The following is a 230,686-nucleotide window of genomic DNA, read 5'->3' on the forward strand; positions in this document are numbered from 1 at the left end:
CCAATCAATATCCGGGGCCGCAGCAAGGTTGCTGATCAATTCATCCTGCGACGGAGCGCTGGCCACGATCATTCGCGCCGCGCCCTGCTGCGCGATCCGCTCGCGCAACACCTGGGCCGCGCGCGAGGCCGCTGCGTCACCCATGCCGGACCGGTTCGCATGCACCTGCACTCGCAACTGATCCACTTGGAAATGCTTGGAGTCAAAATTCATAAACGCGTCATTCGATCAACGGCAGTTCGAGATTAAAGTGCGCGGCGATTAAAGTCGAAAAGTGAGCGCGAGCGGTGGCCGCGTCCAGACCCAGCCAGCGTTGCACATTAGCCACGCCGACATCCGGACAGAGAGCGGACCCGGCCAGTTGCTCCGTTCCCGGCAAGCGAACGATTTGATCCGCGCCCGCCTCCACTTCCAAGTGGGCCAACCGATAGCGTCCCGCGCCCATCCCCGCCGCCGCCATGCAATCGGTGGTGAAGAGCGCCTGGCCAACCGGTTTGGCGCGATAAAAATTTTGCAGCGTCGCGGGCGACAAATGCACTCCGTCCGGGATAAAAAACGCCGTCAATTCATCCCGCGCCAGCAAGCGTTGAATGACATTATCGTGCCGGTGCAATTCAATGGGCGTGCCGTTGCCCAAGTGCGTGCAAAAACGGGCGCCCGCCGTAATTGCGGCCGCGATTGTCTCGTCAGCGGCATTGGTGTGGCCCAATGAGACCTGCACTCCGGCAGTGGTTAAGTATCGAATAAACTCCGCGCTACCGGGCCACTCGGGCGCCAACGTGACCAAGCGGAGGTTCCCCTGGGCGGCCTGCTGCAATAGTTCGAAATGCCGCAGATCGGGCGGCGCCATGAGTTGCGGATCATGCGCTCCACAGAAACCCGGTTCAGGCGAAAGCCACGGTCCTTCCAAATGGTAACCGCACAGCGCCGCCGCCACGACCGGATCCGCCGCGCGCAAACGCTCCAGATTTTCCAGTTTGGAACACAAAGCCGGAATAGTGTCAGTAATCAAGGTGGCGAAAAACCGATGCGTCTGATGTCGGGTCAACGCCGCGACGGCTTGTTGGGCCTGGGCCAGCGTTAAAGTGGCGGCTTGAAAATCCACTCCAGCAAAGCCATTTACTTGAATATCAAAAAGACTGCGTTTCACAATTTGCGAACCATCCGGTGCATCGTGGTTTAATAAACTGATCGGCGGTTTTTCCACGCCTGAACCTGTCACCGAAAAACGTATCCTGAGCCAATTCTCGGCAAAGGACAAACCTTGAAACATCACGTCGGGTGCAAACTGCGATCGCCGCGCCCCACCCGATGGACCACGTCAGAACCGAACTTACGCGTTCAGGGCAAATTCAGGCAAAATCTCTGTCAAAATCTCTTGACCCGAGAGCGACGAACTGTTCAACTACCGCCGCATTTGCACAGGGTCAGGATTTGTTAAGAAACCTATGAATACAAAGTCATTACTCATCTCGCTCGGAGTGGTTTCAATCAGCGGCTCGTTGATTGGGCAAACTATATTCTCCGATGACTATCAATCATATAACGACACCTCCGCTCTTAGCGGCACCTATACGCAGATGTATCCAGATGCCCCCGTTCTTCTGGACACTGAGAAAGGATACAACTCTTCACAGTCCATTCACTTTGGTACTCCATCCGCCAACAGCCTCGAACGAATGTGGTTTAATTTACCCGGTGGTCCGGTAGCCCCGACGGACGCGGCGCCGCTATTGGTTGAGTTCATGGTTGATCTGGATGTGGATATTTGGAGCACACGACAATACATCGAGCTACGTTCCTATGCCAATGGCGCTTACAACGATGGCGCACTGAATCAACTGCTCGCCTTGGGTTTTAACTCTTCAGGTGTAAATACCGCGCTAATCAACAAACGTATTTATGCCGGTAACGATGCTGGCTGGGGAGACTTGACCGGAAACATTGCCACTCGCGCCTCGATCGTCGCGGCGAGCGATTGGACGAAATTGGGCATGTTGATCAAGGGCGATACAGTTGAATGGTATGTAAACGGGCTGTTCGATTCAGCCAACAGCATCACTGCCAATGTGGCTTACGATTCCATCGTTATTGGCTCTGGCCTTAGCAGTGCGGGCGCGGATGTCTGGTTTGACAACTTGACCGTTACCGTCATTCCCGAACCGACCACCATGGCGTTGGGATTGATTGGCGGCATCAGCCTGTTGCTGGCCCGTAAAACCCGTCGTCAATAAAGTTTTACCTTTCTCTTTCAAGCCGCCAGCAATGGCGGCTTTTTTATTTTGATCCGAAACTCAATGCTCTCGTCTCCGCACGCAAATGGGCCGGAGGGTTGATCGTCCCGCACTTGGTCAGGCAAGTGGATCAAAACACCACCGGGAAAAGTTCGACCGGATTGACCGGTTTAGGCTATGCTCACCGGCCATGCCAGTGCCACAGCCATCCACAGTCACTCTCGAAACCGCGCTCCAAGCGGCTCGCGAAACCCGAGTTCTTAAAATCGGCTCGCATCTCTTGTCTGAAACACCCGAGATTTTCGCGGCGCAATTCGGCAACCGTCCCGCTGTCATCGTTGCCGATGAGAACATGTTTTCCATTGCTGGATCTGCCGTGCAAGCCGCGTTTCACTCAGCCAATCATCCCAGCCAGCCTCCTTTCATTTTCCACGATCCGAAGCTCTACGCTGAACACCATTTCGTTGCCGAATTGGAAACCGCTCTGCGCGCCCACGATGCGGTGCCAATTGCCGTCGGTTCTGGCACCATTAACGACCTGACCAAACTGGCAGCGCACCGCACCCGCCGCCCCTACGTGTGTGTGGCGACGGCGGCGTCCATGGATGGCTACACGGCTTTTGGCGCGTCCATCACCCAGGCAGTCTCCAAGCAAACCTTCCACTGCCCCGCGCCGACCGTGGTGATTGCCGATCTGGAAATAATTCGGAACGCGCCTCCGGAAATGAACGCGTGGGGTTACGCGGATTTGCTGGCGAAAATCACCGCCGGCGCCGACTGGATCCTGGCCGACACGTTGGGCGTCGAACCGATTGATCCGCAACCGTGGACGATTGTGCAGGGACGGTTGCGCGAGCTGACCGCCAATCCGGCCGCAATTCGTACCGGCGATCCCGACGCCATCGGCAAACTGATCACCGGCTTGCTGCTCGGAGGTTTTGCCATGCAATCAGCGCAATCCAGCCGCCCCGCCTCGGGTGCCGAACATCAGTTCAGTCATCTGTGGGATATGCAACACCACACGCACCAGGGCCGCGCCCCCTCGCACGGTTTCAAAGTCGGAATCGGCACGCTGGCGGTCACGGCTTTGTATGAACAACTCCTGGCGCAACCGCTCGAACAACTGGACGTGGACGCTTGCGTCGCCGCCTGGCCGACGACTGAAAGTTGGATCAACCGCGCGCGGATCGGGTTCGGTGCCGGCGAACTTTTGGATTGTGCGCGGCGGGAACTCACGGCCAAACAACCCACGCCGCCGCAGTTGCGCGAACAACTCGAAACCCTGCGCCACCGGTGGCCGGCGTTGCGCGAACTATTGCCACGGCAACTGCTGCCCTTCACCGAACTCAGCCAGATGCTGAAAGCCGCCGGAGCGCCGACGGCGCCGGAAGCCATCGGCATCACGCGCGAACGGCTGCGCGAAAGTTATTGGTTGGCGCTCTGCATTCGCCGCCGTTTCACCGTGCTGGACGTGGCGGCGCGCACCGGTTTATTGGACCGTTGTTGCAATGAGATTTTCGCGCCACACGGGCGTTGGCCGACGGACTGAGGTTCGCGCCGTTTTACTTCGCCACCAGCCCTATTCCTTCCAGCAACGCCTTCACCCCGTTCCAGCAAATACCCACCCCGATGCACAAGGTGATGAAAGCCGACAGTCGCAAGATGACCTGCATGCCCAGGTTGCCCACCCAGCGACTGAGCGGCGCCATGTAGCGGTAGGTAACGGAAATTGTCAGCGAGATGATGATCGCACCCAAAACCGCCGCGAAGAATTGAATCAACGAATGTCTCACGGTGTGCGAATGGTTGGCGCCCACGGTAATCGCCACTGAAATCACTCCCGCGTCAATGGTTACCGGCAACGTGAGCGGGTAAAAGGCCCGGCCCAGCGCAATGTGCCGGGCTTGTTGCGCGTCCGCCGTAACCGTGGCCGAGTTGTTGCCTTCATCGGCTAAAATCCGCCAACCCAAAGCGCAAACCACCGCGCCCCCCGCCACTTGCACGATCGGCACGGAAAGTCCGAAAAACAACAGCACGAAAGACCCGAACAGCATGGAGCCGAGCAGCAATCCAAAGGAGTAGAGCGCAATCCGGCGCGCCAACTCGGCTCGCGTGGAACGGTCGCACCCCTCCGTCATGGAAAGAAAAATCGGGCCGCTACCCAGCGGATTCACCACGGGCAACACCGCCGCCACAATCAGCAGGACGGCTTCCAGCAATTGTTTTACATCGCTCCAAAACATGATTTCGAACTGTGCTTCTCAAACATTCATTTCAAGAAAAATTTACCCGGGCCGCCGCGCAACGGCTCCTGGTCACCAATCCGTCGGCCGATAATCCTTTAGAAATTTACCCCAGAGATGTTCGCCCGTGTTGAACCCGGACAGGATCGGGTCCACAATCCGCGCCGCGCCATCCACAATATCCAGCGGCGGATGGAAGCGGTGCTCGGCGCGCTTTCGCGTCGCGATCTGATGCGGGTCTTCATCCGTCACCCAGCCCGTATCCACCGCGTTCATGTGGATGCCGTCCGCGTGATAATCCGCTGCCGCCGTCCGCGTCATCATGTTCAACGCCGCCTTGGCCATGTTGGTGTGCGGATGGCGCGTCGTTTTGAACTTCCGGTAAAACTGCCCCTCCACCGCTGACACATTCACGATGTGCTTGTCGCGCTCCGGCGTGCGCAACAACAACGGTTTGAGCCGGGCGTTGAAGATGAACGGCGCGACCGCATTGACCAGATGCACTTCGAGCAATTCCACCGCCGAGACTTCGTGCAACCGCATGCGCCAGGAATTGTGGTCGCGCAAATCCACCTGTTGCAAATCTTGATCCAGGCGGCCCTGCGGAAATAAACCGCCAGCCATCCCCTGCTCTTCCGCCAGCAACGGCACTTGCGAAAGCCAGGCCGAATGTGTCAGCCCGATCTCCGAAAGTTCCGGCCGGGTCACGACCGGCTCGTCCGGAGCTGGCGCGTGGCGCGCCACGGCGCCGGCCTCCGACTGCAATTGATACGCCCGCAATCCTTCATAACCGCCAAGCAACCGCCGCGCGGCCGCGCTCAACTGAACCAACCCCTCGCTCTCCTGCCGCATCATGTGCGCGTAAAAATCCGGCGGACGCCGCACCGTCTGGCAGGCGTTATTGACGATGAAATCCAACCGATCGTATTGCGCCAATACGTGCCGACAAAGCGCTTCCACACTGGGAGTGTGCCGCAGATCCAAACCGAAAATTTCCAACCGCTCCTGCCAATCGGCGAAATCGGCTTCCGCCGCATAACGGGAAGCCGCATCCCGCGGAAACCGGGTCGTCACAATCAACCGCGCTCCCGAGCGCAGCAATTTAAGCCCCGCCTGATAACCGATCTTCACCCGGCCTCCCGTCAAGAGCGCGACCCGACCGCGCAGGTCGGCCAGTTCCGTTCGTTTCCGAAAATTCAACTCGGCGCAGGCGGGGCAAAGTTGATCGTAAAAATGGTGAATGGTCGTGTAGTCCGTTTTGCAAATGTAGCAGTTTTGCGGTTCTTGGACTCCAGCCGTTGCGTCGGGGGTTGCTCCTCCAACCGACTCCAGTTTCGGTGGCGGCGGCAGGTTCGGCGTGGTGAAGACTGGCTTGGCGCGCAGTGCGCGAATGCCGGTTTCATTAAGCACCTGTTGATCCCGGTGCTGACGCTCCTGCTTGCGCCGTTTGGAAGTCTCCTTCACCAACCGCCGCCGCGCCCGCACGTCGGGACAATAAACGTCGCCCGCGACTTTGAGCAGGCGCACCCGTTCAGCGCTGGAAAGTTCCGTCAACAACGTGCGATCCGCGACCGCCGCCTCCAGTGCTGCTGCCGCCAGACGTAACCGTTGCACGAGAGCCTGGCGACTCGACGCCGCGGTCGGCAAATGTTCTGAGTTGGACATCCGTTTCATCCGTTCGCCTTTGGCAAGCGGAACGCCAAAGCGTAAAGCCTTCGCCCGTGCCGTCAAGCAGCGCTTCGACCTTCCGTCATGCCACGGCGACTCGGTTCTTTAATCAACTTCTGGATATTGACGTGGGGTAAAACTTGGTGGCGCGGCGCGAGGGCCGGGAGAGACACCAAACTGGATTCGTCTCGTCCCTCCCGGACACCGGGACGAACAACGCTACGGGCAGACTGACTTTGTCTTAGCCGGAACAATTCGATTGGAGTTTGGGTGGAACGGGCCACTGGCCCGACAGCCGAACGCCAAGCGTACGAACCCAATGGGGCGCGATCTCCGTGCGCTCGACTGGGCGGCAGGTTGCCGCCCAGAACGGCCAAGTTGGCCGTTCCACTTGAACCAACAGCATCGTTCCAGCTTAGCGAGCAGGCCCGCGCGGCACGACGGCTGACCTTTCATTCCGCAGCCGCCATGACGGCGCGGGGCGGCGAGCATTCAGGTGGCTTACAAGAGCGGCTAAGGGGAAGAAAGCGGGAGGCGCTTAGCGGATTTCCAGCACCCGAACCTCCTGCTCAATCCAGGTGAGGATTTGCGGCAACTGCGGCAGTAACCATTGCCGCAAAACACGGTTGGACACGTTGCCCACGCGCAACCACACGATCACCGGCGCGTTGCCGCTTTGCTTGGCGCGCGCGGCAAAATCTTCGTCCTTGGTAATCAGGATGGTTTGGTTTTCCAGAGCGTAGCGCCAGATGGGTGAGTCTTCGGCCTCCCGCAGATTCACGTCCTCCACATGCTTGGCGTCGTGCCCGGCCTCCCGCAACCAGCGCGCCAGCGCCGGCGGCAGTTGGGCGTCTATCAGAAAGCACACGCGCCGGCCTTATGATTCGGCCAATACGAGCACCGGATGATCCGCCCCTTGCGCCGCGTATTCCAGGCAGGCGCGAATGTCCTCGGGTTGCAGATAGGGAAAGTCCTCCAGGATTTGTTTCTCCGGCACCCCGGCGGCCAGCAAGTCCAGCACGTCCTTGACGCGGATGCGCATGCCCCGGATGCAGGGGCGTCCACCGCATTGCTTGGGATTGAAGGTGATTCGATCCATGTATTTCATACGGGCCACCTTACTGGCTGGGCCGCTTTTTCTCAAGCTTTGCTTCCGCCTGCGGCAGCTCGGCCGGGGTGCGTCAGCCGATGCACTTCGATGCGCTTGCGGATGTTGACGCGGGGGTAAAACTTGGTGGCGCGGCGCGAGGGCCGGGAGCGACATTCCAACTTCAAAGCATCTCGTCCCTCCCGGACACCGGGACGAACAACGCTACGGGCAGACTCACTTTGTCTTGGCCGGAACAATTCGATTGGAGTTTGGGTGGAACGGGCCACTGGCCCGACAGCCGAACGCCAAGCGTGCGAACCCAATGGGGCGCGATCTCCGTTGCGCTCGACTGGGCGGCAGGTTTCAGCGGTGCTGCCAGTAAAACGGGCGGCGATGCAAGTGCATCACGGCTTTGAGGTAAAGAACGTCGCCCCGCACGCTGTAAACGATGGCGTAGGGAAAGCGGTGAAAGTTGAGCTTGCGATTGTCACCCCGGATTTTGCGCCCGCGTTCCGGCTCAGCCACGATGCGGCGCAAGGTGGATTCGAACTCGTCAAGGAAGTCATCGCCCAGGCCCGGCTGCCGGGATTCATACCACAGTGCCCCGCCTTCCAGTTCCTGATCGGCTTCAGGATGGCTGACGATGTGCATGGAGACTGGCGCGAATGTCCCGGACGGTTTCCGCCACCGGACGGCAACTGACTTTGCCGGCCTCGATCTCGCGGGAACGGCGGTCAATGACTTCCTGCCATTGGGTTTCGGCGTCGGCGTCCACAGCGTCATCAAGACTGGCAATGAGTTGCCGGGCGAGATACGCCCGATCCTGCTCCGGCAAGGCCAGCATTTCAGCGACTTTTTCAGCGGTCACGCTCATGCGCGGATAATATCGTCTTCACCGCCCGGCTGACAAGCGATGCCTTGATTTTGTTCTGCCGGTGACGACAGCGCGACGAACGACGCCACGGGCAGACCGATATTGTCTTGGCGAGCAGGCCCGCGCCGGCAGGACGGCTGCCCCTTCCGAGTTCCCGCAGCCACCATGACGGCGCGGGGCGGCGAGCGGTCGGGGCGCGTTGAACGCGACGAGTTTGCTTACACCGTTTGGCGGGACACCGGTTGGGCTACTTTTCAACGTCCAAACATGTGAGAGCGTGCGCAGGCAACCAAAATGGATCGGTGGCAACTTCAACGCCTCGGCGGTAAGCCAGCAGCGCCAAACCACAGTGCGCCCAACACCATTTCTGCTCGATGGGATACCGCTGCACCGTGACTACCATTTCTTCTGCCGTTTCTGACCGAACCGTTCCGTCTTTGCGGCCGCGTGCCCAAAGTTTCTCAAAGTCCTTTCGCTGTGCCTTAACAAAACCATTCCAGTCGCCTTTGAGCCAAGGTGAAACGAGTAGCTTTGACGCGGCTGAAAATGAAGGCGGCCTGTATGCCGCCCATATCACTTCGGATTGTCGTTCGGCCTTCTTTGCGTCTCCAAGGATTGAATACTTCAGCATCCCGCACCAAGCACTCGCATAAAGTTCCCCATCGTCTTTGGGTTCGTTCCCCCCGATCCCCGACGCATCAACCACGCGACCGGCCAATTTTTCCAATTGCGCCTGACTGGAACCGAAGATCGCACAGTGAAGCAGGTATAAGTCGGCGTGCGGGCGCATGTAGAACTGCGAAGATGTGTCCTGCATGTTGATCCCTTTTTCCACAAACGCCCCCACTTTTGCACGAACGTCGTTTTCCGATCCGGCCATCAACCACTGTAGCCAAATCCATTTCATGCAATTTGCAGCAAACCCTCGTGCTGCCGAAAAGCCGTCATTCTTTAGAACTTCGATGTCAATTTTCGACAACGGCTTATCCAATTCAGCGATCATCGCCGCCTTGCGAACACTATCCTCTAGGCTATCAACAGTCAGTTTCATTTGATTCAGTTTCAGCGAACAACGTGTTCGTTCGTAATCTCAGGAAAACCGCCTTCGGAGATGTCTGGGATTACTTCGTCATCACCCAAATGCATCAACCTGAAGCCTCTGATTCGCCAATCTGTCCATTCCTTCAACGCGCCAAGCAAGTATGCCTCTACTTTCCCCTGCTTGATGTATTGGCGCAATTCTGAAAGTCCCATCTCGTGCAGCCCCAAGTCCACCATGCCATCAAGAATCTTAGACGCATATTCGTCCAGCCATCTCGCCGACATCTGGCGCATTCCATTCATGATGTTCCATTTCAGTTGGGCAACTCCCGGCAATCTGCCCTCGCTCGCCTTGACCTCGCCAACGAAGAGAACGATGCGACCATTCTTGACCACCACCCCGTAAACGTCAGGACCAACGGTGCTGACCGGCCCTTTGGCACGAATGGCCCTGAAGCCTGGAATCTTGTTGAGGTATTTCACCCAGACTTCTTCTCCCTCCAGTCCAAGCTTCTGATTTCTATCGGTTGGGAGCAGATCGTTCAGGAGTTGCTTCGCCATGTCCCGCATCTCCCATTGCACTTTCGTCTCAACCCCCGCCTTCATGCCTTGTAGCCCTTCAGCAGTTGTCAAGGCTGACAACGTCCCAATGAAGTTGAACTCGTGCCCGGAGGGATCTACGCCATTCACCGGGTTGGCATGTGCATAGAGGTATTTATGCAGAGAGAGTGGGTCTTGGTTGTTTCCCTCATAGCTGTCCATCGTCCAAAATCTGCCCGTGCCGGGATTCAGATACCGCGCCCGCAGGTAATACAGCCCCAGGTCTTTGTCGAACCGCTCCCCGCAGTACAAATGACTGTTTGGCGTGCTGCCGCTCGGCTCAATCACCACCCCAAACGCGTCATACGTGTAGCGGTCGCTCATCACCCCTTCGGCATTGAGCACAAACCGCACGTTGCCGTGCCCGTCATACCCAAACAACTCCTCCGCCTCGGTCCCGCGTTGTTGCCGGATTAACTGATGCCCGAACAGATAGGAGCGGCTTTTGATGAACGGATCGCCATTCTCAGAAACCAGTTCCACCACATTCTGCGCGTAACCCGTCGGGTTGCGGTCGTCCACAATGAACACCGTGGTCTTGGGGTCCGTTCCCGCCGTCTCCACCTTGACCACCAGATTCCCGTCGCCGTCATAGACAAAGTCGGTGGTCTGCCCGGAAACCGTCCGCCGGACGAGGCGGTTCTCGAAGTCGTACTGGTCGGCTGCGGCTTGCGCCGGGGCGGTATGCGTGTCCCCGGTCAAGGCGACGAGGCTCAACAACAATGTCAACCAATGCTTCATGCGGGCTCTTAAAAGCTGCGCTCAGTAAACCATGCCAGCCCCCGCCCCGCAATGCGCCGCATGATCAAGTCACACGCTGGACTCCGAGAGAGATCGGACGGTCAAACGCGAATTGAACGGCGAGTGTGGCCGTTATTGGGTGCCGACGCGGTAATAGGTTTCCGGCGTGCCGGGGTTCGGCAGAAACAACTGCATCATGTCGCCGTTGCCGATGAAGTTGGTGACGTTCACCCAGGGGGCGGTGCTGAGGTTGGTGCGTGATTGCACGGTGTGGGTGCGGCCAGCCTGGGTGATCAGTGAGAAGCTGAAGTTGGTGCCCGTGTGCCACGGATTCAGGATTTGCACCGGGGTCGCCGGCGGTTCGGCGGCGCCGACGACAAACCTGCGGGTCTGGCCGGAAACCAGATTGACCTGGGCCTGCCAGCCGGTCAGCGGTTGGAACGAGGCGTCTTCAGGTTCACTGAGGTAAATTCCCGGAAAATCGTTCCGCGTGTAATTAAGATACAGCGCGTTGGTACCGGGCGCCAGCGGATTGGGCATCACACTGCTCACCACGTCGGAGGCGAGATTCGTGTATCCGCCGCTGGGGGTGTTGGTGCCGGCCAGATACGAGTAGAGATAGAGATAATCGTAATCGGCTGGACCGGTCCAGGTGAAGACATGATCGGGCGCAACGTCGGTCTGCCCTTCCGCAGGCGAAGTAACGTTGGCCTCCGGCAAATCCGACAGCTCGAGCGTATCAACGGTGACGTGGAAGGTGTATCGCCGTTCCGACGGGTGCCCGCGATTGATGTAAATCGTCCAGTCTCCCGCTTCCACCGCCGCGATCAGCTCCGCCAGGGTGGGTTGGACGGAAGAGGTGCTGTACTCCTCGCCGTCGCTGCCCCGATAGGCACTGAACGTGTTGTCGGGCGAAACGATCTCGTGCGAGGTGATCGGAGCGGGTTGAATGAAGTTAATCAAGGGGAAGACGTGGAAACCCGGATTAAGCGGGTCGGACGTGCGCTCGATGCTCAGGGTCATGAACAATTCGATTTCCGGAAGGAATTGAACTTCATCCAGCCAGGCGGCATCGGCGCCGGCAGTGGAATCGCCATCCTTGTAATAAGTCCAACGCAAGGTATGCGTTCCAGCAGGCAGGTTGATTTCATAATAGTCCCAACCCCAATCGCCGGAAATCTCCGCTTCGCTATCGCCGTTCACCGTGAATTCAAGGTAATCGTAGCCGTCCGAGTCGTCGCTGGAAACGTTCCACCAGAAGGTCAGAACGCCCGGCCCCGTCACGGTGGTTTCAATCCAGGAGGCTTCGTCATGATCAATGGCGCCGCTCTGCGCCGCGTCCGTGCCGTCGTGGGTCTCGTCAGTCTGACGAAACCAGGCGGCGTCACCGCCAGTGGTCCAGACGCCCGTCGGCTGATCCACGGCATCCGCCAGTTCGCTGTCTCCGTCCGTACCGCCCTCCACGGTGAAGTCGGAGAATTTGTAGCTGTAAAGGTCCCCGGCGCCCGTCCAATCCGGCAACGCCACTCCCAAGGCGTTGGTTGGGGTGGACAAAGTGATGCCCGAGAAGTTGTTGCTGAGATATTGAACGAACAACGTGTTGGGACCAGGGGTCAATGGCCCGGGTAAAGTCCATTGCGTGGCTGAGCCGGGGAGATCAGCCGAATAGCTGTTACCTCCACCATCATCATGCGACGCGCTAACGAAGATGGACGGCAGGTTGTCGGGTCCCGTCCATGTGAAAGTCGGGGTGGCGGTCACTCCGGTGCTCTGGTCTGTCGGGAAGAGAATTGTCACATTGCCCAACACTTCTGGAGTAACGTCGGTAATGGACACCGCGAACTCGTAGAGTTCCTCCGAGGGATGCCCTCGATTCAGGTATAATTTCCACAGACCGTTGGTGCATTCCTGGATCACGGTATTGAGATCGTTGGTCAGAAAGATAGCGCTGTTGCCATTGGTATCGCCAAGCTGCCGCCACACCCGTCCGCTGGCGGACTCCAGCCAATGAAAGGTGAGTGGCGGATTGGTGGCGGTCAGTCTCGGGTTCGGATAGTAAAAGTCATACCCATGCCAGATGGACATCCGTACCGACACGTCGGCCCGGGTGGGAGTTACCGCAAAGGGCACAACGACACTGGCGATCAACAGCCAACGCCAACAGTTGGAGACCGTAATCCGGAAGACAGACAATGACATAATCCACGTACGACTGAGTTTAAGTTTTAGGGTTCGTCACGCCGACTGCGATTCAGGCAGCGTAATTCGAACGGGAGTATGAATTTGAATCCGAAGCGTTCAAGAGAATTCATCCCGAAACTCTACGGACAACAATGTGGCTGCGGCGTCCCGCCGCAGTTCCGCATCCCCGCATCACCCGACGGCGCGCACGGAGTGACGCGCCCTACCGGTTTCAGTTATCAGCACCAGATGTCGTCCGCGAGACGCGAACGACTACCGCCGAGGGCGGCGGTGCTCCCCCATTCCCCATTCTCTTGCCATTCGTTCCCTTGTCTTCCCGTTCGCGTATTTCGCGGTTGTAGCCACTTTGGAATTAACCGCTTTTCCCCTCTCCCGACCTGACGGCCACCCTCCTTGCTCCCCGTGAGGGCCGGGGTGAGGGGATATTCATCTCACTGGGGAGCACTAGTTGGTGTGTTGGGGTAGATTTGTACTTCAGATTGGCCACGAATATCGGTGGACCGCTCTAGCCAAAGCGAACATCCCGCAAGATTTGTTACGGCTATGAAGATGCTGTAATCTTGCATCGGAACGAGTGGCAAATTTTCCGTTGGTTTCCCTCGAACGGCCATCCATCGTAAATTGTGCCGTTTGCTCCAGGAACCGAGAGTCACATTTGAAGGATTTAATATGGCTTGCCAAACTAGTTGAGTGTTCTTTTCTAGAAGAATTTCACCACTAAAATTCCAACTGTTTGTATCAACCCAAGACGGCACACCCAAAGCAAAAGTAAAAGAATTCCCCGAAGGAATACGAATACGGACGGATGAGGCAAAGCTTTCAGAAAATACAAATATCCGGTCCTGCTCTACTGAGGCATGACGTTTGGCAAAGCGAAGCAAAAGTATGACTCCGCACACGAGAAATACGCAGAACGCAATTGTATCAATGGAAAAGCGTCTTTTTGCCATAAGTTATTTTCTGCAGCTACCAGTTTGCTGGGCAAATCTTCTTTCTGCGTTGCAATCTGGCGTGGGAGTTCATCCGCAGACGAGTGGCTGCGTTACGGATCAATGCGCGCTTCCACCGCGGGATTCACGACCCAGGAGCTTTCGCGGTGTGGCAGATAGTCATTGTTCCAACGGCGACGCCAGAGGTCACTGGCGGGATCAATCACTTCCTTTCGGCGCACGGCTTCGGCATGGCCATCGGCAAACATCAGACAGGTTCGCGTTTGATGCCGGTTGGAAGGCCATTCCGCCGGAGTAGTGGGATCAATGTTGCCATCAAACGAGGCGTCCGGTTTGCTGTCGCCCAACATGATCATTTCCGATGGTCGCTTGACCTGCGATTCCTTGATTTCCGGGAACACATCCACGTCTCCGCCCAAACCAAGGCTGCCTCCGGACGGAAACGAGCCCCAGTCGTTGAAGCCGTAGGAGAAGCGGGTGGTGTGCGTGATGCCGTAGGGATCGCGAACACCTCCCGGCCCGGTGGCGCCCAGCCCGTTGGGCATTTTGTTGAGGTTCGTATCCCAGGCGCTGTTCGGATTGGCCATGGGACACCAGAACGCGGCGCGGTTGTTACCCATATAGGTCAGCAGGCGCGGCGGCCAGACGTAATAGAAGTTGGGCAGCGTGGCGGGGGTGAAGAGGCAGCCCGGGTACTTGTTCCAATCGCCGACGTACATGACGGTGGCCACGCCAATCTGGCGGAGGTTGTTGATGCACGCGGTTTGTTTGGCCTTGGCTTTGGCTTTCGCCAATGCGGGAAGCAGCATCGCCGCCAGGATCGCGATGATGGCAATGACGACGAGCAGCTCGATCAGGGTGAAACCCGGAGGTCGCGACGGGCGCAATGCGTTTTGCGACCGGTTGAAAGATTGGCTCATTGCCCGCTTTGATAAACCAATCCTTCGCTTTGGGCAATAGAATTTTAACGACCCTCAATCACACGAAATCCGTCATTCGATGAAGCCGGACAGCGGATTAAACCGCGGGTGGAAATTCAGCAACCGCGCGCTCGATCCGCCCCAGCGCTTTCTCCTTCCCGATGACTTCCAGCAAATGATACAGGCTCGGGCCATTGGGATTGCCGGTGAGGGCCAGGCGCGTGGGATGCACCAAGACGCCCACTTTGATGCCGAGTTCGGTCGCGGTCGCTTTCAGCGTTGTCTCGATGGTGGCGGCGTCAAACGTCGTCAATTGGGCAAAGGCGGCGCGGAGTTTTTCCAGGCGCGGTTTATTCTCGGGCACGAAACTTTTCTTCGCGGCTTCGGGGTCGTAGGTGATTTCGTCTTTGAAATAAAATCCGCCATAGGCCGGCAGTTCACCGAACGTCTTGATTTTGCCTTTGCAGGTGTCGAGCGCGGCTTTCACATACTTCACGTCAAAGCGGTCGGTATCCACTCCGGCCTTGGCCAGCGCGTGAACCGACATTTCGTAAAACCGATCCTCGGGCAGCTCCCGACAATACTCGCCCTGCAACCACATGAGTTTCTCGTAATCAAACTTGGCGTTGTGCCGGAGGATTTGGGGCAGATCAAAGCGCGCCACGACTTCCGCCAACGGGAGTTTCTCGGTGTTGTCCTTGGGCGACCAGCCGAGCAGGCAGAGATAATTGTTCACTGCCTCGGGCAAAAACCCCTGCGCGATATAAGCGTCAAGTGACGCGCCCTGATCCCGCTTGCTCATCTTCGAGCCTTCGGGATTCAGAATGAGTGGGATGTGCCCGTATTGAGGCGGTTCGACGCCGAACGCGCGAAACAGCGCGATGTGCTTGGCGGTATTGCTCAAGTGATCTTCGCCGCGAATGACGTGCGTGATGCCCATTTCCAAATCGTCCACCACGTTCACAAAGTGGAACACCGGCTGCCCATCCCGGCGCACCAGCACCCAGTCGGGGTCCAGTTCCTCGCGATCCGTCAACCGCCGCAACACGTCGCCCACCACAAGATCGGGAATGAGAATCGGCTCGCGCGTCATGCGGAACCAGATCGCCCCTTCCTTTTCGTAAGCGAGATCGCGCGACAGGAGTGCTTCCACGCGCCGCTGATAATTCTCGCGCCGCTGCGATTGAAAATACGGGCCGCGATCGCCTTTGGCCGGCCCCGTTGCCGCGCCGGTCAGCGGACCTTCATCCCAGTTCAATCCCAACCAACGCAAACCGCCCAGAATGGCGTCCACCGCCTCCTGCGTATTGCGCGCCGCGTCGGTATCCTCGATGCGCAAGACAAACGTGCCGCCGGTGTGCCGGGCGTAGAGCCAGTTGAACAACGCGGTCCGTGCGCCGCCAATGTGCAGGTAACCGGTGGGTGAAGGAGCGAAACGAACTCGTGGTTTCATATCAATTCAACGGTGAACAGCAGACCATAAACGGCGCCGAATGGAAAATGAAAACCATGAGCGGCATGACACGCGGGAGAAAAAGATTGCCGGAAAGCGCGTAACCAATCACTGTTGGCGGTGCTTGGCGGAGAGATGGCTGAGTGGTTTAAGGCGCACGCCTGGAAAGCGTGAGTAGCTAAACACTACCGGGGGTTCGAATCCCCCTCTCTCCGCCACTTTTCGTAGCGCGATCCTGCTGGTGACTGCCGAAGCGACTCCCGAAATCCAAGCTCCGCAAAGTCACGAAACCGTTCCCAGTTCGGGAAGCCAGCAAACAACGCGAGGCCATCCGCGCACATGTTTCTTTTGACCAAATGCAATTTTTCTTTCCGATGAAATTCTTTGGCTGGATTTTCGCGGCGCGGCGCGGCATCTTGGCGGCGCATGAAATTGATCATCATCCCGCATAGCGTGACGCTGACCGCCGCCATCGAAAACCATGTGGTTTCCAAAATCGAAAAGCTCGAGCATTTCGCCCAACGGATCATTGATGCGCGGGTGACCTTGGACCACGATCACACGCGCGCGCCGGCCAAGCAGTTTGGCTGCTCCGTGCGCATTGCCGTCCGCGGGCCGGACCTGTTCGCCCAGGATCGCCAAGCCGATCTCTATGCGGCCATCAATCTCGCCGTCAAAAAGATTGAAAGTCAGTTTCGGAAACGCCAGGGCAAGGTCAAAACCAAGCATCACATCCAGGCGTCCAAATCCAAGCAGAAGCTCAAGGAACGCGGCTTGTAAACCGGCGCCCGCGCTTCGCCAAGACCGCGGCGCTCCGACTGACTGTGGCTCTGACGCAATCTGATCTTCGCGGAAGGCGACCCTTCATTCTGCGCAGTCGGCTCGTCATGCCGATCAGCCACCCGATCATCGCCGATGGGGCGGTGGTGGTCTTGGGCGGAAAAATTCAGTCGGTCGGTCGTTGGCAAACCATTCGGCGCGAATATCCGGGTGCAGCGGTTCAGGATTTGGGCGAGGCGATCATCCTGCCCGGCTTGATCAATGCGCATTGTCATCTTGAATATACGCATCTCGCCGGAAAGTTCGCCCCCACCCGCCATTTTACCGCGTGGTTGAAAGAGATCATTGCCGCCAAAAGCGCAACGACTCGGGCCGGATTCAACGCCGCCTGGCGGCAGGGAGCGGCGCAGTTGATTCGCACCGGCACGACCACCGTGGCGGATATCATCTCACAAGCGACGTTGCCCTCGTCGCCAACCGCCCTGCGCGTGTTTGCTTTTCTGGAAATGACCGGGATAAAGTCCCGGCAAAGTCCGGGATACCTCGTCGCCGCCACCGCCAGAAAAATCAAAGCTCTCCACGCGCGATCACAACTCGCCGGATTTTCGCCCCATGCGCCCTACTCCACCACCACCAGTTTGTTGGAACACACCGCGCGCGTGGCTCGACGTCAACGTTGGCGAGTCACCACGCACGTCGCGGAATCGGCGGAAGAGTTCGACATGTTTGCCGCCCACCGCGGTCCGATGTTTGATTGGCTCGGCTCACTGCGGAATGAAACCGATTGGGGCAATTGTTCGCCGGTGGAACATCTGCACCGCGCGGGTTTGTTGCGCGCCAATTTTCTCGCGGCCCACGCAAACCATCTCACCGACCATGACCTCGCCCTGCTTCGGCGCAGTGGAGCGAGTGTGGTGCATTGTCCACGCAGTCATGAGTTTTTCAGCCATGAAAAATTTCCTTTCGCCAAACTTATTGCCGCCGGCATCAATGTCTGTCTCGGCACCGATAGTCTGGCGACCATCCGTAAACAACGCGGGCAATTGCCCACGTTGGACTTGTTCGCGGAAATGCGCGCATTTGCGCGAAGACATCCGCGCGTCTCACCCGCCATCCTGCTCCGCCTGGTCACGGTGAATGGGGCTCACGCCCTCGGCTTGACTGGAAAGATCGGTGCGCTTTCCCCGGGTGCGTTCGCGGATGTCATCGCGATTCCCTGCCGCGAAAAACTCGCGGACGTACCCGAAGCTGTTCTGCATCATCGCGGCGACATTTCCGCCAGCCTCATCAACGGCACCTGGACCATCGCCCCGCATTGACGGAGCGCGGACGGTCCCCGTCCGCAGCGCGTCGCCGCTAGAAAACCTTACAAAACTCCCAAAGTCCCCGCATTCTCCCACGCTGCGACTGGGGGAACAGTCGCGCTCCGTCTCCGCATTTGGACTCGCAAATCGCAAATCGTAAATCGTAAATTACCCCCGTGTCATCACTTGACGCCGAACTCCAGCAACGCCTCGCCGCCATCCGCGCCAGCGGATTGCTCCGCGAATTGCGCCGCGTGGATTCTCCCCAAGGCCCGCGCATCGAGATCGCCGGGCGGACGCTGACGAACTTTTCCTCGAACGATTACCTGGGGCTGGCCAACCACCCGACCCTGAAGGAAGCCGCCATCAAAGCCATTGAAAAATTTGGCGCGGGCGCGGGCGCTTCGCGGTTGATCTGCGGTTCACTCGCTCCGTTTCATGAATTGGAAACGACGTTGGCCGCGTTCAAAGGCGCGGAAGCGGCGCTGACCTTTGCCACGGGTTACGCCGCCGCGCTCGGTACCATCACCGCGCTTCTGGGGCCAAAGGACATCATCATTCTGGACAAGCGGGTTCATGCGTGTCTGGTGGATGCCGCCAAGCTCAGCGGTGCCAAACTCCGCGTCTTCGCCCACAACGACCTGAACGACTTGGAAGATATTTTGAAGTGGGCGCACCAACGTGAATCGGCCGTCAGCCATCAGCCATCGGCCATGCTCGTCGTCACGGAGAGTGTCTTCAGCATGGACGGCGATGCCGCGCCGCTGCGCGAAATGGTCGCGCTCAAGGAAAAATATGGCGCGTGGCTCCTGGTGGACGAAGCGCACGCTACCGGACTTTACGGCGCGAATCGTCGCGGCGTGGCGGAAGAACTGGGCGTGAGTGACCGCATCGAAATCCAGATGGGCACACTGGGCAAAGCGCTGGGCGCGAGTGGCGGTTACATCTGCGGCCGGCGCGCCTTGATTGATTTTCTCATCAATCGCGCCCGTAGTTTTATTTTCAGCACCGCGCCCGTGCCTGCCGCCGCCGCGGCGGCGATGGCAGGAATAAAACTGGTTCAATCCGATGCTGGACAAAAATTGGTTGAGCAACTTTGGACGCGTGTGGCTGAGTTCAAATCAGAAATCGGGAATCGAAAATCGAAAACCACCAGCGCCATCATTCCGATCATTCTCGGCGATGCAGCAACGGCGGTGAACGCGGCCCAGGCGCTGCGGGAACGCGGGTTCTTCGTTCCAGCCATTCGCTATCCAACCGTCGCCCGCGGCGCGGCGCGACTGCGCGTCACCGTGACGTCCGCTCACACGACGGCGCAAATCCACGCCCTGAGCCAGGCGTTGCTCGCACTTTCACCTCACCCTTTGGAATTTCAAAATGTCTCTCGCCCCGCTTGTTCAACTTGATCGCGCTTACGTCTGGCATCCGTTCACACAGATGCGCGACTGGCTCAAGCGCGAACCCATTGTCATTACGTCGGGAAAGGGAGCAATGCTGCGCGACGTTTACGGCAACGAATATCTCGATGCCAATTCGTCCATCTGGACGAATCTGCACGGCCATCGGCATCCGAAAATCAATGCGGCAATCATTCGGCAACTGAACAAAATCGCGCACAGTTCCGCGCTGGGCTTCGCCAATGAACCGGCAAGCTTGCTGGCGGCGGAACTGGTGCAGTTGGCCAATAAAATTTGCGATTCGCGGTTTCCGATTCATGGCCCGAAAAACAAGACGACCCGTAAATCTGAAATCGCAAATCCTAAATTGGAAAAAGTGTTTTTCAGTGATAACGGTTCAACCGCGTTGGAAGTCGCCTTAAAACTCGCCTACGAATTTACCCGGCGCACGCGCGGTCACGCCACGCCGCGCAAATCCGCGCAGAAAGCGAACCCACAACCTCGCTTCCTTTCCTTGAGCGGCGCTTATCACGGCGACACCGTCGGAGCCGTTTCGCTCGGACACATTGATCTCTTTCACAAAACCTACGGCGGTCTGCTGTTTCCGACGGATCAAGTAATGGCGCCGGCCTGTTATCGCTGTCGTTTCAACCGAGCCAAACCGCAACGCGCAGACGCGCGCACCTATCGGAAGTGCAACTGGGAATGTGTCACCCAGGTGGAACGGAAATTCGTCGCCCAAAAAAAGCGTGGCAACCCGTATGCCGCCTTCGTTTTTGAACCGCTGATGCAAGGCGCCGCGGGCATGATTCCGCAACCCACCGGCTGGTTACGGCGCGTGGCGGAAATTGCGCGCGCGCATGACGCGCTGCTCATTGCGGATGAAGTCATGACCGGTTTCGGTCGCACCGGCCAAGGTAGCGTAGGCTTCCAGCCTGAGAGTTCAGGCGGCATCCCTGCCGCCTGGTCACGGAACAAGGATGTTCCGCCAACCCGCAGGCAGGATGCCTGCGCTACACTGTTCGCCAGCCATCACGAGGGCGTTCAACCGGACTTCCTTTGTCTCGCCAAGGGACTCACCGGCGGCTATCTGCCGATGGCGGCCACGTTGACCACGCAGCCAGTTTTCAATGCCTTTCTCGGCGAGTATCACGAGTTCAAATCCTTTTTCCACGGACACAGTTTCACCGGCAACCAACTGGGGGCGAGCGCGGCGTTGGCCAGTTTGGAACTCTTGCGGCAGCCGGCTTCCCGCCAAGCCCGCAAGCGACTGGAACAGACGTTTGCCACCGAACTGGAAACGCTCTGGTCGCTGCCGCAGGTCGGAGATATTCGGCGCGTCGGTTTGATTGCGGGAGTCGAGCTGGTGAAAAACTGGCGGACGCGCGCGCCCTATCCGTTAGCCGAGCGGGCCGGCATCCGCGTTTGTGAAGCCATGGCGCAACGTGGGGTTCTGACCCGGCCCGTGGGCAACGTCATTGTGTTAATGCCGCCCTACTGCATGACCGCCGTGCAGATCAAACGCATGATCGCCGCGCTGCACGACGCCATCGCCGAAACGCTGCGATAGCCAGCCGCAGCGGAACGTCAGGAGTTTTTACCCCGGCGCAGCCACGCTCATCAAACGGATGAGTCCAGCCGGGTTCGGTGTTAACTTCACGCACGGAGCTGGCGGGCTTGCCCCCAATCCTCACTGGTAACGCAGAATTACTTTCAGTTGCGGCTCAATGGCCTGCGCCCAGATGGTGTAGCCCTTCTCCGTCAGGTGTAGAAAATCCGGCATGATCTCCTTGGCGAGCGAGCCGTCCGCTTCAATCAATTGCGAGCCAAAGTCCACATAACGGATGGTGTCGCCGTCCGCCAGTTTGGCCAGCGCTTGATTCACTTGCAGCAATTTGCCGCGTTGATGGTTGAACGTCTGGCCGCGTGGGAAAATCCCCAGCAACACCAACTTGGTATTCGGCAAACGAACGCGGATTTCCTTCACGATGGTGACCACGCCTTCCAAAATCTGCGACGCCGAGTATTGCTCAGTGCCGTCCTTGTTGTTGTTGGAGTTGTTCGTGCCAATCATCAAAACGGCCGCTTTGGGCTGCACGCCATCCAATTGCCCGTGGGCGAAGCGCCACAGCACATGCTCGGTGCGATCGCCACTGACACCAAAGTTCAAGCACCGGCGCGCCCCATAAAATCGTTCCCAAACCGCCTTGCCGGCGCCCTCCCAACCTTGCGTGATGGAATCCCCGATGAACACCACGTCGCACGGACCGGGATTATCCTTGGCGCGCTGAATTACCTGGGCTTGGCGGTTCGTGATACCGCCGGTGCGCGACACGGGCACGATGGCTGGATTGACCGAATCATCGGGAGCGGTCCAACCGGAAGTCGGCGCGGAAGCGATAAGTGCAAGCAGAGCAACGAGTGGAAATATCTTTTTCATTTGGCAGAACTCAGGATGCCGAGAGTCAGGCCGCGCTGTCAATGCGCGGGATTGGCTCTTACTTACGAGCCGGAGATGTTGGATTGAATTTCTTTCGCCCCTGACGAGATTTTTCATTCTGGTTGGACAAGTTGCCCAGCCATAAATGGCTGGGCTATTTTCGGAAATGCGTTTCTGTCATTGGCTGCGGTTTCATCGGGCGCGGCCTCGTTCCTGAAAATAGCCCAGTGCTTTAGCGCTGGGTGCAGCGTCAACAACCCGCCCCAGTCCCGTCGGGACGGTAGAAAATTCCTTTCGCCCCTGGCGGGCCTTTGACATTTCGTAAACGATCAATCCAACCATAAATGGCTGGGCTATTTTCAGAAATGCGCTTCTGTCATTCGCTGCGGTTTCATCGGGCGCGGCCTCGTTCCTGAAAATAGCCCAGCGCTTTAGCGCTGGGCGCAGCGCCAATAACCCGTCCCAGTCCCACAGGGACGGTAGAAAATTCCTTTCGCTCCTGGCGGGTCTTTGGCATTTCGTAAACGATCAATCCAATCATGAATGGCGGGTTTTGTCAGAGCATGGTATCAACGCCGATCATTGGACGGTATCGAGTATTTCGCTCAGAACGGCGCTATCCGCCGCCACGTTAATAGCCGCCGACTTGTGGCGGCAGGCATCTTGCCTGCCGTAGAGCCGGGCTTCCAGCCCCGTTGGAACAAACTCTTCCAAAATCATGGCATTCGAAAATCTCATGAGCTTTCAGCATATAACGCCCCATCCGGGTGGCAGGATGCCACCCTCTACGGCAGGCTGGGAAGCCCGCCGCCACGTCAATGGCCGCCGACTTGTTGTTCCTGAATATACTCCTGCTTCAGCCCCAGCTTTTCCGGCGCGTGCAGCACCAGCATCTTTTTGCGCACGTCGCCCGGCACGTCCCGCTGGGTGGCCCGGCTCAAACCCAGCATCAGCAAAATCGCCAGCGGCACGGTCCAGATGGCGGGTTGTTCACACAAAATCCGCAACAGCGGATGTTGCGCCCAGAAATCGTTCATGGGGGCAAACCCGGCAAAGAGTTTCCCCATCGGCCCCGGGTCCGAAGCGAGATTGCTCAGATTGGTCAAGGTGACCGCAATGAGCGCGCAGATGCCACCGGACAACATCCCCACCGCCGCGCCTTTCATCGTCATGCCGCGCCACCAGACCGACATGAACAGCAGCGGAAAATAACTGGCCGCAGCGATGGCAAACGCCTGTCCCACCATGAAATTGATTTCCAGCGGCTCCACCAGGCTGCCCAGCAAAATGGAAACCACCCCGATCAAGACCGAGGCGATCTTGAACATCCGCATCCGTTGTTCGGGCGTGGACTTGGGTTTCAACATGCGCCCATACACATCATGCGCCAATGCGCCGGTCATGCTGACCAACAAACCGCTGAACGTGCTCATGAACGCCGCAAACGCCCCGGCACAGGTGATGCCCGAAAGGATCGAGCCGAGCGGCGCGTATTTTTCATTCAGCAAACGGGGCAGTTCGAGGACGATTTTGTCCGTGCCTTTCGCGCCAATGCCGGAATACAGCTCGGGAAATAGATTGCGCCCCATCACGCCGAACACGGGTGGGAACACGTAAAAGATGCCGATGAGAATCATCACCCACATGGTGGTGCGCTTGGCCGCGCCGCCGTCGGGGTTGGTGTAAAAGCGCACCAGAATGTGCGGCAAACCCGCTGTGCCGCAGATGAGCGCGATGATGAGCGAGTAGGTGTAAAGAAGCGAATAGGGCTTGGCGGCCTCGCCGGTGATGCCCGCGGCCTTGGCGGCTTTGGTTGTGAGCGGGCCAAAGGGGGAAAGCCAGGTGGCATCGCCGGGGGCTTTTTCGGGAAGTGGCTTGCGAACGACAACTGATTCAGCAAGCACCTCTGAACTAGGAAGAACTCGAAATGCGGCATCCCCTACCGCTACAAGACTTAGGTCACAAGCCTCAAACGACTGTTCGATATACTCCTTAAGTTGAGACGTTGTAGCGCCAGAGCTAGAATTCCCAACAAACAAATTCGTGGGCCAAAATGGTCGATTTAGCCCTAGCTTGGTAAGTTTCCCTTGCAACAAGCTATCTAATTCAGCGGCCAATGTTTTCGCGGGTGGAATTAGCGTCCGTTTGGTTAGGTCGGCGTATAATTGCAACAATTGATCAGATGTAACGGCTGTAAAATTGAAGCTCACTTCTTTACCGTGGATGCCTGCGGGCAACGGCAAATCTTTCATGAGAATCTGACGGGAGGACATTCCATAATTGTTTTGCTCCAGTTGCTTCCCATAACTCCCATACACCGCCATGAGCACGAAGATGGGCACGGAGATGGCGAACATCTTCATCCAATACTGAAACGCCTGCACCAGCGTGATGCCTTTCATACCGCCGAGCGCGACGTTGAGCGTGATGACCGCGCCCACCAGCACCACGCCTGCCCAATACGGCAACCCCGGGAAGATGTAGGCCAGCGTCGTCCCCGCGCCTTTCATCTGCGGCATCGTGTAGAAGAAGCCGATGAACAACACGAACACCACGGCGATCTTGCGGAACAACGGCGAGTCGTAACGCCCTTCGGCGAAATCGGGAATCGTGTAGGCGCCAAAGCGTCGCAACGGCCCGGCGATGAACAGCAGCAAAAATAGATAGCCGCACGCGTAACACACCGGATACCACAGCGCGTCGTAGCCGCTCGACATCACCATGCCCGCGATGCCCATGAAACTCGCCGCGCTCAAATACTCGCCCGAAATCGCGCTGGCGTTCCAGCCCACGCTGACGCTGCGACCGGCCACAAAGAAATCACTGGCGGTGCGGGCTTGCTTCGCCGCCCAGAAACCCATCCAAATCGTTACGACGACCGTGATGGCGCTGAAGGCGAGGATGTAATAGTCAATGTTCATGATGGTTTTGCCACAGAGTCACAGAGGTGCAGAGTATAAAAGCCGAAGCGAATTTTTCATCTCCGTGGCTCAGTGTCTCTGTGGCTGACTTCTTTCACTTCCTCCTCCTCCAACGCAATTGAGCGGCGGATGAAATAAAACGAAATGATCCACACGGCGGGAAAGAAACCGATGCCCAACAAAAACCAGCTCAAGGTAAAACCCAGGATGCGGGTGGCCATCAATTCCGGCGCCAGATAATTCGCCAGCGGCATTCCCAACACGACCAGCAGGAACGCGAGGGCGCAGGTGATGGAGAGTTTGAGTTGTTTGCGCATCAGCGAACGCAAAAATGCTTCGCCATGCACTTCGGACGATTTTTCCGGAACCTGGGTTTGCATGAGCCGGAAAGGTTTTAACGAAGTGGCGACCAAATTCCAAGCGGTAATCCACCCTCGCTCCCTTAACTCACGCTGCTCGGGCGATTCTTGAGCAATAATTCCACGTAAGGCAGATCGGCGGGCTGGGTGACTTTGGGATTCGGCATCGAGTTGGTTACCAGGCGAACGGGTTGCCCGATGAGTTCGCAGGCGGTGGTATCATCCGTGATTTGCAGGCCGCGCGCGCGGACTTCGGTGAGGGCGCGGCGGATCACCGACACGCGAAATGTTTGCGGCGTTTGCACCGCCCAGAGCCGGGTCCGATCCACGTTGCGGCTGATGGTTAAGCCGTCCGCACTTTCCTTGATGGTGTCGGTCACGCGTTGCGCGGCAACCGCCGCACCGACCTCGCGCGCGGCGGCAATCGTGGCCATCAACAATTCATTCGTGGTGCAGGGGCGCGCGCCATCTTGAATGGCGACAATCCCGGCTTCGGACGAAAGCGCGACCAACCCGTTCCAGACGGAATCCTGCCGTTCCGCGCCGCCGACCACCAAGCGATGCGGTTTGGTGAAACTAAATTGTTGCGCGAGTTCGGCGAAGGCGGATTGCATTCCGTCGCGCACGACGAGGATGATTTCGGCAATGCCGGGCGCGTCGTTGAAACATTGCCAGGTGTGCGCGATGACGGGTCGCCCGGCGGCGACGAGGAAAAGTTTGTCCACGTCCGGCCCCATGCGGGTGCCCTTCCCGGCGGCGACGATGACGGCGCTGTTCATGGCGCGGAGTCTAAAGTCCAAAGTCCAAAGTCCAAAGTCCAAAGTCAGATACGTCCCGGAGCGCGGGCGGTCCCCGCCCGCAGCGCACCGCATGTCGGAAGCCGTCGAGTTTTTTAGTGATTTCGTTGTTGGCCACGCGCTGCGACCGGGGACCGGTCGCGCTCCGCCGGCTGGAAGCCGACGCTCCCGGGTGTTTCAACTCCGCCCTTTTCAATCCGCCGCCTTTTGCTACGCTCCTGCTCCCTTGGGGAGGTGGCGCGCCCGCAATCCGGCCGGACCTTTCCGAACTTATGGCATTGATCGTTCAGAAATATGGCGGCAGTTCCGTAGCCAACATTGATCGCATTAAAAATGTGGCACGGCGCGTGGCCGGCTACCGACAACGCGGCGAACAAGTGATCGTCGTGGTTTCCGCCATGAGCGGCGTCACCGACGGCCTGATCAAACTGGCCAAGGACATTGTGCCGCTGCCCAGCGAACGCGAGCTGGACATGCTGCTCGCGACTGGCGAGCAACAAACCATCGCCTTGATGGCCATCGCGCTGCAGGCGCTGAACGTGCCGGCAATTTCCATGACCGGCGCCCAAGCGGGCATCGTGACGAATGGCGTTCACACCAAGGCCAAGATTCACAACATCACGCCGCGCCAAGTGCATCAGGCCTTGAACGCCGGCAACGTCGTCATCGTGGCCGGTTTCCAAGGCGAAACGGAGGAAGGTCAGATCACCACCCTGGGCCGCGGCGGTTCGGATTTGACGGCGATTGCGCTGGCGGCGGCGCTGAAAGCGGATCTGTGTCAAATCTACACGGATGTGGATGGCGTTTACACCGCGGATCCGCGGCTCGCGCCAGGCGCCCATAAACTGCCGGAGATTTCCTACGACGAAATGATGGAACTGGCGAGCTTGGGCGCAAAGGTGATGCAAACGCGCTCGGTCGAGTTTGCCAAAAAATTCAAGGTGATCTTTGAAGTCCGCAGCAGTTTGAACGACAACCCGGGAACCATTGTGAAAGAAGAAACCAAAAGCATGGAAGACGTCGTCGTCCGCGGCGTTTCCTTTGACAAGAATCAGGCAAAGGTCACGCTCGTCGGCGTGCCGGACCGACCCGGCGTCGCCGCGCAGGTGTTCAAGGCCATCGGTGACGCCAACATCAACGTGGACATGATCATTCAGAATATCGGGCACGGTAACGGCTCGCGCGCCACCGACCTTTCGTTCACGGTGGACAAACCCGACCTGGCCAAGGCGAAGAAGGTCATTGACCAGCTCAAAGCGGAACTGGGCTTTCGCGATCTGCTGTCCGATGAGCAAATTGGCAAGCTCTCGATCGTTGGCGTCGGAATGAAGTCGCACTCGGGCATTGCGGGAAAACTCTTCGAGACCCTGGCCAACGAGGGCGTCAATATCGGCATGATTTCCACGAGCGAAATCAAGGTGTCGGTCATCATTGACGTCGCGCAAGGCGACAAGGCGGTAAAAGCCGTCCACCAAGCGTTCATCGGCTGATCGGTGCGCGGCGTAATTCGCGCAATGCTGGAACAGCGCGGTTAAGGTTGGAAATCGGTGTCAAAACTTCCCGACATCCCGGCGCGAAACCGATTCAATTTGCCTTCGTCGTTTCCGCCACCAGTTGACTGAGATTGGCGATCTTTTTCTCCAACTGGTCCGTCGGCCAGAGGTTCAATCGCGCCATATCCCGATACAACCCCAGCGCCACCGGCCAATCTCCCAGGCTCTCCGATAATCGCGCGGCTTCCATCCCGGCGCGCTTTTTCCAATACGGGTCCGCGGTTTCACCCGCCGCGAGTTGTTTGTCCCAATAAACGTCGAGGTCGTAGTTTCGCGCCTGCCGCAACAGGTTCGTGGTCAGCGTGCCGTCAGTTTGCAGCGCGGCCTGCTTCTCCAATACGGTCGCCAACCCATTCAACGCCTGGCTGCGCGTCGCCACATTGGCGGACGGAATCGTCAACGCCTGCTGATAGGCGTTGGAGGCGGTGAGGTAATTCGCCGGTTCGGCGGCGGCCAATTGCAACGAACAATTTCCAACCTCGCCCCACGCCTGCGCCACCAGTTCGTTGGTGGGATATTCGGTAATGACGGCTTGAAACGCCTGCCGCGCCTGTTCCAACCGCTCGAATTTATTCGTCACCGACGGCACCATTTTCATGGCCACGCCGCCATACGCGAACAGCGCCTGCACTCGCAACGCCACGGGACAATTCGTGTCGCTCATGATGTTGCTGAAATGCTCCAGCGCGTCGGGCAGCGAGCGCGGCAGCGCGGCGCGACCCGCCATCAGGTGCGCTTCGTAGGTCAACGAGGAGTTCTTCCAGTTCTGGAACAACTGCTTGTATTGAATCTCCGCTTCGCTGTAGGCACCACGACCGAAATAGAAATCGGCGATCCACCATTGCGCCCGTGGCGCGAGCGCATTGCCGGGAAATTGCGCGACAAAGTTGGTGAACAACGTCAGCGCATTCGTCTCCGCACCGCTGCGCGCCGTGGCCAGGGCCATTTGAAATTCCACCTGCGGCCGCAGGCGATTGGTCGGAAATTGTTCCAGCCATTTCTGATAGTCTTGCAACACGGCGGCCCAATCTCCGATCGCTTCGCGCATTTTGGCAATCATGAGTTCCACTTCCGGTCGCAATTCCGATTGTGGATAACGTCGCACGAACTCTTCACAAATCCGCTGTGCCTCGGTGGTGTCGTGCGCGTCCAGATATGCTTGGGCGACGAGCAGGACGCTGTTGGCCGCAAGCTCACTGGCCGGATTGGCCTCCAAAATGCCCCGCATGGCCGCCTCGGCGGTGGAGAGCGCAACCGTCGCTCCGGGAGTCGCCAACCCCGCCCGCAACGCTTGATAGCTGGCCAGCGGACGCAACGCCGCATCCAGCGCGGGCCACTGCGGCAGCAATTCCAGCACGGCTTCGTAATTGGTTCGCGCGCCGGCAAAGTCTTTCAGTTGATACAGGGCATCGGCCCATTTGAGCTTCGCCACCGCCAGATCCTCCGATACCGGCAATTGTTCCGCCGCCGCCGCAAACGCGGTCGCACTCGCGGTATAATTGCTTTGCACCCAGTAAACCCAGCCCAGATTCAACCGCGCCCGGCCCGCGTAACTCGACTGGGGAAACTCCTGCAAGACCTTCTGAAAACAATTCGTCGCCAGACTCAGCCGATCAATCTGGACCTCGTTGGTCTCGCCGCTCGGCAACCGTCCCACCTGCTGTTTCAGGTAAAGCTCGCCCAGCGTCAGCCACGCGACATCCGCCGCCGGCGCGTTGGTGGTTTGCGCAAGATACGCTTCCAATCGTTGCGCCGCCGCGCCGATTTTATTCTGCCGCAATTCCAGCCCCACGATCTGGCTTAACGCCTGACGCTCCCACGCCGCCGGGGTGTTGGTCAGATTTCGTGCCCACGTCGAAATCGCCTCATCATTGCGCTGCAAGCGTTCCAGTAAATCGGCGCGCCGGGCGACACTGCGGGCCAACCGCTCGCGCCGCGGCAAACCTTCAGCCACGGCCACCAGTTGCGCGCTTTCAGTAGCGGCCGCTTCGAGATTATTCCGCGCCATCAACGTGCGGCACAACCAATCCAGGCGCTGCCATTCCAGTTCGCCTTGCAGACTTCCGGCAATCTTATGCAGGGTTACCTCCGCATCCGGATACAACTTCAATTCAAATTGCGCCTGAGCCAGCAACAAGAAGCCACGCGCCGCCAGCTCGCTGCCGCGCGCACTCACTTCCGCCTGGCGAAACGGACCGTCCGGCTGTTTCAACAACGTCACCACCTCGGCCCAATTCGTCTGTTGCGCGTAAGCCACCGCTTCGTTCACTGCCGCTTCCAACCGTTGCGTGGAGAGCGGAAAATCCCGCGCCAGACGACCAAAGGACGCGGCGGCCTGCGGATATTGCTTGGCCGCCAGTTGCGCGTTACCGATCCAATACAAAAATGAACCTTGCGCGGAACCGGCCGTCTCGAATTGCGCCTGGAGCAAGGCGGCGGCCTCGCTGAACTTTTTCTGATGATACATCGCCTCGGCCTGCAACAGCAGCGCCTGGGAGAGCTTTTCGGATTGAGGAAAATCCTTGATGAATTCGCCGAACTCGAACTCGGCGCGATCCCAGACTTCAATCCGGAACGCCTCGCTGGCCGAATCGAACGCCTGCTTTTCACTGGCGGCAAACGCCGTCGCGGAGATGCCGCCGCTTCCCAGCAGACATCCCAGCCACAGCAACAACCACCCACATTTCATGGCGCGAATGGTAACGAGCGCTGGCCCCGGTCGCAAAGCCGGAAATCAAACCACCCTTTGCCGACTTTTACCGCGCGCGGCTCCACAACACGGCAAGACTTGAGCGAGGTTGAACCTTGCGACAGACGACTCACTCCAAAAAAATTTGGCGGAAAAATCACAACCCGCTTGACATCCTTCATGGGCGCGGCAGCGCATGGACGCCTAGTTTCTTATGAGACATCATCGATTTGTCTCCGCCAGTGACAAGTAATGGGCGACCTGCTCGTCTATGAACGGATCGCTCTTGCGCGGATGCGTGGCTCGATAATCACTCAACCATCGAAGTCGACTCAACCACTGCTTGTCTCGCTCCGCAACCGGCGTCGCCTCAGTGACTGCTCCGATATACATAATATCTGCGTGTCCAACTCACTCTCCAGCGTCTCAATCGCCTCGTTTGTATCGCCAGTGCGGATGGCCTTCAAAACACCTGCCGCCTTCGAGAAATCAGCCGTCGCACGCCGAACCTCTGGCCTACTCATCTGGGCCAAGTAACTGTCCACGGTGTGGCGAGCCTGCCAACGGCCAAGAAAGAACCCGGCGGCGAGCGCCGCAATCACCGCGAGCAAAACAAGGAGCTTCGATTTCATGGGCGTGTGAATGATGCCTATCAGTTAAGTGATCCACAGTTGCATTGGCCTGTTTGCCGTGTGATCATTGTGTCCGTAAATTGAGGTTGTCCAAACTACTTGTCAAGCTGTGGCTTCCCAAAGGGTGTGATTGGAAGTGACGGTCAATTGAGGCCGAGTTTTGGCGTGGACCAGTAGCGCGACCAGAGTTGGTTGGCGCGGGCCACGCGTAGGCCTAGCATGGCTTCGGCGTTGGTTTCCTTCCACCAACTGCCCGCCAGTTTGAGCCGTTGTTGAATCACATGCCGATGGCCGCTTTCAATCTCGCCGGAGCCGATCTCCAGTCCCGCCGTCCGTGCGCCCGCATAGTCCAGATGCGCCCGCCGTTCGCTCAAGTAGCGGTACGCCGCCCGCACGGGCGCGGTCGGCACGCCTTCGGGTTCGAGGTGCGCAGTCAACGCCCGCAGCACGGCCGACACCTTGTTTTCCAGCAACCGGCTTTGTTGGCGGCGGCGCCAGCGTTCGGGATTTTTGGGGTGAATCACCGTCGCGGCCGCCGCGAGGTATTCGCTCACGTGGTAGAAGTCCAACAAGTAATCACCTTGCGCGCCGAACTGTTCCTGGAACTGGGTGAGAATCCAGGCCGCCCCGTCGCCCACCCCATGGACGTGCGTGCGTGCGCCCAGCCCGGCGGCTTGGGCCGTGGCCCGCCACATCGCGCCAGCCAGCGTCACGCTGCCCAAGGTGGCGCCGTAGCAGGGCGTGGCCGAGTCTTTGGGCCGAGCCAGACACAAACGCGCTTCGCGCCAGATGAGTTGTTTGCCGCAGCGACGATCTTCGCTGTGGGTGGGCGGCACCATGATGGGAATCAGACTGCCGTCCAGTTGCGTGACCAGCGTGCGGACCGCGCGTTTGGGCGGCGTGACGGCCAAGGCGCTGATCCGCGCCCCGTGCGCCAAGGTGTGCTGGCGCACCGCTGTGGCCGTCACGTCCAGCCCGTAGTGTTCCCGCACGCGTTGAGCGGCGCGGGCAAAACTTTCCTCGGCCCCGAAATCCACCAGCGCCCGTTGCAACCGCCGCGAACGGCCGCGCGGATTCACCCTGGCCCGTTGGCAGAAGGGGCGCAACAACCGGCCGCGCCGGCCCAGCCGCCATTGCGTCTCCTGGACTTCCACCCACCCAAAGGTGGTCTGCCACGTCAGTCTTTTTTTTTACCGTAGTGAATGGCATCCGGATGGCGCTGGGGCACCTGGGCTTGGGTGTGGGCCTCGGCTTCGCGGGCCCACTGGCCCAAAAGCTCCTGAGCCAATTGGCGCACCTGCGCGCTCACGCGCGCTTCGGCTTCATCGGCGGTGCAGTCGTCGGTGACGGATTGGTCGAGCGTATCGGCCAGTTCGTGCAGCCGTGCCAGCACGTCGGGCCGATGCGCCAACCGCTCTTCCAGGGATCGGCGGGAAGGGGAAACGTTTTTGGATTTCGGTCGTTCATCGTTCATGAACCACTTCAAATATACAAAATCGTTCCAAGGCGCCAGGGCTAAATCACTTACAAAAAATTAGCCTTTGACCGTCACTTCCAATCACACCCCTTCCCAAAGCGAGCATTTTAAGTATTCCTATAACCGCCGACATGACGCAGCGGGCCTTCCAACCACAAGCCAAGCGTTGGGTCAAACGGACGACCGCCCTTGGTTCGGGGCGAGCACCGGCGCGACCGCGTCTTGGACTGCGGCAGTCCGCTGCCGCTATGGAATCATCGGCCCGCAACGGGAAAGCGGCAGAAGCCTGCCGCAGTCCAAAACCTTGCGGACAGAGGCGCCATTCTCCATCCGGACCCCACCTTCATGGGGTTACACTCGTTCGGTGCCACGGCGATGGTTTCCGCGAACAGACCGAGGACGTGCGTGCGCGACAGTGCGGACGACGCCCTGTCATCCTATCAGTTGCCTTCGTTGTGGTTCAGGGGCGTGCGGGAACGCGTCCCTCCCAAATACGCTACAGGACGGAGCGCAAATAGCATCCGGTATGGCTGCGCGGCCAGGTGATCGCCTCTTCGGGTGTCCCCTGCCCGACCACTTCGCCGCCGCCTTCGCCGCCTTCCGGTCCCAGATCAATGATCCAATCGGCCATCTTGATAACGTCCAGGTTGTGCTCGATCACGAGCAGGGTGTTTCCGGCAGCGCGTAATTTGAACAAAACTTCCAGTAATTTAGCGACGTCGTGGAAGTGCAGTCCGGTGGTCGGCTCGTCCAGAATGTAAAGGGTGCGCCCGGTTTGTTTACGGCTCAGCTCGGCGGCCAGCTTGACGCGTTGCGCTTCGCCGCCGCTGAGGGTGGTGCCCGATTGGCCGAGGCGCAGGTAACCCAAACCCACTTCGGCCAGCGTCAGGCACGGCTCGTGAATCTGCGGCACGGCCCGGAAAAAATTCACCGCTTCATCCACGGTGAGATTAAGCACGTCGGCAATGTTCAATCCTTTGTAGGCGATCTCCAGCGTCTCGCGATTGTAGCGTTTGCCGTTGCAGCTTTCGCACGTCACATAAACCGGCGGCAGGAAGTTCATCTCGATCTTGATCAGGCCGTCGCCCTGACATTTCTCGCAGCGACCGCCTTTCACGTTGAAACTGAAGCGGCCGGAGGCATAGCCCCGCACTTTGGCGGCGGGCAGCCGCGCGAACAGATCGCGAATGGCGTTGAACATCCCCGTGTAGGTGGCCGGATTGCTGCGCGGCGTGCGACCGATGGGCGTTTGATCAATCACCACGATCTTTTCCAACCCTTCGTAGTTGCGGATTTCCTGATGCGCGCCCGGGCGCTCTTTCGAGCCGTAAAATTTCCGCATCAGGGCGCGGCGCAGCGTGTCATCCACCAGGGTGCTTTTTCCAGAACCGCTCACGCCCGTCACGCAGGTGAACAATCCGATGGGAATGCGCACGTTGATGTCTTTCAAATTATTTTCGCTCGCGCCCAAAATTTCAATCGCGCCGCGCTCGGGCGAAAATTTCTTGCGTTGTTGGGGCACGGGAATGTTCAACTCACCGGTGAGATAACGACCGGTCAACGAGCGGCGGGCGCGCTTGATTTCCTCGAGCGATCCCGCCGCCACAATCTCGCCACCATGCACCCCGGCGCCCGGACCGAGATCCAGAATGTAATCCGCCGCGGCAATTGTGTCCGCATCGTGCTCCACCACCATGACGGAATTGCCCAGGTCGCGCAGTCCTTTCAAGGTGGCGAGCAGGCGATCATTATCGCGCTGGTGCAGGCCGATGCTGGGTTCGTCCAGAATGTACAGCACCCCGACGAGACCGGCGCCGATTTGCGTGGCCAGCCGGATGCGCTGCGCTTCGCCACCGGAGAGCGAACCGCTCTCGCGATCCAGCGTGAGGTAACCCAAACCGACGTTTTGCAAGAATCCCAGCCGCGCGCGAATCTCCTTCACCACCTCCCCCGCAATCCGTCGCTGGAAATCCGTCAGGGTTAGCCGCGCGAAAAACGCGTCCGCCTTGGTAACGGATAACCGACAAACGTCCATGATGGAAAGGCCGGGAATTTTTGGCGGCGCTGCTTTCGCGGAGGCGACCGATTTCGTGCCGGCGGGAGGCGCTGAATGAGACGGCTCGGCCGCCGCTCCATCGCCCAGGGTCACGGCGAGAATTTCCGGGCGCAACCGTTTGCCCTGACAAGCATCACAAAACTGTGGGCTCATGAACGCCTTCAACCGCTTGCGCGTAAATTCACTTTCGCTTTCGGTGTAGAGCCGTTCGAGGTTGGGCAGCACGCCTTCGAACGGTCGCTGGATCATGCTCGACTTGCCCGCGCGCCAGAAGTGAAAGGTGATTTCCACCGCACCCGAGCCGTGCATCAGAACGTGTTTGAACTCATCCGGCAAATTTTTATACGGCGCTTCCAAGCTCACGCCATAATGCGCCGCCACGGCTTTGAGCATGGACTTGTAATAGACGATCATGCGTTTGCCGCCGCGGCGCCACGGCAGGATTGCGCCCTGCTCCAACGACTTGTCCGCATCCGGCACAACCAGACCCGTGTCGAAAACCATCTTCTGCCCCAACCCGTGACAAACCGAACAAGCTCCCGTCGGCGAGTTGAAGGAAAAATGTTTCGGCCCCGGTTTCTCATAGCTCCGCCCCGTCCGCGGCGAATACAAACGATTCGAGTGCAGCGTTTCGATCCAGTCACCCGGACGAGCGGACGCGGGGCGCGCCTCCATGGTGGGTCGCGCCTTCGGCTCTCGCGTTTCGATCTGATGCAGCGTCACCATCACGCCATTGCCCCAGCGCAGAGCGGTTTCCACCGAGTCTTGCAGGCGCACGCGCACCTTGTCATCCACCACCAACCGATCCACCACCGCCTCGATTGTGTGATGGTGTTTGGCGTCCAATTTGATGCGCGCTTGCGGATTGGTCAGCTCCACCAGTTCGCCATCCACCCGCGCCCGGACAAATCCCTCGCGTTGCAGGCGCTCAATCACGTCGCGGAATTCCCCCTTTTGATGCTGCACCACTGGCGCGAGCAACATGACCCGCGTCTTCTCGGGCAAAGTTAAAATCCGATCCACAATATCGCTGGTGGTTTGCGCCACGATCGGATCGCCGGTATCCGGGCAATGCGCCTGGCCCACATGGGCGTACAGCAGACGTAAATAATCGTAAATCTCGGTGGTCGTCGCGACGGTGGAACGTGGATTCATTCCGCTCGAGCGCTGTTCGATGGCGATGGCGGGCGACAAACCTTCGATGTAATCCACCTCGGGTTTCTGCATCTGATCGAGGAATTGGCGCGCGTAAGCGGAAAGACTTTCCACGTATTTGCGCTGGCCCTCGGCGTAAAGCGTATCGAAAGCCAGCGATGACTTGCCACTGCCGCTCAATCCGGTGATCACCACCAATTTATCGCGCGGAATCTCCAGTGTCAGATTCTTGAGATTATGCTCCCGCGCGCCGCCGATGCGGATGAATTCTTTACTCATAAGCCCAGATTTCCTGCCTTATCCAATCGGCAAGCCTAGGCCAGAATGGAAACCGAAGAAAGCAATTAACCGGGCGGTTTGGCAAAGAATTGACTCAAGTGAAAAGACCCTGGCCGGTTTCACGACGGTTCTCGCGACTTGCGCAAACCAATCCCATCAGCAACCATCGGCCAACCTGAATACCCGATGCTGTGATTTTATGCAAAACCAAGACCAACCGAATTTGACCCGGCGCAAGTTTCTCCAATCCTCCGCCACTGCCGCGGCCGCCACGACGCTGGCGGGATTGGATGTCGCCCGCTTTGCCCATGCGGCGGGTAGCGATACCCTCAAAGTCGGCCTGATTGGTTGTGGTGGTCGCAACAGCGGCGCCGGCTTTCAAGCGTTGCGCGCCGATCCCGGTGCCCGGTTGGTGGCGATGGGAGATATTTTCCTGGATCGAATCCATCACGCGCGACAGGCCATTACCACCGAACTGAGTAAAGACGGCAAAGCGGATCAGGTGCAGGTGCGAGACGATCATTGTTTCACTGGATTCGATAGCTACCAACACGTCATCGCCGCTGCGGATGTGGTGTTGATCGCCAATGCGGCGAAATTTCATCCGTTGCACGCCCGGGCCGCCATCGCCGCCGGCAAGCACGTTTTCGTCGAGAAACCGCACGGCATTGATCCGTATGGCATCAAGCAATTGCAGCAAGCGTGCGATCACGCGCGGGAGAAGCAACTCTGCCTCGTCTCCGGTTTGCAGAGTCGTTATCACGCGGGTTACGCGGAAACCGTGCAACGCATTCACGACGGCGCGATTGGCGAGGTGATTGCCATCGAGGAGAATTTTCTGCGTGCGCCCTACGGCATCACCGAACGCCCTCCGGAGCTGACCGAACTCGAATGGCAATGCCGCACGCAATACCACTTCGCCTGGCTCTCGGGCGACGACGTCCCGCAATCGCTCGTTCACAATCTCGACCGCGCGCGCTGGGTGTTGCGCGAACAAGTCCCCCTCCAATGCCACGGCTTGGGCGGGCGCTCGTCCATGACCGAAGGCAAGTACGGCAACGTCTTTGACCACCACTCGGTGATTTACGAGTTGGAAAGCGGAGTGCGCATCTATGCGTTCTGCCGCACCACCACCGGTTGCTACGATGAATCATCAAGTATTGTGCTTGGCTCGAAAGGTAAAGCGTCGCTGACGAACTGCCGGATCTGGGGCGAAAAAAACTGGCGCTGGCAGGGCCAGTGCGATCCGTATCAGGTGGAGCACGATCGCCTCTTTGCCGCCATCCGTTCCGGGCAACCCATCAACAACGGCGATTACATGGTGCGCAGCACCTTGACCACCATCATGGGACAGATTTCCTGCTACACGGGCAAACAAGTAACTTGGGAGGAAATCAACGCGTCGGATTTTGCTTACGCGCCCAAACCGGAGGAGTGCCGCGACGGCATGGCGCCACCCGTGCAACCCGGCCCGGACGGTTCGTATCCGGTTTATATCCCCGGACAAACACAACTGCTTTGAGGCGACATGAGCCTGCGCTTCCCGCTGATTCGATTGATTTTGTTTCTCGTCGTGATGACGGCGATTGCAAATCCTGCCGCGGACCAAGCGCGCGTCCTGATTGTCACCGGCGTGGATTATCCAGGTCATCACTGGCGCGAAACCAGCCCCGCGTTGAAACAGATTTTGGCGACCGATCAACGCCTCGACGTGCGCATCGTGGAAGACCCGCACTACCTGGATTCAGCGGCGCTCACGAACTACGCCGTCGTGCTGTTGAATTTTCAGAATTGGGAAGTGCCCGGCCCCGGTGTGGCCGCGCGCGAGAATCTGCGGCGTTATGTGGAACGCGGTGGCGGATTAATGAGCGTTCACTTCAGTTGCGGGGCGTGGCATGGCGAGTGGCCCGAATTTCAAAATATCTTGGGCCGCGTCTGGCACGGTGCCGGTCCGGACAAACCGCAGCACGATCCGCGCGGCCGCTTCACCGTCCGCCTGGTGGATGCGGATCATTCCATCACCCGCGGATTGAACGATTTTGAAACGGACGATGAGCTTTACACTTGCCTGACCGGCACCACGCCGATCCACGTGCTGGCTGAAGCAAAATCGAAAGTGGACGGTAAAAACCATCCGATGGCCTTGGTCCATGAATACGGTCAGGGCCGCGTCTTTGTGACGACGCTCGGCCACGACGTGAAAGCTCTCACCAATTCGATTGTGCCTCAACTCCTCCGTCGCAGTTGTGCTTGGGCCGCCCGACTTCCGGAATAAGATGCGCCGACGTCAAGCCGCCAACGCCGGGTAATCGGTGTAGCCTTTCGGACCGGAAGCGAAGAACGTGGACGGATCAGGCGGATTGAGCGGCGCGTTCCTGGCAAAGCGCGACGGCAAATCGGGATTGGCGATGAACAACCGACCGAACGCCACCGCATCCGCCTCGTCCTGTCGCAAAATCTGTTCTCCCGTGGCGCGCGTGAATCCGTCGTTGGCCACATAAAATCCGCCGAACTGCTGTTTCAGTTGAGCGCTGAGCCGACTTGATCCCGGCGTTTCCCGCACGCAAAGGAAGCCCAGATGACGCCGACCCAATTCGCGCGCCACGTAACCAAATGTGGCGGCCGGATTGGAATCGCGCATGTCGTGTTCCGGCGCGTGCGGCGCCAGGTGCATGCCCACCCGATCCGCACCCCAAACCGAAATCACCGCGTCCGCCACTTCGAGCATCAGTCGCGCGCGATTCTCAACTGGCCCACCATAATCATCCGTACGGTGGTTCGAACTGTCTTGCAGAAATTGATCCAGCAGATAGCCATTCGCACCGTGAATTTCCACGCCATCGAATCCGGCCTCGAGCGCGTTCGCTGCGCCCTGGCGATAGGCGGCGACGATGCCCGGCAGTTCACTTCGTTCCAATGCTCGTGGAGTGACGAACGGACGATGCGGCCGGAGTAAACTCACATGCCCTTGCGGCGCGATGGCACTGGGTGCGACCGGCAGCGCCCCGTTCAAGTAGAAGGGATCGGACACACGACCGACATGCCAGAGTTGCAAAAACATTTTGCTGCCCGCCTCATGCACGGCCCGCACGATTTCCTTCCAACCCGTCACCTGCTCCGGCGACCAAATGCCCGGCGTATCGGGATAGCCCACGCCCATCGGAGTGATGGAAGTGGCCTCGCTGATGATGAGTCCGGCGGCAGCACGTTGCGTGTAATACTCGCGCATCAAACGGCCCGGCACACGGCCTGATTCGGCGCGACAACGCGTGAGCGGCGACATGAAAATACGATTGGACAACTTCAAACCACCCAAGGAAACCGGTTCGAGCAATTTCAACTTCTCGTTCATGCACGCTCAGATTAGCGGGACTTCACACGAATGAAAAGTGACAGCCGCAGGTCCACCAGGTCGGCGGTCAGACGGTTGGTCTGCACCGGGCTTGATACGCTTCCGTCTCCCGCCAGGCAACAATGATTAAAGCTCACCCAATTTGGCCCGGTAGCGTCCGCGACCCGCCGCGACCCGCCATCCGATCCGTTGACGCAAATCGTCTTCATGTTACGATTTCGATTGATGAATTCTTGGCTGCCCAACGCGCTCGCGCTGATCAGTTGCCTTGCCAGCATGGCTTGGGCGGACCACATGGACGATGCGCGTTGGGATTTTCGCTTTGGCCGCCCGGCTTTGGATGAAGGCGCGTTCACGGTGGTGTGGCACGATGGTGAACTGTATGTCGGCGGAAATTTCCAGAGTGCGGGCGCGAACTTTGCCCCCGGCGTAGCGCGTTGGGACGGGAACAACTGGTGGCCAGTAGGTGAAGGATTGTCTGGCACCAACGTCACGGGCTTGGTGGTCACGTCTTTAGTCGCCGGGGAGAATCAACTTTATGCCGGTGGAAATTTCGTGCGCTCGGGCGATGCCTGGCTGCCCGGTTTGGCCCGTTGGAACGGCACCAATTGGAGCGCCTTGCCCGGCATTGCGGCGGCGCGAGTGAACCAACTTCTGATTCACAACGACGATTTGTTTGTCGCGGGCAATCTTCAGTTGGCTGGCGACACCAACTATTACGGCGTCGCCCGTTGGAATGGAAACACCTGGGAAACGTACGGCAGTCGGATTGGCAGGCCGGACATAATTGGGTGCTTGGCGGTGCGCGACGAGATGGTGTTTATTTCCGGCGGCTTCAATACCATTGCCGACACGCCGATTTCGTATAATGCGTATTGGAATGGCACCACTTGGCAACTTTTACCTGGAGTGACCAATCGAACTTTTCGCGCCCTCGCCATTCACGACGGAGAACTCTACGGAAGTGGTTCGTTCACCCGCATCGGCGACGTAGCCGCCAATAATTTGGCGCGTTGGGATGGTGAAAATTGGTGGCCAGTAGGCGACGGGTTTGATCAAGCGCCAGACCATCTGCTCTCGACGTCCAGTGGTTTATATGCCGTTGGCAGTTTGAAGCAGAGTGGAGACACCACGGTAAATAATGTTGCGCGTTGGAACGGATCATCCTGGCAACCCATTGGCCTGGATGTCTGGAGCGGGAATCAAGGGCCAGCTCACATGTGCGTCGCGGAGTCGGGTCAACTGTTTGCGGCAGGCTATTTCTTTTCGGTGCATGGACAACGGGCCGGGCACGTCGCCGAGTGGAACGGAACGCAATGGCGCCCGGTCGTGGTCTCGAACAGTCTCGCGCTGACGGATGGTTTTCTGAACATTTTCTCGATGGCGGCGGACGAACAGGCGCTGTTCGTTGGCGGAGTTTATTCCGAACCGACCGGGGCGAGCGGTCGCGCCGTCTGGCAATTAAAATCCAATGTCTGGACGAAATTAGGCGACGACTTTACGAACGTTGGCGGATCTCCCGTCATTTGGAGTCTGGTCGTGCAAAACGGACAATTATTTGCGGCTGGTGGGTTTACCAACGCGGGCGGTGCCACGGTGCATAACCTGGCTCGCTGGGGTGGCAGCCAATGGCAAGCCGTGGGCGACATTACCAACCGCGCCATCGGCGCCATGACCAGCGACGGAACGAACCTCTTCATCGGTGAATCGCTTGCCGATTTCCAAGTCAACGGTCCGACGGTGAAACGGTGGGATGGCCATCAATGGAGCACATTGGCGGATCAGGTGGACAACGGAATCACGGCACTCACCTGGGCGGAAGGTGGTCTTTACGCAGGTGGCGGCTTCACTCATATCGGTACGTTGACGGCGAATCGCATTGCCGTTTGGAAAAATGGTCAATGGGAAACCTTGGGTAGTGGAATGGATGGCGCGACTGGCGTTACGGTTCAGGCCATTGTTGTGGATGGAACCAATGTCTTTGCGGGTGGACGTTTCTCCACGGCGGGTGGAGTGGCGGTCAACAATCTGGCGCGTTGGGATGGGACGCAATGGCATCCGGTCGGCACTCCGCCGCACGATGGCGTGCTGGCCTCCGCCACGGCAATCATGACCATGACGATGCGCGAAGGACAACTTTACGTGGGCGGGTTTTTCACCAGCGCCGGCGGGCAAAATATTCCGGCACTGGCCCGATTTGATGGAACGAACTGGACACGACTGGGTTCCGGACTGCGCCACTGGAATATTGGCATTGCGCCACGAGTACGGACGTCAGTGTGGCAGGGTGATGCCTTGTGGGTGGGTGGAATGTTCCCAGCGGCGGGCAACAAAGCCGCTGCCAGCATTGCGCGCTGGGTGGCGCATCCGACCCTGCGGTTATCGGCTCCGGAATCCATTGGAAACGAGTCATGGCGAATCCGCGCGAGCGGCGTGACTGGTTTGCGCTTTGTTGTGGAAAGCTCAACGGATCTTCAAGCATGGACGGAACGCGTACGCGGCCAGGGCGACGCCGACACTTGGGAATTTCAAGATACGGACTCCAATGGCCAGCGTTTTTATCGCGCCATCCTACGCCCTTGAACTGCTTGGACGCAGTCGCAGCAACCCGGCACTTTGCCAGCAAAGAAAATGGCGCCGGCCATTCATGGACCGGCGCCGAGGTAATGACTTCCGCAAAAGTCGCCGTCGGGACGTTCTCTTATTGCTTCAGGCGGAAGAATCGCGATCCGGGTTCGTGCGGCAGAAGCACGACCCATTCGCTATCTTCAATCACCGGTTGGGCCGCGACCGGCTGCCATCCGCCCGGCAACTCCGCCGTGGTTTCCAGGGTGTAACCGGTGTCGGCGGCATCCCAGGCCAGCCGGACGATCTGATCCGGCAGCAACGCGATGTGCAATCGCGCCGAAGGACGAACCGTGCCAAGGACCAATCGCACGTTATCGAGCAGCAAGGTGGCGTCAAACGCCGGATCGGTGACGTTCTCAAAGCGCAACTCGCCTTCCGCTCCCCAAGGAGTGAACGTGAGATATTTGGTGTCGTAGGGGGTCGCCCCGCCGACCTCGGCCACGGGAGCCACGTCGGTCTCGAGCAGAACTTCACCGGCAAAGGACACGCGGAGATCCGGAAAATGCGTCCCGATTCTTCGCGCGTTCAAAGCGAAAATCAAGGTGTGCGGCTCGCCGGGGGTCAGACCGGTCACGTACTGACTCACGTAACTGCCGCCGTTTTGCATGAAGAGAACCAGGTCTTGATCCTGCGCCATCCCGTTGTTGGCAAACGGACCTTCGCCGTCAAGGTTCACGCCGTATCCGGTTTGTTCCGAACTCCAACCCGCAATCAATTTGGGCGCAATGTAACCCGCGCCCGCCGGAGTGCCGCTGGCTTCGAAACTGGGATTCTCCAAGACAATATCGTCCACACTCCGCGCCACAATGCTGACCGCGTCCAGCAACAGGCTGGCGTCACCGGAAACTGGCGCCGCTGAAAATTCCAGATTGCCGGTGGCGGCGGTGGGCGTGAAGACGAGGTTGGTGAAATAGTATTGAAACAGCCCCCAGTCTCTGACGGGTTGAACCGCCGGAATACTGACCAGCGTTTCGCCGCCAAAGCGCACGGTAAGATCCAGCACCGGAGGTTCGCCTCCGCCCTCGGGGGTGTAGTCCCGGACGTTGTAGCGAAATTGCAGCCAATAAGTCTGCCCCGGCGTCAAGCCGTAGATCGTCTGCGACATCGTCCCCGCCCCTTGAATGAAGGCCACCAATTCGCGGTCGGGAATCAGCCCATTGCTGCCATCGCCGGCAAACGGCATCCCGAGACTGTTGCGGCCGCCATTGCCGATTCGATTCCAGGCCAGAATGTCACCATAACCAACGCCGGTGGGAGCGGGGCCGCTCTCGAAGCTCGGGTTTCTCACAAACGACTCGGTCACGGCGACGCGAACGGCGTTGGCCGCTTCCAAGCCGTCACCGTCCGCAACTTCAACCTGCGTCGTCCCGCGCTTCACGCCGGTGACGGTCAAGGTTTTGGTGATTTGAGTTGCCGGTCCCGCGCCGACGGTTTCAAAATGCAGAACAACGTCGCCGTCAGCATCCGCGCCGGTAATAACGGCCACTTCGGGATCGGAGGTCAAAACCACATCCCGATCGCGATCCACCAGCGCCTCGCTCGGGAGGCTGACCTCCAGGTTGAAGGTTTCACCGGGCGAAAGCAGTGCGTCGGTGGGCAACAGCGTGATGGGTGGAAGCGGCACCACCGCCTGACCGCGCACGCGGATGTTATCCAGCAAAACTGTGTCAGCCGTCGCCTTGGTTTGGGTGAAGGACAGAACAACTTGCTCGGCCGTGGCGGTATAGGTGATGGTAGCCATGTGGTACGGCATGCCGTAGCCCACCGCCGCCACGTCGGCATCGAGCAGGACGCTCGCATCGGCCTGAACCCGAAGGTGCGGAGCTTCCCCGGATCGGGCATTGTAGGCAAAAGTGACTTCGTAAGATTGTCCCGCCACCAATCCGGAAATGGTTTGCGTCAGCGAACCCTCGCCCTGAATGAACGCCACCAATTCCTGATCCGGAGCGTCACCATTATCAGCATAAACGCCGTAGGCCGTATCCACTCCGAAGTCGCCCGTGCCACTCCAACCCGCCAGATTGGTGAGCGGACCGGGGGCCGGCAGATAGCCGCTGGCTTCAAAGCTCGGGTTAACGACAATCAAATCATCTTCGCCACGAGCGACAATGGTGACCGCATCCAACACTGCCGACTGATCGCCGTACGGCACCACACTAAAAGTGAGCACGCCGTCGCTGGATTCCGGGATGAACGCAAGGCTGCGGAACCGGAATGGATTGGGATCGCCCACCGGCTGCACGTTGTTAATCGTGGCCAGCAGCGTGCCGCCAAAGGAAACCTTCAAGTCCAGCGGACCGGGTAGGCGACAATTGTAGAAGAACTGAATCCAATACGATTCACCCGGCGTCAGGCCGGAAATAGACTGCGACAAACTACCGCTGCCCTGGATGAAGGCGACGCGGTCACGATCGGGCGTTGCCCCATTGTCGTGAAACGGACCACCGGCATCCACGCTGCGGTCATTGACGCCACTACCGCCGCTCCACTGATCAATCCCGCTGTAATGCGGCCAGGTGTCGTTGAAGTTGCTTTCAAAACTTGGGTTTTGCACAAAAGCGATTTGCGCGTTGAGCGAGACTCCGATCAGGGCGGCAAGCAGCAGTGAAACCACTACGCGGGCCGGCGTTGTTCTGGTTGATTTCATGATGATCTGGTTTTGAGCTTTTTGGTTATGGTTAATGAGTGGCCACCGGAACTTCGACGGCGGAGGCCACGCGCGTTGCGCCCTTTGCTTTTAGTGGCCGTGATGGCGAACGCATGATGCGCCAGCCTATGGCGCCACCGCCGGCGTGGCGAGTCTGAAAAACGCCGTTTCCGGATTATCATTCGTCCAACGGAACCAAGCGCCTTGCAAGCTGGGCGGCGTCTGGACGCGTTCCCAGGCAGCGTTTGCGCCCAGCGTAGTGGCACGCTCCAAAAAGTACTCACTGGCACGGCTGGGCCATTGCAACACGGTGGCGTCCGGCGGGTCCCGTTGAATCTGCAACCAGGCCGTGGCGGGCACCTTGACCTCGACTTCGGCCGTGGGCGGCACTTGTAAAATGAGCCAGCCTTGCGACGGCGAATACGCATGGGGCGCAGAAAGAGAAACGGACTGCCCATTGATCCGCACCTGTGGAGTTTGGCGAATTCCATTGAGCAACAACCAATGCGGCGACGTTGACCAACCTTGCACCGTAAAGCGAAAACCATCCGAGCGCTCCTCCAAATTGGTCAATTGCCCGGCCGCATTGACGCGCACGCCAAAGCGGCGCAACGCGAGGTAATCGTAAAACGGGCGCGAGCCGAAGTACTGCCAGCTTTGCGAAAGCGCGGTAGCGGGATTGATGGCGGGAGCGTTACGAGATTGAGAGTGCAACGCAAAGCTGTCCGGTAATAATCCCTGTCGCGCCGGTTCATTGGCGCGATAGATCTGCTGCACGGCGGATGCCGCGATGGAATCCGCCAGGGCGGTCCATGGTCCGGACGAGTCGTAACGAGCCAGCCGGTACAACGCATTGCCATAGACCAGACCGCACCATTGCACGGGTAATCCAATCCACAACGGCGCCACCCAACTGGTCGCGCCCAGCACCGCAATGCTCGCGCCCACTCCAACCGCTCCCGACGTGGGGGCTTCGAGATAGATGAATGGAACGCCGGTCCACGCCCAGTAACGCGCCCGTTCGAGCAGCGCGGCATCGCCGGTAAGTTCGTAGCCCAACGTGTAAGCCCGCACGAGATAAGCGGCCGCCAGAATATCGGGCGTGTGCAGGGGAATTTCCCAGGTTTGCGCACCGCGCGGCACCGTTTGATCGAACTTCGATAACGCGCGCAGATGTTTCAGGCTGTTGGTCAACAAATCGCGATCCCCGGTGAACAGCGCCGCTTCCAACAGCCGCGCCAATGCGGTCCCCACCAAGCCGTTGGCTTCCGACGACCAATGCGTCTCGCCGTAGTCCGGTCCGTCGGACGGCGCTTGATAAAGAATCACTCCGTCACCCTGAAACTGTTGCAACCGTTGCTGCCCCTGAGTGCGCACGGCGTTTAGGTTGTCCGCAACCGCTCCGTACACCAGCGCCGCCGTGGGATGCCAAACGTGTCCAATGCCGGACAGCGCGTAATAATTGGGCGTCACGGCGGCTTTCGCCGTCACTGCCGCGGCGCGAAGCTCATTGGATAAAGTGTGGTCTTGGACGCCGCCCGCCAACCAATCCATCCACACCGCCGCCTCGGCGGAAGCGACGGGGGTGAAATTCGGAGTGTCCGCGTGGCGAAACAAGCTGCCTTCGCGAATGGATGAATTGAGCCAGCCGTTGGCTTCCAACTGATTGAAACTGGTCTCGTTCAGGTCCGGGGTGGGCGGCGTGATCGCGCCGTGCAATTCCACGTATTTTTGAATGGCGGGCACCACACTTTCACCCGCGCCCCCCAGTAATTTGGCGCGCAGTACCAAAGGTTCATTCGCGGCCAGCCACCGGCCACCATACGGGAGCAGATTCCCTTCATCGCGATTCAGTCCATCGGAGCCGGGACAAATGAGACCCAGCAAATGACCACCGGATTGGAACTGGCGATCCGGCGAATCAAAGGCGGGCGCGAAAGCGGGATCGGTTTCCCAGGTTACCCCGAGATAACGTCCCTGCGCCTGCAAAGCCATGAGCGGAAACGTGAGTTTGACGGCGTCCGGAACCAAACGGCGCGCGCCATAACCACGCACATCCGCTTCCGAACTGCTGGGTTCATTCTCCAGGTATTCCACGCCGCTCAACAACGCCTGATTTTTGTTCGTGCCGAACGTGTCCGTTCCCGCCAACAAACAGAGCGCGGGCAGAAAGATCACTTCGCGATTGGTGTTCACCGTGACTGAAGTTTCGACTTCAATAACCCCGCCGGTGGACGCACGAAATGCCTGGGAAAAATTCCATTGTCCGCCGTCGGGATCCGTCAACGTGGTTTCGGCAACCAAACGGTCATTGACCATTTGCACCGTCGCGCTCGCGCTGGCGCTGTCCAACGCCACCCAGCGCGCCTGCTGATTATCGAGATAGCCCAACAACGCATTGGGATAACCCGCTGCGAACGATTGGCCTTCCACTTCCACTTGAAACATTCCCGGCCCACCGGGCGCATGGCGGACCCGCAATCCCGCCGAAGTCACGGCGAGGGCGGATTCGTCGGGTTGCGGATGGAGCGGCGTCGGCCAGGTCGGTGGAGTGATTTCCGTGCGCGGTTCAAACCACAGCCGTTCCACCAGGCAATTCCCGCTGTCGCCCGGCGGATCAAAGCGCAAACGGTAGCCAGAGCCGAGCGCCGGACAGCGCGCTTTAACCTCCGTCCAAACTCCCGCCGGCACGTCGAATCGCACCGAGTCTTCCTCCGTCGGTCCTGTTTTGTAATAAAACACCTGCGCCATTCCGGCGGTGTCCGATTTAAGCCGCAAGTGCATCCAGAGCGGAGTGGCGGCGGGATAATTCCGCGCCGGGCCGCGTACGTAGGGATCGCCACCGCCGATCTCGATATTCAACCCTTCCGACGTTGGCGTTAAAGCAGCGATGGCGTGCCAGGCTTCCCAAGCCGTCACATCGGGCCGGGTGCGAAAATCAAAATCGGGCAACGCGCTGCGTTCCTCGAAACGCACGGCCGCAAACGTGGCGCTGCCGCTTTGCCCGGGCGGATCAATCCGCAGACGATAATTTGCGCCCAGCGGCGGCACGGCGAGACGCACTTGCACCCAAACACCCGGCGGCACTACGGCATACACGGAATTGGCTTCGGAGGCGCTACCGTTGGCGGGAAAGTAGAACACTTGTAAAACGCCGCCGACTTCCGAGTGCAACCAGACGCGCAGCCACAACGGTTGTCCGTCGGGATAATCGCGCGGGGGGCCGATAAAATAGGGATCCGCGCCGTTGATGTCCGCGCGCAGTCCTTCCGGCGTGGTCACCAGCGCGCTGAGATCGTGCTGCGCGGTCCAACCCTGCCCGCCGGTCGGCGTCGTGAAATCAAACTCCGGCAACGCGGCGGATAACCGGCACGCGAAGGCCAATACAATAATCGTTCCGAACAGTTTGATCCGATTCATTCCTTGAAATTCATGACGATCCCGTTCGTGGTGCGCAATGTGATGGTTTCCACATGACCATCGAAGAAAGCCATGTTGGCCCCGCCACTCGGATGACGTTTTCCGTGACGCCACCCGAGATCGTAAGTGCCATCGGACGCGCGTCCGAGCCAGATTACCGCGGGATGATTCAACTCATACGAAACATCCGTCGCCCCGAGCGTTTGCGCGGGTTTACGAATCGAAGCCAGCGTCACCGTTTTCGGGCTGGTGACCTCGGGCGGGAAACTGACCAGCGTGTATTGATTCATCGCGTAACTGATGCGCCAGGGATTGCCCGGCATACCCGCTTGATACTCGCGGAAAGTGCGCCAGTGATTTTCCCGCAACCGCGCCGGGCACGGATAGATGCTCCGGGCAAAATCACTGTTGGTGGTGCGGGTGCCGGCCGAGAACTTGGCCGCGGTCAGATAGGACTGGAGCAGATAATGAAAATTATTCACGTTGGCGTCGTCTCCCCCGGCGTTGTACCACCACGCATACGGCAAATGGTCGGCGTTATCCGCGGCATACATCGTGAAGGATAACCCAAGCTGCTTGACGTTGCTCCGACATTGCGTGGTCGAGGCGCGTTCCTTGGCCTGGCTCAATGCGGGCAACAGCATCGCGGCCAATATGGCAATGATGGCGATTACCACCAACAGCTCGATCAAGGTGAAAGCGAAACCGCGGCGGGTGGATGGATTCAATTCAACTGGCATATTGGCGCTCCATGAAAATGAGTCATTAACGCGCAGCCGTCAATGTGCGTACTGTCTCTCCCCGCGCACCGAAAGCGGGGGGGCAAGCCCATCAGAAAAATCGGTGTAAAATCACTTGAAATCATAAACGCGCACATAATCCACTTCGAAGTAATCCGGAAGCTGGGCTGATTTAATGTCGCCCGCCCATGTGCCGATTTCATTGGTGAGTTTGAGAAACTCGGGCACTTGCGAGACGCCTCCCGCGTCGCTGCGCCAGACTTCCTTGCCATCCACGTAAAAGACGTATTCCGTCGGCAACCACAACAGTCCATACGTGTGAAAACCCGTCGTGGTTTCCGGCAGGGAAAATTTGTGTCCGGCGGATTTGTGATCCTTGCCGTAACCGTCCCAGTGAAGATTGCAGGTCAGCCGGCCATCGCGCCACGGCATTTCCACGATGTCAATCTCCGTGCCGTCCCGTCCACCATCGCCCACCTGCCCCACGCCGTCGCACATCATCCAGAAAGCCGACCAATGCCCCGGCTGCCGGGGCATTTTGCAGCGGGCTTCAAAATAACCGAAAGCGTGCTCGAACTTGCCGCGCGTGTTGACCGCGCCGCAGGTGTAACGGTCGCCATCACGCCGGGTGCGCAACAGCAAGCTCCCCTGCCCGTTCACATAAGCGTCGTCCTGAACCCAGAAGCCATCGCGACGTTTCCAGTCTCCGAGCCGATTCCACTTCGTCGCGTCGAGTTGCCCGCCCTCAAATTCATCATGCCAGATCAGCTTCCATTCCTTGCCGGCGGGCGCGGGTGGCAGAAACGCCTGATTCTTTTGAGTCAAACTGGAACAGCCCGAAGTCAAAACGACGGCGAGCAAGGTGATGTAAAGGCGGAATTTCATAAGCGCTGCCTCAGCGTAGGCCGAGGCTCGCTGGCGATGCAAGCTTTACGGCCCGTGACCGATAAAATCCGTCCGCGGAGTGGCTGGTGAGCGCGGTTCAATCGTCCGCATGAAGCGCGCGCAGTTCGAACGGATGCAAATCCAGCAGCACTTTGCCCGTATGGGCCGCGAGCGTTCGTCCGCCGACCAATTCCGTCAACTCACCCGTTTTCGCCAGTTGAAGTGCAACGGATTTTTTAGCGACCCAACCCGTGTTGACGATGGCGTAATACGTGCCGTGCTTCGGTGTGCGAATGGCGCGCACCACCACTTCCGCGTCGGCACTGGCTTGCGGCAAGCGTTCGCTGGCCAGTGCGGGCAAGGCGAGAAAGTTTGCATTGAATTCACGCACGTATTGCGGAAACCCGCGCCCGAAATTACTGCCAATAAGATAACCCAACAGGGTTGGGTCACCGTTCGCCACCGCCAGCGCCTCGGCCATCATGCACGCCGGCCCCGCGTATTCCACGTCGGCGACGAAATACCCCAGCTTCGGTTGGTCATTGCGATCAGACATCATGTCTTCGTTGAGCGTGTAGTGACGAACCGCGGCCAGACCGGACGGACCGCGGAACGCAGCGAACGTCGGCGGCGCGGCCACCGTGTAAAGCCGGTTGAACCCGTGCGTGAGCAACACGCCCGGCGTCTCGCGATAGCGTTGTGGATCGGCCGGAGGTCGGGAGTGCGGCCATTCCCAGTTGCCCCAATTCAACGGCGCGGACAGCAGCGCTTCCAGATACAACTGCTCGTTCACCACGCGTTCGATGGTGAGCGGCACGATCGGACGGTCCTCGCGCTGGTGTTCGGGGGCGGCGAGAATCGTTTTCCACCCCGCCACGTCATCCGTAACGAGACGGTTTTCCCAGGTCGAAAAGCGCGGTCCGGGTTCGCTCGCCTCCGTGGTGTAAAGCACGAGCGCTTCGGGCAAACCGTGCTGGCGCAAATAATCGCGGAGGCCCATGAGAAATTCGCGGCGCTTGCCGAACCACCAGGCTTCGTAACGCTGCAGCAACGCCGGGTCTGCGATCAAGTCGGCGCGCGACACCGCCTGATTTCCATTGGCTTCGCGGGCGAACCGTTCGCGCGTGGCGTCGCCGAAACCCATCGGCAATTGTCCGCGCGGTCGCAACCACGCCCCCACAAAGCGCGCCCGGTCTTCGAGTCGCACCACCGTCAGTTCGAGCATTTTCTGAAAGTCCGCCAGCGTGTCCGGATCGGTGAGATCGGCGTTCGCATTCTCCGCCCAGGTGATGTGCGTGTAGGCGTCATCGCGAGTGAGCGGTTTCGCGCGCCGTTGATTGCCCAGGCCGCGGTTGCCGCGACTGCCCGCGTATTCGTAATAAGGCAGGATGTCAAAACCGCGTTCACCCATGAGCGCGACAATTTGCGCCCAGAGGTCCTTCGTGCTGCCGTTGAAATGCACCCAATCGTTTCCGCCATACGGCGTCGGATCCCAATGCTGACAAGCGCCAAATTCCAGCAGGTCTTTGGTGTAAGTGTTCAATCCGAGGAAGCGCATCTGGTTCGCCTTGAACCGATACCAATCCAGTCGGTCGTTCACGCCGCGCTCGATTTCCTTGGCGCCTTCCATCACGCCATCCGACATTTCCTCACGCCAGAAGACGTGGCGACGAGGCAACGCCGCTGGCGGCCAAGGCAACGGTTGCGCCAGTGCCGTTTCATTTTCCACTTCGTAAAGGCGCAGGCGCGAAACCGCCGCGCCGCGCGAGGTGGGATCATTCGCCCGGGAAAACTGCGCGATCACGACATCAAAACCATCATCGGCGGTGAGTCGGCGTTCCCCCGCACCGCGCAGAAACGCGAGATCGGGAAAGCGATCGTGCAGATTAAAATAGAGCGACCAGTTCTCGTAACGCCCCGAGAGCGGGAGGCGCAACGACTCGGGATTGTTGTTGACGTATTTGGGATGGAGCGCATCGCCAATGGTCGTGCCGGTATGAAAACCGCGCGAGGTTTCGTTGCCGCCGTTCATCACGATCACGCTGCGCGGTTGATCCTCGGGATACTCAACCGACAACACGTAAGCCGCGCCGGGCTTGAGTCGTTTCCATTTGCCGATGCGGAACGCCAGATAGCTCGCTTCATCAGCGGCGGGTTGAAGCACGCGACACGGCTGACCGAGAATGGTTTCAACGCGGCTCGCCCGGGCCGGGCTTTCGCGGAATTGGTGATCGGGTTCAGTCGCGGCGCAATCCACTTCATCCACCAATCGCACCCGACCGAACGGTGGCAGCTCGAGCCACGGTCGCCGGGCCAGTTCGGCTTCGGCTTGTTGTAAAGCGGCTTCGCGTTCGGCGTGTTCGCGAGCCGCCGCCGCTTTACGTTCGAGCCAGGCGCGATGCGCCTCGGGCGTAAATTCATAAAGGGCGATCTCGGCGAAATTTGCGCCCGAAGACTTCAGCTCGAGCTTCAAGTAACGCGTTGTAACTTCGAGCGGAATCCGAATCCAGTGCCGGTACGCATCACAATCGTAGTTCGTAACCACTTGCCAGTGGCCCGGCTCGCCGGCGGCGATGTCGAACTCGCCTTCGTTGTGCGTATCAAAGACCCAAAGCGCGGAGAGATTACGCGCCTGGCCAAGATCAATTGTGGCGCTGAAAGGAAACTGCCGCCAATGCTGCGAAGCCACACTCCATCCGTTCGTGGCGGCAAGTTGCGGCGGATCACCGACGCGCGCCTGTTCATCCACCAAACCGGAAAAGTCCGCCAACGGCGAACTGCTGCGGACCATCTCGGGTTGCAATGTCACCCGTTGTTCCTGAGCCGTCACCGCGCCGGCCCACCACGACATCAGCAATCCGAAAGCGGCAATGATTCGGGAAGTTACAAACATGGTTTCAACTTTATGGCATCAGCCTGTCGCAAGTCGCCCGGATTCGTCAACTCCACATCGGAAACCCGCGACTTTGCGCGCTCGACAGGACTTCATCATTCCCGCCATGATGACGCATGATGAGCTTTTGTCGGGTAATTGGCGTCCTGGTATTTTCCATCGGGTTCATGGCGCAAGCGGCCACCGTGGTTGAATCGGATATCTGCGTCTATGGCGGGACTTCCGGCGGCATTGCGGCGGCGGTGCAAGCCACGCGTCTGGGCAAAAGCGTTTCGCTCGCCGTGTTCAATACGGATTTGGGAGGCTTGACCACCGGCGGTCTGGGCGCCACCGACGTGGGCAACATCGGCTCCATCGGCGGCGTCTCGCGCGAGTTTTATCGGCGCATCGGCCAGCGTTACAATCAAGTGGAACGCTTCAATTTCGAGCCGCACGTGGCGCGATCCGTGTACACCGACTGGCTGGCGGAAGTTGGCGTGACCCCGCGCTGGCATCAACGCCTTGCCGCCGTGACCAAGACCGGTCCCCGCATCACCGAAATCACCATGGAAGACGGCACCATTTACCGCGCCCAAATGTTCATTGATGCAACCTACGAAGGCGATCTGATGGCGTTGGCCGGGGTGAGTTTCACTTTCGGTCGCGAGGGCACGAATGTTTATGGCGAATCACTGAACGGCATCCGCGCGGAAACGCCGTTTCATCAATTCACGGTGAACGTGGACCCGTACGTTGAACCTGGCAATCCGGCGAGTGGCTTGCTGCCGTTCATTCAGGCCGGCGACGGCGGCACGCCCGGCGACGGCGATCACCGCATCCAGGCCTTCAATTACCGCTTGTGTTTCACGCAAAATCCAACGAACCAACTGCCGCACGTCGTGCCGCCGGATTACGATCCCGCGCGGTACGAACTGTTGGGACGCCTGCTCGACGCGCAAGTGGCCGCGGGTGAAACGCCCACGCTCAATCAGTTCTTCGGCGTGATCAACATGCCCAACGGCAAGACCGACATGAACAACAAGGGCGCGTTTTCCACCGATTTCATCGGCATGAATTACACCTATCCAACCAACACGTACGCCGCGCGCGAGCAGATGGATCGTGAGCATCTCGAATACCTGCAGGGCCTGGTTTATTACCTCGCCACCAGTCCGCGGTCTCCCGCCGCTTTGCGCGCCGAAATGCTGAGCTGGGGACCGTGCCGGGATGAATGGCCGGAGACCGGCGGTTATTCGCCGCAAATCTACGTGCGGGAAGCGCGGCGCATGCTCAGCGATTACGTGATGACGCAAGCTGATTGCCAGAGCACGCGGCGGGCGGCGGATTCCATCTGCCTCGGGTCCTACAACATGGATTCGCACAACTGCCAGCGCGTCGTCCAAAACGGTTGGGTGCGCAATGAAGGCGACGTGCAGGTTCGTTCGCCCATTCCCTATCCGATTTCCTACCGCTCCATCGTGCCGCGCGCGGACGAATGTGAAAACCTCTTCGTCACCTTCGCCATCGCGGCAAGTCACATCGCCTTCGGCTCCACCCGCATGGAGCCCGTGTTCATGATGGCGAGCCAATCCGCCGCCACCGCCGCCGCGTTCGCGATTGACGACGGCGTGCCGGTGCAGCAGGTCCATTACGACAAACTCGCGTTGCAACTGCGCGCCGACGGACAAATTCTGACCTGGGGCGACCCCGGCGTGAGCGGAGTGGTGGTGGATAATTCCGATCCGCAAGTCGCGTTCAGCGGCGTCTGGAGCAACAGTACTTCGGTGGCTGGTTATTGGGGGAATAATTACGCGCATGACGGCGACGAACTGAAGGGCATCAAAATGGCGGTGTTCCGTCCCAACCTGCCCGCCACGGATTTGTATGACGTTTATCTCCACTGGACGACGCACCCGAACCGCGCCACCAATGTCCCGGTGGACCTCGTGCATCCGGCTGGAGTCGAAACGGTGAGCGTGGATCAAACCCAGCATAACGGCACGTGGATGCGTCTGCTCACCACCAATTTCAACGCGGGCACAAATGGCTATCTGCGTCTGCGTACCACGGGCACGAGCGGCTTTGTGATCGCCGATGCCGCGCGTTGGGTTGCCGCCGCGGACAGCGATCAACCCGAGGTGCAACTCATCGCCTCCGATCCCGTGACGAGTGAAACTGGAAAAACGGCCCGACTGCTGTTCAGTCGGCCGGCGTTTGCCACCAACACAACCATCACGGTGCATTATCAATTGAGCGGCACGGCGACCAGCGGCGTGGACGTGGAAGCCTTGCCCGGTTCGGTCATTTTGCCGGCGGGCACGCCGAACGTGAGCGTGACGGTTTCCGCCATCAATGACGCGATTCCTGAGGGCGATAAAACACTGACCCTGACCCTCGCTCCCGGAACGGACTATCAAATCGGCGCGCTGAACACGGCGACGGTGCGGGTCTTGGACACGCCGTTTGACGGTTGGCGGTTCAAACACTTTTCCGCCAGCGAACTGACCCAGCCCGAAGTGAGCGGCCCCGAGACGGATCCGGATCAGGATGGCGCGAGTAACTGGCAGGAGTTTCTGGCCGGCACCGATCCGCATAATGCCGCCAGTGTGCTGCGCGTGCGCATTGATGCCGCCACCAACACGGCAGTCATTCAATTCCTGGCCGGCGCCAATCGTGCGTTCACTTTGCAGTATCGCGACGACTTACGGACGGGTAACTGGCAGGACTTTACCAACCTTGCGCCTGCGGAAATTGCACGAACGATCGTTTGCACCGACGTGCTCCCGGCGGGTTTGACCAACCGATTTTACCGCGTCCGGGTGCCTTGATCCGCTTCGTGGCCCCATCAACCTTTAGTTTGCAGCCATGACTCAAACCGCCAGCACCATCGGTCCCGAAGCCCCATCGGCTGCGCCACAATCCCCGAAAACCTTCGGACGCGCTTTCTGGGTGCTCAACTCCATCGAGATGTGGGAGCGGCTGGCGTTTTACAATCTGCGCGTGATGGCGCCGATTTACATCATGCAGGCCGACAATCCCGGTGGCTTGCATTTGACCGCGGCGGACAAGGGCACGATCTACGCGTGGTGGGCGGCCTTTCAATCGTTGCTGCCCATTGTCACCGGCGGATACGCGGACCGATTCGGCTACAAGCGGACGCTGGGCTTCGCGCTGACCTTGATGCTGCTGGGTTATCTGATGATCGCCTTTTTGCGCGACGTCGGTTTCGTCAGCAACTACTGGGGCTTTTTTCTTGGCATCATGGTGTTGGCGACGGGCACGGCCTTTTTCAAACCCAGTTTGCAAGGTTCACTCGCGCACCATTTGCCCAAGGAAAAATCCTCGGTGGGTTGGAGCATCTTCTACTGGATCGTGAACGTCGGCGCGTTCATCGGCCATTATCTGCCCACGATCATGTTGGGTTTGAGCGTGCTGCTGCCGGGTTGGTTGCACGCCACGGCTCATTCACCGGGAGCCTGGCGCAACCTCTTCCTCGCCTCGGCACTGTTCACTTCGTTCAACCTGCTCCTGCTGTTTTTCGTCAAGGACGTGCCGAGTGGCGCGTCCAAAACGGAAACCATCTGGCAAGTGCTTTGGCGGACGGTGCGGGACGTGATTGAACCGCGACTGCTGGCCTGGCTGGCGATCATGTCGTGCTTCTGGTTGATGATGTATCAACTCTGGGACTTGCAACCGAACTTCATCGCCGACTGGGTGGAGAGCGGTCAACTCGCGGCGGGATTACAGTGGTTGCCGGCTGGAATCTATGCGGCCCTGGTGGAGGAAACGGCGCGCGGTCCGATGATTCCACAGCAGATTTTGCTCAGCGCCAATTCACTGTTCATCATTCTTGGCGTCGTGGGCGTGGGCTGGTTGACCCGCAAATTGCGCACGCTGACGGCCATGCTGATCGGCATGGGGCTGGCCACGGTGGGAATTCTCGTGGCCGGTTGGACCATGAACGCCTGGATTCTGGTGCTGGGAATTTTGTTTTTCTCCCTGGGCGAAATGGCGACTGGACCGAAGAAAATCGAATATCTATCGCTGATCGCGCCACCGGGTAAGAAGGGGCTTTATCTCGGTTACGCCAATATTCCCGTGGGAGTGGGCGTCTATGTCGGCTCTAAACTCGCCGGCTACGTTTATGGTCATTATGGCGAGAAAGCGATGTTGGCCTTGCGCTATCTGGCCGAGAAAACACCGTTCGGTGCGGATCGAAGCTGGAACGGAGACATGACTCAACTGGAAACCGTGCTGGGCGTGTCGCGCACCGAGGCCATGAACCAACTGCAGCAGGTCACCGGGTTGGATGCCGTGGCCGCGACGCGGCTGCTTTGGGACACGTATCATCCACAAATCAGTGTGTGGGTGCCGTTTGCCTTGATCGGTGTGGTGGCGGTAATTGCGCTCTGGTTTTTTGGACGCGCCGCACGCCGGTGGCAGGACATGAACGCCTGACCACATCAGACTCGTGCGGGTTTATGGCCGCACAAAATCGCTGGGGACCAATTCGCGCACCGCGTCCACAATCAACTGCTCGACGCCCGGCGCCAAACGGGTGGGCAAGCCGTAATACGTCATCGCCCCACCGCCTTCGTAGCTGCCTTCGGTCAAAATCCGTTCGGACGGAATGTAGCAAGGCACGTCATTGGCATAGGCATTGACCCACAGCCGGGACGCATCCAGTTCGCGCTTCAAGCGCAATGAATAATCCACCACGACTTCTCCCGGCAGAAACACCAATCCGAGGTCCGAGCCGAAGTTCCAGGTTTGCACCAGATACGGCAGCTTCGTGGGCAACGCCTCACCGCGCTCCAGTTTCGCCAAAGTCCAACGCGCGTGGTAGCCCACGTAATCCTTCTGTTCCGCGCGCCGCTCGAATTCCGCTTGCGTGGGCAATGAGTCGAACGGCAACGCAATTTCTTTGGTCACACAACGCAACGGCCCGTTCACCGGCTTGAGCGTTCCCCGCAGCAGGTGGTTCACGTTGGTGGCGATCTCGCGACCGTGCTCCTGCGCCAGACTCAACGTGCCGCGCGGTTGCGGATTGGAATCCGCCCCGCAACCAATCGTCACCAACACCGTCGCGCCGGGATGATCCTGCTGCAGATATTCCTTCGCGTAACCCGCCCAGTCGCCGCAAATCTCGTTCTCGCGCGGATCAATGGAGGTGCAATGACAGGCGTAACTAACCAGCACCACCCGCAATTTCCCATCGGCATCGTGCGCGGCCAGCACCGGCAGATCGTGATCCACCGGACCGCCCTTGGTGCGGCGATTCGCCGCGAAACCGGCCTGCCCCTGCGTCCAACCCAGCCGCGCCGGTTGCCGCGCTTTTAAGGCGTCCAAGGCGACGCGCTCCAACGCGTCCGTCAGTTCCCGCGTATAGCGTTGCACGTGCGCCTCGTGTTCTGGTGGCAGCGGCATCCCGAACAGGGTTGGTAAATAGCCGGCCAGAAACGGCGCGGTGTGCGTATGCGTCGAGCAAACCGTCACGCGCCGCGGGTCAATTTGCTTTTGTGCCAGACGCGACGCGACAGCATCGCGAACGGACTTGGGCACTCCCGTTGCGTCCACGGTGATTAGAACCACCGGACCTTCCGTGTCGGTGCCAATGGCCAGAGCCTTGGCCCAGATGCGCTGCGCCACGTTGGTGGCTTCCGTGGTGCGCACGGCGTAACCGCTCAACCGGATCGGAAAATCCGGAGTAATATCCACACTGGCTGCCCCGATTGAACGCAGCCCTTCCTGACCGCTCAACGGCAGACTGGCCAGCGCGAGAACCGCAAGGGTCATGATTAAAGATGGTCGAAGTTTCATGCGTGACGTTGGGGGTGGTGGCCGTGGCAAAAATGGAAATCAAAGCGTCACAACCTGCCCGGTGTTGATGGACCGTTCTTCCGCTTCGCAGATTTCCACCGCGCTTAACGCATCCGCCGCCGTGACAATCGAGGGCGGTCGGCCCGTTTGAATGCACTCGACCAGATGCCGTAATTCTTCCACGTAACCATCCACGCCTTCCGGTTTGATGGTGCGGGTGGGCTGGCCTTCCTCATCCACGCGCAAAGCATCCGCACCGCGCGCGCTGTCGTAGTCCACCGTGGCCTTCTCGCACATGATGGTGTACGACATGTTGAATCCCGCCGTCAGCAGCCAACTGCCTTCGGCGTAAACCGTCGCGCCGTTGGCCACGTGATATTGGGTCACGACGTGATCAATCGCGCCGCTGAACCGGCTCAGGCCGGTGGCATACACGCGCTGCGGTCGGCCAAACGCGAACTGCACAAAATCCGTATCGTGAATGTGCAAATCCAGCAGCGCGCCGCCCGATTCGCCACCGTTGAAATACGCTTTGCGACTCCACCCCGGCGGCGCGGACACCCGCCGAAACCGCGCCGTCAGAATTTTGCCGTACGTTTGTTTCGCCTCCAGCTCCTTCACCCAGGACCAGCCCGGCCAGAACCGCATGCACATGGCCGGCATGAAAAATCCCTTGGCGGATTTGGCGGCGGCGACAATTTCCCGCGACAGGGCGGACGTGCGCGCCAGCGGTTTTTCACACAAGACATGGCGACCCGCGGCCAGCGCGGCTACGGCTTGCGGCACGTGCAAAGGAGTGGGCACACACAGATCAATCAAATCCACGCCGTCATCCTTGAGCAGGTCGTCCAACTCCTTGTAGGCACGAACGTCCCGACCCAATTCCAGCGCGTCGGAACTGCTGATGTTCCCGCTGATGCCCGGCAACACGCCGTTGACCGGTTGCCGGTAGGCGTCGCAAACGGCCACCAGTTTGGCGTTGGGTAATTGTTGATACGATTTGATGTGCGTGATGCCCATGAAACCCAGGCCGACCACGGCCACGTTCACGGGACGAGAGGATGCGTTGCTCATGTTAATTTTAAGGAGTTAAAGTTACAGTTTTTCCACCAACTCGCGGGCGGTGCGAATATCCGCCACGCGTTGATTGCCCGCCTCGCGTTCAATGCAGAGATCGCCTTGAAAACCGAGTTGATTCAGCGTGGCAAAAAATTGTTTCCAATCCACTTCCCCCGTGCCGGCAGCGACTTCTTCGCCCCAGGTGCCGGGCACTTTCGTGCGGCGCGCGTCCTTGATGTGAACCTGCCGCAACCACGGCGACAACTGACGCAACGCTTCGATGGGATCGCCCTTGTCATACAGAATCATGTTGGCGGGATCAAAATTTACGCCCACGTTGGGCTGGTTCAGTTGACGGAGAAATTCCGCCAGCACCGCCGCAGTTTCCTGACCGGTCTCCAAACCCAGCGCCAGACCTTGCGCCTGGAAGACATCCGCTGTTTGCATCAACCGCTGCTTGAGCTTGGCGAAATCGCGATCGGCCGGTTCATGCGGCAGAAAACCCGCGTGAAAGGTCACCAGCTTCAAACCGAGCTGACTGGCAATCGTGGCGGTGGCCTGGATGTTTTTCCAATTCTGCTCCCAAGTGGCGTCGGGGGCGATGCCGCCCGTGCGCCGGATGGTTTCCATCGAGGTATAATCTTCACCCACACAACCGAACATACCCGAGGCAATGCCGATTCCGGCCTGTCGCAACAACTCGGGCGTCCGACGCCAGCCGGCGGGATCATCGCGCAACGGATCCAGGGCCAGTTGCACCCGAGTCACCCCGGTGGGTTGCAATTTGGAAATCAGGTCTTCCGGACTGGTGGGTTGGAGTGACCAACTACACACCGCGAGACGTTGGCGGATGGTTTGCAAACTCATGCTGACAAGAGAACAGTTTTACGCGCCAAGCTCAATAACACATTTGTCGGCTGTAAAACCCGCCGCCCCTGCCAACTGCGATGGCAGCGAGAAGGCGGAACTACAAACTCCACTCTTCTCGTTCGTAGTCCTGGCTTTAGCCGGCAGCAACGTGGTCACTTTGTAATACGCTCCCTTGTGCCTCGCCCCCGCCTGAAGGCGGAACTACAAACTTCGCCCTCCTCGCTTGTAGCCCCGGCTTCAGCCGGAATTGGCCGATCCCAATCGCGATGAATCATCAAAGCAAAGAGCACCGTATTGGAATACTGTTCGTGCCTCTGTGCCTCTGTGGCTAAACCGAATACATTCACCGCCTGAAGGCGGAACTACAAACTTTGCCCTTCCCGCTCGTAGTCCCGGCTTTAGCCGGAATTGGCCGATCCCAATCGCGATGAATCATCAAAGCAAAGAGCACCGTATTGGAATACTGTTCGTGCCTCTGTGCCTCTGTGGCTAAACCGAATACATCCCCCGCCTGAAGGCGGAACTACAAACTTTGCTCTTCCCGCTCGTAGTCCCGGCTTCAGCCGGAATTGGCCGACCCCAATCACGATGAATCATCAAAGCAAAGAACACCGTATTGGAATACTCTCCGCGGCTCTGCGCCTCTGTGGCTAAATCGAATACATTCCCCGCCTGAAGGCGGAACTACAAACTTCGCCCTCCTCGCTTGTAGTCCCGGCTTTAGCCGGAAGCAACGCAGTCACTCTGTAATACGCTCCCTTGTGCCTCGCCCCGCCTGAAGGCGGGACTACAAACTTTGCCCTTCCCGTTCGTAGTCGAAGGCAGGATTACGAGCGAATGACGAACCATTTCGCCAAAATTTTTCACCGATTGAAAAATAGTTTACTTCGTATGGGCTCCAAAATATAGTCCCGGCCGAGCCGATGTGGCGGAATTGGCAGACGCGCTAGACTCAAAATCTGGTACTCTCACGAGTGTGTGGGTTCGACCCCCTCCATCGGCACCACTCTTTAATTTTTCATTCATAACGATCACATCCCGGCTTTGACGAGCCGGATGGCTGTCATTCCGCCGAACTCAGCGTCACGAATTGACGTCAAGTCGCCGCAACCCCTTGGGGTGACGCTCCTGATCTCAAATTACGTCAGTATCCAACAACTCCCGAACGATTAAAATCCGTCGAACCGTGAATCGCGAGTCACATTTCCCTAATCCAGCGCGATGCGCTCGCCCCGATGAAAAGCCGGGGCCGAGCAAAAAAGTTATTGCGCATCCCGACAAAGCGTACACACTTACACAAAACATTCCGTTCATACCTGACGCGCTACTTGATGAAAAACATGATATGGAGTTTGGGGATCGGCGGCGGGAGTGGCACCCAATCGGAGGCCAAGCGGACATGTTGCCACAAGCAACCGGAATCGAAGCTTATGAATCAAACCTCATCCATTGACCTACAACCGCGAAGCTCGCGGCGCGACCGCGAATCCGGTTTCACCTTGATCGAGCTGTTGGTGGTGATCGCCATCATCGCCATTTTGGCGGCGATGTTGCTGCCAGCGCTAGCCAAGGCCAAAACCAAGGCGCAAGGCATCAGTTGCATGAACAACACCAAACAGTTGATGCTGGCCAACCAAATGTATCAGGTGGACAACAACGACAATTTTCCCATGTCGTTTCATGGTGGTTTTAAGTATAATGACGCCTATCCGGAAAACCGCCCATGGGTCACGGGTTGGCTGGATTGGAGCACTGCCACGGATAACACGAATACCATTTTTTTGTTGGACCCCAAGCACGCCTCGCTCGCCCGCTATTTTGGCAATCAAAAAAATGTTTACAAATGTCCGGCTGATAATTTTGCCAGCCCGCTCCAACGTCGCGTGGGCTGGAGTTCCCGCGTTCGGAGCGTTTCGGGTAACATTTACGTGGGGAAAGGAAACGCTTGGGCCACGGGACGGAACAACTCTTACACCCCTGGAGGTCCCAACAACCTGACGATTTACAAAGGCGCGGCCAAAGCCTCAGACTTGATTATTCCCGGACCGGCACAAACGTGGGTTTATATGGACGAGCATCCGGACAGCATCAATGACGCCGGCGCGTTTGCTCCCAACACCCCCACCAACATTCCCGATGCGCCAGCCACCTACCACAACGGTGCCGCTGGATTTTCCTTCGCTGATGGACACTCCGAAATTCATAAGTGGAAGGGGGGAACCATGAACGGCGATCTGAGGTCGGTTACGTACATCGCACGAAACGATTTTGCGACCAAGGCTGGTGATCCCGATCTCTATTGGTATTCCTTCCACAGCCCGAGGGCCAGCGCCAGAACCGTCGTGCCTTAAGGCGGAACGATGCAGTGGTCCAGGTGGAACGGCCAACTTGGCCGTTCTGGGCGGCAACCTGCCGCCCAGCCGAGCGCACGGAGATCGCACACCATTGGGTTCGCACACTTTGCGTTCGGCTGTCGGGCCGGTGGCCCGTTCCACCCAAACTCCAATCGAACTGTTACGGGTTAGAGGCGGCATCCCTTCGGTTATACGTCCATTACCGGTCGGCGCTGCTGGCGGCGCCACCAGAACCAAAGCCCCAAACCCGCCGCCGCTCCGCCCAGGTGCGCCGTGGCGCCCACGTTGCTGAATCCACTCACCTGCAAAATCGCGGTGATCGTTTGTAACAACAACCAAAGTCCCAACGCCACCCACGCGGGAAATTGCACCCAGCGAAAATAGAAAAAGTAGCGCAACAAAATCCCCAACCGGGCGCGCGGATATTGCAACGCGTAGAACACAATCACTCCCGAAATACCGCCGCTCGCGCCAATGCACGGAATCATCGAATGTGGGGTGATCAACCAATGCAGCGCGTCGCCCGCCAGCGTTGCCGCCAGCAGCAGCCCAGCGTAGCGGGGGCGCCCGAGATAATCCTCCACGTTGTCGCCAAAGATCAGCAGGAAATACAAATTCCCCACCAGGTGCAAAATGCCGCCGTGCAGAAAAAAGGACGTGAGCCACGTCAATCCGCCCAAACGCCACGCCTCAGCGGGGATGAACCCGTAGCGTTCGACGGCGGTGTCCAAATCGAAAAACGCGATGATGCTGACCGCCGCAATGAACAGCGCGAGCAACCAGGTGAGCCACGGACGGCAGGACAGCGGGTTGATCTCGGATTCGACGGGAAAACCGAAGATGGCCGGGATCATTTTCCAATTCTCATCCGGCGCATCATCCGTGACACCCTGCGGCTTCATGGCTTCCAACTTATGCGTGGCGAGAACCTCGATGCCGCGCAACCGTGCGGCGTCCGGCGATTCAATCGCGCTCTCGGGTAAAACTTCAAATTCCTCCGGATCAAACCAAATCACGCCGCAGCGTTTGCAGGAATCCAGTTCCAGCGGCGGATCGTCCGAGAACACCCGGCGCATGGCGGCGGCGCAAAAGGGACATCGCACCTCACCCGGGACCGTGGGTTGATTGATGCGCCGCAGCAACGAAGTGGCATAACGATCGCCCGCCACACGCCGGATTTGCGGCAGGGTGACGGCGCGACCGTTGCAAATCGGGCAAAGGTAAAACAAACCTTCGCGCTGGCGAATCGTTCGCAAACCAGTCCGGCAATGTGGGCAGAGCGGCATGGGCGCAATTTAGAAGATTTTGGCGGGAGTCCGCCAGTCATTCGTGGCGGGTGAAGCAGCGGGCGGCGGCGCGAGGCAAAAGTTCACGGGCATTTCAGTTTAACCATCACCGCGAGTCGGCTAAGGTGAGCGCGACATGCTGGCGAGACTCTGCTGCTTTTTGATGCTGGGCGCGATTGGTGCCGGAATGCTGGGCGCGCAAGACAAAGGATTTCCCGGGACGCATTGGGAATCGCGAACGCCGGAGCAAGTCGGCTTATCTATGGAGAAGCTCGACGCGCTCCAAGCGCTGGTCAAAGGTCGCGGTTGCGTGGTGCGTCACGGTTATCTGGTTTATTCGTGGGGCGATCAAAGCAAAAGCTCGGACATTGCTTCGGCGTTCAAACCGGTGTTGTCCACGTTGCTGCTTATGGCGGTGCAGGAAGGTCGGCTGAACAGCGTGGATGAACCGGTGGCCGAGTTCGAGCCGCGCCTCAAAACCATCAACGGCGGCAAGGACGCCCGACTCACCTGGCGACATCTGGCCTCGCAAACTTCCGGCTACGGTTTGATTGAACCGCCCGGCACGGCGTACGCTTACAATGATTTTGCGCTGGCGCTGTATTACGCGACGCTGACGCAAAAAGTTTTTGGAACAAACGGCACCGAAGTGCTGCGGACGCACCTCGCCGAGCCGCTGCAATTCGAGGACGCCTACACCTTTAATGCTTTCCACCGCGCGGACCGGGAGGGCCGATTGGCAGTTTCCGTGCGCGACCTGGCGCGGATCGGTTTCCTCTATCTGCACGGCGGGCAATGGCGCGGAATACAGTTGCTCGCGCCGGAGTTCGTCCAGATGGCCGTCAACAGCCCTATCCCGACGGACACGCCGCTGACCAGCGGACGCGAGGCTGACATGTTACCCGGTCAACATTCGATTGGTGGCGGCAAAAACATCACGCCAATCGGACCGGGATATTACAGCTTCAACTGGTGGCTGAACCGAACGAACAAACTGGGGCAGCGCCTTTTTGCCGCCGCGCCGCCCGACACCTACGTGGCGGCGGGTCATGGCGGCAAGCGGATGTTGTGGGTGATTCCAAGCCTCGATTTGATCGTGTCGTGGAATGATTCGCCGATTGAAGATCACGACGCTTCGCCAAGCGATCCGAACGCGAAGATCAACCAAGCGGCGGCTTTGATGGCCGCGGCGGTGCTGGATCGGGATGAAACAAATCCCCCGCCAAAGACCCGGTTGGGCCTGCGTGGTGAGCGATTCACGATAAATGATCAGCCGAGGTTCCTTTACGGCATCAGTTTTTACGGAGCGTTGGCCGCGCCGGAGAATAATCTGCGCGCTGACCTTGATGACATGCAACGGCTGGGCTTCAACTGGTTGCGCGTTTGGGCCAACTGGCAGGCATTTGGCGCGGCTGCTTCCGCGGTGGACGATCAAGGACAGCCAATTGCCGCCACCATGCAAAAATTAAAGTGGCTGGTAGCGGAGTGTGATCGGCGCGGTTTGATCGTGGACGTGAGCATTTCGCGCGGCGACGGCAAAAGAGAAACGTCGCCCTTGCTCACCCTTGAAGCGCATCGCCGCGCCGTGGAGAGCCTCACCATGGCTTTACGCCCCTGGCAAAATTGGTATCTCGATTTGAGCAACGAGCGCAACGTACCGGACGCGCGCTTCACGAGCGTTGCCGACTTGCGAATCCTGCGCGATGCAGCCAAGCAACTGGATCCAACGCTGCTCATCACCGCCTCCCATGCGGAGGATATTTCGTCCGCTCAACTCGAACAATATCTCCAAACCGCCCAACTGGACCTGCTCACCCCGCATCGTCCGCGCCGCGCCACTTCGCCCGACCAAACGGCTACCACCACAAAACAACTTCAAACTTGGATGCGAAAAATCAGTCGCATGGTGCCGGTGCATTATCAGGAACCGTTTCGACGTGGCTTCGGTAATTGGAATCCGCAAGCTGAAGATTTTGTCCGCGACTTGGAAGCGGCTCTAAACAGCGGTGCGGCCGGTTGGTGTTTTCACAACGGCACGGAAGGCGGGTCCCCAGACGGACAACCGCGACGTTCCTTTGATCTGCGGGAACGGCGCTTGTTCGATCAACTCGACCCGGAAGAACGCAAAGCCGTCGAGCAAATGCGGACCGTCATCCAGGCCAATCAACACACCAACCACACGAAACTCAGCATTAATAACGGCATGTGGCAGATCAACGGCGAGATCACCTATCGCGGCAGTCAGGCGGAAGGCTTGTTAATGAACGTACGCATGGTGAACGCGGGATTTGAAGATGCGCAGCGGCCCGGGTTCGATCCGGAAGCGAACGCAGACAAGTTCATCGCGCGGCTTCCCGATTATGTGGCCAGCGGGGTCCGGGCGTTCACGTTGAATTTGCAAGGCGGCCATCCGGGGTACGAAGGCGCGGTCCACTCCGCATTCAACCCGGACGGTTCGCTGCGTTCGTCCTGCCTGGAGCGGGTGCGCCGGATCATTCAAGCGTGCGATCAGCACGGCGCGGCGGTCATTCTCGGTTGCTTCTATCAACGCCAGGATCAGTTGCTGCGGGACGACGAGGCGGTGCGCGCGGGCGTCAGCAACGTCGTGAATTGGATTGCCGCCAGCGGTTTCGCGAATGTCGCGCTGGAAATTGCCAACGAGTACGGTCATCGCGGTTTCGATCATGGCGTGCTCAAGAGCACGGACGGTCAGGTGGAATTGATTCAGCTCGCCAAACGGTTGGCGCCGAATTTACTCGTGTCCACGAGCGACCAAGGGAACGGTAAAATTCCCGATGCCATTGCCGCAGCCAGCGATTTTATTCTGATTCATTTCAATAGCACTTCCGTAACCCACTACTCCGCACGGATCACGGCGTTAAAGAGGTTCGGCAAACCAATCGTGTGCAATGAAGATGACAAGACCGGCGCGCGCGGCGCGGCGGCCGCCCGGGCGTGCGTGGCGCATCAAGCGTCCTGGGGACTGATGCTGGAATCACTGAACCAAAGTTTCCCCTTCACGTTCAACGGTCCGGTGGACGATCCGATCGTTTACCACACATTGCGGGAGTTGACCCAACCTTGAAGCCGCCAAGCGACCTGACGTTTCCCGGCGCCGATAAAATCCGATAGGGAACTCAGTGCGATGAAGCGGAAGGATTGCGCGCGAGGAGCAGTCGCGTCACGGCCGGCGGCGTTGACTCGACGTGAAAGGCCATGACGCGATTGCGAATTTCGTGATCCGCCACCGTAAACCGTTCAATCTGCCGCTGCCGATCCAGCCACGATTCCACCACGTAAGTTTCGACATACCGCGCCGGATCAAACGGGTCGTGGAACAAATCCCACCGCGCCGCGCCGTCACGGCGGCGCACCCGGCCCAATTCGTACGCGGCCTGGATGAATTCCGCCGCCCGCGTCGGATCAATGCGAAAAGTCACGCTGATCAACACCGGGCCGTCTTCGGGATTCGGCTCAATCATGACTTGCGGTGCGGCGCGACTCAACGCATGTGCCAGACGTCCGGGAGACAAATTCAAATTCGTGTCCGCCGTCAGCGGAAAACGGCGCGTCAAAGTCAGACCGGCGGCCAGTCCCGCTGCCGCCAACGTCAGCGCAAGCGGCGTGCTGGTATGTTCCGCCACCGCGCCCCAAACCGCGCTGCCCAGCGCCATGCCACCTTGAAAAACCATTTGGTAGAGGCCGAGTGAACGCGCCTGCACCCAGGCCGGCACTGAGAGTTGCACGGAGACATTGAGACTGGAAGTTGTGCTCGTCCAAGCCATTCCGCCCAGAAAGAGCGCGGGCAGAAGCACCCAGAACAACGGCAGCCAGGCCATGATGAGCAGCGTGACCATGAACGCGAAAGCCGCGGCAGTGACAATCCCATCGGCAGACCAGCGATGGCGGATATGCGATTGCAACAACGCCCCCACCACCGCGCCCACGCCGATGCACCCCATGAGAATGCCGTAGCCCCAGGCGCCGCGCTGCACGCTTTCCTGCGCCACCACCACCAGCAACGCCCACATGCTGCTGACGCAAAACGTCTGCAAAAACGCGCGCACCATCACGGCGCGCATGGCCGGAGCAAACCGGGTGTAACGCAGGCCGCTGCGCATTGAACCCAACAACCGCTCCGCCGGCAGCGCGCTGGTGAACCACGGCGTGCGTTTCCAGCGGTAGATGAAAATCAGCACCGCGAAAAAGGAGGCGGCGTTAATGGCGAAGACCAGGCTCGCCCCCATCAGCACGGAAGCAAAACCCGCCACGCACAAACCGCCCAAGGCCGGGCCGACGGCGCGGGCGACATTGAAGGCCGCGCTGTTCAGCGCGATGGCTTCGGGCAATTCCTGGCGCGGCACCAATTCCGGCACGATCGCCTGCCAGGTGGGCGCGTTCATCGCCGTCCCCACATTCAACAAAAAAGTCAGCAGCAACAACGACCAGGCCGCCATCCAGCCGTTCAGAGTCAAAACACTGAGTACCACCGCCACCACGAACATCCAGCCGCCCCAGAACAACAGCAGCCGGCGGCGATCCAGCAAATCCGCCGTGGCGCCGGCCGGCAGACCGAGCAACAGAACCGGCAAGCTGGCGGCGGTTTGCATCGAAGCGAGCAAAAACGGCGAGGTCGTCAACGCCGTCATCAACCACGCGCCCGCCGTATCCTGCATCCAACTGCCGATGTTGGAGATGGCCGACGCGATCAGCCGATTGCGAAACAAAGGCCGGCGCAGCGGTTGCCAGATGGAATCCGCCGGTTTGGTGGGGTCGGAAGCCGTCATGCGCGCGCAACGGGACGCAACGAGCCGACGTTCCCCTCAAGCATACGACCCGGCTGAAAATTCAAGGGGTGAGCTTCCTGATTCATGGCCAGACGCAACATCAGGCACTCTCCCCCAAATTTCTTTGCAGCAACTGCCGTAAGCGCATCGGAGATAAGACGGTGATATTCCTGCCTTTGACAACCACCAGTTTTTGCTCGCGCAATTTGGCGAAGGTGCGGGACAACGTCTCGCTGATCGTGCCCAGTTCGCCAGCCAACATGCGCTTGGTCATTGTCAACACAATGCGAACGGGTTGATCGTCCGTCGGCGACAAGCAGCGTTTCAACAGCCAGTTGGCCAGACGGGTTTCCACATCTTTCAACGCCAGGTCCTCCAACTGGCCGATCAGCGCGCGCAGATGATTGCCCATGGATCCCAGCAGACTCAAAACAAGTTCCGGTTGCTGCGCCAGCAAATCGAGAATGCCCTCCTTGCGGATGAGCAAAACCTGGGAGGATTCGAGCGCGCGCGCGTTGGCGTGGCAACCCTTCGGCGAGGCGAGCGTGGCTTCGGCAAAGGAATCGCCCGCGTGAAAGATGCGAATCACCTGCTCCTGCCGCAACGCGTTCACCCGATGAATGCTGATCGTGCCGCTTTGCACCACGTAAAATCCGGCGGAGGGATCGCCCTCACGAAACAAATACTCGCCCTTGGCCAGCGGCATGGCAACGGTCAACGCCGCGATGGCTTCCAAATCAGCCCCCGGCAAACCGCGAAAAAGCTGACAGCTCCGCAGCGTGTTAATAACGGCGGTCGCTCGCAATTCTGCCAATGAAGCGGACATGACCCCGCCAGCATAGCCAGCCGGAGCTGAAAAGGAAACCAGCCAATCCACCGGGAAGGTTGGGTTTGAGTTTCCATCCGTCTTTTGCTACGGATGGAGCGGAGTTGAAGATGACCTACCAAACTTTGAAAGTGTTGCACCTGATTGGTCTGGCCCTGACGTTCATGGGGCTGGCCGGGGTGTTGGCGGTTAAAATGAGCGGCGCAAAATCGCCCCGGCAACGGCTGTTTTTCATCGCGCACGGAATCGGGCTGCTGTTGCTTCTGGGCACGGGCGTGGCGCTGGTGTTTCAATTGCAACTCATGGGGACAACCCACACTTTGCCGGGTTGGGTGCAGGGGAAATTGGTCATTTGGTTGTTGGCGGGTGGGGCCATCTCGATGGCGGCGCGCTTGAGTCGTTACGCGGAACTGGTGTTCCTATTTTTTGTGCTGCTGGTCGCGCTCGCGGCCTGGCTCACTTTGTTCAAACCGTTTTAATTGCCGCGTTCACTTCGACCGAAACGTCCGCGCCAACTTCAGTTCATCGCGGTGAATCAAATCGGATGGCATCCGGCGGCAACGCTCAACGCTCAAAAGAAACGTGCAACCGACCGCGCGTTTTTCTATGGTGAGGCGGCTTTGATTTCTCCAAACCGAATTGGACATGACAATTTTTCCTTCAATCACTGGGTGACGAAATGCCGAACGTGCGCACGATTAAAGATGTGAAATCCGACCGACCCATACCCGACTGGGATCCCACTTCACCCGCGGTGCAACGCGATCAACGCGCCGCGTTTGATGACCTGCGGCGGCGGTGTCCGGTCGCCTACAGCGAATTGCTCGGCTGGTCGTTGTTCCGCCATGAAGACGTGCAACGAGTTTTGTTGGACCCGAAAACCTTCAGCAACGCGGTGTCGCAGCACCTCTCCGTGCCGAACAGCATGGACCCGCCCGAACACACGCCGTATCGCCGCATCATCGAACACTACTTTTCCTCCGGTCAAATGACGTGCTTCGAGCCTGTCTGTCGCCGCATCGCCGCCCGATTGGCCAAGAAATTGACGCAGCAAAAGGAAGTGGAATTTGTCACGGCGGTGGCGTTGCCGTTCGCGGTGCAGGCTCAGTGCGCATTTCTCGGTTGGCCGGCGGCGCTGCACGAGCCGCTGGTGCGGTGGACGCGCCGCAACCAGGAAGCGACCCGCGCCCAAGACCGCAAAGCCATGTCCGAAATTGCGCGGGAGTTTGAAGAAGTCATTGACGACTTGTTGGAAACCCGACTGGAGGCCGACGCCGGTCCGGAAACCGATCTGACCGCTTCGCTCATGCACGAAAAAGTTTGGCAACGCACCTTGAGCAACGAAGAAGTGGCGAGCATTCTGCGCAACTGGACGGTCGGCGAGATCGGTTCGATTTCGGCCTCCGTCGGAATTCTGGCGCACTTCCTGGCGATTCAACCCAAGGTGGAAGCGCAGTTGCGCGCGCAACCGGATTTGATCCCGGCGGCGGTCGAGGAAATTTTACGAATTCACGGACCGCTGGTGGCCAACCGGCGCATCACGAAGCGACCGGTTGAAATTGGCGGTCGCAAAATTCCCGCTGGAGAGCGGATTACGGTGATCTGGGTTTCCGCCAATCGTGACGAGCAAGTATTTCCCGAGCCTGACACGTTTCGCCTGGATCGCGACATGAGCAAGAACTTGCTCTGGGGCGCGGGCGTGCATGTCTGTCCAGGCGCACCGTTGGCTCGTCTCGAGTTGAGAGTATTTCTGGAAGAACTGTTCGCTGCGACCAGCCGCATCCGGGTGGCGGCGAACAAAACTCCGAAGCTCGCGGTTTATCCGGCCAGCGGCTTCGCGACGTTGCCACTCTGCGCGGACGGATCGCCCGCCGCCGTTTAACGACAGCCTTCCATTTCCTTGATGAAATAACCCTGCTGTTGCACGGATCGTTGGATGGCTTCAGAAGCGGATTCAACGTGGCAGAACTGACATTCCTTGGTCGTCAGCGGCTGACCTTCCTGTCCAATGCTTTTCAGGAATTCACGACCAAAATCCAGCACGCGCTCCGGCGTTTCGTCCGTCGGCACCACCACATCGAAATGCGCAGTGACTCCGTTCTTTTTCACCACGTAGGTATCGTAAACAGCTACTTTCATAATTAAAATTTCACTTCGCGCTCCGGCGTGTTGAATCGAAATCCATTCAACCTCTCGTCAGAATCGCAAGCCGGGTGATCCGAGTTTAATGGTTCGGGCGACCGATCCGCACGCGCCAAACTTGCGGACCTTGTTCCTCGTAAGTCCACGTTACCTGGCCCGCGTGTTCCGCTTCGAATTGGTAACGCAACGGACGCGGATCGTGATCGTTCACCAACACGAATGATTGTCCCGGTTGCAGCCGACGGTAGGTATCGAAAATCAGCGAATGCCGCTGAATCGGCGGCAGCGAACGCACGTCCAGATCGCCATTAACGAGGGCATTGGTCAGCGCGGTTTCCACCGTATCCATGGTGACGGGAGCGGTGGTGGTGCCGCTGCAACAATTCGAAGTCCGGTCAGAAGTAATTTTAGTGCTCATAGTTTTTTCAATTGATTCGATGCCGTTCGCGCCACTGGCGCAAACCAGCTTCACCTTAAAACCCTGGTTACTTCCATTAGTCCAAACTCCGCGTTAGTCAAAATTATTTCACACAAGCCAACGCGGCTCTTCCGTTTCCAACCCAGAACCAGCGTCATTAAAACAACACGCTTTGCACAAAGGAATGTAGTGGCTCGGGAATGACGCGATTACGCCGCACCACGACGGCCAGGTCGCGACTGAAACGCGGACGAAACGCGAGCCGCCGCACCACGCGACGGTTGCCGTAGAGCGCCAAAACGCGATGCGGAACCAGACTCACGCCGAAGCCCAGGGAAACCAGATTCACAATGACATCGAAGCTGTCCAGCTCCATGGCGGGTTCAATCGGCCAGCGTTGCGACAACAGCCAATCGTGCAGCCGCCGACCGGTGAAACCCTGCCGATCAATCAACAACCAGCGTTGCGCCGCGAGCAATTTTTTAAGTTGCTTGAGCGTCACGCTGGCCGTTTCAGGTTGCTGGGAGAATTGTGGCGGCGCGATTGCGGTGAATTCGTCCTTGAAGCGGTGAGTGACCTGGAGCAGCGGCGACAAACGGCGGGGCGGGCAGACCAGTCCGGCGTCCAGGTTTCCCGTTTCCAGTGAGGTTAGAATTTCGCGACTGGTTTGCAGGGTGACTTGTAATTGAACCTCCGGATGCCGCCGTTGGAAGGCGAAAAAATAACCGGGCAGATAGGCCAGCCCGATGCTGCGCGCCACCCCGACGCGCAACGTGGAAGAAAGCTGTCCCACCGTTCGCTGCACGTCCTCCAGCAACTCGCTGGTGGCTTGCAGAATGGTCTTCGATTTCTCACGCAATAACTGACCGGCGCGCGTCAGACAAACCCGGCGAGTGGTGCGCTCGAACAAAGTTACCCCCAAGCGCTCTTCGACGCCGTGAATCTGCCGGGTGATGGCGCTCTGCGTCAGCCCGGCCCGTTCGGCCGCGCGGGTGAACGATCCGGTTTCCGCGACCAGTTGGAACAGAGTGAGTTCGTATAAATCGAACGGTGTCGTCGCCAGAAATTGATTCATAAATTGCATTGAACTATAAACAATAATGAATTTCGCGCAATAGAGCGTTACGGGTAATCTACGCTCGAAAGGTGGAGCGCCGCTGGCTTGAACAGCATGACGGCCCTCGCCAAAACAATTGAAAGGATCTGATATGGCTGACCACACCCAGCGATTACCGCAAAATGTGCCAGGACTTTGGTACGTGGATTCGAATTGCATTGATTGCGATTTATGCCGGGAGACCGCGCCGAGCGTCTTTCGTCGCGATGACGAGAACGGAAATAGTTACGTGTTCCACCAACCGGAAACCGAGGAAGAAATCCGGCAAGCGATCGAAGCCCTGTCTGGCTGCCCCGTCGAGGCCATTGGCAACGACAATCCTGTCGTCACACCCGCCGCAACTACCGCCAGCCCCGCCGCGGCCACCCCGCCGCAACAAACTTAACGCGATGCCGTCAGGCATCTTTGTTTGAAGCCACGACCGTAGCTCCTGATCGCTCGGCGCGCTTCCATCGTTCCTCACCATGCCGAACCACCACGCGTTTGGTCTGTCGGCGTTCGGATCATGAAATTAGTATGGCGGTAACGCGTCGGCTTCTTTAAGCTGCGCGCCGGTCTATTGGTAAACATGCCTGACCGCCTCTAGGAAAATGAGGGACGACTTATCATGAAAAAGCGATTGGACGAAAAATTAGAACTGGTATTTCAAGACGTAGTCAGCCGCAACCCCGGCGAAGGAGAATTCCATCAAGCCGTGCGCGAGGTGCTCGAATCCCTCGGTCCGGTGCTCGTAAAGTATCCGGAATTTCGGCAGCACAAGATTCTGGAACGCATCTGCGAACCGGAACGGCAGATCATTTTTCGCGTTCCCTGGCAGGATGACCAGGGCGAAGTGCGCATCAATCGCGGCTTCCGGGTGCAATTCAACAGCGCGCTCGGGCCGTATAAAGGCGGACTGCGGTTTCACCCTTCGGTCTATCTCGGCACGATCAAGTTTTTAGGATTCGAGCAAATCTTTAAGAACGCGTTGACCGGCATGCCCATTGGTGGCGCCAAAGGCGGTTCGGACTTTGATCCCAAGTGCAAATCCGAAAATGAAATCATGCGGTTTTGTCAGAGCTTCATGACGGAGATGCACCGACACCTGGGCGAATATACCGACGTTCCGGCGGGCGACATCGGCGTCGGCACGCGCGAGATTGGGTTTATGTTTGGTCAGTACAAACGACTCACCAACCGCTACGAGTCGGGCGTGCTTACGGGCAAAGGATTGGACTGGGGCGGCGCGCGAGTGCGCCGGGAAGCCACCGGATATGGCTCCGTCATCTTCCTGAACGAAATGTTGAAATCGCGCGGCACTTCGGTCGAGGGCAAAACGTGTTTGGTTTCAGGCTCGGGCAATGTCGCCATTTACACGATGGAGAAACTGCAACAGCTCGGCGGCAAAACCGTGGCGTGCTCCGATTCCAACGGCGTGATTTACGATCGCAAAGGTTTGGACCTCAATCTGGTCAAGCAAATCAAGGAAGTGGAACGCGTCCGCATTTCGGAATACGCTGTCCGGCAAAAACGCGCCAAATACTTTCCCAATGGAAAAATTTGGGACATTCCTTGCGATGTCGCCCTGCCTTGCGCGACCCAAAACGAACTGACCGGCAAAGACGCGAAGTCGCTGGTGAAGAACGGTTGTATCGCGGTGGCCGAGGGCGCCAACATGCCGACCACTTCGGAAGGCGTGCATTTCTTCCTGGACGCAAAAATCGCGTTTGCGCCGGGCAAAGCCGCCAACGCCGGTGGCGTGGCCACTTCGGCACTCGAAATGCAGCAAAACGCCAGTCGGGATGCCTGGGATTTCGCCTACACGGAAAGCAAGCTGGCCGATATCATGAAGCAAATTCACCGACGCTGTCACGACACGGCGGAGGAATTTGGCACGCCAGGGAATTATGTAAACGGCGCGAATATCGCCGGCTTTCTGAAAGTGGCGAAAGCCATGGCCGCTCTCGGCCTGGTCTGATTCGCGCGTAATTCAATCGCGCCAGCCGGCTCCGGCCAGTGCCAGACAAGGCGGTGTCACCGTGGAAACAAGACGGTTTCACGGGCCGGTTTGAGCGCGTCATCCGGGGGCGAGTTGACGTCATGGAGTTATCTATGGCACTATCAATCGTTCATTTAGATTAAGTGAAATGAAATAATGGAAGCTTTGCTTGAAACCAAGACGTTGGCCGCTGCGAAAATCAATCACGGGCTGACCGCCGAGAAAAAAATCCACTTCCTCCGTCAAATGCTGCGCATCCGCCGGTTCGAACAAACGGCGCTCAAGCAATACCAGACCAGTGGCCAAATCGGCGGCTTCCTGCACCTCTACTCCGGACAAGAATCCGTCGCGGTGGGCACCCTTTCCCTGTGCGGCGAAAATGATCATGTCATTGCCGGTTATCGCATGCACGGCCACGCCCTGACCGCCGGCATGAGCATGAACGAGTGCATGGCCGAGCTGTTCGGTCGCGCCACGGGTTGCTCCAAGGGCAAAGGCGGTTCGATGCACTTCTTTGCGCCCGACAAAAATTTCTGGGGCGGACACGGAATCGTGGGAGGACAGACGCCACTCGGGCTGGGTTTGGCGTTTGGGCTGAAATACAAAGGATTGAAAGGTTGCTGCCTCTGCTTCTTGGGTGATGGCGCGGTGAATCAGGGCGCGTACCACGAATCGCTCAACTTGGCCGCACTTTGGGATTTGCCGGTCATTTACATTATTGAAAACAACCAGTACTCGATGGGCACGAGCCTGGAACGCTCCTCCGCTTTCTCCAAATGCCTGGCCGCCCGCGCCGAAGCCTACGACATCGTCTGGGATCACGTCAGCGGCGAGGACCTTTACGAAGTGCGCGCCAAAACTTGGACGGCCATTCAACGGGCGCACACCGAGAGCCGTCCCACCGTTTTGGAAATTGCCACCTACCGCTACTTCGGACATTCCGTTTCCGATGCGAACGCCAAAAAATATCGTCGCCCGGAAGAGATTGAAAAATACCGCACGCTTCACGATCCGATTCAGCTCTGGCAAAAGCGCCTGTTGGAAGAAGAGGTTTTAACCGAAGCGCAAGCCACCGAACTGGACGCCGCCGCCGCTGCGGAAGCGGAGGAAGCGGTACGCTTCGCGAAGGAGAGTCCGATCCCCAACCCGGCCGACATTTTCTCCGATGTTTATAGCGAGGTAGATCGCCAAACCGCTGCCGGTCAAACCGGAAAATTCTTCTTCAACGATTAACCCGTACCTTCGCTGTTTATGCCCGTCATTACTTACCGCAAAGCATTAAACGACGCCTTGGCCGAGGAACTGACCCGCGACGAAAATGTCGTCATTCTCGGCGAGGAAGTGGCCCAATACAACGGCGCTTACAAGGTGACCGAGGGGCTGTGGAAGCGCTTCGGAGACAAGCGCGTTTGGGACACGCCGATCAGCGAAGCGGCCTTTGTGGGATTGGGCGTCGGCGCTTCCATGATGGGATTGCGACCCGTGGTGGAATTGATGTTCTGGAGCTTTGCGTTTGTTGCTTACGATCAGGTGGTCAACAACGCTGGTTGCATTCGTTATATGTCCGGCGGCTTGGTGAATCTGCCGATGGTGATTCGCGGTCCGGCCAACGGCGGCACGAACGTCGGCGCCACGCACTCGCACACTCCCGAAAGCATCCTCGCGCATAATCCCGGCATCAAAGTAGTTTGTCCGGCTACGGCCTATGACGCCAAAGGTTTGATGAAGACGGCGATTCGAGATGACGATCCCGTTTTCGTCATGGAAAATACCCTGCTTTACGGTGAAACGTGGGAGGTGCCGGAGGAAGAATACCTGATTCCACTCGGAGTCGCCGATGTGAAACGCGAAGGCGCGGATGTCTCACTGATTGCCCACGGTCGCGCCACAATTACCAGTCTCAAAGCGGCCGAGTTGCTGGCTCAAGAACATAACATTCATGCGGAAGTGGTGGACCTCCGCTCGATTCGTCCGCTCGATGAAGACGCAATTTTGCGTTCCGTGCGCAAGACGCACCGCGCCGTGTTGGTGGATGAAAACAAGCCGTTCTGTGCGGTTAGCGCCCAAATCGCCACGATCATTCAACAGAAAGCATTTGATGATCTGGATGCGCCGGTGCTGCGCGTTTGCTCGCTGGACGCGCCGGCCATTTACAGTCCGCGTCTCGAGAAACTTCAGTTGCCCACTCCCGAACGCGTGGTGGAAAAAGTTTTAAGCCTCGTCTGATCCGACTATGCCCTACGTTGAAATGCCCAAATTAAGCGACACGATGACCGAAGGTACGTTGGTCAAGTGGCGCAAAGCCATCGGCGACAAGATAAGTGTTGGCGACGTGTTGGCCGAAGTTGAAACCGACAAAGCCGTGATGGAACTGGAGGCGTTTGATGAAGGCACGCTCAAGGAAATTTATGTTCCGGACGGCGGCAAAGCTCTGGTCGGCGCCAATCTGGCTCTACTGTTGGGCGCGGGAGAAGCCGCACCCACAAAGGACGCCAAACCGGCCGCCGCCAAACCAGCGGTCACCCCGACTACCGGTTCTGAAAAACCGACGGCAACTCCTGGTGAAGCGAAAGCGCCCGTTGCGGCTTCCAGCGGCGGACGAGTCAAGGCCTCACCATTGGCGAAGAAAATCGCCACGGCCAAAGGACTTGATCTGAGCGCCATCCGCGGGTCAGGTCCCGGCGGACGAATCGTGGCGCGTGATATCGAATCTCAACCGGGCGGTACCGCTGCGCGTTCCGTCGCACCGACGATTTCCGCCGCGCCCGCCGGCAAGGGCGATCGCCGCATTGCGCTGACGGGTATGCGCAAAATCATTGCCGAGCGTTTGCTCGCCAGCAAAACGCAGATTCCGCATTTTTATCTCAACATTGAGATTGATGCGGGTGAACTGCTGAAGTTGCGCGCGCAGACCAACGCCCATTTCGAGCAGTTGGGATTGGGCAAGCTGACCATCAACGATTTCATTTTGAAGGCGGTGGCCATGGCCGCCGCGCGCGTTCCGCGCGTCAACGCCTCGTTCGCCGGCGATGCCGTTATTGAATATGGCGACGTGCATTTGTCGGTGGCCGTGGCCGTCGAGGACGGTTTGGTAACCCCGGTGATCCGTCAGGCGCAGACCAAATCGCTGCGGGAAATCAGCGACACGGTGAAGGATCTGGCGTCGCGGGCCCGCAACAAGAAATTGAAACCGGAGGAATATCAGGGCGGCACCCTCACCGTTTCCAATCTCGGCAGCTACGGTATTGAAAGCTTTTCCGCCGTGATCAACCCGCCGCAGGCCATGATTCTGGCCATTGGCGCGATTGTAAAAAAACCGGTGGTGAACGCGAACGACGAAGTGGTTGTCGGCCAGCGTATGGCCATCGGTTTAAGCGCCGATCATCGCGTGGTGGACGGCGCGGTCGGTGCGCAATACCTGGCCGAACTGCGTCAGTTGCTGGAAAATCCCGTGTGGATGCTGTTCTAAAGCCTTGCTGAATTTATGAGTTACGATCTGATTGTCATTGGTGGCGGCCCGGCGGGTTACGTCGCGGCCATTCGCGCGGCGCAACTGGGTAAAAAAGTGGCCTGCGTGGAAAAAGAGCGCGCGGGCGGCACCTGTTTGAACTGGGGTTGCATCCCCACCAAATCGCTGCTGCGCAACGCCGAGCTTTACCACCTGATGCAGCATCGCGCCGAAGAATTCGGACTGAGCTTCGATAATCTGCGCTACGACTGGAAAAAGGTGATCAAGCGCTCCCGCGACGTGGCGGATAAGAATGCGGCCGGCATTGAGTATCTGTTCAAGAAAAACAAAGTGGATTACGTCCGGGGCGAAGGCTCCTTGGAACGGGCGGGCGTGGTGCAGGTAAAATCCTCCGACGGCAAAACTCAGAAGCTGGAAGGCGCAAAAGTGTTGCTGGCCACGGGCGTGGTATCCCGACCGATGCCGGGCTTTCCCTTCAATGGCAAAACCGTCATCGGCAGCCGTGAAGCGCTGGCACTGGAAAAGCAGCCCAAAGACATCATCATCATCGGCGCGGGCGCGATCGGTGTGGAGTTCGCCTACTTTTTCAACGCGTTCGGCACCAAGGTCACGCTGGTGGAAATGATGCCCAACCTGCTGCCGTTGGAAGACACCGAAGTTTCGCAAACGCTGGAGAAGGCTTTCGCTAAACAAGGCATCAACGTGCTGGCGGGCACCAAGGTGGTTAAAACTGAAACGACGGCCAAAGGTGTGAAGATCACCGTTGAAGGCAAAAAATCGGAAACCTTGGAAGCGGAACTTTGCCTCGTCGCCATCGGAGTGCAACCGCTGCTGCCCGGCGGCCTGCCGGTCAAACTGACGCAGCGCGGTTACATCGAAACCGATGCGCGCTACCAAACCAGCGTTCCGGGCGTGTTCGCGGCGGGCGACATCACCGGCCCTCCTCTGCTGGCGCACACCGCCAGTTACGAAGCGATTCAAGCCGTGGAAGGCATGTTCACCAAGCATACGCCCAAGAAAATCAGCGCCTTCCCGAGCTGCACCTATTGCCAGCCGCAGGCGGCGAGCGTGGGGCTGACGGAACGCGCCGCCAAGGAACAAGGACTGAAATTCAAGGTGGGCAGATTCCCGTTCGCGGCGAGCGGCAAAGCTCGGGCCGTCGGCGCGGTGGATGGTTTCGTAAAGCTGATCTTCGGTGAACCGCACGGCGAATTGCTGGGCGCGCACATCGTCGGAGCGGAAGCCACGGAAATGATTGCCGAGTTGGGCCTTGCTCTGACACTCGAAGCAACGCACGAAGAAATCGAAGCGACCATTCATGCGCATCCGACGCTGAGTGAAGCCGTGCATGAAGCCACCGGACAAGCGTTTAGTTCGGCCATTCACATTTGATCGGCGTCAGCCGGGCGTCACGACGTCCGCCAACCGGTGGTGGCGTGATGGAGATCATAAGCGCGACGAGTTGGTTATCGTCTGATTGGTTTTAACTCAGACAAGGCCGCGCGATTGGTTTGGCGCGGAAGTTCTGAATTTCCAAGCAAACCGCAAGCCACCGTTAAAAAAGCGCAAGCTACAGCAGGCATGCGCCTGGTTTTCAACCCATACTGACCCGGTATGTTGTGCAAGAATTCCAAGCCGCAGATATCCCGGACCACTCCAACCGCAACCCAGACTCCGAGCAAAACTCGAATCGCGGGCATCACCTGCTTTGCGAAACTTCTGGCCCTGTGCTGTGGTGCGAGCTGCGCTCTGAGCGTCGTTGACGCAGCGACTTTGAATTTCCAACTGCTGACTTGGAACGATGCCGCGGCCACCGAGGCGTTGCCTTCTGCCGTCGGACTCAAACCCTCAGCGGGTTCCGGCGATTGGTTGCTGTTCACCAGCGACGACAATGTACTGCCGGCGGGCAACAACCAGCTCGGGGGACTCAGCCACAACCTGGTGGATCCGCCCGGCGTTGCGGGACCGAATGGCTTCGCTTTGGCCCCGTCACTTTCCGGTTCGCTCACACTTGAGCTGGAACCCGCCAGTGGCGCCAATTGGACCGCCACGGTAAAAGCGCTGGCGTACAATGGTCAGGCCAGCGCGATGATGGCCATGAATCAATTTTTGGTTGGACCGGACAGTCCCGCCACCGATAACGACCTTTTCAACGTGGATGGCCTCGGTAACTCCGGTTCTTGGCAGGCCAGTGCCAGCGCCAACTGGTCCATTGAATACGAAATTGATTTTTATTTTGCCACCAACGCAGACGGGGATCCCAGCCCGGACGATATTGACGCCACCTTCAATGACAAAAAGCAAACGGGCCACCTGATCCCGGTAAACCGCCTGACTGCCGATGGATTATCCGATGTTGCACTCACCGGCGCGACGGGCTTTTACAGTGGTGATCTGAAGGAATATCTGTTGACGCAAATTGCGCCACGGTTGCCGGGTAACGCCACTTATTTGCTGCTGACCCAGATGGAAAAAACTCATCCCGATTACGCCGAAACCGGCTTGCCCATCAGCACCGGCGGATTGGTCGGGAATATAACCTTTGCCTACAGCACGCAGACGCTGGCCGCACTGCCGAACATTCTTTCGCTGCGCTTTGAAGAGAGCCAACCCGTGATCCAATTCACCGGCAGCGCTGCCCAGGCGTATCAAATCCAACGGTCCAGCGATTTGATTTCGTGGGATACCATCACCACTCCAACCTTCACCTATCCGACATCCGAAACGGTGGAATGGACGGATGCGACTCCCGCTCCCGGTCAGCAATTTTACCGCGTCATTGCGTTAACTCCGTGAAACCCGGTTTTGATCTCAATTCTCAAGCGCGACCAGATCGTCATGGGTTTACGTTGCTGGAACTGCTGATCGTCATCGGCATCATTGCCATCCTCGCGGGATTGATGTTGCCCGGCTTGGCGCAAGCGAAAGCGCGGGCGAGGCGGGTGCAGTGTCAGGGCAACCTTCGCCAGATTGGTCTCGGGGTGCTGATGTATGCCAATGACGCGCACAATCGGATGCCGCAAGCCAGCTCGCAAGAATTGGGCGGCCCCCAAGGCATTGTGCCCGACACCGACCCCTGGTTACCGGCGCGCATGTTTGGAGGTTCGCTGAGCGCCGATCAGCGTCCGTTGAATTCCTACCTCTCGAACGTAAAGGTCTTCAGTTCCTCATGCGATCGTGGTGAGCCGTTATGGTGGTTCGATACCGCTCCGTATCAAGCCAAAGCCACCTGTTACGAACTTTACGGGAGCAGTTATTTTTATGCGTCCGGCTACAATCGCATGGGCGGCGTCATTGCGCCCATGGGCATTGCCAAATTTGTCGGCCCGGAATTTTCTTATCACGATTTCGAATCCCGCCCCCTGCCGTTGGGTGAATCGTTGACCACGAGTTTCTATCGGCAACCATCGAAAAAAGTGGTTCTGGGTAGCATTCCCATTTATCGCACCATGAGCGGGGTGGTTGCCCTCAGTCCTCGCGCCCAATGGTACAAATCCGATCCAAGTCAACTGTGGGCCAACGCCTGGTTTCTTGATGGCCACTTCGAGTTCGTCAACGTCTTCGCGTACGGCGCGGGCTATGCCGGTGTGGATACCGTGCCTAATGAAGCGAATCCCTTCTACTGAAGCCCGAGCCTTCCTCCGGGCGCGGCGGACATGAAAACTTGGGTTGCCATCGCGGTTGCGGTCGTTGCACTGGGCATCTGGGGAATCAGACTATGGCCGCGCTCCACGCCTTCGGAAAACGCGCTGCGGGATATCCAGGGGCTTGAAACCGTCGTGCTACGATTAGCGCCAACGAACGGTGGATCGTCCGTAACCTGTCGTCTGACCAACCATCGTTCGCACCCGGCCGAACAAGTGGTGTTTCAAGTCGCGCTGCAACAAACCAACGGAACCATCCTGGCCGTTAATCCTCTCGCCAGTGCCGCCGCCATCATGCCGGGAGAAACCAGGGAAACGTCTGTATTCGTGCCCACGACGAACCGCTTATCCGACGTTATGGCGCGGGTTACCGTCAGTTTGGTGCGCTGGCAAAAATAGGTTCAGCCGCTCCGAGACTTATGTCACCGGCGCGCTCGGGTAACATTCGAAGTGCAGCACTGCGCTCTTGGGATGCAATTTTTTAGGCCCAGGTTCCATCGCCGGATAACCGAGGCCCAGAATGGCGACCACCCGTTTGTTGGCCGGAATATCCAGAGCTTTGCGCACGTGATCCTCGCGGCGTGCGGATTCAGCGGCGTCTTCGGAATGATAAACCGCTCCCCAAGCCATCCCTAAACCTGCTTCCACCGCGGCCAGCCAGAGGAAGCCGCCCGCCAGCGTGGCGTCTTGCAGCCAGTATTTGCTCACGCTCGGATTGGCTACGATCACCACGCCCAGCGGCGCCGCCCGCAACCAAGCCATGTACGGGGTGGTTTCCGCCAAGAGGTCCAAGCGGCGGCGATCGCGCATGATGATGTATTCGCGCGAGATCGAGTTGTTGCCGGCTGGAGACAAGTGCAATGCGTGCGCCAGCGTTTGTACCGTCGCCTCGGGAATAACGGTCGGCTGAAAACGCGTAATCTCGCGTCGTCGCTCAATGGCTTCAATGACTTTCATGGTAAAACGAATCCGTTGGCACCGCGGCACGTACTCACGCATCTCTCAAGCGGGCCGTCCGGTCAGGGCGCGTGGAAAGAGAAACCGGTTTTCCTCATACATCTGCTCATGGATGAGTCGCTCGAACCGGGCGAGCGCCAGGCGCAAGACGCGGCTCTGCCCGCTCGCCGCCGGCGCTGCAGCCACCTCGTTGGCGAGACTTCGCAATTCAGCAATCGCCTCGTCCACCTCAAAATGCTGCTGCTTCCAACGTGCCGCACGGCGGCGCAGCAATTGGACTGAAGCGGTTTTTCCGGACGCCACTCCTTTCGGTCGCCGAGCTTGCGGAAAGACGACCTGCGCTTCGTCGCGCAGGTGTGCAATCAACCGCAATCGGAATACCTTGAACGCTTTTTCCAGCCGTCGAAGTTGCGGAGACACGCGTTCCGCTTTGGCAATGATGGCTTGAATCAATGCTTCGAGTCGCGCCAGTTCACACCGCAACAAAACCTGCTGTCGGGTTTCGAGCCGATCACACAACTGCGGCAGCGGCATCACTTCCAGCGATGCCGCCAGGCGCGGGCCTGGATTCCGTCGCACAACCTTCACGCGGCTACGCCCCATGCACTTCAAGCATTCGCCGGGACTGGCTGCGGACGCGCGGCCAATTTTTTACGCGCTTTCGGAAACAGGACATTGTTCTCCTTGTGGATGTGTTGATGCATGTTGCCATCCAATTGCTTCAAGGCATCATACAGCGCTCGGAAGGTGTTGCACGCCCACTCGGGGGCGGTGAAGTTATCCGTCAAATCGTGGAATTTTTCCAAAGCCTCGCCCGCGCTATCATGCTCGTGCTCCATCTTCGCCAGCGTCTCGGCCAGGTTTAACTTCGAGGTTCTTTCGCCAGCCTCCTTGACTTCCAATTCGCAGATCGCCGGAAACACGCTTTCATCCTCCTCATCCGTATGCGTGGTCATCTCGGCGTTGAAGCCTTCAAAAACCTTTCGCAGTTCGATCAATCGCGGCTCGTGCTCGCCATGCACCGCCAAAACTTTGCGCGTCATGAAATCCAACCGGGACAGTTCCTCGCGCAAATAAGCGTGATGCGCTTCTTGAATGTGCTCGCACAGTTCCGTCAACGTCATGCCGTCCACATTCGTTCCAGTTGCTTGGTCCATCTGCCCGATGGCTGCCAGCATGGCCACGACCGTATTCACGTCGAGACCGCGCTCTTTGCAACTGTCGGCCAGCGACTTTTTGCCGCCACAACAAAAATCAATTTTCAAACTGTCGAAGATGCGCGACGTAGCCGGCGCCGTGCGAACAATGTCTCCAATCGTAGTTTCAGCAGTAATATTTAGCATGGAGAAACGCTAGCGGCGGTAAATATGTATTTCAAGTGCATATTTTAACATCGCGACAATTTTTCAGCTTTTGTTAACGGCGAAAATATCCAAAAGCGAGGACGAGAGAGCGAAAATATCCGGATTTATTCCACGCTTTTAATTTGTTGGCCCAAAGAGACTTACACATACTTTTAACCTCATTCTGTATAATCACTACATAGTCCGTGAAGCCAATTTTCCGACAGCAGCTTGTCATGCACTTTTCTCCAACCGGATGTCGCTGCCGCAGCTTCCAATCGGTGGTTACTGAATGGGGTGAGCATACCCGACGGTTCACAACCCTCCGGGAGCAGGTTGGCTTGGAGAACTTTGATAATGTGCATACAGACTTGTTCATAGCGGTGAAATGCCTGCAAGGCTTGCCCCCATTCGATTACAACCAAAATAAAAATTCACTTGCGTAGCTCCTGGCTCTGCCGTGCACCAAGCCCAACATCCGTAACGCAGGTTTACGCCAGAGTGGTCATTGACAAGCCCACCGTGGTTCGACAGTCTTGACGCATGTCAAAACCGGCTTTGGGTCGCGGTCTTGGCGCGTTGTTAAGTGGCTCTTCGGCCGTTTCCAAACCCGCGCCGGGCGTGCCGTCTCCCGTCATTACCGAATCCACGAATACCACGCCATCGAGCGCCATCCCCGTCAGCTCGGGGAGCACGCTGACGCCGGGTTCAGGATCGCGCGACCTGGTGCGGCGCGTGCCGGTCAATCAGGTAAAACCCTGCGCCTTTCAGCCGCGTAAGGATTTCCCCGTCGAAGCGTTGCAAGAGCTGGCGGATTCAATCAAGGAACGTGGCATCGTCCAGCCCCTGATCGTCCGGATGCAAAACGGGCAGTTTGAATTGATCGCCGGGGAGCGCCGTTGGCGGGCCGCGCAACTGGCGGGTTTGACCGAAGTGCCCGTCATTGTCCGGGAAGCCGATGATCGCGCGGTCCTAGAGATGGCGCTCATCGAAAATCTGCAGCGCGAGAACTTGAACGCCATCGAGGAAGCGCTCGGATTCGCCCAATTGATCAATCAGTTTCAACTGACGCAGGAAGCGGCAGCAGCCAAGGTGGGCAAAAGCCGGACGGTCGTCGCAAACGCGCTGCGACTGCTCAAACTACCGGGCGACGTGCAGGAGTTTATTCGTGGCGGACGACTTTCCGTCGGTCACGCCAAGGTCATTCTGGGACTGACCGATCCGTTGCAACAAGGCGCCGCAGCAGAGCGGATCATCAAGGAAGGGTTGAACGTGCGGCAGACCGAGGGGCTGGTGGCCAAACTCACAGCCAGGGGACCGGCGCGAAAGTCCGCCAGTCCGATCGTGTCCGCGGACGCTCACGTCGCGAATCTGGAAAATAAAATCCGCGAGCGGCTCGGCACCAAGGTTGCCCTGCACTATCAAAACGGCAAAGGGAAACTGGAGGTCTCCTTCTTTAGCGAGGCGGAACTGGAAGGCGTGTTGCAAATCCTGGGCATCAACCCCGATTGAATCCGCCACCGCACCGCCCTGCCTCGCGAGCTGTCGCTTTGTCTCGCGGAATTTTTCCGTGCGTTCGCCCGGGGATTTCGTGTATTTGAAAGATCGTTTTTTCGAATTGAATATGACCAATACTCCTGAATTACGCGCCGCCACCGCGGGCCAGCTCCAAACTCACGGCACTCAAGTGACCGCACTGCACGCGTTCGTGGGCTTGGACGGTTTCGTGGATGAGATTCTGCACGTCGTGGACAAACGCGAAAGCGCCGAGAAATACACCCGCCTGCCCACCATCGCCCAATACGCGGAACGATTGGCGCACGCAGCCGGCAAGAGTACCAACGTGGAACTGATCCGGCGGCAAACCAAACTAGGCGGCAACGGTCCGATCATGGCCAACGCCCTGGCCAGTTTCGGAATGCGGGTCTGTTACCTCGGGAATCTCGGTTATCCCAACATCCATCCGGTGTTCTCAGATTTCACGCAACGCGCCGAAGTCCACACGCTGGCCGAACCGGGTTACACGGATGCGTTGGAGTTCGACGACGGCAAGATCATGTGTGGCAAACTGGCGTCGCTTTATGACGTCAATTGGGAAAATCTCAAAAGCCGGTTTGGCCTGGAAAAATTGACGGCCCGAATGCAACAGGCGCAATTCCTGGGCTTCGCGAATTGGACGATGTTGACCGGCATGAACGACATCTGGGAAGCGGTGCAAAAGGAGGTTTGTCCACGGCTCACCGGACCGCGCCGAAAAATTTTCTTCGACCTTGCCGATCCGGAAAAGCGAACGCATGCCGATGTGTTGCGCGCGTTGAAGCTCATCACCGGTTTTGAACAATACTTCGATGCGATTCTCGGCCTGAATGAGAAGGAAGCGTATGAAATCGGCGCGCACCTGGAATTAGACACCAACCAACGCACGCCGGAAGGGTTGTCGGCGCTGGCACGGCAAATTCAGGCGCGACTCCAAATCAACACGGTGGTTGTGCATCCGGTCAGTTACGCGCTGGCCGTGAGCGCCGGGGATACCGCGTTGGTGGAAGGACCCTACACGCCCAAACCGCTGATCACCACGGGCGCGGGCGATCACTTCAACGCCGGATTCTGCCTCGGAAAATTGCTCGGCTTAAACAACGCGCAAGCTTTGTTGACCGGCGTGAGCACCAGCGGATTTTACGTCCGCACCGGCCAGAGTCCCAGCGTGACGGACGTGGCCAACTTTCAGCAAAACTGGCCCCTCAAAGCGTAAACCCAATTTCATCGTTACCTCGACCCTCCAGAAAATTCCACTCCGCATCCACTGAATGAATTTGAAAATCAGCCATCGCCGTGATTGGAATTGTCCGTCGCACTTCGCCCGCGCCGGCTCAAAGCCTCCTGTCGCATGATTTTGGAAGTGGTTAAATACGGTCATCCGATGCTGCGCCAGAAAGGGCCGCGGCTCGAAACGGTTACAGCGGAGCATCGCCAGTTGATCGCGGATATGTTCGAGACGATGTATGCCGCCAAGGGCATTGGACTGGCGGCGCAACAAGTCGGACGCGCCCTTCAAATCACCGTGTTGGATTTGCGCGGTGTCAAAGATCGCCCCTCCACGTTGGAAGTGGATGGCAAAGTCCTGGACGTGGAGAAATTCATGCCGTTGGTGCTGATCAATCCCGAAATTCAACCTCTGAACGATCCGGTGCTGGGACCGGAAGGCTGTTTGAGTTTTCCAGAACTTTACGGCGACGTGTTGCGCCCCGAAGCCATCACGGTCAAAGCGTGGAATGCCAAGGGCGAGTCGTTTACTTTTCGCTGCGGCGGATTGCTGGCGCGCGCCGTCCAGCACGAGGCGGATCATTTGAATGGGATTTTGTTCATTGACCGCATGGACCGCAAATCGAAGGACGAAATCCGCGCTGAACTGGACGCGCTGCAAACGGAAACCAAAGCGGCGCTCGAACTGGCGCACAAAAAGAAATAACGCATCGCAACAATAGCGACTGAACTCGCCGCGCGGCACCAACGCCCATCCGGGAGGTCGCGCCGAATCGTTTGACTCGCATCTGACTCGACTGCGGACCTGCCGCCCCCATTTTGTCGAGACGGTCAAACGAATCGCCCACTTTGCCCGCCGCCGCTTCGACGGCTTGCCGATACTGCTCACTCCCGAACGAGAGCCGGGGTAGAATCCAAGTCGCGGAACATCGGCTTGTGCCTGTGGGCAACCAAAGCATCGTCGTCACTCGCTTTGACGCGCGGGAAAGTCATTCCCCCCCCGAAAAAAGACTATTGCAGCCAATGACTGGCCGGCTTCGTTAGAAATTCAGCCAGTTCAATTCCCTGTCCACCCACGAGGAGTTTGCGCTTGGGTTTGAAATGCGTGGCGAAAGCCGCCATCCCCGGCAACGATTCAGCACGCCGTCCGCTTTTCACTTCGATGGCCACGGTTGTGTTACCCCGGCGCAGGATGAAATCCACTTCCTGATTCCGTTCCCTCCAATACGTCAACTCGATGTTGGTGCCGAAGCTGGTGTTAAGCAGGTGTGCCCCGACGCAGGACTCGACCAACCGACCCCAATAATTGCCATCCTGCCGGGCTTCTGCCGCTGTCCGGTTGTCCTGCGCGGTCATCAACGCCGTGTTGAGCACCTGCAATTTTGGACTCGACCCGCGCTGGCGAACGAGTCCATGAGCATACTTGGAAAGCCCCGCGACCATGCCCGCCCCTTGGAGCAATTCCAAATAGTGTGCGAGCGTGACGGTGTTGCCCGCGTCCGTAAGCTGGCCGAGCATTTTCTGATAGGAAAGAATCTGGCTGGAATAGACGCAACCAAGATGGAACAATTGTCGTAACAGCGCGGGCTTGTCCACGCGATTCAGCAAGAGAATGTCGCGTGAGATCGTGGTCTCAATGAGGGCATCCACGATATACCGCCGCCACCGTTCCGGCTCCGTGATCAATTCGGCCGCGCCGGGATATGCGCCATAGAAAATGTATTGCTCCAGATTCCAACCAAAGGCTTCCCGCATTTCGGCGAACGACCAGTGCGGCACGGCAATCACCTCGAACCGCCCAGCGAGGCTCTCCGTCAAACCACGCTGAATGAGCAACGGCGCAGAACCAAGCAAAACGACCTTCAGCGGCAAAGCGGCGTGCGTGTCCGCGTCCCACAGTAATTTCACCACCGTTGACCAGTCCGAAATTTTCTGGACTTCGTCCAGCACCAGCAATGCGCCGGTTTTGCCTTCGCGCGCCATCAATCGCGCAGCGTCCCACTGTTGCTCAACCCAGGTGCGATCCCGCATGGACGGTTCGTCGGCGGAGGCGTAATGCGCGGGCAGCTTCGATGACTTGATAACCTGTCTGGCCAAGGTGGTTTTCCCGACCTGACGCGGGCCGGCCAGCACCTGCAAGAAGCGGCGTTTTTCCTTGAGCCGTTTCAGCAGTTCGTCATGGAGCGTCTGGCGGGTCATACAATTTACTCAATACTCTGAGTTAAATTACTCAATACAGAAGCTTGGTCAAATTTTTCTTAAAGGTTTCCCATTGGCGGACCCGAGAACCAAGCATGTTGCAACTTGGCCGGTCGCCTGATTATCACCCCGGTCTCAAAACAGGCACGCTCAGGTTTCCCAATTGTTTACCCCTCCAAAACGGCTCGCACCGGCACTTTTCTAAATCTCACTTTGATTCGGACCGGCTGATTGCGGATTTATTGCGTTTTCACAACGAAGCGAATATCGCTACAATGTGCAAACGTAAAAATGAAGCATCCAAACCCCGTATGGGGCTCGGTTGGAGCAGTCACCGACACAGCCATTGAATTTAGAACGCTGAATCCAAAGCCATTTGTTGCGGGACTCGGCGCTCAGTTTGTTAAAAAAGCCACCCTGCATTTTTAACAGGCAAAAATGACGGCATCGTTCGATGAAGCTGTCATAGGTGTAGTCCACAAAATGCGCATTCCCAACGGAATTCCCATCTGAAAACGTCTGCCGCGTCCGTTGATGGGCCGCATTCATTTCGTAACCATGCTGGTTGATCAAGCCCATTGAGGTATAAAGCATGCTGTTGGTTAAGCGCGCCAACGAGTCGTAATCATTCTGGATGAATTTGCTCCAAGTGTAACCCGGCGGGAGCAGATATTGCACCATGATGGATCGTTTGATTCCTCAGGGGCGTTGTCGTGATTTTGTTTTGGGTTCCGGTAACTCCCCATTAAACGGTACTTGGGATGTGGTATTTCGCGGAAAGGTGGTGGCTTCTTCCGGAAGTCCCAATGGCTGGGATGTAGAGGAAGATCACACCTTTTTTCAAGGGCACATCATTACTGTTCCAACCAACGCCGTGCCAGATCAGGGCTATGAAGTGCGGGTAAAACAACGGGAATGGGCTTCAGGGCGTTCTGCCGCTTTCACTGTCTTGTCCAAGGGAGCAATTCCGAGCGCACCGGTACTTTTGCCCCTGATTCTTTCTACCAACATGTCCCCCGCATCCGGGGAAATGGTCTTGCTAACTGTGGCGATTGACAATCCTGCTCCGCTTGGAGGAGCAACCGTATCGCTAAAAACTAACGGTGTCTATTACGGAGCGGTAACCATACCAGAAGGCCAAAGTTTGATCACCACAAACATTAACACGACGGGGGCAGCAGGAACCGCCTGTGAAATCTTTGCTTCTTACAATGGCTATCGCAAGGCCAGCGTACAATTTGTAGATGGCTGTGAGCCTCCAGACACCCCCACTGGATTTTATGCAGACGCAAATACGTCTGGAATTATTCTCAATTGGGATGTGGCGAGCGATGTAACTAGTTATAGCATAAGCCGCAGTGTGAATGACACGAATTCTTACCAGCTGATTTTCACCGGACTGGCAACCAACGTATTTATTGATACGGATGTAATCCCCGGCACGAATTACTTTTACCAGTTGACTGGCCGACGCGTCACCTTCTATTATTATGAGGTGGTGGGGAAGTGTAACCCGGATGATGAAATATCCCTGTGCGCCTTGCCACGTTACCAAGCGCCCCCCGGCGTGACCGCCAAGTTGCGTCCAGTCAACAAGTATGGCGCTGATCTTGGTGGTTACGATTTTTTCACCCGTCCGACCCGTTGGCGGGATTCCGGCGGCGAAACGCCGTTCGAGTGCTTTGATTTCCCCGGCTATATCCTGACTTTGCAAGACGGCACGGAATTTTACATCCAGCGGAAATTACAGGGAGAATTCACGTTCTTGTCCAACGACTGCGATGGGCAGGCGGCGGCTTACATCGGCGAGCCCACCAGTTCCGGCTTTTACGTGGAAGCCTACGGCAAACCTTATCTGGCGGAAATCCGACAACGCGGTGGCGATCGGATTTATTTCAACCGGGATGAAATCGGGACGTTCGGCCAGCCCAATTTGCGGATTCAACATTTCAACGCCAGCAACCAACTCACCCGCTCCATTTTGATTGAACGCGACGGTCAGGGCCGCATTGCGGCCATCAGCGACCCGCTGGGCCTGAACGAAAACGGCCTGCCAATGGGCTGGCCGGCCTTGAAATACGAATACGACAGCGCCGGCAACCTGGCCAAAGTCCTGAAGCTGGTGGATCGCCTGACCGGCGCGTATCTCACCAATCAATACTACTACGAGAACAGCCAGTTCCCGCATTACATTACCGGCATCCGGGATTCACGTGGCAAACTGGTGACCCGAAATGAATACGATTCCCTCGGGCGATTGACGACCATCAAAAACGCCAGCGACCAGACCAGCCGGTTCGAGCATGATCTGGCCAACCGGCGGGAGATTCAATATGGCCGTTCCGGCGCGGCGACGCAGTTCAAGTATGACTCCCGAGGCAACGTGTTGCTGGTGACCGATCCACTCGGCCACACCAACAGCTTCACCTACGATGACAACGGCTACCGGCTTACCAGCACCGATGCCTTGGGCCGCACGACGTATTACACCAACGATGCCGATGGCAATGTTTTGGCCGTGGTGTTGCCGCATCCGCCGGGGGCGGACCCGGCGGCTTACACCACGCATTTCAGCTACGACCAGTTTGGCAATCAAACCCGGGTGCAACTGCCGACCGGAGCGGTCATCAACAACATCTACGATCCGCTCACGGGGAATTTGATTGCCGTCACAGATGGGGAGAACAACCTGATTTCCAGCACGGAATACGACGGCAACGGTTTGCCCAAAACGGAAACCGACCAGTTTGGCTCGTTGCACTATGCTTATGATGGGATGGGCAACCTGACCTTCATGACCAACTCGCTCGGACAGGTGGTGGAGAGCGGTTACGACCTCAACGGCAATCTGACGACTCTGGTGGACAACGGGCAAACCAACACCATCAGCTATGACGCCTTGAACCGGGAAACGGGCGCGGATTACGGCAACAACATCTCCGTCAACTACGGGTTCGAGGGTGAGGGCGAATGGACGACGGTGAGCGGGCCAACATTGGGGAACATGGAGCGGCGCCTGGATGATCAGGGCCGGTTGGCGGGGTGGGAAACGGCCAATGGTTCCTCGCCCGGTTTTGCCTACGATGTGAACGGGCGATTGCAGTATGAAACCAATTCCATCGGGGTGGTGACCTACACGGTTTATGACCTTGCCGGGCGCGCGGTGGCGACAACGAATCTGACGACCGGGGCTGGCAATGCGTATGGCTATGATGCCGCCAATCAGCGGGTGGCGGTGACCAATGCGCTGGGTTACTTCACCCGCTATGCGTATAACGTGGACGGTTCGCTGGCGGCGATGACCGATGCGTTGCAGCGGCAATGGCTGTACGACTACGACACGGGCGGGGCATGTTGCGGCGGCGGCTCGACCACCACGACGATGACGGACCCGTTGGGACGGCAGACGATTGACCTGCGTTCGGCGCATGGCCTGCCGGTTGCGACCATCTGGCGGTCGGGGATGAACGTGAGTTCCAACTACACCGAATATCTGGCGGGCATGACCACCGAGGAACAGGAGGCGGAGGAATATCCCGTGGCGATCACGGATGAGGGCGGGCGGACGCGGCGGTATGAGTATGACGAGATGGGCCGGTTGTCTCGGGCGACGGATTTGAGCGGGGCGACGTGGTGGACGAACCAGTTTGACGCGGAGACGGGCGCGTTGACCAACGTGCTGAGTCCTACGGGCGAAAAACTCAGCTACACGTATGACGATTTGGACAACGTGAAGACCATCAAGTTCGGCGACGGAAATTCGCTAACCAATCTTTACAATGACGCGAACCGCCTGAGCGGTGTGTGGCTGCCGAGCGGAACGCTGCTGACCAATTTCTATGACTTTGCGGGTCGCTTGACGAATCGACAGGCGAAAATAAATGGCGTGATGACAGAGACCGCCAGCTTCGAGTATAACGGCAACGACGCTGTGACAAGGATGACCGATAACACAGGCGGTACCACCAACCGGTATGACGCCGCCGGGCGGTTGTGGGGGATTGATTATCCGAGCGGGGCGAGCGTGCGGTATCAACTGGACTTGCTCGACCGCATCACGGCCATCACCAACAAGGCGACTGCCGGCGGCACCGCTTACGTGACGCGGTACGAATACGATTCCGTGGGTAACATCACGGCTGTCATTGACCACTGGAATCGAACGAACCGTTTCGAGTATGATCGCGTCGGCAGGCGAACGAAACGGACTTTGGCGAACAACATCGTAACCGAATGGCAGTACAACTGGCGTGATCAGGTGACAAACGTGATTCACAAACTTGGAGGGGCGACGTTGGCATCCTTCACTTACGAGCGGTCCGCCGGTGGTGAACCGACAAAGATCGCTCGCGAAGACGGCAGCTATGTCGAGTTGCAGTACGATGCCGCCCTGCGGCTGACCAACGAGGTGTACAGAACTTCTGGCGGAGCGCTCATCGAGCAGATTGGTTACGGGTACGATTCTGCGGGAAGCCGCATCAGGCTGCTGAAGGGCGGGAACACGCTCACGAATGCGGTGAGCGCGGGTTACCGAATCACGCAGGTCAAGAACGGAGCGGCGGTCGTCGAGAGCTACAGCTACGACAACGGCGGGCGCGTGACAGGAATGACACGCGATGGAGCGACTCGAAGCTTTGGGTACAACTCCGCCGACCAATTGACCGCTGTCACCAACGGAGCCGCTTGGACAACGTATCTGCACGACGCCAACGGAAGGCGAACGATTTCGACAAATTCCTCCGGCACCGTGCGTCGCCTGCTCGTCGCCCCGACACCGGGCAGCGATTTGGAAAGTCCGCTGTTGGTGGCGAACGCCAGTGGAACCGTTCAGCAGGGCTTCGTGTATCTGGGTGATGAGCCGTTGCTGCGATTCGACGCTGCTGGCAACGCGGTCTATTACCTGGAGGACGCGATGGGCAGCATCGCGGCTCTGGCTGACGGCAGCGGAAACGCGATTGCGACCTTCAGCTACGATGGGTTTGGAAACTTCCGCTCATTGAGCGGAAGCACAAACCCGCCGACGGGAACAGGCGGCGATTTCCGGTTCCACCGCGCATGGCTCGAATCGGATTCGGGCCTGTACAACATGCGGGCCAGGGAGTACGATCCGCGTTTAGGGCGGTTTACGAGCCGTGATAATCTCAACGAAGGCGAGTTCAAGGAGCCGGAATCATTGAATCCCTACACCTTTGCCTACAACAACCCGCACGTTTACTCTGACCCGAGCGGTCAATTTACGCTCATCGAAATCAGCTTCTCGAACCTCATTGGAACCATCAACGATTTGAAGGCGGCTGTCGGTTCGGCTGTGGGAAGAAGGATGATCTTGAAGAGAATGGGGAAATGGACTGCAAATCAAATCATCAGCTATCTCCAGACGGTGCTACCGATTGATGAAGCGTTGATCAGCGCCATCGGCACTGATCCACTCCAGGCAGGAATTGAGTTCCAACGGATGGCAGAAAATCTCATCTGCAGTTATGTGCCGCTCCCGAAAGATTGGCTATGGCTTGAACCACGGGTGCGAGGCAAGGACACGGCGTTGTACAAGGCGGGGGATGTTTACTCGAATGGCATCGGCTGCGGAGATCGCGCAACGGCTCGCCGTCCGGGTGGAAACATACCGAGGCCCGATTTTATTATTAGCCCTGGCACACCACGGCTTGACAACGGCGAAACTCGGAGAGGACTCTTAATCGGTGATTTCAAATTGTCAGGAAAGGCATATCTGCGCTCTTACGGAATTCCCGGTCCAAAGAAGGCGACACAACCGGGACAGTGGGCGGCAATCACCGGTTATGCCAGCCGACATAGCTACACGAGGACAGTCCTGCTCGTCAGCTTGCGCGGAATGGACAAGCCGACGAGCAAACTGCTCTTAAAAGCAGGGGCCGAAAAAGGCGTTCTGGTGCTGCCGGTCGGGATTCTCAAATGAAATAACGAGTCAATTTGGAACGACGACCGTGAAACAAACGAGGACCTCAAATCGAGTTGCAGATTCTGGAACTGAGCACAGGGGACGCGGTTTCGTCTCGCTTCTTTTGCGGTGGTTCTTTCATCGCTTTATCGAGAGCGTGTTTGGAATGACGAGAAAATATGGTGAAAGCGAGCCACTCCACCGCGCAGTGGAGCGGAGACAGGAAACCCGTGTCCGTGAATTGATTCAGAAAGGTATTACGGTTGACGCTCGTGATCGCCGCCATGTGACGCCTCTCATGGTCGCAGCGGAGAAAGGCTACGACGAACTTGTGGAACTTCTGATCCAATCTGGTGCGGACATCAATGCGAAGGACCGTGCTAGTGGTTTCGAGGAGGGGCGGCGCTCTTCCCTCCACAGGGCGTGTGACGCAGGGCAGGCAGATATGGTCGAACGTTTGCTGAAATTGGGGGCAGACCCTGACTGCCTCAGTCAATCATTTCAGACACCTCTTTTTCTAGCCCTGTTGCTGGAAAGGCGGGACATCGCGATGCGTTTGTTGGAGCACGGCGCAAGCCCCAACGGGCCGGAAAAGGCTTGTCAACCACCTCTCGTTACCGCCGCTGCGAACAATGATCTGGTGATGATTAAAGAATTGCTGAAACGCGGAGCGAATCCAAATTGCGGTGCGCTGGCCGCGACAAGGTCGGTGGAATGCGCACGCGAACTCTTGCGACATGGGGCGGATGTCAACGCCCAAGATGTGGACGGCAATACCCCATTGCTGAAAAACGTTCGGTTTGCCGAGTCCGAACTGATCCGATGCTACCTCGATGCCGGAGCCGACGTGAACGTCAAGGACAGGGAGGAAATGCCTGCTTTGATGCACCTGACGGATAATCCAAAGGTGGAAATTGCAGAGCTTCTTTTGGCCGCAGGCGCTGAAGTGAATGCACCGACGCGGTCTGGTGTGACCATTCTTGATCACATCCTCGGCGATACCTCCCATCGCCACAGAAAGGCCAGGCAAGCGTTGGTTCAGCACCTCCGCACGAAAGGTGCAAAGACCGGCCGTGAATTAAGGGCACAGCGCCAGATTCCAAGAAAGCAGCAAGAAGACCACCGAATAGACAAGGAACCAAGCAATAGCACGATAACAAGTGGGGATGAGCAGTTCGCCAAGCTGCGGCAGATGGAAACCAACGGCGCGAATTACGCCCTCGATACGGAGGACATCATTGCCCGCCTAAAGGCATGGCAATCCCTGTGTTCATTCAGGATCGTGGATGCGAAGCACGACACAGTTGTCCTCGAATTTGATTCCCTGCCAGCCGATTTGGATGCGTTCGTAAAGGATCTGTCTGAGTTTTGCCCCGATTTGATTGACCAAGGGGCACAGTGTTTGCCGGATTTGATTGATGCGCAGATGAAGAAAGGCGGCCCAGTCCCTGCTGAAATGGAATCGCTCGTTGAGGGGGTGGATTTTCAGAATGAGGACTTCGGGCCTGAAATCCTAAAACGCCAATTGCAGCAACAGCGAAAGCTGACCCTTTGGTGGGATTGAACCAACGTGATTGATCCCTTCAGCGGCAACACGAGCTTTGAATATGATCGAGTCGGGAGAAGAACCAAGCGCACGCTGCCCAACGGCATCGTGACCACCTGGCAATACAACTGGAAGGATCAGATGACGAACCTCACGCACAAGATCGGGGGGACGACGCTGGCGAGCGTGTTGTATGAGCGGGCGACCGGCGGTGAGCCGACGAAGATCACGCGGGAGGATGGAACTTACGCCGTGCTTGGATACGACGCCGCGCTTCGATTGACCAACGAAGTGTATTACAGTTCGGGCGGTGTGCCGCAGACGACCAACAGCTATGGTTACGATGCCTCCGGCAGCCGCATCAAGCTGGTGAAAGGCGGGTTGACGCTGACCAACAGCGTGAGCGGCGGGTATCAAATCACGGCCGTCAAAAATGCCGCCAACGGCAGCACGACGAACACCTACGCTTACGATGCTGGCGGGCGGGTCACATCCATCAACCGCGATGGGGCGACACTGAAGCTGGGCTACAACACGGCGGACCAAGTGGCCGCCGCAACCAACGGCGCGATCTGGGTGACGTATCGGCATGATGCCAGTGGCCGGCGCACGGTTTCGACGAACTCAGCCGGAACGGTGCGGCGGTTACTCGTTGCCCCAACCCCGGGGACTGATCTTGAATCACCGCACCTGATTGCCAATGCGAGCGGCACGGTGCAACAGGGCTACGTCTATCTCGGGGATGATCCGATCTTGCGCTACACCACGGGCGGAACCGCAAGCTATTATCTGGAAGACGGCATGGGCAGTGTCATCGGCCTGGCGCCAGCGAGCAGCCCGAGCACGGCCAACACCACCCGGCTGTGTTTCTCATCATGTTTAAGACCGGGCACGCCCTACCCCTTGTTGTCACAAGGATTCTGCGTCTGCGAATTGGTCGCGGCGGGGGCGCGGAATTTCCGCGCCACATCAGCCATTCATGGCCGTGGCCACGGCCAGTCCACGGGCTTGATGCAGCCGGGAACAGGACGCGGACGGGAACTTTCCATGTCCGCAAACAATCCGTGTTCGCGTTCAGTCCACGCCAACAATCATGGTCGCGAACAATCCAGGTTCGCGCACAGGCAACGGCCTCAATCGTCCGTGGACAGGCAGTGGCAGCGGACGCGAAATGTCCGCAGACAGTCCGCAGTTGTGAACTGTCCACGTCCGCGAATGCGTCACGAACGCAATCTGTCCACGAGCGGGGACTGGCAAGGAATTATCCACACCATGGCCTCACCGCGTCCATCTTGCCGCCCATCAGGTTCCCGATTCACATCCAACCCGTTCCGGCCTATGCCCTCATTTGACCCAGCCACAGTCCGCCAGGCGGTCGCGGAATTTACGCCGCGCCGTCCCGAGAAGTTCCAAGACCTGATGCCGGCCAAGGAGGTCAGCAGCAGCGCCGCCAAGACCGCGAGGCTGGCGGACACTGCCAGTAATTCCATCAAACTGAACCCGCTGTGTTTTCCGCTCTTCATGCGCTCGGAATATCTGCCGGGCAACGCGGCCGGGGCCGCCCGAACCGGGCGGTCCGTCCGGCGCCACCAAAGACTTTGAGATTTTATTGAATTTAACTATGTTTGCTTGATTATCCAATCCTGCGCAATCCAACCTCAAAATGGATCAGCAAAAAAAAGTTTGCGCCGGTGATACACATTCAACCGAAATTTCGCACTATTCGATAAGATGAAAAGCTTTATTGGCATTCGAATCGGGGCCCCGCGGAGATTCTGTTCATTTCAAAGGGGTTGCGGCCCCCAAAATGCCCCCCAAGGCCCCAGGTACGGTCCGGCGCTTCGTTCGTTGAGATTCCCGGCACTTTTCCTACTGACGGGATGGTGCCTCGGTTTGCGGACCCTGGCCGCCCCCAACATTTATACCAACACGTCGTCCGGCAAATGGGAGGCCGCCTCGAATTGGTCGCTCGGGGCGCCAAGCGCCACGGATTCCAGTTACATCACCAATCCCGCCCCCAGCACGCCCATCACGGTCACCGTGGACGCCACGACGGCGTCCGGCTTCTCGAACACCCTGACCATTGCCAATCTCACGGTTGGTGCGCCGGCCGGGGCCTACACAAATACGCTCCTGCTGGACCACGTCGGCACCAGCACCCCGCTGCAGGTGATTTCCAACCTCAACGTCCTTCCGGGCGGCGCCCTAAGGATCTTTAACTCCGCGCTAACCGTGGATAATGGCATAACGCCCCCCACCACAAATGGGGGCAGTGAAGTGCAATTCGACGGTCACTCCGTACTGGCCATCAACTCAATTATCGACACGTCGCACGCCGGGCACACCACGGTTGGTGGCAGTATTTTCGGCGGCGGCGGCGCGGGTAGCTTGAGTATGTCCAATTGCACTTTTACGCCGCATAACTTTTATGTTGGCCCCTTCTTCGACGGCACGGCCACCTTTTTGAACTGTTCCAACGTGTTTGGGTTTGGGCTCACCTTGGGAGGGGCTGCGGCCGCCGTTGGCAACATGTCCGTCATTGGCGGGACGTGGCTTGCCACCAACACTTATTCCGGCGCCAACAGCCCTTTGATCAGCTTGGGAGTCAACGGCACCGGAAACTTGACCATCTACGATGCCGAGGTTCAACTCGGCGCCACGGCCATCGGCGTCGCTGGCACCGGTTCGTTAATCGCGCAGTCCAACGCGGTAATAACCCTCGGCAAAACCTTCCTGGGTCTCGCCGCTCCACAGGCGCGCGGAATTTTTTCCATTGAGGGAGCCCAAGTCGCAATGCCGGAACTTCACATTGTGCAGGGAACGGGGATCGTGAACGTGGCCAGTGGCACCCTCACCGTGCCGCTGGTGTCGATTGGCGAAAGCAATACTGCGGCCGGGACGCTCAAGCTCACCGGCGGCACCGCTTGGATCTCCACGTCCCTGACGGTCCGCAGCAATGCCCTCGGGGCGGCCGGCGTGGCCGTCACCGGCGGCGCGCTTTACATTACCAACGCCGCGCATAACGCCGCGACGATCTTGAATGGCGGCGCGCTGCTCTTGGGGGCGGGCGCGTTCGATACGGACAACCTCATCCTCGCCAACGGCGGCAGCGTCACCGCCAGCAACGATTTCCGCCTTGGCACCACGGCGGGCAGCACCAATTCCGTTGCTCTTTCCAGCGGCAGCCGGCTCGTCCTCACCAACGGAACGTTGGGCCTCGGTGGCAACGGCCTCGGCATCGCCTCCATCGCCGAGGCCATGGTAAACGTGAACGCCCTCGATCTTGGCAGCCCGACCGGCGGCCTCGGTCGCCTCACGTTGCACAGCAACGCGCTGCTCTTCGTCCAGTCCAACCTGACGGTCGGCAGCAGTTCGCTCATGGCGACCAGCTCGATCACGCTGAACGGCGGTACCTGCACCGCCTCCAACGGGCTGACACAAATCGGCTCATCCGGGAGCGGCCTGCTGACCATTTCCGGTGGCCAGCACACGTTCCGGAGAATCATGCTCGGCTCAACCAATGGCCTGGGTTCGGGAGGTTTTCATTTCGCCGGCGGTCACCTCACCGTGCTGGGGGTCGGCACCGGTCCGGGCCAAGGACTCGATTCCAATTGGATTCTCTGGGAAGGCGGCGATTTGGATGGCAGCGGCACCTGCCTCACCATCGCCAATGGCAATGACTCCAGCGTGCTGATTCCAGCCTATGCGGCCAAGAACCTATAGTTATAGCCATAGTATCTACGAGGGAACAATTGGATATGGCTTGGAAAATGGTACATACAAGTGGCTAAGAGAATGGACCAACACGGCAAGTTGGGCTTCAGATATGACTGGGCCTTGCGCAGTTGGCACTAACAGTACGAGCGACTCTTGGATTGAGCTATTGTTACCCTACGACTTGGATGGTTGTAACTCTTGTAATTTGATAGAGGAAACGCCAACCCTCCGAATTTATATGTCCGATCCGCAACCGGAAGGAGGCAGTTGGGTGCGGACGCATACCTTGGAAAACGAGTACACGGATTTCATGTTAAGAGAAGATATTCGCAGTCTGTTGCCGCCTTATCCGACCAACTGGAATTCGGGCAGCGCCAGTGCTTACTTCAGTCTCGATGAAACGCATGTGTATGGTGCCGGGGCCAAAATGCGCTATCGTTTCAAGATTCCCAGCTCTGAGAAAGACACGACCTATAAGATTGAATGGGACGAAGTCACGACCTACCCCGATGGTTCCGTCTCCGCAGTGGCCATGTCAGAAGAATTGGAAGGAACAGGCGATCCGGTCAATCCGGTGTATGGTTCCGAACATGAGATTGATGTGCCAAGTGTTCCTTGTACGAAAACCGTGGACAACGTCAAAGTATCGGTGGTGCCTAACGCACCCGGCACTCCAGGCAGCGGCGGTCCGAATGGCGTTGGCAGTTCAGATGGGGGCGGTTTCGGGGGTGGTGGTTGTTTTTCTTGTGCCTCCGGCGGCAGTGGTGGCAGTATTGGGAGCGGTTCAGCATTTTCCGGGCCGGATTTCCGTATTTCCTTGGGCACGGCGGATTTTGGTTCGTCGCTCGGGCAACTCACTTTTGCCAGTCCGTTGCCAAATGACCTGGCGTATAGCCCGGTACTGCTTCAATTCACCACAGTTCGTGCTAATGTTGATGTGATTAAAGCCAGCGGTGCGATTCGCCAAATCAAATCTCCCCAGACATTGGCCGATATTATCACCACTTCGGCGAGCAGCTACGAAATCCGCTTCTACGATCCGGCGGATGTGGGGGCTTTAAGTTCGGGGCTGTATCCTTTGATTGGCACCCCGACGCCGTTTGTCACTTGGCGGATTGAAAATCCCAACCCAGTCAACAACCTAACCTTCCGCCTAACCGAACTGCGGGGCGGCAGCGTCTCACGCCAATGGAATTATACTTATACCGCTTTGACTAAAAGCTGGCAGGTGCAGGTGAACAATGCTCCGATTGAAGAAGAGGTGTACACGGCGTTTGGTTCATCAACGCGACAACAAATCAATGTGGTTCGCGACCCTAACAATCCAGCGGTCAATGTCCTGCGGACCAAGCGGACTTATGAGCGGTTCTCGTGGGGGGAGGGTTTGACGGAATACGCCACGGGAGAAGAAGGCAGCTTGAAGAAAACGACCTACACCTATTATCCCTACGCTTGGTTTGCGACCGGCGGAACGCGGGTGCCGCTGGAAAGCGTGACGCACCCGGATGGTTCGTGGGAATATTATGCCGGCTATGACGGTGATGGGCGACCGGTAACGGTCTATTCCTCCTTTGGCAATGTCACTCTGGCCAACTATTACTATGGCCGAAGCACTTACTACTCGTACGACTCGCCCTCTGGCTCGCCTGACAATGGCAGTATCAATCCGGATATGCCGCGCATGGTTGAGGAATCCCTTCCGGGCGGAGCCATCTCGCGTCGCTATACCATTTATCCGTCGGCTTATGTTCGCTTGGATATCCAATGCGGTGATTTGGGTGGCTGGAATGCCGCGGATAATCTCATCACGACAAACTTGTTCCATACTTCCGGCACGAATGAATTCCGGCTCAAGGCGGTGATTCATCCGGATCACACGATGCAGACGTATGACTATACCAACTCTGCGGACGGCTTGTATCGCACCAATATCACCGCTTCCGGCCAGCCCAATGCGTCCTATACCGCTGTCGTTGCCGGCACCAGCAACCGGATGGTACTCAATCAGGCGGGCTATCCGGTCGCCACCACCAGTTGGGACCTTGAATCCGGCATCAAGATTGCCCAAGCCATTTACAGTGATTTTGATGCCTTTGGCCGGCCGCAGCAGGTCGCCTACCTCAACGGTACCGAGGAACACATCAATTACAACTGCTGCAATGTCGAAAGTCGGATTGACCAGGACGGGGTGCAGACCTTTTACGGTTATGACAACGCCAAGCGTCCCGTCTCGTCCTGGCGACTGGGCATCACCAACCTGAACGTCTTGGACCCCGCCGGGCGCGTGGTGCAACGCGTCCGCATCGGCACGGACAGCAGCGCAATCGTTCAGACGCAATACAAATTCAATTCCGCCAATGAATTGCTCGCCGAAACCAATGCGCTCAACGGCGTGACCAGTCATACTGAATCCTTCAACAGCGGCACCGGGGAATTGACACACACCACCGTTTATCCCGACGGCGGCACCCGGATTGAAGTCCATTACCGCGATGGCTCGCTCAAACAAGTCACCGGCACGGCGGTCAATCCCGTCCGCTACGAATATGGAGTGGAGAATGACGGCAGTTAGTTACCTTTGGCGGGACTCGTGCGCCAGAGAACATGTGGGATCAACTCCAAGGCTTTTGGAAGCCGGAATATCGAGCAACTTGGAAAGTTGGGGCGAATCCGCTGACTTGGATGTTGCGGAATGCTCAAGTCCGGTCTCAAACCGAAATGGTTTTTTGCACTGCTTGCGACCAGTATTGGGGTGTTTACTCGACCAAATACGAAGTCAACGACAAGCTAGATTTGAGACCACATCATCACGGCAATCACGACTTCAGTCTGCTTCTGCACCCGGGCCAAGACCCTTACGATGCTGCCACGATAATCCTTGGGACGATCTGGCACGATGTTCTGCGGCGGCGCGACGATATCAAAGTAAAAGCATCATGGGAAACAACAGACGTATTTTCAGGAAAGTGATGGCGTTCATCGGGGCTTGCGGCCTGCTGGTGCTCTGCTCTTGTGGCAATGATGGGAGTGGAAGCATTCCAACCGGAAGCCTCGACGACGTGATGAAGGATGCAGCCTCATTTTACAGCATCCGAGGTGGAAGCGATTACGACCGGCTGCCGTTGCGCTACCCATTTCACATCGTTGACACCACGGGTGAACCATTGCTTTGCAACGGGCGTGTGGTAGTGGTGGAAAATGTTACTGCGGTCAATGTGCATTCCAACCTCATTTTCGGCACATACGGCTCAACTGAAGCTTTTGGAAAAGTTCATCTAGGAGGTTGGTTTATCGTTGAGGTTTCTTCGCACACGAATCTCCCAGCAGCGGGGGAGGCAGAATTCGTCCGGACACTGGCAGCGAATGGAGTCACGAACCAAGTTCTCCGTTCCATCAAACCGTTGATCAAGGAGTTCATGCACAATGGGACATTGCCATTTGGCCGTTAGTCCCAACACGCTGTCCCGCCAAAAGAAGTGAACTCGACACGCCAACCAATGCAGCAGCCGTACCATGATAATTTGCACTGGCGCAGCGTTCCGGCTGCACCCGGTGGCGTATTCGTATCTTGCGAATTCGCCGTTGGTGGAGAAACTGTGGTTCACGAACAACACGACGCTGCGGATGACGACGACCCAGAGTTATGATTATCTGAACCGGTTGACGGGCAGCGCCAGCGCGGCCGGCGGCTCGAACGTGGCGGTGTTCAACTACACGTACAATCCGGCGAACCAACGCACGGCCATTACCAATGTGGACGGTTCGCGCTGGGTCTATCAATACGACAACCTTGGGCAGGTGATTTCGGGCCGGAAGTATTGGAGCGACGGCACGCCGGTTGCGGGGCAGCAGTTCGAGTATGGCTTTGATGACATCGGTAATCGCAAATCTACTGCCGCTGGTGGTGATGCGCTGGGGATGAACCTGCGGCATGCCGGTTACACCAACAACAGCCTGAACCAGATCACGGGGCGGAGCGTGCCGGGGTATGCAAATGTGATTGGGAGTGCGTCCAACGCGGCGACGGTGACGTTGTGGGGCGATAATGGAGCTTACAGTGCCACCACCCGCAAAGGAGCTTACTTCCGGGGCGAACTGGCCGTGACCAATACGGTCAACCCGGTATGGCTGACCATCACCAACACCGCCGTGCTCAATAACGGCAGCAACCCGGATATTGTGACCAACACGATTGGGAAGACGTACGTGGCCAAGACCCCCGAAGTGTTTTCCTACGACTTGGACGGCAACCTGACCAATGATGGCCGTTGGGCCTACACGTGGGATGCCGAGAACCGGTTGACCAAGGTGGAAAGTCTGAGTGGCGCGCCGACGGCATCCAAACGCAAAGTGGTTTGGGAGTTTGATGGGAATGGGCGGCGCATCCGGCAAACGACCTACAATGGTAGCAGTGGCAGTTACGTGGCGACGGAAGATTTGAAATTCCTTGCGGACGGTTGGCGGCACATTGCGGAACTGAACGCGACGAATAATGCACTATTGCGCTCCTATTCATGGGGGCTGGATATGGGCGGGACACTGGATGCTGCGGGAGGCGTGGGTAGCTTGCTGATGCTGAACAGCGTCGCCAACGGGGTGCATTACTACGCGTATGATGGCAATGGCAACGTGGCGGCATTGATCAAAGCCACGGATGGCTCTGTCTCGCAACAATGCGAGTATGAGCCGTTTGGCAGGCTGCTCCGTAATACCGGGCTGATGGCGAACGAGAACCGCTTTACCTTCTCGACCAAACGCTGGGATGCGACCACTGATTTGCTGCTGTATGAGTATCGCATCCTAAAGACGGACACCGGAACTTGGCTAAATAGAGACCCGCAGCCCGCAAAGCCTGCGCGTCATGCAGGGCCTCTTGCAACTAGCCGAAAAACATCCCGCCGCCGAACTGGAAAAGGCGGCGGGAGTCGCCACCCATCATGGCACCTGGCGTTTGCGCGATCTCAAGCGCCTCCTGGCTTTGCCCGGCAACGTCGTGCAAATGGACTTTCTGGAAACGCATCCGCTCATCCGTTCCCTGGACGCTTACCGCATCGAACTCGACCAAAACCAAAACACAACCCCCTCAACATGATCCAACTCCAAACCACTCTCCGGCAACTGCGCCTCTCCGGCCTCCTGCAAACCCTGGAGGTCCGGTTGGCCGAAGCGGCCGCCGCCCGCCTGGGCCACGGCGAGTTCCTCGAACTCATCTGCCAGGACGAACTTAACGTACGGCATCAGCGAATGCTCGCCCGCCGCACCAAAGCCGCCGACTTCCGCGCGCTCAAAACTCTCGAAGACTTCGACTGGCAGTTCAATCCCGCCATCCACCGCCAACAAATCTTCGAACTGGCCGCCGGGAACTACCTGCGCGAAGGCAAAGACCTCCTATTCCTCGGTCCGCCCGGAGTGGGCAAAACTACAACGAAGCGAGGCCGCACTCGGCGCTGGAGTATCTGGCACCGGCGGTATTCGCGGCGCGCTGGCGCGCTCCGGTCGGGGCTACGCCCCTCCCTGCGCACGCCAGCGCGGAAACCCTGAAACCATGAACCAAAACTCTCATTGCACTTGGATCAACAAATGGGGGCTTGCCAATCTTGGATCGGTTCCTGCACCATGCGCTCACGATCGCGATTACGGGCCGCAGCTATCGGGTCAAAGACTCGTTGCCGACGCCGGAAACCAAGAAAGCCAGGAAGTCAAACGAACCGCCGACCGCAACCAGCAGAGCCGAGACGGAATAAAGTCAGAGGCCGCCGCGTGCCAGTGGCCAAGACCGGCTGCTACCAGGCTCAACCGGTCTCGGCTCTGCCGGTTGCTAGCGCGCCGTGAAGCGAAAACACTTGATTGGAAAACCAAAACTGATATGAACTCAAGCACCTCGGGGTGGGTGGTTTTGACCCGCAACTTCGTGGCTGGTTCTCACCCGCAAAATGACATTCCCGGCTCAACGACATCCAACTGGGCTTCCTGTTGGGAAGCAAAACTTGTGGGTAATTGAAAGCTTGGCGTGACGCTTACTTTCTATCCACTGCTCGTGATGGCCGTGATCTTCGTCCGGTCTCTTGGTCGTCATCCCAAGTGTTTCATCACAAATGGCAATATTTGTACAGCAAATTGTAGGAAAAAATCCAATTAGTCAGCAGAGAATTGTGGGTAATTGAAAGACTCGGCGTGACGCTTACATTTGTCAGAACCTAGCCAGAGGCGCTACCGGTGACGCTTACGAAAAACCTCCCAAAACCCTACGACGCCAGTTCAGCCATTTTTTCGATGTCAAAGAAGTTTGTAATATCGTGTGACGCTTAAAGATTGCCGGCTTTTTGTTCCATTTGGGTTTGCAGCAACCGAAAACTCCGGCAACCGGGGAATAGTCGCACGGCTTCCTTAAAACTCTTGGCGGCTTCTACGAATCGCCCGGCCTCCTGCCAGCACATGCCACGAATGGACAAAAAAACGGCCAGTTCTTCCGCTGGCGTCAGCGATTTCAAATACCCCTCAACAGCGACTTCTGCTTCCGTCACTTCAAAAGGCCAGTGGCGATAGTAGTCATCCGGGAAACGATTTGCCCCTTGGCCTGTCGCCTCAAAGTTGAAACGCTCCCGCGGGTCCTCCCAACGCACGAATAAGTGCCCCTTGGTCGTCACGAGTTTTAGCGGATACCCTAAACGTCTCCCCACCGCTACGTACAAAACCGGCAGCGAACTGCATGTGCCTTGCGGGTTTGCTCCCGTCAGGCCGTGAAGAAATACGTATCGAGAATCGGCGAAGAACCCATCTCCAACCTTCGCTTCCAAAGCACTAGTCATTCTATTCGACGCATAATGAACCTGAAAATCCTCCGCCAGCACCACCATCAACATGATCATGCGAAAGTACCCTTCAGAGTTTTCAAACTCAGCGGGATTGCGTTGAAAGCGATAGCGATGTCGTTCAGTTTCCGAACGCACCCGGGCAGCCATTCGATCAATGACGGCTAATGTGTTTGTCACATTCAGTTTCTCAGTGCCAGGCAAGCTTTCCGCACAGAGCAAATTCATTTGGGCAATATCAACTCGACTGACATTTATGGGCGACACCTTTAGTAGCACAATCAAACTGTTCGGTTGAAGTGTCTCTGCCGAGAAATCAGCCGACATCAAAATCGCCTCTCTCTTGCACCCCAAAATCAGCACGAGGCAACCTGTAATGGTTATCCGATGACAAATTCTTGCAAGCTGAACGGTCGTATTCATGTGTATTGCCCACAAAATCGAGCGAGAGCCATTTCGCTTTTCGTTCTTAATAATTCTTCCTTCACTCAAACTCGTCCACCAAAGCGAGATAAAGCTATAGCTTGTTAATCTTTTGCCCGAGGCAACTTAGCTCCAATTGCCACTAGAACATTTCCCTCTTTCTCACAAAGAATCAACAGACACCGTTCGTAGGATGGCAGCAACGGATTCTCCGTTGGTGGAAACTTGAATGACCACCAACCCGATGTTCTGCGCCGTTCCAAACCCAAACCAAGAGTATTGCTTTCCTTTTGAGAATTTCATCACCCGCTGATCAGGATTAAGCTCTTTTCCCGCTATAGCGCTGAAATAAACAGGGTCACACCAAATTAAGCTCCTGTTTTCGGCATGTAATTTTTCCTCCAATTTATCAAGCGTCATTCCCTTAAAGTCATCTTCTTCCCAGTGCCCAAAATTAGCGGAACACACGCCAGTTATCGTCTTAAACGAAAATGCTACTAGTATTATGATAAGAATCAGCGCCACTAGACCAACTTGGTATCTTGTTACTAATTTCATTAAAATCCCGAGAAATGTCTTCGCCATTCGACTTTAAGTGCATCTGTACTTGGAAATGCTTGTGTGAAAACAAATGAGGGTAACGGCTTACTGAAACCAGGCACTGGATTAGTTGGCCTCGGAAAGGTTATCGGGTGAGTGGGGAAGAAAGAAAGCATCAAGCCAGACACGTAGCTATTCGAGTTGAACTGATCCCAACCAATGCCTGTGTATGTTTGATTAGGAAACAGCTCATATTCGAGGGTGGTATTTAGAAAATTACCGTTCATTGTACTATTTCGGACTGAAACCATGTCCAAAAAAACCAACGCTTGGGCTGCCGAGGAAAATGTCATGACCAAGGATGGATCACCAAGTGGCAATAGCACATCTCTTATACGATTGAACCCAGCTACCATTTCGTCCTTATCAAACGGATAATCAGGACCAGCTCCGATGGCTATTCCATACATTTGGCATGGACCAATAAAACTATCTGGAGCCAAAGAAGTTTTGCTAAATGCACGCTTAAATTCATACTTCCTTGTTTTCACCAAGTCGACATCGTCGGCCAGCAACCAAAGCTTGGAGTGGTATGCGTGGATGCCCCAGTCGTCCATCACCATATGATTTCCATACCAGAGCTCTATAAAAAGGCCTAAATAGTCAAATTCCCCAATACTCCGGTTCCACGAAAACTGATAAAGATTGCCTCCTCCATGTTCCTGAATCGGATCCCTACTTAACCATCTGCCCGTGCTGGGATTGTAAAAGGCTTCGGCAGAATGTGTGGCGAATAAAAAAAGCCCTGCTGACAATGCCGTTATCAAAGTCCGTTTGCTTTTCATATTTCACCTCGTGTAATTAACTGACGTAACGCAGTTTGGCGTCACTGCGCATGTCCAAGTCAAGATTTGTAGATTTCAAAAACATACTTGGAAGGATACAAGTTTGTGTCGTATGGACTTGGGAGGAGGACCGTAGAGCCGGAATGTTCCTCTAGTTTGAAGATCTGATGGCAGGACAGATGTGCCAAATTTTGTGCCGTCGATTCTAGCCCACCATCGAAGTTTTTGAAGTCGAACCAAGGACTCCTCATTAACGTCCAGCAGTGCTTTGACTTCGATTAAATCCATGCCCATCGGCCCAGTTTCGCCGAAAAAAAGAGCGTGCTTCCGGCCACTGGTCGCCCCTGCTCTGCATCGGTCAACTTTACAACACGCTCCACTTTTGAAGATTGGCATCCAGTTACGATAAGCAAAACCAGCATCAAGGATTTCTCAGCCCAAAACATCGTATCGTAATCATAAGCATAAATCTTCTCAAGACTTCAACAGTTTGATTCGCCATTTGTCGTTTCCCAAGTAGGTAAACCGAATTTTTCCGCGAGTCATTCGCGATGGAATGCCTAAGTCGTCTCGTTTCAATTCGACGCTGTGCATAATTCCCTGCTTTGGAGCAATTTCCCCCGGATTGAATGTGAACGGCTCTTTCAGTTTTTCTTTCCATATAATTGTCAGTTGGTTCTTAATGCGGACAGCATCTAAAAAAGTAGATGTCGCACGCTTTAGAGAGTCCTCAGATTGGGTCGGTACTAATCGTCCACAGGATGCTTCTTCGGGAAGGCCAACAACTTGAACAACCCAAATCTCATTTGTGCTTAGGTTAAACCACTCAAAGCTGACCTCGCTTGGGAATACACCTGACCTCGTCACGCAACCTACGCCTGAAACAGCCAGAGCCAGAATAAGGATTAGATTCTTCACAAGATTTTTCCTCAAAAGCCAACGCCTGCGGCAACAGCTCGCTCCACAATCCACTCGTATGCCTTGCTTGTTTGAAGCGTCCACGACATGCCGATGTCTGAATGGCTGGTTGGCGATCCTTCATACAACCAATCGGTGCGATAGAATTCCCGGGCGTTCTCACCGGTAAAGTGCCACGTCGGGGATACAATCGGTTGGTCATGCCATGTCTTTACCGCGTGGTCGAGGTGCGCAACATTCGCAGGCTTGGATGTTCCCCACCACCGGTCAAACGGCATCTTTGCGACTGCATCAAAAATCCCCACCCAGTTCACGGGAACTGGCTTGTCTCTCGTTCCGCAACAGTCACAACCCAAATCGTTGAGCATCTTGGCGACACCAGCCGCAATGATTGCGCCTCTGCTCCAGCCCGTAAGATTGATTTTGAAGTCGTCTCCATTTTCCTTCGCCTGACAGTAATCTTTACAAATTCGTTTATGCACCGTCAGAGCGATAGAATAGGAATCCAAACCGGTCGCGCCAAAGCGCGGCCCTCGCCAGTACTCACGAGGCCATTCCGATGTCCTCAAATACAATATCCACGGATTTGCTCCGCGTCGTGGCGTTGACCATGTCCCGTCAATCGCATAAAAGGCAAGGCCCAGATCATCCACGTGGCTGAGAGGATTGTTTCCGGCAAACTCATAGATGTTCGGCCCGCCCAGTAGTTCCGATATGCCGCCCCCTTCTTCATCGGTCATCGGATCGCGACCGCAAACATCCCCGATGGGATCACGGCTCAACCATCTGCCCGTGCTGGGATTGTAAAAGGCTTCGGTGGAATGTGTGGCGAATAAAAGAAGCCCTGCTGACAATGTCGTTATCAAAGTCCGTTTGCTTTTCATATTTCACCTCGTGTAATTATCGTGCGTTGCCACTCAACCGCCCTGCTGATCCGCAGCGTTTGTTGGCGTAATTGAACACGGCCACATTCGACCCGCTGACGGCGCGCGTGCTGCCGGCCAGCCGATTCACGATTATTAAATTAAAAATCCGTTTTGTATTCCTTTGTTTTGTGGCCACCAGCATCTAAAAAAGTTACAATCCGAAATTGGACTTTCTTCTCAATCAAGTTCAATTGATCCCTAACTACCGTGTTGTCTCCTGTATCAGATTTAAATTTGGTATTCAGCCAGAGTATGCCATTCGTTTCTTCAATCGAATCCTCTCTACGAGCGTTCTGCGCAGTTCCAATCGCCTGTCCAAAAAGAGATTCCTCAATATGAGCCGTTACGACCATCTGACGCGTAACCATATCATAAACATTGTATGTTGCCGAACCATCATTCTGCTCTGTGACGAATAAGATGGAATTTGTGGACTTAGGCAATGTAAGATAAAAATTGTTGACTCCACGTACGTTAACAAAACGTTTTCCATCAACCTCCAGAACATTCGTCCTTCCAATGTGGGGGCTTACAAAGGCTATACCCGCATACTCGACATTCGACCTAATACGATCCCCCCAACTGCTATTAGAGTTCCCGCCACCTTGCTTTGTGCAACATGTTAAGATTATAGCAGCCGCTACTAATGATAGAATCTTAACCACAAATTATTCTTGTAAGATCTCAAGAAGACGTGAATGCATTTCCCTAGCGACCATTTTTGCGGGGCCATCGCCCAAATCTACATAAACACTGGAAGATTCCCTTAAGTGGTGCGCTTCAACAAATGCCGTGTACCCCCCTACACCTAGAATTGCAATTCCATCGGGAATACCAAACCAAATTTGAAAGCCATTGTGTGCAGGAGAGGTGCTATCGGCAACTGGGTGTTGGGCCTCTCCAATGTATCTGATTGCACCTTCTATCCATCCCTTTGCAGATTCATAGTCACCATTATGGACGGCATTAATGGCATATGTCCGCCATATTTGCGCCCATTTCAAGGTATCTAAAATAAATCTATCATAATTCGCTTTTGCTACTGTTTTGGATTGATACCATGCGCGCATCGCATGTTTATATGAATTTCGGCTGGATTGGGCTTCACAGAATTGGAGAAAGCCACCATCCACCCCATCGGCACTATCGTTCCCTTTCTTCAGCAAGGCAGGCACATTCAACTCTAAGCAATACCATTTATAGTGTGCCCAATCTTTGTTAGCGGGCGCTCGATTTTCCGTTAACCAAGTATCAATCATATCATGGTGTTGGCCTGTTGCCCACATTCCCAAATAGTCAAAACATTCAACTAAGTTATTCCCAGCAAACAGGTAACCACCATCCAATAGTTCCCCACGTCGTCGGGACGGATTTTGCGGGCGACCAAATTGGTCGTTGTTGTGCCGGACAACCGTCCGTCGTCAGTCAGCAACATGCCTTCGTGATACCAATAGAAAGTCAAGGGGGATTGGCCGACGGGGGTGCAGTTGACGGTAAATCCGCCGGGATTGTCGGTGAACGTGAGCACGGGTTGCTTTTCGAATATCGGCGTGGGATTCCACTCCACGCAGCCCATGGAAGGAGGATTCGCCCAAGGCCGGCCAAACAAATCAACGCCGCTGGCAACACTCGTTCCCATGCCGCGACACGGTGAGTCCGGGAACAGACTCACTCCGTCCGCTCGCAGCAGCGGCGCGGTCGCGGTGTTGCCCACCCCCGATGGCAACGGCGTGACACAGGAATACTGCGCCGACAGCCCCGCCGACAGATTTTGTACATTGTAATAAACGATCGAGTTGGTCACGTGCGATACGCCGGAAAATACTTGAACGACGCCAAAGGCCTGGTTCGACACGACGGTGCAATTCACCACGTCCGCATTGGCGATGGCCCCGCCGATAAATGGGCTGGCTTCATTGCCGATCACCCAGCTATTCCGCACCTGGCCTGCAAACAAGCCACTGCCATAAGCAGAGGCAGTGTTTGATTTGATAATGCAGTTGGAAACCACCGCGTTTGAAGATGCACACCACACGCCACCGCCGGAGCGGAGCGTAATGTTGTCCCCCGCCGTGCGGGTCGCCCCGTCCGTTAATGTGAACCCATCCAAAATCGCCCCGTTAGTCAGCCACGCGCAGCGCACCGCCAACGGTCCATTGGTCGCGCCATTACCGCGAATCGTCGTGAAGTAAGGCCCATTCACGCTCCGCACGGTGATCGCTTTGTCCAGCGCCACCCGATTGGTCAGGTCGCCGAACATCACTTTGCCGCCGGTGGCATAGGTGCCATTCGTCACCAACACCAAATCCCCCGGTGACGCCGCGTCAATCGCATGTTGGATATTGGTCGCCGCCGTGGCCCAACTCGCGTACGGCTCGGCGGGGCTTGGACTCTGCAAATTCACATATAACGTGGCGGCACTACTTAGATTACACGCAAAGGCCAGAAATGAAATCGCAAGGCAAACGGTGCGGATGGCGGTTTTCATGGTTTGGTTACTGTTGGTGATAAGCTCTACCATCACTGCCCCCTTGATTCAAGCGGAAGTCGCGCGTGGGCGACTCGGCCGGTGCAGGAAACCAGAAATGCGTTCTAGCTGCGGAGCCGCGTTAGACGGTAGCCCACGGCGTTATAGCGGTTTAATTAAAGTTGTAGCCGTGGCACCGAACAAGTGTAACCCAATGAAGGTGGGGTCCGGATGGGGAATGGCGCCTCTGTCCGCGAGGTTTTGGACTGCGGCAGCCCTCTGCCGCTCTCCGGTCGCGGGCCGATGATTCCACAGCGGCAGAAGACTGCCGCAGGCCGAGGCGCTGCCGCGCCGGTGCTCGTTCCGAACCAAGGACGGTCGTCAGTTTGGCCCCAACGCTTGGCTTGAGGTTGGAAGGCCCGCTGCGTCATGTCGGCAGCTATAGGAATACTTAAGCCTAGTCGTGGGAAAGCGTTGGGGGCGGAGCAAAGTCCCGGAAGAGCAATTGATTCGAGCGCGCGGCGACGGTTCTCTATCGCTCTTGTTGGCCTGATGATTTATCTGACCAGAACCCACAGTTTGTGTTGTGGGCTGCCGGCTATCGCGCCTCCGGCGCTGGAGTTGGCGACGGTCATAGACCGCCGCCACAACGACTCTGCGTCAATCCGCGAAATCTGCGGATGAACCATTTCATTTGTAAATCAAGTAGCGCTCGCGCCGTTGCTGGAAGTCCACCAAATCCATCTTCCATGTAGCGCGAATGGCGGCGAGGGACTGGTCTGCCTTGACCGCCTCCAGCGTGGCGGCGTGCAGCAGCAGGTTCTTGGGCCGTTCCACCGGAAAATCTTTTGGATAGAGCCGATACGCGGTCTTCATAATGAGTAATCCCACGTCCACCACGTTGCACGTTTTGCGGTCGTTCAACATGATGTAAACGCCGCCACATTCCTTGTCCTTGTGAACGCTGTAAGTCGGAGTGAAGCGGATCGGCACAAACGCCACACCAGGCAGCGCGGCGCGATTCAACTCCGCCGCGAACTTCACGTCGTCAATATACGGCGCGCCGACCAGCTCAAATGGCGTATCCGTTCCCCGCCCCACCGACATGGCGCTCTCCAGCAAACCGACGCCCGGATACAGAATCGCTTGTTTCAGATTGCGCATGTTCGGCGAGGGATTGGTCCACGGCAGATCGGTGGCGTCGAAGTAGGATTTGCGATCCCAGTGTTCGAGTTCAATCACCGTCAGCTTGGCGTGGGTTTTGCGCTCTTCGTTATACATCAAGGCCAGTTCACCCAGCGTCATGGCGTAACGCAACGGCGTGGGATGGAAGCCCACAAAGCTCGTTTTCTCGGTCAACACCGGACCGTCAATCGTCACGCCGTCAATTGGGTTCGCGCGATCCAGCACGATGAATTCAATGCCCGCTTCGGCGGCGGCTTCCATGCCCAGCCCCATGGTCGAGGTGTAGGTGTAAAACCGGCAACCCACGTCCTGAATGTCGAACACCAGTGCGTCGAGGCCTTTGAGTTGTTCGGGCGTCGGTTTGCGGCGTTCGCCGTAAAGACTGTAAATCGGCAAACCGGTTTTGGCGTCCGTCCCGTCGCCCACCTGTTCATCCACCAGACCGCGAATGCCGTGCTCCGGACTGAACAACGCCACGAGCGTCACGCCCGGCGCCGTATGCAGTAAATCAATCGTCGAGCGCCGCGCCCGATCATGGCCGGTATGGTTGGTGATCAAACCCACGCGCTTGCCTTTGAGCGGAGCGAAATTGCGCTGCTCCAACACGTCAATGCCGTTCAACACCGGACTGACAGGGCGCGTCACTCCGGGCGCGTCACTACTGGCATTACGGCTCGCCCGATCTGCGGTTTCCGTCTGGCCTTGCGGCGCCAACGCGCCCGGCACATTGGCAAAATTAAAATCCGTAATCGCCTGCGCCGCGAGCGTGCCCAGTTTCCGCCGCAACGCGAGGACGCTTCCGTCCTCCGTCGGATGATTCCGATTCGACAGAAAAATCACGAACGATTTTGAGAACGGGTCAATCCAGATGGACGTGCCCGTCCAGCCGGTGTGCCCATACGAACCCAGCGGAAACAATTCCCCGCGCGGCCCGCTGTAACCCGTGTCAATGTCCCAACCAATCCCGCGCCGCCCCACGATATTGGGCGGGGTTTGCACGCTGGTCATCAGTTTCACCGTCTCGGGTTTGAAAATACGGACGCCATCCAGTTCCCCGCCGTTCAGCAGCATTTGCGCGTAGCGCGCCAGATCGCTCGCGGTGAAAAACAATCCCGCGTGACCAGCGACGCCACCCATTCGGCGCGCCCGCGGATCATGCACCACGCCGCGCACCGGCACGCCATTTTCCACCTCGGTGGGCGCAATGCGCGGCAACTTTGACTTGGGCGGATTGAAGCCCGTGTCTTTCATCCCCAGCGGCCCGTACACTTCCTTTTGCAAAAATTGATCCAACGGTTGGCCCGTGATGCGATGCACGATTTCTCCGAGCAGAATCGGGCCGGTATCGCTATACACAATTTTTTCTCCGGGTTTGCCGGCCAGTTTTTCCGCGCAGGCGAGTTGGATGGCGGCCTCGTTACCATTCCAATCCGGTTTCAAACTGATGTCGGGACGCAAGCCGGAGGTGTGGGTGATCAATTGGCGGATGGTGACGTCTTCCTTGCCACCACCAGTGAAGGCTGGAAGATACTTCGCCACACGATCATCCAAACCCAATTGACCGCGCTCCACCAACAGCATGACGGCTGGAGTGCAGGCCACCACTTTCGTCAAACTGGCCGCGTCAAAGAGAGTGTCTTCAGTCATCGGCTCGGTCGCGGGAACGACCGCCCGGTTGCCGTAAGCGCGGTGATAACTCGCGCCGTCGTGTTGCAGCCAAAAAACTCCGCCGGGACATTTCCCATCGGCAATGGCCGCGTTGATCGCCTGATCTATCTCGGCCAGTTTCTCCGCGCGAAATACCGAACTCACCTGAGCCGAACCGCCAAGGCTGCCAGCCAGGACCACCACCACGGCCAATCCCCAAGCCGCCAGCGGACGACTGACTTTGGCGATAACGCCCGTCGGAACTTTTGAGTGGTGCCGGCCAGGCTGCAAGCGCGGCGAGGAGTTGGGCAAAGATTCAATCGAGTTTGGGTTTTGTCGGTTCATGGTTTAATCCAGTCGTTACGCACTGCGGTTATTCCGTTGATCATGAATTGAATGGCCACGGTGGCCAGGAGCAACCCCATGATCCGGGTGGTGACTTTCATGGCGATGGGGCTGAGCCATTTCGCGCCGCGCGCGGAGATGCGCAAAATCAAGTAGCTAAGGAACGCAACCAGCAAAATGCAACCATACAAGGCCACGTGCTGCGCGACGTCGGTGGCGCGGGATTGCATCACGATGGCGGTGGAAATCGCTCCCGGCCCCGCCAACATCGGAACGGCCAGCGGAGTGATCGCAATGTCCGCTTTTTCCGAAGCCGCCACCTTCTCCTCAGCCGTTTCCACCACGCGCGAACGTTGAGCCTGCAACATGTCCAGAGCCACGATGAACAACACAATGCTGGCCGCAATTTGGAAGGCGGGCATCGTGATCCCCAGAAAATGAAAAATGATTTTACCCGCCATCGCAAATACCAGCAGTATCGTCGCCATCACCACGCAGGCCAGACGCGCCATGCGAATGCGTTGCTCCGGCGTGTCGCGCGGCGTCATCGCGATAAACGTCGGCACGGTGGCCAGCGGGTCAACGATGACGAAGAGCGAACCAAAAGTCAGCAGCGTGTATTCGAGCAGCGCGTGAAAGTTCATGTTGAACAAGGAGTCAAAACCGCGTCACTCATGCCGTGGACGATTTTTTTATCGGCGGGAACGATAGTCGCCAACACCCCGCCCAGTCGAGCCTGCGCCGCGTCGCCCTCGCCACTCACAAAATAATAGGGGCATAATCGCGCGCGCCCCTTCATCGGCAGCAGCTCGTTCCGGTCAAAATCATACCAGGACGTTTCCACCAAAGACGGCTTGTGGAATCGCTGCAGCACGCGTGGTGATTGCGGGAATTCCGTCAGCGCCGCATCCACGGCCTCGGCCCAAGCCTCCAGTGACAAATCGCTGCCCAGCGCAACGCCACGCGCGCCCCAGGCTCGTTCGGAAAATCCGGAGATTTTCAAAATCAACTCCCGTTCCTTTTGCGAGAGGGTTTTCAATTGTTGCCAATCGGTCAGGTTCAGTTCCGGAATCGCGGCCTGCGGCGGCAACGGACTGGGGTCCACCAGCCAGGTGTAAGGCACGATTTTTTTCATCCGCGTCAGAAAACCCTCGCCCAATTCCTGTCGCCAAAAGTCGTGCAGATTGCGGTTCCACAGTAACGCAAACAACATCTTCTCCTCGAAAATGGGTTTGGGCGGCGGCGTTACGCGGAGCTGCTGGCGTTGGGCCAAATCGAAAATCTGAGTTGCGTTGGCCACATCCGGCAAATCGAACAACTCGAAAAACCGATACACCGCATCGCCCTCCTGGAACGCGGAAAAACTGTCGTCGCGCACGTTGAAGCGCGGGCCGAGTTGTTCCGCCAGCCATTGCATTTCGGGACGATAAGTAGCCGCCTCGTTCGAGACAATCACATGAACGTGTGGCGCCGCGCCAAAAATTCCGGCAAAGCCTTGTTTCATGCCGTCCCTGCCCCCCAACACCTTGAAGGCGTCCGCCGTTGGATCGAGCGCGGCGTACGTTTGATTCAACCAAGCCGTAAGTCCAATTCCGCCGGGGACCGAGTCCAATTCCGTGCAACGCAAGCCGTCCTCGGTGATCAACAAGTCCGGTCGGATCACGCGCGGCACCTCGTTTTTGAAAACCGCCGCGCGTTGCCGCGCGATGAGTTCGGCGGGTTTACCCAAGTCCAGCCAATGCGCCACCCAGTCGGGCATTTTTCCCGCCACACTCTTGCGATACAGCAGATTCACCGCGCGATAGAACTGCAATAAAATCCGTCCGAGCGATTCAATCTCCCGGGCGCGCTGAGGTCCTAAACGAAACGGTTCCGGCGCGGTGCGCCATTGCATTCCCGCAAACAATCCCTGCGACGGCACCGCGGCGCGAATGGCCTGAGCTTGCTGCGCCGCCGTGGTTTGAAAATCAACTGCCGAAATTTGCACGCGGGTTCACCGTAGAATAATCGCGTCTCAGCGTCAAAAATGAAACGTTACTTGACCGGAAGTGCGCCTTGCAGTTCCTGCGCCACTCGTTCCGCTTCGCGCATTACCCGCAACACATTCTGACCGGCGACCTTTTCCACGTCCGTTTGCGAGTAACCGCGCCGCAACAGCTCCGCGAGCAAGTCCGGATACTTGGAAACATCCTCCAAACCCCGGGGCGCGCCGCTGAAGCCGTCGAAATCCGCGCCAATCCCCACATGGTCCACTCCGATCAATTTGCGAATGTGATCAATATGATCCGCCACGTCACTTAAGGTCGCAGCGCGAGGGTCCGGATGCGTTTTGCGCCACTCGGCCACCGCGACTCGAAAGGAGCGCGAATCGTCCCCGTAGAGTTTTCGCAAACGCTCTTTTTCCTTTGTGACAAGTGCTTCATCCAAACGATCGGCTTCGGTAATGAAATTGGGAACGAAACAAACCATCACGACGCCACCGTTGGTTTTGGTCATTCGCAAAATCTCATCCGGCACATCGCGCAGATGATTACATAGTGTCCGAGCGGAAGAATGTGAAAAAATCACCGGGGCTTTCGTCACGCGCAACGCCGCGCGCATGGTGTCGTCGCTCACATGCGATAAATCCACCAACATGCCGAGCCGGTTCATTTCTTGAACCACTTCCTCGCCAAACGCGGTCAGGCCGTGATGCGCCGGTTTATCGCCCGCGGCATCCGCCCAGTCGGTATTCTCCGTGTGCGTCAAGGTCATGTACCGCGCGCCCAGATGATACATCATGCGCAAGGTGGCGAGGGAATTATTGATGGAATGTCCGCCTTCCATGCCGATGAGCGAAGCGATTTTTTCCTGCCGATGGATCCGCTCCACGTCATCCGCCGTAAGTGCCAGTTCAAACGTCTCCGGGTGGCGCGCGCACAGTTGATAAACAACGTCTATCTGCTCAAGCGTTGCCTGCACTGCCGCCGCGCCGCTCGGCTGAGTGGGAACGTACACCGACCAAAACTGGCCGCCCACCAACCCGGCGCGGAGCCGGGGAATATCGGTGTGCATCGGCGGTTTCAATCCCGCCGTGCTCTGCGCCAAATTCAATTCGGCGAAATTATTGTGACCCCGGTCCCGATACTCCCACGGCGTATCATTGTGCCCGTCAATCAACGGCACGCGCTTGAGTAATTGGCGGACTTCTTCGAGATAGCGATCGGAATTCGGCTCGTCTGCGGGCGAGGTCACGGCGGTTAAGCCGCATAACACCGCGCTCGTGATGACAAAAAACTGCTTGATCATGAAGCCTATTGTGCCAGCGCCTGGCGACCACCGCACCACCAATCCTTCACCGCGAATCAACTCAATTAACAGGTGGATGAACAAGGTATTGAAAAACGTCGGACGAATCCTTACGCTGCGCGGCATGAATCTGTTGCCTCGATGTTTGGGAGTGGCGTTGGCGCTGGTCCTTACCTCGGACGCCCAAACCAATCAAAGCTTCGCGCTCTGGTCGGCAGGCGCTCCCGGGGCGCTGGGCGGCGAGAGCAAAGACATTCCCACGCTGACGGTGTATTTGCCGACTCCCGAAGTCGCCACCGGCGCCGCGATCGTTATTTGTCCCGGCGGCGGATACGGCGCGTTGGCCGACCATGAAGGCAGCGTTTACGCTCACTGGTTGAACAGTCAAGGCATCGCCGGTTTCGTCCTGAAATATCGGCTCGGCTCGGCTGGATATCATCATCCCGCCATGCTGAACGACGCGGCGCACGCCATTCGCACGGTGCGCGACCGCGCTGCAGAGTGGCAGGTGGACGCGCAACGCGTTGGCATCATGGGTTCGTCCGCGGGCGGTCATCTGGCTTCGACCACGATTACCCATTGGGACAAGGGCAATCCAAGTGCGGCCTCCGCAATTGAGCGCCAAAGTTCGCGCCCCGATTTGGCGATCCTGTGCTACCCCGTCATTTCCATGAGCAACGAGTTCACTCATAAAGGTTCGCGGAATAATTTGTTGGGCACGAATCAACCTCCCGCGTTGTTGCGGGAACTCTCCGCCGAATTACAGGTAAACCAAGAAACGCCACCCTGCTTCATCTGGAGCACGCTGGAGGATCCCACCGTGCCGGTGGAGAACAGTCTGATGTTGGCGGCGGCGCTCCGCCGGGTTGGGGTGCCGTTCGATTTACATGTTTATGAGCGCGGACCTCACGGGATCGGCCTGGGTGTTCGCCATTATTCGCCCGAAGCCAAACTTCACCCCTGGACCTACGACTGCGCGTTTTGGTTGCGGGAACATAAATTTGCCCGCTGAAATATCCTTCGAACCATGATGAATCTACCTGCTTTCAGACCGGTGAAACCCAGTTCGCGATTCGGTAATGTCCCGGAAAAGCGTAGGGTTTCATTCCGGTTTGATTGCCGGGCGGCACAGAGTAGTTTTGGCCCGTCGTTTTTCAAGTAGTTGGAGGGGTGTCGCACCAATTTGGAATTATAGAATAAAAATTTAATGCACATGAAGAAGCGATCACTGATCTTGAGTGGACTCACCCTGCTCGCCGTCACCTGGCCGACGCTGGCCGACGACGCCCAGCAACTCCCAACTCCGCCCGCCGAATCCGCGGCGCCAGCCCCCGCCAAAATCAAGGGCGCCCTGACCTCTTCGGATCCAAGCCAACGCGCCGAGTGGCAAAAGCGGTTGACCTTGGGCGCCGGCGATACCCTGAACTTCGCATTGTTCGATCGTCCCGACAGCGCCAAGCGCGATGTGGCGATTGGTCCCGATGGCCGGGTTTCTTTTTTACAAGCTGAGGATGTTCTCGCGGCTGGATTAACGATTGATGAATTACGCGCCGCGTTTGACGCGGAGTTGAGCAAATTTTACAACACGCCGCGGACAATCATCACCCCGGCCGCCTACAACAGTAAAAAGTTTTACCTGCTCGGTGCGGTAAGTCAGAAAGGCGTTTTCACCCTGAACCGGCCCACCACCATGATTGAAGCCATCGCGCGGGCCGGCGGTTTGGAAACCGGTTTGTTTGATCAAAACACCGTCGAACTGGCCGACCTTTCCCACAGCTTTATGGTGCGACACGGCGAAAGGCTCGCCGTGGATTTCGAGAGTTTGTTTCAACGCGGAGATTTATCCCAAAACATCGCGATTGAACCGGACGATTACATCTTCTTCGCCTCGTCTGCCGCCAACCAAATCTTTGTGGTTGGCGCCGTGGGCCCCGGACTGGGAGACGGCACCGGAGTCGTCCCATACAGCCCCAATGCCAGCCTCATCTCCGCCATTACGTCGCGCGGTGGATTTGCTGACAAGGCCTATCAAAGCCGCGTGCTGATCGTTCGCGGCTCGCTGAACAAACCCGAGTGCATCGTCGTGAACGCCAAGGCCATTCTGGCCGGAGAGGCGCCGGACTTTCGTTTGGAACCCAAGGACATCGTGTATGTGTCGCGCCGGCCTTGGGCGCGAGCGGAAGAAATCCTGGATAACGCCACCATCGCCTTTATTCAATCCGCCGTGGTCACCTACACCGGATTCCTCCACCCCCTCATTCAACATCCCTGGGTTACGCCTTGAAGCGCCATTCGCATCAATTCAATCCAACTTTTCACATGAAAAAAGTTTTCCTCCTCAGCTCGATGGTTGCCGGACTCGTTGTTTTTGTCGGTTGCCAAATCCCCAAGCAAAGCAGCGCGCCGCGGTTTGATCCCCGGGCCACCGGCACGTTTTCCAATGCTGTCGGCGGCCTCGCGTTAGAACGCTCGCTCGACGCTTCCCTGCTGAAAACTCCCCAGGACCTGTTCCGACTCGGCCCCGGAGACGAACTGCAAATTGAAGTCATTGATCAGATCGCCACCCGATCCGATCTGGCGGTTGGACCTGATGGCAAAATTTATTTTTATTTGCTGCCGGGCATTGACGTCTGGGGGCTGACCCTGGCGGAAACCAAACGGACGCTGGAAAAGGAACTGGAGAAATACATCGCCGGACCGCAGGTCTCCATCAGCTTGCGCGCCGTGGGGAGCAAACACATCTGGGTCCTCGGCGCGGTAGATCATCCTGGCGTTTATCCCGCCACCGCTCCGATCTCCTTGCTGGAAGCCATGTCCCTGGCGGGCGGCACCCGTCGCGCGCAATCGGGAACGACCACCGTGAACATGGCGGATCTGCGTCACGCCTTTGTCGTGAGAAATGGTGCCGTGTTGCCGGTTGACTTTCAACGCCTGCTGGAGCAAGGCGATATGACGCAAAACATTTTCCTGAAACCGGACGATTTCGTTTACGTCCCATCGGGCGCGGCCCGGGAAATTTATTTGTTCGGGGCCGTGCGGACGCCCCGCGCAATTGCGCTGTCGGAAACGCCCACCCTGGTCGCCGCCATTACCGCTGGAGGCGGAACGTTGCGGGATGCCTATTTGTCGCAAGTGGCCATCGTCCGCGGTTCCCTGACCCATCCGGAAATGGCCGTGGTCAACTACAAGGACATTCTTGAAGGCCGCGCGGGCGACATTCCGTTGGAGCCTCGCGACATCGTTTTCGTCCCCAATAGTCCCTATCGTTTCCTGCGAAATTACGTGGACGCGGTAATCAATACCTTTGTGTTCTCGGCGGCGGCGAACGAGGGGGCGGCGGCATTCGGTGGCGCTCCGGCGGGCGTGGGCGTCTCCGTTGGTAATCGTTAGCTCTTAAACTCATATTAACGAGACTCAGGAGTGTCCGCGGCATGGCGGGACGTAGTGCCATCGTGGGGACAACTTGCCCGCGCCGGCGAGGCGAGCCGAATAAAGTATAATCATCCGCGTTGAAATCGTGGATGCGACCGAACCAAGGATTGGTCGCAAAGCATCAGACAAATCAGAAGCAAACCATAATGACGGGGAAAGCAACTGTTCATCGCTTGACGCGCTTGGAGCAAAGTTGCATATTCCTCCGCAGTTCACCCGAAATAACCGGAAATCCAGTTAAAGATTATGCGCAAACCGAGGGTTCGTAGTACGAGAGTCAGAGGTTTCCATCCCGAGCAGGTAAAAGTACGGCAGGCGAAGCCAGTGATTATTTCACCGCCCATGGTTCCGCCTTCACCTCGGTCTAAAATCATTCCGCTCAATGAGGCGGTTTCACAAGCGCGCGACGAAACCCGTGCGGGCGATGCGTTAGAGCAGTTGACCGACAAGTTCAAGGAATTGATCCAACTGGCCCGTGAGCAAGGGCATCTGACTTACGGTGACATTGCTGAAGTCCTGCCGGAAGAGCTTATTTCCGCCGAGGCTCTGGACGATATTTACACCAGACTGCGAAACTTGGAGATCAACATCATCGAAGCCGCCGAGCTGGATCAATCCCGCCCGTCCGACTGGGAGACGCGCGAGAAGGACCGCCTCGATATTCTGGACGATCCGGTGCGGATGTATCTGAAACAGATGGGGCAGGTGCCGTTACTGACACGCGAGCAGGAGGTGGAAATCTCGAAACGGATCGAGGCCGCCGAGCTGGATCTTCAGAACACGGTTTACACGCTGGGTTATACCGCCAAGGAATATCTGGCGATTGCCGACAAGCTCATGTCCGAACCGCCACGCGAACGCTTTGATCGCGTGGTGCTGGATCAAAAATTCACCATCCGCGCCAAGTATTTCAGAAGTCTGCAAAAAAACCTGCCCCCGGCCCGCGACCTGGACCGGCAGGCTGATGAGTGGTTCCGTCGCAGCCGCCTGGCTCCCACCAAAGCGAAGCGCGCGCACGCACTGGCCGAACTCAAAAAAGTGAATCACAAGTTGTCGCTTTGCCTGGATCAATTCTGCTACCAGCCGAAGGTTATCGAAGACCTGGCGCTGATTGCCGAAAATGTTTACGAAAAAATTCTGGCCTGCGAGCAACAACTCGCCGCCGGCAAACGCCAGCGACACGCTACCGACGCGGCCCGCGAGCAAATAGCCGTGCTGGAAGAATTCACCCGGATGTCCACGGCGGAATTTTTGGCCGCCCATCGCCAGATTAAACAAGCCGCCATTCGCGCCAACCAGGCCAAGGCCGAGATGGTGGAAGCCAATCTGCGACTCGTCATTTCCATCGCCAAAAAATACACCAATCGCGGTCTGTCATTCCTCGATCTGATTCAGGAGGGCAACATGGGATTGATGCGCGCGGTGGAAAAATTCGAGCATCGGCGCGGTTACAAATTTTCCACCTACGCCACTTGGTGGATTCGGCAGGCCGTCACCCGTGCCATCGCGGACCAGTCCCGCACCATCCGTATTCCGGTTCACATGATTGAAATCATCAACCGGCTCATGCGCGCGCAAAAGCAACTCCAGCAGGACTTCGGCCGGGAGCCGACGGCGGAAGAAATCGCGGAAGAGATGCACTATCCGGTGGACCGAGTTCGCGCGGTCCTCAAAATGGCGCAGCAGCCCATTTCACTGCAATCGCCGGTCAACGACGACGAGGACGACGCGAATATCGGAGACTTTATTGAGGACAAAAATTCGGAGAATCCCTTTGATCTAACCAGTTATGCCTTGTTGAAGGATAAGTTGGCCGCCGTGCTCTCCGGGCTTAACGAACGGGAACGCAAAGTCCTCGAACTGCGGTTTGGCATCGGCGACGGTTGCGCCCGCACCTTGGAAGAGGTGGGAAAACATTTTTGCGTCACCCGCGAACGCATCCGGCAAATTGAAGCCAAAGCGCTCCGAAAGATGCGACACCCGACCCGCATTCGACAACTGCAAGGCTTCCTGGAAATCGGGGCGCTCGAAAGCGCCTCAGCCAGTCAGTTGCCCGCTTGACACGAGGGGAGAATTTCACGCGGACGCTGAATTAACTTGTCCCTCGCCGCCAGCCCCGCAAAATCTCTTCAGGGCGGGCCCATAGCTCAGCGGTTAGAGCAGGCGACTCATAATCGCTTGGTCCTCGGTTCAAATCCGAGTGGGCCCACCACCAAGAAAGCCCCTGAAAATAAAGGCAAATCTGAACTCTCGTGATTTGAGAGCGCCACCCTCGGAAAACCCTGCTTGGCCAATTTTGAAGCGGTCCTTTCTATCGTGCTCATGCGCTGAGATTTTCCACCGAGCTGACGGTGTCGGGGAAAATCGGAAAGCGAAACCTTGCCGTGACGCATGCGGCGATGAGGTTTGCTACGCAGTGGCGGACCGCACCGGTGCATGGGTCACGCCAGCGACTTCCGCGGCGGCAGTCTGCGACTTTCAGCACTGCATGGTGGCATGAAGGGTCGCAGTCAGACGCCGCTTCCGTTCGTAAGCTACACCCTCAAATTCAACGAAAGCGCTCTAAACAGCCCACTCCGCGCACAGCAATTTCGCTTGCTCCAATACGGTTTGCGTGGCCCGCTCCTGCTTGTCGGGCGGATATCCGTATTTGCGGAGGATGCGGCGCACAATGACCCGAATCTGCGCCTGCGCGGCTTCTCGCAACGTCCAATCAATCGTCAGACTCTTGCGGACTTGCGCGACCAACTCGCGGGCGATGTCTTTCAGCGTCGGTTCGCCCAGGACTTTCACCGCGCTGTCGTTCACCTCCAACGCATCGTAGAACGCTACTTCATCATCCGAGAGGCCGAGATTTTCGCCGCGCTTTTGCCCTTCGCGCATCTGCTTGGCGAGTTCGATTAACTCCGCAATCACCTGCGCCGCTTCAATCGTGCGATTCTGATATTTGCGGATCGTGGCTTCGAGCATCTCCGCGAAGGAGCGCGACTGAACGAGATATTTCTTCTGCCGGATCTCCAACTCATGGTTCAACAGCTTTTGCAACAACTCCACCGCGAGATTGCGTTGTGGCAGGTGCTGCACTTCCTGCAAGAACTCATCCGACAAGATCGAGATGTCCGGCTTCTTTAACCCGGCGGCGTCGAAAATATCAATCACCTTGTCCGAGGAAATGGCGCGCGACACAATTTGCCGCACGGCAACATCCAGATCCTCCGGCGATTTCTTGCCGGTCGCGTCGCTTAAACTCTTGGTGAGCACGGCCCGGACTTCCTGAAAGAACCCAACCTCATCGCGAATCTCCAATGCCTGCTCGTGCGGGACGGACAACGCAAACGCTTTGGAAAGTTCGGTGACCGCCAGTAAGTAACGCGGTTTGCCGTTCGTCTGCTGGAGCACATGCTCGGCAGCCTGGGCAATCAAAGTCATCCGCTGTGCGGGCGCGGTCTCGGCGGCGGAGTGGTAATCAAACCCGTGCAGGATGGCGCAGACCTGCTCGTATTTTTCCAGCATCACGGCGACGGCTTCTTCCTGATCCAATTTGATTTCGCCTTTGCCTTTGCTGTGGGTGTAATCCGCCAGCGCCAGTTTCAATTCTTCCGCCAGGCCCAGATAATCCACCACCAACCCACCGGGCTTGTCTTTGAAAACCCGGTTCACCCGCGCGATGGCCTGCATCAGGCCGTGGCCTTTCATCGGTTTGTCCGCATACATCGTATGCAGACATGGTGCGTCGAATCCGGTCAGCCACATGTCGCGCACGATGACAATCTTGAACGGGTGCTCCGGGTTCTTGAAATTCTTCGCCAGTTCCTCACGCTGCGATTTGTTGCGGATGTGTTGTTGCCATTCCCATTTGTCGGAAGCCGAACCCGACATGACAATTTTCATCACCCCCTGGTCATCGTCATCGTGATGCCAGTCGGACCGCAACTTGCGGATCGCCTCATAAAGTTCCACGCAGATGCGGCGGCTCATGCAAACCACCATCGCCTTGCCGTCCATCGCCCCGAACCGCGCCTCCCAATGCCGCACCAAATCCTCTGCGACCAATCCGATGCGTTTTGTCGTGCCAACCATCGCCTCCAGTTGCGCCCATTTGCGGCGCAAACTCTCCTTGGTGGAAGCTTCGGCGTCCTCCGTGATTTCTTCAAAACTTGGATCAATCTTCGGACGCTCCTCCGGTTTCAAATCAATCTTCGCCAGCCGCGCCTCGTAATAGATCGGCACCGTCGCATGGTCCTCCTTGGCCTGGAGGATGTCGTAAACATCAATGTAATCACCAAAGACGGCCTGCGTATTCTTGTCGCCCTTCTCGAGGGGCGTGCCGGTGAAGCCGATGAATGACGCCTGGGGCAGCGCATCGCGCAAATGACGCGCGAAACCGTCAATGAAATCGTATTGGCTGCGATGCGCCTCGTCAGCGATAACTACGATATTGCGCCGGTCGGAAAGCAATGGATGTTCGCCACCCTTTTCCTCCGGAAAGAATTTCTGAATGGTCGTGAAAATCACGCCGCCGCTGGCCCGATGCAAAAGTTCTCGCAAATGCCGCCGGCTTGCCGCCTGAACCGGCTTTTGTCGCAGCAAATCCGCACCGCGTGAGAACGTGTCGTGAAGTTGGCCGTCGAGATCGTTGCGATCGGTGAGGACGACCAGCGTGGGATTCTCCAGCGCCGGGTGCTGGACGATCTTTCCGGCGTAGAACACCATCGAAAGACTTTTGCCGCTGCCTTGCGTGTGCCAGATGACCCCCGCGCGCTGATCGCCGTCGGACTTCGACGCCTCCACCGTCGTCGCCACGGCCTTGTTCACCGCATGGAATTGATGATAACCCGCAATCTTTTTGAGCACCTTTTCGCCATCATCCTCAAAGACGATGAAGTTGCGAACCAGATCAAGCAGCCGGCTCTTGTCGAACACACCTTTGAGCAGCGTCTCCAGTTGCAACGAACCGGGTGGAACCAGTTCCTTGCCCGTGACCGTGCGCCACGCCATGAAGCGCTCCCAATTCGACGTGATTGTGCCGAGCCGCGCTTCGTGTCCGTCAGAAATCACCAGCAGCGCATTCGAGTAAAACAGCGACGAAATTTGCGCCTGGTAAGTTTGCAGCTGATCGAACGCCTTGCGAATCGTGGCCTGCGCGTCCGTGATGTTTTTCAACTCCAACACCGCCAGCGGAATGCCGTTGATGAACACCACCACATCCGCGCGGCGATTGAAATGACCTTCCTCCACCGTGAACTGGTTGACCGCAAGAAATTCATTCGCAGCGGGATTCGAGAATCCGAGTGGGTCCACCACGTACCGCGACGAGATCACCTGCCATCGGGATTGCACTCGCGGCGCGTCCCGCTAAGCTGGCGACATGCGTTTCATTGGAACCATTATCGAAAAATTGCAGCGTCACCCCAAACGCGTGGTGTTTCCCGAGGGGGACGAACCGCGGGTGTTGCAAGCCGCCCGCCAGTTTCACGCGCTGCGCTTGGGCGCGCCCATTCTCCTGGGTGACCGCACCCGGATCAAAGAAATCGCCGCTGACCTGAACATTTCGCTGGAGGGCATTCGCGTCATCAATCCGTCGGACAGCGAGGAGTTGGACAATTTTGCGCGCCGCTTTTATTCGCTCCGACGCGAAAAGGGCCTCAAAGAAATCGAGGCGCGCGAGGCGATGCAACAGCCCAATTTTTTCGGAGCGATGATGGTGGCCATGCACCAGGCCGACGGTCTGGTTTCCGGCGTCAATCATTTCACGGGGAGCGTGCTCCGTCCCTTGTTTCAAATCATCAAGGTGATGCCGCAAAAGATCACGGCTTCCAGTTGCATGATCATGGAGATTGAAGACACGCGCATTGGGGAAAAGGGCGTGATGTTCATGGCGGATTGCGGCGTGGTCCCGGATCCGACGGTGGAGCAACTCGCTGAAATCGCACTCACCACGGCGCAATTGGCGTATCACCTGTTGAGCGTAAAGCCGCGCGTCGCCATGCTTTCCTTCTCCACCAAAGGCAGCGCCACGCACCATTCCATCGGCAAAGTCCAGGCCGCCACGGCGCTGGCGCAACAGAAAGCGGAGCAGATTCAGTTTCAAGCGGACTTCGATGGCGAACTGCAAGTGGACGCCGCGCTGGTGCCTGAAATTGCCCGCCTGAAATGCGGCGAGAGCCGCGTGGCCGGCAAAGCCAACGTCCTCATCTTTCCCGATCTTAATTCGGGAAACATTGCGAGCAAAATGGTTCGTTTGGTCGGACACGCAAATGCCTACGGCAACATCCTGCTCGGATTGGATCGTCCGGCGGCCGATGTCTCGCGCGGTTCGAACGCGCATGACATTCTGGGCGTCGCGGCCATTGTCGGCGCGCAAGCCGTGAATTACCACCAGCTCTTTCCAGCCGTCACTCCAGCGCTCCCCGGCGAAGCCTCATGAAGAACACCACCACGCCCAGAGTTTTCATCGCGGCCACCCGCCAACACGATGGCAAAACGACCACGTCACTGGGGTTGATTGCCGCGTTGCAGAACAGGTTTCCGAGGGTTGGCTACATCAAACCCGTCGGCCAGCGTTTCGTGGAAATCGCGGAGCATAAGATTGACGAAGATACGGTTCTGATGGATTCCGTTTATTCGTTAAACTGTCCGCTGGTGGATATGAGTCCCATCGCCGTCGAGCCGGATTTTACGCGTAAATACCTGCAAACCGCCAACAACGAGGCGCTGGTGGATCGAATCCAGGACGCCTTTGATCGCGTGGCTTGGGAAAAGGATTTTGTACTTTGTGAAGGTTCGGGACACGCCGGCGTCGGCGCGGTGTTTGATTTATCGAACGCCCAGGTCGCCCGCCATCTGGGTTGCAAAGCCATCATTGTTTCCCGTGGAGGCATCGGCAAACCGATAGACGAAGTTACGCTCAATCTGGCCTTGTTTGAAAAGGAAGGCGTGGAAATCATCGGCGTCATCATCAACAAAGTGCTGCCGGAAAAGGTGGATTACATCGCGGATTTTGCGCGTCGCGGCCTGAAGCGCAAGGGATTGGAATTGCTGGGCGTCATTCCGCACCAACCCATTTTGGAATCACCCACGTTGGAAGCCATCAATGAGGAACTTTCCACGGAAGTACTCAACCCATCGGTATCCCTGCGGGGCTTGGTGAACGACGTGGTGGTCGGCGCGATGAGCGCTCAGAACGCCACGCGCTTTTTTCAACGCGGAGTTCTATTGATCACGCCAGGTGATCGCGAGGATCTGTTGGAAGCCGCCGTCGCCACCAAACCGCAAAAAATGGCGGGCATCGTTCTCACTGGCGGAATCAAACCCGCCAACGGCTTGCTGCGCGCATTGCGAAACATGCAGATTCCGGTGTTGCTGGCCAAGAAAGACAGCTACGAAGTAGCCTCGAAAGTCCACGATCTGACCGCGAAAACCCGACCGACGGATGCGGAGAAAATTTCGCTCATTCGGGATATCGTCACTGAACACGTCAACGTCAAAAAAATTCTGGAATCACTCTGATGCCCCTCCCCTACGCACTCAATCCCGCGCTCGCGCACCTTCCGGTTTATCAACCCGGACGTCCAATCGAAGAAGTCGCGCGCGAACTCAACCGGCCCGCCGACTCCATCATCAAGCTGGCGTCCAACGAAAATCCGCTCGGACCGTCGCGACTGGCGCTCAAGGCGATGAAGCGCGCGCTCGCGCACACGCATCTGTATCCCGACGGCAACGCCTTTTATCTCAAACAAAAATTGGCGGCCAAACTTGACCTCACGCCCGCGCACTTGATTCTCGGCAATGGCTCAAATGAAATCATCGAATTCCTCGGCCATGCCCTGCTCTCGCCCGAGGCGGAAGTCATCGTGTCGCAGTATTGCTTCGCGGTTTATCCGATCGTCACCGCGCTCTTCGGCGCGAAACTCGTCACCGTGCCGGCCCAACAATTCGGTCATGACCTCGACGCCATGCTCGGTGCGATTACGCCCCAGACCCGCTTGGTTTTTATTGCCAATCCCAACAACCCAACCGGCACCGTGGTTGATCCAGAGCGTTTGCGGCATTTCATCAAACAGGCGCCGGCGCACGTCGTGATTGCCCTCGACGAAGCTTACATCGAGTTTTTGGAGCAACCGCTGGATCTGCTTCCGGAGTTGGCCGCCGGCCATCATCCCAATCTGATCGTGATGCGGACCTTCTCCAAAATCTACGGTCTGGCCGGACTGCGCATTGGTTACGGCATCGGCCATCCCGAATTGATCGCGGCCTTGGAGAAAATCCGGCAACCGTTCAACGCCAATGCCGTTGCGCAGGCCGGAGCGCTCGCCGCGCTGGACGACACGAAGCACGTCGCCAGAACGCAACGAATCACCAAACGCGGTCTGCGGCTGTACATGCGGGCCTGCCGAAAGCTCAAACTCGAGTTTGTGCCGTCCTCGGCCAACTTTATCCTGATTCGCGTCGGCGACGGCGCACGAGTTGTTGCGGAACTCCAGCGGCGCGGGGTCATCGTGCGACCGATGGGCGGCTATCAGCTTGGCGAATGGATTCGCATTTCCATCGGCACGGCGCAGGAGAATCGGGTCTGCATCGCGGCACTGACGGAAGCGCTGCAATCGCGTCCGGAAAATCCGCCCTTGTGAAATAAGAGTTGAAACGCCGCGTAAACCGCTTACATATCTGACGTCCGATCAAGACGAAATAGCGAACGTGAAACTGACTGACCTGCGGGGCATCCTGCAATACATCCCAAGATTTCGAGAGAAGACCTTCATTCTGTCCCTCGATGGCGCCATCGTTACGGATGAAAACTTTGCCAATATCCTGCTCGATATTGCCGTCTTGCGTTCGTTGAACATCCGGGTGGTGATCGTTCACGGAGCGGCCGCACAAATCCAGGCGTTGGCACAGGAGCAAAACGTCACGCCCTCAAATTTGGATGGCACCGGAGTTACTGACGCCGCCACGCTCAAACTTTCGCTGACCGCCGCGAACCGTTTGACCCATGAAATTCTGGAAGGACTTTCCGCCAACGACCTCCGCGCCGCGAGCACCAACGCCATCATCGCGCATCCGATGGGCATTTTGCAGGGCGTGGACCATCTCCTCACGGGCAAAGTGGAGCGCGTGGACGTGTCTTTGCTCCAATCCTTGCTCGCGCAGGACGTCATTCCGGTGTTGCCGCCATTGGGCTTTGACGGCGACGGCAAAACCTATCGGGTCAATTCTGACGGCGTGGCGTTGGCCGTCGCCGAGGCGCTCAAGGCCGTAAAGCTGATCTTTATCACCACCACTGACGGACTTTATTGGCGCGGAAAACTCATTCGACAAATGTTGGCGGGCGAGCTGGCGGAATTGCTGGAGAAGAACAAGGGCGAACTGAACGGCTCTCATCTATCCAAGGCCCAGCACGCGGCGGCGGCGTGTCGCGCGGGCATTCAGCGGGTGCATATCATTGATGGGCGCGTGGATGAAGGCCTCCTCGCGGAAGTGTTTTCCAAGGAGGGCATCGGCACGTTGATTTACGCCAATGAATACCAGCAAATCCGTCCGGCCAAGAAGAAGGACATCCGCGCCATCCTGCGGTTGACGCAGAAAGGGGTGCAAAGCGATGAACTCGTAAAGCGAACGCGCGCCGGCATCGAAAAACACCTTGGCGAATATTACATTTTTGAAATTGATAAGAACCCGGTGGCCTGCGTGGCACTCCATCTCTATCCCGAACAGAACCAGGGCGAACTCGCCTGTCTCTATGTCAGCGCTTCACACGAGAATCAGGGCATCGGTCAAAAATTAATTCAGTTCATCGGCGACAAGGCGCGCGAATTGAAGCTGAGCGAACTCATCACCTTATCCACGCAAGCCTTCACTTATTTCCAATCCAAGGGCGGATTCCAGGAAGGCGGCCCGGAAAATTTGCCGCCCACCCGCCGGTTGAAATACGAGCAGAGCGGTCGCAACTCCAAAGTGCTGGTGAAAAAGCTGAAGTAATCGAGCGCGAAAACCAGTAATGGTTTGATCTCCGCAGCTCTTTTATTCGCACCTGACCGAATCCTCTTCACAACCAAGCCCGTTTCCTTTCAGAAAGCGCGGCCTCGGCGGAAACGGCATCAACTCACGCTCATGCCGATGAGGAATTCGATGTTGCTGCCCGTCTTCTTGAGCTTGTTCAGCAGCAGTTCCATCGCTTCCACCGGCGGCACGCCCGTCAGCGCGCGGCGCAACAGGACGACCTTCGAGTATTCGTCCGGGTGATAGAGCAATTCTTCCTTGCGCGTACCGGAGCGTTCCACGTTGATGGATGGGAAAATGCGACGGTCCACAAGGGCGCGATCCAGATGCACTTCCATGTTGCCCGTGCCTTTGAACTCTTCAAAGATGACTTCATCCATGCGGCTGCCGGTGTCAATCAACGCCGTCGCCATGATGGTAAGGGAACCGCCCTCTTCGATGTTGCGCGCCGCGCCGAAGAAACGCTTCGGTTTGTGCAGCGCGTTCGCATCCACGCCGCCGGACAAAATCTTGCCCGAGTGCGGTTGCACCGTGTTGTAGGCGCGCGCCAGGCGCGTGATGGAATCGAGCAGGATGACCACGTCACGTTTGTGCTCGACCATGCGCTTGGCTTTTTCAATGACCATTTCGGCCACCTGCACATGCCGTTCTGGAGGCTCATCAAACGTCGAGGAAATCACTTCCGCGCCGATACAGGTGCGTTCCATGTCCGTGACTTCCTCCGGGCGCTCGTCAATCAACAGGATGAACAGATACGTCTCGGGATTGTTCTTGAGAATGGCGTTGGCCAGCTTTTGCATCAGCACCGTTTTACCGGTGCGCGGCGGGGCGACGATAATTCCGCGCGTTCCCTTGCCGATCGGGCAGACCAAATCCAACACCCGGGTGGAAAGCTCTTCCCGACCGGTTTCCAAAATGAACCGCTGATTCGGAAACAACGGCGTCAGATTCTCGAAATGCGTTTTATCCTTCGCCTTGTCCGGTTCTTCGCCGTCCACCGCTTCAACCTTGAGCAGAGCGAAAAACTTCTCCTTTTCCTTGGGCGGACGGATTTGCCCCGCGATCAGATTACCCGTTTGCAGATCGAAGCGCCGGATTTGCGAGGGGGAAACGTAAATATCTTCCGGACAGGAGAGGTAGTTAAAACTTTGCGAACGCAGGAAGCCGTAGCCATCCGGCAACACTTCCAGCACGCCTTCGGAGAAGAGCACGCCCGCGCGTTCGGCGTTCTTCTGGAGGATGTGGAAAATAATCTCATGCTTCCGCATCGTGCCGTAATTTTCCACGCCATACTCGCGCGCCATGTTGTTCAACTCGCTCATTTGCAGCGACTGCAATTTGGCGATGTTCAACGAGTTGGCGATTTTATCGCGCTCGTGGCGGCGTCCCGGACCGGTGGTGCCCGCTTCCGGAGCTTTCTCCGGAGGCCGCTTCCCACCTTCATTGGTCAAAGCGGTCGCTGGTGGGGGGGCGCTGGTTTCCGCCGGGGCGGCCGTTTCCGGAGCGACGGTTTTGTCAACGGCGGAAACTTCGCCGATCGCCGTCGCTGTCCCTGCCGTTGCCGCTTCGGGCGACAGCTCGGCGGCATCGGCTTTGGGTTTGACTGATTTTGATTTGGCCTTCTTGGTTACAGCTTTTGCTGCCATAAAATCTCCATTTGGTTTTCCTCCGCTTCGCGAACTAGTCTGCTTAAACCACCGCCCCTTCCGCACGGAAGGAATGAAATCGGATTAGTTTAATCGGCGAGCTACGATCGCGGAATATACGAGGCTCGATTTGCTGAATCTCAAAATTTTCTCAATACGGCAAGGGAAATCTCGCAGTTAATTCGTGGACACGTTGCCGGACTTTCGCAATGACGTCAAGATTTTTGATATCGAGCAAAACTTCGCTGATCATGTCGGCAATTGCCGCCATTTCCGGCTCGCGCATCCCCCGGGTCGTGCAAGCCGGGGTGCCGAGGCGCACTCCGCTGGCTTGAAACGGCGACCGTGTTTCAAACGGAATCGTATTCTTGTTGATGGTGATTCCCGCGCCGTCGAGGGTCATTTGACACTCTTTCCCCGTCAGCCCCTTCGCGCCGACGTCCACGAGCAGCAGATGATTATCCGTCCCCCCGCTGACCAGGCGGAAACCATTGCGCTTCATTCCCTCCGCCAGCGCCGCCGCATTAGCCACGATCTGGCGTTGGTAGGTTGTGAACGCCGGTTGCAGCGCCTCGCGGAAACACACGGCCTTGGCGGCAATGACGTGCATCAACGGCCCGCCTTGAATCCCGGGGAAAATCTGCGAATCAATTTCTTTCGCATACTTCTCGCGACACAACACCAACCCGCCGCGCGGACCGCGCAAGGTTTTGTGCGTCGTCGTCGTGACGAAATCAGCGTGTTCGATCGGGCTGGGGTGAATTCCGGCCACCACCAAACCGGCGATGTGCGCAATGTCCGCCAGCAGATACGCGCCCACTTCCCGCGCAATTTCACCCATGCGCTTGAAATCTATGAGACGCGGATACGCACTGGCCCCCACCGTGATCATTTTGGGTTTGTGCTCACGTGCCATCTGCGCCAGTTGGTCGTAATCAATCCGCTCGTCGTCCCGGCGCACGCCGTAATGAATGATCTCAAAAAATTTACCGGAAAAGTTGGCCTTGTTGCCATGCGTCAGATGCCCGCCGTGGCTCAAATCCATCGTCAACATGCGGTCGCCCGGTTTCAACATGGCGAAGTAAACCGCCATGTTTGCACCGCTGCCGGAATGGGGCTGCACGTTGGCGTGTTCCGCGCCGAACAATTTCTTGGCGCGGTCAATGGCCAGTTGTTCTACCACGTCCACATTTTCGCACCCGCCATACCAGCGCTTTTTGGGATAGCCTTCCGCGTATTTATTCGTCAGCACCGAGCCTTGCGCTTCCATGACCGCCGGACTGGTGAAATTCTCGCTGGCGATCAGTTCAATATTTTCCTGTTGCCGCAACCGTTCATGTTCGATGGCGGTGGCGATGTCTGCGTCCACATGGGACAAGCGCAATTCGGGTGAGGTCATCTTGGTTTCCAACTTGTTCACGCAGCGTTCATTCCGCTCGCGATTAAATTCAGTTTTCAGAAAGCGTTCTAAAATTTGCTGCGCGAATTCAACCGCAGTTGCGCTCGACATGCAAAGCACATTGGCGTCGTCGTGTTCGCGCGTAAAAGCGGCGGTATCCGGATCGTTGACAACCGCAGCGCGCACGCCAGCCACTTTGTTGGCGGCGATGCTCAGGCCGGTGCTGCTCGCGCCGATCAACAAGCCGAACTCGGCGTTGCGACCGCTGACACTGCTCGCCACGGGCAGAGCGTAATCCGGGTAATCCACCGGCTTCTCACCCTGATGCGGACCAAAATCATGAAACGAAATGCCGGCGTGCCGCAGAGCGGTCTTCAAGGCTTCCTTCAACTCGTAACCTTCCCGATCCGACCCCAGCGCGAGACGGGCGCGTTTGCCCTCCAAAACCGCCTTGACCGTCTGCTGGGTTTCGCCCTGTTCAACAAAGCGCAAAAGCGACGCGATCCCCTGCTCGATTTGATCCCGGCAGTGAACGTACACGTCATACGAACCCCCGATGGGATCGCTGATATCCTTCTCAAAGGTTTCCAGCGTGTCGTCAAACTCGCGCAATAAAAAAGTTTTCTCCGCCGCTTGCGGATACATCAGCAGGATGGAATCCACATGCCCGTGCGTCATGCCGAGGATGTAATCCGCTTGCCGCGCCATTTCAGCGGTCAGCATCTGACTCCGCTGCCGCGAAATATCCACGCCGATTTCCCGCATCGCCTGCACCGAATACGCGCTGGGCGGTTGTCCGTTGGCGGCGCCCAGCCCCGCGGAAATCGCGCGATAATCACCGCGCCCCTGCGTCGCATGACGAAACAGCCCCTCGGCCATCGGGCTGCGGCAGATATTTCCAGTGCAGATAAACAGGAAGGTTTTCATTAAAGCCAACCGCCCAAGTTTGGTCGCGTGACTTAACAAACGTCAATGTTAAACCCTTCCGTAATTCCGCCAAATTCGCACCTGGTGAAAATTTGTTCGATGAGAACACCCCATCCGGCACATGATTCAGGCTGGGGAAAAACTCGCTTTAAGTTTTCGTTTTCGTCGCCGCTGTCTATCTTGAGCGCGTGCCGCAGTCCGAATCGCCATTTACCGAGTTACCTGCGCTGAATCAAGTCACCGTCCCGGACTTGTGGCAGCAACAGGCCGTGGCGGCGTTGCGCGAGGGCAAGGACGTGGTGGTGCAGGCGCCGACGGGCGCGGGCAAAACCCTCATTTTTGAATTATGGTCAAACCAGGGCAAACCGCGCGGGCAGGCGATCTACACGGTGCCCACCCGCGCGCTGGCCAATGACAAATTAGCCGAATGGCGCGCGCGCGGCTGGAATGTCGGCATCGCCACCGGCGATCTGGCAGAAAACCTGGACGCTCCCGTCATTGTCGCCACGCTCGAGACACAGAAGAACCGTCTGATCGGCGGCGAAGGCCCGACGTTGCTCGTCATAGATGAGTATCAAATGCTGGGCGATGCGGATCGCGGCCTGAACTATGAACTGGCGCTGGCCCTTGCTCCTCCGCAAACCCAATTGCTTTTGTTGAGTGGCAGCGTTTCCAATCCCCATCACGTAGTTCGTTGGCTGACTCGTCTCGGTCGGCAAGCGGTTCTGGTTCGCCACGAACGACGCCCGGTTCCGCTCGATGAAGTCGGCGTCAATCACTTGAACTACCATGTGCCCTCCGAAATCAGGGGTTACTGGCCGCGCTTTGTGGCCAAAGCCCTGGCGGACGATCTGGGTCCCATTTTGATTTTTGCGCCGCGCCGTCAAGGCACCGAAACGCTGGCCGCTGATCTCGCGCGAAACCTGCCCACTCCGAATCCATTGCAACTATCGCTCGAACAAAAGCAAATGGTCGGTGAACACCTGGCGCGGTTGCTCAAAAGTCGGATTGCCTATCATCATAGCGGCTTGAGCTATGCGGCCCGGGCGGGCGTCATCGAACCCCTCGCCAAAGCGGGTCAACTCCGGGTGGTCGTGGCCACGATGGGACTCGCCGCCGGCATCAATTTCTCTCTGCGCAGCGTGGCGCTGGCGGGTGAATCCTATCGCCGCGACAGCATCGAGCAACCCTTGCGCGCGGATGAAATTTTACAAATGTTCGGTCGCGCCGGGCGCCGCGGTCTGGATGAAACCGGGTTTGTATTGATCGCCGCCAATGAGATTCGCCTGCTCGACGCGCATCCCTGCCATCTCTCGCGAAGCGGCGCGGTGGATTGGAACGCCTTGCTGGGATTGATGCAAACGGCCGCGGAGAACGGTCAAAATCCCTTTCTCGCAGCCGTTCAGGCGCAGGAACGGCTGTTCACCACCAAACCGATTTTTCTGGGGGTCGAATCCTCACTCAAGCATCCCAACACGCCGTGCAATCTGCATACCGACGCGGAACGCGCCCGACACGTCCGCAAACGACAACGCGAATTCCGTAACAGCCGGGGCGAGTGGGAAACGTATCCGGCGCTCACCGAAACACCGTTGCGCGAGATCTGGGTGGCCAAACCGGCGCCCTCCGCAGCGCGGGAAGCGAAACCGATTCAAACGCCATCAACTGCTCCGAACGCACCGGCTGAGGACGAGCCGAGGGATTTTCCAACAACGGGCGATTCCCCTTCATCCGTGAAACTTTTTCCGGCGCTCTCCGACCAGACGGTTTTGGAAAAGGTCGGCACGGGCATGATTGTCGTGCTGGAGGAACGTGACGATGGAACGAAAATTTACGGCCGCGCGGCCACGGTGGCCGATGTGCTCAACGGGGATCGCCTCATCATTGCGAAGTGGGTGCGCCGACTTACCCACTGGAACGGCCGTCAGGTTGAAACTTCGGTCTGGCAGGAAAAGCTCATTCCGTTGCTCGAACACAAACTCGCGGGCCAAAAAACGCCCGTGGTCAAATTCGTCAAACAAGCGCAACGGATTCTGGTTTACTTGAGCGTTGCCGATCTCACCTTGCGCGTTCCGGTGGATCAACACGGCGTTGCGCTTTGGCGACCAACCGAACGCGAGGTGTTGCCGTACGATTGCGCCCGTTGCGCGCTGGTGGAAACGTGCAAACAACTGTCCTCCGCCACCGGCACGGCGCTGACCTGGAAACGACTCCAGCTCGTGGAAGCGGATGGCAAACCAACGCGACGCGGACGACTGGTCAGTTTCTTTCAACAAGGCGACGGTCTGGCGATCGCGGCGGCTTTGGAGGATGAAAAGTATCCGCTGGATGAGCTGATTTACGACGTTGCCAATCTCGACGCGGGGTTTCGCTTCTGCGGTGATGAACATCGGTTCGGCGGCCGGCTGGCCGTGGCGTGTCGTGAGAAGTTCCAACTGCTCAACATTCCGGGGTATCTCGAAAATGGTTTGCCACCCAAGTACGGCGCGGGCGCCGAAGCGGTCGTGCAAAGCGTCCACCAAAATCCCGCGAGCAAAAACCATTGGATCACCGACCTTCTGGGCGCCGGTGATATTGACCGCGCCATCATCGAATGGCGCAGTTTACTGCGTCGAATTTCACACGCTCCGGAACTGGATTGGCCGCGCTGGTCCGCCTTTCAAGCGCTGGCCAAAACCATTTTGCAGGAAACGGAATCGCCCACGCTGACGGAATTGCCGAAGCTGGAATATCACCAGAAGCGCCGCGTGGACCACCGGTTGATTTTACGCCGCCACTGAGGCCGCGACGGAATCATCCGGTTAGCGATTGCCCCAGCCGAACCGCTTGGTGATCGGCCAATACACGAAAAACTGTTTGCCGATGACGTTGTTCGCCGGGAATGGTCCCCAGGCGCGCGAGTCGAAACTGTTCAGCGTGTTATCTCCCATCACCATGTAATAGTTGGGCGGCAAATCGAAGATCGAATGACCATCGGGGAACAAGGGCGCGTAACCCGGCATGCCGAGCTGATGAAAGTTAAAATCATTCACATGCCCCGAGAACTCGCTCTCGGCCGGCGGCTGGTTGGGATCAAAGGCATATACGTTCTCGAAGTGCGGCGTGGTTTTATCCAGTCGCTGTCCATTGATGATCAGATGCCGGTCATCTCCGATTTGCACCTGTTCCCCACCCAAGGCCACGAGGCGTTTGATGTAGAATTGATCCTGCGGCATACGCGCGTGGCGGATTCCCGCCGTCTGAAACACCACGATCTCCCCGCGCTGTGGAGTCCGGAAATTATACGTCATCCGATCCACGAACAGGTGGTCGCCGGTCTGGATTTTCATGTGAACCACCGTCTCCCCTTTCCGAAAGGACTGCCCCAATTCCAGCCCCGTGCGCAGACGCAAATCGCTCTGTCCGTAATCGGGTGGAAACAAAATCAAGTGCGTGCGTCCGCCGATGACCAGCGTCTGCCAGAAATTGAAAATGCGAATGCCGACGGGCGAATTGACGCGCTGCAATACCCCATCCGTTTTCGCCTTGATGTCCAGATACGAAATGCCCGCGAACCAATCCCGCACCCGTTGCCAACCGGTGGGAAACACCAGCGCGTCCCGCTTCTGCTCCTGCTCGGCAATGGTCGCGGGCGACATCCCGAGTTTGTAGGTGAAATCCGGCGTGGACGTCACGCCAAACAATGTGGGCTGCATGGAGCCGGTGGGAATCTTGAACGGCTGCACGAAAAAGGTGCGCACCGCCATCGCCACCGCCAGTGCCACCAGGAACACTTCGAAGTTCTCGCGATAACCCGCGTGCGGATAGGGCTTCAGCCATTTGCCCGCCGTGGCTTCAAGCCGCTTCATCTGCTCCACCAATTCCGCCCGCGGCCGCCCGCTTTTGAAAACGGCGCGCGATTCGGCCAATGCCGTCGTCACCTGTTCGATGGCTTGCTCGGAAAGCAGGTCGCGTTGCGCGCTCAGAATGTTCCGCACCTGTTTCCACATGCGATTGGCGTCACGAACCGTGCGGGAGATGAACCAACGATAATTCATAGTCGGGAATTAGGAATCGGGAGTCGGAGCTTCAAAAATCGACGGGTGAAAACCGAGGGCGCGAACTTGCGCCCGACAGCTTCTGGCGTTCGACCTGGTTTCATGCTTTCAGGACTTCGATGAAGGCTTCCTGCGGAATGTTCACGTTGCCCACGGATTTCATCCGCTTTTTGCCTTCCTTCTGCTTCTCCAGCAGTTTGCGTTTGCGCGACACGTCGCCTCCGTAGCACTTGGCGGTCACGTCTTTGCGAAACGCGCTTACCGTTTCCGACGCGACGATTTTTCCGCCGATGGCGGCCTGCACCTTGACCGCAAATTGCTGTCTCGGGATGACCTCCTTCAACTTTTCCGCGAGCGTCCGCCCACGACTCTCAGCCTTGGAACGATGCACGATGCAGGAAAAAGCGTCCATCGGCTCGCCGTTCACGAGCATGTCCAGCTTGACCATGTCGCTTTCCTGATAATCCGTCGGCTCGTAATCCATGGAGCCGAAGCCGCGCGTGATGGATTTAATCCGATCATGGAAATCAATCAGAATCTCGTTCAACGGAATCAGCGCCGTCAGCATGACCCGTTTGACATCCAACGTCTCGGTGTTGTTCACCTGACCGCGCTTTTCCGCAATCAACGCCATCATGTCGCCGATGTTTTCATTCGGACAAATCACGAACGCCTTGACCATCGGTTCCTGGATGCGATCAATGCGCGTCACCTCGGGCAGAAACGCCGGATTGTCCACCTCCTTCAATTCGCCGTCCGTGAGGGAAACTTTGTACACCACGCTCGGATACGTCGCGATGATGTCCATGTCGTACTCGCGCCGCAACCGCTCCTGCACAATCTCCAGATGCAGCAGCCCCAGAAAACCACAACGAAAGCCAAATCCCAGCGCCACCGAAGTCTCCGAGGCGTACACGAACGCGGAATCGTTCAACTTCAACTTCGCCATCGAAATTTTCAGTTGTTCGTAATCCGCCGTGTTGATCGGGTAGATTCCACTGAACACCATCGGATGAATCTCCTTGAACCCGGGCAAGGCGGGCGACGGGTTGCGCGCCTCGGTGATGGTATCGCCCATCTTGACGTCGCTTGGCGCTTTGATGTTGGCGGTGACATAACCCGTTTCCCCTGCCACCAATTTATCCCGCGTGTAAGGCTTGGGGTTGAAGCTGCCGACCTCCTTGACTTCGTAACTCTTGCCGCTGTAGAGCAATTTAACCTGCTGCCCCGCCTTGATCTCGCCGTTGAACACGCGCACATGCGTCACCACGCCCTTGTAGGTGTCGAAATACGAATCGAACGCCAGCGCCTGCAAACTCGGCGCGCCGGTGGGCACCGGTGGCGGCACCCGCTGAATGATGGCTTCCAGAATTTCTTCAATGCCCACGCCCTGCTTGGCGCTGCAAGCAATCGCCCATTCCGAAGGCAACGCCAGCACGTCTTCCAACTGCTGTTTGGCCTGCGCCACGTTCGCGTGCGGCAGATCAATCTTATTGATCACGGGAATGATCTGCAGGTTCTGCTTCGCCGCCAGGTGATAGTTCGCCACCGTTTGCGCTTCGACCCCTTGCGCCGCGTCAATCACCAGCAACGCGCCCTCGCACGCGCTCAAACTCCGCGATACTTCATACGCAAAATCCACATGGCCGGGCGTGTCAATCAGGTTCAACTCGTAGGTGGCCCCGTCCTTGGCCCGATAATGCATCGTCACCGGATGCGCCTTGATGGTGATGCCGCGCTCCTTTTCGAGGTCCATTGCGTCGAGCAATTGATCCTCCATTTCGCGCGTTGCCACCGTTCCGGTATTTTGCAACAAGCGATCCGAAAGAGTGGTCTTCCCATGATCAATATGGGCGATAATACAGAAATTACGTATGTACTTGGTGTCCATCCCAAAAAACTTAATCCGAGCCACGACTGGAAATCCGACTTCACTCTTCACTCATCCGCGGTTCACTTGAGCCATCCTGGAAATTCCGCTCCACTCGGACAGGGCAGCATAAAGACTAAACACCGGATGAAAAGCAAATTAGCGCCCTCCTTGGCCACGCGAACGCGGCAGGAAAATACCGCGACCCCGGCGGTAGCAGTGCGTCAGCACCGGCCCCTGTGAGCATCGCCGTCCTCGGCAGCAGTCGTTCGCAGCCTCGCGGACGACTGGCAGTTCGCCAATCTTTCGCGACGGATTTTGTTCACAGTTTATGCAGGCGAAAGAATCGGGAACCCGGACCAATCGGTACAGTGGCTTCCACGTTGGCGCCGTTGGTGGTCAAAATCCCAGCTTGCGGCCGCCAGTCGTGGGCACCGAGATTGGCAATCGTTTCGAGAGAAAAACCGGCTGCCGAAACCGGCCAGGAAAAAGTGATGGATTCATCCCCGGGATGGGTGGGCAACATTTTTATCATCGGCGACACGGGAACATCCGTGTTGAGCAATACCGATACGGTGTTGGCGGCGGCATTGGCCACAGCCAAATCCGGGCGGCCATCGCCGTTCACATCGCCGACGGCAATGAAAGCAGGATTGTTCCCGGCGGCAAAAGTGACGGGAGGCTGAAAGGTGCCGTCGCCATTGCCAGCCAGCACATGCACTTGATTGCCGGGCGTGCTCTCGGCAACCGCCAGATCTGCCTGACCATCGCCGTTGAAATCACCCACCGCCACCGCATGGTAGCTGCCGTCCGCGAGGCAATTGGTGGGCGGACCAAAGGTCCCGTCGCCTCGACCCAATAAAATGGCGACCGTGCCGCTGGGCGGAAACCCGTTGCCCGTGCCGGCTGCCACCAAGTCGTTCGTGCCATCGCCGTTGAAATCACCCACCGCGACTGACTGCAAATTGGTTCCGGCAGGATAATTTACCGCCGTCTGAAAACTACCGTTGCCATTGCCCAGCATTACTGAAACGGTGTTGGCCCCGTAATTATTGAACACCAGATCGTTGAGGCCATCGTGGTTGAAGTCGGCAGTTGCGAGCTGATCCAGTTCAAACGGTCCGGCGGTCGTGACGGCCGGCTGAAAGGTGCCGTCACCGTTGCCCTTGAACACGGAGACGCCAAACAAACCAAGCACCGCCAGATCCGTTTGGTGGTCGTTATTAAAATCGTCCGCCAATACATACGAACTGCCTACGGTCACCAAGGCCGCCGTCGTCGCGGGTTGCAAAGTGCCGTCGCCATTGCCGCGCAGCAGCGAAACGACGCCGGAATTCAGATTGGCAACAACAACGTCATTCGTGCCGTGGCCAGTAAAATCAGCAACGACCACCGACTGGGGATTGTTGCCCGTGAGATAGTCGGCGCGAGGTTGAAAGGTGCCGTCGCCGTGGTTCAGCAACACGGAAATGTTATTGCTGTTGGCGTTGGCCACGACCAATTCCGCCCGGCCATCACCATTGAGATCGCCGAGGCCAATGGAATTGGGATTAAGCTCCACGGCATAATTGGGCGCGGCCTGAAACGTGCCATCGCCGTTGCCCAAGACGATGCCCAGACTGGCCGGATCATTTCCGGTGGCCGTGACCAGGTCGGCTTGGCCATCACCGTTAAAATCACCGACGGCCACTCGCGCCTCCAACCAATCGTAGGTCTGCGGAGTTTGGAAAGTTCCGTTGCCATTGCCCAGCAGCACCACGCCGTTGGTCGCGGCCATGACCAGCAGATCGTCCAGGCCATCGTGGTTGAAATCCCCACTCACCACCGACTGCGGCTGCGCACCGACGTTGTAGTTCAATGAACTTGCGAAGGAGCCGTCGCCATTGCCCCAAAGCAAAATCACGGCGCCCGCATCATAATCAGTGACAGCGACATCGTTGCGGCCATCATGATTAAAATCACCCACCGCCAGCGCGTTATTATCCGTCCCCACGCTGGTATTGACCACAGGTTGAAACGTGCCATCGCCAGCACCAAGCAGGACTGAAACCAGTCCCGGTGATCCATTGCCGGCGAGCACAAGATCTTCAATCCCATCGTGGTTTAGATCCCCAACGATCATGGCTTGCGCGCCGGCCGCAAGACTAATCATATAATTCGCGCCCGCCTGATAAGTGCCGTCGCCGTTGCCCAATTCAATCGTAACGTACGGAGCCTTGTAGTAGGCATAATCCATTTTGTTATCGCCGTTGAAATCGCCAAACGCAATGACGCTGCCGTAACTGCTCAGTTTGACTGCTGGTTGGAACGTGCCGTCGCCCTGCCCCGTCAAAAGCCAGGTCCCCGCCAGACCGGAGGCGATCAAATCCAGATGGCCATCGCGATTCGCATCCGTGGACGTAAGCGTGGCCGAGGAAAATCCGTAGGCAGAAGTCCCGTAATTGACGGCGGGTTGGAACGCGCCGTGGCCGTCCGCCAGCAACACGACCACATTTGACGACAGCAGACTGACCGCCGCCACATCCGCAAAACCGTCATGGTTGAAATCCCCCGCAGTCAGCGCACTCTGAAAACTGCTTCCGGTATTGATCAATCGCGTGGCGGCAAATGCGGGCAGATTGGCGCCGGCGGCTGGCAGCGGTGGATGGGCGAGAAATACCATCAATACGCACCAGCCGGCCAGGAGTGGATTGGCCGCGATTTTAATTTTGTTCATTGGTTGTTTGATTTGAGATGTTTTATTTCAGGGAGTAACTCCAAGCAGATTTTGATCAACTCCGGAGTGCTTGGCGAGGGAAACTGCGAACAGACCGGAAAGATGTTAAGACGAAACGCCCGCACCCGATAACTTGACCGCCCCAGTTTGATGATGCCCACATAAGCCAAAGATAAGACCGCCGCCGCCAGCCATGCGTTCAGATTCAATCAAAAAGATATTCAGCGCAGCTTGCGGACTGGAACGCTCGGTCATCGGGGCGTCGGCTGCGAAACAGGATTTTAATTTGCACCGCCGACGCGGGGGACACTTCAACTTTGTTCAGGCAAAACAGCCGCGTCAGGCAATGGCTTGTGAACCCCAATTTAGCCTGGATGCGGGATGACCGTCGTGCGGGCCGACGGTTTGGTTTGGCGCAGAATGTTGGCTTACTCCTTCGCCAGCACTTTTTCGAGCAGCGAATTCAGCCGCGTCAGCATGGCGCGCGGGTCTTCCAGCACTCCGGCGGCGACGCGGGAATTATCGAGGAGTTGCTCGGCCACGCTCGCGGCGAGCGCCGCGTCCTTCCGCCGCATGGCGTCGAGTTGAGCCATGATCGGATGCGCCGGGTTGATTTCAAAATCATGCTTGGCGGCAGGCAAATCCGGACCGTCCGGCTGCATCGCCTTCATCATGCGCCTCATGCTGGCGGTCATGAATTTATCCGCGTCCACCACGACGGCGGGGCTTTCCACGAGCCGTTGCGAGGCGCGCACTTCGCCGACCTTGTCGCCGAGGGTTTCCTTGAGCCACTTGGTAAGTTCCTTCGCCGCGTCTTCGGACAACGCACCGGCCTTTTTCTCGCTCAAATTCAAGTCCGCTTTTTCCGCGAGCTTGAGTGGCTTGCCGTCAAATTCACGGACATGCTCCACGACGAACTCATCCCACGGATCGTCAAGAAACAGCACCTCCCATTTGCGTTCGCGGAACACCTCGAAGTACGGGCTGGCCTCGGCCGCCGCGCGATTCGCGGCCAGCAGACAATAAATCTCCTTTTGTTCCGAACCCATGCGCTTCACGTAATCCGCCAGCGACGTGCGCTGGCCTTGTTCCGTTATGGACGACTCAAACCGCAACAGTTTGGCGAGCGCGTCCTTGTGCGCGAAATCCGTGACGACGCCTTCTTTTAGAAAACGTTGATATTCCGTGTAAAATTTTTCATAAGCCTCGACCTCCTTCTCAGCTTGTTCGCCGAGAAATTTCAGAAATCGCCCCGTCAGCACCTGGTTCAGTTTTTGCATCAACGACGTGTCCTGCATCGTCTCGCGCGAAATGTTCAGCGGCAAATCTTCACTGTCCACCACGCCCTTGAGAAACCGCAGCCAATCGGGGAAAAGACCTTTCGCCTTCGCCTGAATCAAAACTTTGCGGCAATACAGGTTCACCTCGGAATCCATGCGACCCATGCCGAGCATTTCAAAATTGCGCGCCGGCACGAACAACAACGCCTGAATGGCGAGCGGCGCGTCCGCCGCGAAATGCAATCGGAACAGTGGCCGGTCGTGGTCGTGGCCGACGAACGTGTAAAACTCGTTATATTCCTCCTCCTTGATTTCGCTTTTGTTCCGCGCCCAGATGGCTTGCACGGTGTTGAGCCGTTTGCCGTTCAACTCGATGGGAAACGGCACGAAACTCGAATACCGCTGGATAATGCGTTCCACGGTGGTTTCCTGCGCGAACTCTTTTGCATCGTCTTTCAATTCCAAAATAATCCTGGTGCCACGGGGCAAATCCGTTACCGGCGACAGCGCGTAACCGCCCAGGCCTTCGCTCGTCCATTGCCAGCCAGTTTCATCCGGCGCGAACGAACGGCTCAGGACCGTGACTTTCTTTGCCACCATAAACGCCGAATAAAAGCCCACGCCGAACTGGCCGATCAAACCGACGTCGGGTTTCTTTGCTTCGGCGAGTTGTTTCAGAAACGCCTTGGTGCCGGAATGGGCGATGGTCCCGAGATTTTCCACCAAGTCGCCGCGCGTCATGCCCAGCCCGGTGTCGGTGATGGTGATGGTGCCGGCCTTGTCATCGGTGGTCACCGCGATGTCGGGCGCAATCTCCGATTGATAAACCGCGCCGCCGGCCGACTGGTTGAACCTTAATTTTTCACACGCGTCGGCGGCATTGGAAACCAGCTCGCGCATGAAGATTTCTTTGTCCGTGTACAGGGAATTGATGACGATGTTCAGCAACTGCTGAATTTCCGCTTGAAAATGATGCGTCTCGGTTTGGCTCATAAAATCAGTTCACATTACAAAATGAAGGCTGTTTTGATAAACAACATGCGCCTGATCGTCAAGCGGTTGAGTCTTGGTTACCCGTGGCGGGAGCCTTCCAGACTCTATGAAATTTCACGCCTTGCGATCTGAACTTTACCCTACCAACCAGAATGACGCTCTGATTTGAGCAAAGCTTCCCGGTCAGCCCGCGGCGCTGCCAAATGGCTTGCCGCCATTCCCGCTTCCGCGCATCCTGCGCTCATGAACCGACGCCAGTTTATCACCGCCACCACCGCCAGTGTATTCACCTTGATATCCAGTTGGCCGGTCACTGCGGCCAATTTCAAAGGGCGCATCCGCAAAGCCATGATTGTGAAGGAAGTCACGGAAAGCGCGCTCGAACCTCTGAAGCGCGCCGGCTTTGACGGAGTGGAAACCAATTTCGTGGGCACTGAAGCCGAGGCGGCTCAGGGGCGCGCGGCGGCGGAAAAGCTCGGCATGAAAGTACATTCCGTGCTGCGCGGCTGGATGGAGTTCAATAGTGAGGATCCCGCTAAAATTGAGGATTCATTGGAGCAGGTGCGCGCGGCGTTGCGCGCGGCCAGGGCGTACGGCGCCGACGCCATTCTGGTGGTGCCGTGTCGGGTCCGGGATTTGCCTCTGCCCGAGGCGTGGGAGTTTGACATCGCGTTTGATGAATCAACCGGTCATGTGACGCGCGTTGTCGTGGGGGATAATTCAAAATTCACCGCTTACATCAACGCGCAAAACCGCGCCACGGATCTGTCGCGATTGGCGGTGGAAAAATTGATTCCGCTGGCGGAGGAATTGCGGGTGGTCATTGGCCTGGAAAATGTCTGGAACAACTTGTGGGTGAAACCCGCGCTCTACAAAAACTTCGTCGCGTCTTTCGCGAATCCATGGGTGAAGTCCTACTTCGACATTGGCAATCATGTGAAGTATGCGCCGCCGCAGGAATGGATCCAGACCCTCGGCCCCTTGATCGCCAAGTTGCACATCAAGGATTTCAAACTGAATCCGGATGGGCGGGACGGCAAATTCGTGCATCCGCGCGACGGCAGCATTGACTGGCCGGCCGTGCGCCGGGCGCTGGATCAGGCGGGTTACGACGGCTGGGCGACCATTGAAGATCGCGGGTTGGAACTCAGCGAATTCAACCGACGACTGGATTTGATCATCGCCGGAGAATGAGTGGCGACTCGCTCCGCCCGGTGGCGGACGGAGGCGACACTCAAGGCTCTTCCAAGCGGAAGAACGCGCTGGCAGCGGTCGCCGGCAATTCAATTCGATTCGTGATTTGCGAACCGTCCACGATCTGCCAGTCCGGATCGGCCAGATTGAGCGTTTGCTTGAGGACCATGCCCTGCGCGCCGCTATCCCAGGACAACACGACGTGGTTGGCCTGGATAGAGGGAGCGATTTGCAGATTCGGTTTTGTAAACGGACTGAGATAATAGCCAACAATCGGATCGCCGGTGTCTGACGCCCACTCTCCTCCGGGTGCCAACTCACCGCTGGCTTCCAACGAGAAGGAAAGGTTGAGCGTCATCCCCAGTTTCATGAGCGGTTGGCCGGAAGGATCGCGCATGAAACCGCGAAACGGCGCGACCATTTCAGCTTCGTGTCCATCAGCGGAACGAGCGATGCGAATGATGCCCTGATACACCGGCCCCTTGTCGGCCACGAAGGTTATGCTGGCGTCGTTGTCCGGCGGCGGGAGGCGGTAATCTCCCTGCGAATCCGAATCAAACCAAACCCATTGCGAATAGTATTTGTACGTGCCGGGCAGAATGCGCACGATGCCGTTGGTCTGGTCTTGAATGGCGGCGTCCAACTCAGCCTGATTGCGCGCGCCGTGGTTGAGATAATGACCGGTATTGAACGTGTCCTGATAATACTCGATCTCCATGTTCATGTCGTAACCCGTGCTGACGGGATAATAGCCGCCTTCGTTGAGCGCGTAACCCGTCGTTTCGTCGTTGTCCACGTCGAGAGTCACAATCACGTAATAACGGCCCTTCTCCGGCGACCCACGGCCAATCACGCCGGTGGCGCGAAAATACGCATACAGATTGGATTCATCGTGCGTGAACTTGAACTCGACCAGGTCCACGTCGGGATGCGCCACGTAAGCCGGAATGTCGTCGGGCAATTTGTGATCCGTATCATGCGTGTCCGGAATGCCATGATGCAAAACTCCCGGCCCGGCCACTGGATCATAATAGGCCGGGACCTCGGCCCAATCGGAAAAGTCGCCATCAATGGTAATGTGATGAATCGGCTCGGCGGACAGGGTGAAAGCCAGTCCTGCAAGCCAGACCCAACCGGTTTGAAGCAGCCGCCGACGGCACCGCGGCGAAAATAAGCGATAATGTCTCATCTGGTTTTGTGCGGTGAACACCGCGCTTTAATGTCCGGGTTCAATTACTAAATACATCTCTGACCTTATCAGACGCAACTTCCGCCCGATGCGTCGCCTGCTGCCGTTAACGGGCCGTCGGGAGGCACGCTTCACTTGGCCTTGACCGTCCAGCCGGCTTTAACGGTCTGGCTGCCTTCATAGGTGGCGCGACTGCGTTCCGCTTGCGCCGCCTGGATCGTGATTTCGCCCACCAGCTTTTCATCGGTGAACACGACATTGCCCTGATCGTCCTTCACGTCTTCGGTGGCAAAAAGATTCAACTTGTCGCCATCCTTGAAGCCTTGTTGAGTGCCGAGTGAAATAATAATGGCTTGATTGCTCGGAGCGGCCAGGACCTTGCCGGGCGTGCTTCGTAACGCGCTCGCCGCCGCGGTAGTGGCGGCCACTTGCTGGTTGGCGGCAGTCGCCTTCTGCTTGTGCCGACCCGACTCCGGCAGCGACACCGGTTTCACTTCATCAATGATCTGCGCCAAAGCCTTGACGGTTGCCTTGCCCAGCGCGCTCTCCATAAATTCCTTGTTGTCGAATCCGATATTGCCGCCGCGCCCGCCCACGTTGACCCCTACGTCAAAGCCCACGCCCTTTTCCGCAGCGGTGGAAGAACCCGTCTTGATGATCTTGCGATTCGCCGCGTCCACGAGCCGCCAGTCAATCCGCACGTCCGCCGTGGTTACTTTCGTCCCCAGTTTGCCCAGGCTGCCCGGAACAAACCCGCCCAGTCCGATTTTGGATTCCTTGTTGCCAAACCGGGTGACCTTGGCGGTGAACATGAAATCGGCGGCCGCAAATCCGCCCTTCTCGACGGCTTCCGAGGCATCCACCCAACCGTCCTGTCCCATCTTGATCTCGTCCTTCAAAGTTCCCAACTCACTCGTTTCCAGCACCGTAAATTTATTAATCTGACCCAACTCGGTAATGAGCATTTCCGCCAACCCCTGCCCCACCGCCGGTTGCCAATACTGAATACGGGCGACGTCGCCGCTGAACGGTGCGACGATCAAAGCCGGTAAATCGCCTTGAGCGCGTAGCGCGATCGGCAACGCCAACAAAACTGAACCACCAATAATTGCGAATAGATTTCTTTTCATAGAGTCGTTGAGGTTAAACGTGCGGCTGACGGTTAAGGTCGAGGTTCAAATTAAATTCGGTCAGCGCGCCACAGAACATTGGGGCGGCATCTAACACTCGCACGCCCAATTTGACAAGTCATTTTGATTCGCAGCCCGTTACGCATCATCTGCGTCCTCGCGCCTCGGCACGGACCGATGCGTTTGCCTCAACGCAATTGAGCGGCCAGCGCTTCACCCAACGCTGCCGCTTCAGTGAGTGGACGTTGGCCCTCGGCTCGCCGGACGGGGTCGCTCTGAAACGAGATGACGCGCATCGCTACCCGCTGATCCAGCACCTCGGCGTAGGCCGCAACGGGACTTTGACAGCCCCCGCCCAAGCCGCGCAGAAAAGCGCGTTCGGCGGTAACGGCGTGAAACGTGGGGGCATCATTCAGCCCCGCGCACAATTTTTCCAGTTCCGCATCACCGGACCGAATCTCAATTCCAATAGCCCCCTGCCCTACGCACGGCAACATCACAGCGAGATCCAAAATGGTCGCCCGCAAGCCGTCTGGAACTGAATCGCCCAACAGCTTCCCTTCCGGAGTAATCCGGAAATTCAATCGTTCCAATCCCGCCAGCGCGAGAATGGTGGCGTCCGGCCCTTCCGCTTTGGCCACTTTGCCCAGGCGCGTGGCGACGTTGCCGCGAATCTCGGCAAGCTTCAAATCCGGGCGAGCCAGTGACAGTTGCGCGCGCCGGCGGGTGCTGCTGCTGGCCACCGTGGCGCCGAGGCGAAGAAAAACTAAATCAGTTGGCGCTGCTGTCGTCGGCTCCGCCGCCGCCGAGCTGGCGCGATAGATCATCACATCCCGCACGTCCGCCCGCGGTGGAGTTGCGCCCAACGCCAATCCGTCGGGCAATTCGGTGGGCAAATCTTTCAAACTGTGGATGGCCAGATCAGCCTCGCCATTCAACAACGCGACCTCCAGTTCCTTGGTGAATAATCCCTTGGGCAGGCTGGGATCGGTTTTGCTCAACGACGCGGTTTGTAATTTATCGCCCGTGGTCTTGATGACTTTTATCTCGAACGCCTGCGCGGGAAATCGCGCCCGGCATTGCGCAAGCACCAGGTGGGTCTGGGCCAGAGCGAGTGGGCTGCCGCGCGTGGCGAGTACGATGGGACGGGCCGCAATCATGTCAGGTGGAATAGCGCAATTCCGGGGCGTTGGTTTGCGACCCCTGTGGTCCGGCGGGAGCGTTCAGCAGCGCACCCGCTTTTTCGCGAATAATTGTTTCGCAACGCAGGACCTCTTCCTGGCGCTGCTCCAGGTAGTCGTTGGCGATGTGCTGCAGGTCGTCCACGTTGTAAAGGTAAACATTGTCCATTTGATCCACGAGCGGATCAATGTCGCGCGGCACGGCAATGTCAATCAACAGGAGCGGCCGATGACGGCGGCGTTTCATCAGCGGCTCGAGGCGGGCGCGATCGAGAATGAAATGCGGCGCGGACGTACTGCTGATCGCGATGTCCACATGCTCGAATTCTTCCACCCAGGCGTCGAACGGCACAGCGCGACCGCCCAACTCCGACGCCAGGGCCGAAGCGCGATCAAACGATCGGCCCGCGACAATGATGCCTTTCGCGCCGCGCGAGACCAACGCGCGCGCCGTTTTTTCGCTCGTGTCTCCGGCGCCAATCACCAGCACTTCGTGCGCGCGCAAATGGTTGAAAATTTTCTCCGCCAGTTCCACCGCCGCCGAGGCGACGGAAATGCTTCCACGCTGAATGTTCGTGGCGGTGCGGATATGTTTGGCGACATGAAAAGCGCGCTGAAAAACTTTGTTCAACCGCGCCCCGGTGCAGCCGCTTTGCAGGGCGAGATCGTAGGCTTTTTTGAGCTGCCCGAAAATTTCCGTTTCTCCGAGCACCATCGAATCCAATCCGCAAGCCACCTTGAACAGATGGTAAACGCTTTGCGGCTCGTGCAGCGTGTAAAATTCCTGGGGGGCCAATGGCGGTTGCGCCTGCGCGGCGCTGAGAAATTGGCTCAACTTGGCCGCGGCCTGGTCGGGGGCAATCGAAGTGACGGCGTAAAGCTCGACGCGATTACAGGTGGAAAGAATGACCCCTTCATCGGCCAGCCCGGCGGCGCGTAATTGCCGCAAGACTTCCGGGATGCGCGCGGGCGCAAAGGCAAACCGTTCCCGCAACTCAACGGACGACGTGCGATGGTTCAAGCCGGCGACGACAATACTCATGGTTGATGATGCAAAGCTGACAACAAATTCACGCCCCAAAAAGTCAGCACCAGAAAACCAAACGTGCCGATCAAACCGTAGGCGAAGCGACGCCCGGTGAACCGCGAACGCTTCCGCCCCACCAGCAAAACCGCGTAGATCAACCAGAGCACGGCTGACCACATGACTTTTGCGTCCTTCCAATAACTCAGGCCCTCCGGGCGCGGCAACAAGTCGCCCGTTGCCAGCCCGATCGTCAACAGGATAAAGCCCCCCAGCGTCACCCGGAAGGCCACGGTGTCCAATCGCTCAATCGGCGGGAACAGGGAAAACATTGCCTTCGCTTTTTCAAATTTCAGATTGCGATATTGCGTGAGAAACATCGCCCCCGTCGCGGCGCTCAAACCGAACGCGCCGTAAGCCAGCATGATGGTGGCGGCGTGCAAACTCTGCAGACCGCCGGCAAATTCCAATCGCTGACTCGGCGGAGGATCGAGTGAGGGCATCAAAGCGAAAACGCCCAGGCCAAACAACAGCGGCGCCGCGAAAGCCCCCAAATAGCGCAGCCGGGGTCTTGCGCCCAACAACAAGTAGGACAGCGTGGTGGCCCACATGAAGAAAACCGTGGCTTCGTAAAGATTATGCACCGGACATTGTTGCAGCGAAATGCCGCGCTTGAACATTCCGATGGTATGCAAACCAAAAGCGACCAGCAAAATGCGGTAGTTCACCCGGTCATCATTGCGAAAGCCTTTGCGCCATAAGAACACCGAATAAACCATGCTTACCCCATAAACCAGCACCGCCAATAAAAAGAAGTGCCGATCTGAGTTCGTGCCGGTAAACCAATCCACGCTCTCATAGTAAACGCCGCCATTTACGGAGCAAGAATCAAGTGGGCCGTCGCGCGGGACGCGGCAAAACGCGGCAAAACTTCCCCTTGCTGAAATGGCGCGAGTCGTTGAAGCTGTGCCTTCGAAACAGCGATTCAGATGTTTTCGATTGAAGCAATTCCGTGAGCGGCAAAACCATCAGCACATGAACGAACCCAGCGTCGGCAAGGAAAATTTGGGCGCCGTGCTGGGCGCCGTGCTGGGCGCTTTCGGAGGCCTGATCGCCATCGCCATCCCCTACGCCATCCTGACGCGTAATTTTCAAAATCTCTCCGTCGCCCGGAATTTCGGACTGATCAGTTTTGTCATTTGCACGCCCTTCGGCTGGTTCGCGGGAGGTTACCTGAGTCATCTGCTCAACAAAGTGTTGCCGCTTAAACCGGCCAACATCCTGGGCGGCATAATCGGCGGATTACTGCCGGTGACCGGAGTCGCGCTCTACGGCTGGTATCTCACCGCGCGCTGAGTTTTTTTCACGAATCACGGTCGCGACGAATTCAAATTTGTGTCCGGGCAAATTTTTGTTAGCCTTCGCGAGACATGACCTCTCGTTTGAAAGACAAATGGATTCTCATCACCGGCGCCTCCAGCGGTTTTGGCGCGGCGGCGGCACAAGCTTTTGCCGAGGCCGGGGCGCGACTGCTGCTCGGCGCGCGCCGAATCGAGCGTCTGGAACAAGTCGCCGCTGAAGCCCGGCACGCCGGCGCCGCCAGCGCGCACCACCATTTTTTGGATGTCAGCCAGGCCTCGAGCGTCGAGCAGTTTGCCGCGTGGGCCAAAGCCACCATTCAAGCGGCGGGCGATCCCCAAAATCTGCACGTGCTCATCAACAACGCCGGTGGCGCCTTGGGACTCGATAGCGTGGCGCGAGGTTTGGATGCCGATTGGGAAACGATGCTGCAGACCAATGTACTCGGGGTGCTGCGCATGACGCGAGCGATGTTGCCGCTGCTGCCGCATCACGCCGGCGCGAGCATTCTCAATATCGGTTCCTACGCCGGACACGCCGCGTATGAAGGCGGCTCGGCCTATTGCGCCGCCAAGGCGGGCGAGCTTCAACTTACCCGCGTGCTGCGCCTTGAATTGAACGGCACCGGCATCCGGGTCAGTTCCATTGATCCTGGTCTGGCGCTGACGGAATTTTCCCTGGTGCGATTCAAAGGTGACACCGCACGCGCGGATCAGGTCTATGCCGGAACGCAACCGTTGACCGCGGTGGATATTGCGGAAATCATGGTCTGGGTGGCGAGCCGCCCGCCGCACGTCAGCATTGACGAACTACTCGTCAAGCCCACCGATCAGGCCGCCACGCATAAAGTGTATCGGCGCGGCTGAACGCGATTCGTGTGACCACCGGCAATCGTCATTCGACCCCCTGCTTTTTAGCCCAGTCGTTCAACCCCTGCCCTTCGCTGATGTTCGAGATTCCCGCCTGACGCGCAATCGCCACGAAGCGTTTGGTCAAATCCGTTTTGGCTTCGCCAGACACCCGGTTGGTCGCAATTTTCACATACCACACCGGCAACCGCGCAACCTGCACCCGGAATTTGGTCTCGCCGTCACCAGCCAGTTGTTCGGCTTCGTCCAAACGTCGCTCGGCTTCGTCCATCAGTTCCGGCGCGAGGTAGGCGACTTTCGAGCCGTCGAAAATGTGAATGTGCCGACCCTGCTCGCGAACCGGACGATGGATCGTATCCAGGTAGGCTTGCAGTTTGGGCGCGGCGGCCCCGTAATAGGCGGCCAAAAATTCCTGGATATGTTTTTGCACGTCGGTCTCCGGATTCCAAAGCAACTTGGCCAGCACGTAGGCGCGCAACGGCTCCATTTCCCCGCCGCCCCCGCCGGAATAGTTGCCCTGCTCGAACAAACTCTTGACGTTGTGCTTCACGAAAAAACGGACGTTCGATTGCAGGCAATCAAAATTGGGAAACGGTTGCAGGTAATGGGCAAAATCCGTCGTGTAATCCCACACGTAGAGCAACGGCGAAATCGCGCCCCACGCGACAATGTCATCGCGAAACTTTTCATTCTCCTTCGCCGGACAGGCGTCCAGCGGATGCGCAAAGCAGCACTCGATTGAACACAAACGCACAATGACGTTTTTTCGCGGCCGGATCGTCTTGGGCGCCTGGCGCGTGTATTGGTAGGCCAGCGTATCAATCCGAATCTGCGGATAATCCGTTTCAATGGCCGCCGCGACCGCGTTGACAAACTTCAACAGCGAACCTGCGGGCGAACCCTCGGCGTCATCCACGGCCTTGCATTGTTCGCACTGGCAATTATTGAAAGTGTCGTTTTGCGACACACTGATGATGGTCGCCTCCGGATGCTCCTGAATCCACTGTCGGACGCGTTCGATGGAAATCCGCAGCACGTCCGGATTCGTCAGGCAGCGTTGGACGTAACCGCCCTTGCGTTCGCCATTGATCAGCGGGAAATACTCCGGGTGTTCCTTGTACAGGTCTTGCGGCACGAGTCCATCAAAACTGTGGACGAACGGATGATACACCGTGAACGCGCCGCCGTGCTTTTGCTTCAAACCATAATGCTGGCCATTGATGCGATGGCGCGCGGCAAAATCGGCGTTCCGCATGAACTGCCGCCAGAACACATCGCGATTCTCCAGTGCCGGAACGATTGTTTCATCAAGCTTCGGCAGGCGCACGCGACTCGCGGTCGGCACGACTTCCAACTCGGGCGTGAACCAGCGCACGCCGAGCTTTTCTTCCAGCAACGTGTAAACCCCGTTCAGCGTGCCGCGCGATTGTCCGCCCGCAATGATCAACTGCCCACCCGCTTCACGCAGCACGAAACCGTCCGGGCCGAGTTTGGTGAAATCAATTTTCGCGCGCGCTTTGCCGAGGTGCGCGTTATCCCCCAGCAAAATCTCGCGCGCCGTCGGCTTCTCGGCGTCGGAAACAATCGGCAGCTTCACTCCGCTCATCTTTTCCAGGTAACGCTGCAATTCCTCGGCGGCGTAACGCTCGGCAGGAATGGCCAGTTCTGGAATCACGATGCGATAATCACTTTTGCCTTTGTCCGCCAGCGTGAGCGCCGCTGGTGACGACCCGAGCATTGCCAGACCCAGCCAACTGAAACCCAAAATCCTGAGCAGTCGGGTGCGGCTGGAGGCTTGTTGCGTCGTTCGGCTTTGGCTTGATGCGTTATTCATGGTCAATCCTGTTGCTGCAAAATGTTGCGTCAGTTTGCGCTTTTAAGTGGACTTGACAAGCCAATCATAGCGCCGGGCTTGATAAAGAAACCTGCACTGGCGGCCCCTTGAACGGCCTCAGCGTGACCAACGGTTACGGTGCGCTGCTCCGCCGCACCAACCGATCCATCCTCAACGCGGCCTCTTCCATCCTGACGGAGCTGGGGAATTGTTTGCGTTCGGTTCTACAACGATGTCGCCCCTGACGGGGCTTGGCTATTTTCCGACCCTGGACGCTCCGTCTTCGTTGCGAAGTTTAGGTTGAATGTTTCGCTGGTTTGAGTTGAAATGGCCAAGAAGCAATCACGCATGAAGTTGTTGAACCAATACACCAGCCGCACCGTGCCGGGCTTTGTGAACGTGCTGGGTACGGCCACGAATACGACCACGGTGAGTCTGTGGAGCAAGGACAGCACGGCGCTGTTCACCCGACGACGCGCCAGGGGGATTGTTGGATGTGCAAAGAGGAACTTGTCGGCAAGAACATTTTCGGAATACTTCATCACCGCTTCATCGTTTGTAATGGAGATGCACGCGGATTCGAGAAGCGTAGCCGCTGGCTTTGGGGAGGCCCTGGTGGTGTCCGAAACGAATACGACCAGCCTGTTCACCACGATGTGAGATGTTACAAGCTGGAGTGCCTGAACAATGACTGTGCTGCGAGGATTTTTGATAAGGCAGTTTCCAGTGGCCAAGGGAAAAGTTACTGGCTTGGTTTTCGAGATTGCCAATCTTGGGCCAACAACGTTGAGCGGTCGATGTATAAATCATGCTCGTGTTGCCCCAAAAATCAAGCGCCGCTTCCGCTGGAAGCTGACTGGTTTTTCAGAAACCAAGCTCGATCCGCCGTCCGATACACCTAAATTGCCACAAGGAGATAATTATGACGATTCGGAATCTGATGAGTAGTCGTGTTTTCGTTCCAATGCTTTTACTTTGCACGACTGTTTCCTGTGTCTCTACACTGGATGCGATGAACCTTCCTATTCGCATCAAAGTGGTAAATGCGACAACGAAGCAGCCGATTACAAACGCTATCGTCAAACTTGAATGGCGCGTGGGTTTGGGCGGTTACTATTGGGGCAAACCCGTCTCAAAACCGACTGATGCATCTGGAACGGTGATTTTCGCTTCCAAAGATGTGCCGCCGATTTCATCGGATGGCTATTCACTTGGGAAAGAAATCAAAAAACTATCGATTAGCACACTCGTTGTGTCTGCCAAGGGGTGTAAGAAGAAGGTTTTGGCGTATCCTAAACCTAAAGAAATTGAATTGGTCGAGCTTTCTCCTGAATGAACCCAACCGGCTGTCCCGCCAAACGGTGATAAGGATTTAGCACCGCTCAGGCCGCGGTGGAATTGCTCGGCCACCCGAGATGGAACAACAGTGTCGCTGAACCGCTCGGCGGTTTGCCTGCGCCACAGCCCTGGACGCTGTGAAGTTTAGGTTGAATGGTTCGTTGGTTTGAGTTGAAATGGTCAAGAAGCAATCGCGCATGAAGTTATTGAACCCATACACCAGCCGCACCGTGCCGGGCTTTGTGAACGTGCTGGGCACGGCCACGAATACGGCCACGGTGAGTTTGTGGAGCCAGGACAATCTCGCGCTCTACACGCCGACGACGCGCAAGGGGGATTATTTCCGGGGGGAAATGTTGTTCAACAACAACACGGGCGCGCTGTGGTTGACCATCACCAACGTGGCCGTCCTGAGCAACTACACCGGGGCGGACATTGTGACCAACATCGCGGGCAATTTGTTGTTGGCAAAGAATCCCGAGGCGTTCACCTATGACGCCGATGGCAACTTAACCAGTGACAGCTTGTGGACGAATGTGTGGAATGGGGAGAACCGGCGGATAGTGATTGAACGTAGAAGCGACGCCCCGTCGCTCTCCAAAGTGAAAGAGGCTTGGACGCTTCTGGCCGATGGAAGATGGATTGAGCGCATCGTCTCCACGAACAACGGGATGAGTTACTATCCCTCCCAAACTAACCGTTACGTGTGGGACAATCAGGTGTTGCTGGCGGTGCTGGATCATACGAACGGCGTGGTGGTGAGTTTCCTGCGTGGTCTTGATCTGAGCGGAACAATTCAAGGAGCTGGTGGGGTGGGTGGAGTGTTGGCGGTGAAAGCGGGAACGTCCGCCCAGTGTGGCAACATGACGAACACGACGCATTTCACCTGCTACGATGGGAACGGGAACGTGATGGCGCTGGTGAACGCGGCAACGGGTGCAGAGAGTGCGTGCTACGCTTATGGCCCATTTGCCGAGCCGCTCCAACGGACAGGCCCGATGGCAAAATTGAACCCTATCCGATTTAGCACCCAGTATCACGATGATTACACAGAGGATGATAAATACCTGTTCCGGGATTTGAATGATGGCAGGTGGCCAAGTAGAGATCCGATGGAGGAGTGGGGTGGCGTAAACCTGTATGGCTTCGTTAGGAACAATCCTGTTTCCCTTGTGGACTTGCTTGGGTTGCGGGACATCACGGCTGAAGAGCAGAAAGTCTTGGACGAACTGCAAAAGTTTGCTGACAGCGTGGCGGGCAACAAATTTGCCAATACCTACGGAAACGGGGAGTATGCGAAGGCGATTGAGGCTGTCATTGGCGACATCAAGGCTTTGATAGCTTCCATCAAGGGGGAGGAAGATCCTGCCACTTTGGCCATGGGGCTGAGGGCTCTGACCTTGTGGGCGGACAAGAACACCGCACTCTCCTACGACAAGACTGACGCTGGAGTCAGCACATGCAATATCTTTGTCGCTGACGTAATTGGAGACGCTGGATTTGAGACCAAACTGATTCGGCGACCGAGTCGGCTTTGGCTCGATTTTCGCATTCCAGGAACTACCGAGTGGCATCAGGATAAGACGCTCGGAGCGTTCAAGGTGACGTGGAGAGTCAAAGTCGAAGACCGCAAAGGAGGCGGGGCGACCGGAGGAAGCAAGAAGGGCAAGACCGTATTGAAAGTCCAACTTGACCAACCAATCAAGGGCAAGGGTGGAGGGCGGTTCGTTAATCTTCACGGCATTCCGGGAAGTGGAACAGTGCCGCCAGATCTTGGGCACATCATCTCCTATCCAGGGCATATCGGCATCTACTTGGGCCGTGGGCTATACGTGAGTTCAACGACTGACGACCCAACTGGTATTCAGGGAAGGGGGGCTGGTATCAACCTGAAGTTCATCAATAACAATGAAAACCAGCTATACAGGTCACCTGAATGAAGAGGTTCTGGGCAATCGGATTGATCGCTGTTGTTGGTGTGCTAGGCGTTGCTCTTATGGCAGACCTTAATCTGTTTGCTCGCCTGCAGTTCTCTGCCTGGCCAAGGAGCAAGACAGCGCACCTGATGGGAAAGTGGAACGAATATGTTTGGAGCGTTGCACGCATCGGGACTCCTATGGAGAACATCCGGAGCAGATTTGGTTCTCCGCACAACACGGACAGCACAAATGTTTGGCTCTGGGTGCGAGATTATGAGCGGATTGTTGTGCAGTCAGGATTTACGAACTGGAGTCAAATGGCGACCCAAGGTGGAGATGGATATTTCATCATCGCCAAGGACAACCACGTTGCTTCGCCTCCCCTCCCGCTGAGTGGATCAGATGTCGAGAGTCTTTTCCAACGGATGATCGTTGGTGGCGAGCCCTTCCCCGGTAAGGCTGGCGCGAAGGAAAAGCAATGACCCAACCGGCTGTCCCGCCAAACGGTGAAAGGAATCTGGCTCGCCTCAGGCCGGCTCGATAGCAGGTCCGCCACCCGCGCCTGCCGCACAGCCCTGGACGCTGTGAAGTTTAGGTTGAATGGTTCGTTGGTTTGAGTTGAAATGGCCAAGAAGCAATCGCGTATGGAGTTATTGAACCAATACACCAGCCGCACCGTGCCGGGCTTTGTGAACGTGCTGGGCACGGCCACGGTGAGCCTGTGGAGCCGGGACATGTACAACATCGGGCAGCGCATGGCCCAAGGCGGGGCTACCGACATTTGCTCGTTCATCAACTCCATTCCAGCTCGAAAACTTTCCACCTGCAAGCCAAGCCCCGTGACGTACGATTTCGCGACCGATCCGTTGCGGTCTCCGTTCGCTAGGCCGGATTTTCCAGTCAGACTGGAACTGTTGCACTTGTGTCTTGCTCAAGACAAGCACCGTAACCGCAAACCCGTAATTAGGAGTGCATCCCTTATGAGAGCAATTGTTTGCGCTGCAATGTTCCTGAGTGTGGCCGCGTTCGCTGTTTCTGCTGAAGTTTTCATGCAAAGCACCTTCACTGTCGCGGGCACAAACTATGTGTCCACCGTTTCGGATGCGGACCTCAAAAAGTCTCCGGCTTGGCTTGAGGCGGATGAACATCCTGCATTATCACCTCGACGTGCAATGCAGGCGGCTCAAGCTGCCGTCACAAACTTGTTCAAAGGCGTCACCACGATTGTCGATTCCGTTTCCCTGCACCCGGTTGGCAGGGAGAACAAATGGGTTTATCAGGTTCAGTTCACAACGATTCCTCCAGGCGGCTTGGACGGCGACTCTACACCGATAAAATTGTTTGTCCTCATGAGCGGTGAAGTCGTTCTGCCAAAACCAGAGATGGCCAAGCGGACTGCTGGACGTGTTAATTCGCCTGCCAAGAATCGTTGAAACCCGCCCGGTGTCCCGCACAAATGGAGCGAGCGATCCCTCGCGCGTTGCCGCCCGCCTGAATCGCGCGTCGCCCCGCGCCAGTTGCGGATTTTGATTCAATCCGACGACTTGGGTTATTTCTTCACGAAGAGCGCGAGCGAGGCGGTGTAGCCGTGAAGGAAATTGGTCGGCCCGACGGGGCCGATCTCGCCGTTGCAGAAAAAGCCCGCCAGGCCGATGTCGCCAAATTCTTTTTGCGCCAGGCGCGCGTCGTGACCGGAGGTGCCGAATAGATGTTTGCCGCGGCCATTGCAGCAACACAGGCAGCCGCCATAGACCGTCGCGCCATTCAAGTCCGCGCGCGTTTGAGCCAGCAGTTCGCTGAGATCCTCGGTTGCCGCCGCCGCATCGCGCCGCTGAAACTGCATCGTCTGCCCCGCTCGCGGCAGGGCGCCCACGGCCAGGATGCCGGTCTGGGGATCGCCTCCCAGCAGATTCCGCACAAGGAAATCACCCCGTTGAAAATTTTCCCGATACTCATTCATCACCAGTCCAATGAAGAGGTTGCCGCGCACTTTTTTTTGCTCTTCCACCGGCATCTCGCTCACGGTGTCGGACAAAACTTCGTAAGCGGGACGGTTGCCGATGCGATGGATGAGATTTTGTTCCACGCGGGTCAGCGTCCAGGTGTCGCCGATGGGCGTGCAACCTTGAGAAATGACGCCGGCCAGCCTCACGTCGCCACCCACGGAAATCGCCACGCCGCCTTCCTCGTACACCGCGCCGTTCAAATACACCTGCGTGGTTTGATCCGCGAAAATGCCGCTGGCCAGTCCGCCATAAACGGGACGGCGCGGATAGTTTTCGTTCCAGGAGCGCAACCACGCTTCGGCATCGAGATGAAACGGATCAATAAAGGCCAGCCAACCGTTGGTTTGATGCGGCGCCACTTGGGTGTGTTCGGGCCAGAAGCTCGAACCAGCCGCCAGTTCGATCTGGGTCTGGTCGAAGTACGTGCCGGTAAGTTTTGCGCCGGGCAACGCGTAGAGCGCCAACACCAATCCGGCGTGATCCTCGAACTCTTCGCCGCTGGATACCAACGACGTGCTGGAACAGCCGGCGAGCAACGGGATGCGCGCGTGAACGCGCAAAATTTCCAGGACTTCCGCCGCATACGGAAAGAAGCGCGGCGTCATGAACACAAGTCCCAGCGAAACTTGCGGGGCCGTTAATTGGGTCCGCAGATTCTCGGCCCAACGTTGCAGGCCCGCTTCATCAAAATCGGCGGGCCAATGGGCGCTCACTGAGTACTCGTTGCTCACGAAGTCATTCTAGCAGTTCGGGCTGACTTGCCAACTTTCCATTGTGGATTCACGGCCTCCCAACTGGCGGCGGTTCGGGCGGACAGTCGGGTGAGCCAATGCGCGGCGCGACGTTGGGCGGCGGCGGCAGGGGTCAGTTCCACCAGAGCGTGAGTCCGGGTGAACAACTTCCCGAGCGCTCGCGAATCGTGAAGGACGCCCGCCAAACCAATCACCGGCAGGTTTTTCCGTCGCGCCAGTAACGCGACCTGGCCCGCTCCCTTGCCCATCAGTGTGGAGCGATCCATCGCGCCTTCGGCGGTAATCACCAGATCCGCTTTCAGCAGTTTCCGCAGCAAACCAGTTTCACGCGCCAGCAGATCGAAACCGGGAACGAGTTGCGCGCGGGCAAAAGTGGCCAACCCGAATCCCAATCCGCCGGCGGCGCCCGCGCCCGGTTGCGCGGCAAAATCCGAGGCGAACTGCCGCGTCATAACTTGAGCCAAGCGGCGTAAAGCGCGTTCCGCAGGGGCAAAGTCTTTCGTGAGCAGACCTTTTTGCGGGCCGTAGATGCGCGTGGCACCGTGGCGACCAAGCAACGGATTATTGACATCCACCGCGACGATAAGTTGCCCGTGGGTTCTGCCGCCAGATGGTGGTTGAACGGTCTTTAATCCGATCAATTTCGGCCACGACTGAATTTCAACCTTCGCAGGGTCGAAGAATTTCCAACCCAAGGCGCGGGCCAGACCAAATCCACCGTCGTTGGTGGCGCTGCCGCCGATGCCCAGAATGATCTGGCGCGCTCCGTGTTGTTGAGCGGTTTGGATGGCAGCGCCGAGACCGTAAGTATCCAATTGAAACGGGTGAAACTGTTGCGACGGCAGCATGGCCAGTCCGATGATGTTGGCGGATTCGATGATCGCCGTGCGGGTTTGCGACTGCCACCACCAGGTGGCGGTGACGCGTTGATGCGCGGCATTCAGCGTGCTCAAGCGGCGCGGCTTCGCGTGCAACGCGGCACTCATCACGGCGCCGAATCCGTCTCCGCCATCGCTGATGGGGTGCAACGTGAGTTGATCTTGCGGGCGGATTTTTTGCCAGCCCCTGGCGATGGCGTGGGCCGCGGCGGCGGCGGTGAGTGTGCCTTTGAATTTATCCGGAGCAATGAGAACGCGCATGATGGACGAGGACGGGTTTACTGGCGGGGGTGGAATTTCCGATGAATATCGCGCAGCCGGTTGCTGGTGACGTGGGTGTAAACTTCCGTGGTGCTGATGTTGGCGTGACCGAGCAATTCCTGGATCACGCGCAGATCGGCGCCGTGTTCCAGCAAGTGCGTGGCGAAACTGTGTCGCAACATGTGCGGCGTGATATTGCGAGCGATGCCGGCGCGTCGGACGCGGGCTTTGATGCGTTGCCACATGGTGATGGGCGCAAAGGCGGAACCGCGATTGGTGAGAAACACGTTCGCGGATGAACGCGGACGCACCAGTTGGGGCCGACCGGCCTCGAGGTAGCGCGTCAACGCGGCAACCGCCTTCGTGCCGATGGGGACGACCCGCTCCTTGTTGCCCTTGCCGATGACGTGAATGAAACCCGCTTCCAGGTGTAATTGTTCCAGGCGCAGTGCGCACAATTCGGCGCGGCGCAAACCGGAAGCGTAGGCCAGCTCCATGATGGCCGCATCGCATAAACTGCGCGGCGTGACCGTTGGTTCGGGTTGCAGGAGCGCTTCGATTTCGGCGTTGGACAGGGATTTGGGCAAACGCTTCCAACGGCGGGGCAGCGACAGGTGTTCGGCGATATTGCGCGGCAGCAATTTTTCCTCCTCGGCGTACCGATAAAACGCGCGCAACGCGGCGATTTCCAGATACACGCTTTCGCTGCTGAGCCGGCGCGCGGAGTCCTCAGCTTCATGCGCCAGGGGGCGTTCGCGTTCTTGTTGCAGGTAACGCGTGAAATGTTTCAGCTCAATCTGCTTCCAGTCGGTAAGCCCTTGTTGTTCCGCCCAGGCCGCGAAGTGGCGCAGCATCCCGGCGTAGGTGCGTTGGGTGTGCAAAGCCTGGCCGCGCTCGTGCCGCAGGTACTGCAGGAAATCCTCAATTAACGCCTGCATGGGCCACCGGTTTGTTCAGCTTCCAGTAGAACATCAGCACCTGGACGTCACGCGGACTGTTCCGGCGCAGCACCGCGTAATACTGCCGGTGGATGCCATCAATCTCGGCGTCAATTTCCACCTGGAAGGTGAGGCTGCGAACCGTGAAACGATTTTGAATCATGCCGACCACCATTTGATTCAAACCAGCGCAAAGCAACCCTTCGCCGGGATTGCGAAACGGCGTGGGGAAACCGAGGTCCTGACCGGAACGACACCAGATGATTTGTTGCGCCACGTTTTCGTCTATGAACGGCACCAGTTGCAACACTTCGGCGGAGGCAGTGTTGATGTTGATCAGGCCGGAGGAAAGCGGCGTGAACAATTGACGCAAGGTCGCGCGTTGCACGGGAGGCGCGGCAAAGCCGACTTGATCGCGAAACTCGGGCGGCGGCGGTGGCGGGGCGGATTCCAATCCATACATCTCGGGCGTGATGCCGCGGATCAACAGCAACTCGGAGAGGTCGTCAATCCAGCCATCCTTGGCGCGATACGGCGGGACGAGACTTTCGTAATAATCCGATTCCGTGCCGTTAACGTGCGGATTTTGGTCGGGATCAATCCAGTCCTGAATGGCGGCGACGGTCGCCCCCGCATCACCATCATCCACACCGATCAGGCGCATCGCTTGTTCAAGCAAGGCCGGATCGGCGGTGTTGATGTTGGCGTAGCGTTCGAGGTCAATCATCTTCCACGTAAACCGCCCGTAACCCAGGTCCACGGTGCGTTGCACAAAGTCCAACACGCTGTTGGAACAGGCGCTCATGGTGCCGCCCGCCCAGATCTGGGTTTCCGCGTCGAACGGTTCTTCGGGACAATTGGCGCTCGCCACCAGCACCGCTTTGCAATAATCCACCGCCGATTGCGCCAGCGGATAAAAATCCGCCTCGGCTTTGGCATTACGCGCCAACCGCGTTTCGACCTTCATCGAATACGCGAATCCCGCCGCCAAAATCGAAAGCACCGTGATGCAGATCATCACGATGATCAGCGCGATTCCCGCTTGTCGGTGGTGCAGAGATGGCTTCACGTTTTACTGACCGATTAATGGCCCCGATGGGTTTGGCACCAATGGTTGGCCGGATTGACCGGGCTGCCCCTGACCGGGCGTTCCATTCGGCGGAGTAACCTGCCCGCCTCCCATTGGCGGACGATTGCCGGCCTGAGCGGCGGTGGGCACCATGGACGAGGGTAGCGCGGCAAGGTCCACCAGGACCTCTTTGACGCCGGGTTGATTGGGGTGGTTCGGACTGCGTCGCTCGAATTCGAGCGAAATCTTGATCATGCGCGGCAGCTCGTTGGTGCGAACCCATTCATCCACCCAATCCTGCTGGCGCAAATCGTAAAATTCCAAGGCCATCTTGTTGACGTCCTGGGCCAGGATAAACGGGAACTCTTCCTCGTCGGAATCCATATCCTTGAGCAAGGGCGTCTGGCGTAAAACCAGGTGCCGGCGGGAATCCCGCCCCGACTCCACGGAAAACGTGACGCGCCGCACGTCGAAGCCTTCAAACGCCACCCGGCTGCTGCGGGGAAACATCTCCGGCAGACGCGAGACAAAGCTCAGGAAGCCGTTGTCCGAGTTATCCGCCACAAACGCGTAATTGCGCTGATCCGCCTGGAACGACATCACTCCGTTCAACGCCTCCTTGAGGGTGCGCATGGCCATGCGCTCGCGTTGAATCTGGATGGCGGCATCCTGACCGGTCTTGGCTGATTTGATGATCAACGTCCAGGTGGCGTAAATGGCCAGGATAACCATGCCGAAAATCGCAAAGGCCACGAGAATTTCGATCAGCGTGAACGCGGCGCAACGGCGCGCACGCGGACGAAAATGAGGGCGATGGATTCTCACGGACGAAAACCTCCTGCGCCCACGCTGGTGCGGCTTTGCGTGTTTGGATCCCAATAAAATGTCGTCACCTCGGATTCCACCTGATGCGTGCGCCGGTTGAAAACGCGGTAGGTGACATCCCAAAGGCCGTTGGTCATGTTCGGGTCCGGCTCGGTTAGAATGGAATACTCGTAATCCGGATATTCCCGGCCCAGATCATCGGAGATATCGCTCAGGCTGCCGGAGAATTCGCCCTCGGTCACGCGATTGGTCATGGACGTGTACCAGGCGTGAATCAAGGCGACCCCCGGAGTTTTCTTGGTTTGAAAAGCGCGCGCGTTTTGCAACAACTGCGTGGTTAAGCCAAGAATCGCAAACGTACACATGAAGAAAATCGCCAGCGCGATCATTACTTCCAGCAGCGAAAACGCGCGTTCGCGCCGTCGGCGTTGGGTGGGTATCAGTCGCCTGGAGTTCATCGCAAATCCCCCTGGAATAGAACTCCCGTGGTTGGTTCCAAATTCAGCTTCCGAAACTCCTGGTTGGAGCGGAAGACCACCGTCATTTCATCACAGGTGCCGTTCGGATAAAAGCGCACGCGCGTCCACTCGGAGTCCTTGTACTCGGACAAATTGACATCGAGCATTTCCAGGGTGATGTCAGCGGGGATGATGCCGGTGGTACCCGTGCCGGGCGCGGTTTCCGGCGCGACGGGCGCGGCTCCGCTCAAACTCTCCGGGCTGGCGGTGGTGGTGCCGCCGCTGATTCCGTAACGACGCAACGGCGGATAGAACACCACGCTGACTTCCTTGCCGGAGAAAATCGCCTGCGCGCGGGCATTGGCACACACTTCCTTCAAATCGCTAACCGCGCGGCGCATGCCTTCCTTTTTGGCCAGTTGATAAATGCTCGGAACCGCGGTGGCGGCGATGAGTGCCATCAAGCCCACCACGAGCATGATTTCAATCAGGGTAAAAGCGCGACGGCGCGGCGAACGAGCCGGGAAGCGGTGCGGTTGGACGCGCGGCAGCTTCATCGTCCTCCCATTGCGCCTCCGACGTTGGAGATCATGGAGAACATGGCCGACAACACTCCGAGCAGCAGAAAACCGACGCCGCCCGCCATGACGACGATCAGCACCGGCTCGATCATGTTGGTCATCACGCGCAACGCCGTGTTCAGTTCGTTTTCGTAAGTGTCCGCCACGTTTTTCAACGCGCCGGGCACATCGCCGGTTTCCTCGCCGATGCGCACCAAATCCACCATGAGTTGCGGAAAAATTTTGCTGGCGGCAAGCGGTTGCGCGAGGGTTTTGCCGTCCGTGACCGCTTCCCGCGTTTTGGCGGTGGCTTCTTTGATCACGCGGTTGGGCAGCACTTGCTCGGTGATTTTCAACGCGGTCAACACCGGCACGCCGTTTTCCAACAGGGTCGAGAGCGTCCGCGCGAACTGCCCGTAGAGATTCAGCCGCATCACCTTGCCGAACACGGGCACTTTCATCTTCCACGCGTCAATTTTGAATTTGCCCTCGGTCGTGGCCTTGAACCGACTGAACAACACCCAGAACAAAATGATCAACATCACCAGCAGCCACCAATAGCCGGTGAACAGATTGCTGATGCTGATGAGCAATTGGGTCATCATCGGCAGTTGCATTTCCATGTTGCCAAACAGGGTCATAAACTTCGGCAGCATGTAGGTCATGAAGAAAATCACGATGCCGATGCCCACGACGGCGACAAACGCCGGATAGATCAACGCCGAGGTGAATTTGGATTGCACGGCGGCGAATTTTTCAAAGTGATCCGCCATGCGCCGCAGCACAGTCACCAACGCGCCCGATTGTTCGCCCGCTTTCACCATGTTGATGTATAGATCGGTGAAGATCAGCGGCTGCTTCGCCATGGCGTCGGATAAACTGCGCCCTTCCATCACTTCCTGGCGCAGGTCGCGACTGACTTCCTTGGGAATGCCCTTGGTCTCCAGGTGCATCATGCTGTTCAACGCCGCCGTCAACGGCATGCCCGCTTGCAACAAATTGGCCAGTTGTTGGGTGAAAGTGGCAATCTCCTGCAGCTTGGGTTTGCGCTTGCGATGCAGAGCCGCTTGAAATGACGACGGCAGCAGACTGGAGAAACCCCGGCCGGCGCCGGCGGGCTTGACCGCTTTGACCGAGCTGCTTTTGGCCGCGTCCACAGTGACGGGGAACAAGCCCAGCCGATCAATCGCTCCCAACGCCGCCGCGCGATCCGCCACGTCCAGCGTCCCTTGCACCACTTCACCCGAACGGCGTCGCGCTTTGTAGGTAAATTGCGCCATAAGTTATCGTGTTAAAACCACTGCTCCGCAAAAGTTGTCGTTTTTGATTCACCCACCGTACTTCGCGCCCGCCAGCGTCGGCGAGTGACTGGCTTCATTCAAACTGCCCCGACGATAGCCTTGCAAGTCCAACGTGACGTGCGCGTAACCAATTTGCTTCAGTTCCTGGGCGATGCGCGCGGCCACACCGGGGGCAAAAAACTTGTCCAGTTCCGATACGCCCACCTCAATTCGCGCCAACGCCTGCTTGCGATTCAACTCGTGATGACGCACGCGCAGGTCGTAAAAACCCAGGTCGTGCAACACGTTTTCACCCGCCTCGATCATGCGCAACTTCTCCACGGAAACCGCTTCGCCATACGGAATCCGCGAACTCAAACACGCCATCTGCGGCTTATCGGCGGTCGGCAAACCCATTTGCGCCGATAACTCCCGGATTTCTGCTTTCACCAATCCCGCTTCCTTCAACGGCGCATGGACCTGAAACTCCGCCGCCGCCTTGGCGCCCGGACGAAAATCGCCCAGGTCGCTGGCGTTTTCCCCGTAACACAACACGGCAAAGTGTTCTGCTCGCGCCAGTGGAACGAGTTCCGTGAACAACTCGTGTTTGCAGAAATAGCAACGGTTGATCGGGTTCGCCAGATAATTGGGATCCTCCAATTCCGTCGTGCGGATGACCCGGATGGGAAAACCGAATTGTTTGCCCAGTTCCAGGGCGTCATGGCGCTCGCGCCGTGGCAGGCTGGCGGAATCCGCCAGCACGGCCAATGACCGGTCGCCCAGGACCTGGTGCGCGATGAGCGCGAGAAAGGCGGAATCCACCCCGCCGGAATAGGCGATGAGACACGAACCGTAGGAACGCAGAATCGCGCGCAGTTGCTCCAATTTATCCGCCAACATGTATAAACATTGGCAGTCAATTAGAAATTTGTCGAGTCTCGCACCGGACGGATTTGCGGGCGTTATCCGACCGGCGGAGCGACGGCGACATTGCCGGAGCGGATTCGTTGGCTTCCGGCGCGACGGATTAGATCGAAGCCTTGGGCGCTTCGCGTTCGGTTTCGGATTTAAGCTCAAAGAAGTCGCGGACTTTGAATCTGAAAACTTTCGCAAAAAGATTGGTCGGAAAGCGCTGCACCCGATTGTTGTAGGTGAGCACGGTGTTGTTGTAAGCCTCGCGCTTGCCCGCCAGAATGTTCTCGGTTTCGGTCAAATTATGCTGGAGCGCGATGAAGTTTTGGTTGGCCTTCAACTCGGGATAGGATTCCACCACCGCGTAAAGTGATTTCATCGTGGACGCCAGTGCGTTCTCAGCGTCAGAACGTTCAGCCATGGTCGTCGCACCGGCGGCGCGCGAACGGGCTTTGGCCACTTCCTCCAGCGTGCCGCGCTCGTGTTTGGCGTACCCTTTGACAATCTCGACGTAGTTGGAGATGAGGTCGTGCCGCCGCTTCAACTGAACGTCAATCTGCGCCCAGGCGTTTTGAACGGTGTTGCGCAGGGTGACCAGATCGTTGTAGGTGGCAACTGGCGACAGGAAAACGCGCAGCACCTTGCGAAAGACAAACAACAAGATCAGCACCAGGACGATTCCGGGAATGATCATCTTGGGGGCGACGGAACCGCTCCGATACGGCATCGAATTCACTGGCGGGCGGTACGGCGCCGGTTGTGATCGCGAGCCGGAAGCGACTGTGGCGACGGCCCCGGTCGCGACGGCGCGCGCCGGTTCCGAAATGGGGGCCACCGTGGTTTGGGCGCGAAGCGCGGCGTATTCCTCCCGCGCGGCCTTATCCCAGTCGCTCATTTTTTCGCGTAGGCCCTGACTGACCAGATTCTCGACGCGTTGATTGAAATCCCGGGCCGATGGAGCCATCGCTCCAGTCACGGCGTATCTGGCCTTGATGGTGTCGAGCTCGGTTTTGAGCGGAGCGCTGGCCTGATTTTCTTGGGCGGTCGTGAGGGCGCTGGCCAGTCGCCGGCGTTCATTATGTTTGATGACCAGCGTCAGATCGGCCGCGCGATGCGCGTCCACACCGACCGCACTGGTTGTATCCGCGAGCCGTTCCTGCAGATCGCGTTCTTGAATCAGTGGCGCGGCCAACGCTTGGAAGCGTTTATTGAAACTGTTGACCCAGGCGCCGCCGTAGCCGCTGTACTTGTCCTGGAACGCTTTGATTTTGGCCGTGTCGTCCGCGTCAGCCAGGGCAAACTCCTGGGCGGACAATTTCCCGCTGTCCAGTTGCCGTTGCCGAAAAGTGCGGTCGGTTTGGATTTTGGCGGCGACTTGCGCGTCCGCTTCCAATTCCTGATTGCGTTGGGCGGTCAGGGAACGCGCCTCTTCCTTGAGTTGCTGCGCTTCGGCCGCCCATTTCTGCTGCAACGGCGGAAAGGTAATCGCGTACTGATTTTCAATTTGTCGGGAGACGTATTGTTTCTCGTCCTTGGAAAGTTTGTTATAGCGTTGCTTGAAATCCCGATCCTCCTGCTGCCAGGTCCGGGTTCTCTGTTGTTGCTCGTCGGGCGCGAGTTGCGCCGTACGCTTCAGGTGGTTGAGCAACTGTTGTTCGATCCGCAGTTTGACGCCTTCCTCCGCCAGGGTGTCGAGCGATTGCGCCTGGATCGAAGTGAAGCTCCCGCCCATCACCAGGAGCAGAAGCATTGGAAAGATCAGTGACAGAAACTTACGGGAGATGGGTGATTTCATCGGCGTGCTGGTTCGAGGGTGGGAATTAAGTTGGCTGACGTGGGAGACCGCTGCGCGGCGGCGGCGGGAGCGCGGTCGCGATAATCCGGCACACACTACAAATGTTGAGTCCCGATTTCATCTGAGCGAACGCGCCCATTAACCCAGAACCAGCCACTGCGGTCAAGCTGCGGATTCGCGGATTTTGTGGGTGGTGAGGTTCACGGATTGACGGATTGGATTTGACGCCGCTGGATAAAAAAAATACAACTAAAGCCGTCGGAATTGCCTGTATGAAAAAGATCGAAGCCATTATCAAACCGTTCAAACTGACCGAGGTTAAAGACGCCCTGTCGGAAATCGGCATCACCGGCATGACAGTTATTGAAGTCAAGGGCTTTGGTCGTCAGAAGGGACACACGGAAATTTATCGCGGTAGTGAATACACCGTGGACTTTCTGCCCAAAATCAAATTGGAAATCGTGCTGCCCGACAATCAGGTGAACCAGGCCATCGAGGTCATCACCAAGACCGCACACACCGGCAAGATTGGCGACGGAAAAATCTTTGTGCTCCCGTTGGAAACCGCCATTCGCATCCGCACGGATGAAAAGGGCGATGCCGCCGTGTGATGGGAAGGGGCTTAACGTCCCCGTTGGTCAGCCCCAATCGCCCGACCTCCTTATTCCTTTCGCGTTGCGGTCAGTTTCTGGCCGGCCGTGTTGCGTTTCGTGAACTTCTGCGCGGTCATCGAGATGATTTCCTCCTTGCGTTCAACGTCTGTTTGCAGTGAGGCGGTATTCGTCTGAATCGTGCTGCGACTGCCAGTATCCATCCGCCAATTGCCAACCGAGTTGGTTAGTGTGCTGATGAGGTAGCCCCGCTCAATGCGCCAGATTCCGACCCCGCCAATTTGTTTTCGGACTGGGTATGTATTTAATACAGGCACCAGGAGTCCATCGCATTCAACAAATGCCATTGTGTTGGGGGGATATACCGGAGCTGTTTCGCTGACTTCACCCTTCATCACAAAAGTGCCGTCAGGGCGATATTCAGTCACAGTAACCATCGTTTGGGTGGACTGAACTGCCGTGGCATTGGTGTAAGCAAAGTTCCAAGTGCCGACCAGCTTCTGCGTGAATTCCGCATCCCCCGCACTGAGCATGAGGCTGAAAGAACAACCGACAACAAGTAACAGCATCAGTTTTTTCATGGTCGTTTCTCGGCGCCGCGATGATGCTCTACAGATTAGCAGACCGCTCTTTTCAATCGCTCACGTCGTTTTCAAAGCGACCTTATTCCCCGCCGTCAATTTCGTCAACTTCCGAGGTTGAACGGGGTGTGATTGGAAGTGACGGTCAATTGAGGCCGAGTTTTGGCGTGGACCAGTAGCGCGACCAGAGTTGGTTGGCGCGGGCCACGCGTAGGCCTAGCATGGCTTCGGCGTTGGTTTCCTTCCACCAACTGCCCGCCAGTTTGAGCCGTTGTTGAATCACATGCCGATGGCCGCTTTCAATCTCGCCGGAGCCGATCTCCAGTCCCGCCGTCCGTGCGCCCGCATAGTCCAGATGTGCCCGCCGTTCGCTCAAGTAGCGGTACGCCGCCCGCACGGGCGCGTCGGTCTGAGTTTCGGTTTCCAGGTGCGGCGCGAGGGCCCGCAGCACGGCCGGCACCTTGTTTTCCAGCAACCGGCCTTGTTGGCGGTACCGCCAGCGTTCGGGATTTTTGGGGTGAATCACCGTCGCGGCCGCCGCGAGGTATTCGCTCACGTGGTAGAAGTCCAACAAGTAATCGCCTTGCGCACCAAACTGTTCCTGAAACTGGGTGAGAATCCAGGCCGCCCCGTCGCCCACCCCATGGACGTGCGTGCGTGGGCCCAGGCCGGCGGCTTGGGCCGTGGCCCGCCACCTCGCGCCGGCCAGCGTCACGCTGCCCAAGGTGGCGCCGTAGCAGGGCGTGGCCGAGTCTTTGGGCCGAGCCAGACACAGGCGCGCTTCCCGCCAGAGGCGTTGTTTGCCGTAGCGAGGATTTTCGCCGTGCAGGGGCGGCCTCACGATGGGAATGAGGCTGCCGTCCAGTTGCGTGACCAGCGTGCGGGCCGCGCGTTTGGGCGGCGTGACTTCCAAGGCGCTGATCTGCGCCCCGTGCGCCAAGGTGTGCTGGCGCACCGCCGTGGCCGTCACGTCCAACCCGTAGTGTTCGCGCACGCGTTGAGCGGCGCGGGCGAAACTTTCCTCGGCCCCGAAATCCACCAGCGCCCGTTGCAAGCGGCGCGAACGGCCGCGCGGCCTCACCTCCGCCCGTTCACAAAAGGCTCGCAGCAACCGGCCGCGCCGGCCCAGCCGCCATTGCGTCTCCTGGACTTCTACCCAGCCAAAGGTCGTCTGCCATCTCAGCGTTTTTTTTTACCGTAGTGAATGGCATCCGGATGGCGCTGGGGTACCTGGGCCTGGGTGTGGGCCTCGGCTTCGCGGGCCCACTGGCCCAAAAGCTCCTGAGCCAATTGGCGCACCTGCGCGCTCACGCGCGCTTCGGCTTCATCGGCGGTGCAGTCGTCGGTGACGGATTGGTCGAGCGTATCGGCCAGTTCGTGCAGCCGTGCCAGCACGTCGGGCCGATGCGCCAACCGCTCTTCCAGGGATCGGCGGGAAGGGGAAACGTTTTTGGATTTCGGTCGTTCATCGTTCATGAACCACTTCAAATATACAAAATCGTTCCAAGGCGCCAGGGCTAAATCACTTACAAAAAATTAGCCTTTGACCGTCACTTCCAATCACACCCGGTTGAACGTTACCCCAATTCCGTTTCACATTTTAGGGCATTTTAAGTATTCCTATAGCCGCCGACATGGCGCAGCGGCCTTCCAACCTCAGGCCAAGCGTTGGGGTCAAACGGGCGACCGCCCTTGGTTCGGAACGAGCACCGGCGCGACCGCGTCTTGGACTGCGGCAGTCCGCTGCCGCTGTGGAATCATCAGCACGCAACCGGAAAGCGGCAGAAGACTGCCGCAGTCCAAAACCTCGCGGACAGAGGCGACGTTCTCCATCCGGACCCCACCTTCATGGGGTTACACTCGTTCGGTGCCACGGCTACAACTTTAATTAAACCGCTATAACGTATCAACGTTGTAACGATTTAACGAAATCCGACGGAGGTTAAAGATCTGTCGCGCGATTCCATCATTTTCTTTTCCACCGCCTCCGGCATACTGCTCGACTCATGCTGACCTTGTCCGGCATCACCAAAGCCTACGGCGGACGAACTTTGTTCTCCGACGTGACGCTCCAATTGAATCGCGAAGACCGCATCGGCCTCGTCGGACCGAATGGCGCGGGCAAGTCCACGTTGTTCGACATTATTCTGGGTCGAACCGATCCGGATGCCGGCGAGGTCATCACTGAACGCGGCGTGAGCATCGGTTTTCTCCCCCAGGAAAGCGCGCCGGTCGGTGCGGAAACTGTGCTGGAGATTGCCACCGCCATTTCTCCCGAGTTTGTCAAACTGCGTCAGATCATTCAGGCATGGGAACACGATCACCCGGTGGCCGCGTCGGAAGTCCGGATGCAACCCGACGATGTTCACGATCGCTATCAAGAACTGAACGGTTATCAGGTCGAGGCCAAGGCCAAACAAATCCTCGCCGGCCTGAGTTTTCGGGAGCAGGATTTCAACCGCCCCGCGCGGGAGATGAGCGGCGGCTGGGTCATGCGTGCGCACCTGGCGCGATTGCTCACGCAAGCGCCGGATTTGCTGATGTTGGATGAACCAACGAACCATCTCGACCTCGAAGCGTTGCTGTGGTTTCAAGCGTATTTGCAGGGTTATCCCGGCGCGATCCTTGTCATCTCGCATGACCGCGAATTTCTCAACGCACTCGTCGGCCACATCGTCGAGATTCGGATGAGCAAACTGCTGCGCTATCGCGGCAACTACGATTCCTACCTTGAACAACGCGCCGCGAAGGAAGAGCAGTTATTGGCCGCGTATAGAAATCAACAGCGCGAAATCGCCGCGTTGCAGGAGTTTGCGGATCGCTTTCGTGCCAAAGCCTCCAAAGCTTCGCAAGCGCAGAGCAAGCTCAAGCAAATTGAGCGCATGGAAAAAATTGAAGCGCCAGTCGAAACGGAAAAAAAGGTGAGTTTCCGTTTTCCGCAGCCGCCGCGCAGCGGGCAGCGCGTCATCCGGCTCAAGAACATCCACTTTGCTTATCCCGTGGCAGCGACCGTGGCGGTGACGCCCTCGTCGCCACCCGTAGTAGTGACGCCCCCGCCACCTTCCATCAATAACAAATCAAGCGACGAGACGTCGCCTTCTTCCAGCAGCCAATCCGGCGACGGGGCGTCGCCGCTACTGTGGGTTTATCGCGGCATTGATTTCGAGGCCGAGCGCGGGCAGCGCATCGTACTCGTCGGGCCGAACGGCGCGGGCAAATCCACGTTGCTCAAATTGCTCGCCGCCAACGTGACGCCGAGCCAGGGCGAGCGCGAACTTGGTTATCACGTCCAGGCGGGTTACTACTCACAGTATCGCGTGGAGATGCTGGATCCGTCCCGCTCCGTGTTGGATGAAGCGTTGGCCACGCCCAGCCGCGTCACCGAACAGTTTGTCCGCACCCTGCTCGGCAGCTTTTTATTCCGAGACGACGACGTGTTCAAAAAAGTCAGCGTCCTGAGTGGTGGCGAGAAGAGCCGGTTGGCACTGGTCAAGTTGCTGCTCGACCCGCCGAACCTGTTGCTCATGGACGAGCCGACGACGCATCTCGACATGAACAGCATTGACGCATTGCTATTGGCGCTGGGGCAATTCGAGGGCACGCTCATTTTCATCAGCCACGATGTTTATTTCATCCGGGCCTTGGCCAACAAGGTCGTCCATGTGAATCAAGGGACGCTGACGCATTACGCGGGCGATTACCAATATTACCTCGATAAAACCAAGGCCGAATCGGCGCGCGCGGCACTGACGGCGGGCGCAAAGTCGAACCACTCCGAACCGGAGGCTCGTGCCAAGGGAACGGTGGATCGTAAAGAGCAACGCCGCCGCGAAGCCGAAGCGCGACAGGCTCGTTCGCGTCACTTGAAAGGGCAGCGCAAAATCGTGGCCGACCTGGAAAAGCGGATTCAGGCATTGGAAGAACGGCAGACCGAAATTTCGGCGGAATTGGAAAAGCCTGAGACTTATCAAAACGGCGGCCAAGCCATGCAGCTCAATCGCGAATTTAGCCACAACGCCGACGAACTCGTCGAAATCACGCCCCAGTGGGAAGCTGCTGCGACTAAGTTGACGGAGATGGAGGCGGAAGGTTGACCCCGGAGCGCGACCGGCCCCCGGTCGCAGCGTGTGGTCAGCAAGGAAGGCTTACGAGAATCGCAAGTGCTTGCGGCGCTCTGCCGGGGCAAACATCTCCGTCAGATTGCCGGTTGACAGCAATTGACCGCGATTTATCGTGAAGCCATGAAAAGCAGCCAGACCGCCGCACCGTTGGAGCCGGAAAAGCTCAAGCCCGTCCTGCACGAGAAAATTGAGCGCATGACCGACGCGCAACTCGTGTTGTTGGATCGCGTGTTGTTGTAGATCGAAGCCGAACAGGCCGCCGAACACTTGGGCGAAGCATTTGATGCCGATCAAGCGCAAGGCAAACTCCAACGCGTGGCCGAACTGGTGCGGCAATTCCGGGCAGAACACCGTTACGCATGACGGTCTGTCTCGACACGAACGTCTTTCTGCAAATCTTCGGGCGCAAGCAGCCCTATCATCAGATTCTCCGCGCCCTGCTGGAGGGGCGGCTGACGTTGGCGGTTTCCAACGAAATCCTGCTCGAATATCAGGAGGTCACGATCAATCTTTCCGGTTCGGACCGGTGGCGCGATCTGAAGTTGTGACCCGATGGGTGAGGCGGAATTTGCCGGAGGCTTCGGGTAGTAAGAGCGGGACGGCGGTCATTTTGACCGGCACACCCAGCAGGGCTTTCAATCGGGTGGCAATGGTGGCTTGATCCGCCGCTGACGGTCCTTGAGTATCCGCAATAAAGCGCAGGTCAAATTGAGCCGCGTCCGTCTGGCGCAGTTGGTAATGCGCCAGCCCCCCGACGTCGCGCAGGCATTGATCCACCTGCCACGTCGTGACGCGCCGCCCGTCCGCCGCCGTGAGCGCGTCCCGAATCCGCCCGTGCACCGTGTAATCCGTGCCGTAAGCCCGTTCGTGCCGTTGCACCAGGTCGCCGATGCGATAGCGCAGCAGCGGCATGTAATCGTTGGACAGCGTCGTGACCAGCAGCGGACCGATCCCGGACGCATCGGGTTCCATCACCTCGAGGAACGCCGTTCCGTAGCTGGGTTTCATCGCGCCTGACTCATCTTCCATCAACAGATGACCCGTCTCCGTCGAGCCATACAGATTGAACACCGGCACGCCAAAGACCCGCTGCAGAATCCGCCGGTGTACGACGCTGACGAATTCATAACTGCAGAGGATGAATTGAACCGAGGGCAACCGGAGGCCGGCCCGTTCGCAGAACAAGGCGAACCACAGCCCATGCACCGGGTCCAAATCCAGAAATTGCGGCTGCCAATCCAGCGCCTCCTGCGCCATGCGTTGCAGCTCCGTTTCATCCAGCGTGAAGGGAATCCGCGCGAGGTTCAGATAAAGCGTGTTGCCCAGCGTGCGTTCCGCCGGGGAAGCCCAGACCGTCGGACAGGTAAGCCCGTTGCAGGCGGGCGGCGTCAACGTGGCGCGGCGCGCGTGGGGCTGTTGCTCCAGCACCCGGGCCACGAAGTGATTCAACCGCAACGCCCGTTCTTCCTGTTCGTTCCACCACCCCAACGGCATGATGACCGGCAATCGCTCCTCGGAAGTGCCCGAGGTGTACTCCAGTTCCACCACGCGCCGGGAAACCAGGTCGTCCAGGGAAAGCCGCTCGGGCAGAAAGTTTTTGGGGAAGCCCGCGCGCATCTCGCGCTTGGTGATGATCGGTAACTCGGGCAGCGTCGGATGCGGTGTCGTCAGGGTCGCGTGATACAACGGCACTTCGCGCCACCGCGGCCAGAGGCGGTTGATCCGGTTGGTTTGCGCGGCGGCTTGAATGATCTCTGACGTTGCCAGCATGACTACGGAATTATAGGGCCGATTCGCACGTTGCCAAATCCAACCCCGCACCCCCTTCAGCCCGTGAAGCCGCGACCGGGAGAAAATTACAGCCGTTTGACGCGGATGTTCCGGTAGCGCACCACGCTCTTGGGATCGTGCGCCTGCAAGGCAAACGTGCCCTGCGACAGTTTGCGCTCGAAATCCTTGCCCGGCTGCGCGCCGGGCGGCTCGTTATATTCCAGCACGATCTGGCCATCCACCTTCACCGTGACTTTGCTGCCTTCGACGATGATTTCCTGCGTCCACCATTGGTTGTCGCGGGCCAGGGATTGCGAGACGTTGACCGCGTCGTAGAGGCTGCCCGTTTTCTTCCAGTCGCCGTGCGTGTTGTTGACCTGACATTCAAACCCGCCCCGCGGCCAGCCCTTTTCCTGATACTTGGTGTGGAAATAAATGCCGCCGTTGGACACCGGGTCCGTTTTGACCTCCACCTTGAGATGGAAATTTTTGAACGGCTGCTCGTCGCCCACGTAGAACAAGTGGCAGGCGTTGCCATTGGCAACAAACGCGCCGTCCTCGATCCGGAACGAATTGGTGTTCTCCGTCGCGAGCTGCCAACCGGCAAAAGTCTTGCCATCCATCAACGATTTGAAGCCCGCCTCCTGCGCCACCGCGCCGGAAGTCAGAGCCACCACGGTCAGAGACAAAATCCAGGTCCATTTCATGACGCAGACAATAAAACGCCCCGCCCCCAATCGCCAAGCCAAATAGCACCCCAATACCCCATAAAACCCCGGACGGCACTCTCGTTTGGCTGGCAGAGGCATGTTTCATTCCTTGCGGCCGAAGTCTTTGTCCAAAGGAATGAGCAACACCACCAGAAAGCTGGGAATCGTTGCCAGGATGACCCAGACGAAGAAGTGTTGGTAACCAATGGTCTCCTGTAACCAACCGCTCCACATACCGGGAATCATCATGCCCAGCGCCATGAATCCGGTGCAGATGGCATAATGCGCCGTCTCATGTCGCCCGCGGGCAATGTAAATCATGTAGAGCATGTAAGCGGTAAAACCGAATCCGTAACCAAACTGCTCCAATGCGACGCAGCCGGTAATGACCGAAAGGTGATCGGGTTGCGCGTAGGCCAAATAAATAAACACCGCGTCGGGCACGTGCATGATGAAAACCATCGCCCAGAGCCACGCTTTCAAACCGTGGCGCGACGCCACAAAACCACCGAGCAAGCCGCCGGCCGTCAGCCCCAGAATCCCCATCGTTCCATAGACCCACCCCACCTGACCGGTGGTTAATCCCAGGCCGCCCACTTCGCGCACGTCCAGCAGGAAAGGCACGACCATTTTCATCAGTTGCGCTTCCCCGAAACGAAACAGCAACAGAAACGCCAGCAATATCCCGATGCGTTCCTTGGCGAAAAAGCTGCCGAACGTTTGAAAGAATTCCCTGATGAAGACGAGGATGTTTTGCGTGTTGCCCGGTTGATCTTTGGCCGGACGCGGCAGGATGAATTTGTGCCAGAATCCGAATAGCACCATGAAAACCGTCAGCGCAAAAAACGTAATGGTCCACGAAAAGACGATGTTGCCCGCGCGAACCTCGAAAACTGCCGTAGTCGCCTTGGTGAGTTTGGGGTCCAATTGCACCACGGCATAGGCGGGCCGATCCCAGTTCGTGTCATCAAAAACCAGGCGTGAGCCTTCCACGAGGGAAATGCTCTTGTCGCCCGATTTGAAGGTGGGCGTGACAACCATCTCCCTTCCCGGCGGCTGCGTGAGGCTGATGGCCAGCACTCCGACATTACCGACGCGCTCAGATTTTGGCTTCGCTTCCGGCCCGAAGCACCGGTGTAAAAAATCCGTCAACGGTTGCGCCACCGAACGGCTCCACCATCCTGGCGCGGCGGCGGACTTCGCACTCGAAGTCTGCTGCCGCACCCGCGTGAACAGATTGGTGGCGTTCATTTGGCGTGCCGCCTCCAGCAACGCGGCCACTTCGGTTTGGGCTTGAGATTGCGGGCTTAATTCCAACTGCTCCGCTTGCACCACCACTCGCAATGGCACGTTCGTCGGCGCTTGCCAGACGGGCAGACGCGCGGTGAAATCGCCGGCGGTCGTCAGTTCCGGTTGAACTTTGACGGTGACGGAGGGGCTGGGCAATCCGGTGCTGCCTTGCAAGTAACCCGCCAGAATGACCAGCAGCCCTTGTCCAAAAATATTGGCAACGCGAAAAAAGGTGCTGCGAATGCCGACGTAAAACGCCTGCTCCTTCTCCGTGGTGGCGAGCATGTAGTATCCGTCTGCGGCGATGTCATGCGTGGCGGAGGCGAAAGCCACCAGGTAAAACAATACGAGCGAAGCTTGAAAATAAATCGGCAGCGGCAGCGTCAACCCGACTCCCGCGAAGCCCGCGCCCATGATCAGTTGCATGGTCCAGATCCACCAGCGGCGGGTGCGCAAAATATCCACCACCGGACTCCAGAGCGGTTTGACCACCCACGGCAGATACAGCCACGCGGTGTAAAACGCGATGTCCGCGTTCGACACGCCAAGGCTTTTGTAAACAATGACCGAGACCGAATTAACAACGACGAACGGCAAACCTTGAATCAGATACAAGGTCGGCACCCACGCCCAAGGGCTGCGTTTGGAAGTAGTCGGAGCAGTTGACACCGCCGCGAGTGTTGGGGAAAGCGCGCCGAGCCGCAAGTTTCAGCGACAACTTTTCCGCGCCAACGAACAACATTTTCATGTGAGCAACCCGGTGCGGCAGGCCAACCGGCCGCGGTCTCCGAATGGATTCAGCCGCCGCGCCTTAAATCTTTTGCTAGGCAGAAGCCGTTGCTTGGATTACAACACCCCCACCCGGAATGAGAAAACTGGCTGGAAAGTTGGGTTGGTTATTGATGGTGACGTTGGGGGTGTGGGCCTACGCCACACTCGCGATGACGCGCGGCGAACCGATCAACTCCGCTTACATCCTCATCGCCGCCATCTGCACCTACGCAATCGGCTACCGGTTCTATTCCAAGTGGCTGGCCGCCCGCGTGCTCACCCTGAATGATCGTCGCGCCACGCCTTGTGAAGTTCACGATGACGGCAAGGATTTTGTCAAAACCAACAAATGGATCGTGTTCGGGCATCACTTCGCCGCCATCTCCGGTCCCGGCCCGCTCGTCGGTCCGGTGCTGGCCGCGCAATTCGGTTATCTGCCGGGAACTTTGTGGATTCTTATCGGCGTGGTCCTGGGCGGCGCGGTGCAGGACTTCGTCGTCTTGTTCGCGTCCGTTCGCCGCAACGGCAAATCACTCAGCCAAATGGTGAAAGAAGAGTTGAACACCGTCACGGGCGCCATCGTCACGGTGGCCATCCTCGCCATCATGGTGATCCTGCTCGCCGTGCTGGCGTTGGTTGTGGTCAAAGCGCTGGGAGGCAGTCCGTGGGGTGTATTCACCGTAGGGGCGACGATTCCCATCGCCCTGTTCATGGGCGGTTATCTGCGTTTCGTGCGAGTGGGAAAAGTTCTCGAAGCTTCCGCCATTGGCGTGATTCTGCTCCTGCTGGCGGTTTGGGGCGGGAGACTGGTGCATGGCAGCCCGTATTGGTCGGCGATTTTTTCGCTGTCAGAAATCCATCTGGCGGGAATTATTTTGATCTACGGATTGGCCGCCAGCGTGCTGCCGGTCTGGCTGCTCCTCGCGCCCCGCGATTATCTCAGCACGTTTGTAAAGCTGGGAACGATTTTTGCCCTGGCGGGTGGAATCCTGCTGCTCCTGCCGGATTTGCAAATGCCGATGCTGACCCGTTTCGTGGACGGCTCGGGATTGGTCATTGCCGGGAAAGTGTTCCCTTTTTGCTTCATCACAATTGCCTGCGGCGCCATCTCCGGTTTCCACTCGCTGATCGCGAGCGGCACGACGCCCAAAATGGTTACGCGGGAGAGTTACACGCGCACCATCGGCTACGGAGCCATGTGCATGGAATCCCTGGTGGCCATCATGGCCATCATCGCCGCCTGCACGATGGAGCCGGGCGTGTACTTCGCCATGAACATGAAAGGCGAAGCGGCGGCCACGGCGGCGCACGTCACGTCGTTGGGCTTTCCGGTCACGGTCGAGCACATGGATGCGCTGGCGCACGAAGTGGGTGAACATACGTTGTTCGGTCGCACGGGCGGCGCGGCAACGCTGGCCGTCGGCATGGCGCAAATTTTTTCCAAGGTCGTCAACGAGCAACTGCTCGATCTCTGGTATCATTTTGCGATCATGTTTGAAGCCCTGTTCATCCTCACCACGCTTGACGCCGGAACGCGCGTGGGGCGTTACATTTTGCAGGATTTTTTGGGCAATCTGTGGAAGCCGCTCGGTAACACACGGGCGCTCTTTCCCAACGTGCTGGCGAGCGGACTCATGGTCGCGGGCTGGGGCGTTTTTCTGGTCCAAGGCGTGCGCGACCCGGCGGGCGGCGTCAATTCACTCTGGCCTTTGTTCGGCATTGCCAACCAGATGCTGGCGGCCATCGCGCTCTGTCTCGGCACGACGATTCTGTTGAAGATGAATCTGCAGCCCGTCGGCCCGACGCCCCAGAAATTAAAACCCGGCAAGCCGGCACTGGCGCTGATCACGTTGTTACCACTGGTATGGCTGTTGGCCGTCACCTTCACCGCCGGTGCGCAAAAAATTTGGCACTCGGATCCGCGCATCGGCTTCCAGGCGAAAATCACGACGTTGCAAACGGAAATTGCCACGCTTACCGCTCAGACAGGAAGCCCGGAAACCAGTGCCCACTTGCGGGAGCTAAAGGTGCAGATTTTCAATAATCAGGTGGACGCCATCGTCACCGGCATATTTCTGTTGCTTGTGTCGTTGGTAATCCTCCTGAGCGTGCGGGAATGGATTTTATTATTGTCCCGCCGCAAGCCAGCGATTCTCCAGGAAAGCGAGCCGACCTGGCTGCCCGATTACGCCGTCGTGGAGCCGGGCGGCAAGTTGGGTGGAATCGGCGGCGCGGCGGCTTTGACGTTGGCGCTGGCCAAGGAACTGTCCGGCGAGGCTCAATTTGAACGCGCACAAATGGCGCAAACCGCATCATGCCACTGCGACGCGCTTCCACAAACGGCGGAACAAACTTACGTCGCCACCACCGAACAGCGCTTTACCGGCGTCCGCCGCTGTTGCTAACTGAAGCCAGAGAACCCATGCCCATCCGTCTGCTTTCCCGTCGCGAACTGCTGCAAACCCTCGGTTGGACCACGCCCGCTTTGCTGGCCAACATTCCGATCAATCTGCACGCGTCACCTTCGGCTTGGACGCCGGCAAAACTCCCAGCGGCGGATCACGATTTCTTGGAGGAGATCGAACGCGCTACTTTCGAATTCTTCCGTCAAAACACGCATCCAGAAACCGGTCTGGTGCGGGACCGCGGCCATATTCATGGCGAAGACGCGCGCGAAATCGCAAGCATTTCGGCGACGGGATTCGGACTGACCGCCCTTTGCATCGCCGACCAGCGCGGCTGGTTGAAACGCGGCGAGGCGGAAGCGCAAACGCGCACGGCCCTGCGCTTTCTGTGGCAACAGATGCCGCATGAACATGGATTCTTTTTTCACTTCGTGAATTGGCGCAACGGCGCGCGCGAGTGGAATTGCGAGCTGTCCTCGATTGATTCGGCGCTGCTACTCTGCGGCGTGTTGACGTGCCGACAACACTTTGGAAACCGTGAAATCCGTCACCTGGCCCAGGCCATTTACGAACGGATGGATTGGAACTGGATGCTGAACGACGGAACGCAATTGAGTCATGGCTGGAAACCGGAAAGTGGTTTTCTCCAGGCACGCTGGAACGCTTATTGTGAGCACATGCTGCTGTATCTGCTCGCCATCGGCGCGACGCAACACGCCATTCCGGCCACGGCCTGGGAGGCGTGGAGCCGGCCACAAGTCGAGTATCGCGGTTTCCGCTATCTCAGTCCGCTCGAACCGCTGTTTGTGCATCAGTATTCGCACGCGTGGTTCAACTTTCACGGACAACGTGATCGTTACGCGGACTACTGGAACAACTCCGTCATCGCCACGCAAGCGCATCAAGCTTTCTGCGCGGATCTCGCCGGGCGTTGGCCGCACTTTTCCAACGAGCTTTGGGGCATCAGCGCTTCGGATTCACCGGAAGGCTACACCGTCTGGGGCGGGCCGCCCGAGCTGGGTAAATTGGATGGAACGATTGTTCCGTGCGCGGCGGCGGGTTCGCTGCCATTTCTGCCGGAGGCTGGTTTGCGCTGTCTGCGCCATCTGCGCGAGCGTTATGCCGCTCAAGCCTGGACGCGATTTGGTTTCGCTGACGCTTTCAATCCGGCTACCGGATGGGTTGGCCCTGACGTCATTGGCAATAACGCGGGCATTACGCTGATCATGGCGGAAAACCTGCGGACCGGCCTGGTTTGGAATCGCTTCATGCGGAATCCCGAGGTCCAACGCGCCATGAAATTAACGCATTTCCAAAAGGTTTGATTACCCCACTATGCCCGCCATAACTCATTTGCAAAATCACGCGCGCGCTCCGGAAATTTCATTCGATCAACTCGACCACAAAAAACGGTCGCGGGGCTGGCGACGGAACGCGCTGGCGGGATTTGGAATCCTACTTATGACCGGAAGTCTGGCATCCGCTCAATCGGACGTGAATCAAGACGAAAGCAAAGTGCCGGACTACGTGCTGCCGGACGCGCTCCTTTGCGCGAATGGCGTTCGCGTGACAACGGCGGCGCAGTGGCAAAACCAACGTCGCCCCGAATTATTTCGCAGCTTCCAGGAAGAAATTTACGGGATCGCGCCTAGGCGACCGGCCAAAATCACATTTGAAACCACGACGCAAGTCACCAACGCTTTTGATGGTTTGGCGACGCGCAAAGAAGTGACGGTTTGGTTAACCGGCAGCCCGGATGGCCCTAGTCTGGATCTTCTGATTTACACGCCGAACGCCAGTCGCCAGGCCGTCCCCGCGTTTCTCGGACTTAACTTCAATGGCAACCACGCCGTCACCACGGAGCGCGACGTGAAGCTCTCGACCCGCTGGATGCGCGAAAGCAAGGGTGGCTGCATCACCAACAACCACGCTGTCGAAGCTTGTCGCGGCAGCGAGGCTTCGCGCTGGGCGATTGAGCAGGTGCTGCGTCGTGGTTATGGATTGGTCACCGCCTATTACGGCGATCTCGAAGCTGATTTTTCGGAAGGTTGGAAACTCGGCGCACGCGACAGCGTACGCGCCGCATTGCATCCGGACGGAACCAACGCCGTCTTTCGCCCCAACGAATGGGGAGCGATCGGCGCGTGGGCCTGGGGCTTGAGCCGGGCGTTGGATTACCTGGAAACCGACGGCGCGGTGGACGCCCATCGGGTCATTGTCCTGGGGCACTCGCGACTGGGCAAAACGGCGCTCTGGGCGGGGGCCAGCGATCCGCGATTCGCCGCCGTGATTTCAAACAATTCCGGCGAGGGCGGCGCGGCGCTGATGCGGCGGCGTTTTGGCGAGCGCGTTTATCACCTCAACAAAAACTTTCCGCATTGGTTCTGCGGCAACTTCAAAAAATATTCCGAGCGCGAGTCGGATCTGCCCGTGGACGCGCATGAATTGATCGCCCTGATAGCGCCCCGCCCGGTTTACGTTGCCAGCGCGACGAAAGATTTATGGGCCGATCCAATGGGCGAATTCCTCGCCGCCAAAAATGCCGGGCCGGTTTACGCTCTCTTTGGGAAACCCGGGCTGGGCGTGGATCAACAACCCGCCCCCGAGCATCCGGTGGGTGATTTCATCGCGTACCATCTGCGCACCGGCGCGCATGATGTCACCGCGTATGACTGGCAACAGTGGCTGGATTTTGCCGACCGACATTTCCAACGCTGAAGTCATTCAGTAAACTGCTCTCATGCAACGCATCGGCATTTACGGCGGTTCATTTGATCCAGTGCATCTGGGGCATCTGCTCGTGGCGCAGGCCGCGCTTGAAGAGCTTCAGTTGGATCAGTTGTCGCTGATCCCAACGGCGCTGTCTCCGTTCAAACCCGATCGGGTTCCGGCGCCGCCCGCACTCCGATTGCAACTGTTGCGTCTGGCCCTGGCGGGGAAAGTTCATTGTCAGGTGGACGACCAGGAAATCCGGCGCGGCGGCATTTCCTACACGGTTGACACTCTGCGCGATTACGCGCGCCGTTTTCCCGAAGCGAAACGGTTCTGCCTCATCGGCGCGGATAACGTGGCGAAACTCCCGGAGTGGCACGAAGCCAACGAACTGGCGCGGCTGGCGGAATTCGTGGTTGTCCCGCGACCTGGAGACGTGAATGTTCCCTTCCCGGCCCCGTTTCGCGGCCGACGGTTGACCGGTTTTCCGCTGGCGGTATCGTCATCACAAATTCGTGCGCGAGTCAAATCAGGCCAGGCCATTGATCGGCTCGTGCCCGCCGCGGTGGCGGAAGCCATCCGCAACAATCGGCTTTATCTTTGAACCGCACTACGCCACTGTTCCCGCGATGGATGCCAAGAAATTAGCGTTGCTCTGCCGCACCTGCGCCGACAACAAAAAAGCTGAAAACCTGTTGGTGCTCGATGTGCGCAAGCTCTCCAACGTGACGGATTATTTCGTGATCGCAACCGGCACGAGTGCGCCGCACCTGCGCGCGATTGTGGATGAAATTGTGGATTATCTGCGCACCCATCACGAGTTGCGGCCGCACTCCCGTGATGGCAGTGCCACCGCCAATTGGGTCGTGCTGGACTATTTCGACGTAATCGTCCACGTCATGCGCGCGGATGTGCGCGAGCATTATGACCTGGAAGGATTGTGGGGCGACGCCCCCGTGGTGAAACCGCCCGCCGCCCGGAAGCGCGCTTCGCAAACGAAAGCCGGTTCAAAGAAAGCTCCGAAAGTCGCGCGCAAGAAAGCGGCGAAACAATAAGCGGCTATTGCTTGGGCGGAATCTCCGCCGAGGCTTTGACCATTTCGTCCACCAGGTTGCGGAACTCCTCCAACCCCGGCGCGGGAATGATGATGGTGTCGCGCCGTCCGCCCACGTCCTCCGTGATGCGCAGAAAGCGGCCGCGCGGATTCTCCTTCAACGCAAACTGGAAAACCTTGCGTTCGATTTGAATTTGGCCCGACCGCAATGTGTCCTCATTCACCGGCGATTTAAGTGCACCATGCGGTCTAGGCTGACCGTAAGGCGATGGACGCTCATTTGAAATCATAACTCACCTTGAGGATAAACTACTGGTTCCTGCTGTTACAACTCAACATGGTAGATTTGACGACTTCGCCGCTTTGTCAACTGCGGAATTTGAATGAGCCGATCGGGCGCAGTTCATCCGGCGGGTGCGTCACCCGCCAAAAATACGCCGTAACGCCGCTGATCATCAACAGATTCACCACCTGAAAAATCCCGTCCCAAAACCGGAACTGACGTTCCGCCGCCGCCTGTTGTTCCGTGGTTTGGTTCGGCAGATATTGACGGCGATGCAACGAGGAAAGCTTGGGGCTTAACCAGAGACTGCCGATCAAACTCAACAGAAACAGTCCAGTCAGCAGCCCCACCCAAAACCGACGCGGGATGCGGCCTTGGTACAGCCATTCAAACAGCCAATGCGCCCAGGCCACCAACGCGCATATCACCTGCAAATAATAGAGCCGGGTGAAAATGAGCTGCACAATGCCGGTGGATACCTGCCGGAAGTAGCGTCTTCCCAGCAAGGCGAGTGCATCCTGGGAATTCAAGGCCACCAGCAGCGCGGTCGAGCAGAATACGGCGGCGCCCAACCAGAGCGCCGCATTCAGCATTCCCACAAACCGAAGCAGTCTGGTCATGCGGCTACCGTAAGAATTATCCCCTTCCCTGCCAAGTACCGATCTACCGACAGCTGGCGTCGGATGGCTGGCACGGGTCGTTGGGGAGGCATTATTTCAGCCGGTCAAAGTTCTTTTGCAAAATCTCCCAGTCCGAAAGGTTCTTGAATTTTTCCCGCATGATCTGGGTGATCTCCGCTTCCTTGGCATTCTTGGTGGGCTTCTTGACCTGATAGAAAACCCCGAAATACCCAGGAAACGGTTCAGCGGCCAGTTTGTAGGCGGCCAGCTCATCGGTGGGATCATGATTTTCCGGCACCAGATTAAACGCGCCGCCTTTGCGCGGGTTACTGGCGTCAAACGCGCCCGGATAAAATTCAACGCACTCGCTCAGACATTCGATAAAACTGAAACCATCATGATCCATGGCCGCTTCCATCATCTGCAACACATGATTGGGATTGGTGTGCGTGGTGCGCGCCACAAAGGTGGCGCCCGCCGCGATGGCTTGTTTCATCGGGTTGATGGGATAATCCACCGCACCCCAAACGTCGGTCTTGCTCTTGAAACCCAGCGGCGACGTCGGCGAGGTCTGCTTTTTGGTCAGGCCATAAACCCAGTTATCCATCACGCAATACGTCAGCTTGATGTTTTTCCGCGCGGCGTGGTTGAAATGATTGCCGCCAATCGAGAAGGCATCGCCATCGCCACCGAACACAAACACATGCAAATCCGGTCGGCTCAGCGAGAGGCCGCTGGCAAACGGCAACGTGCGACCGTGGATGAAATGAACTCCGTGCGCCTGCACGAAATAAGGAAACCGGCTCGAACAGCCGATGCCAGCGATCGTCGTGATTTTCTCGTGATGCAGCTTCCGCTTTTCGATCAGCTTGAAATGCAGCGCCAGCACGGAAAAATCACCGCAACCGGGACACCAGGTCGGATGATCCGCGGCCATTTGCTTTTTGGTGAGCCCTTTGCGTTCCTCCGGTGCGGGAACCCGTGGCGTCAAGGTTTGAGGAGCAGATTCGTTCATAACTTGAAATGGGTTGGAATTACGATTGGCGTCCGTTGGCGGCGAGTTTCGCCTGCACGCCGGCGAGAATTTCCCGAACCTTGAACGGCAACCCGTCTGTTTTATTCAGGCCGCGAATTTTCGGATCGCAAAACCGGGCGCGCAGCACCATCCCCAACTGGCCATAGCCGTAAAGTCCTTCGTCGTTCATTTCGATCACCAGCACGCGTTTGAATTTGGCAAAGATCGTTTCCAGACCGGACGGCAGCGGATTGATGTGTTTGATGTGAATCGCCGCGAGATTGTCGCCGCCCGCGCGGGCGCGGTCCACCGCCTCGCGAATCGGACCTTGCGTCGAACCCCAACCGACCAAAAGCGTATCTCCGGTATTCGCACCATAAATTTCCGGCAGCGGCAAGGTCGCCGCCAACGCCTGGAGCTTTTTACGACGCTTGGCCGACATCTGCGCGTGTAATTTCGGAGAGCTGGTCGGGTGCCCGAATTCATCATGTTCCAATCCCGTCACCACCGGATACTTTCCGCTTTCAATCCAGGTCCCCGGCGGTGCGTGATGCGTCACGCCATCGGGCGTCGTAAGATCATACGGTTTGTGCTCCGCCAACGGATTGAGATCAGGCGAAACATCCTGACAAACCCGTTTCAAATCCGGTTCGGGGAAGGCTTCAATCCGCGTGGCGATTCCTTGATCGGTCAGCAAAATCACCGGCACGCTATACTTCCGCGCCATGTTGACGGCCTCGATGGCCGAATAAAAACAATCCTCCACGTTCGCCGGAGCAATCACAACTCGCGGCGCATCGCCGTGCCCGCCGAAACAGGCGATGTTCAAATCCGATTGCTCGGTACTCGTGGGCATGCCGGTCGAAGGACCACCGCGTTGCACGTCCACCACCACCAGGGGCATTTCCGCCATGACCGCCCAGCCGAGCGCTTCGGTTTTGAGTGAAATACCCGGACCGCTTGATCCGGTCACCGCCACGCGTCCGCCGTAACTCGAACCGATGGCCATCGAGATCGCGGCGATTTCGTCTTCGCACTGAATGAACAACCCGCCGTATTTTGGCAGTTCGCGACGCAAAATCTCCATGACGTCGGACCACGGCGTAATGGGATAGCTGGCCCCAAAACGCACTCCCGCCGCAATGATGCCGTACGCCAGCGCCTCATTGCCGTTCATCACCACCTGCGCGCCTTCGCGCTTCGCGCCGTCGCGAAACATGAAGGTGCTCATCACTCCATCCAGCGTGTAAGAATAGCCCGCATGGAAGGCGCTCAGGGCATTTTTAACGATGCTGCCGTCTTTGCCCGCAAAGCGTTCGGCGATCAGTTTTTCCAGCTTGGGCAGATTCAAATCGAACATGCGCGCCAGCAACCCGAGCGCGAAGATGTTCTTACCCTTGTCCTTGGCGGTCCCACCGATGGCTTCGATGGTGAGACTCGAAATTTTGACGCCGATATGCCGGTAGGTTGACTGCAATTCGGGTTGGGGCTCGACGTGATCGGCATCATACAACACAATGCCGCCCTTCTTGAGCGAACTGATATGGCCTTCGTAAGAGTGCTGGTAAAAAGCCAGAAGCACATCGGCTTCATCACCCGAACTCAGCACTTCCCCGGAGCCAATCCGCACCTGGAAAATGGAAGGTCCACCGGAGATCGTGGACGGAATGGTCATAAACGTCATGACCTCTTGTTCGCTGCGCCCGGCGAGGCGGGCGAGAAAACCGCCGATGGCCTGGATGCCGTCCTGGGAATTACCGGCGATGCGAATCACCGCTTCGGAAATGGCTGAGTGTTGTGGGGCCGGGCCCGCGTTGCTCGTGGTTACGATTGAATCGCTCATGCAAATAATCTGCTCACATACCGCGATGGCCGGGCGAGGAACACCTCCACCATTCCATTCGGAAGCTATGCTCGCGGGAAAGGGTATCAGGCGTTCGAGTCGTGTCAATTTCTTCCCATCGCAACGCTTCAACGTTAGCGAAGACATTGGGCGAGAGATGGACGGCGGAGGTTGTGCTGCGTTGGGTGATTGGGGTTGGTCTCTGATTCTCTCCTTCTGGCTCTGCTACAGTCTGGCCTCCGGGTCGAACTGCTTGCCCTTGTGTGGGCGCGGATCAATCAAATCCAATGATGCGCTGGCCGACGGGATTCGGCGGCCGGCCAATCAGGATGAAGATGGTGTGTGAACTTGGAATCCAGTTACGGAATCTCTTTCAGTTGGTAGAAAATGGGGGTGTTCGTGGCGGGCAACGACAAGGGCACGAGCACATTGGTCTGCTGAAATCCAAGCAGCGCTTCCCAAATCACCGGGGGCATGAGGCTATCGGTCACCTGCAATTGATAGTTCGTGCCCGGGCGGCCATAGACGGCCAATTGCCGCGTTTGGTCGGGGGTCACCCATCCTTCGAGCAGCGGATGACGTTGCACCACCACCGCCCGGCCAACGCCGTTGACGTGGTTGGTGTAAAGATGATCTCCGGGCTTGTAACCGGCGAGGTTGGTGACGACGAGGCGGACGAACTGCGACCAGCCATCGGGCGCGGCGGTAAATTGCAGTTGCGCGACCTGTTGCGTGCCTTGAATGGTTTGACCGGGCGGCGCTTGCAGGTGGATTCGTAACTGCGACGGATCAAGCTGCAACTCCGCCGTGTCGAGGTGCGAACCGATTGGGGTCAACGTCCAATTGGTCAGGACGTCCATCGGCACGGGCAGGGCAAACGACAGATTGGTGACGCCTTCGCTGGAGGCTACGAAAACCGGCAAGGTCGCCGAAGCGCCGCCCAGCAAATTGGTTTCGCTCAACTGCACCTCCAGATAATCCAGCACCGTGATGTTGAAGGTGGCGTGGGCGCTCAACGGCGGGTTGCCTTGATCCGTGACCTGCACGGTGACGGAATGGATGGTCGAGGCGTTGGTGCGGGTGGGTTGCCACCAGAACACGCCGTTCGTCGCCACAACCATCGCGCCGTCGGGTGCGGCGATGAGGCTGAAAGTCAATGCGTCTCCGTTCGGGTCTTCCGCCAAAAATTGGCGATGCGCCGCGCCGTCAGGCGTAATCACGAGGTCCGACAGTTCCTCAACAAAATAAGGCGGTTGGTTTTGTGATTGCCGTTCCCACGACATCGCGAGCTGATCGGTTGCAGGGTTGCCGGCCAGATCGGTGATGCCCCGCAGGTCCGCGACGACGGTGTATTCGCCCGCCGCCGCCGTGAGCGCCGCCAAATTGACAAGTTGCACGCGGTTGCTGGCAACGACTTGAATTGCCGGAGTAAACGGGTTCGTTCCGTTCCAGACCAACGCGAAATTATTGCTCGAGACCGTGAGGGCATTGATGGCTTCCGTAAACGTAACCGTAACGGTGTTGACGTCAGCGTCGGTCGGCGTGGCGATTTGCTCGATGGTGGCTGAGGGCGGGATTTGATCAATCACCACGGTCACAAATGCGGCCAGCGAGACGTTGCCCGCGCCGTCAATGGCCGTGACGCGCAGGCGGTGCGTGCCGTCGCTCGCAAAGAGGAGCGACGCGGAAAAGTTCGTGCCCTCCATCGTCGCCAGACCAAAATCAATACTCGTGGTGGTATCAAAGACGCGCACGGTCAGGTTGGGGGCGGTGACCGTGCCCGACAACGTCACCGCGTTCGTGCTGGTTAAACCGTCGGTGGCCGAAAAGCCCAGGTCGGGGGCGATAGCCAGATGGTCGGGGGTGGCCGGCGTGTCCAGAATCATCGTCCAACTGACGTTGGTGCTGCCGACGCCGGGGTTGCCCGCCCAATCCTGGATGCCGGCGGCGTCCACAGTGAGCGTGTAGCTTCCGGCCCAACCCTGCAACCAACTGATCTCACCGATCTGATATGTGGTCGGTGTCAGGCGCGTCAGGGTCACGTCCGCATTGATCAGGTCCGGTCCGCCGTCGCGAGTGAGCGTCAGATCGTGATGATCGAACGTGGCGGGATCAACGGCGTGCGAGAAGGTGACCGTCAAATTTTGCACCACGATGTTGCGCGGGTTGGTGGTGACGGGCGACAACTCCACGATGTGCGGCGGCGAAGTGATCATGGTCCACGTCCGGGTTTGCGTTCCTTGACCGGATTTACCTCCGGCATCGGTGACGTTGGCGGCGGTGACGGAGAGCACATAAGTTCCCTCTTCACCAGTCAAAGTTCCCAGCCCGGCGAGCGTGAAATTAATGTTGTCTTCCGTGGTAAGCGTGACGTCGGCAGTGATTAGATTCGGTCCACCATCGCGGGTCAATTGCAGGGCACCCAGACCGAACGTGGCGGGGTTGATCGCCTTGGAAAACGCGATGGTCAGCGCCTCAATCGGCTGATTGCGCGGGTCCGGAGTGACGGCAGAAATGCTCTCCACAACCGGCGCGGCGTCGCCCTTGGCCCAGGCGACGACGGCGGAAACATCGCCCAGACGGTTGCCCCAGACATCGGAGATCGCGTTGCCAAAGATACGCAGGGAGTAATTGCCATCTTCAGCCGTCAACGGCACGAGTCCGGTGATGCGGTAAGTGGCGTCGGCGAGCAGCACCACGCTCACTCCCGAGGCCGGGGTGATCAGGTTGGGGCCGCCATCACGCGTCAGTTCCAGGTCGGCGAAGTTGAAAGTGGCCAGGTCCATCGCCGCTGAAAAAACGATCGTGACCGCATCCACCGCTTCGGTTTGGTTGAATGGCGTCACCGGTCCGAACTGAACGATGGCGGGCGTGGTGGTATTGGTTGAGCGATAGGTCAGGGTATATTGTCCCGAACCCTCCCAGTCGAACAGGTGCAATAGATTTTCCCTCACCGCGCCAGGGATTGAAGACGGGAACGAGCGATCGGTGGTCCACGCGTTGTTGGTCAATTCCAGCACTTTGCCGTCCGAACGCACCACACTGGCCAGCAAATATCCGGGGCCGGGATCGGGCAACCGATAATAATTCCAACCCGGTCCGGCCGCCGCCGTGAGCTGCACCTGCCAGTGCGCCGGACCGACGCTGCCGTTGAAGACGCCGTTGGTCACGACGTTCACCGGTTCAATGGCGCCGGTGTTGTGATACAACAAATCGGGGAGATTCTGCGGATCGGCAAAATCATTCACCAGGTAATCCAGAACGCCGTCGTCCGCAGGCCGGTTGGCTCGAACGGGATGGATCAACTCATGCGTCTCCACGCTGTTGATGAGTGACAAATTGGTGTGCCCCAATCCGTCCACATGCTCGAACGTGGCCGCGAACGAAATGAACTTGCCCTGCAACGTGGACAGTAATTGCCAGTTCACGCTCTTCGAGACCCCGGCGGGAACGTCGCCGAGCCGGGCCGTCAGCGAAGGGGCAACCGCGTTGCTGCCCACGCTCGTGCCGATGATGCGGAAGTCAATCAACAGGCCCTTTTCGTTTTCAATGATTTGCGGTTGCGCCGAGGTGATTTCAAAATTCCTGGCGTCCCCGGCGCCGATGTTCTTCACAATCAAACCCAGGGTGTAGGGTTCGGAAGGTTCGGTCGCCGGCGTGAACGGATCATCGCCATAGACATCGCGCTGCTGGAAATAGACGAGGTCCAGCTTCGCCTCGGGATAAACCGTGATGGGCGCGGACAGCAACGGCACGATGACTTCCTGACCGGCATCCAGGTAACGCAACGTGCCCCCGATCTGATAGGAATAGGGTTGGTCAGGCGCGGCATCCGTAGTGGGAATGAAGGTGTAAACCGCACGCCCCGTGGCGCCGCCCGCGAGCACCCCCGAACCGTCCACCGCCGTCATCCCGGTCACGACCGGCCCTTCCGTCACAAATTTGCCCACGGCGGATTGGCCCGCGCCGTCGCGGAAATCCAGGGTGACCTGCACGCCGGTGATGTCGGTGCTGCCGCCATTATCAATTTCGAGCGTCCCGGCAAACGCGCTGCGCGTGAGGGTGACCTCTTGATTGATGCGCAACCGCACTTGCGCGCAGACACCCGCACCGTCCTGGGCCTTGACCGGCGCCTCAATGCGCGGGGCGCTGCCGGCGTTGTAGCCCGCATGCGTAATGATCGCCTGCCCCGGCACAGCGGCCGGAGCCCCGGAGCCCCGGCAATCAACCCCTGGAATGAGGGTGGCTGTTATCACCGGAGAACCGCCAATAGCATATCCAAAAGGAAGGAAATGGATGCGGCTGCTACCGGAAGGCAGCGGAATGACATCCAGATGGGAACAGATGCATTCAAGGAGACCACCAGCACCAGCGGAAGCCGCTCCGGCAAGCGCCCCTGCGGGTCCGCCCGCGATGGCTCCCACCGCCGCTCCGCAGGCGGCGGAAATGGCTGCTTCTTGGCAGGGCGTCAGATCTGCGCCGCCGCAGGCCAGCAAGGCGTTAATGGCGTTACAGCCGACACTGAGCAAATTGGCCGATTCTATCAACTCCTTGAACCCTTCCAGACATGCTTTGACATCATTGGCGGTGCAAATGATCGAAAGATCAAGCCTGCGACTTTGTCCCACCATTCGGTTGCCGCAGGGATAGGAGTATTTGGCTGACAAGGGAATTTTAGGTAGGCAAGCATGAAGATCTTCCAAGGTGCAACCTTCATCGCCTGCCGCCTGCACTTCGTCGGATTGGCCCCCGGCCAGTGCGCCGCCGGGCGCGGCCCGCATTTGCACGGTCACCGGGATCGTCACGGAGCTTTTCGCCGGGAGCTTGCCGACGTACCGCACCAGGGGCGTAACGAGATAAGTCGGGTGGTCCGGAACTTCGATTTCCACATCATTGGCGGCGATCAACCCTTGATTGGTCAGCTTGATCTCAAACTGGGTGACTTCTCCCGCCGCCACCAACACCATCACCTGCGGCTCTTCAATCACGACGTTGGGCACGGGCACTTCGGTCTCAAACACGGATTCCAACACGATCCGGTAATGGTCTTGAATTTCGGTCGGCACGACGGACCACTGATACGTCACGAGCTGACGCGGCAGGAAAGCCTCCATCGCGTTGGTGATGCCGGCGGCCACCAGGACCGACCCGCGGAATTGATTATGTTTTTCCGCCGTCACGTCCACGGTGTAACTGCCCTCGGTCAGCGCGCTAAATTGCGCCGTGCCAGTCGGGCCGGAATTGGTTTGCGCGATGATGCCGCCGGTGAACGGATCGCGCACCACAACCAGCGCGTTGGTGACCTTGGGTTCGCCCGCGACGTAGTAGGTGTAATCGTCGGTGACATTCACCACGAGATCCCCAATGCCCGAGGAGACGGCGCGGAACTGATACGGCACGCGCACGCCGACGTTCTCGTTGGCCACCGCAATGTTGCCGTTGTAAAGCCCGAGGGTCAGATCCGTCGCCGGATTCAACAGTAAAGTCACCACCGCATTGCTGCCGGCGGGAATGGACGGAATATTTGCCGTCGAACCAAGGCTGAGCCACGGCAGATCGGGAAGCTGCACGGTCAGGTCGCCGCTCGCCGAGCCACCGGTATTGGCAATGGTGAAGGCCACCACCGTTTGCTCGCCGCGCACCATGCCGCGTTCCAAATAGGCGGGAGTCGCCACCAGTTGCGCAAACGTCGGAACAATTTTGACATACAACGGCAACGCCAACGCGGCCCCTTCCGCCGAAGTGAACGTGGCCGCAAAATTGGCCTGCGCTGCCTGGGTCAATGGCGAGTTCAAAGTGTAGTCCACGGTCATCACGCCGTAGGGCGGCAGGACGTGATTGGTGAACGTGAACGCCACGCTGAGGTTCGTGCCCAGATCGGGCTGCGTGACCGTCAGGTCCGTGAGCGCATAACCCGTCCGGTTCGTCAGCAACACCGAGCCGGTCACGGGCGTGTTGGGCAGGAGTTGCGGGGCCAGGCGGTCGGGCAAGGCGGCCATTCCCAACAGCGCAAATGACGCCTGCGTGGTCTGGTTCGTAACGTTCGGATGATCGGCCGAGGCGGTATAATAGCCCACTTCGTTGGCCAGCGGTTGGAAGGTGTAGGTGAAATTGCCCGTGGCATCCGAGGTAACTTGAAATGTGCGGCGCGTGTCGTTCACCATTACGCGGATGGCCGCGACGCGGTTGGGCACGGACGTGTTGTTGGTGGAATTGAACGTGCGCCCCTGCAACACAATGGGCGTGCCCGCACCGGCCATGAGCGGGCTGACGTCCAGCAATTCGGCACGATACGCGGGATGCACCGTCAGGGGCGAGGCCGCGGCGGCCGTATTGTTCACCGTCTTGAGTTCGGTCAAGGACCGGTTGCCGTTGGCTTCAATCAGCAACCAGAAATTGCCCGGCAGGGCGGGCAGATAAAACGAGGCGGTGTTGGTGTAGCTCTCGCCCACCGCCAGCGCCCGCACGTTGGGTTTGGCGGCCACCAACATTTGGCCCCCACCCACGCTGTCCGAGGCCAGATACACGTAGTCAAACCAGTTCTGGTTGGTGGTGCTGCCCAGACCGTGGTTGGTGATTTGCCAACTGACGGAAACTTGCTGCTCCGTGAACGCTTCGGTCGGCGCGCTGATCACCGCCGACACCAGGTCCGGTAAATAAATATCGGAAACGGTCAGCGTCCGGGCCGCCGAATTGTAACCCGCCGCGGTGGCGCTCAGCACCACTTCACGATTGCCGGTTTGTTGCGCGTCGAGAATCCCGGTGACCGGGAAGTTGGTGCTGGTCTGGTTGACGGCCAGTTCCACCACCGGCAAATGCGTCACCACCCCGGTTGGACTCGAGGCCAACGTCACGATCAGGGCGTTCGTTGGCGCCGTGTTGCGCGTCAAAGTGGCCATCGTGTTGCTGCCCTTGGAAATCACGGTCTGCGCCAGTTCCAACCGCAGGCTGGGGCCGTTGGTGTCCAACACCTGCAAAGTGGCCTGCGCCGCGCCCGCGGTCTGCGGGTTGTTGGCCAGGTTCAACGGATTGGCCGTAATCACCGCCGTCTGGTTGCCGGTGACCAAGCCGTCCGTGCCGACACCGACGTTGAAGGTGGTGGAAGTTGCGTTGGCGGGAATCGTCACCAGGCTCGGCACCGTAACCAGCTCGCTGCCCGTGCGGGTCAATTGCACTTTCTGCGCCTGGGGCGTCATCACGCCGCGCGACACGGTGCCCACCGTGGCAATCGCTCCGGCGCCTTCGGACACCACGGAATCCGCCAAGGTCAAAGCGAGCGTCACCACGTCCGCGTTCAGCACGTCAAGGCCTGCGGAAATGGAAGGGTAACCGGCGGCCACCGCCGTGACGCGCACGCGCCGGCCGCTGTTCAACTCGCCATCCGGCACCGGCGTCAACGCAAACACCGCCGAACCATTGCCCGCCGGAATCACCACGGTTTCCGGCGCGAGCAACGCCTCCGGATGATCGCTGGTGATGTTCACCACCAGCGCGCTATCGAGGTGCGCGTTGCGGGTGATCAAAGCGGAAACCGCATCCACACCCGCATCTTCCGGGATCTGGTTGACGCTCAAGTGCAACGTCAGCAACGGCGGATCGTCGTCGGTGATGGTCAGCGGCACATTGACGGTTGGATAGCCGCCGGCGCTGGCCGTCACCACCCCGGATGCCGTGTCGCCCGAGATGAGGTTGTCCACCACACCCAGATGGAAATTGGTGGCGCTCTGTCCGGCCGGAATGACCACCGCGGCGGGCAGCAGCAAATTGGTGAGTGAAGAACTCAGGTCAACGGTGAGCGCGTTGGCCAGGTCTCCATTACGCAACAACGTGGCCAGTACCGCCTGGCTGCCGGCGGATTCCAGCACGTTGGTCGGTGACAGGGTCAGTTGCAGAGTCGAGGTCAGATGAAGTGGCGCTGCGGCCAGCGTGCTGTTGTTGGTCGAGTTCAGTTCGTAGAAGTTCGCCGCCACGTTGCCTTTGACGATCAGCCATTGGTCGCCGGTGACAAACGGCGGCAACGTCACCGCCTGGGTCAACACCAGCGAGTCGCCGGCCGCCAGCACGTTGGTGACGCTGCGCGTGGCGAGCCATTGCCCGCCACCCAGGGCGTTGACGCTGCTGAGAAAGACCTGATCAAACCACGCGTTGGTGATCGGCGCACTGCCCTGGTTCACATCCGTCCACACCACTTGAATCGTCTGGCCGGCGTTGGCCGCCAGGGGCGCGGTAAGGTTGGTGATGATCAAATCCGGATAGGCCGCCAGCGTGGCATTGATCGTAATGGAGTTGGTGTTGTTCAACTCACCCGTGCCGCCGGCGTTGTATTCGTAAACCTGTTGCGCCGCGTCGGCGGTCACGGTGACCAGGAACTCACCGGCGCCGGACGAGCCATCCGGCAGCGTGAAACTGAACGCGCGCGGGACGGCGCCGCCAGCGGCAATTGGTTCGGCCAAAGCCGGGTCATACGGCAACAACGTGTTCACCAGCACCTGGCCGTTGGTGGCGTTCACCACCGAAATCCGATCGGCAAAAACATTCGTCACCGCACCAAGCCCGGAGTTCTGATCCCGCCAGACCAGATGCACGGAGTCACCTGAATGGAGTGGCGCGTTGGTGACCGCCAGCTCGGTTACTTGCAGGTCGGGATAGGTGGCCAGCACGCTGGTGACCGTGAGGCTCGCACGGTTGTTGCTTTCCGCCGTGCCCTCCAGATTGAATTCGTACTGATGATTGTAAGCATCCACCACCACCGTGATCTGCAACTGCCCCACACCCACGTCGCCATCCGGCAACGTGAAGTTCAGCGCCCGCGCCTGGGCCGCACCAGCCGCAATGTTTCCGCTGACCGCCGGGTTGTAGTATTGATAGGTGTCCAGCAACTGAATGCCGGTGGTCAGGTTGGAGATCGTCACGCGATCATACCAGTACTGGTCGGTGGCCATCGGGCCGGCGTTGGTGTCCGCCCAGGTAATCGTGAGCGCGCCGCCCGATTGCAACGCGCCGGTGACCGCCAGGTCAGCAACCAGCAAATCCGGCGCGGCCAGCGTGGTGAACGTGGCATCCGCGGCAACCGTTTCATTACCCGCCGCGTCGGCCGAGCGCACCCGATAATGGTACGTCGTCAGTGCGGTCAGGTTGTACAGCGTGACCGTGTGGTTCGTCACGGAAGCTGAGCCGTAAGCCGTCGCGCCGTACGCCGTCGTCAAACCGTAATCCACGACCGTGCTCGCCGGTTCGCCGCTCTGCCAGGAGATTGCCGCCGTGTTGATGGCGGGCGTGGCACTGATCTCCGTCAACGTCGGATAGATGGTATCCACCGCGAACGTGTAGGCGTTGGTCAACAGCAGCACCCCGCCGTTGGTATCACTCGCGTTGGCGACATAAACCAGATTCGTCCCGTCCATGCCGTTGGTGATGGCCAACGCCGGCGTCGTGTAGGAATCATTCGGCCGCCAGTAACCGCTCCACGTACCATTGCCGGCAACCGTCGGCGCAATGCCGGCGGCCACAATGTTCGTGAGCGTCACCACCGGCGCAATGTTGGTGTCCATCGTCCGATCAAACCGAAAGGTGAGCGTGAAATTATCGTTGGTGGGCACGACGCCGAATCGGCTGGTCGCCACGGCCTGGATGACGGGATTGGTGCGGATGCCCGTGTAAACGGCCACATACGCCAGATGGGTCGCGTCCAGCGTGGAGAAGGTCTTTTGATAAGTGGCCTGCGTGCTGACGGTGACGTTGCTCAACGCAAAGTGTTGGAAGAAGTAGTTCGAGGTGCCCGACAGTACCCGGGGCGGCGCCACGAAGGTCGCCGTCTCGCCATTGGTGTAGGTGCCGGCTCCGACAATCGCGGTAAGCTCAGCGGGGGTGGTGGCCAGCGTCACGACATGATACGTGTTGGCCTCTCCATAGTGGGCCACAAAATGCCGGTTCGTGTTGGCGACAAAGGTCAGCACGTTGGAAGTCCCGATTACCACGCCGTTTTCCGTCCAGTTGGTGAAGTAATAGCCCGGTCCCGCCACGGCGGTGAGCGTATTGGTGGTGTCCGCGTAGTAATTGCCCGCACCCGTCACCGTACCGGCGTCCGGCGGCTGGTTCGCCGCCGTGATGGAGTAGAACGCGCCGGAGTACGGCGCGAGCACAAAGTTCGCCGTGCCGTTCGCATCGTTCAACACCACGTCCTGCACCACCGGATCATCATAGCCCCGCGCCACCGCGCCCTGCACCCCCACCCGCCACGAACCGTTCGTGACGCCAAGACGGTAATAACCGCCGCCATCGGTCAGGGTGCTGACGTAGTACTGATTCGTGCCGCTCGAATTGAACGCATACACAACCAGATTGCCCACGGGTTGGGCATTGAAATCCGTGACGCGGCCGGTGATCTGCACCGGGCCGGCGGACGCTGCGAGCGCCGTCAACGTCACCACCGTCGGCGCGTAACTGAGTTGCCAGGCGATGCCTGGAAACTGCCCCAGATTGAGTCGCTCGAAAAAGTTGGTGCGCTGCCCGGCGGTCAACAGATCGAAACGGTCACCCACCGTCGGCATGTAATCGTCGTGCGCCGTCACTTCCAGCGTGCCGTTCAAACCCACCGTGCCGCTGGCTGTGATCCGTCCGAAAGTATTGGAAACGCCCAGGTCAAAAGCCAGCGTCCCATTGTGGGGAAGCAGACCGCCATTCTGAGTGAAATTGAACGCTCCAGTCCGAACGGCCAAGGTACCTAAATTATCGAAGTAACTACCGACATTGGCTACGCCATCGCCTGCAATTTTGTTGAACTCGCCCAAGTTGTAAATCAGGCCGGGGTCGAAATAAGAGTTGGGGCCGAAGTCGCCGGTGATGTTGATCACGCCGCTGACCAAGTTGGAAAGGACGCCTGGGTCACCTGTGCCGTAGCCGCTCGTGCTAAGATAGAACCCGTCCGACCAGGTTAGAGTTCCGGCGTTGATTAGTGCCCCGCTAGTCAAATACTTCGTTGAGCCACTGCCAATGAGTCCCCCGCCACACTGCACCACTCCGCGTAACCGACCCCCCGTCCAGGTGAGATTGGCCGCCGTCACCGTGTTCGTCCCGCCCAACGTTCCACTGCCGGTCAGATTCAAATTGCCAATTCGCACTGCCCCACCACCAGGGTTATTGAAATTGGCTGAACCCCCCGCCAGGCTGACAATGGAATTGGTTAACTGTGCCGTACCAGTGAAGTTCGCGGTGCCGGCAGTCACGATGAACTCTCCACTGCCGCCCAGACTGCTGCCGTCGTCAAAATCATAACTGCTCGAAAACGAGAGGATCGTCCCCGGTTGGATCAGAAAACTTCCCGAACTGCTTCCGCCCGCTGCCACGTTCAGCCGGCCCGAGTTGATGTTGATGCTGCCGTGGTTGACCAAGCTCGTGCCGCTGAACGTGGTGGTCCCCGTGCCGCCCGTCTTGTTGATCGTGCCGTGGTTGTAGAGAACGCCGGGATCGTAGGTGTAGCTCACCGTCAAATCGCTGGTGATGTTGATTACGCCACCGACCAGATTGGAAATGACGCCCGCATTGCCCGCACCCCAACTACTGGACCCCACGGCAAAGGAGTCCGACCAGGTCAACGTTCCAACGTTCACCAATTGGCCCCCCACCAAAGTCTTGCTCGTCCCGCTGCCAATCGTGCCCTCACCACATTGCACCACCCCGTGCAGCCGGCCTCCGGTCCAAGTGAACGTGTCGGCGTGGATCGCATTAGTGCCGCCCAGCGTCCCACCACCGGTCATGGCTAGAGTTGTCACCTGCACCACCCCGCTCTCCACGTTGTTGAAATTGACCGAGCCGCCCGCCAGCCGGAGGACCGTATTTGTGAATTGGGCCGTGCCGTTGAAATTCAACGTGCCGCCGGTCACCGCGAAATCACCGCCGCCACCCACGCTGCTGCCGTCGGTGAACTCATAATTGCTCGAAAACGACAACGCCGCTTCGGGCTGCATCAGGAACGTTCCGGTACTGCTGCCTCCGGACGCGAAGTTCACCTTGCCCGAGTTGATGTTGACCCTGCCGTGATTGGCCAAGCTCGTGCCGCTGAATGTGGTTGTGCCCGTGCCGCCCGTCTTGTTGATGGTGCCGTGGTTGTAGAGGACGCCGGGATCGTAGGTGTTGCCAACCGTCAAGTCGGTGGTGATGTTGATCACGCCGCCAGTCAGATTGGAAATGACGCCCGCATTGCCCGCACCCCAACTGCTGGACCCCACGGCAAAGGAGTCCGACCATTCCAACGCCCCGGCATTGATCAGCACCCCGCCCACCAGATATTTCGTGTTCCCACCCCCGATGCTCCCGCCGCCGCAGGTCAGCACTGTGCGCAGCCACCCGCCCGTCCACGTAAAGTCCGCCGCCGTCACCGCGTTCGTCCCGCCCAACGTCCCGCCACCCGCCAACGCCACCGTCGGCACGTTCACTTCGCTGACTCCCGCATTGTTGAAATACACGTTGCCGCCAGTGATGTTGATCGCTGCGTTGATCTGATAAAGTCCATTGAAATACGTATTGCCGCTCGTAAAGCTGTTCGTCCCCGTCAAACTGTAATCCCCGTTGAAGTTCGCCGTCCCCCCACTCACCCACAGATTCCCCGCCCCTGATACCGTCGCCTCTTCCGCCAACGTGAAAGTCCCGCCGTCAAACCGTAACGTGCAGTCGGCAGCCACCGTCACGCTGCCCGAGCTGCTGCCCCCCCAGTTAAAATTCAAAGTTCCCGAGTTGATGTTGATGCTGCCGTGGTTGACCAAGCTCGTGCCGCTGAATGTGGTTGTGCCCGTGCCGCCCGTCTTGTTGATGGTGCCGTGGTTGTAGAGGACGCCGGGATCGTAGGTTTTGCCAACCGTCAAGTCGGTGGTGATGTTGATCACGCCGCCGGTCAGATTGGAAATGACGCCCGCATTGCCCGCATCCCTACTACTGGACCCCACGGTAAAGGAGTCCGACCAGGTCAACGTTCCAACGTTCACCAATTGGCCCCCCACCAAAGTCTTGCTCGTCCCGCTGCCAATCGTGCCCTCACCACATTGCACCACCCCGTGCAGCCGGCCTCCGGTCCAAGTGAACGTGTCGGCGTGGATCGCATTAGTGCCGCCCAGCGTCCCACCACCGGTCATGGCTAGAGTTGTCACCTGCACCACCCCGCTCTCCACGTTGTTGAAATTGACCGAGCCGCCCGCCAGCCGGAGGACCGTATTTGTGAATTGGGCCGTGCCGTTGAAATTCAACGTGCCGCCGGTCACCGCGAAATCACCGCCGCCACCCACGCTGCTGCCGTCGGTGAACTCATAATTGCTCGAAAACGACAACGCCGCTTCGGGCTGCATCAGGAACGTTCCGGTACTGCTGCCTCCGGACGCGAAGTTCACCTTGCCCGAGTTGATGTTGACCCTGCCGTGATTGGCCAAGCTCGTGCCGCTGAATGTGGTTGTGCCCGTGCCGCCCGTCTTGTTGATGGTGCCGTGGTTGTAGAGGACGCCGGGATCGTAGGTGTTGCCAACCGTCAAGTCGGTGGTGATGTTGATCACGCCGCCAGTCAGATTGGAAATGACGCCCGCATTGCCCGCACCCCAACTGCTGGACCCCACGGCAAAGGAGTCCGACCATTCCAACGCCCCGGCATTGATCAGCACCCCGCCCACCAGATATTTCGTGTTCCCACCCCCGATGCTCCCGCCGCCGCAGGTCAGCACTGTGCGCAGCCACCCGCCCGTCCACGTAAAGTCCGCCGCCGTCACCGCGTTCGTCCCGCCCAACGTCCCGCCACCCGCCAACGCCACCGTCGGCACGTTCACTTCGCTGACTCCCGCATTGTTGAAATACACGTTGCCGCCAGTGATGTTGATCGCTGCGTTGATCTGATAAAGTCCATTGAAATACGTATTGCCGCTCGTAAAGCTGTTCGTCCCCGTCAAACTGTAATCCCCGTTGAAGTTCGCCGTCCCCCCACTCACCCACAGATTCCCCGCCCCTGATACCGTCGCCTCTTCCGCCAACGTGAAAGTCCCGCCGTCAAACCGTAACGTGCAGTCGGCAGCCACCGTCACGCTGCCCGAGCTGCTGCCCCCCCAGTTAAAATTCAAAGTTCCCGAGTTGATGTTGATGCTGCCGTGGTTGACCAAGCTCGTGCCGCTGAATGTGGTTGTGCCCGTGCCGCCCGTCTTGTTGATGGTGCCGTGGTTGTAGAGGACGCCGGGATCGTAGGTTTTGCCAACCGTCAAGTCGGTGGTGATGTTGATCACGCCGCCGGTCAGATTGGAAATGACGCCCGCATTGCCCGCATCCCTACTACTGGACCCCACGGTAAAGGAGTCCGACCAGGTCAACGTTCCAACGTTCACCAATTGGCCCCCCACCAAAGTCTTGCTCGTCCCGCTGCCAATCGTGCCCTCACCACATTGCACCACCCCGTGCAGCCGGCCTCCGGTCCAAGTGAACGTGTCGGCGTGGATCGCATTAGTGCCGCCCAGCGTCCCACCACCGGTCATGGCTAGAGTTGTCACCTGCACCACCCCGCTCTCCACGTTGTTGAAATTGACCGAGCCGCCCGCCAGCCGGAGGACCGTATTTGTGAATTGGGCCGTGCCGTTGAAATTCAACGTGCCGCTGGTCACCGCGAAATCACCGCCGCCACCCACGCTGCTGCCGTCGGTGAACTCATAATTGCTCGAAAACGACAACGCCGCTTCGGGCTGCATCAGGAACGTTCCGGTACTGCTGCCTCCGGACGCGAAGTTCACCTTGCCCGAGTTGATGTTGACCCTGCCGTGATTGGCCAAGCTCGTGCCGCTGAATGTGGTTGTGCCCGTGCCGCCCGTCTTGTTGATGGTGCCGTGGTTGTAGAGGACGCCGGGATCGTAAGTTTTGCCAACCGTCAAGTCGGTGGTGATGTTGATCACGCCGCCGGTCAGATTGGAAATGACGCCCGCATTGCCCGCATCCCAACTACTGGACCCCACGGCAAAGGAGTCCGACCAGGTCAACGTTCCGACGTTCACCAATTGGCCCCCCACCAAAGTCTTGCTCGTCCCGCTGCCAATCGTGCCCTCACCACACTGCACCGCCCCGCGTAATGTGCCCCCAGTCCAAGTGAAAGTTGTCGTCGCCAACACGCCATTTGTAATGCTGAGCGTGCCATTGCGGAATTGTAATTCAGCCGACGTGACGTTATTGGTCACGGTGACGGTTACGTAACGATTGAGCACGGCTATGTCTGCCGCACCGGGAACTTGGTTGGGACTCCAGTTGCCTGGCTCGTGCCAACTGCCGCTCACGTTGTTGGTCCAAGTCAGGGTGGCGGCTTGAAGCTGCGGAAGGAAAGCCAGCCAGATTCCCACGGTTACCCACCGAGCCAGTGTTCTAATTTTCATAAGCACTTATTTCTGGTAACAATTCGGATGTGCAATTGTTCGCCGGTTCGAGTTAGTTTGAAAATGATCCGTGTCTCTGGTTGAAAAAACTGGTACGCCCTTCTGAAATTCAACCAGCACGACTGAGACTTGCGCTAATCCTTGGCGAGCGCCTGAGCTTTGTGCAAGCTTTTTTTTGAGCTTTTTTTAGCGCAAAAAAGCCGCCTGAAAACACGCGGCTGGCAATGCAAAACTTACTCGCGGATTACCGGCTCAGGCGGCGGCATACGTCGGACTCCCGACCGTGCCTGTGCTTGGATACATTGCCTCCTTCTTCACGTATCCGGACTTGTCCTTGTGAATCGCAGGCCTGAACACAGTGGACCATAATGCCCATCAAGGTTCCACCATCTTCTACTCTCAAAGCGCTTTTTCTTCACCCGCCAGCGCATCCCTCAAGAGGCGGGCTAAGGTTCAGAGCTCAACCCGGACGCGGCACGATCGTTCAAACGCGCGAACCAGAAGGAAACCCGGACCAAAATGTCTTCCAGGTAATTCCTATCTTACCGCCGCAACGCGTTTTCCATCCCCTCAACCACGCCATGGCCGCATGGTTGCCGGCTGACAAATCCATTCTGCTTTTCGACCAACTCCTTCACCGCCGGAATGGCGTTTGACGGCGCCACCAAATGCCGCGAGAACTTGCTTTGCAACATGGGCAGATCGTTCAGATGATCTCCCGCCGCGAGAACTTCAGCATTGGTCACTTCCAGGCGGCGCATCAGTTCGGCGAGCGCCGTGCCCTTGTTGTAGTTCACATGACTGAAGCGCGCATACACATCATTGCGCACCACGGTCAATTCGGGAAACTGGCGGCAAAATCCGTCCAGACGGTTGTGAACCGCGTCCGCATCCTGAGTGTTCCGCGCGATTAAACAAAACGGCGACCACGCATCCGCATAAACCGTCGCGTCGAACCGCTCGTTCACCCAATCCATCAACCCCGCCACTTCCGGGCGCACGCGATCAAACAACTGCTCGTGATCCTCGCGACACGCCGTGTTCCAAGGCTCAACCGGCACGTAACGCGCGCCGTTGTGCTGATAAATCTCCCGTTCCACCAACACCAAAAAATCCGGACGCACCTCCAGCCCGGCGCGCGCCAGCGATTCCATCAAGCTCGACATTTCGCGGCCGGTGTTGATCACCCACTTGGCGCCGCGCCGTTGCAGATCGCCAATCAATTCCGCGAAGCGCGCCGGAATGGGTGGGTTTTCAAACTCGGCAAACAGCGTTCCGTCGAAATCGGTGGAGATTAACTTGATCGGCAAACTCATCGTCAGGACCTCAGTATAATCAAATCAACCCCACTCAAGCCAAGCCCGATGCTGCCGCTCGATGCCGCGCCAGTTCCCCGTCATGGAGTCTGACCGTCTGGCATGAGTGAACGAATTGGGGTGCGACGGAATTTACGGATTTGCGGCGCCGCTGGCGAAACGACTAGACTAACGACCGGTACATCAACCGCGACTTTATGAAATCCGCATACGAACTCGCCATGGAGCGCCTGGAAAAAGCGTCGCCGACCGCCAAACTAACGGACCGGCAGAAGCAGGAAATCGCTGAACTGGAAGCCAAGGCCAAAGCCAAAATTGCTGAACGTGAAATTGCGCTTCAGAGCGCAATCAGCGCCGCCACGGAGGCGGGCGACTTTGAAAAATTTGAATTTCTGCAACAACAGCTCAGCAAGGAACGCCAGGCCATTCAGTCCGACCTGGCAGAGAAGAAAGATCAGATTCACCGCAAGTCTTCCGCTCGCAAGTAAGGTTCGAGCGTGACCTCATCTCGCAAAATTTCCGGCAATGACCGCCGGAGGACGATTATGCTATTGCGACAACAAACGCCGCCTCTAGTCTGCTCGGGCGTTCATTGGCAACGCGTGGATTCATGTTCCTGATTAAACTGGCAGCCGGTCTGGCCTTGATCACCTTTGGCGTGCGTTTTCTACGCAAGGGCTTGGATCGTCTTTTCGGCGGGCGGCTGATTGTCTGGCTGGAAAAAGCCACGAAAAACCGGGCGCAAGCCATGTTGGCCGGCGCCGTCACCGGCACGGTCGCGCCCTCCTCGACCGGTCTCTCGCTGCTCACCATGCAATTTGCCAGCAGCGGCAAAATCGCCACGGACAAGGTGCTGGCCATGTTGCTCGGCGCCAACGTCGGCATGACGTTGCTCGTGAACATCGCCGCTTTTCAGGTTGAAAATTACGTGGGACTGATGCTCTTTTTTGGCGTGGTGGGATTTCAATTCACCACGCGGTCCCGCATCCGCGGCATCGGCCAGTGTCTCCTTTCGCTGGGATTCATTTTCCTGGCCATGGATTTTTTTCATCAAGCGGCAACCCGCTTCATTCAAAACCAGGAGGTGGAAGAAGTTTTCCGCATCCTCAACCACTATCCGGTTCTGCTGGGGGCCGGCGCGGCCATCGCCGCAATCGTGTTGCAAAGTTCCACCGCGGCGATCGGTCTGGCCATCGGTCTGGCCACGGGTGGCGCGCTACCCGGCTCGCTTTTTGTCACCTGGATTGTCGGCACCAACCTCGGCATCGGCTGCACCTCGCTGTTCTGCGTTTGGAATGATGGAGAAGGACGGCGATTGGGCTGGGCCAACCTCATCGTCAAGGCGGTGGCCGCAGTGCTGGTGCTGGCGCTCGGGCCGTTGAATTTCCTTTTGTCACCCGCGCTTGGATTGCCGGTCTCGCATCAATTGGCGTTCCTGCAAACCGCTTTCAACGTGGTGGCCGCCATCATCGCCCTGCCCTTTCTAAATGGATTGCTGACGTGGGTGCGCCGTTGGATCGGGGCCGATCCCGCCGCCGCGCTGGCCCGAAAAACATTCTTGGACCCGCAAGCGTTGGAATCCACCTCGGTGGCTCTGGCCAACGCCACGCGGGAAACTCTGCGGATGACGGATGAAGTGCGCGAGATGTTGCAAAAAGTCTGGCTGGTCCGGACGACGGAAGATGGCGGCAATCTGAAAGCCATCCGCCATCAGGACGACACGATTGACGAGATCAACCGCCAATTGATGTTGTATCTGAGCCGCATCGGGGAGCTGAACGACCCCGACCGCCGCTGGCATTTCATTCTGTTGACGTGCTCCAGCGAACTGGAAACGGTGGGCGACATCATCGAAAAACATTTTCTGCACACCGTGGAGAAGCAACAGGCCGATCAACTCCAGTTCGCGCCCGAGAACGAAACCGTGCTGCACGAAATTTACCTGCAAACGCTGCAACAGTTTCAACTCATCACCAGTTGGCTCACCACCCGCGATCCGGACGCCGCGCAACAGTTGATTCAAGTGGGTGAAAGTGTGGCCGCCCGCTGCGCGACCAAAAAGCAGAGTCATTACGAACACCTGCGCCCTGGTAACGACGCCGCACTGCTGTCCAACCTGGTTTTCCTCGACATGCTCGACAGCTTGCGGCGCATCAGCCAGCACCTCACAACGGTCGCTGATGAAATCCAGCGCACCGAAGCGCGCATCAAAAAACCCAAACCGGGTGCGCCCGCCGGCACCGATGAAACGAACCGCGGGCAGACGCCTTCGCCATCCGCGTAGCCGCAGGGGAGAAGCCATCCCTGGTCAGCGCGACTCAAGTTCCAACATGGCTCGCGCGAAGCGACGGCCCAACTCCCGCTGAGACGCGCTGTCAAAATGCAGCTCGTCTCCTTTGTGCGCTAAACCCGCGCTACTGACGCACGCGGTCAACTCAAGCTGCTCCGGCAAGGCGGCCAACGCCGTATTCACGAGGCGTGCCTCCGGAACCGGATTCCTCTGGCGCGTGGCGAGGAATTCTCCGAGTTGTCCCACCACAAACGGCAGCTTCGGCACGCTCAATTCGGCGCGAAAATCACGGATCATCTGCGTGAGCCGTCGCCCATAGCTTGGCGCCAAATCCGGCGTGCAATCACTTTCACCTTGATGCCAGATCACGCCTTTGAGCGTACCCGACGCCATCGCCAATCGCGCCCGATGCACCGCGTTGGAATAAAGGTCGCCACCTCGCTGCCAGCGTTCGAGCGGCGTCCCGCCCACCGAACACGGAATCAAACCGATCGTCACGTCCGGCGCGACGGCAGCCAGGGCTTTGCCAAAAGCGAGTCCCGGCCCTACGCCAATGATCTTCGGACGATCGTGCGTAACCGGTTCAATTGCCAAACGCCACTCGCCATTGGTCGTCAGCATGAGCACGCGTGGATGAGGTGTTTTATCTTCCGTTTCCACCGCACCGCGACCTGACATGTTCGATTGTCCCAGCATCAGGTAGAGATGGAAATTCTGCGGGGCCGGCAACGCCGGAATCGGATCAGCGGTTTGGGCAAAGGCCGGAAAGATCATGGCGACAATCATTACCCCGAGGAATTGATGGTATGAAAACATGGTCGAGACTTTGCTATTTCAACACGAAATCCAGTTCCAATAATTTATAGCGCGCCGCTTTCAGTCCGAGTTGCTGATAAATCCGCTGGGCGCGGCGATTCTCCTGATCCACGTAAAGCCGCAAACCACAAACATCGCGACGCGCCCTGGCCCGCTTCGCCACATGTCCATACAACGCGCGAAACACCCCTTGCCCGCGAAACTCCGGCAACACATACACACTCTGAATCCACCAGAAATAACCGTTGCGCCAATCACTCCATTCAAACGTAATCAATAACTGACCCACGACCGCGCCCTCCTGCTCCGCCAAAAAATAAATGCCTTTGTTCGCATCACGCAACAAACGCCGCACCCCGAGACGCAGTCGCCGCGCGTCCAAGCGTCGCCCTTCCGTTTCGTGCGCCAGACGCGCATTGAACTCGGCGATGACCGGAGCGTCGGTCAGACGGGCAAGGCGAATTCTCATGTTGCAGCGCAGTTTAATCAAAGTCATGAAGGTGCGACAACAAATCCCGCAACCGCGACTTTCGAATCAGTCGGACCGGACGTGGTGGTATCCGCGTCCAGTCGAAAAACCCGGCTCGACATGCTCCAGCGTCTCGCCAAAATTGCTCGCATGGTTGTCCACAAGAAAATCCGAATTTTACTCCGGTGCGCGATTGGCTGTTTAGCGCTGACCGGATCACTCCAGGCCCAGCCGATCACCGAATTGAAAGTGATGAGTTTTAACATCTGGGTGAACGGCGGTGATAGTTTGAGCGATTGTATTGAAGCCATCCGCACTTCCGGCGCGGACCTGGTGGGTTTGCAGGAGTGCAATAACGCTGCCGCCCAAACCATTGCCGATTCGCTTGGCTTTTACGTTTTGCCGGCACCCGGCTGCTCCATTGTCAGCCGGTATCCGATCATTATGACGCATTATATCGGCGGTTCGCGGGGCGTGACCGTTCAGCCAAGCCCCGGACAGCGGGTTCACCTTTTCAACTGCCATCTCGCACCCTATCCCTACGGCCCGTACGCGTTGAACGAGGGACAATCCCAGGCTGCCGTGGTGGAGTTGGAAAATCAAACCCGGTTACCGGCGTTGAAGCAATTGCTGGCGACGATGCAGTTGATTCTGGATGGTCCCGATCCTTGCTTTTTGACGGGCGACTTCAACGCGCCTTCACACCTCGATTATGCGGACCTGCCGTGGCCCACGTCCGTTGCGTGCATCAATGCGGGCCTCAAAGATTCCTACCGCGAGTTGTATCCGGACAACCGCCAGTTTCCACCCCAATTTGCCTACGACGATCCGGGCGTCACTTGGACTCCCAAACCCGTCAATGAACCCGAGAATGTTTTTGATCGCATTGATTTCGTTTATTACAGCGGGAGCGATGATGGGGTGACGCCAACGCAATCCGCCGAACTGGACGGACGGAACAGCATCAATCCCTGGCCGTCTGACCATCGAGCGGTACTCACGACTTTTACGCTGACTCCGCCCTCGCTCCTGGCTCGCGCCAGCCACCCCATCCCGGTGCATCAAGCCACGAACATCATTTCGTATCCTGTGCTCAGTTGGTTGCCCGGCAGTAACGCTACAAGTCATCTGGTCTATTGGGGTACGAATGGACCAAGCGAACTCCTCACCAACACCACCGCCACGTTATTGACGACGACCAATCTCGCACCCGGAACGACTTATTACTGGCGCGTGGATGAAATCACGCCAGAAGGCACGGTGACCGGCGACGTTTGGTCGTTCACCACCAAAATTTCGCTCACCACAACGTACGAATGGAATTTCGCCAACGGAGATCTGACTCCGGTTTTGGGCAATGGCACGTTGGCTTATGCGGATGGCGACGCAACGCAGAGCCAAACCACTTTTGGGACCACGGACGGAAATCTCGTGCCGCACATCAACGGCCAGCCAGCGGCGTATCTCCACGCGCCGGCATTCGCCGGGGAGAGCAATGGTTATCTGGTCACCTTCACCGACAGCGAGCCTAACGGCGGCGGCGCTTATATCAACCAATACACGCTGATCTTCGACGTCCTCCTGCCCGGCAGCATTAACTGGTTTCCATTTTTTAACACCAACCCGGCGAACCAAAACGACGCGGATTTCTACGTCAGTGATGAAGGCGCGATCGGGATTGGCGCGATCGGATATTCCGCCTCGGAACTCATCACCGCTGACACCTGGTATCGGATCACCTTTGCGGCGGATTTGGCCGCGAAGGTGGTCGCCTACTACGTGAATGGCAACCCGGTCTTTACCGGCACCGCCGTGCTTGATGGCCGCCACGCGATTTACTCCAGCTTCGATGCCGGCGCCGATCTACTGCTGTTCAACGAAGGCGATACTTCCGGCATTTACACCCATGAAGTTTATCTCCGCGGCTTTTGCTTCATTGACCGCACGCTGTCCGCGGCGGAAGTGCAAGCTCTCGGGGGACCGCAGGCCGGCGGCATCATGGTTTCGCGAGCACCCATCACTCTTTCCATCGAAACAAATGCATCTCATGTCACGTTGCACTGGACCGGCGGCCCGGGTTTGTACCAACTGCAAACGGCCACCAATTTAACCAATCCTTCGTGGCAGAACGTCGGCAACCCAAGCAGCGCAACGAGCGCGACCCTTCCCCACACTGCTGAAGCGGCGTATTTCCGCGTGATCAGTCAATAACCGCCAAACGCGCAACGGGGCGGTCGAAGTGAAATTGCGCTTTCCGGCCACTCGTGCAGTGCAAACCCGCAACGTTGCGCGCCAGCTTTAACGGCTACCGCAGTACCAGCGGCAACAGCCAGTGGCAGACCACGATGATCGCTCCGATGCCGAAAAGATCGAGCACCAGGCCGTAACGCACCATTTTCAGCAACGGCACGCAACCGCTGCCAAAGACAATCGCGTTGGGCGGGGTGGAAACCGGCAGCATGAAAGCCAGTGACGCGCCCAAACATGCCGCCAAAGCCGGTGGCACGGGATTAACTTGCGCCGCTTCCGCCACCGCAATCGCCACCGGCACCACCATGTTGGCCGTGGCCGTATTCGAGGTCGTCTCGGTGAGGAACACCCCAATGATCGCGAACAACACCACCAGCCCGAATGATGACTGCACATGAAACCGCATCGCCAAACTCTCCCCGGCCCAACGGGCCAGACCGGTATTGAACATCGCTTCGCCCAAGGCCAGTCCGCCACCGAAGAGCAGAATGGTTCCCCAATCAATCCGCCGCGCTTGCGCCCAACCCAATGTGAATTCGCCGCGTCGGAAATTGACGGGCAACACAAACAACAGGATCGCCCCCAGCAACGCCGCGCCCGCCTCCGGCAGATGCCGCTCCAGCCATTTGAACAGCGGAGCGTTCACCCCGGCCACGGCGGCGACCGCGCCCGGCAGCAACCACAAGACCACCGTTACCACGAAGGCAATCAGAACATTGCGCTCGCCGCGAGATAGCGGTCCCAATTTGGCGCGTTCCCGCTCGATCCAGGCGGTGCTTTCACCCAGCCAGTCGTTCTCCGCCCGGCAAACCCAATTCAAATAAATTCCCAATCCGATCAATAACACCAGCGCCAGCGGCACCCCAAAGGCCATCCATTGGAAAAACGTCAGTTTGAAACCGACGCTTTTTTCCAGAAAACCGATGGCGATCAAATTCGGCGGCGTGCCCACCGGAGTCGCCATCCCTCCAATCGAGGCCGCAAATGCCGTCGCCAGCATCAACCCCGTGCCAAACTTCAGATCGGTCAAACGAACCTCGTGCCCTTCACGTTCGGATTGGCGGCGCGCCATTTCGCCGAGAATCGCCAGCCCAATCGGCAGCATCATGGCTGCGGCGGTGGTGTTGGAAATCCACATCGAGAGCAATCCGACGATTCCCGCAAACGCCCACAAAATCCGGCTGGGACGCCGCCCCACCCACGGCAGGCTTAGAATGCCAAACGCAATGCGCCGGTTCAGCCCATGATGCAACACTCCCTCAGCCAGCAGAAAGCTCCCCAGAAACAAAAAGATGATCGGATGCCCAAAACTCTTGAACATCTCCTTGTCAGTACCGATGCCGCACACCACGCAAAGCGCCGGCCCGAGCAAAGCGGTTACCGCCAACGGAATGGCTTCCGTCAACCAAAGCGTGACCACCAAGCCAAACACCGCCAACAACCGGTGCGCTTCCACGCTCAAACCGGAAATTGGCAAAAACCACAGCACCCCAAAAACCAGCGGCGCCACAAACAATCCAGCCCGCCGGCGCCAGAAATCAAATCCGTCGCCAGACGCTGCTGGGGAAAATTCCGCATCACTCATCCAATTAAACCGTGTTGTTTTACCGGACTGACCTCCGGGCTGAAAGTTGAAAACGCCAGCCGCGCAAAATAAATCCGGCTCCATCAGGCGACCGCTTGGCCCAACCGGCCCTGTCCGCTTGTATTCACCAGCCGCAACGCTATGCTCACTCGCGATGAAATTGCCCGTTGCTTTGCTGTGGTTCGCTGGCGTTGTTTCGCTTGGCGCGGCGCCGTTGGAACAACACGCCGCCGCGTATCGCGAGCAACTCACGCATCGCACCCTGCCCTATTGGCTGGCCAAACTGGACCACACCAATGGCGGTTTTCTACTCGGCGACGACGCGATCAAAGGCGCAACGGATTCGACGGAAAAACAACTGGTATCCCAGGCGCGCATGGTCTGGACGTTTGCCCACCTGCACTGGCAGGGATTGGCTGACGCCAACGACGCCAGCCGCGCGGCGGCATGGAATGGCTATCGTTTTCTCACCAATCACTTTCTGGACACCACGCACGGGGGTTACTTCTGGAAGACGGATGCCGCGGGACGCGTCATTGACGATCGCAAACTGCTCTATGGCGAGGCGTTCGTGCTCTACGCCTTTGCGGAATTGCATCGCGCCACCAAAGCGCCGGAGCCGCTGGCTGAAGCTTTGCGGTTATATCGCGTGATTCAACAACGCGCGCACGATGCGCAACATCAGGGCTGGCATGAACATTTCACGCGCGACTGGCAACCGCTTCCGGATCGTGACCCCAACGCCATCGTCGAAATTGCGGGTCTTAAAAGCGCCAACACCCATTTGCATCTGCAGGAGGCGTTCGCGGAATTGTATGACGTCACGCACGATCCCGAAGTGAAGCGCAGCCTCATCGAGGCGTTGACGATCAACCAGCGTTATTTCTATCCCCCGGACGCCGGCCAAAGTTGTTTCCATCGGCAACCGGATTGGCGCGCCGTCACCGATCCGCGCAGCGCCGGACTTTCCTACGGACACAACGTCGAGTTTGCCTGGTTGATGCTGCGCGCCGACACCGTCCTCGGAGCTCGCCCCGCCTGGACACATTTCTACGCGCATTTGGACCATGCGCTCGCCCACGGTTACGACCACGAACGCGGCGGGCTTTACCATCGCGGCGTGAGCGATGAACCCGCCAACGATCAGGATAAAATCTGGTGGGTGCAGGCGGAACTGCTCGCCGCCCTGACCGATGCGTTGCGTCATCAGGAAAATGCCGCCTACCGCGAGGCGCTGGACCAACTCATCCACTTCATCAACGCCCATCAAACCGATGCGCGGACCGGCATCTGGCTGGACACCGTAAGCGCCGACGGTCAGCCTAAACGCACCGGTCTGGCGCACGCCTGGAAAGCCAATTACCACGATGTGCGCGCCTTGGTTAAGTTCATCAACGCCTTTGCGCCCGAACCGCATTGAAGCGCGCAAACAGCCGTTTGGACGTTGCCAGTCACTTGGGTTTTGCGTCAGTATCGAATCATGCGCGTAAGCATTTTCATCATGACTTTCTGTTTACCCATCGCCGCACTTTCCCAAACCAACCATCACTCGATCACCACCAACGACGCGCACCGCGCCGCGGCCTTGTTCAGCCTCGATTTTTCCGATGTCGAGATCGAAATGCTCCGTCCTGGATTGGAAGCACAGCGGCGCAACTACGAGGCGATGCGCCAGTTGCCGCTCTCAAACGGCGTCCCGCCCGCCCTCCAGTTCAATCCCCTGCCCGTCGGCTTCAAACTGGAAACCACGCGCAAAAAGTTTCGGCCCGCACCCCTGCCTAAAATCAAACGCCCGCAAAATTTGGACGACCTGGCGTTCTACTCCATCGCCGAACTGGCGGCGCTGATCAAATCCCGCCAGCTCACCTCCGTGGAACTCGCCGGGTTTTATCTCGAACGACTGAAACGGATCGGGCCGAAGCTGGAATGTGTCGTCACGCTCACCGAAACGCTGGCGCTGCGGCAGGCGCAGCGAGCCGATCGGGAAATCGCGGCGGGCAACTGGCGCGGACCGCTGCACGGCATCCCGTATGGCGCCAAGGATTTGTTTGCCACCAAAGGCATCGCCACCACCTGGGGCGCCGCGCCTTACACGAACCAGGTTTTTGATTTTGACGCCACCGTCATCCAACGCCTGGAAGCAGCCGGCGCCGTGTTGATTGCCAAAACCACCATGGGCGAACTGGCCATGGGCGAAACGTGGTTCGGCGGAGTGACGCGCAATCCGTGGAATCTCAAGCAAGGTTCAAGCGGTAGTTCCGCTGGATCGGCGGCCGGTACCGCCGCTGGTTTGTTTGCGTTCGGCATCGGCACGGAAACCTACGGCTCGATTCTTTCGCCCGCCAGTCGCTGCGGCGTCACCGGCTTGCGCCCGACCTATGGCCGCGTCAGCCGTGCGGGCGCCATGACCCTGAGCTGGAGCATGGATAAGATCGGACCGATTTGCCGCACCGTCGAAGATTGCGCCCTCGTACTCAACGCCATTCAAGGGCCGGACGACGCTGATCAAACCGTGCGCGACGTCCCGTTCAATTACGACGCGCGTCTCGACGTGAAAAAACTTCGCGTTGGCTACCTGCAAACCCTTTTCGAAACCAAGCAAGGTGACGGCCGACAAAACGACGATGCCGCGTTGGCCGTATTGCGTAAACTCGGAGTGAACCTGCAACCGGTGCAATTCCCGGAATATCCACTGAGCAACATTTCGTTTCTACTTTCCACGGAAGCCGCGGCCGCCTTCGATGAATTAACCTTGAGCGACCAGGACGACTGGCTGCGTCAACAAACCGCCGATGCCTGGCCCAACACCTTTCGCGAACGCCGCTTTGTTCCCGCCGTCGAATACCTGCGCGCCCAACGCATCCGCTGGCTGCTGATTCAAGATATGGCCAAAGCGTTCGAACCGTTCGACGTCATCCTCGCTCCCTCGGGTGCCGGGATGACGGTACTGCTGGGAAATCTGACCGGACACCCTTGCTTGGTCGCGCCGAACGGATTCACATCGGCCGGCGCGCCCACCAGCATTTACTTTCTGGGCAAGCTCTTTGGCGAAGCCGAACTGCTATCGCTTGCCAAAAACTATCAAGACGCCACCGACCACCACCGCCAACACCCCAAGCTGTGATTTCCGCGACGCTCCTCGTGTGACGGGTCACGAAATCAAATTCAGCGTTCCAATAGCGTCTGGACAATTCTAAAGCGAACAGTAAGTTCGACTGACTTCAATCGTCGCCACCGCTCAGGCGATGCGTCATTGCCGTTAAAACTGGATCGTCAACTCGCGCGGCTGGGTGTCGTTGGCAAAGTGAATCCACAACAAGCCTTCCTTGGCTGAATGGGAATAGTTCAAAGTCGCCCCGACATCGAAGCGGACCATGCGGGGCGGCTTGGCGGCGCGAAGAAGCAAAACCGCAGGGGTATTTCCCACGCCTTCCACCGCCAACGTCATGGCGGCATCGGTCTGACTTTGGAGCAATGCTTTGCATCCGGAGGCGATGAGGCGCGGCACTTGGTCGCGCTCGCCTTCCAGGTCGCGCAGGAAAAATCGGCTGCCGGGTTTTACTTCGATGCTGGTTTGCACTTGCAACTCAGGATCAAACAAATTCACAAAGCGTCCGCGCAGTTGTTTTGGTTCGGCAGCGATGGATTCGTCCAAACCGGCAGCGATCACGTACGGGCCGCGCCGGAGTTGCAGGTAATTGGTTTCACGCCACTTCAATCCGGCGGACTTCGCCGCGCGCTGGGTCAGTTGAATCACGGGTTCATCACCGTGGTCGGATTTGGCGAGCTGCACCGGATTTTCCCGCAGCCAGAACACTTCGCCCTCTCCGTGCCGCCAATTCAGCGGTCGCATCGCCGTGACCGTCGCGTTCGTGGCTTTGAAACCCAGTTGAGCGAACAGATGTTCCCTCGGGGTGGCGTAGTGGTTGCCATCGGTGTTCCACCAATCGCGCACGGCGTGATACGGATCGGAATCATCATCACAAACAATTAGTCGCCCACCCTGTTTGACCCAATCCGCCAGTGCGGTGTGGACGTCCGCAGACAGCGGTTTCATACCGTGATAGGTGAGCCAGAGCACCCGGAAGTCTTTCAAGTAATGCGGCACGGTGACGTTTTCCAATTGCACCGGCGCGACTGGAATCCCGCGCTTCAACAGCGGCAGCGCGAGTCCGTAAATTTCGCTCAGATGCGGATCGCCCGGCTGCGGATCGCCCCGTTGAAACATGAGCGAGTCACTCACCATTACGCCCACTCCGGTCGTGCCGCAATCCCACTCGATGCGCTCCTGTTGCATGTCGTTCAGCGCGTTGAACACGACCTGGAGTTCGGTGGCGTAGGCGGGCGGGATGGATTGACGCTGATCGTCCGGCACGCCGTGCGGATAACGACCGCGAAACACACGCTCGGGCCACGGCGCCACTTCGTACTGCCAAACGTCAGGTTGCAACAGGGAGGCGACCAGCGTGGATTCCCAGTTCCGCTGGTAATCGTTCCAGTCGTGATTGGGATTATCCTCGATCGGATCGTTCAAATACCACACCGTGCGCCCCGTGGCGCGAACCAGATTTTGCATCGCTCCGTATTCGAGGAACGCGGTTTCAAAAGTGCGTTCGCGTAATTGACCACGAAACAGATTCGGCGTGCGCGAGGTGCCGGTCCAGACCTGCGCAATGTAACCGTCACAGCCATTCAGCCGCGCGAGCGATGATTCCGGACTGACAATGCGCCAATGCGCGTAGTTCAACAGACTGTGCGTCGGCACGTAACAACGCACGTGGCGACCGGTGCGGCGATTAAAATCCTGCACGTAATCGAACACCTGCTGCAACGCGCGCCGGTAGAGAAAATACTTGAGTTTGGAAGCGCGCCATTGTGCGTCCACCGAAGCGTGCGGCGGTTGCCAGGCTTCATCGTAGTAAGCGCGCCACTCGCGTTGAAACCCCTCCGAATAGCCGCCGCGCACCCAGAACTCCGGCTCCTCCAGATGAATGGCTTCCGCGCCCGCGTCCAACGCGCGCTGCACGCCCACGCAGAGGAACTTGCCAAAGTTCGTTCCGGGCGACATGTAGTACACATCGCCACCGTGGCTGATCTTTTGACCGTTGCGTTCCGTCTGCGCTTCGTCCTCGTGATTGATGCCATCGAAACGTCCGTAGAGGTAATCCTGATAATTACCCCAGGAAACGCCGGTCATCACGTGCAAACGGTAGCCGCGCTCGCGCCAGGTTTGCAGGCGATTGGGCAACTGCGGATCAATGCCGTAAACGATCGCTACATCCGAACGCAGATTACCAAACCCACTCCACGCTTCGGCCGTCTGAAAACAGGTGCGTTCCCGGTCTTGATTGGAGTCCAAGGGAAACGCGGGGGGATTGGTCGCGCTCCGGCCCACTACCAGCCCCAGCGCCACCAACAAAAAAGTCAGAATGAACTTGAAGGTCCGCATATTTCGTTTTGCTCTACTTGTTGCCGTTGATTAAAGAGGATCTGCTTTCACAGATAAACCTCATAATTGAATCCCCAACCGATCCGACACCTCGGGTTGTATCTGGAAACAGTCCGTTCACGACCGCAACAAATCGTCACGGACAGAGTGCCGCATTGCCAACGCCTCGTGACTCTGCGTCTCTCTGATTAAATCAAACGCACCGCCTGAAGGCGGAACTACGAACATTCCTGTCGCTCGTAGTCCTGCCTTTAGGCAGATTGAACTTTCCCTTGCTGTTTGTAGTCCCGGCTTTAGCCGGAACAAGCTGTTCATGATCACGACAAATCGTCGAGAACAGAAACACCGCATTGCCAACGCCGTGACTCTGCGTCTCTCTGACTAAATCAAACGCACCGCCTAAAGATGAAACTACAAGCAGAACGCACAGAACACATCCGCCGCCTGAAGGCGGAACTACAAACAACCACACAAAACGCTCCCGAAATTACAAACCTCTCTCTGCTCCACCGGGGTCCAGTCCGACTCGCTGGCTGCTGTCACTTTCAACGCCAGTAAATCGCCAAAGCAAACGTGGCACGGAAAAAGCAGGAGCCGAACCAGATGGTTTGGCTAAAAACCGCTTGGCTTCCTGAATAAATGGTATAACGTCATCCACTAACACGACGCGTAACCACTTTCGTAATGAACGAACGCTCATGCCTTTTCATAGCGCAGTGTCGCGACTCAGACTCACGACGCCACCATCCGACGGCGGCAACCAGCAAAACATCCGGTCTAAAATTTGTAAAAATACACACCCATTTCCGAACTGTACACCAAGAAAACCGTAGAGATTGACATGGCCAAAATTGCGCGACGTTTCGTACCCTCCTTAATCCTCGGTCTAACCACCGGCGTTATTCTGCTCGCGGCGCCCGGTAACCCACCCAGTCTGGACAGTGACGGCGACGGTTGGCCGGATGCCGTTGAACATTTTCTGGGCACGGACCCATTCAATCCGGAATCCACCTTTGCCATTGGTCAGGTCATCCGATTGCAAGCCCCCGCCCGGACGGAACTGCGCTGGCCGTCGGTGAGCGGGCGCAGCTATCGCGTCGAAATCACGGATTCATTGCTCGCCACGAACTGGCAAACCGTTTCCGCACTCACCGGCACGGGGGGCACGTTGACGCACACGGTGATGGATGCCGCTTTCCCCAACGCGCGCTTTTTCCGCCTGGCCACCGACTACGACACGGCGTTGCCCCCGTATGCCGGAATGGTTGAAGTTCCTCACGCACCTATCACCACCCCCGGGCCGGTGGTGCTGCGCATCCAGGCGTGGCATCCGGACGGCGTGGATGAAGTGATCTTCCGGCGCCAGGGGCGCATCATCGGCGCGGCGGTTCTGGGCGCAGACGGTTGGTGGGAATTGGTGTGGAGTCCTGACGTTGCTGACAATGGCACGGACGACGTGATCGCCGAGGTGTATTGTGGCAACGCCATAACCATCGCCGAGGCACAATCGTTGGAAGTCAATCTCTCCCTGCCTCCGCAACCCGCTTACCTTACACAAAACCTCGATCAATTCGTATTGCTCAACGGCCAGGGCCAACCGCGGGGCGGCGCACCCGTACGCGCGGATGCGGCCGGCAATTTGCCCCCATGTGAATTCCGGCCCATGGGCGCCAGCGTGGCGGGTTCACCGGGTTCGCTGGCCATTCGCCTGCCCAATGGCGCCCGCCTGACGGACGCGGCCGGATCACCGACGCTGGAGTTTTCCACCGGACGACTCGTCAGCGGCGCCTTGAGTCCACTGACCATCACCGACGTCATTCAAGCAGACACCCTGCGCACGCTGCCGTTGGGGACGATAACGGTGGCGCAATTGATCAGCCTGTTTGAGCTATCGCCAACAAATGGAATTCCCGTAAAGATCGCCGGTCATTTTCCCGCGCGACTCATGAGCGGCACTTTTTCACCAGCCGGTTTCACCGCGCCGCAAATCCAGATTGATCCCGGCGTGTTGCCTTTTGGTCAAACCCTTGGCGCGTTCAATGGTTTGACGCTTGAGCTGGGGGATCATGGCTTCGTCAAACTTCCGCTGACCGGTTCGTTCCCCCTGGCCCAACTCGGCGGACCGCCAGCCACCTTGACCATCGGTAGCGCCGAGCCGGCGTGGGTGCGCTTCGGCTTTGATGGTTCGCTCGCTTTGGCCGGTCAGGGTCGGCTGGAATTTACCGACGGACCGACGTTTGACGTGGAACTGTCGCTCGATGGAACGGCGGCGGCTTTTGCTTTTCGCGCCGGAAAACTGCACGCGCGTTTGAGTGGTGATTGGTTGGCGGCGCATTTGCCCTCCGCAAACACTTTGAACGCAAGCACGCCGGCAAACGTGACGACGTTGAATGCCGCGGCCCTCGCCCTGGAGCGCAAAGCGCTCGCCTTTGAACAATTTACCACCGCATTCAGCGCGGCAAATCCGCTGCCGCTCCCGCGACCGGACGCGGGTCTTTTGCCTTTGCCATTGGACGTGGCGGGCTGGAGTAAACTGGCCGGAGCGACAGGTCTCGATGCCAACGCCACCGAATTGAAAGCGGCGCTGCAACAAGCCGTGCGCGCCGCCACGAGCGCACGCAAGCCGCAAGCTGCGGTGCGTCACTGGTTGGCCGTGGAACGGTTGCGCCTGGCCGGTTTGGCCACGTCCGGGCTGGATGCGCTGCAGACCGAAGCGCGCGCCGCCGCACAACGTCAACTCACCACCACTGAACGACCGCTCGATCTGGCTGGCGTTTATGAGAGTTTGCGGGACGTGGCGGAAGCCTTGCAGTTGGCGCAATTGACAGGTGGAGATTTTGATTTGGCTTCCGTACAACCCAGTTTGGAACAAGCCATCCTCAACGCCCTCGGCGCCCATGCGGCCAGCCTTGGCGTCGTCACTGGCCAAACCACCACCGCCGCTCCGGCGCTGCAAACGCGCAATCGCTTTCTTATTTATCAAGAACTGCACGAACTCGCGCAAATTCAGCAGGAGGCGCAACTGCTCGGGTTGGAAATTCCGGCGGAGGCGTTGTTGGGTGAATTACTGGCGCAATCCGGATTGGCGCTGGAACCCCAATTGCGCGCCGCGCTGCACGACGCGGAACTGGCCCTGGACGACATGGCCTTCCTGGACGCGATGGCCGAGTATCTTTACTTGAATCAACTCGACCAACTTGGTCTGTTCGCCAATGCCCCGATCGGACTGCTGAGCGTACAATCGCTGTCGGACCGCGTCGGCGCCATGGCGACGGCTCTGGAAACGCTGCCCATACCGCAGCGGCCGGTGGCCAAGCGGTTCCAGGAAGCAGAGCGACTGCGGAAAATCCTGGTCGCCATCCCTGCCAACGTCACCTACCCCGCCCCGCCCGGGCTACGCGCTTACCAGGGTCTGACCAATTCAATCGAAAACGCGATGGCTCTGCTCGGCGCGGCCGACCGTGCGGAATTGCTGGCTGTTTTGCGCGCGGGCAATCTTGGCGCGGAACTTCGCGATCGTTTGCAATTCCCCGCTGGCGCTCCGACATGGGAAGATGCCACTCGCATCAGTGCGGTGACCGATGCGCTGGCGGCGAAGTGTCTTAGCGAAAACGATCCGCAAACCGCCAAGCTCGGCGTGAATTCCTTGCTGGCGGCGGCCGCGCGCTTCACCAACGCCGCACAACAATCACTGCGCAAAACTTATTTACTGGAAGCGCAGAAGTTGGTCGTCACCCTGCGGACGCTGGCGGGCAACCGCATCACGCCACCGCCGGCCGCGGATGCGCTGCTAGCCGGCGGCATCGCCGTGGACGAACTGGCGGGTGGGCTGACCTACGATGCGCGCTCCCGCGAGTTGACCGGCTGGGGATCGGGACAAGTGCGATTGCCCGGCATGGGTGCGGCGTTCACGATGTCGCGCATTGCGTTTTCCAGCGGCGGCGCGTTCGAGTTGAATTGCCACGGCAACGTCACGTTGCCGCCGGGTACGAATGGTCCGGCGCGTTTCACCGTCACCGAACGGCGTCCGTTGCGTTTTGCCTGGCAGCGCCCCAACCATTTCTCCATTGCCGGCAGCGGCCAGTTGGAAGTGAACGGCATGACGTTCGAAGCGTGGGCCACCTTGGACGATCCCGAATATGCCTTTGGTGCCAGCGCCAGCGGCGTCAACTTCGACCTCGCAAATTCTCTGCGCGTGATGGTGCCGACCTTTCCGAGCGCGCCCAATTTCGCACCGGCTGCGCGGCGCGACCTGTTGAACTACGTGCATTCCATGTCGGGCAATCTCGACACGCTACGCGCTGATCTGAATCCGCCGACCTTCCGGGAAGCGGGTCAGATGCCGGATTTCAGTCTCGGCGAAAACTTCGGTCCGTTTCGTTGGATTGAGACCACGCTCGATCAATTTATCGCCGATGACGTATTGAACGTGGCGAACCGCAATTACACCAACGTCATCAGCCGGGTGGTCACCGCCATCAATTCATTGGAAGGCCAGTTGATCAATCGCCACGCCACGGCGGATTGCCGGTCCGAGGCCGCGTTCCTGGAAATGCACGAGACGTTGGAGATTTTACGTCGCATCGAACGCGTGGTACAGGCAAATCCGGGGGCTCCGGGCATGGCGTTGCTCCAAAGTCGAGCCACGCAATTGCGCATCGCGCTCGCGCCGCGGCTGGTTTGTGCCAGCGCGCTGGATTTGAACGACAGCACGGAGAACCTCGCCAGACGCCTGGCGTTGTTGTGGCAGTACGGACCACCCGACCAGCATACCATGCAGGCGGTCACCAATGTGGCGGAAGCGCTGCCGCAGTTCCTGCTTAAATTCGGCATTGACCCGGCCACGGGTGAACCGACCGATCCGGAAGCACTGGCGGCACAGGATTTCAATGAGATCATGCTCGCGCTCAAGGTAACGGCGCAAATGCAAGGCATTCTGTCCCTTGGCGGGTGGCAAGATACGGTGCCGGGTTATCCCGGTGTCGAACTCGCCGGAGTAATACGGAAATCGTGGGATCAACTCGGCCGCGCGCCATGGTCAGGAAAAGTCACTGAAGGGCGGGATTTGCTGACGGAAAATGATCGGCTCGCCACCGCGCTGGCAACCACCGGTGACCCGGAAGGATTTTTAGCCGCCGCCGATCCGTTACTGGAAGATTCACGCCGGCTCGGCGAACGCTTGCGACAATGGGCTGCAGAGGTGATGTCGTATGAAAAGACCTTGGAAATGTTCGGAGTTGAGTTGCCCACCAATGCGGTGCCCCGGGTCGTTGGTCCCGATCGTCCGTTGTTAAGCGCCACTGAAGATGTTTCCGACGTCCTTTCCATCGTGCTGGGGCGGGAATTGAATCCTACGGCAACCAATTATCATCCGGCTCGCGTCGTTAAAAAATGGTCTCTCGCCGGCACCAACGCCCCGGTCATTTCCATGCCGTTGGTGGAAGGATTCCAGGGAACGGCCACGCCTTACGGCGCTCCGGGCTACCGGGCGCTGGCTGACTTATCCAACGTGGAATTGATCTGGCAAAGCATTCGTCCCCCCGAAACCGCACCGCCCGCAATTTTTGCCGCTTGGAAGCAGGCCAAGGATGCCGCATTGGAATTGGGTCTCGACTCGGCGTTGTTGCCACCGGAAGTGTTGGCCGCACTCGCGGCGCAGCTCCAATTGGAGATCGAAAATTATTTGCTTAAGCCGTCGCTGCCCGACGCCATCCGACTCACTCGCGCCTCTCGCAACGTGATGATTTGGTTGCATGACCAGGGATTCCATCCGGACGTGGAAGCGTTGAAACCGCCGCTCGCCCAACTCGACAACGCCTTCAAGCTCCTCGTCGTGGCGCGACAAGCCTGGTGGCATCTGAGCAAATACACTTCGATCTTTGTGGATGGTTCGCTGAACTTTGCCGATCAATCGGCCGGATCGCTCGGACGCTATTTTGGCGCGTCGGCCGAATCTTCTCTGGGACTGGGCTTCCAATTGATTGACGATCTGGGGGCGTTGCTGCCCAGTGCGCGACCAGTGGATCTCGCGCTGCCCGGTGGGCTGCGAATTGACGAAGTGTTCGGCGAAGTGCGTTACAATCACCAGTCCAATCTGCTCTCCGGTTCTTTCGGCGGCAACCTGACTTTCCCGGACATTGACGCCAATTTCACGCTCACCGAACTCACCCTGGACAGCGCGGGTCACCTTTCGCTAAAAGCCTCCGCCAGCGGGCCGCTGCCTAAACTTCCGGGCGCGCATTTGAACGGCACGATCAACCTGGCCGGACAATTTCGTTTGGGAGCGCTGGGGCAGCCGCCGATCGCCATCCAAAGTTTGGTTGGCAGTGGCAGCGGTACCGCCACCCTGCCTAATGGCAAAACTTTTACCGGCACGTTTGGCTACGACAGCGCGGCCCAGACCCTGGCGCTGACCACTTCCGCACAGCTCGACCTGGCTCTGGGCGATCACTTTGCGCTGCTCAACGGTAACGCCGGTCTGCGCTTTGGCGGCGTCGGCCCGAACGCATTTCCGTCCAGCGGCCGCTTTGAATTTGGCGGCACGTTTGGCTTGCTACGCAAGAGTTCGCCTCCATCGGGTCAACTCCTCACACCGGAACATTTCCATCTGGCGGCGGTGGATGCTGTGGCGCGTCTGGACGTCAGTGCGGCGGCGCTCTCGGTTTCCCTGCCACAAGGACGGCTGTTGCTGCCGGAGTGGTTCAACTCACCTCCGACGCCACCCGCCACCGAGCCACAACGCGCCGAGCTGACCATCAATAGCAATCAACCGCCGCAGATCACCTTCGCCTTGGGTTCACCGGACGCCAACGGATTCAGACCGTTGACCAACGTCAATTTTGCCGGTGGCGTAATCTTCACCAACCTCGGACTGACCTTGCCGGATTTTTCCGAAGTGGGGGCGCGGAATTTTACCGGTCTGTTTGATTTCGGTAATCTGACGCTGGGCGCCTTGGGCACGGTCCCGGCCACCGTGGCGCCAAAGCTTACCATCAACCACGGTTTCGTCTTTTTCCCGCATCCGATCGAAACCAACGCCATCGAGATTGAAGCGCAAAACGTCGTGTGGCAGCTCGACGGTTTCCCGACCGGCACGTTGGGATTGGCGACCAACGTGAACCTGTTCAACGCGGGCGGCTTCGAATTGACAGTGCTTGGCGCTGCGGGCGCGCCTACGACTGGATTGGAAATCTTCGCCCCTCAAGGTCCGGCACAACTGCCCTCGCTCCGTATTTTCGGCGTACTGCGGCTGCTGGTGGATAACACCCTGCTGCTGCGCGAGACGAATAATCCCGCCATCACTGGCATTCCCACCGGACGATTTGGCGCCCTGACCGGAGGCGAATTGACGATCCACGCACCGGTCGGCAACGCCCTGCCCACCGTGGAATTTGATCTGTCTGACGTGAGTATCTCCGGTGACTTCCGCATCGGCGGAGCGAACGGAGTGCGGGTCACCGGACTGACTCCCGGTACTCCAGCGAGCATCCAGCTCGGCGGCCTCGGCAATCTATTTAACCTGGCCGACCAAGCGGGACATCAATTTATCGTGACGTTGAACGGCAAAATTGCGCCGCCCAATCTGCCGGCGTTTGGTCTGGGCAATTCGCACTTTGTCTTCTTCAGCTACACGCAACCGCCGCGCTTCGAGCCGGGCACGCTGCTTTACGACGGCAGCGATTGGACACTTGCCCAACAACTGCCGATTGAATTGCGCCAGGCGCAATTGCAGTTCATCAACAACACCCTGCCATGGGAACAACTGCTCGCGCCGACGAACATACAAATCACCACTACGTTCCGCCTCGGTTTCCCCAACGTGGATAACGCGATCATCGGCGGCGGTGCGGACAACGTGCGCGTGACGTTTTCGCCCGAAGGCGTGCCTCAGTTGCAAAACTTGGAGGGCATCGAGCTGACCTTGGACCCGGGCTTGAAAATTCCGCCCATTGAAGAACTGGGCGGCAGCGTTTACCTCACGGGCTTCAGCGATCCGGCGAACCTGCTGATGGCGGGGCGATTGGGGGGCAGCATCAATGGTTACAAACTCAAATTCATCGCTGCGTTTCGCTCCTCCGGCCCCTTGGGGTTGGCCGTGGATTTCAACGCCGGCTCGGCCGGCATTCCGCTCGGTCCAACTGGTTTTCTGTTCACCGGCGCCGGTGGCGGCATTTCTTATCTGCCTTCCAATGCGGATCCCATGGACTTTCGTAGTTACGTCCAGGAAGTCGGAGGTAAATTCCAGGCGAACTCCACCAACCCACCGCC

163 protein-coding genes, 3 tRNA genes and 2 pseudogenes (2 of these 168 cut by a window edge) are annotated in these 230,686 nt (G+C 58.0%); 71 read left to right on the forward strand and 97 right to left on the reverse strand.

Annotated features, from left to right (window positions below; translation table 11 throughout):
• Both M9920_15660 and M9920_15665 read right to left on the reverse strand, forming a co-directional pair.
• Positions 1–213 carry the beginning of a glucosamine-6-phosphate deaminase gene (locus M9920_15660; protein MCO5053715.1) on the reverse strand. The gene continues 570 nt to the left of window position 1, outside the view, so only the first 213 of its 783 coding nucleotides appear in the window; it begins with the start codon at positions 211–213; its stop codon lies off the left edge, out of view.
• Positions 214–220: 7 nt separating this feature from the next.
• On the reverse strand, positions 221–1,150 hold the full coding sequence (locus tag M9920_15665) for an N-acetylglucosamine-6-phosphate deacetylase (protein ID MCO5053716.1): 930 nt from the start codon (positions 1,148–1,150) through the stop codon (positions 221–223).
• 298 nt (positions 1,151–1,448) lie between these two features.
• Between M9920_15665 and M9920_15670 the strand changes: the two genes are divergently transcribed.
• Together M9920_15670 and M9920_15675 are read left to right on the forward strand one after the other, a co-directional pair.
• On the forward strand, positions 1,449–2,234 hold the full coding sequence (locus M9920_15670; GenBank protein MCO5053717.1) for a hypothetical protein: 786 nt from the start codon (positions 1,449–1,451) through the stop codon (positions 2,232–2,234).
• 280 nt (positions 2,235–2,514) lie between these two features.
• On the forward strand, positions 2,515–3,783 hold the full coding sequence (locus tag M9920_15675; GenBank protein MCO5053718.1) for a sn-glycerol-1-phosphate dehydrogenase: 1,269 nt from the start codon (positions 2,515–2,517) through the stop codon (positions 3,781–3,783).
• Positions 3,784–3,796: 13 nt separating this feature from the next.
• Here the strand turns inward: M9920_15675 and M9920_15680 are convergent, their stop codons facing one another.
• From M9920_15680 to M9920_15735, 12 genes are all read right to left on the reverse strand, one after another.
• Positions 3,797–4,477, reverse strand: coding sequence for a hypothetical protein (locus M9920_15680; protein MCO5053719.1), 681 nt, complete (start codon positions 4,475–4,477; stop codon positions 3,797–3,799).
• 72 nt (positions 4,478–4,549) lie between these two features.
• Positions 4,550–6,142, reverse strand: coding sequence for an SDR family oxidoreductase (locus M9920_15685; GenBank protein ID MCO5053720.1), 1,593 nt, complete (start codon positions 6,140–6,142; stop codon positions 4,550–4,552).
• A gap of 541 nt (positions 6,143–6,683) precedes the next feature.
• Positions 6,684–7,013, reverse strand: a complete 330-nt coding sequence (locus M9920_15690; GenBank protein MCO5053721.1) for a DUF5615 family PIN-like protein — start codon at positions 7,011–7,013, stop codon at positions 6,684–6,686.
• Positions 7,014–7,022: 9 nt separating this feature from the next.
• Positions 7,023–7,253 (reverse strand): DUF433 domain-containing protein, encoded by a 231-nt coding sequence (locus M9920_15695; protein ID MCO5053722.1) that lies wholly within the window; start codon positions 7,251–7,253, stop codon positions 7,023–7,025.
• A 345-nt stretch (positions 7,254–7,598) separates the two neighbouring features.
• Positions 7,599–7,886, reverse strand: a complete 288-nt coding sequence (locus M9920_15700; GenBank protein MCO5053723.1) for a type II toxin-antitoxin system RelE/ParE family toxin — start codon at positions 7,884–7,886, stop codon at positions 7,599–7,601.
• A complete protein-coding gene (locus M9920_15705) occupies positions 7,864–8,109 on the reverse strand; it encodes an addiction module protein (GenBank protein MCO5053724.1) in 246 nt (81 codons plus the stop codon). The genes M9920_15700 and M9920_15705 overlap by 23 nt, the downstream gene beginning before the upstream one ends.
• A gap of 247 nt (positions 8,110–8,356) precedes the next feature.
• On the reverse strand, positions 8,357–9,160 hold the full coding sequence (locus tag M9920_15710) for a hypothetical protein (protein MCO5053725.1): 804 nt from the start codon (positions 9,158–9,160) through the stop codon (positions 8,357–8,359).
• A gap of 11 nt (positions 9,161–9,171) precedes the next feature.
• Positions 9,172–10,491, reverse strand: a complete 1,320-nt coding sequence (locus M9920_15715; GenBank protein MCO5053726.1) for an RHS repeat-associated core domain-containing protein — start codon at positions 10,489–10,491, stop codon at positions 9,172–9,174.
• A gap of 132 nt (positions 10,492–10,623) precedes the next feature.
• Positions 10,624–12,690, reverse strand: a complete 2,067-nt coding sequence (locus tag M9920_15720) for a hypothetical protein (protein ID MCO5053727.1) — start codon at positions 12,688–12,690, stop codon at positions 10,624–10,626.
• Between the two features lie 434 nt (positions 12,691–13,124).
• Positions 13,125–13,643 carry a hypothetical protein gene (locus M9920_15725; GenBank protein MCO5053728.1) on the reverse strand — a complete coding sequence of 173 codons (519 nt, stop codon included), beginning with the start codon at positions 13,641–13,643 and terminating at the stop codon, positions 13,125–13,127.
• A gap of 92 nt (positions 13,644–13,735) precedes the next feature.
• Complete coding sequence (locus tag M9920_15730) at positions 13,736–14,563, reverse strand: DUF1559 domain-containing protein (GenBank protein MCO5053729.1); 828 nt, start codon at positions 14,561–14,563, stop codon at positions 13,736–13,738.
• Positions 14,564–14,660: 97 nt separating this feature from the next.
• Positions 14,661–16,016: a glutamate--tRNA ligase gene (locus M9920_15735; protein MCO5053730.1), complete on the reverse strand. Its 1,356-nt coding sequence runs from the start codon at positions 16,014–16,016 to the stop codon at positions 14,661–14,663.
• Positions 16,017–16,145: 129 nt separating this feature from the next.
• Here M9920_15735 and M9920_15740 point away from each other — a divergent pair.
• From M9920_15740 to M9920_15760, 5 genes are all read left to right on the forward strand, one after another.
• A tRNA-Ser gene (locus M9920_15740) sits at positions 16,146–16,234 on the forward strand.
• A 208-nt stretch (positions 16,235–16,442) separates the two neighbouring features.
• Positions 16,443–16,796: a ribosome-associated translation inhibitor RaiA gene (gene raiA, locus M9920_15745; protein MCO5053731.1), complete on the forward strand. Its 354-nt coding sequence runs from the start codon at positions 16,443–16,445 to the stop codon at positions 16,794–16,796.
• A gap of 107 nt (positions 16,797–16,903) precedes the next feature.
• Positions 16,904–18,115: an amidohydrolase family protein gene (locus tag M9920_15750; GenBank protein ID MCO5053732.1), complete on the forward strand. Its 1,212-nt coding sequence runs from the start codon at positions 16,904–16,906 to the stop codon at positions 18,113–18,115.
• A gap of 161 nt (positions 18,116–18,276) precedes the next feature.
• On the forward strand, positions 18,277–19,506 hold the full coding sequence (locus tag M9920_15755) for an 8-amino-7-oxononanoate synthase (GenBank protein ID MCO5053733.1): 1,230 nt from the start codon (positions 18,277–18,279) through the stop codon (positions 19,504–19,506).
• Positions 19,478–21,067, forward strand: a complete 1,590-nt coding sequence (locus M9920_15760; protein ID MCO5053734.1) for an aminotransferase class III-fold pyridoxal phosphate-dependent enzyme — start codon at positions 19,478–19,480, stop codon at positions 21,065–21,067. The genes M9920_15755 and M9920_15760 overlap by 29 nt, the downstream gene beginning before the upstream one ends.
• A 120-nt stretch (positions 21,068–21,187) precedes the next feature.
• On the opposite strand, the gene M9920_15765 is transcribed toward M9920_15760, so the two are convergent.
• From M9920_15765 to ispD, 5 genes are all read right to left on the reverse strand, one after another.
• Positions 21,188–21,937 (reverse strand): GDSL-type esterase/lipase family protein, encoded by a 750-nt coding sequence (locus M9920_15765; GenBank protein MCO5053735.1) that lies wholly within the window; start codon positions 21,935–21,937, stop codon positions 21,188–21,190.
• Between the two features lie 579 nt (positions 21,938–22,516).
• Complete coding sequence (locus M9920_15770; GenBank protein ID MCO5053736.1) at positions 22,517–22,675, reverse strand: hypothetical protein; 159 nt, start codon at positions 22,673–22,675, stop codon at positions 22,517–22,519.
• 77 nt (positions 22,676–22,752) lie between these two features.
• Positions 22,753–24,858 (reverse strand): cation acetate symporter, encoded by a 2,106-nt coding sequence (locus M9920_15775; protein ID MCO5053737.1) that lies wholly within the window; start codon positions 24,856–24,858, stop codon positions 22,753–22,755.
• 56 nt (positions 24,859–24,914) lie between these two features.
• On the reverse strand, positions 24,915–25,238 hold the full coding sequence (locus M9920_15780; protein ID MCO5053738.1) for a DUF485 domain-containing protein: 324 nt from the start codon (positions 25,236–25,238) through the stop codon (positions 24,915–24,917).
• A 62-nt stretch (positions 25,239–25,300) separates the two neighbouring features.
• Positions 25,301–25,996, reverse strand: coding sequence for a 2-C-methyl-D-erythritol 4-phosphate cytidylyltransferase (ispD, locus tag M9920_15785; protein MCO5053739.1), 696 nt, complete (start codon positions 25,994–25,996; stop codon positions 25,301–25,303).
• A 290-nt stretch (positions 25,997–26,286) separates the two neighbouring features.
• Here ispD and M9920_15790 point away from each other — a divergent pair, with 290 nt between their 5' ends.
• The gene (locus M9920_15790) at positions 26,287–27,504 is read left to right on the forward strand and encodes an aspartate kinase (GenBank protein ID MCO5053740.1); all 1,218 of its coding nucleotides are present in this window, start codon (positions 26,287–26,289) and stop codon (positions 27,502–27,504) included.
• 94 nt (positions 27,505–27,598) lie between these two features.
• Here M9920_15790 and M9920_15795 read toward each other — a convergent pair whose 3' ends face one another.
• The 5 genes from M9920_15795 to uvrA all read right to left on the reverse strand — a co-directional run bounded on the left by M9920_15795 (position 27,599) and on the right by uvrA (position 35,855).
• On the reverse strand, positions 27,599–30,256 hold the full coding sequence (locus M9920_15795) for a tetratricopeptide repeat protein (GenBank protein ID MCO5053741.1): 2,658 nt from the start codon (positions 30,254–30,256) through the stop codon (positions 27,599–27,601).
• A gap of 332 nt (positions 30,257–30,588) precedes the next feature.
• Positions 30,589–30,888 carry a hypothetical protein gene (locus M9920_15800; GenBank protein MCO5053742.1) on the reverse strand — a complete coding sequence of 100 codons (300 nt, stop codon included), beginning with the start codon at positions 30,886–30,888 and terminating at the stop codon, positions 30,589–30,591.
• A gap of 143 nt (positions 30,889–31,031) precedes the next feature.
• The gene (locus M9920_15805; GenBank protein MCO5053743.1) at positions 31,032–32,042 is read right to left on the reverse strand and encodes a UPF0236 family protein; all 1,011 of its coding nucleotides are present in this window, start codon (positions 32,040–32,042) and stop codon (positions 31,032–31,034) included.
• Positions 32,043–32,065: 23 nt separating this feature from the next.
• Entirely contained in the window at positions 32,066–32,362 is a 297-nt protein-coding gene (locus tag M9920_15810) for a hypothetical protein (GenBank protein ID MCO5053744.1), read from the reverse strand.
• A gap of 499 nt (positions 32,363–32,861) precedes the next feature.
• Positions 32,862–35,855, reverse strand: coding sequence for an excinuclease ABC subunit UvrA (gene uvrA, locus M9920_15815; protein MCO5053745.1), 2,994 nt, complete (start codon positions 35,853–35,855; stop codon positions 32,862–32,864).
• 199 nt (positions 35,856–36,054) lie between these two features.
• Here uvrA and M9920_15820 point away from each other — a divergent pair, with 199 nt between their 5' ends.
• Positions 36,055–37,377 (forward strand): Gfo/Idh/MocA family oxidoreductase, encoded by a 1,323-nt coding sequence (locus tag M9920_15820; protein ID MCO5053746.1) that lies wholly within the window; start codon positions 36,055–36,057, stop codon positions 37,375–37,377.
• Between the two features lie 6 nt (positions 37,378–37,383).
• Positions 37,384–38,130 (forward strand): ThuA domain-containing protein, encoded by a 747-nt coding sequence (locus M9920_15825; GenBank protein MCO5053747.1) that lies wholly within the window; start codon positions 37,384–37,386, stop codon positions 38,128–38,130.
• A 12-nt stretch (positions 38,131–38,142) separates the two neighbouring features.
• Here the strand turns inward: M9920_15825 and M9920_15830 are convergent, their stop codons facing one another.
• Positions 38,143–39,207, reverse strand: a complete 1,065-nt coding sequence (locus tag M9920_15830; protein ID MCO5053748.1) for an alkene reductase — start codon at positions 39,205–39,207, stop codon at positions 38,143–38,145.
• 11 nt (positions 39,208–39,218) lie between these two features.
• Positions 39,219–39,416, reverse strand: a complete 198-nt coding sequence (locus M9920_15835; GenBank protein ID MCO5053749.1) for a hypothetical protein — start codon at positions 39,414–39,416, stop codon at positions 39,219–39,221.
• On the opposite strand from M9920_15835, the gene M9920_15840 reads away from it, so the two are divergent.
• Positions 39,415–41,790 (forward strand): hypothetical protein, encoded by a 2,376-nt coding sequence (locus tag M9920_15840; GenBank protein MCO5053750.1) that lies wholly within the window; start codon positions 39,415–39,417, stop codon positions 41,788–41,790. The two genes, M9920_15835 and M9920_15840, sit on opposite strands and share 2 nt — an antisense overlap.
• A 118-nt stretch (positions 41,791–41,908) precedes the next feature.
• Here M9920_15840 and M9920_15845 read toward each other — a convergent pair whose 3' ends face one another.
• The 5 genes from M9920_15845 to M9920_15865 form a co-directional block, all read right to left on the reverse strand.
• Positions 41,909–44,482 carry a hypothetical protein gene (locus tag M9920_15845; GenBank protein MCO5053751.1) on the reverse strand — a complete coding sequence of 858 codons (2,574 nt, stop codon included), beginning with the start codon at positions 44,480–44,482 and terminating at the stop codon, positions 41,909–41,911.
• Positions 44,483–44,608: 126 nt separating this feature from the next.
• A complete protein-coding gene (locus tag M9920_15850) occupies positions 44,609–47,902 on the reverse strand; it encodes a hypothetical protein (GenBank protein ID MCO5053752.1) in 3,294 nt (1,097 codons plus the stop codon).
• A complete protein-coding gene (locus M9920_15855; GenBank protein MCO5053753.1) occupies positions 47,899–48,642 on the reverse strand; it encodes a prepilin-type N-terminal cleavage/methylation domain-containing protein in 744 nt (247 codons plus the stop codon). The genes M9920_15850 and M9920_15855 overlap by 4 nt, the downstream gene beginning before the upstream one ends.
• A gap of 111 nt (positions 48,643–48,753) precedes the next feature.
• Complete coding sequence (locus M9920_15860) at positions 48,754–49,527, reverse strand: glycoside hydrolase family 16 protein (GenBank protein MCO5053754.1); 774 nt, start codon at positions 49,525–49,527, stop codon at positions 48,754–48,756.
• 97 nt (positions 49,528–49,624) lie between these two features.
• Positions 49,625–52,420, reverse strand: coding sequence for a hypothetical protein (locus M9920_15865; GenBank protein MCO5053755.1), 2,796 nt, complete (start codon positions 52,418–52,420; stop codon positions 49,625–49,627).
• Between the two features lie 116 nt (positions 52,421–52,536).
• Here M9920_15865 and M9920_15870 point away from each other — a divergent pair, with 116 nt between their 5' ends.
• Together M9920_15870 and M9920_15875 are read left to right on the forward strand one after the other, a co-directional pair.
• Positions 52,537–55,227 (forward strand): FAD-dependent oxidoreductase, encoded by a 2,691-nt coding sequence (locus tag M9920_15870; GenBank protein MCO5053756.1) that lies wholly within the window; start codon positions 52,537–52,539, stop codon positions 55,225–55,227.
• Between the two features lie 37 nt (positions 55,228–55,264).
• Positions 55,265–56,857 (forward strand): MFS transporter, encoded by a 1,593-nt coding sequence (locus M9920_15875; GenBank protein ID MCO5053757.1) that lies wholly within the window; start codon positions 55,265–55,267, stop codon positions 56,855–56,857.
• 21 nt (positions 56,858–56,878) lie between these two features.
• Here the strand turns inward: M9920_15875 and M9920_15880 are convergent, their stop codons facing one another.
• From M9920_15880 to M9920_15890, 3 genes are all read right to left on the reverse strand, one after another.
• Positions 56,879–58,195 carry a neutral/alkaline non-lysosomal ceramidase N-terminal domain-containing protein gene (locus M9920_15880; GenBank protein ID MCO5053758.1) on the reverse strand — a complete coding sequence of 439 codons (1,317 nt, stop codon included), beginning with the start codon at positions 58,193–58,195 and terminating at the stop codon, positions 56,879–56,881.
• A 63-nt stretch (positions 58,196–58,258) separates the two neighbouring features.
• Positions 58,259–59,293 carry a Gfo/Idh/MocA family oxidoreductase gene (locus M9920_15885; protein ID MCO5053759.1) on the reverse strand — a complete coding sequence of 345 codons (1,035 nt, stop codon included), beginning with the start codon at positions 59,291–59,293 and terminating at the stop codon, positions 58,259–58,261.
• Between the two features lie 21 nt (positions 59,294–59,314).
• The gene (locus M9920_15890; protein ID MCO5053760.1) at positions 59,315–60,145 is read right to left on the reverse strand and encodes a sugar phosphate isomerase/epimerase; all 831 of its coding nucleotides are present in this window, start codon (positions 60,143–60,145) and stop codon (positions 59,315–59,317) included.
• A 922-nt stretch (positions 60,146–61,067) separates the two neighbouring features.
• Here M9920_15890 and M9920_15895 point away from each other — a divergent pair.
• The 3 genes from M9920_15895 to M9920_15905 all read left to right on the forward strand — a co-directional run bounded on the left by M9920_15895 (position 61,068) and on the right by M9920_15905 (position 62,499).
• Positions 61,068–61,154: transfer RNA gene (locus M9920_15895), tRNA-Leu, on the forward strand.
• Positions 61,155–61,334: 180 nt separating this feature from the next.
• Positions 61,335–61,601: a hypothetical protein gene (locus M9920_15900; GenBank protein ID MCO5053761.1), complete on the forward strand. Its 267-nt coding sequence runs from the start codon at positions 61,335–61,337 to the stop codon at positions 61,599–61,601.
• Positions 61,579–62,499 (forward strand): prepilin-type N-terminal cleavage/methylation domain-containing protein, encoded by a 921-nt coding sequence (locus M9920_15905; protein MCO5053762.1) that lies wholly within the window; start codon positions 61,579–61,581, stop codon positions 62,497–62,499. Before M9920_15900 ends, M9920_15905 begins: the two co-directional genes overlap by 23 nt.
• A gap of 191 nt (positions 62,500–62,690) precedes the next feature.
• Here the strand turns inward: M9920_15905 and M9920_15910 are convergent, their stop codons facing one another.
• Positions 62,691–63,788: a rhomboid family intramembrane serine protease gene (locus M9920_15910; GenBank protein MCO5053763.1), complete on the reverse strand. Its 1,098-nt coding sequence runs from the start codon at positions 63,786–63,788 to the stop codon at positions 62,691–62,693.
• 136 nt (positions 63,789–63,924) lie between these two features.
• On the opposite strand from M9920_15910, the gene M9920_15915 reads away from it, so the two are divergent.
• The gene (locus tag M9920_15915) at positions 63,925–66,873 is read left to right on the forward strand and encodes a serine hydrolase (protein ID MCO5053764.1); all 2,949 of its coding nucleotides are present in this window, start codon (positions 63,925–63,927) and stop codon (positions 66,871–66,873) included.
• Positions 66,874–66,925: 52 nt separating this feature from the next.
• Here M9920_15915 and M9920_15920 read toward each other — a convergent pair whose 3' ends face one another.
• Positions 66,926–68,575 carry an MFS transporter gene (locus M9920_15920; protein MCO5053765.1) on the reverse strand — a complete coding sequence of 550 codons (1,650 nt, stop codon included), beginning with the start codon at positions 68,573–68,575 and terminating at the stop codon, positions 66,926–66,928.
• A 100-nt stretch (positions 68,576–68,675) separates the two neighbouring features.
• Positions 68,676–69,401 carry a Crp/Fnr family transcriptional regulator gene (locus tag M9920_15925; protein ID MCO5053766.1) on the reverse strand — a complete coding sequence of 242 codons (726 nt, stop codon included), beginning with the start codon at positions 69,399–69,401 and terminating at the stop codon, positions 68,676–68,678.
• Positions 69,402–69,511: 110 nt separating this feature from the next.
• On the opposite strand from M9920_15925, the gene M9920_15930 reads away from it, so the two are divergent.
• Positions 69,512–69,880: a SirB2 family protein gene (locus M9920_15930; protein ID MCO5053767.1), complete on the forward strand. Its 369-nt coding sequence runs from the start codon at positions 69,512–69,514 to the stop codon at positions 69,878–69,880.
• Positions 69,881–70,080: 200 nt separating this feature from the next.
• Positions 70,081–71,283 (forward strand): cytochrome P450, encoded by a 1,203-nt coding sequence (locus tag M9920_15935; GenBank protein ID MCO5053768.1) that lies wholly within the window; start codon positions 70,081–70,083, stop codon positions 71,281–71,283.
• Here M9920_15935 and M9920_15940 read toward each other — a convergent pair.
• From M9920_15940 to M9920_15950, 3 genes are all read right to left on the reverse strand, one after another.
• Positions 71,280–71,540, reverse strand: coding sequence for a DUF2024 family protein (locus M9920_15940; protein ID MCO5053769.1), 261 nt, complete (start codon positions 71,538–71,540; stop codon positions 71,280–71,282). The genes M9920_15935 and M9920_15940 overlap by 4 nt on opposite strands.
• Positions 71,541–71,625: 85 nt before the next feature.
• A complete protein-coding gene (locus tag M9920_15945) occupies positions 71,626–71,892 on the reverse strand; it encodes a DUF2249 domain-containing protein (protein MCO5053770.1) in 267 nt (88 codons plus the stop codon).
• Between the two features lie 226 nt (positions 71,893–72,118).
• The gene (locus M9920_15950; GenBank protein ID MCO5053771.1) at positions 72,119–73,036 is read right to left on the reverse strand and encodes a LysR family transcriptional regulator; all 918 of its coding nucleotides are present in this window, start codon (positions 73,034–73,036) and stop codon (positions 72,119–72,121) included.
• A 133-nt stretch (positions 73,037–73,169) separates the two neighbouring features.
• Between M9920_15950 and M9920_15955 the strand changes: the two genes are divergently transcribed.
• The 9 genes from M9920_15955 (at position 73,170) to M9920_15995 (ending at position 82,568) form a co-directional block, all read left to right on the forward strand.
• On the forward strand, positions 73,170–73,463 hold the full coding sequence (locus M9920_15955) for a ferredoxin (protein MCO5053772.1): 294 nt from the start codon (positions 73,170–73,172) through the stop codon (positions 73,461–73,463).
• 222 nt (positions 73,464–73,685) lie between these two features.
• On the forward strand, positions 73,686–75,035 hold the full coding sequence (gene gdhA, locus M9920_15960) for an NADP-specific glutamate dehydrogenase (protein MCO5053773.1): 1,350 nt from the start codon (positions 73,686–73,688) through the stop codon (positions 75,033–75,035).
• Between the two features lie 177 nt (positions 75,036–75,212).
• A complete protein-coding gene (gene pdhA, locus M9920_15965; protein ID MCO5053774.1) occupies positions 75,213–76,289 on the forward strand; it encodes a pyruvate dehydrogenase (acetyl-transferring) E1 component subunit alpha in 1,077 nt (358 codons plus the stop codon).
• Positions 76,290–76,307: 18 nt separating this feature from the next.
• Positions 76,308–77,282: an alpha-ketoacid dehydrogenase subunit beta gene (locus M9920_15970; protein MCO5053775.1), complete on the forward strand. Its 975-nt coding sequence runs from the start codon at positions 76,308–76,310 to the stop codon at positions 77,280–77,282.
• 7 nt (positions 77,283–77,289) lie between these two features.
• Positions 77,290–78,525, forward strand: a complete 1,236-nt coding sequence (locus M9920_15975) for a pyruvate dehydrogenase complex dihydrolipoamide acetyltransferase (GenBank protein MCO5053776.1) — start codon at positions 77,290–77,292, stop codon at positions 78,523–78,525.
• Between the two features lie 15 nt (positions 78,526–78,540).
• Positions 78,541–79,917 carry a dihydrolipoyl dehydrogenase gene (gene lpdA, locus M9920_15980; protein ID MCO5053777.1) on the forward strand — a complete coding sequence of 459 codons (1,377 nt, stop codon included), beginning with the start codon at positions 78,541–78,543 and terminating at the stop codon, positions 79,915–79,917.
• Between the two features lie 381 nt (positions 79,918–80,298).
• Entirely contained in the window at positions 80,299–81,321 is a 1,023-nt protein-coding gene (locus tag M9920_15985; GenBank protein MCO5053778.1) for a hypothetical protein, read from the forward strand.
• Positions 81,318–82,151, forward strand: a complete 834-nt coding sequence (locus tag M9920_15990; protein ID MCO5053779.1) for a type II secretion system GspH family protein — start codon at positions 81,318–81,320, stop codon at positions 82,149–82,151. Before M9920_15985 ends, M9920_15990 begins: the two co-directional genes overlap by 4 nt.
• A gap of 30 nt (positions 82,152–82,181) precedes the next feature.
• On the forward strand, positions 82,182–82,568 hold the full coding sequence (locus tag M9920_15995) for a hypothetical protein (GenBank protein MCO5053780.1): 387 nt from the start codon (positions 82,182–82,184) through the stop codon (positions 82,566–82,568).
• A gap of 18 nt (positions 82,569–82,586) precedes the next feature.
• Here M9920_15995 and M9920_16000 read toward each other — a convergent pair whose 3' ends face one another.
• From M9920_16000 to ric, 3 genes are read right to left on the reverse strand one after another with little or no spacing between them, the layout of a single operon-like run.
• Positions 82,587–83,126 carry a nitroreductase family protein gene (locus M9920_16000; GenBank protein MCO5053781.1) on the reverse strand — a complete coding sequence of 180 codons (540 nt, stop codon included), beginning with the start codon at positions 83,124–83,126 and terminating at the stop codon, positions 82,587–82,589.
• A gap of 45 nt (positions 83,127–83,171) precedes the next feature.
• Positions 83,172–83,705: a hemerythrin domain-containing protein gene (locus M9920_16005; GenBank protein MCO5053782.1), complete on the reverse strand. Its 534-nt coding sequence runs from the start codon at positions 83,703–83,705 to the stop codon at positions 83,172–83,174.
• Between the two features lie 29 nt (positions 83,706–83,734).
• Positions 83,735–84,469: an iron-sulfur cluster repair di-iron protein gene (ric, locus tag M9920_16010; GenBank protein MCO5053783.1), complete on the reverse strand. Its 735-nt coding sequence runs from the start codon at positions 84,467–84,469 to the stop codon at positions 83,735–83,737.
• A 543-nt stretch (positions 84,470–85,012) separates the two neighbouring features.
• On the opposite strand from ric, the gene M9920_16015 reads away from it, so the two are divergent.
• From M9920_16015 to def, 3 genes are all read left to right on the forward strand, one after another.
• A complete protein-coding gene (locus M9920_16015) occupies positions 85,013–85,981 on the forward strand; it encodes a ParB/RepB/Spo0J family partition protein (protein MCO5053784.1) in 969 nt (322 codons plus the stop codon).
• 112 nt (positions 85,982–86,093) lie between these two features.
• A complete protein-coding gene (locus M9920_16020; GenBank protein MCO5053785.1) occupies positions 86,094–87,221 on the forward strand; it encodes a PfkB family carbohydrate kinase in 1,128 nt (375 codons plus the stop codon).
• 84 nt (positions 87,222–87,305) lie between these two features.
• A complete protein-coding gene (gene def, locus M9920_16025) occupies positions 87,306–87,938 on the forward strand; it encodes a peptide deformylase (GenBank protein MCO5053786.1) in 633 nt (210 codons plus the stop codon).
• 305 nt (positions 87,939–88,243) lie between these two features.
• Here the strand turns inward: def and M9920_16030 are convergent, their stop codons facing one another.
• Entirely contained in the window at positions 88,244–89,431 is a 1,188-nt protein-coding gene (locus M9920_16030; protein MCO5053787.1) for an ATP-binding protein, read from the reverse strand.
• A 270-nt stretch (positions 89,432–89,701) separates the two neighbouring features.
• The gene (locus M9920_16035) at positions 89,702–90,112 is read right to left on the reverse strand and encodes a hypothetical protein (protein MCO5053788.1); all 411 of its coding nucleotides are present in this window, start codon (positions 90,110–90,112) and stop codon (positions 89,702–89,704) included.
• A gap of 679 nt (positions 90,113–90,791) precedes the next feature.
• Between M9920_16035 and M9920_16040 the strand changes: the two genes are divergently transcribed.
• The 7 genes and pseudogenes from M9920_16040 (at position 90,792) to M9920_16070 (ending at position 105,972) form a co-directional block, all read left to right on the forward strand.
• A complete protein-coding gene (locus tag M9920_16040) occupies positions 90,792–95,366 on the forward strand; it encodes a hypothetical protein (protein ID MCO5053789.1) in 4,575 nt (1,524 codons plus the stop codon).
• A gap of 28 nt (positions 95,367–95,394) precedes the next feature.
• Positions 95,395–96,912 (forward strand): ankyrin repeat domain-containing protein, encoded by a 1,518-nt coding sequence (locus M9920_16045; GenBank protein ID MCO5053790.1) that lies wholly within the window; start codon positions 95,395–95,397, stop codon positions 96,910–96,912.
• 6 nt (positions 96,913–96,918) lie between these two features.
• Positions 96,919–98,496 carry a hypothetical protein gene (locus M9920_16050; GenBank protein MCO5053791.1) on the forward strand — a complete coding sequence of 526 codons (1,578 nt, stop codon included), beginning with the start codon at positions 96,919–96,921 and terminating at the stop codon, positions 98,494–98,496.
• A gap of 291 nt (positions 98,497–98,787) precedes the next feature.
• Positions 98,788–100,617, forward strand: coding sequence for a hypothetical protein (locus tag M9920_16055; GenBank protein MCO5053792.1), 1,830 nt, complete (start codon positions 98,788–98,790; stop codon positions 100,615–100,617).
• A 232-nt stretch (positions 100,618–100,849) separates the two neighbouring features.
• Positions 100,850–103,183 carry a hypothetical protein gene (locus M9920_16060; GenBank protein ID MCO5053793.1) on the forward strand — a complete coding sequence of 778 codons (2,334 nt, stop codon included), beginning with the start codon at positions 100,850–100,852 and terminating at the stop codon, positions 103,181–103,183.
• A gap of 364 nt (positions 103,184–103,547) precedes the next feature.
• Entirely contained in the window at positions 103,548–104,060 is a 513-nt protein-coding gene (locus M9920_16065; protein ID MCO5053794.1) for a hypothetical protein, read from the forward strand.
• Between the two features lie 175 nt (positions 104,061–104,235).
• Positions 104,236–105,972, forward strand: a pseudogene (locus M9920_16070) (ATP-binding protein).
• Positions 105,973–106,916: 944 nt separating this feature from the next.
• Here the strand turns inward: M9920_16070 and M9920_16075 are convergent.
• The 12 genes from M9920_16075 to M9920_16130 all read right to left on the reverse strand — a co-directional run bounded on the left by M9920_16075 (position 106,917) and on the right by M9920_16130 (position 120,007).
• Positions 106,917–107,846 (reverse strand): hypothetical protein, encoded by a 930-nt coding sequence (locus M9920_16075; GenBank protein MCO5053795.1) that lies wholly within the window; start codon positions 107,844–107,846, stop codon positions 106,917–106,919.
• A 162-nt stretch (positions 107,847–108,008) separates the two neighbouring features.
• Positions 108,009–108,431, reverse strand: a complete 423-nt coding sequence (locus M9920_16080) for a hypothetical protein (protein ID MCO5053796.1) — start codon at positions 108,429–108,431, stop codon at positions 108,009–108,011.
• Positions 108,404–109,231: a hypothetical protein gene (locus tag M9920_16085; protein MCO5053797.1), complete on the reverse strand. Its 828-nt coding sequence runs from the start codon at positions 109,229–109,231 to the stop codon at positions 108,404–108,406. The genes M9920_16080 and M9920_16085 overlap by 28 nt, the downstream gene beginning before the upstream one ends.
• A gap of 474 nt (positions 109,232–109,705) precedes the next feature.
• Positions 109,706–110,149, reverse strand: coding sequence for a hypothetical protein (locus tag M9920_16090; protein MCO5053798.1), 444 nt, complete (start codon positions 110,147–110,149; stop codon positions 109,706–109,708).
• A gap of 11 nt (positions 110,150–110,160) precedes the next feature.
• Entirely contained in the window at positions 110,161–111,033 is an 873-nt protein-coding gene (locus tag M9920_16095) for a hypothetical protein (GenBank protein ID MCO5053799.1), read from the reverse strand.
• 140 nt (positions 111,034–111,173) lie between these two features.
• Positions 111,174–111,740 (reverse strand): hypothetical protein, encoded by a 567-nt coding sequence (locus tag M9920_16100; protein ID MCO5053800.1) that lies wholly within the window; start codon positions 111,738–111,740, stop codon positions 111,174–111,176.
• A gap of 3 nt (positions 111,741–111,743) precedes the next feature.
• The gene (locus M9920_16105) at positions 111,744–112,334 is read right to left on the reverse strand and encodes a hypothetical protein (protein ID MCO5053801.1); all 591 of its coding nucleotides are present in this window, start codon (positions 112,332–112,334) and stop codon (positions 111,744–111,746) included.
• A 50-nt stretch (positions 112,335–112,384) separates the two neighbouring features.
• Complete coding sequence (locus M9920_16110; protein ID MCO5053802.1) at positions 112,385–113,563, reverse strand: right-handed parallel beta-helix repeat-containing protein; 1,179 nt, start codon at positions 113,561–113,563, stop codon at positions 112,385–112,387.
• A 669-nt stretch (positions 113,564–114,232) separates the two neighbouring features.
• Positions 114,233–116,719, reverse strand: a complete 2,487-nt coding sequence (locus tag M9920_16115) for a DUF1343 domain-containing protein (GenBank protein ID MCO5053803.1) — start codon at positions 116,717–116,719, stop codon at positions 114,233–114,235.
• Positions 116,716–117,363: a MarC family protein gene (locus M9920_16120; protein MCO5053804.1), complete on the reverse strand. Its 648-nt coding sequence runs from the start codon at positions 117,361–117,363 to the stop codon at positions 116,716–116,718. The genes M9920_16115 and M9920_16120 overlap by 4 nt, the downstream gene beginning before the upstream one ends.
• On the reverse strand, positions 117,360–118,706 hold the full coding sequence (locus M9920_16125; GenBank protein ID MCO5053805.1) for a hypothetical protein: 1,347 nt from the start codon (positions 118,704–118,706) through the stop codon (positions 117,360–117,362). The genes M9920_16120 and M9920_16125 overlap by 4 nt, the downstream gene beginning before the upstream one ends.
• A 47-nt stretch (positions 118,707–118,753) precedes the next feature.
• A complete protein-coding gene (locus M9920_16130) occupies positions 118,754–120,007 on the reverse strand; it encodes a dipeptidase (protein MCO5053806.1) in 1,254 nt (417 codons plus the stop codon).
• Between the two features lie 76 nt (positions 120,008–120,083).
• Here M9920_16130 and M9920_16135 point away from each other — a divergent pair, with 76 nt between their 5' ends.
• From M9920_16135 to M9920_16155, 5 genes are all read left to right on the forward strand, one after another.
• A complete protein-coding gene (locus tag M9920_16135; GenBank protein ID MCO5053807.1) occupies positions 120,084–121,019 on the forward strand; it encodes an alpha/beta hydrolase in 936 nt (311 codons plus the stop codon).
• 201 nt (positions 121,020–121,220) lie between these two features.
• The gene (locus M9920_16140; GenBank protein ID MCO5053808.1) at positions 121,221–122,291 is read left to right on the forward strand and encodes an SLBB domain-containing protein; all 1,071 of its coding nucleotides are present in this window, start codon (positions 121,221–121,223) and stop codon (positions 122,289–122,291) included.
• Positions 122,292–122,326: 35 nt separating this feature from the next.
• On the forward strand, positions 122,327–123,397 hold the full coding sequence (locus M9920_16145) for a polysaccharide biosynthesis/export family protein (GenBank protein MCO5053809.1): 1,071 nt from the start codon (positions 122,327–122,329) through the stop codon (positions 123,395–123,397).
• A gap of 384 nt (positions 123,398–123,781) precedes the next feature.
• On the forward strand, positions 123,782–125,500 hold the full coding sequence (rpoD, locus tag M9920_16150) for an RNA polymerase sigma factor RpoD (GenBank protein MCO5053810.1): 1,719 nt from the start codon (positions 123,782–123,784) through the stop codon (positions 125,498–125,500).
• Positions 125,501–125,575: 75 nt separating this feature from the next.
• Positions 125,576–125,651: transfer RNA gene (locus M9920_16155), tRNA-Ile, on the forward strand.
• A gap of 350 nt (positions 125,652–126,001) precedes the next feature.
• Here M9920_16155 and M9920_16160 read toward each other — a convergent pair.
• On the reverse strand, positions 126,002–128,743 hold the full coding sequence (locus M9920_16160; GenBank protein MCO5053811.1) for a type I restriction endonuclease subunit R: 2,742 nt from the start codon (positions 128,741–128,743) through the stop codon (positions 126,002–126,004).
• A gap of 64 nt (positions 128,744–128,807) precedes the next feature.
• On the opposite strand from M9920_16160, the gene M9920_16165 reads away from it, so the two are divergent.
• From M9920_16165 to argA, 4 genes are all read left to right on the forward strand, one after another.
• Positions 128,808–129,866: a phosphate acyltransferase gene (locus tag M9920_16165; protein ID MCO5053812.1), complete on the forward strand. Its 1,059-nt coding sequence runs from the start codon at positions 128,808–128,810 to the stop codon at positions 129,864–129,866.
• Positions 129,863–130,948 carry an AAA family ATPase gene (locus M9920_16170; protein ID MCO5053813.1) on the forward strand — a complete coding sequence of 362 codons (1,086 nt, stop codon included), beginning with the start codon at positions 129,863–129,865 and terminating at the stop codon, positions 130,946–130,948. The genes M9920_16165 and M9920_16170 overlap by 4 nt, the downstream gene beginning before the upstream one ends.
• Positions 130,948–132,069, forward strand: coding sequence for a histidinol-phosphate transaminase (hisC, locus tag M9920_16175; GenBank protein ID MCO5053814.1), 1,122 nt, complete (start codon positions 130,948–130,950; stop codon positions 132,067–132,069). The genes M9920_16170 and hisC overlap by 1 nt, the downstream gene beginning before the upstream one ends.
• A 67-nt stretch (positions 132,070–132,136) precedes the next feature.
• A complete protein-coding gene (gene argA, locus M9920_16180; GenBank protein MCO5053815.1) occupies positions 132,137–133,417 on the forward strand; it encodes an amino-acid N-acetyltransferase in 1,281 nt (426 codons plus the stop codon).
• 119 nt (positions 133,418–133,536) lie between these two features.
• Here the strand turns inward: argA and rho are convergent, their stop codons facing one another.
• From rho to M9920_16195, 3 genes and pseudogenes are all read right to left on the reverse strand, one after another.
• The gene (rho, locus tag M9920_16185; GenBank protein MCO5053816.1) at positions 133,537–134,760 is read right to left on the reverse strand and encodes a transcription termination factor Rho; all 1,224 of its coding nucleotides are present in this window, start codon (positions 134,758–134,760) and stop codon (positions 133,537–133,539) included.
• 475 nt (positions 134,761–135,235) lie between these two features.
• Positions 135,236–137,023: a serine hydroxymethyltransferase gene (locus M9920_16190; protein ID MCO5053817.1), complete on the reverse strand. Its 1,788-nt coding sequence runs from the start codon at positions 137,021–137,023 to the stop codon at positions 135,236–135,238.
• A 9-nt stretch (positions 137,024–137,032) separates the two neighbouring features.
• A pseudogene (locus tag M9920_16195) lies at positions 137,033–137,362 on the reverse strand (glycine hydroxymethyltransferase).
• A gap of 236 nt (positions 137,363–137,598) precedes the next feature.
• Here M9920_16195 and M9920_16200 point away from each other — a divergent pair.
• Entirely contained in the window at positions 137,599–140,190 is a 2,592-nt protein-coding gene (locus M9920_16200; GenBank protein MCO5053818.1) for a DEAD/DEAH box helicase, read from the forward strand.
• A 21-nt stretch (positions 140,191–140,211) separates the two neighbouring features.
• Here the strand turns inward: M9920_16200 and lepB are convergent, their stop codons facing one another.
• The 4 genes from lepB to htpG all read right to left on the reverse strand — a co-directional run bounded on the left by lepB (position 140,212) and on the right by htpG (position 148,306).
• A complete protein-coding gene (gene lepB / locus M9920_16205) occupies positions 140,212–141,447 on the reverse strand; it encodes a signal peptidase I (protein ID MCO5053819.1) in 1,236 nt (411 codons plus the stop codon).
• 100 nt (positions 141,448–141,547) lie between these two features.
• The gene (lepA, locus tag M9920_16210; GenBank protein MCO5053820.1) at positions 141,548–143,338 is read right to left on the reverse strand and encodes a translation elongation factor 4; all 1,791 of its coding nucleotides are present in this window, start codon (positions 143,336–143,338) and stop codon (positions 141,548–141,550) included.
• Between the two features lie 301 nt (positions 143,339–143,639).
• The gene (locus tag M9920_16215) at positions 143,640–146,033 is read right to left on the reverse strand and encodes a VCBS repeat-containing protein (GenBank protein MCO5053821.1); all 2,394 of its coding nucleotides are present in this window, start codon (positions 146,031–146,033) and stop codon (positions 143,640–143,642) included.
• 428 nt (positions 146,034–146,461) lie between these two features.
• Positions 146,462–148,306 carry a molecular chaperone HtpG gene (gene htpG, locus M9920_16220; GenBank protein ID MCO5053822.1) on the reverse strand — a complete coding sequence of 615 codons (1,845 nt, stop codon included), beginning with the start codon at positions 148,304–148,306 and terminating at the stop codon, positions 146,462–146,464.
• A 243-nt stretch (positions 148,307–148,549) separates the two neighbouring features.
• Here htpG and M9920_16225 point away from each other — a divergent pair, with 243 nt between their 5' ends.
• Complete coding sequence (locus M9920_16225; GenBank protein MCO5053823.1) at positions 148,550–149,500, forward strand: sugar phosphate isomerase/epimerase; 951 nt, start codon at positions 148,550–148,552, stop codon at positions 149,498–149,500.
• Between the two features lie 40 nt (positions 149,501–149,540).
• Here M9920_16225 and M9920_16230 read toward each other — a convergent pair whose 3' ends face one another.
• From M9920_16230 to M9920_16250, 5 genes are all read right to left on the reverse strand, one after another.
• Positions 149,541–150,689, reverse strand: a complete 1,149-nt coding sequence (locus M9920_16230; protein MCO5053824.1) for a hypothetical protein — start codon at positions 150,687–150,689, stop codon at positions 149,541–149,543.
• 131 nt (positions 150,690–150,820) lie between these two features.
• Positions 150,821–151,819 carry a hypothetical protein gene (locus tag M9920_16235; GenBank protein ID MCO5053825.1) on the reverse strand — a complete coding sequence of 333 codons (999 nt, stop codon included), beginning with the start codon at positions 151,817–151,819 and terminating at the stop codon, positions 150,821–150,823.
• Between the two features lie 188 nt (positions 151,820–152,007).
• The gene (hemC, locus tag M9920_16240; protein ID MCO5053826.1) at positions 152,008–152,979 is read right to left on the reverse strand and encodes a hydroxymethylbilane synthase; all 972 of its coding nucleotides are present in this window, start codon (positions 152,977–152,979) and stop codon (positions 152,008–152,010) included.
• 1 nt (position 152,980) lies between these two features.
• Positions 152,981–154,042, reverse strand: a complete 1,062-nt coding sequence (gene hemA / locus M9920_16245; GenBank protein ID MCO5053827.1) for a glutamyl-tRNA reductase — start codon at positions 154,040–154,042, stop codon at positions 152,981–152,983.
• On the reverse strand, positions 154,039–154,875 hold the full coding sequence (locus M9920_16250; GenBank protein ID MCO5053828.1) for a cytochrome c biogenesis protein: 837 nt from the start codon (positions 154,873–154,875) through the stop codon (positions 154,039–154,041). The genes hemA and M9920_16250 overlap by 4 nt, the downstream gene beginning before the upstream one ends.
• A gap of 184 nt (positions 154,876–155,059) precedes the next feature.
• On the opposite strand from M9920_16250, the gene M9920_16255 reads away from it, so the two are divergent.
• Together M9920_16255 and M9920_16260 are read left to right on the forward strand one after the other, a co-directional pair.
• Positions 155,060–155,380 (forward strand): hypothetical protein, encoded by a 321-nt coding sequence (locus M9920_16255; GenBank protein MCO5053829.1) that lies wholly within the window; start codon positions 155,060–155,062, stop codon positions 155,378–155,380.
• Between the two features lie 74 nt (positions 155,381–155,454).
• Positions 155,455–156,249 (forward strand): SDR family NAD(P)-dependent oxidoreductase, encoded by a 795-nt coding sequence (locus M9920_16260; GenBank protein ID MCO5053830.1) that lies wholly within the window; start codon positions 155,455–155,457, stop codon positions 156,247–156,249.
• 28 nt (positions 156,250–156,277) lie between these two features.
• Here the strand turns inward: M9920_16260 and M9920_16265 are convergent, their stop codons facing one another.
• On the reverse strand, positions 156,278–158,086 hold the full coding sequence (locus M9920_16265) for a DUF4838 domain-containing protein (protein ID MCO5053831.1): 1,809 nt from the start codon (positions 158,084–158,086) through the stop codon (positions 156,278–156,280).
• A gap of 327 nt (positions 158,087–158,413) precedes the next feature.
• Here M9920_16265 and M9920_16270 point away from each other — a divergent pair, with 327 nt between their 5' ends.
• The 6 genes from M9920_16270 to M9920_16295 all read left to right on the forward strand — a co-directional run bounded on the left by M9920_16270 (position 158,414) and on the right by M9920_16295 (position 162,776).
• Positions 158,414–158,746, forward strand: a complete 333-nt coding sequence (locus M9920_16270; protein ID MCO5053832.1) for a hypothetical protein — start codon at positions 158,414–158,416, stop codon at positions 158,744–158,746.
• Positions 158,747–158,773: 27 nt separating this feature from the next.
• Positions 158,774–159,034: a hypothetical protein gene (locus M9920_16275; protein ID MCO5053833.1), complete on the forward strand. Its 261-nt coding sequence runs from the start codon at positions 158,774–158,776 to the stop codon at positions 159,032–159,034.
• A gap of 64 nt (positions 159,035–159,098) precedes the next feature.
• A complete protein-coding gene (locus M9920_16280; GenBank protein MCO5053834.1) occupies positions 159,099–159,422 on the forward strand; it encodes a hypothetical protein in 324 nt (107 codons plus the stop codon).
• A 178-nt stretch (positions 159,423–159,600) separates the two neighbouring features.
• The gene (locus M9920_16285) at positions 159,601–161,364 is read left to right on the forward strand and encodes an RHS repeat-associated core domain-containing protein (protein ID MCO5053835.1); all 1,764 of its coding nucleotides are present in this window, start codon (positions 159,601–159,603) and stop codon (positions 161,362–161,364) included.
• The gene (locus tag M9920_16290; GenBank protein ID MCO5053836.1) at positions 161,361–161,825 is read left to right on the forward strand and encodes a hypothetical protein; all 465 of its coding nucleotides are present in this window, start codon (positions 161,361–161,363) and stop codon (positions 161,823–161,825) included. Before M9920_16285 ends, M9920_16290 begins: the two co-directional genes overlap by 4 nt.
• 141 nt (positions 161,826–161,966) lie before the next feature.
• Positions 161,967–162,776: a hypothetical protein gene (locus tag M9920_16295; GenBank protein ID MCO5053837.1), complete on the forward strand. Its 810-nt coding sequence runs from the start codon at positions 161,967–161,969 to the stop codon at positions 162,774–162,776.
• Positions 162,777–162,892: 116 nt separating this feature from the next.
• Here M9920_16295 and M9920_16300 read toward each other — a convergent pair whose 3' ends face one another.
• The 10 genes from M9920_16300 to M9920_16345 all read right to left on the reverse strand — a co-directional run bounded on the left by M9920_16300 (position 162,893) and on the right by M9920_16345 (position 171,976).
• Entirely contained in the window at positions 162,893–164,080 is a 1,188-nt protein-coding gene (locus M9920_16300) for an FIST C-terminal domain-containing protein (GenBank protein MCO5053838.1), read from the reverse strand.
• The gene (locus M9920_16305; GenBank protein ID MCO5053839.1) at positions 164,077–165,240 is read right to left on the reverse strand and encodes a glycerate kinase; all 1,164 of its coding nucleotides are present in this window, start codon (positions 165,238–165,240) and stop codon (positions 164,077–164,079) included. Before M9920_16305 ends, M9920_16300 begins: the two co-directional genes overlap by 4 nt.
• A 17-nt stretch (positions 165,241–165,257) precedes the next feature.
• Positions 165,258–166,178, reverse strand: coding sequence for a tyrosine recombinase (locus tag M9920_16310; GenBank protein ID MCO5053840.1), 921 nt, complete (start codon positions 166,176–166,178; stop codon positions 165,258–165,260).
• Positions 166,162–167,247, reverse strand: a complete 1,086-nt coding sequence (locus M9920_16315) for a type II secretion system protein GspK (protein MCO5053841.1) — start codon at positions 167,245–167,247, stop codon at positions 166,162–166,164. Before M9920_16315 ends, M9920_16310 begins: the two co-directional genes overlap by 17 nt.
• Before the next feature lie 3 nt (positions 167,248–167,250).
• Entirely contained in the window at positions 167,251–168,072 is an 822-nt protein-coding gene (locus M9920_16320; protein ID MCO5053842.1) for a prepilin-type N-terminal cleavage/methylation domain-containing protein, read from the reverse strand.
• Positions 168,069–168,530 (reverse strand): type II secretion system GspH family protein, encoded by a 462-nt coding sequence (locus M9920_16325; protein MCO5053843.1) that lies wholly within the window; start codon positions 168,528–168,530, stop codon positions 168,069–168,071. The genes M9920_16320 and M9920_16325 overlap by 4 nt, the downstream gene beginning before the upstream one ends.
• Positions 168,527–169,087 carry a prepilin-type N-terminal cleavage/methylation domain-containing protein gene (locus M9920_16330; GenBank protein ID MCO5053844.1) on the reverse strand — a complete coding sequence of 187 codons (561 nt, stop codon included), beginning with the start codon at positions 169,085–169,087 and terminating at the stop codon, positions 168,527–168,529. Before M9920_16330 ends, M9920_16325 begins: the two co-directional genes overlap by 4 nt.
• The gene (locus tag M9920_16335) at positions 169,084–170,370 is read right to left on the reverse strand and encodes a type II secretion system F family protein (protein MCO5053845.1); all 1,287 of its coding nucleotides are present in this window, start codon (positions 170,368–170,370) and stop codon (positions 169,084–169,086) included. Before M9920_16335 ends, M9920_16330 begins: the two co-directional genes overlap by 4 nt.
• Positions 170,371–170,418: 48 nt before the next feature.
• Complete coding sequence (gene larE / locus M9920_16340; protein ID MCO5053846.1) at positions 170,419–171,270, reverse strand: ATP-dependent sacrificial sulfur transferase LarE; 852 nt, start codon at positions 171,268–171,270, stop codon at positions 170,419–170,421.
• 127 nt (positions 171,271–171,397) lie between these two features.
• Positions 171,398–171,976: a LemA family protein gene (locus M9920_16345; protein ID MCO5053847.1), complete on the reverse strand. Its 579-nt coding sequence runs from the start codon at positions 171,974–171,976 to the stop codon at positions 171,398–171,400.
• A gap of 1,373 nt (positions 171,977–173,349) precedes the next feature.
• Between M9920_16345 and M9920_16350 the strand changes: the two genes are divergently transcribed.
• Positions 173,350–173,688, forward strand: a complete 339-nt coding sequence (locus M9920_16350; GenBank protein MCO5053848.1) for a P-II family nitrogen regulator — start codon at positions 173,350–173,352, stop codon at positions 173,686–173,688.
• 50 nt (positions 173,689–173,738) lie between these two features.
• Here M9920_16350 and M9920_16355 read toward each other — a convergent pair whose 3' ends face one another.
• From M9920_16355 to M9920_16365, 3 genes are all read right to left on the reverse strand, one after another.
• Complete coding sequence (locus tag M9920_16355) at positions 173,739–174,269, reverse strand: hypothetical protein (protein MCO5053849.1); 531 nt, start codon at positions 174,267–174,269, stop codon at positions 173,739–173,741.
• Between the two features lie 145 nt (positions 174,270–174,414).
• Entirely contained in the window at positions 174,415–175,323 is a 909-nt protein-coding gene (locus M9920_16360) for a UPF0236 family protein (GenBank protein MCO5053850.1), read from the reverse strand.
• Positions 175,324–175,448: 125 nt separating this feature from the next.
• Positions 175,449–175,745 carry a hypothetical protein gene (locus M9920_16365; GenBank protein ID MCO5053851.1) on the reverse strand — a complete coding sequence of 99 codons (297 nt, stop codon included), beginning with the start codon at positions 175,743–175,745 and terminating at the stop codon, positions 175,449–175,451.
• Between the two features lie 530 nt (positions 175,746–176,275).
• On the opposite strand from M9920_16365, the gene M9920_16370 reads away from it, so the two are divergent.
• Both M9920_16370 and M9920_16375 read left to right on the forward strand, forming a co-directional pair.
• A complete protein-coding gene (locus M9920_16370; protein MCO5053852.1) occupies positions 176,276–178,363 on the forward strand; it encodes an ABC-F family ATP-binding cassette domain-containing protein in 2,088 nt (695 codons plus the stop codon).
• Between the two features lie 386 nt (positions 178,364–178,749).
• A complete protein-coding gene (locus M9920_16375; GenBank protein ID MCO5053853.1) occupies positions 178,750–178,938 on the forward strand; it encodes a PIN domain-containing protein in 189 nt (62 codons plus the stop codon).
• Here M9920_16375 and M9920_16380 read toward each other — a convergent pair.
• The 3 genes from M9920_16380 to M9920_16390 form a co-directional block, all read right to left on the reverse strand.
• Positions 178,895–180,160 carry a hypothetical protein gene (locus tag M9920_16380; GenBank protein MCO5053854.1) on the reverse strand — a complete coding sequence of 422 codons (1,266 nt, stop codon included), beginning with the start codon at positions 180,158–180,160 and terminating at the stop codon, positions 178,895–178,897. The genes M9920_16375 and M9920_16380 overlap by 44 nt on opposite strands.
• Positions 180,161–180,246: 86 nt before the next feature.
• A complete protein-coding gene (locus M9920_16385) occupies positions 180,247–180,867 on the reverse strand; it encodes a DUF1080 domain-containing protein (protein MCO5053855.1) in 621 nt (206 codons plus the stop codon).
• Positions 180,868–180,972: 105 nt separating this feature from the next.
• Positions 180,973–182,829, reverse strand: a complete 1,857-nt coding sequence (locus M9920_16390) for an MFS transporter (GenBank protein ID MCO5053856.1) — start codon at positions 182,827–182,829, stop codon at positions 180,973–180,975.
• Between the two features lie 197 nt (positions 182,830–183,026).
• Between M9920_16390 and M9920_16395 the strand changes: the two genes are divergently transcribed.
• Genes M9920_16395 through rsfS form a run of 5 tightly spaced genes read left to right on the forward strand, consistent with a single transcriptional unit; the run spans position 183,027 to position 189,103 of the window.
• A complete protein-coding gene (locus tag M9920_16395; GenBank protein MCO5053857.1) occupies positions 183,027–185,336 on the forward strand; it encodes a carbon starvation protein A in 2,310 nt (769 codons plus the stop codon).
• Between the two features lie 17 nt (positions 185,337–185,353).
• A complete protein-coding gene (locus M9920_16400) occupies positions 185,354–186,661 on the forward strand; it encodes a hypothetical protein (GenBank protein ID MCO5053858.1) in 1,308 nt (435 codons plus the stop codon).
• A gap of 10 nt (positions 186,662–186,671) precedes the next feature.
• Positions 186,672–188,054: an acetylxylan esterase gene (locus M9920_16405; GenBank protein MCO5053859.1), complete on the forward strand. Its 1,383-nt coding sequence runs from the start codon at positions 186,672–186,674 to the stop codon at positions 188,052–188,054.
• Positions 188,055–188,076: 22 nt separating this feature from the next.
• Positions 188,077–188,652, forward strand: a complete 576-nt coding sequence (nadD, locus tag M9920_16410; GenBank protein ID MCO5053860.1) for a nicotinate (nicotinamide) nucleotide adenylyltransferase — start codon at positions 188,077–188,079, stop codon at positions 188,650–188,652.
• Between the two features lie 25 nt (positions 188,653–188,677).
• On the forward strand, positions 188,678–189,103 hold the full coding sequence (rsfS, locus tag M9920_16415; GenBank protein MCO5053861.1) for a ribosome silencing factor: 426 nt from the start codon (positions 188,678–188,680) through the stop codon (positions 189,101–189,103).
• Between the two features lie 4 nt (positions 189,104–189,107).
• Here the strand turns inward: rsfS and M9920_16420 are convergent, their stop codons facing one another.
• From M9920_16420 to M9920_16445, 6 genes are all read right to left on the reverse strand, one after another.
• Entirely contained in the window at positions 189,108–189,326 is a 219-nt protein-coding gene (locus M9920_16420) for an RNA-binding protein (protein MCO5053862.1), read from the reverse strand.
• A 142-nt stretch (positions 189,327–189,468) separates the two neighbouring features.
• Positions 189,469–190,005 carry a hypothetical protein gene (locus tag M9920_16425; protein ID MCO5053863.1) on the reverse strand — a complete coding sequence of 179 codons (537 nt, stop codon included), beginning with the start codon at positions 190,003–190,005 and terminating at the stop codon, positions 189,469–189,471.
• A 91-nt stretch (positions 190,006–190,096) separates the two neighbouring features.
• Positions 190,097–191,020 (reverse strand): thiamine pyrophosphate-dependent enzyme, encoded by a 924-nt coding sequence (locus M9920_16430; GenBank protein MCO5053864.1) that lies wholly within the window; start codon positions 191,018–191,020, stop codon positions 190,097–190,099.
• A gap of 19 nt (positions 191,021–191,039) precedes the next feature.
• Complete coding sequence (locus M9920_16435; protein MCO5053865.1) at positions 191,040–192,863, reverse strand: 2-oxoacid:acceptor oxidoreductase subunit alpha; 1,824 nt, start codon at positions 192,861–192,863, stop codon at positions 191,040–191,042.
• Between the two features lie 359 nt (positions 192,864–193,222).
• Positions 193,223–208,243, reverse strand: coding sequence for an Ig-like domain-containing protein (locus M9920_16440; protein ID MCO5053866.1), 15,021 nt, complete (start codon positions 208,241–208,243; stop codon positions 193,223–193,225).
• Positions 208,244–208,785: 542 nt separating this feature from the next.
• Positions 208,786–209,559, reverse strand: coding sequence for a Cof-type HAD-IIB family hydrolase (locus M9920_16445; protein MCO5053867.1), 774 nt, complete (start codon positions 209,557–209,559; stop codon positions 208,786–208,788).
• A 197-nt stretch (positions 209,560–209,756) separates the two neighbouring features.
• Between M9920_16445 and M9920_16450 the strand changes: the two genes are divergently transcribed.
• Together M9920_16450 and M9920_16455 are read left to right on the forward strand one after the other, a co-directional pair.
• Complete coding sequence (locus M9920_16450; GenBank protein ID MCO5053868.1) at positions 209,757–210,047, forward strand: hypothetical protein; 291 nt, start codon at positions 209,757–209,759, stop codon at positions 210,045–210,047.
• Positions 210,048–210,169: 122 nt separating this feature from the next.
• Positions 210,170–211,843 carry a Na/Pi cotransporter family protein gene (locus M9920_16455; GenBank protein ID MCO5053869.1) on the forward strand — a complete coding sequence of 558 codons (1,674 nt, stop codon included), beginning with the start codon at positions 210,170–210,172 and terminating at the stop codon, positions 211,841–211,843.
• Positions 211,844–211,867: 24 nt separating this feature from the next.
• Here the strand turns inward: M9920_16455 and M9920_16460 are convergent, their stop codons facing one another.
• Positions 211,868–212,665, reverse strand: coding sequence for a sialate O-acetylesterase (locus M9920_16460; GenBank protein ID MCO5053870.1), 798 nt, complete (start codon positions 212,663–212,665; stop codon positions 211,868–211,870).
• Positions 212,666–212,678: 13 nt separating this feature from the next.
• Positions 212,679–213,134: a GNAT family N-acetyltransferase gene (locus tag M9920_16465; GenBank protein ID MCO5053871.1), complete on the reverse strand. Its 456-nt coding sequence runs from the start codon at positions 213,132–213,134 to the stop codon at positions 212,679–212,681.
• Between the two features lie 150 nt (positions 213,135–213,284).
• On the opposite strand from M9920_16465, the gene M9920_16470 reads away from it, so the two are divergent.
• Positions 213,285–215,345: an endonuclease/exonuclease/phosphatase family protein gene (locus tag M9920_16470; GenBank protein ID MCO5053872.1), complete on the forward strand. Its 2,061-nt coding sequence runs from the start codon at positions 213,285–213,287 to the stop codon at positions 215,343–215,345.
• Positions 215,346–215,439: 94 nt separating this feature from the next.
• Here the strand turns inward: M9920_16470 and M9920_16475 are convergent, their stop codons facing one another.
• Entirely contained in the window at positions 215,440–216,969 is a 1,530-nt protein-coding gene (locus M9920_16475; protein ID MCO5053873.1) for an SLC13 family permease, read from the reverse strand.
• A 154-nt stretch (positions 216,970–217,123) separates the two neighbouring features.
• Here M9920_16475 and M9920_16480 point away from each other — a divergent pair, with 154 nt between their 5' ends.
• A complete protein-coding gene (locus M9920_16480) occupies positions 217,124–218,389 on the forward strand; it encodes an AGE family epimerase/isomerase (protein ID MCO5053874.1) in 1,266 nt (421 codons plus the stop codon).
• A gap of 81 nt (positions 218,390–218,470) precedes the next feature.
• On the forward strand, positions 218,471–220,093 hold the full coding sequence (locus M9920_16485) for an amidase (protein MCO5053875.1): 1,623 nt from the start codon (positions 218,471–218,473) through the stop codon (positions 220,091–220,093).
• Positions 220,094–220,228: 135 nt separating this feature from the next.
• Here M9920_16485 and M9920_16490 read toward each other — a convergent pair whose 3' ends face one another.
• Positions 220,229–222,418 carry a hypothetical protein gene (locus M9920_16490; protein ID MCO5053876.1) on the reverse strand — a complete coding sequence of 730 codons (2,190 nt, stop codon included), beginning with the start codon at positions 222,416–222,418 and terminating at the stop codon, positions 220,229–220,231.
• A gap of 841 nt (positions 222,419–223,259) precedes the next feature.
• Here M9920_16490 and M9920_16495 point away from each other — a divergent pair.
• Positions 223,260–230,686, forward strand: the 5' portion of a protein-coding gene (locus M9920_16495; GenBank protein ID MCO5053877.1) for a hypothetical protein. Its footprint extends 6,217 nt past the window's final position; the window shows 7,427 of its 13,644 coding nt (coding positions 1–7,427); it begins with the start codon at positions 223,260–223,262; its stop codon lies beyond the right edge, outside the window.

The organism is Verrucomicrobiia bacterium (assembly GCA_023953615.1).
In the GTDB taxonomy this organism is placed as follows: domain Bacteria; phylum Verrucomicrobiota; class Verrucomicrobiia; order Limisphaerales; family JADLHS01; genus JADLHS01.

Coding starts and splice junctions, on each gene's coding strand:
- lepB (MCO5053819.1), bottom strand. CDS start 141,447: ATGAATTATCGTTGGTTCATCTCCCGCACGGTTCGTGACGCCAATCGC.
- M9920_15850 (MCO5053752.1), bottom strand. CDS start 47,902: ATGAATCGGATCAAACTGTTCGGAACGATTATTGTATTGGCCTTCGCG.
- M9920_16380 (MCO5053854.1), bottom strand. CDS start 180,160: ATGCTGGCAACGTCAGAGATCATTCAAGCCGCCGCGCAAACCAACCGG.
- M9920_16270 (MCO5053832.1), top strand. CDS start 158,414: ATGGCCAAGAAGCAATCACGCATGAAGTTGTTGAACCAATACACCAGC.
- M9920_15910 (MCO5053763.1), bottom strand. CDS start 63,788: ATGCCGCTCTGCCCACATTGCCGGACTGGTTTGCGAACGATTCGCCAG.
- M9920_15835 (MCO5053749.1), bottom strand. CDS start 39,416: ATGAAGACGATTTGCGTCAACGGATCGGATGGCGGGTCGCGGCGGGTC.
- M9920_16455 (MCO5053869.1), top strand. CDS start 210,170: ATGTTCCTGATTAAACTGGCAGCCGGTCTGGCCTTGATCACCTTTGGC.
- M9920_16335 (MCO5053845.1), bottom strand. CDS start 170,370: ATGGCGCAATTTACCTACAAAGCGCGACGCCGTTCGGGTGAAGTGGTG.
- M9920_16440 (MCO5053866.1), bottom strand. CDS start 208,243: ATGAAAATTAGAACACTGGCTCGGTGGGTAACCGTGGGAATCTGGCTG.
- M9920_16275 (MCO5053833.1), top strand. CDS start 158,774: ATGACTGTGCTGCGAGGATTTTTGATAAGGCAGTTTCCAGTGGCCAAG.
- M9920_16060 (MCO5053793.1), top strand. CDS start 100,850: ATGTCCGATCCGCAACCGGAAGGAGGCAGTTGGGTGCGGACGCATACC.
- htpG (MCO5053822.1), bottom strand. CDS start 148,306: ATGAGCCAAACCGAGACGCATCATTTTCAAGCGGAAATTCAGCAGTTG.
- M9920_16490 (MCO5053876.1), bottom strand. CDS start 222,418: ATGCGGACCTTCAAGTTCATTCTGACTTTTTTGTTGGTGGCGCTGGGG.
- M9920_15860 (MCO5053754.1), bottom strand. CDS start 49,527: ATGAAATTCCGCCTTTACATCACCTTGCTCGCCGTCGTTTTGACTTCG.
- M9920_16020 (MCO5053785.1), top strand. CDS start 86,094: ATGACCAATACTCCTGAATTACGCGCCGCCACCGCGGGCCAGCTCCAA.
- M9920_15735 (MCO5053730.1), bottom strand. CDS start 16,016: ATGAAACCACGAGTTCGTTTCGCTCCTTCACCCACCGGTTACCTGCAC.
- M9920_16485 (MCO5053875.1), top strand. CDS start 218,471: ATGACTTTCTGTTTACCCATCGCCGCACTTTCCCAAACCAACCATCAC.
- rpoD (MCO5053810.1), top strand. CDS start 123,782: ATGGTTCCGCCTTCACCTCGGTCTAAAATCATTCCGCTCAATGAGGCG.
- M9920_16365 (MCO5053851.1), bottom strand. CDS start 175,745: ATGAACGATGAACGACCGAAATCCAAAAACGTTTCCCCTTCCCGCCGA.
- M9920_16465 (MCO5053871.1), bottom strand. CDS start 213,134: ATGAGAATTCGCCTTGCCCGTCTGACCGACGCTCCGGTCATCGCCGAG.
- M9920_16370 (MCO5053852.1), top strand. CDS start 176,276: ATGCTGACCTTGTCCGGCATCACCAAAGCCTACGGCGGACGAACTTTG.
- M9920_16080 (MCO5053796.1), bottom strand. CDS start 108,431: ATGGCGAAGACATTTCTCGGGATTTTAATGAAATTAGTAACAAGATAC.
- M9920_15705 (MCO5053724.1), bottom strand. CDS start 8,109: ATGAGCGTGACCGCTGAAAAAGTCGCTGAAATGCTGGCCTTGCCGGAG.
- M9920_16460 (MCO5053870.1), bottom strand. CDS start 212,665: ATGTTTTCATACCATCAATTCCTCGGGGTAATGATTGTCGCCATGATC.
- M9920_15765 (MCO5053735.1), bottom strand. CDS start 21,937: ATGAAAAAGATATTTCCACTCGTTGCTCTGCTTGCACTTATCGCTTCC.
- M9920_15865 (MCO5053755.1), bottom strand. CDS start 52,420: ATGTTTGTAACTTCCCGAATCATTGCCGCTTTCGGATTGCTGATGTCG.
- M9920_15790 (MCO5053740.1), top strand. CDS start 26,287: ATGGCATTGATCGTTCAGAAATATGGCGGCAGTTCCGTAGCCAACATT.
- M9920_16435 (MCO5053865.1), bottom strand. CDS start 192,863: ATGAGCGATTCAATCGTAACCACGAGCAACGCGGGCCCGGCCCCACAA.
- M9920_16425 (MCO5053863.1), bottom strand. CDS start 190,005: ATGACCAGACTGCTTCGGTTTGTGGGAATGCTGAATGCGGCGCTCTGG.
- larE (MCO5053846.1), bottom strand. CDS start 171,270: ATGTTGGCGGATAAATTGGAGCAACTGCGCGCGATTCTGCGTTCCTAC.
- rsfS (MCO5053861.1), top strand. CDS start 188,678: ATGGATGCCAAGAAATTAGCGTTGCTCTGCCGCACCTGCGCCGACAAC.
- M9920_15840 (MCO5053750.1), top strand. CDS start 39,415: ATGTTACGATTTCGATTGATGAATTCTTGGCTGCCCAACGCGCTCGCG.
- M9920_15855 (MCO5053753.1), bottom strand. CDS start 48,642: ATGCCAGTTGAATTGAATCCATCCACCCGCCGCGGTTTCGCTTTCACC.
- M9920_16085 (MCO5053797.1), bottom strand. CDS start 109,231: ATGAAAAGCAAACGGACTTTGATAACGGCATTGTCAGCAGGGCTTTTT.
- M9920_15940 (MCO5053769.1), bottom strand. CDS start 71,540: ATGAAAGTAGCTGTTTACGATACCTACGTGGTGAAAAAGAACGGAGTC.
- M9920_15935 (MCO5053768.1), top strand. CDS start 70,081: ATGCCGAACGTGCGCACGATTAAAGATGTGAAATCCGACCGACCCATA.
- M9920_16095 (MCO5053799.1), bottom strand. CDS start 111,033: ATGAAAAGCAAACGGACTTTGATAACGACATTGTCAGCAGGGCTTCTT.
- M9920_16120 (MCO5053804.1), bottom strand. CDS start 117,363: ATGAACTTTCACGCGCTGCTCGAATACACGCTGCTGACTTTTGGTTCG.
- M9920_16450 (MCO5053868.1), top strand. CDS start 209,757: ATGAAATCCGCATACGAACTCGCCATGGAGCGCCTGGAAAAAGCGTCG.
- M9920_15915 (MCO5053764.1), top strand. CDS start 63,925: ATGCTGGCGAGACTCTGCTGCTTTTTGATGCTGGGCGCGATTGGTGCC.
- M9920_16140 (MCO5053808.1), top strand. CDS start 121,221: ATGAAGAAGCGATCACTGATCTTGAGTGGACTCACCCTGCTCGCCGTC.
- M9920_16430 (MCO5053864.1), bottom strand. CDS start 191,020: ATGAACGAATCTGCTCCTCAAACCTTGACGCCACGGGTTCCCGCACCG.
- M9920_16290 (MCO5053836.1), top strand. CDS start 161,361: ATGAAGAGGTTCTGGGCAATCGGATTGATCGCTGTTGTTGGTGTGCTA.
- gdhA (MCO5053773.1), top strand. CDS start 73,686: ATGAAAAAGCGATTGGACGAAAAATTAGAACTGGTATTTCAAGACGTA.
- M9920_16030 (MCO5053787.1), bottom strand. CDS start 89,431: ATGACCCGCCAGACGCTCCATGACGAACTGCTGAAACGGCTCAAGGAA.
- M9920_15890 (MCO5053760.1), bottom strand. CDS start 60,145: ATGAGTTTGCAAACCATCCGCCAACGTCTCGCGGTGTGTAGTTGGTCA.
- M9920_15775 (MCO5053737.1), bottom strand. CDS start 24,858: ATGAACATTGACTATTACATCCTCGCCTTCAGCGCCATCACGGTCGTC.
- M9920_16235 (MCO5053825.1), bottom strand. CDS start 151,819: ATGAAAAGAAATCTATTCGCAATTATTGGTGGTTCAGTTTTGTTGGCG.
- M9920_16295 (MCO5053837.1), top strand. CDS start 161,967: ATGGCCAAGAAGCAATCGCGTATGGAGTTATTGAACCAATACACCAGC.
- M9920_15875 (MCO5053757.1), top strand. CDS start 55,265: ATGACTCAAACCGCCAGCACCATCGGTCCCGAAGCCCCATCGGCTGCG.
- M9920_16280 (MCO5053834.1), top strand. CDS start 159,099: ATGAACCTTCCTATTCGCATCAAAGTGGTAAATGCGACAACGAAGCAG.
- M9920_16225 (MCO5053823.1), top strand. CDS start 148,550: ATGAACCGACGCCAGTTTATCACCGCCACCACCGCCAGTGTATTCACC.
- M9920_15845 (MCO5053751.1), bottom strand. CDS start 44,482: ATGAAATCAACCAGAACAACGCCGGCCCGCGTAGTGGTTTCACTGCTG.
- M9920_16345 (MCO5053847.1), bottom strand. CDS start 171,976: ATGATCATTCCCGGAATCGTCCTGGTGCTGATCTTGTTGTTTGTCTTT.
- raiA (MCO5053731.1), top strand. CDS start 16,443: ATGAAATTGATCATCATCCCGCATAGCGTGACGCTGACCGCCGCCATC.
- M9920_15670 (MCO5053717.1), top strand. CDS start 1,449: ATGAATACAAAGTCATTACTCATCTCGCTCGGAGTGGTTTCAATCAGC.
- M9920_16015 (MCO5053784.1), top strand. CDS start 85,013: ATGTCAAAACCGGCTTTGGGTCGCGGTCTTGGCGCGTTGTTAAGTGGC.
- M9920_16330 (MCO5053844.1), bottom strand. CDS start 169,087: ATGAAGCTGCCGCGCGTCCAACCGCACCGCTTCCCGGCTCGTTCGCCG.
- hisC (MCO5053814.1), top strand. CDS start 130,948: ATGCCCCTCCCCTACGCACTCAATCCCGCGCTCGCGCACCTTCCGGTT.
- hemC (MCO5053826.1), bottom strand. CDS start 152,979: ATGATTGCGGCCCGTCCCATCGTACTCGCCACGCGCGGCAGCCCACTC.
- M9920_15975 (MCO5053776.1), top strand. CDS start 77,290: ATGCCCTACGTTGAAATGCCCAAATTAAGCGACACGATGACCGAAGGT.
- ric (MCO5053783.1), bottom strand. CDS start 84,469: ATGCTAAATATTACTGCTGAAACTACGATTGGAGACATTGTTCGCACG.
- M9920_15700 (MCO5053723.1), bottom strand. CDS start 7,886: ATGCACATCGTCAGCCATCCTGAAGCCGATCAGGAACTGGAAGGCGGG.
- M9920_15715 (MCO5053726.1), bottom strand. CDS start 10,491: ATGAAGCATTGGTTGACATTGTTGTTGAGCCTCGTCGCCTTGACCGGG.
- M9920_15725 (MCO5053728.1), bottom strand. CDS start 13,643: ATGGCAAAAAGACGCTTTTCCATTGATACAATTGCGTTCTGCGTATTT.
- M9920_16215 (MCO5053821.1), bottom strand. CDS start 146,033: ATGAACAAAATTAAAATCGCGGCCAATCCACTCCTGGCCGGCTGGTGC.
- M9920_16395 (MCO5053857.1), top strand. CDS start 183,027: ATGAGAAAACTGGCTGGAAAGTTGGGTTGGTTATTGATGGTGACGTTG.
- M9920_16400 (MCO5053858.1), top strand. CDS start 185,354: ATGCCCATCCGTCTGCTTTCCCGTCGCGAACTGCTGCAAACCCTCGGT.
- M9920_16445 (MCO5053867.1), bottom strand. CDS start 209,559: ATGAGTTTGCCGATCAAGTTAATCTCCACCGATTTCGACGGAACGCTG.
- M9920_15920 (MCO5053765.1), bottom strand. CDS start 68,575: ATGACGGCTTCCGACCCCACCAAACCGGCGGATTCCATCTGGCAACCG.
- M9920_16035 (MCO5053788.1), bottom strand. CDS start 90,112: ATGGTGCAATATCTGCTCCCGCCGGGTTACACTTGGAGCAAATTCATC.
- M9920_16075 (MCO5053795.1), bottom strand. CDS start 107,846: ATGAATACGACCGTTCAGCTTGCAAGAATTTGTCATCGGATAACCATT.
- M9920_15825 (MCO5053747.1), top strand. CDS start 37,384: ATGAGCCTGCGCTTCCCGCTGATTCGATTGATTTTGTTTCTCGTCGTG.
- lpdA (MCO5053777.1), top strand. CDS start 78,541: ATGAGTTACGATCTGATTGTCATTGGTGGCGGCCCGGCGGGTTACGTC.
- M9920_15930 (MCO5053767.1), top strand. CDS start 69,512: ATGACCTACCAAACTTTGAAAGTGTTGCACCTGATTGGTCTGGCCCTG.
- M9920_16405 (MCO5053859.1), top strand. CDS start 186,672: ATGCCCGCCATAACTCATTTGCAAAATCACGCGCGCGCTCCGGAAATT.
- M9920_15800 (MCO5053742.1), bottom strand. CDS start 30,888: ATGAAATCGAAGCTCCTTGTTTTGCTCGCGGTGATTGCGGCGCTCGCC.
- hemA (MCO5053827.1), bottom strand. CDS start 154,042: ATGAGTATTGTCGTCGCCGGCTTGAACCATCGCACGTCGTCCGTTGAG.
- M9920_15820 (MCO5053746.1), top strand. CDS start 36,055: ATGCAAAACCAAGACCAACCGAATTTGACCCGGCGCAAGTTTCTCCAA.
- M9920_16305 (MCO5053839.1), bottom strand. CDS start 165,240: ATGCGCGTTCTCATTGCTCCGGATAAATTCAAAGGCACACTCACCGCC.
- M9920_15885 (MCO5053759.1), bottom strand. CDS start 59,293: ATGAGCAACGCATCCTCTCGTCCCGTGAACGTGGCCGTGGTCGGCCTG.
- M9920_16135 (MCO5053807.1), top strand. CDS start 120,084: ATGAACAAGGTATTGAAAAACGTCGGACGAATCCTTACGCTGCGCGGC.
- M9920_16130 (MCO5053806.1), bottom strand. CDS start 120,007: ATGATCAAGCAGTTTTTTGTCATCACGAGCGCGGTGTTATGCGGCTTA.
- M9920_15770 (MCO5053736.1), bottom strand. CDS start 22,675: ATGAGATTTTCGAATGCCATGATTTTGGAAGAGTTTGTTCCAACGGGG.
- M9920_16145 (MCO5053809.1), top strand. CDS start 122,327: ATGAAAAAAGTTTTCCTCCTCAGCTCGATGGTTGCCGGACTCGTTGTT.
- M9920_16285 (MCO5053835.1), top strand. CDS start 159,601: ATGGTCAAGAAGCAATCGCGCATGAAGTTATTGAACCCATACACCAGC.
- M9920_15760 (MCO5053734.1), top strand. CDS start 19,478: ATGTCTCTCGCCCCGCTTGTTCAACTTGATCGCGCTTACGTCTGGCAT.
- M9920_16310 (MCO5053840.1), bottom strand. CDS start 166,178: ATGCAGGCGTTAATTGAGGATTTCCTGCAGTACCTGCGGCACGAGCGC.
- M9920_16165 (MCO5053812.1), top strand. CDS start 128,808: ATGCGTTTCATTGGAACCATTATCGAAAAATTGCAGCGTCACCCCAAA.
- M9920_15720 (MCO5053727.1), bottom strand. CDS start 12,690: ATGTCATTGTCTGTCTTCCGGATTACGGTCTCCAACTGTTGGCGTTGG.
- M9920_16105 (MCO5053801.1), bottom strand. CDS start 112,334: ATGATTGATACTTGGTTAACGGAAAATCGAGCGCCCGCTAACAAAGAT.
- M9920_16000 (MCO5053781.1), bottom strand. CDS start 83,126: ATGAAAGTCATTGAAGCCATTGAGCGACGACGCGAGATTACGCGTTTT.
- M9920_15780 (MCO5053738.1), bottom strand. CDS start 25,238: ATGCAAACCCAGGTTCCGGAAAAATCGTCCGAAGTGCATGGCGAAGCA.
- M9920_15880 (MCO5053758.1), bottom strand. CDS start 58,195: ATGACCCTTGCGGTTCTCGCGCTGGCCAGTCTGCCGTTGAGCGGTCAG.
- M9920_16170 (MCO5053813.1), top strand. CDS start 129,863: ATGAAGAACACCACCACGCCCAGAGTTTTCATCGCGGCCACCCGCCAA.
- M9920_15955 (MCO5053772.1), top strand. CDS start 73,170: ATGGCTGACCACACCCAGCGATTACCGCAAAATGTGCCAGGACTTTGG.
- M9920_16115 (MCO5053803.1), bottom strand. CDS start 116,719: ATGAACCGACAAAACCCAAACTCGATTGAATCTTTGCCCAACTCCTCG.
- M9920_15905 (MCO5053762.1), top strand. CDS start 61,579: ATGAATCAAACCTCATCCATTGACCTACAACCGCGAAGCTCGCGGCGC.
- M9920_16375 (MCO5053853.1), top strand. CDS start 178,750: ATGACGGTCTGTCTCGACACGAACGTCTTTCTGCAAATCTTCGGGCGC.
- M9920_15945 (MCO5053770.1), bottom strand. CDS start 71,892: ATGGATACGGTGGAAACCGCGCTGACCAATGCCCTCGTTAATGGCGAT.
- lepA (MCO5053820.1), bottom strand. CDS start 143,338: ATGGACACCAAGTACATACGTAATTTCTGTATTATCGCCCATATTGAT.
- M9920_16385 (MCO5053855.1), bottom strand. CDS start 180,867: ATGAAATGGACCTGGATTTTGTCTCTGACCGTGGTGGCTCTGACTTCC.
- M9920_16265 (MCO5053831.1), bottom strand. CDS start 158,086: ATGAATAACGCATCAAGCCAAAGCCGAACGACGCAACAAGCCTCCAGC.
- uvrA (MCO5053745.1), bottom strand. CDS start 35,855: ATGAGTAAAGAATTCATCCGCATCGGCGGCGCGCGGGAGCATAATCTC.
- M9920_15710 (MCO5053725.1), bottom strand. CDS start 9,160: ATGAAACTGACTGTTGATAGCCTAGAGGATAGTGTTCGCAAGGCGGCG.
- M9920_16480 (MCO5053874.1), top strand. CDS start 217,124: ATGAAATTGCCCGTTGCTTTGCTGTGGTTCGCTGGCGTTGTTTCGCTT.
- M9920_15750 (MCO5053732.1), top strand. CDS start 16,904: ATGCCGATCAGCCACCCGATCATCGCCGATGGGGCGGTGGTGGTCTTG.
- M9920_15995 (MCO5053780.1), top strand. CDS start 82,182: ATGAAAACTTGGGTTGCCATCGCGGTTGCGGTCGTTGCACTGGGCATC.
- M9920_16260 (MCO5053830.1), top strand. CDS start 155,455: ATGACCTCTCGTTTGAAAGACAAATGGATTCTCATCACCGGCGCCTCC.
- M9920_16255 (MCO5053829.1), top strand. CDS start 155,060: ATGAACGAACCCAGCGTCGGCAAGGAAAATTTGGGCGCCGTGCTGGGC.
- M9920_16475 (MCO5053873.1), bottom strand. CDS start 216,969: ATGAGTGATGCGGAATTTTCCCCAGCAGCGTCTGGCGACGGATTTGAT.
- M9920_16230 (MCO5053824.1), bottom strand. CDS start 150,689: ATGAGACATTATCGCTTATTTTCGCCGCGGTGCCGTCGGCGGCTGCTT.
- M9920_15870 (MCO5053756.1), top strand. CDS start 52,537: ATGATGAGCTTTTGTCGGGTAATTGGCGTCCTGGTATTTTCCATCGGG.
- M9920_15685 (MCO5053720.1), bottom strand. CDS start 6,142: ATGTCCAACTCAGAACATTTGCCGACCGCGGCGTCGAGTCGCCAGGCT.
- M9920_15730 (MCO5053729.1), bottom strand. CDS start 14,563: ATGAGCCAATCTTTCAACCGGTCGCAAAACGCATTGCGCCCGTCGCGA.
- M9920_15830 (MCO5053748.1), bottom strand. CDS start 39,207: ATGAACGAGAAGTTGAAATTGCTCGAACCGGTTTCCTTGGGTGGTTTG.
- M9920_16470 (MCO5053872.1), top strand. CDS start 213,285: ATGGTTGTCCACAAGAAAATCCGAATTTTACTCCGGTGCGCGATTGGC.
- pdhA (MCO5053774.1), top strand. CDS start 75,213: ATGGAAGCTTTGCTTGAAACCAAGACGTTGGCCGCTGCGAAAATCAAT.
- M9920_15795 (MCO5053741.1), bottom strand. CDS start 30,256: ATGAAATGTGGGTGGTTGTTGCTGTGGCTGGGATGTCTGCTGGGAAGC.
- ispD (MCO5053739.1), bottom strand. CDS start 25,996: ATGAACAGCGCCGTCATCGTCGCCGCCGGGAAGGGCACCCGCATGGGG.
- M9920_15925 (MCO5053766.1), bottom strand. CDS start 69,401: ATGTCCGCTTCATTGGCAGAATTGCGAGCGACCGCCGTTATTAACACG.
- M9920_16355 (MCO5053849.1), bottom strand. CDS start 174,269: ATGAAAAAACTGATGCTGTTACTTGTTGTCGGTTGTTCTTTCAGCCTC.
- M9920_16325 (MCO5053843.1), bottom strand. CDS start 168,530: ATGAACTCCAGGCGACTGATACCCACCCAACGCCGACGGCGCGAACGC.
- M9920_16065 (MCO5053794.1), top strand. CDS start 103,548: ATGGGAAACAACAGACGTATTTTCAGGAAAGTGATGGCGTTCATCGGG.
- M9920_15950 (MCO5053771.1), bottom strand. CDS start 73,036: ATGAATCAATTTCTGGCGACGACACCGTTCGATTTATACGAACTCACT.
- M9920_15680 (MCO5053719.1), bottom strand. CDS start 4,477: ATGTTTTGGAGCGATGTAAAACAATTGCTGGAAGCCGTCCTGCTGATT.
- nadD (MCO5053860.1), top strand. CDS start 188,077: ATGCAACGCATCGGCATTTACGGCGGTTCATTTGATCCAGTGCATCTG.
- M9920_15810 (MCO5053744.1), bottom strand. CDS start 32,362: ATGAACGATGAACGACCGAAATCCAAAAACGTTTCCCCTTCCCGCCGA.
- M9920_15695 (MCO5053722.1), bottom strand. CDS start 7,253: ATGAAATACATGGATCGAATCACCTTCAATCCCAAGCAATGCGGTGGA.
- M9920_15970 (MCO5053775.1), top strand. CDS start 76,308: ATGCCCGTCATTACTTACCGCAAAGCATTAAACGACGCCTTGGCCGAG.
- M9920_16350 (MCO5053848.1), top strand. CDS start 173,350: ATGAAAAAGATCGAAGCCATTATCAAACCGTTCAAACTGACCGAGGTT.
- M9920_16110 (MCO5053802.1), bottom strand. CDS start 113,563: ATGAAAACCGCCATCCGCACCGTTTGCCTTGCGATTTCATTTCTGGCC.
- rho (MCO5053816.1), bottom strand. CDS start 134,760: ATGAGCGAGTTGAACAACATGGCGCGCGAGTATGGCGTGGAAAATTAC.